This is a genomic window from Haemophilus influenzae (assembly GCF_019703545.1).
Taxonomy (GTDB): domain Bacteria; phylum Pseudomonadota; class Gammaproteobacteria; order Enterobacterales; family Pasteurellaceae; genus Haemophilus; species Haemophilus influenzae_E.
In genome coordinates, this window is the sequence record NZ_AP018771.1 from 576,715 (window position 1) to 807,400 (window position 230,686).

Annotated in this window: 220 protein-coding genes, 10 tRNA genes, 3 rRNA genes, 1 pseudogene, 2 riboswitches and 1 other annotated feature (2 of these 237 running past the window's edge); of the genes and pseudogenes, 121 read left to right on the forward strand and 113 right to left on the reverse strand. The window is 38.1% G+C overall.

The genetic code is table 11. The features are described from left to right. From K6J66_RS02855 to K6J66_RS02875, 5 genes are all read right to left on the reverse strand, one after another. Positions 1 to 1,107: the 5' portion of a DNA topoisomerase III gene (locus K6J66_RS02855; RefSeq protein ID WP_038439372.1), read on the reverse strand. Its footprint begins 849 nt before the window's first position; only the first 1,107 of its 1,956 coding nucleotides appear in the window; its start codon is at positions 1,105 to 1,107; its stop codon lies beyond the left edge, outside the window. A gap of 15 nt (positions 1,108 to 1,122) precedes the next feature. Further along, complete coding sequence (gene recR / locus K6J66_RS02860) at positions 1,123 to 1,725, reverse strand: recombination mediator RecR (RefSeq protein ID WP_005626527.1); 603 nt, start codon at positions 1,723 to 1,725, stop codon at positions 1,123 to 1,125. A gap of 130 nt (positions 1,726 to 1,855) precedes the next feature. Next, positions 1,856 to 2,185, reverse strand: a complete 330-nt coding sequence (locus K6J66_RS02865) for a YbaB/EbfC family nucleoid-associated protein (protein WP_005629464.1) — start codon at positions 2,183 to 2,185, stop codon at positions 1,856 to 1,858. Positions 2,186 to 2,337: 152 nt separating this feature from the next. Then, entirely contained in the window at positions 2,338 to 3,183 is an 846-nt protein-coding gene (locus K6J66_RS02870) for a 23S rRNA (adenine(2030)-N(6))-methyltransferase RlmJ (protein WP_038439368.1), read from the reverse strand. A 76-nt stretch (positions 3,184 to 3,259) separates the two neighbouring features. Then, complete coding sequence (locus tag K6J66_RS02875) at positions 3,260 to 5,854, reverse strand: penicillin-binding protein 1A (RefSeq protein WP_038439366.1); 2,595 nt, start codon at positions 5,852 to 5,854, stop codon at positions 3,260 to 3,262. Between the two features lie 98 nt (positions 5,855 to 5,952). On the opposite strand from K6J66_RS02875, the gene K6J66_RS02880 reads away from it, so the two are divergent. The 12 genes and pseudogenes from K6J66_RS02880 (at position 5,953) to glmS (ending at position 15,093) form a co-directional block, all read left to right on the forward strand. Continuing rightward, on the forward strand, positions 5,953 to 6,750 hold the full coding sequence (locus tag K6J66_RS02880) for a type IV pilus biogenesis protein PilM (RefSeq protein WP_038439365.1): 798 nt from the start codon (positions 5,953 to 5,955) through the stop codon (positions 6,748 to 6,750). Further along, complete coding sequence (gene comB, locus K6J66_RS02885; RefSeq protein WP_038439363.1) at positions 6,751 to 7,257, forward strand: competence protein ComB; 507 nt, start codon at positions 6,751 to 6,753, stop codon at positions 7,255 to 7,257. Next, positions 7,254 to 7,775 (forward strand): competence protein ComC, encoded by a 522-nt coding sequence (comC, locus tag K6J66_RS02890; RefSeq protein ID WP_005662592.1) that lies wholly within the window; start codon positions 7,254 to 7,256, stop codon positions 7,773 to 7,775. The genes comB and comC overlap by 4 nt, the downstream gene beginning before the upstream one ends. Continuing rightward, positions 7,772 to 8,185: a pilus assembly protein PilP gene (locus K6J66_RS02895; protein ID WP_032823984.1), complete on the forward strand. Its 414-nt coding sequence runs from the start codon at positions 7,772 to 7,774 to the stop codon at positions 8,183 to 8,185. The genes comC and K6J66_RS02895 overlap by 4 nt, the downstream gene beginning before the upstream one ends. A 9-nt stretch (positions 8,186 to 8,194) precedes the next feature. Then, positions 8,195 to 9,538 carry a type IV pilus secretin PilQ family protein gene (locus K6J66_RS02900; protein WP_038439361.1) on the forward strand — a complete coding sequence of 448 codons (1,344 nt, stop codon included), beginning with the start codon at positions 8,195 to 8,197 and terminating at the stop codon, positions 9,536 to 9,538. Further along, a pseudogene (locus tag K6J66_RS02905) lies at positions 9,535 to 9,756 on the forward strand (transposase); the annotation flags it as partial. The gene K6J66_RS02900 and the pseudogene K6J66_RS02905, both read left to right, overlap by 4 nt. Before the next feature lie 134 nt (positions 9,757 to 9,890). Continuing rightward, positions 9,891 to 10,577: a ComF family protein gene (locus K6J66_RS02910; protein WP_038439360.1), complete on the forward strand. Its 687-nt coding sequence runs from the start codon at positions 9,891 to 9,893 to the stop codon at positions 10,575 to 10,577. 75 nt (positions 10,578 to 10,652) lie between these two features. Beyond that, positions 10,653 to 11,249 carry a Fe-S biogenesis protein NfuA gene (gene nfuA / locus K6J66_RS02915; RefSeq protein ID WP_038439359.1) on the forward strand — a complete coding sequence of 199 codons (597 nt, stop codon included), beginning with the start codon at positions 10,653 to 10,655 and terminating at the stop codon, positions 11,247 to 11,249. A 66-nt stretch (positions 11,250 to 11,315) separates the two neighbouring features. Beyond that, on the forward strand, positions 11,316 to 12,110 hold the full coding sequence (gene nudC / locus K6J66_RS02920) for an NAD(+) diphosphatase (protein WP_038439358.1): 795 nt from the start codon (positions 11,316 to 11,318) through the stop codon (positions 12,108 to 12,110). A 35-nt stretch (positions 12,111 to 12,145) separates the two neighbouring features. Then, positions 12,146 to 12,736 carry a YjaG family protein gene (locus tag K6J66_RS02925; protein ID WP_005662597.1) on the forward strand — a complete coding sequence of 197 codons (591 nt, stop codon included), beginning with the start codon at positions 12,146 to 12,148 and terminating at the stop codon, positions 12,734 to 12,736. Between the two features lie 139 nt (positions 12,737 to 12,875). Next, positions 12,876 to 13,148 carry an HU family DNA-binding protein gene (locus tag K6J66_RS02930; protein ID WP_005630954.1) on the forward strand — a complete coding sequence of 91 codons (273 nt, stop codon included), beginning with the start codon at positions 12,876 to 12,878 and terminating at the stop codon, positions 13,146 to 13,148. A 112-nt stretch (positions 13,149 to 13,260) separates the two neighbouring features. Further along, the gene (glmS, locus tag K6J66_RS02935) at positions 13,261 to 15,093 is read left to right on the forward strand and encodes a glutamine--fructose-6-phosphate transaminase (isomerizing) (RefSeq protein ID WP_006995125.1); all 1,833 of its coding nucleotides are present in this window, start codon (positions 13,261 to 13,263) and stop codon (positions 15,091 to 15,093) included. Positions 15,094 to 15,147: 54 nt separating this feature from the next. Here the strand turns inward: glmS and dsbB are convergent, their stop codons facing one another. Further along, positions 15,148 to 15,681 (reverse strand): disulfide bond formation protein DsbB, encoded by a 534-nt coding sequence (dsbB, locus tag K6J66_RS02940; RefSeq protein WP_005652138.1) that lies wholly within the window; start codon positions 15,679 to 15,681, stop codon positions 15,148 to 15,150. Between the two features lie 9 nt (positions 15,682 to 15,690). Beyond that, positions 15,691 to 17,235: a Na(+)/H(+) antiporter NhaB gene (gene nhaB / locus K6J66_RS02945; protein ID WP_038439355.1), complete on the reverse strand. Its 1,545-nt coding sequence runs from the start codon at positions 17,233 to 17,235 to the stop codon at positions 15,691 to 15,693. 124 nt (positions 17,236 to 17,359) lie between these two features. Between nhaB and fadR the strand changes: the two genes are divergently transcribed. After that, a complete protein-coding gene (fadR, locus tag K6J66_RS02950) occupies positions 17,360 to 18,085 on the forward strand; it encodes a fatty acid metabolism transcriptional regulator FadR (RefSeq protein WP_005656447.1) in 726 nt (241 codons plus the stop codon). Between the two features lie 44 nt (positions 18,086 to 18,129). Here the strand turns inward: fadR and pssA are convergent, their stop codons facing one another. Continuing rightward, positions 18,130 to 19,497 carry a CDP-diacylglycerol--serine O-phosphatidyltransferase gene (pssA, locus tag K6J66_RS02955; RefSeq protein ID WP_038439353.1) on the reverse strand — a complete coding sequence of 456 codons (1,368 nt, stop codon included), beginning with the start codon at positions 19,495 to 19,497 and terminating at the stop codon, positions 18,130 to 18,132. A 146-nt stretch (positions 19,498 to 19,643) separates the two neighbouring features. Here pssA and K6J66_RS02960 point away from each other — a divergent pair, with 146 nt between their 5' ends. Beyond that, positions 19,644 to 20,699, forward strand: a complete 1,056-nt coding sequence (locus K6J66_RS02960) for a tRNA/rRNA methyltransferase (RefSeq protein ID WP_038439351.1) — start codon at positions 19,644 to 19,646, stop codon at positions 20,697 to 20,699. A gap of 31 nt (positions 20,700 to 20,730) precedes the next feature. On the opposite strand, the gene K6J66_RS02965 is transcribed toward K6J66_RS02960, so the two are convergent. After that, on the reverse strand, positions 20,731 to 21,429 hold the full coding sequence (locus tag K6J66_RS02965) for a tRNA1(Val) (adenine(37)-N6)-methyltransferase (RefSeq protein WP_038439350.1): 699 nt from the start codon (positions 21,427 to 21,429) through the stop codon (positions 20,731 to 20,733). A 69-nt stretch (positions 21,430 to 21,498) separates the two neighbouring features. Here K6J66_RS02965 and srmB point away from each other — a divergent pair, with 69 nt between their 5' ends. Next, positions 21,499 to 22,818: an ATP-dependent RNA helicase SrmB gene (gene srmB, locus K6J66_RS02970; protein ID WP_038439348.1), complete on the forward strand. Its 1,320-nt coding sequence runs from the start codon at positions 21,499 to 21,501 to the stop codon at positions 22,816 to 22,818. A 33-nt stretch (positions 22,819 to 22,851) separates the two neighbouring features. Here srmB and trhP read toward each other — a convergent pair whose 3' ends face one another. The 7 genes from trhP to rne all read right to left on the reverse strand — a co-directional run bounded on the left by trhP (position 22,852) and on the right by rne (position 31,508). Further along, positions 22,852 to 24,231 carry a prephenate-dependent tRNA uridine(34) hydroxylase TrhP gene (gene trhP / locus K6J66_RS02975; RefSeq protein ID WP_038439347.1) on the reverse strand — a complete coding sequence of 460 codons (1,380 nt, stop codon included), beginning with the start codon at positions 24,229 to 24,231 and terminating at the stop codon, positions 22,852 to 22,854. A 168-nt stretch (positions 24,232 to 24,399) separates the two neighbouring features. Continuing rightward, positions 24,400 to 25,704, reverse strand: coding sequence for an MFS transporter (locus tag K6J66_RS02980; protein WP_038439346.1), 1,305 nt, complete (start codon positions 25,702 to 25,704; stop codon positions 24,400 to 24,402). Next, positions 25,688 to 26,368 carry a thiamine phosphate synthase gene (gene thiE / locus K6J66_RS02985; RefSeq protein WP_038439344.1) on the reverse strand — a complete coding sequence of 227 codons (681 nt, stop codon included), beginning with the start codon at positions 26,366 to 26,368 and terminating at the stop codon, positions 25,688 to 25,690. Before thiE ends, K6J66_RS02980 begins: the two co-directional genes overlap by 17 nt. A gap of 10 nt (positions 26,369 to 26,378) precedes the next feature. Further along, positions 26,379 to 27,188: a bifunctional hydroxymethylpyrimidine kinase/phosphomethylpyrimidine kinase gene (gene thiD, locus K6J66_RS02990; protein WP_038439342.1), complete on the reverse strand. Its 810-nt coding sequence runs from the start codon at positions 27,186 to 27,188 to the stop codon at positions 26,379 to 26,381. Further along, on the reverse strand, positions 27,181 to 27,972 hold the full coding sequence (gene thiM / locus K6J66_RS02995; protein ID WP_038439340.1) for a hydroxyethylthiazole kinase: 792 nt from the start codon (positions 27,970 to 27,972) through the stop codon (positions 27,181 to 27,183). The genes thiD and thiM overlap by 8 nt, the downstream gene beginning before the upstream one ends. Before the next feature lie 129 nt (positions 27,973 to 28,101). Next, positions 28,102 to 28,190, reverse strand: a riboswitch (TPP riboswitch). Positions 28,191 to 28,301: 111 nt separating this feature from the next. Next, the gene (locus K6J66_RS03000) at positions 28,302 to 28,538 is read right to left on the reverse strand and encodes a porin family protein (RefSeq protein ID WP_038439339.1); all 237 of its coding nucleotides are present in this window, start codon (positions 28,536 to 28,538) and stop codon (positions 28,302 to 28,304) included. Between the two features lie 153 nt (positions 28,539 to 28,691). After that, positions 28,692 to 31,508, reverse strand: coding sequence for a ribonuclease E (gene rne / locus K6J66_RS03005; protein ID WP_038439338.1), 2,817 nt, complete (start codon positions 31,506 to 31,508; stop codon positions 28,692 to 28,694). 421 nt (positions 31,509 to 31,929) lie between these two features. On the opposite strand from rne, the gene rluC reads away from it, so the two are divergent. Together rluC and hfq are read left to right on the forward strand one after the other, a co-directional pair. Continuing rightward, entirely contained in the window at positions 31,930 to 32,898 is a 969-nt protein-coding gene (gene rluC, locus K6J66_RS03010) for a 23S rRNA pseudouridine(955/2504/2580) synthase RluC (RefSeq protein WP_038439335.1), read from the forward strand. Positions 32,899 to 32,988: 90 nt separating this feature from the next. Next, positions 32,989 to 33,264, forward strand: coding sequence for an RNA chaperone Hfq (hfq, locus tag K6J66_RS03015; protein ID WP_005693756.1), 276 nt, complete (start codon positions 32,989 to 32,991; stop codon positions 33,262 to 33,264). A 96-nt stretch (positions 33,265 to 33,360) separates the two neighbouring features. Here the strand turns inward: hfq and K6J66_RS03020 are convergent, their stop codons facing one another. Then, positions 33,361 to 34,317, reverse strand: a complete 957-nt coding sequence (locus K6J66_RS03020; protein WP_110442575.1) for a sigma 54-interacting transcriptional regulator — start codon at positions 34,315 to 34,317, stop codon at positions 33,361 to 33,363. A gap of 114 nt (positions 34,318 to 34,431) precedes the next feature. Then, positions 34,432 to 35,823 carry a murein DD-endopeptidase MepM gene (mepM, locus tag K6J66_RS03025; protein ID WP_038439332.1) on the reverse strand — a complete coding sequence of 464 codons (1,392 nt, stop codon included), beginning with the start codon at positions 35,821 to 35,823 and terminating at the stop codon, positions 34,432 to 34,434. 177 nt (positions 35,824 to 36,000) lie between these two features. Between mepM and znuC the strand changes: the two genes are divergently transcribed. From znuC to tilS, 5 genes are all read left to right on the forward strand, one after another. Continuing rightward, entirely contained in the window at positions 36,001 to 36,807 is an 807-nt protein-coding gene (gene znuC / locus K6J66_RS03030) for a zinc ABC transporter ATP-binding protein ZnuC (protein WP_040034428.1), read from the forward strand. After that, a complete protein-coding gene (znuB, locus tag K6J66_RS03035) occupies positions 36,807 to 37,592 on the forward strand; it encodes a zinc ABC transporter permease subunit ZnuB (RefSeq protein ID WP_005686871.1) in 786 nt (261 codons plus the stop codon). The genes znuC and znuB overlap by 1 nt, the downstream gene beginning before the upstream one ends. An 88-nt stretch (positions 37,593 to 37,680) precedes the next feature. Next, on the forward strand, positions 37,681 to 38,628 hold the full coding sequence (accA, locus tag K6J66_RS03040) for an acetyl-CoA carboxylase carboxyl transferase subunit alpha (protein ID WP_110442574.1): 948 nt from the start codon (positions 37,681 to 37,683) through the stop codon (positions 38,626 to 38,628). 73 nt (positions 38,629 to 38,701) lie between these two features. Next, positions 38,702 to 39,568: a pyridoxal kinase gene (gene pdxY, locus K6J66_RS03045; protein ID WP_005656408.1), complete on the forward strand. Its 867-nt coding sequence runs from the start codon at positions 38,702 to 38,704 to the stop codon at positions 39,566 to 39,568. Continuing rightward, positions 39,568 to 40,860, forward strand: coding sequence for a tRNA lysidine(34) synthetase TilS (gene tilS / locus K6J66_RS03050; protein ID WP_110442573.1), 1,293 nt, complete (start codon positions 39,568 to 39,570; stop codon positions 40,858 to 40,860). Before pdxY ends, tilS begins: the two co-directional genes overlap by 1 nt. 7 nt (positions 40,861 to 40,867) lie before the next feature. On the opposite strand, the gene mutH is transcribed toward tilS, so the two are convergent. The 3 genes from mutH to K6J66_RS03065 all read right to left on the reverse strand — a co-directional run bounded on the left by mutH (position 40,868) and on the right by K6J66_RS03065 (position 43,531). After that, the gene (gene mutH, locus K6J66_RS03055) at positions 40,868 to 41,539 is read right to left on the reverse strand and encodes a DNA mismatch repair endonuclease MutH (RefSeq protein ID WP_005649232.1); all 672 of its coding nucleotides are present in this window, start codon (positions 41,537 to 41,539) and stop codon (positions 40,868 to 40,870) included. Next, entirely contained in the window at positions 41,536 to 42,075 is a 540-nt protein-coding gene (locus K6J66_RS03060) for a methylated-DNA--[protein]-cysteine S-methyltransferase (protein ID WP_192876825.1), read from the reverse strand. The genes mutH and K6J66_RS03060 overlap by 4 nt, the downstream gene beginning before the upstream one ends. Before the next feature lie 76 nt (positions 42,076 to 42,151). Then, the gene (locus K6J66_RS03065; protein WP_110442571.1) at positions 42,152 to 43,531 is read right to left on the reverse strand and encodes a porin; all 1,380 of its coding nucleotides are present in this window, start codon (positions 43,529 to 43,531) and stop codon (positions 42,152 to 42,154) included. A 207-nt stretch (positions 43,532 to 43,738) separates the two neighbouring features. On the opposite strand from K6J66_RS03065, the gene K6J66_RS03070 reads away from it, so the two are divergent. Next, the gene (locus tag K6J66_RS03070) at positions 43,739 to 44,026 is read left to right on the forward strand and encodes a YfcZ/YiiS family protein (RefSeq protein ID WP_005659854.1); all 288 of its coding nucleotides are present in this window, start codon (positions 43,739 to 43,741) and stop codon (positions 44,024 to 44,026) included. A 97-nt stretch (positions 44,027 to 44,123) separates the two neighbouring features. Here K6J66_RS03070 and cpdA read toward each other — a convergent pair whose 3' ends face one another. The 5 genes from cpdA to K6J66_RS03095 form a co-directional block, all read right to left on the reverse strand. Continuing rightward, on the reverse strand, positions 44,124 to 44,948 hold the full coding sequence (cpdA, locus tag K6J66_RS03075) for a 3',5'-cyclic-AMP phosphodiesterase (RefSeq protein WP_110442570.1): 825 nt from the start codon (positions 44,946 to 44,948) through the stop codon (positions 44,124 to 44,126). Between the two features lie 9 nt (positions 44,949 to 44,957). Continuing rightward, a complete protein-coding gene (gene nudF / locus K6J66_RS03080) occupies positions 44,958 to 45,590 on the reverse strand; it encodes an ADP-ribose diphosphatase (RefSeq protein WP_050838364.1) in 633 nt (210 codons plus the stop codon). Between the two features lie 133 nt (positions 45,591 to 45,723). Further along, a complete protein-coding gene (gene xseA / locus K6J66_RS03085) occupies positions 45,724 to 47,043 on the reverse strand; it encodes an exodeoxyribonuclease VII large subunit (protein ID WP_110442569.1) in 1,320 nt (439 codons plus the stop codon). 1 nt (position 47,044) lies between these two features. Continuing rightward, a complete protein-coding gene (locus K6J66_RS03090) occupies positions 47,045 to 48,259 on the reverse strand; it encodes a ribosomal protein uL16 3-hydroxylase (protein ID WP_110442568.1) in 1,215 nt (404 codons plus the stop codon). 2 nt (positions 48,260 to 48,261) lie between these two features. Further along, positions 48,262 to 48,570, reverse strand: a complete 309-nt coding sequence (locus tag K6J66_RS03095; RefSeq protein WP_005649214.1) for an RnfH family protein — start codon at positions 48,568 to 48,570, stop codon at positions 48,262 to 48,264. Positions 48,571 to 48,752: 182 nt separating this feature from the next. On the opposite strand from K6J66_RS03095, the gene pth reads away from it, so the two are divergent. The 3 genes from pth to K6J66_RS03110 all read left to right on the forward strand — a co-directional run bounded on the left by pth (position 48,753) and on the right by K6J66_RS03110 (position 52,454). Continuing rightward, complete coding sequence (pth, locus tag K6J66_RS03100; RefSeq protein WP_110442567.1) at positions 48,753 to 49,337, forward strand: aminoacyl-tRNA hydrolase; 585 nt, start codon at positions 48,753 to 48,755, stop codon at positions 49,335 to 49,337. A 47-nt stretch (positions 49,338 to 49,384) separates the two neighbouring features. After that, the gene (ychF, locus tag K6J66_RS03105; protein WP_065251519.1) at positions 49,385 to 50,476 is read left to right on the forward strand and encodes a redox-regulated ATPase YchF; all 1,092 of its coding nucleotides are present in this window, start codon (positions 49,385 to 49,387) and stop codon (positions 50,474 to 50,476) included. Between the two features lie 73 nt (positions 50,477 to 50,549). Beyond that, on the forward strand, positions 50,550 to 52,454 hold the full coding sequence (locus tag K6J66_RS03110; protein WP_110442566.1) for an acyltransferase family protein: 1,905 nt from the start codon (positions 50,550 to 50,552) through the stop codon (positions 52,452 to 52,454). 43 nt (positions 52,455 to 52,497) lie between these two features. Here the strand turns inward: K6J66_RS03110 and rnd are convergent, their stop codons facing one another. From rnd to yoaA, 5 genes are read right to left on the reverse strand one after another with little or no spacing between them, the layout of a single operon-like run. Next, complete coding sequence (rnd, locus tag K6J66_RS03115) at positions 52,498 to 53,640, reverse strand: ribonuclease D (RefSeq protein WP_110442565.1); 1,143 nt, start codon at positions 53,638 to 53,640, stop codon at positions 52,498 to 52,500. Between the two features lie 55 nt (positions 53,641 to 53,695). Then, positions 53,696 to 55,384, reverse strand: coding sequence for a long-chain-fatty-acid--CoA ligase FadD (gene fadD / locus K6J66_RS03120; RefSeq protein ID WP_038439312.1), 1,689 nt, complete (start codon positions 55,382 to 55,384; stop codon positions 53,696 to 53,698). A gap of 42 nt (positions 55,385 to 55,426) precedes the next feature. Continuing rightward, a complete protein-coding gene (locus K6J66_RS03125; protein WP_038439311.1) occupies positions 55,427 to 55,978 on the reverse strand; it encodes a Slp family lipoprotein in 552 nt (183 codons plus the stop codon). Between the two features lie 24 nt (positions 55,979 to 56,002). After that, entirely contained in the window at positions 56,003 to 56,713 is a 711-nt protein-coding gene (gene tsaB / locus K6J66_RS03130) for a tRNA (adenosine(37)-N6)-threonylcarbamoyltransferase complex dimerization subunit type 1 TsaB (RefSeq protein WP_038439309.1), read from the reverse strand. A 12-nt stretch (positions 56,714 to 56,725) separates the two neighbouring features. Beyond that, on the reverse strand, positions 56,726 to 58,648 hold the full coding sequence (gene yoaA, locus K6J66_RS03135; protein ID WP_110442564.1) for a DNA repair helicase YoaA: 1,923 nt from the start codon (positions 58,646 to 58,648) through the stop codon (positions 56,726 to 56,728). Positions 58,649 to 58,973: 325 nt separating this feature from the next. Between yoaA and ybgC the strand changes: the two genes are divergently transcribed. The 18 genes from ybgC to iscX all read left to right on the forward strand — a co-directional run bounded on the left by ybgC (position 58,974) and on the right by iscX (position 71,116). Beyond that, complete coding sequence (gene ybgC, locus K6J66_RS03140; RefSeq protein WP_038439306.1) at positions 58,974 to 59,384, forward strand: tol-pal system-associated acyl-CoA thioesterase; 411 nt, start codon at positions 58,974 to 58,976, stop codon at positions 59,382 to 59,384. 16 nt (positions 59,385 to 59,400) lie between these two features. Beyond that, entirely contained in the window at positions 59,401 to 60,087 is a 687-nt protein-coding gene (gene tolQ, locus K6J66_RS03145; protein ID WP_005649191.1) for a protein TolQ, read from the forward strand. A gap of 70 nt (positions 60,088 to 60,157) precedes the next feature. Then, a complete protein-coding gene (gene tolR / locus K6J66_RS03150; RefSeq protein WP_005649190.1) occupies positions 60,158 to 60,577 on the forward strand; it encodes a colicin uptake protein TolR in 420 nt (139 codons plus the stop codon). A 15-nt stretch (positions 60,578 to 60,592) separates the two neighbouring features. Next, positions 60,593 to 61,813 (forward strand): cell envelope integrity protein TolA, encoded by a 1,221-nt coding sequence (gene tolA / locus K6J66_RS03155; protein WP_038439305.1) that lies wholly within the window; start codon positions 60,593 to 60,595, stop codon positions 61,811 to 61,813. Positions 61,814 to 61,854: 41 nt separating this feature from the next. Further along, the gene (tolB, locus tag K6J66_RS03160; RefSeq protein ID WP_038439303.1) at positions 61,855 to 63,138 is read left to right on the forward strand and encodes a Tol-Pal system beta propeller repeat protein TolB; all 1,284 of its coding nucleotides are present in this window, start codon (positions 61,855 to 61,857) and stop codon (positions 63,136 to 63,138) included. A 23-nt stretch (positions 63,139 to 63,161) separates the two neighbouring features. Continuing rightward, positions 63,162 to 63,623, forward strand: a complete 462-nt coding sequence (pal, locus tag K6J66_RS03165) for a peptidoglycan-associated lipoprotein Pal (RefSeq protein WP_005652235.1) — start codon at positions 63,162 to 63,164, stop codon at positions 63,621 to 63,623. 154 nt (positions 63,624 to 63,777) lie between these two features. Further along, positions 63,778 to 63,853, forward strand: a tRNA-Lys gene (locus tag K6J66_RS03170). Positions 63,854 to 63,876: 23 nt separating this feature from the next. Then, positions 63,877 to 63,952 (forward strand) — tRNA-Lys (locus tag K6J66_RS03175). Between the two features lie 110 nt (positions 63,953 to 64,062). Further along, positions 64,063 to 64,788 carry a tRNA (cytosine(32)/uridine(32)-2'-O)-methyltransferase TrmJ gene (gene trmJ / locus K6J66_RS03180; RefSeq protein ID WP_005654873.1) on the forward strand — a complete coding sequence of 242 codons (726 nt, stop codon included), beginning with the start codon at positions 64,063 to 64,065 and terminating at the stop codon, positions 64,786 to 64,788. A 52-nt stretch (positions 64,789 to 64,840) separates the two neighbouring features. Next, on the forward strand, positions 64,841 to 65,293 hold the full coding sequence (gene iscR, locus K6J66_RS03185) for a Fe-S cluster assembly transcriptional regulator IscR (protein ID WP_005654871.1): 453 nt from the start codon (positions 64,841 to 64,843) through the stop codon (positions 65,291 to 65,293). A 66-nt stretch (positions 65,294 to 65,359) separates the two neighbouring features. Continuing rightward, positions 65,360 to 66,574: an IscS subfamily cysteine desulfurase gene (locus tag K6J66_RS03190; RefSeq protein WP_032823945.1), complete on the forward strand. Its 1,215-nt coding sequence runs from the start codon at positions 65,360 to 65,362 to the stop codon at positions 66,572 to 66,574. A gap of 59 nt (positions 66,575 to 66,633) precedes the next feature. Then, a complete protein-coding gene (gene iscU / locus K6J66_RS03195; protein WP_005654861.1) occupies positions 66,634 to 67,014 on the forward strand; it encodes a Fe-S cluster assembly scaffold IscU in 381 nt (126 codons plus the stop codon). A gap of 51 nt (positions 67,015 to 67,065) precedes the next feature. After that, positions 67,066 to 67,389 (forward strand): iron-sulfur cluster assembly protein IscA, encoded by a 324-nt coding sequence (gene iscA, locus K6J66_RS03200; protein ID WP_005649164.1) that lies wholly within the window; start codon positions 67,066 to 67,068, stop codon positions 67,387 to 67,389. A gap of 12 nt (positions 67,390 to 67,401) precedes the next feature. Next, positions 67,402 to 67,926 carry a Fe-S protein assembly co-chaperone HscB gene (hscB, locus tag K6J66_RS03205; protein ID WP_038439294.1) on the forward strand — a complete coding sequence of 175 codons (525 nt, stop codon included), beginning with the start codon at positions 67,402 to 67,404 and terminating at the stop codon, positions 67,924 to 67,926. A 50-nt stretch (positions 67,927 to 67,976) separates the two neighbouring features. Next, the gene (locus K6J66_RS03210) at positions 67,977 to 68,663 is read left to right on the forward strand and encodes a DUF2625 domain-containing protein (RefSeq protein WP_005649159.1); all 687 of its coding nucleotides are present in this window, start codon (positions 67,977 to 67,979) and stop codon (positions 68,661 to 68,663) included. 18 nt (positions 68,664 to 68,681) lie between these two features. Continuing rightward, a complete protein-coding gene (gene hscA / locus K6J66_RS03215) occupies positions 68,682 to 70,541 on the forward strand; it encodes a Fe-S protein assembly chaperone HscA (protein ID WP_038439293.1) in 1,860 nt (619 codons plus the stop codon). A gap of 39 nt (positions 70,542 to 70,580) precedes the next feature. Then, positions 70,581 to 70,922: an ISC system 2Fe-2S type ferredoxin gene (gene fdx / locus K6J66_RS03220; protein WP_005656373.1), complete on the forward strand. Its 342-nt coding sequence runs from the start codon at positions 70,581 to 70,583 to the stop codon at positions 70,920 to 70,922. Continuing rightward, the gene (gene iscX / locus K6J66_RS03225) at positions 70,922 to 71,116 is read left to right on the forward strand and encodes a Fe-S cluster assembly protein IscX (RefSeq protein WP_014550441.1); all 195 of its coding nucleotides are present in this window, start codon (positions 70,922 to 70,924) and stop codon (positions 71,114 to 71,116) included. Before fdx ends, iscX begins: the two co-directional genes overlap by 1 nt. Before the next feature lie 50 nt (positions 71,117 to 71,166). Here iscX and K6J66_RS03230 read toward each other — a convergent pair whose 3' ends face one another. The 6 genes from K6J66_RS03230 to rlmN form a co-directional block, all read right to left on the reverse strand. Beyond that, entirely contained in the window at positions 71,167 to 71,781 is a 615-nt protein-coding gene (locus tag K6J66_RS03230; RefSeq protein WP_038439292.1) for a YfgM family protein, read from the reverse strand. Positions 71,782 to 71,798: 17 nt separating this feature from the next. Beyond that, positions 71,799 to 73,070 carry a histidine--tRNA ligase gene (gene hisS, locus K6J66_RS03235; protein ID WP_110442563.1) on the reverse strand — a complete coding sequence of 424 codons (1,272 nt, stop codon included), beginning with the start codon at positions 73,068 to 73,070 and terminating at the stop codon, positions 71,799 to 71,801. A 9-nt stretch (positions 73,071 to 73,079) separates the two neighbouring features. Next, a complete protein-coding gene (gene ispG / locus K6J66_RS03240) occupies positions 73,080 to 74,186 on the reverse strand; it encodes a flavodoxin-dependent (E)-4-hydroxy-3-methylbut-2-enyl-diphosphate synthase (RefSeq protein ID WP_038439289.1) in 1,107 nt (368 codons plus the stop codon). 8 nt (positions 74,187 to 74,194) lie between these two features. Then, the gene (locus K6J66_RS03245; RefSeq protein ID WP_005666610.1) at positions 74,195 to 75,106 is read right to left on the reverse strand and encodes a RodZ domain-containing protein; all 912 of its coding nucleotides are present in this window, start codon (positions 75,104 to 75,106) and stop codon (positions 74,195 to 74,197) included. A gap of 71 nt (positions 75,107 to 75,177) precedes the next feature. Next, positions 75,178 to 75,717 (reverse strand): type IV pilus biogenesis/stability protein PilW, encoded by a 540-nt coding sequence (gene pilW / locus K6J66_RS03250; RefSeq protein WP_038439288.1) that lies wholly within the window; start codon positions 75,715 to 75,717, stop codon positions 75,178 to 75,180. A gap of 100 nt (positions 75,718 to 75,817) precedes the next feature. Continuing rightward, a complete protein-coding gene (gene rlmN, locus K6J66_RS03255) occupies positions 75,818 to 76,969 on the reverse strand; it encodes a dual-specificity RNA methyltransferase RlmN (RefSeq protein ID WP_005662659.1) in 1,152 nt (383 codons plus the stop codon). A 246-nt stretch (positions 76,970 to 77,215) separates the two neighbouring features. On the opposite strand from rlmN, the gene K6J66_RS03260 reads away from it, so the two are divergent. Beyond that, complete coding sequence (locus K6J66_RS03260) at positions 77,216 to 78,094, forward strand: D-alanyl-D-alanine carboxypeptidase family protein (RefSeq protein WP_038439286.1); 879 nt, start codon at positions 77,216 to 77,218, stop codon at positions 78,092 to 78,094. Here the strand turns inward: K6J66_RS03260 and K6J66_RS09670 are convergent. Further along, positions 78,086 to 78,211 carry a hypothetical protein gene (locus K6J66_RS09670; RefSeq protein ID WP_257005528.1) on the reverse strand — a complete coding sequence of 42 codons (126 nt, stop codon included), beginning with the start codon at positions 78,209 to 78,211 and terminating at the stop codon, positions 78,086 to 78,088. The genes K6J66_RS03260 and K6J66_RS09670 overlap by 9 nt on opposite strands. Before the next feature lie 247 nt (positions 78,212 to 78,458). On the opposite strand from K6J66_RS09670, the gene K6J66_RS03265 reads away from it, so the two are divergent. Genes K6J66_RS03265 through K6J66_RS03280 form a run of 4 tightly spaced genes read left to right on the forward strand, consistent with a single transcriptional unit; the run spans position 78,459 to position 81,920 of the window. After that, positions 78,459 to 79,340, forward strand: a complete 882-nt coding sequence (locus tag K6J66_RS03265; protein ID WP_038439284.1) for a metal ABC transporter substrate-binding protein — start codon at positions 78,459 to 78,461, stop codon at positions 79,338 to 79,340. After that, positions 79,340 to 80,260, forward strand: coding sequence for an ATP-binding cassette domain-containing protein (locus K6J66_RS03270; RefSeq protein WP_005669098.1), 921 nt, complete (start codon positions 79,340 to 79,342; stop codon positions 80,258 to 80,260). Before K6J66_RS03265 ends, K6J66_RS03270 begins: the two co-directional genes overlap by 1 nt. Before the next feature lie 3 nt (positions 80,261 to 80,263). Next, positions 80,264 to 81,112, forward strand: a complete 849-nt coding sequence (locus K6J66_RS03275; RefSeq protein ID WP_038439282.1) for a metal ABC transporter permease — start codon at positions 80,264 to 80,266, stop codon at positions 81,110 to 81,112. Then, positions 81,105 to 81,920 (forward strand): metal ABC transporter permease, encoded by an 816-nt coding sequence (locus K6J66_RS03280; protein WP_038439281.1) that lies wholly within the window; start codon positions 81,105 to 81,107, stop codon positions 81,918 to 81,920. The genes K6J66_RS03275 and K6J66_RS03280 overlap by 8 nt, the downstream gene beginning before the upstream one ends. 99 nt (positions 81,921 to 82,019) lie before the next feature. On the opposite strand, the gene tenA is transcribed toward K6J66_RS03280, so the two are convergent. Genes tenA through K6J66_RS03300 form a run of 4 tightly spaced genes read right to left on the reverse strand, consistent with a single transcriptional unit; the run spans position 82,020 to position 85,100 of the window. Further along, positions 82,020 to 82,667: a thiaminase II gene (tenA, locus tag K6J66_RS03285; RefSeq protein ID WP_005659923.1), complete on the reverse strand. Its 648-nt coding sequence runs from the start codon at positions 82,665 to 82,667 to the stop codon at positions 82,020 to 82,022. 9 nt (positions 82,668 to 82,676) lie between these two features. Beyond that, positions 82,677 to 83,621, reverse strand: a complete 945-nt coding sequence (locus K6J66_RS03290) for an ABC transporter substrate-binding protein (protein ID WP_038439280.1) — start codon at positions 83,619 to 83,621, stop codon at positions 82,677 to 82,679. A 22-nt stretch (positions 83,622 to 83,643) separates the two neighbouring features. Continuing rightward, complete coding sequence (locus K6J66_RS03295) at positions 83,644 to 84,381, reverse strand: ABC transporter permease (RefSeq protein WP_005688945.1); 738 nt, start codon at positions 84,379 to 84,381, stop codon at positions 83,644 to 83,646. After that, positions 84,378 to 85,100, reverse strand: coding sequence for an ABC transporter ATP-binding protein (locus K6J66_RS03300; RefSeq protein WP_005654824.1), 723 nt, complete (start codon positions 85,098 to 85,100; stop codon positions 84,378 to 84,380). The genes K6J66_RS03295 and K6J66_RS03300 overlap by 4 nt, the downstream gene beginning before the upstream one ends. Positions 85,101 to 85,173: 73 nt before the next feature. Continuing rightward, a riboswitch (TPP riboswitch) is annotated at positions 85,174 to 85,262 on the reverse strand. A gap of 352 nt (positions 85,263 to 85,614) precedes the next feature. Here K6J66_RS03300 and K6J66_RS03305 point away from each other — a divergent pair. The 4 genes from K6J66_RS03305 (at position 85,615) to adk (ending at position 89,794) form a co-directional block, all read left to right on the forward strand. Next, positions 85,615 to 86,457, forward strand: coding sequence for an alpha-2,3-sialyltransferase (locus K6J66_RS03305; protein ID WP_237698294.1), 843 nt, complete (start codon positions 85,615 to 85,617; stop codon positions 86,455 to 86,457). 172 nt (positions 86,458 to 86,629) lie between these two features. Beyond that, on the forward strand, positions 86,630 to 87,646 hold the full coding sequence (gene galE, locus K6J66_RS03310) for a UDP-glucose 4-epimerase GalE (protein ID WP_005654022.1): 1,017 nt from the start codon (positions 86,630 to 86,632) through the stop codon (positions 87,644 to 87,646). A gap of 141 nt (positions 87,647 to 87,787) precedes the next feature. Next, positions 87,788 to 89,065, forward strand: coding sequence for an MFS transporter (locus K6J66_RS03315; RefSeq protein WP_038439275.1), 1,278 nt, complete (start codon positions 87,788 to 87,790; stop codon positions 89,063 to 89,065). A gap of 84 nt (positions 89,066 to 89,149) precedes the next feature. Beyond that, positions 89,150 to 89,794, forward strand: a complete 645-nt coding sequence (gene adk, locus K6J66_RS03320; RefSeq protein ID WP_038439274.1) for an adenylate kinase — start codon at positions 89,150 to 89,152, stop codon at positions 89,792 to 89,794. Between the two features lie 159 nt (positions 89,795 to 89,953). Here the strand turns inward: adk and K6J66_RS03325 are convergent, their stop codons facing one another. The 9 genes from K6J66_RS03325 to trmB all read right to left on the reverse strand — a co-directional run bounded on the left by K6J66_RS03325 (position 89,954) and on the right by trmB (position 97,476). After that, on the reverse strand, positions 89,954 to 90,556 hold the full coding sequence (locus tag K6J66_RS03325) for a cytochrome c3 family protein (RefSeq protein ID WP_005656339.1): 603 nt from the start codon (positions 90,554 to 90,556) through the stop codon (positions 89,954 to 89,956). A 14-nt stretch (positions 90,557 to 90,570) separates the two neighbouring features. Next, on the reverse strand, positions 90,571 to 91,014 hold the full coding sequence (locus K6J66_RS03330) for a nitrate reductase cytochrome c-type subunit (RefSeq protein ID WP_038439273.1): 444 nt from the start codon (positions 91,012 to 91,014) through the stop codon (positions 90,571 to 90,573). A gap of 5 nt (positions 91,015 to 91,019) precedes the next feature. Continuing rightward, positions 91,020 to 91,883 (reverse strand): quinol dehydrogenase ferredoxin subunit NapH, encoded by an 864-nt coding sequence (gene napH / locus K6J66_RS03335; protein ID WP_038439271.1) that lies wholly within the window; start codon positions 91,881 to 91,883, stop codon positions 91,020 to 91,022. After that, a complete protein-coding gene (gene napG / locus K6J66_RS03340; protein WP_005656335.1) occupies positions 91,883 to 92,722 on the reverse strand; it encodes a ferredoxin-type protein NapG in 840 nt (279 codons plus the stop codon). The genes napH and napG overlap by 1 nt, the downstream gene beginning before the upstream one ends. A 54-nt stretch (positions 92,723 to 92,776) precedes the next feature. After that, positions 92,777 to 95,260, reverse strand: a complete 2,484-nt coding sequence (napA, locus tag K6J66_RS03345) for a nitrate reductase catalytic subunit NapA (protein WP_005656334.1) — start codon at positions 95,258 to 95,260, stop codon at positions 92,777 to 92,779. A gap of 36 nt (positions 95,261 to 95,296) precedes the next feature. Beyond that, positions 95,297 to 95,578: a chaperone NapD gene (locus tag K6J66_RS03350; protein WP_005654036.1), complete on the reverse strand. Its 282-nt coding sequence runs from the start codon at positions 95,576 to 95,578 to the stop codon at positions 95,297 to 95,299. Next, complete coding sequence (napF, locus tag K6J66_RS03355) at positions 95,571 to 96,101, reverse strand: ferredoxin-type protein NapF (protein ID WP_038439270.1); 531 nt, start codon at positions 96,099 to 96,101, stop codon at positions 95,571 to 95,573. Before napF ends, K6J66_RS03350 begins: the two co-directional genes overlap by 8 nt. Before the next feature lie 205 nt (positions 96,102 to 96,306). After that, positions 96,307 to 96,651: a YggL family protein gene (locus K6J66_RS03360; protein WP_005632159.1), complete on the reverse strand. Its 345-nt coding sequence runs from the start codon at positions 96,649 to 96,651 to the stop codon at positions 96,307 to 96,309. A gap of 84 nt (positions 96,652 to 96,735) precedes the next feature. After that, positions 96,736 to 97,476 (reverse strand): tRNA (guanosine(46)-N7)-methyltransferase TrmB, encoded by a 741-nt coding sequence (trmB, locus tag K6J66_RS03365; RefSeq protein WP_012054964.1) that lies wholly within the window; start codon positions 97,474 to 97,476, stop codon positions 96,736 to 96,738. Positions 97,477 to 97,560: 84 nt separating this feature from the next. On the opposite strand from trmB, the gene priA reads away from it, so the two are divergent. Further along, positions 97,561 to 99,753 carry a primosomal protein N' gene (priA, locus tag K6J66_RS03370; RefSeq protein WP_038439269.1) on the forward strand — a complete coding sequence of 731 codons (2,193 nt, stop codon included), beginning with the start codon at positions 97,561 to 97,563 and terminating at the stop codon, positions 99,751 to 99,753. Positions 99,754 to 99,793: 40 nt separating this feature from the next. On the opposite strand, the gene K6J66_RS03375 is transcribed toward priA, so the two are convergent. From K6J66_RS03375 to epmB, 10 genes are all read right to left on the reverse strand, one after another. Next, positions 99,794 to 100,840: an AI-2E family transporter gene (locus K6J66_RS03375; protein ID WP_012054963.1), complete on the reverse strand. Its 1,047-nt coding sequence runs from the start codon at positions 100,838 to 100,840 to the stop codon at positions 99,794 to 99,796. Beyond that, the gene (gene glnB / locus K6J66_RS03380) at positions 100,840 to 101,178 is read right to left on the reverse strand and encodes a nitrogen regulatory protein P-II (protein ID WP_005654045.1); all 339 of its coding nucleotides are present in this window, start codon (positions 101,176 to 101,178) and stop codon (positions 100,840 to 100,842) included. The genes K6J66_RS03375 and glnB overlap by 1 nt, the downstream gene beginning before the upstream one ends. 1 nt (position 101,179) lies before the next feature. Then, on the reverse strand, positions 101,180 to 101,773 hold the full coding sequence (gene mog / locus K6J66_RS03385) for a molybdopterin adenylyltransferase (RefSeq protein WP_005635167.1): 594 nt from the start codon (positions 101,771 to 101,773) through the stop codon (positions 101,180 to 101,182). Between the two features lie 82 nt (positions 101,774 to 101,855). After that, positions 101,856 to 102,212 (reverse strand): diacylglycerol kinase, encoded by a 357-nt coding sequence (locus K6J66_RS03390; RefSeq protein WP_005632174.1) that lies wholly within the window; start codon positions 102,210 to 102,212, stop codon positions 101,856 to 101,858. Between the two features lie 14 nt (positions 102,213 to 102,226). Further along, entirely contained in the window at positions 102,227 to 104,458 is a 2,232-nt protein-coding gene (relA, locus tag K6J66_RS03395; RefSeq protein WP_038439265.1) for a GTP diphosphokinase, read from the reverse strand. Positions 104,459 to 104,535: 77 nt separating this feature from the next. Beyond that, positions 104,536 to 105,852 carry a 23S rRNA (uracil(1939)-C(5))-methyltransferase RlmD gene (gene rlmD / locus K6J66_RS03400; protein ID WP_038439264.1) on the reverse strand — a complete coding sequence of 439 codons (1,317 nt, stop codon included), beginning with the start codon at positions 105,850 to 105,852 and terminating at the stop codon, positions 104,536 to 104,538. After that, positions 105,852 to 106,562 carry a DNA repair protein RecO gene (gene recO / locus K6J66_RS03405; RefSeq protein ID WP_005662689.1) on the reverse strand — a complete coding sequence of 237 codons (711 nt, stop codon included), beginning with the start codon at positions 106,560 to 106,562 and terminating at the stop codon, positions 105,852 to 105,854. The genes rlmD and recO overlap by 1 nt, the downstream gene beginning before the upstream one ends. Positions 106,563 to 106,564: 2 nt before the next feature. Next, positions 106,565 to 106,969, reverse strand: coding sequence for an MliC family protein (locus tag K6J66_RS03410; RefSeq protein WP_110442561.1), 405 nt, complete (start codon positions 106,967 to 106,969; stop codon positions 106,565 to 106,567). A gap of 58 nt (positions 106,970 to 107,027) precedes the next feature. After that, on the reverse strand, positions 107,028 to 108,323 hold the full coding sequence (oapA, locus tag K6J66_RS03415; protein ID WP_080281349.1) for an opacity-associated protein OapA: 1,296 nt from the start codon (positions 108,321 to 108,323) through the stop codon (positions 107,028 to 107,030). Positions 108,324 to 108,421: 98 nt separating this feature from the next. Beyond that, positions 108,422 to 109,438, reverse strand: coding sequence for an EF-P beta-lysylation protein EpmB (gene epmB / locus K6J66_RS03420; RefSeq protein ID WP_005691796.1), 1,017 nt, complete (start codon positions 109,436 to 109,438; stop codon positions 108,422 to 108,424). Between the two features lie 37 nt (positions 109,439 to 109,475). On the opposite strand from epmB, the gene efp reads away from it, so the two are divergent. After that, complete coding sequence (gene efp / locus K6J66_RS03425) at positions 109,476 to 110,042, forward strand: elongation factor P (protein ID WP_005662944.1); 567 nt, start codon at positions 109,476 to 109,478, stop codon at positions 110,040 to 110,042. 214 nt (positions 110,043 to 110,256) lie between these two features. Then, positions 110,257 to 110,346 (forward strand) — tRNA-Ser (locus tag K6J66_RS03430). 51 nt (positions 110,347 to 110,397) lie between these two features. Here K6J66_RS03430 and priC read toward each other — a convergent pair. The 8 genes from priC to K6J66_RS03470 all read right to left on the reverse strand — a co-directional run bounded on the left by priC (position 110,398) and on the right by K6J66_RS03470 (position 115,947). Next, positions 110,398 to 110,985 (reverse strand): primosomal replication protein PriC, encoded by a 588-nt coding sequence (priC, locus tag K6J66_RS03435; protein WP_038439260.1) that lies wholly within the window; start codon positions 110,983 to 110,985, stop codon positions 110,398 to 110,400. Between the two features lie 32 nt (positions 110,986 to 111,017). Continuing rightward, positions 111,018 to 112,370: a Na+/H+ antiporter family protein gene (locus K6J66_RS03440; protein ID WP_038439259.1), complete on the reverse strand. Its 1,353-nt coding sequence runs from the start codon at positions 112,368 to 112,370 to the stop codon at positions 111,018 to 111,020. A 97-nt stretch (positions 112,371 to 112,467) separates the two neighbouring features. Continuing rightward, positions 112,468 to 112,589: a sequence feature (His leader region), on the reverse strand. Between the two features lie 94 nt (positions 112,590 to 112,683). After that, positions 112,684 to 113,373, reverse strand: a complete 690-nt coding sequence (gene rnt / locus K6J66_RS03445; RefSeq protein ID WP_005659978.1) for a ribonuclease T — start codon at positions 113,371 to 113,373, stop codon at positions 112,684 to 112,686. Between the two features lie 73 nt (positions 113,374 to 113,446). Continuing rightward, the gene (gloA, locus tag K6J66_RS03450) at positions 113,447 to 113,854 is read right to left on the reverse strand and encodes a lactoylglutathione lyase (protein ID WP_005628548.1); all 408 of its coding nucleotides are present in this window, start codon (positions 113,852 to 113,854) and stop codon (positions 113,447 to 113,449) included. A 66-nt stretch (positions 113,855 to 113,920) separates the two neighbouring features. After that, the gene (locus K6J66_RS03455; protein WP_038439256.1) at positions 113,921 to 114,325 is read right to left on the reverse strand and encodes a type II toxin-antitoxin system VapC family toxin; all 405 of its coding nucleotides are present in this window, start codon (positions 114,323 to 114,325) and stop codon (positions 113,921 to 113,923) included. Then, positions 114,322 to 114,558, reverse strand: coding sequence for an antitoxin (locus tag K6J66_RS03460; RefSeq protein ID WP_005656316.1), 237 nt, complete (start codon positions 114,556 to 114,558; stop codon positions 114,322 to 114,324). The genes K6J66_RS03455 and K6J66_RS03460 overlap by 4 nt, the downstream gene beginning before the upstream one ends. A gap of 92 nt (positions 114,559 to 114,650) precedes the next feature. Beyond that, positions 114,651 to 115,376: a carboxy-S-adenosyl-L-methionine synthase CmoA gene (gene cmoA, locus K6J66_RS03465; RefSeq protein ID WP_038439255.1), complete on the reverse strand. Its 726-nt coding sequence runs from the start codon at positions 115,374 to 115,376 to the stop codon at positions 114,651 to 114,653. A gap of 52 nt (positions 115,377 to 115,428) precedes the next feature. After that, positions 115,429 to 115,947, reverse strand: coding sequence for an isoprenylcysteine carboxyl methyltransferase family protein (locus tag K6J66_RS03470; protein ID WP_038439252.1), 519 nt, complete (start codon positions 115,945 to 115,947; stop codon positions 115,429 to 115,431). 219 nt (positions 115,948 to 116,166) lie between these two features. On the opposite strand from K6J66_RS03470, the gene aspS reads away from it, so the two are divergent. From aspS to ruvB, 6 genes are all read left to right on the forward strand, one after another. Continuing rightward, positions 116,167 to 117,933, forward strand: a complete 1,767-nt coding sequence (gene aspS / locus K6J66_RS03475) for an aspartate--tRNA ligase (protein ID WP_038439250.1) — start codon at positions 116,167 to 116,169, stop codon at positions 117,931 to 117,933. Between the two features lie 21 nt (positions 117,934 to 117,954). Next, complete coding sequence (gene nudB, locus K6J66_RS03480; protein WP_038439249.1) at positions 117,955 to 118,428, forward strand: dihydroneopterin triphosphate diphosphatase; 474 nt, start codon at positions 117,955 to 117,957, stop codon at positions 118,426 to 118,428. An 11-nt stretch (positions 118,429 to 118,439) separates the two neighbouring features. Then, positions 118,440 to 119,180 (forward strand): YebC/PmpR family DNA-binding transcriptional regulator, encoded by a 741-nt coding sequence (locus tag K6J66_RS03485; protein ID WP_005649034.1) that lies wholly within the window; start codon positions 118,440 to 118,442, stop codon positions 119,178 to 119,180. A 46-nt stretch (positions 119,181 to 119,226) separates the two neighbouring features. After that, entirely contained in the window at positions 119,227 to 119,799 is a 573-nt protein-coding gene (gene ruvC / locus K6J66_RS03490; protein WP_005666663.1) for a crossover junction endodeoxyribonuclease RuvC, read from the forward strand. A 62-nt stretch (positions 119,800 to 119,861) separates the two neighbouring features. Continuing rightward, positions 119,862 to 120,476, forward strand: coding sequence for a Holliday junction branch migration protein RuvA (gene ruvA / locus K6J66_RS03495; protein ID WP_005659994.1), 615 nt, complete (start codon positions 119,862 to 119,864; stop codon positions 120,474 to 120,476). 7 nt (positions 120,477 to 120,483) lie between these two features. Next, a complete protein-coding gene (gene ruvB / locus K6J66_RS03500; protein ID WP_005649027.1) occupies positions 120,484 to 121,491 on the forward strand; it encodes a Holliday junction branch migration DNA helicase RuvB in 1,008 nt (335 codons plus the stop codon). A gap of 51 nt (positions 121,492 to 121,542) precedes the next feature. Here ruvB and K6J66_RS03505 read toward each other — a convergent pair whose 3' ends face one another. The 4 genes from K6J66_RS03505 to proC form a co-directional block, all read right to left on the reverse strand. After that, positions 121,543 to 121,830: a DUF5339 domain-containing protein gene (locus K6J66_RS03505; protein WP_005659998.1), complete on the reverse strand. Its 288-nt coding sequence runs from the start codon at positions 121,828 to 121,830 to the stop codon at positions 121,543 to 121,545. A 172-nt stretch (positions 121,831 to 122,002) separates the two neighbouring features. Continuing rightward, positions 122,003 to 122,896, reverse strand: coding sequence for a site-specific tyrosine recombinase XerD (gene xerD, locus K6J66_RS03510; RefSeq protein WP_005649023.1), 894 nt, complete (start codon positions 122,894 to 122,896; stop codon positions 122,003 to 122,005). Between the two features lie 30 nt (positions 122,897 to 122,926). Beyond that, positions 122,927 to 124,093: a 3-phenylpropionate MFS transporter gene (locus K6J66_RS03515; RefSeq protein ID WP_038439245.1), complete on the reverse strand. Its 1,167-nt coding sequence runs from the start codon at positions 124,091 to 124,093 to the stop codon at positions 122,927 to 122,929. Further along, positions 124,093 to 124,908 carry a pyrroline-5-carboxylate reductase gene (proC, locus tag K6J66_RS03520; RefSeq protein WP_038439239.1) on the reverse strand — a complete coding sequence of 272 codons (816 nt, stop codon included), beginning with the start codon at positions 124,906 to 124,908 and terminating at the stop codon, positions 124,093 to 124,095. The genes K6J66_RS03515 and proC overlap by 1 nt, the downstream gene beginning before the upstream one ends. Positions 124,909 to 124,973: 65 nt before the next feature. Here proC and rdgC point away from each other — a divergent pair, with 65 nt between their 5' ends. Next, positions 124,974 to 125,882 carry a recombination-associated protein RdgC gene (rdgC, locus tag K6J66_RS03525; protein ID WP_038439238.1) on the forward strand — a complete coding sequence of 303 codons (909 nt, stop codon included), beginning with the start codon at positions 124,974 to 124,976 and terminating at the stop codon, positions 125,880 to 125,882. Between the two features lie 49 nt (positions 125,883 to 125,931). Here rdgC and ruvX read toward each other — a convergent pair whose 3' ends face one another. The 6 genes from ruvX to ampD all read right to left on the reverse strand — a co-directional run bounded on the left by ruvX (position 125,932) and on the right by ampD (position 131,320). Then, the gene (gene ruvX / locus K6J66_RS03530; protein WP_005648994.1) at positions 125,932 to 126,351 is read right to left on the reverse strand and encodes a Holliday junction resolvase RuvX; all 420 of its coding nucleotides are present in this window, start codon (positions 126,349 to 126,351) and stop codon (positions 125,932 to 125,934) included. Further along, a complete protein-coding gene (locus K6J66_RS03535; RefSeq protein WP_005656292.1) occupies positions 126,351 to 126,911 on the reverse strand; it encodes a YqgE/AlgH family protein in 561 nt (186 codons plus the stop codon). The genes ruvX and K6J66_RS03535 overlap by 1 nt, the downstream gene beginning before the upstream one ends. Then, on the reverse strand, positions 126,908 to 127,645 hold the full coding sequence (gene rsmE / locus K6J66_RS03540) for a 16S rRNA (uracil(1498)-N(3))-methyltransferase (protein WP_038439236.1): 738 nt from the start codon (positions 127,643 to 127,645) through the stop codon (positions 126,908 to 126,910). The genes K6J66_RS03535 and rsmE overlap by 4 nt, the downstream gene beginning before the upstream one ends. A 49-nt stretch (positions 127,646 to 127,694) precedes the next feature. Beyond that, positions 127,695 to 129,224, reverse strand: a complete 1,530-nt coding sequence (gene lnt / locus K6J66_RS03545) for an apolipoprotein N-acyltransferase (protein ID WP_080281417.1) — start codon at positions 129,222 to 129,224, stop codon at positions 127,695 to 127,697. Between the two features lie 22 nt (positions 129,225 to 129,246). Then, positions 129,247 to 130,146 carry a CNNM family magnesium/cobalt transport protein CorC gene (gene corC / locus K6J66_RS03550; RefSeq protein ID WP_038439233.1) on the reverse strand — a complete coding sequence of 300 codons (900 nt, stop codon included), beginning with the start codon at positions 130,144 to 130,146 and terminating at the stop codon, positions 129,247 to 129,249. Between the two features lie 622 nt (positions 130,147 to 130,768). After that, entirely contained in the window at positions 130,769 to 131,320 is a 552-nt protein-coding gene (ampD, locus tag K6J66_RS03555) for a 1,6-anhydro-N-acetylmuramyl-L-alanine amidase AmpD (RefSeq protein WP_038439232.1), read from the reverse strand. 114 nt (positions 131,321 to 131,434) lie between these two features. Between ampD and K6J66_RS03560 the strand changes: the two genes are divergently transcribed. The 4 genes from K6J66_RS03560 to K6J66_RS03575 are packed head-to-tail and all read left to right on the forward strand — an operon-like array spanning position 131,435 to position 135,184. Then, positions 131,435 to 131,884 (forward strand): prepilin-type N-terminal cleavage/methylation domain-containing protein, encoded by a 450-nt coding sequence (locus tag K6J66_RS03560; RefSeq protein WP_038439231.1) that lies wholly within the window; start codon positions 131,435 to 131,437, stop codon positions 131,882 to 131,884. Continuing rightward, complete coding sequence (locus K6J66_RS03565; RefSeq protein WP_038439229.1) at positions 131,881 to 133,278, forward strand: GspE/PulE family protein; 1,398 nt, start codon at positions 131,881 to 131,883, stop codon at positions 133,276 to 133,278. The genes K6J66_RS03560 and K6J66_RS03565 overlap by 4 nt, the downstream gene beginning before the upstream one ends. Beyond that, positions 133,275 to 134,495: a type II secretion system F family protein gene (locus tag K6J66_RS03570; protein ID WP_038439228.1), complete on the forward strand. Its 1,221-nt coding sequence runs from the start codon at positions 133,275 to 133,277 to the stop codon at positions 134,493 to 134,495. Before K6J66_RS03565 ends, K6J66_RS03570 begins: the two co-directional genes overlap by 4 nt. Beyond that, a complete protein-coding gene (locus K6J66_RS03575; protein ID WP_038439227.1) occupies positions 134,492 to 135,184 on the forward strand; it encodes a prepilin peptidase in 693 nt (230 codons plus the stop codon). Before K6J66_RS03570 ends, K6J66_RS03575 begins: the two co-directional genes overlap by 4 nt. A 54-nt stretch (positions 135,185 to 135,238) precedes the next feature. On the opposite strand, the gene rho is transcribed toward K6J66_RS03575, so the two are convergent. After that, positions 135,239 to 136,501, reverse strand: coding sequence for a transcription termination factor Rho (gene rho, locus K6J66_RS03580; protein ID WP_005666690.1), 1,263 nt, complete (start codon positions 136,499 to 136,501; stop codon positions 135,239 to 135,241). A 247-nt stretch (positions 136,502 to 136,748) separates the two neighbouring features. On the opposite strand from rho, the gene metJ reads away from it, so the two are divergent. Then, a complete protein-coding gene (gene metJ / locus K6J66_RS03585; RefSeq protein ID WP_005631186.1) occupies positions 136,749 to 137,066 on the forward strand; it encodes a met regulon transcriptional regulator MetJ in 318 nt (105 codons plus the stop codon). A gap of 13 nt (positions 137,067 to 137,079) precedes the next feature. On the opposite strand, the gene cueR is transcribed toward metJ, so the two are convergent. Continuing rightward, complete coding sequence (cueR, locus tag K6J66_RS03590; RefSeq protein ID WP_038439225.1) at positions 137,080 to 137,466, reverse strand: Cu(I)-responsive transcriptional regulator; 387 nt, start codon at positions 137,464 to 137,466, stop codon at positions 137,080 to 137,082. Positions 137,467 to 137,542: 76 nt separating this feature from the next. Between cueR and K6J66_RS03595 the strand changes: the two genes are divergently transcribed. The 5 genes from K6J66_RS03595 to K6J66_RS03615 all read left to right on the forward strand — a co-directional run bounded on the left by K6J66_RS03595 (position 137,543) and on the right by K6J66_RS03615 (position 143,035). After that, a complete protein-coding gene (locus tag K6J66_RS03595; RefSeq protein ID WP_005666693.1) occupies positions 137,543 to 137,749 on the forward strand; it encodes a heavy-metal-associated domain-containing protein in 207 nt (68 codons plus the stop codon). 73 nt (positions 137,750 to 137,822) lie between these two features. After that, positions 137,823 to 138,029, forward strand: a complete 207-nt coding sequence (locus K6J66_RS03600; RefSeq protein ID WP_005686717.1) for a heavy-metal-associated domain-containing protein — start codon at positions 137,823 to 137,825, stop codon at positions 138,027 to 138,029. Further along, the gene (locus tag K6J66_RS03605; RefSeq protein ID WP_038439223.1) at positions 138,004 to 140,172 is read left to right on the forward strand and encodes a heavy metal translocating P-type ATPase; all 2,169 of its coding nucleotides are present in this window, start codon (positions 138,004 to 138,006) and stop codon (positions 140,170 to 140,172) included. Before K6J66_RS03600 ends, K6J66_RS03605 begins: the two co-directional genes overlap by 26 nt. 222 nt (positions 140,173 to 140,394) lie before the next feature. Continuing rightward, positions 140,395 to 141,633, forward strand: coding sequence for an HAAAP family serine/threonine permease (locus tag K6J66_RS03610; RefSeq protein ID WP_038439221.1), 1,239 nt, complete (start codon positions 140,395 to 140,397; stop codon positions 141,631 to 141,633). A gap of 34 nt (positions 141,634 to 141,667) precedes the next feature. Next, positions 141,668 to 143,035, forward strand: coding sequence for an L-serine ammonia-lyase (locus K6J66_RS03615; protein WP_005660692.1), 1,368 nt, complete (start codon positions 141,668 to 141,670; stop codon positions 143,033 to 143,035). Positions 143,036 to 143,142: 107 nt separating this feature from the next. Here the strand turns inward: K6J66_RS03615 and mtr are convergent, their stop codons facing one another. The 3 genes from mtr to K6J66_RS03630 all read right to left on the reverse strand — a co-directional run bounded on the left by mtr (position 143,143) and on the right by K6J66_RS03630 (position 146,097). Continuing rightward, positions 143,143 to 144,399 (reverse strand): tryptophan permease, encoded by a 1,257-nt coding sequence (gene mtr, locus K6J66_RS03620; RefSeq protein ID WP_005665311.1) that lies wholly within the window; start codon positions 144,397 to 144,399, stop codon positions 143,143 to 143,145. Between the two features lie 116 nt (positions 144,400 to 144,515). Further along, positions 144,516 to 145,730 (reverse strand): pyridoxal phosphate-dependent aminotransferase, encoded by a 1,215-nt coding sequence (locus tag K6J66_RS03625; protein WP_015701553.1) that lies wholly within the window; start codon positions 145,728 to 145,730, stop codon positions 144,516 to 144,518. After that, on the reverse strand, positions 145,684 to 146,097 hold the full coding sequence (locus tag K6J66_RS03630) for a hypothetical protein (protein WP_229380856.1): 414 nt from the start codon (positions 146,095 to 146,097) through the stop codon (positions 145,684 to 145,686). Before K6J66_RS03630 ends, K6J66_RS03625 begins: the two co-directional genes overlap by 47 nt. Here K6J66_RS03630 and K6J66_RS03635 point away from each other — a divergent pair. Genes K6J66_RS03635 through K6J66_RS03650 form a run of 4 tightly spaced genes read left to right on the forward strand, consistent with a single transcriptional unit; the run spans position 146,001 to position 151,045 of the window. After that, positions 146,001 to 147,158: an isochorismate synthase gene (locus K6J66_RS03635; RefSeq protein ID WP_238144207.1), complete on the forward strand. Its 1,158-nt coding sequence runs from the start codon at positions 146,001 to 146,003 to the stop codon at positions 147,156 to 147,158. The two genes, K6J66_RS03630 and K6J66_RS03635, sit on opposite strands and share 97 nt — an antisense overlap. A 15-nt stretch (positions 147,159 to 147,173) precedes the next feature. Further along, the gene (gene menD, locus K6J66_RS03640) at positions 147,174 to 148,880 is read left to right on the forward strand and encodes a 2-succinyl-5-enolpyruvyl-6-hydroxy-3-cyclohexene-1-carboxylic-acid synthase (protein ID WP_110442560.1); all 1,707 of its coding nucleotides are present in this window, start codon (positions 147,174 to 147,176) and stop codon (positions 148,878 to 148,880) included. Positions 148,881 to 148,929: 49 nt separating this feature from the next. Continuing rightward, the gene (gene menH, locus K6J66_RS03645; RefSeq protein WP_110442559.1) at positions 148,930 to 149,673 is read left to right on the forward strand and encodes a 2-succinyl-6-hydroxy-2,4-cyclohexadiene-1-carboxylate synthase; all 744 of its coding nucleotides are present in this window, start codon (positions 148,930 to 148,932) and stop codon (positions 149,671 to 149,673) included. A 55-nt stretch (positions 149,674 to 149,728) separates the two neighbouring features. Beyond that, positions 149,729 to 151,045, forward strand: a complete 1,317-nt coding sequence (locus K6J66_RS03650; protein ID WP_110442558.1) for an MFS transporter — start codon at positions 149,729 to 149,731, stop codon at positions 151,043 to 151,045. Between the two features lie 224 nt (positions 151,046 to 151,269). Here the strand turns inward: K6J66_RS03650 and udp are convergent, their stop codons facing one another. After that, positions 151,270 to 152,028, reverse strand: a complete 759-nt coding sequence (udp, locus tag K6J66_RS03655; protein ID WP_110442557.1) for a uridine phosphorylase — start codon at positions 152,026 to 152,028, stop codon at positions 151,270 to 151,272. Between the two features lie 237 nt (positions 152,029 to 152,265). On the opposite strand from udp, the gene K6J66_RS03660 reads away from it, so the two are divergent. Genes K6J66_RS03660 through K6J66_RS03670 form a run of 3 tightly spaced genes read left to right on the forward strand, consistent with a single transcriptional unit; the run spans position 152,266 to position 154,222 of the window. Beyond that, complete coding sequence (locus tag K6J66_RS03660; protein WP_110442556.1) at positions 152,266 to 152,928, forward strand: MOSC domain-containing protein; 663 nt, start codon at positions 152,266 to 152,268, stop codon at positions 152,926 to 152,928. Positions 152,929 to 152,930: 2 nt separating this feature from the next. Continuing rightward, positions 152,931 to 153,416, forward strand: a complete 486-nt coding sequence (locus tag K6J66_RS03665; protein WP_110442555.1) for a YchJ family protein — start codon at positions 152,931 to 152,933, stop codon at positions 153,414 to 153,416. Further along, positions 153,413 to 154,222 carry a virulence factor BrkB family protein gene (locus K6J66_RS03670; protein WP_038439209.1) on the forward strand — a complete coding sequence of 270 codons (810 nt, stop codon included), beginning with the start codon at positions 153,413 to 153,415 and terminating at the stop codon, positions 154,220 to 154,222. Before K6J66_RS03665 ends, K6J66_RS03670 begins: the two co-directional genes overlap by 4 nt. A gap of 19 nt (positions 154,223 to 154,241) precedes the next feature. On the opposite strand, the gene lpt6 is transcribed toward K6J66_RS03670, so the two are convergent. The 5 genes from lpt6 to K6J66_RS03695 all read right to left on the reverse strand — a co-directional run bounded on the left by lpt6 (position 154,242) and on the right by K6J66_RS03695 (position 156,476). Continuing rightward, positions 154,242 to 155,897 carry a phosphoethanolamine transferase Lpt6 gene (gene lpt6 / locus K6J66_RS03675; protein WP_110442554.1) on the reverse strand — a complete coding sequence of 552 codons (1,656 nt, stop codon included), beginning with the start codon at positions 155,895 to 155,897 and terminating at the stop codon, positions 154,242 to 154,244. A 122-nt stretch (positions 155,898 to 156,019) separates the two neighbouring features. Beyond that, positions 156,020 to 156,095: transfer RNA gene (locus K6J66_RS03680), tRNA-Val, on the reverse strand. A 52-nt stretch (positions 156,096 to 156,147) separates the two neighbouring features. Beyond that, positions 156,148 to 156,223, reverse strand: a tRNA-Val gene (locus K6J66_RS03685). A 58-nt stretch (positions 156,224 to 156,281) separates the two neighbouring features. Continuing rightward, positions 156,282 to 156,357: transfer RNA gene (locus K6J66_RS03690), tRNA-Val, on the reverse strand. A gap of 43 nt (positions 156,358 to 156,400) precedes the next feature. Beyond that, a tRNA-Val gene (locus K6J66_RS03695) sits at positions 156,401 to 156,476 on the reverse strand. Between the two features lie 170 nt (positions 156,477 to 156,646). Here K6J66_RS03695 and gltX point away from each other — a divergent pair. The 6 genes from gltX (at position 156,647) to dusC (ending at position 161,636) form a co-directional block, all read left to right on the forward strand. Further along, a complete protein-coding gene (gltX, locus tag K6J66_RS03700; protein WP_038439206.1) occupies positions 156,647 to 158,089 on the forward strand; it encodes a glutamate--tRNA ligase in 1,443 nt (480 codons plus the stop codon). An 80-nt stretch (positions 158,090 to 158,169) separates the two neighbouring features. Beyond that, positions 158,170 to 158,245 (forward strand) — tRNA-Ala (locus tag K6J66_RS03705). Positions 158,246 to 158,389: 144 nt separating this feature from the next. Then, complete coding sequence (gene rph / locus K6J66_RS03710; RefSeq protein WP_038439204.1) at positions 158,390 to 159,106, forward strand: ribonuclease PH; 717 nt, start codon at positions 158,390 to 158,392, stop codon at positions 159,104 to 159,106. A 23-nt stretch (positions 159,107 to 159,129) separates the two neighbouring features. Further along, positions 159,130 to 159,771 (forward strand): orotate phosphoribosyltransferase, encoded by a 642-nt coding sequence (gene pyrE, locus K6J66_RS03715; protein WP_005644452.1) that lies wholly within the window; start codon positions 159,130 to 159,132, stop codon positions 159,769 to 159,771. 66 nt (positions 159,772 to 159,837) lie between these two features. Continuing rightward, on the forward strand, positions 159,838 to 160,704 hold the full coding sequence (gene djlA / locus K6J66_RS03720; protein WP_005692169.1) for a co-chaperone DjlA: 867 nt from the start codon (positions 159,838 to 159,840) through the stop codon (positions 160,702 to 160,704). Beyond that, positions 160,704 to 161,636 (forward strand): tRNA dihydrouridine(16) synthase DusC, encoded by a 933-nt coding sequence (gene dusC, locus K6J66_RS03725; RefSeq protein ID WP_110442553.1) that lies wholly within the window; start codon positions 160,704 to 160,706, stop codon positions 161,634 to 161,636. Before djlA ends, dusC begins: the two co-directional genes overlap by 1 nt. Before the next feature lie 39 nt (positions 161,637 to 161,675). Here dusC and rpoH read toward each other — a convergent pair whose 3' ends face one another. The 5 genes from rpoH to plsY all read right to left on the reverse strand — a co-directional run bounded on the left by rpoH (position 161,676) and on the right by plsY (position 166,374). Then, positions 161,676 to 162,521, reverse strand: a complete 846-nt coding sequence (gene rpoH, locus K6J66_RS03730) for an RNA polymerase sigma factor RpoH (RefSeq protein WP_005648902.1) — start codon at positions 162,519 to 162,521, stop codon at positions 161,676 to 161,678. 138 nt (positions 162,522 to 162,659) lie between these two features. Further along, positions 162,660 to 162,971, reverse strand: coding sequence for a DUF2322 family protein (locus K6J66_RS03735; RefSeq protein ID WP_005668897.1), 312 nt, complete (start codon positions 162,969 to 162,971; stop codon positions 162,660 to 162,662). 23 nt (positions 162,972 to 162,994) lie between these two features. Continuing rightward, positions 162,995 to 164,020, reverse strand: coding sequence for a UDP-N-acetylmuramate dehydrogenase (gene murB, locus K6J66_RS03740; protein WP_038439202.1), 1,026 nt, complete (start codon positions 164,018 to 164,020; stop codon positions 162,995 to 162,997). Positions 164,021 to 164,029: 9 nt separating this feature from the next. Then, positions 164,030 to 165,733: a nitrate/nitrite two-component system sensor histidine kinase NarQ gene (narQ, locus tag K6J66_RS03745; RefSeq protein ID WP_038439201.1), complete on the reverse strand. Its 1,704-nt coding sequence runs from the start codon at positions 165,731 to 165,733 to the stop codon at positions 164,030 to 164,032. A 41-nt stretch (positions 165,734 to 165,774) separates the two neighbouring features. Next, the gene (plsY, locus tag K6J66_RS03750) at positions 165,775 to 166,374 is read right to left on the reverse strand and encodes a glycerol-3-phosphate 1-O-acyltransferase PlsY (protein ID WP_005653382.1); all 600 of its coding nucleotides are present in this window, start codon (positions 166,372 to 166,374) and stop codon (positions 165,775 to 165,777) included. Between the two features lie 82 nt (positions 166,375 to 166,456). Between plsY and folB the strand changes: the two genes are divergently transcribed. After that, positions 166,457 to 166,813, forward strand: coding sequence for a dihydroneopterin aldolase (gene folB / locus K6J66_RS03755; protein ID WP_013525514.1), 357 nt, complete (start codon positions 166,457 to 166,459; stop codon positions 166,811 to 166,813). Between the two features lie 95 nt (positions 166,814 to 166,908). On the opposite strand, the gene K6J66_RS03760 is transcribed toward folB, so the two are convergent. The 4 genes from K6J66_RS03760 to K6J66_RS03775 form a co-directional block, all read right to left on the reverse strand. Beyond that, positions 166,909 to 169,698 carry a filamentous hemagglutinin N-terminal domain-containing protein gene (locus tag K6J66_RS03760; protein WP_110442552.1) on the reverse strand — a complete coding sequence of 930 codons (2,790 nt, stop codon included), beginning with the start codon at positions 169,696 to 169,698 and terminating at the stop codon, positions 166,909 to 166,911. Between the two features lie 11 nt (positions 169,699 to 169,709). After that, positions 169,710 to 171,407, reverse strand: coding sequence for a heme/hemopexin-binding protein HxuB (gene hxuB / locus K6J66_RS03765; RefSeq protein WP_110442551.1), 1,698 nt, complete (start codon positions 171,405 to 171,407; stop codon positions 169,710 to 169,712). 75 nt (positions 171,408 to 171,482) lie between these two features. Then, positions 171,483 to 173,693: a heme/hemopexin-binding protein HxuC gene (hxuC, locus tag K6J66_RS03770; RefSeq protein WP_110442550.1), complete on the reverse strand. Its 2,211-nt coding sequence runs from the start codon at positions 173,691 to 173,693 to the stop codon at positions 171,483 to 171,485. Between the two features lie 321 nt (positions 173,694 to 174,014). Next, positions 174,015 to 175,058 carry a glycosyltransferase family 9 protein gene (locus K6J66_RS03775; protein WP_110442690.1) on the reverse strand — a complete coding sequence of 348 codons (1,044 nt, stop codon included), beginning with the start codon at positions 175,056 to 175,058 and terminating at the stop codon, positions 174,015 to 174,017. Positions 175,059 to 175,134: 76 nt separating this feature from the next. Here K6J66_RS03775 and K6J66_RS03780 point away from each other — a divergent pair, with 76 nt between their 5' ends. The 4 genes from K6J66_RS03780 to K6J66_RS03795 all read left to right on the forward strand — a co-directional run bounded on the left by K6J66_RS03780 (position 175,135) and on the right by K6J66_RS03795 (position 177,721). Continuing rightward, positions 175,135 to 175,860, forward strand: a complete 726-nt coding sequence (locus tag K6J66_RS03780) for a 3-deoxy-D-manno-octulosonic acid kinase (RefSeq protein WP_110442691.1) — start codon at positions 175,135 to 175,137, stop codon at positions 175,858 to 175,860. 11 nt (positions 175,861 to 175,871) lie between these two features. Then, the gene (gene rdgB, locus K6J66_RS03785; protein ID WP_110442692.1) at positions 175,872 to 176,459 is read left to right on the forward strand and encodes an RdgB/HAM1 family non-canonical purine NTP pyrophosphatase; all 588 of its coding nucleotides are present in this window, start codon (positions 175,872 to 175,874) and stop codon (positions 176,457 to 176,459) included. Positions 176,460 to 176,576: 117 nt separating this feature from the next. Further along, on the forward strand, positions 176,577 to 177,473 hold the full coding sequence (locus K6J66_RS03790) for a glycosyltransferase family 8 protein (protein ID WP_110442693.1): 897 nt from the start codon (positions 176,577 to 176,579) through the stop codon (positions 177,471 to 177,473). 158 nt (positions 177,474 to 177,631) lie between these two features. Next, positions 177,632 to 177,721, forward strand: a tRNA-Ser gene (locus K6J66_RS03795). 440 nt (positions 177,722 to 178,161) lie between these two features. Here K6J66_RS03795 and hpf read toward each other — a convergent pair. The 3 genes from hpf to dapA all read right to left on the reverse strand — a co-directional run bounded on the left by hpf (position 178,162) and on the right by dapA (position 180,311). Beyond that, positions 178,162 to 178,485, reverse strand: coding sequence for a ribosome hibernation-promoting factor, HPF/YfiA family (hpf, locus tag K6J66_RS03800; protein WP_005653397.1), 324 nt, complete (start codon positions 178,483 to 178,485; stop codon positions 178,162 to 178,164). A gap of 171 nt (positions 178,486 to 178,656) precedes the next feature. Continuing rightward, entirely contained in the window at positions 178,657 to 179,304 is a 648-nt protein-coding gene (bamC, locus tag K6J66_RS03805) for an outer membrane protein assembly factor BamC (RefSeq protein ID WP_005668207.1), read from the reverse strand. Between the two features lie 110 nt (positions 179,305 to 179,414). After that, the gene (dapA, locus tag K6J66_RS03810) at positions 179,415 to 180,311 is read right to left on the reverse strand and encodes a 4-hydroxy-tetrahydrodipicolinate synthase (RefSeq protein ID WP_038439192.1); all 897 of its coding nucleotides are present in this window, start codon (positions 180,309 to 180,311) and stop codon (positions 179,415 to 179,417) included. Between the two features lie 100 nt (positions 180,312 to 180,411). Between dapA and bcp the strand changes: the two genes are divergently transcribed. The 4 genes from bcp (at position 180,412) to K6J66_RS03830 (ending at position 182,751) form a co-directional block, all read left to right on the forward strand. Further along, positions 180,412 to 180,879 (forward strand): thioredoxin-dependent thiol peroxidase, encoded by a 468-nt coding sequence (bcp, locus tag K6J66_RS03815; protein WP_038439191.1) that lies wholly within the window; start codon positions 180,412 to 180,414, stop codon positions 180,877 to 180,879. 168 nt (positions 180,880 to 181,047) lie between these two features. Continuing rightward, a complete protein-coding gene (gene exbB / locus K6J66_RS03820; protein ID WP_005648856.1) occupies positions 181,048 to 181,500 on the forward strand; it encodes a TonB-system energizer ExbB in 453 nt (150 codons plus the stop codon). 3 nt (positions 181,501 to 181,503) lie between these two features. After that, on the forward strand, positions 181,504 to 181,947 hold the full coding sequence (gene exbD, locus K6J66_RS03825; RefSeq protein WP_005648853.1) for a TonB system transport protein ExbD: 444 nt from the start codon (positions 181,504 to 181,506) through the stop codon (positions 181,945 to 181,947). Positions 181,948 to 181,956: 9 nt separating this feature from the next. Further along, positions 181,957 to 182,751, forward strand: a complete 795-nt coding sequence (locus K6J66_RS03830) for an energy transducer TonB (RefSeq protein ID WP_038439189.1) — start codon at positions 181,957 to 181,959, stop codon at positions 182,749 to 182,751. Between the two features lie 177 nt (positions 182,752 to 182,928). Here the strand turns inward: K6J66_RS03830 and K6J66_RS03835 are convergent, their stop codons facing one another. Then, a complete protein-coding gene (locus K6J66_RS03835; protein ID WP_038439187.1) occupies positions 182,929 to 183,435 on the reverse strand; it encodes a single-stranded DNA-binding protein in 507 nt (168 codons plus the stop codon). A gap of 153 nt (positions 183,436 to 183,588) precedes the next feature. Between K6J66_RS03835 and uvrA the strand changes: the two genes are divergently transcribed. From uvrA to secF, 11 genes are all read left to right on the forward strand, one after another. Beyond that, positions 183,589 to 186,420: an excinuclease ABC subunit UvrA gene (gene uvrA / locus K6J66_RS03840; protein WP_038439185.1), complete on the forward strand. Its 2,832-nt coding sequence runs from the start codon at positions 183,589 to 183,591 to the stop codon at positions 186,418 to 186,420. Positions 186,421 to 186,738: 318 nt separating this feature from the next. After that, positions 186,739 to 190,929 carry an adhesion and penetration autotransporter Hap gene (gene hap / locus K6J66_RS03845; RefSeq protein WP_110442689.1) on the forward strand — a complete coding sequence of 1,397 codons (4,191 nt, stop codon included), beginning with the start codon at positions 186,739 to 186,741 and terminating at the stop codon, positions 190,927 to 190,929. Positions 190,930 to 191,072: 143 nt separating this feature from the next. Further along, positions 191,073 to 191,519, forward strand: a complete 447-nt coding sequence (locus tag K6J66_RS03850) for a hypothetical protein (protein WP_005668223.1) — start codon at positions 191,073 to 191,075, stop codon at positions 191,517 to 191,519. A 123-nt stretch (positions 191,520 to 191,642) separates the two neighbouring features. Further along, on the forward strand, positions 191,643 to 192,734 hold the full coding sequence (gene queA, locus K6J66_RS03855) for a tRNA preQ1(34) S-adenosylmethionine ribosyltransferase-isomerase QueA (protein ID WP_038439182.1): 1,092 nt from the start codon (positions 191,643 to 191,645) through the stop codon (positions 192,732 to 192,734). Positions 192,735 to 193,079: 345 nt separating this feature from the next. After that, entirely contained in the window at positions 193,080 to 194,228 is a 1,149-nt protein-coding gene (gene tgt, locus K6J66_RS03860) for a tRNA guanosine(34) transglycosylase Tgt (protein ID WP_005692210.1), read from the forward strand. A gap of 89 nt (positions 194,229 to 194,317) precedes the next feature. Then, a complete protein-coding gene (locus K6J66_RS03865; RefSeq protein WP_110442688.1) occupies positions 194,318 to 198,082 on the forward strand; it encodes an N-6 DNA methylase in 3,765 nt (1,254 codons plus the stop codon). A 26-nt stretch (positions 198,083 to 198,108) separates the two neighbouring features. Continuing rightward, the gene (locus K6J66_RS03875) at positions 198,109 to 198,627 is read left to right on the forward strand and encodes a hemerythrin domain-containing protein (protein ID WP_110442687.1); all 519 of its coding nucleotides are present in this window, start codon (positions 198,109 to 198,111) and stop codon (positions 198,625 to 198,627) included. Beyond that, on the forward strand, positions 198,624 to 198,845 hold the full coding sequence (locus tag K6J66_RS03880; protein ID WP_005653410.1) for a sulfurtransferase TusA family protein: 222 nt from the start codon (positions 198,624 to 198,626) through the stop codon (positions 198,843 to 198,845). The genes K6J66_RS03875 and K6J66_RS03880 overlap by 4 nt, the downstream gene beginning before the upstream one ends. A gap of 107 nt (positions 198,846 to 198,952) precedes the next feature. Further along, positions 198,953 to 199,246, forward strand: coding sequence for a preprotein translocase subunit YajC (yajC, locus tag K6J66_RS03885; RefSeq protein ID WP_005645638.1), 294 nt, complete (start codon positions 198,953 to 198,955; stop codon positions 199,244 to 199,246). A gap of 69 nt (positions 199,247 to 199,315) precedes the next feature. Next, positions 199,316 to 201,166: a protein translocase subunit SecD gene (gene secD, locus K6J66_RS03890; protein ID WP_005692213.1), complete on the forward strand. Its 1,851-nt coding sequence runs from the start codon at positions 199,316 to 199,318 to the stop codon at positions 201,164 to 201,166. A gap of 10 nt (positions 201,167 to 201,176) precedes the next feature. Then, a complete protein-coding gene (secF, locus tag K6J66_RS03895; RefSeq protein ID WP_038439176.1) occupies positions 201,177 to 202,151 on the forward strand; it encodes a protein translocase subunit SecF in 975 nt (324 codons plus the stop codon). A gap of 113 nt (positions 202,152 to 202,264) precedes the next feature. On the opposite strand, the gene K6J66_RS03900 is transcribed toward secF, so the two are convergent. Beyond that, positions 202,265 to 203,314, reverse strand: coding sequence for an AI-2E family transporter (locus K6J66_RS03900; protein ID WP_005664109.1), 1,050 nt, complete (start codon positions 203,312 to 203,314; stop codon positions 202,265 to 202,267). A gap of 78 nt (positions 203,315 to 203,392) precedes the next feature. Here K6J66_RS03900 and arsC point away from each other — a divergent pair, with 78 nt between their 5' ends. The 3 genes from arsC (at position 203,393) to K6J66_RS03915 (ending at position 204,371) form a co-directional block, all read left to right on the forward strand. Further along, positions 203,393 to 203,743 carry an arsenate reductase (glutaredoxin) gene (arsC, locus tag K6J66_RS03905; RefSeq protein ID WP_005664106.1) on the forward strand — a complete coding sequence of 117 codons (351 nt, stop codon included), beginning with the start codon at positions 203,393 to 203,395 and terminating at the stop codon, positions 203,741 to 203,743. 67 nt (positions 203,744 to 203,810) lie between these two features. Continuing rightward, positions 203,811 to 204,056, forward strand: coding sequence for an alternative ribosome-rescue factor A (locus K6J66_RS03910; RefSeq protein ID WP_005653419.1), 246 nt, complete (start codon positions 203,811 to 203,813; stop codon positions 204,054 to 204,056). Between the two features lie 18 nt (positions 204,057 to 204,074). After that, the gene (locus K6J66_RS03915) at positions 204,075 to 204,371 is read left to right on the forward strand and encodes a DUF5377 family protein (RefSeq protein WP_005664102.1); all 297 of its coding nucleotides are present in this window, start codon (positions 204,075 to 204,077) and stop codon (positions 204,369 to 204,371) included. A gap of 133 nt (positions 204,372 to 204,504) precedes the next feature. On the opposite strand, the gene K6J66_RS03920 is transcribed toward K6J66_RS03915, so the two are convergent. The 5 genes from K6J66_RS03920 to pnp form a co-directional block, all read right to left on the reverse strand. Then, positions 204,505 to 204,657, reverse strand: a complete 153-nt coding sequence (locus K6J66_RS03920; protein WP_005648810.1) for a hypothetical protein — start codon at positions 204,655 to 204,657, stop codon at positions 204,505 to 204,507. Between the two features lie 4 nt (positions 204,658 to 204,661). Beyond that, on the reverse strand, positions 204,662 to 206,110 hold the full coding sequence (gene mltF / locus K6J66_RS03925; protein ID WP_038439171.1) for a membrane-bound lytic murein transglycosylase MltF: 1,449 nt from the start codon (positions 206,108 to 206,110) through the stop codon (positions 204,662 to 204,664). 118 nt (positions 206,111 to 206,228) lie between these two features. After that, a complete protein-coding gene (locus K6J66_RS03930) occupies positions 206,229 to 208,070 on the reverse strand; it encodes a DEAD/DEAH box helicase (RefSeq protein WP_038439170.1) in 1,842 nt (613 codons plus the stop codon). Between the two features lie 119 nt (positions 208,071 to 208,189). Next, positions 208,190 to 209,134, reverse strand: coding sequence for a lipoprotein NlpI (nlpI, locus tag K6J66_RS03935; protein ID WP_005694062.1), 945 nt, complete (start codon positions 209,132 to 209,134; stop codon positions 208,190 to 208,192). Between the two features lie 81 nt (positions 209,135 to 209,215). Beyond that, positions 209,216 to 211,345 carry a polyribonucleotide nucleotidyltransferase gene (pnp, locus tag K6J66_RS03940; RefSeq protein ID WP_005648798.1) on the reverse strand — a complete coding sequence of 710 codons (2,130 nt, stop codon included), beginning with the start codon at positions 211,343 to 211,345 and terminating at the stop codon, positions 209,216 to 209,218. Positions 211,346 to 211,610: 265 nt separating this feature from the next. Here pnp and K6J66_RS03945 point away from each other — a divergent pair, with 265 nt between their 5' ends. Next, the gene (locus tag K6J66_RS03945; RefSeq protein ID WP_228839983.1) at positions 211,611 to 212,219 is read left to right on the forward strand and encodes a glycosyltransferase; all 609 of its coding nucleotides are present in this window, start codon (positions 211,611 to 211,613) and stop codon (positions 212,217 to 212,219) included. Between the two features lie 75 nt (positions 212,220 to 212,294). Next, positions 212,295 to 212,762 carry an N-acetylneuraminate anomerase gene (gene nanQ, locus K6J66_RS03950; RefSeq protein ID WP_005668233.1) on the forward strand — a complete coding sequence of 156 codons (468 nt, stop codon included), beginning with the start codon at positions 212,295 to 212,297 and terminating at the stop codon, positions 212,760 to 212,762. Positions 212,763 to 212,869: 107 nt separating this feature from the next. Here nanQ and brnQ read toward each other — a convergent pair whose 3' ends face one another. Continuing rightward, positions 212,870 to 214,180, reverse strand: coding sequence for a branched-chain amino acid transport system II carrier protein (brnQ, locus tag K6J66_RS03955; RefSeq protein WP_038440227.1), 1,311 nt, complete (start codon positions 214,178 to 214,180; stop codon positions 212,870 to 212,872). A gap of 187 nt (positions 214,181 to 214,367) precedes the next feature. Between brnQ and nhaA the strand changes: the two genes are divergently transcribed. Next, a complete protein-coding gene (gene nhaA, locus K6J66_RS03960) occupies positions 214,368 to 215,570 on the forward strand; it encodes a Na+/H+ antiporter NhaA (protein WP_038439164.1) in 1,203 nt (400 codons plus the stop codon). 38 nt (positions 215,571 to 215,608) lie between these two features. On the opposite strand, the gene K6J66_RS03965 is transcribed toward nhaA, so the two are convergent. Beyond that, complete coding sequence (locus K6J66_RS03965) at positions 215,609 to 216,070, reverse strand: Lrp/AsnC family transcriptional regulator (protein ID WP_005632111.1); 462 nt, start codon at positions 216,068 to 216,070, stop codon at positions 215,609 to 215,611. Positions 216,071 to 216,189: 119 nt separating this feature from the next. Here K6J66_RS03965 and rarD point away from each other — a divergent pair, with 119 nt between their 5' ends. After that, on the forward strand, positions 216,190 to 217,080 hold the full coding sequence (gene rarD / locus K6J66_RS03970; protein WP_005686648.1) for an EamA family transporter RarD: 891 nt from the start codon (positions 216,190 to 216,192) through the stop codon (positions 217,078 to 217,080). A gap of 61 nt (positions 217,081 to 217,141) precedes the next feature. Here rarD and guaA read toward each other — a convergent pair whose 3' ends face one another. Together guaA and guaB are read right to left on the reverse strand one after the other, a co-directional pair. Next, on the reverse strand, positions 217,142 to 218,713 hold the full coding sequence (gene guaA / locus K6J66_RS03975) for a glutamine-hydrolyzing GMP synthase (RefSeq protein WP_038439152.1): 1,572 nt from the start codon (positions 218,711 to 218,713) through the stop codon (positions 217,142 to 217,144). Between the two features lie 109 nt (positions 218,714 to 218,822). Further along, positions 218,823 to 220,289, reverse strand: a complete 1,467-nt coding sequence (gene guaB, locus K6J66_RS03980) for an IMP dehydrogenase (RefSeq protein WP_038439150.1) — start codon at positions 220,287 to 220,289, stop codon at positions 218,823 to 218,825. Between the two features lie 129 nt (positions 220,290 to 220,418). On the opposite strand from guaB, the gene birA reads away from it, so the two are divergent. The 8 genes from birA to K6J66_RS04020 form a co-directional block, all read left to right on the forward strand. Then, the gene (gene birA, locus K6J66_RS03985; protein ID WP_162629693.1) at positions 220,419 to 221,324 is read left to right on the forward strand and encodes a bifunctional biotin--[acetyl-CoA-carboxylase] ligase/biotin operon repressor BirA; all 906 of its coding nucleotides are present in this window, start codon (positions 220,419 to 220,421) and stop codon (positions 221,322 to 221,324) included. A gap of 358 nt (positions 221,325 to 221,682) precedes the next feature. Beyond that, positions 221,683 to 223,222: ribosomal RNA gene (locus K6J66_RS03990) — 16S ribosomal RNA — on the forward strand. Positions 223,223 to 223,353: 131 nt separating this feature from the next. Beyond that, a tRNA-Glu gene (locus K6J66_RS03995) sits at positions 223,354 to 223,429 on the forward strand. Positions 223,430 to 223,699: 270 nt separating this feature from the next. Continuing rightward, a 23S ribosomal RNA gene (locus tag K6J66_RS04000) occupies positions 223,700 to 226,813 on the forward strand. Positions 226,814 to 227,055: 242 nt separating this feature from the next. Then, positions 227,056 to 227,171: ribosomal RNA gene (gene rrf, locus K6J66_RS04005) — 5S ribosomal RNA — on the forward strand. The 16S, 23S and 5S rRNA genes sit together here with 1 tRNA gene alongside, the layout of an rRNA operon. Positions 227,172 to 227,431: 260 nt before the next feature. Beyond that, complete coding sequence (locus K6J66_RS04010; RefSeq protein WP_038439140.1) at positions 227,432 to 228,019, forward strand: uracil-DNA glycosylase family protein; 588 nt, start codon at positions 227,432 to 227,434, stop codon at positions 228,017 to 228,019. A 115-nt stretch (positions 228,020 to 228,134) separates the two neighbouring features. Beyond that, positions 228,135 to 229,931: an ATP-binding protein gene (locus K6J66_RS04015; protein ID WP_038439138.1), complete on the forward strand. Its 1,797-nt coding sequence runs from the start codon at positions 228,135 to 228,137 to the stop codon at positions 229,929 to 229,931. A 213-nt stretch (positions 229,932 to 230,144) separates the two neighbouring features. Beyond that, on the forward strand, positions 230,145 to 230,686 hold the 5' portion of the coding sequence (locus tag K6J66_RS04020) for a YkgB family protein (protein ID WP_005658466.1). The gene runs 88 nt beyond the window's last position; only the first 542 of its 630 coding nucleotides appear in the window; it begins with the start codon at positions 230,145 to 230,147; the stop codon falls past the right edge of the window.

Sequence of the window (230,686 nt, forward strand, 5' to 3'; positions counted from 1 at the left end):
GCGTTGATAAGCTTCACAATGGGTTGAAATTGCATTTAATACATTGTGTCGTTCAGCAAAATGTTCTTCGGGCAAATAGCGACAATCAGAACGCGGATAAGTAATTAAACGATGAGTTTCATATAGACGTTGGCACGTATCTAATACGGCTTGAGCGGACATACCGAATCGCTTTGCTGCATCAATTTGTAACGCAGAAAGGGAATAAGGCAAAGGTGCTGTTTCTTTTTCACGAACGTCTTTGTATTCGGTTACTTCTGCAGGTTGATTTGTAATACGTTTTACAACGTTTTCTGCTAATCCTTTAGAGAGCACCCTGCCGTCATCATCTTGGTAATCTTCACAAGCTTTGCTGGGTTGCCATAAGGCACTGAAAAGTGCGGTTGATTTTTCTGGAGTTTTTTCTTCTTTGCTCTCTGGATTAACCCAAGCCTGTACTTCAAAGAAATCTTTGGGCTGGAAATGCTCAATTTCTAAATCTCGACGTACAATTAAACCAAGCACAGGGGTTTGCACTCGTCCAACAGAAAGCACGCCATCATAGCCAGTTTGTCTACCTCGAATGGTATAGGCTCTGGTCATATTAATGCCATAAAGCCAATCGGCGCGAGCTCGTGCGAGAGCGGATGTGGCAAGAGGAATAAAATTACGGTTGGGTTGTAATTTTTTAACCGCTTTTTCTACCGCGCTTGGATTCAGGTCGCTAATCAAGCAGCGTAAAATTTTATCGCGTTTTTCGGCAGATAAATTGGCATAACTGAACACTTCATCTACAAGTAATTGTCCTTCTCTATCAGGGTCTCCTGCATTAACAAGCGTATCCGCTTGATGGATCAGTTTTTCCACCACAGAAAGCTGTTTTTTTACTTCTTTTCGCGGTAAAAGTTGCCATTTTTCAGGAATGATAGGGAGATGTTCTAAACGCCATTGTTTGAATTTAGGATCATAAGCATCGGGTTCTGCTTGCTCGAGCAAATGCCCTACACACCAAGTTACCACATCATTATCGCCACATTTAATAAAACCATCCCCACGTTGATGAGGCTTGGGGAGCACGTCAGCAATAGCACGAGCTAAGCTTGGTTTTTCGGCGATAAATAAACGCATAATGGTATGAGAAGATTAGTCGATTTGACGACGACCTAGAAAAGAGTGAGTAAGCGTTGTGCCGTCCACAGTTTCCAGTTCCCCTCCGACAGGGATACCGTGAGCGATACGACTCACTTTGATATTGTGTTGGCGGCACATTTCAGCGATGTAATTTGCTGTTGCATCGCCTTCCACAGTTGGGTTTGTTGCAAGAATCACTTCGTGGAAAGATTCTTCTACTAAGCGTTTTTGCAGTAAATCTAAGCCAATTTCACGAGGTCCAATACCATCAAGTGGCGATAAGTGTCCCATTAAAACAAAATAACGTCCTGAAAATTGCCCCGTTTGCTCAATCGCTTGAATATCTGCTGGCATTTCAACGACACAAAGCAAACCTGAATTTTGACGGCGTGGATTATTGCAAATGTTGCAAGTGTCTTCTTCCGTAAAGTCTCGACATTGTGAACAATGGCCAATTTTAGACATGGCTTCTGTGAGTGCTCGAGCTAAATTCATTCCACCGCTACGATTACGTTGTAAAAGATGATAAGCCATACGTTGCGCCGATTTAGGCCCTACGCCAGGAAGACAACGTAAGTTTTCAATAAGGTGTTCTAAAAGTGGGCTGCTTTGCATAATTTGAGATGAAATATAAGGCTACTTTCCGCTCCCTCTATTTACGGGGGAATACCGAAGGCTTAGGGGGAACCCTCTTCCGTCGTTTTGCGACACCTTCCCCCGCAAGCAGGGGAAGACAAGTGTTCGATTAAAACGGAAACTTCATTCCTGGTGGTAATGGCATTCCAGCGGTAACCGATGCCATTTTTTCTTTTTGTAATTCTTCTGCACGACGCACCGCATCATTAAAAGCAGCTGCGATTAAATCTTCTAACATTTCTTTATCGTCTTCCATTAAAGACGGATCAATGTCAATGCGGCGGCAGTTATGTGCACCATTAATTGTGATTTTCACTAAACCTGCACCAGATTCACCTGTTACTTCTAGTTGCGCGATTTCTTCTTGCATTTTTTGCATTTTTTCTTGCATTTGTTGGGCTTGTTTCATCAAGCCGCCTAAACCGCCTTTTCCAAACATAATGTTATCCTTTATTAAGTCAAAAATTGCGTGCATTCTAGCGAAAAAATGGGCTTTTGGGAACTGTGGGATTTATTTAAAATCTTAGAAAATCTTACCGCACTTTTAAGCTATAAAGTGCGGTGAAATTTAGTGGCGTTTATAATGGAGAATTACTCTGGTGTAATCCATTCGACAGTCCAGCTTCCAGTACCTTCTGGAACTAATGTTTTTGTGAGATAAGGCAAAATTTCTTTCATTTGGGTTTCTAATGTCCAAGGTGGATTAATTACCACCATACCGCTTGCGGTCATTCCTCGTTGATCGCTATCAGGGCGAATAGCGAGCTCAATTTTTAGAATTTTTCTAATTCCCGTTGCTTCTAAGCCCTTAAAAATACGTTTAGTTTGTTGGCGTAATACAACAGGATACCAAATCGCATAAGTGCCAGTGGCAAAACGTTTATAACCTTCTTCAATGGCTTTGACGACAAGATCATAATCTTCTTTTAATTCATAAGGCGGATCGATGAGTACTAAGCCTCGGCGTTCTTTTGGCGGAAGCGTTGCTTTGACTTGTTGAAAGCCATTGTCACATTTTACGGTGACATTTTTGTCGTCGCTAAAATTATTGCGAAGAATTGGATAATCGTTAGGATGAAGCTCAGTCAATAGTGCACGATCTTGTGGGCGCAACAATTCAGCGGCAATTAATGGAGAACCCGCGTAATAACGTAGTTCTTTGCCACCATAATTGAGTTTTTTGATCATTTTTACATAACGTGCAACATCTTCGGGTAAGTCGGTTTGATCCCACAAGCGTCCAATACCTTCTTTATATTCCCCCGTTTTTTCTGATTCGTTTGAGGATAAACGATAACGCCCCACGCCAGAGTGCGTATCCAAGTAAAAAAAGCCTTTTTCTTTGAGTTTAAGATTTTCCAAAATGAGCATTAAAACAATATGTTTCAAGACATCGGCGTGATTGCCTGCGTGAAATGAGTGACGATAACTCAGCATAATATATTCCTTATTTGTTTAATAACGAAGGCGAGCCAATAGACTCGCCCTATTACACACTAAAGTGCGGTTATTTTTAGAAGAGTTCTTGTGGTTGCGTCGCTGGTGTATTGCCTTCATTATTCAAGCGTTGCTGTAACTCTGTAGGAACGTAATAACCACGCTCTTGCATTTCCGAAAGATAGGTACGTGTCGGTTCAGTACCTACAATAAAGTATTCTTTGCGTCCACCGTTTGGAGAAAGCAAACCTGTAAAAGTATCAATGCTTTTTTCCACAATTTTTGGCGGCAGTGTCAATTTACGTTCTGGCTTATCACTTAAAGCCGTTTTCATATAAGTGATCCAAGCTGGCATGGCTGTTTTTGCACCCGCTTCTCCACGCCCAAGTACACGTTTGTTGTCATCAAATCCAACATAAGTTGTAGTGACTAAGTTTGCACCAAATCCCGCATACCAAGCCACTTTTGAACTGTTGGTGGTACCTGTTTTACCGCCTATATCGCTACGTTTAATGCTTTGTGCAATACGCCAACTTGTGCCTTTCCAGTCTAAACCTTGTTCGCCATAAATCGCCGTATTTAAGGCACTACGAATGAGAAAAGCAAGTTCGCCACTAATGACTCGTGGTGCATATTCTATTTTCGACGAAGCATTTTTTGCTGCAGCCATTAAATCAATCGCATCTTCTTTAAGTGCGGTCATATTTGATTGTAATTCTGGCAATTCAGGCACAGTTTCAGGTTGTTGATCTAATTCTTCGCCATTGGTGCTTTCATCTGTTGGTTTTAAGGCACTCTCGCCTAAAGGAATATTCGCAAAGCCGTTGATTTTGTCTTTAGTTTCGCCATAAATCACAGGGATATCATTACATTCAATACAAGCAATTTTAGGGTTTGCGACAAATAATTCTTTTCCTGTGTTATCTTGAATTTTTTCAATAATATAAGGTTCAATGAGGAAACCACCATTATCAAACACCGAATAAGCTCTAGCCATTTCTAATGGCGTGAAAGAGGCTGCACCAAGAGCCAAGGCTTCGCTAGCAAAATATTGATCACGTTTAAAGCCAAAACGTTGTAAAAATTCTGCAGTGAAATCAATACCTGCCGTTTGGATCGCACGAATAGCAATCATATTTTTGGATTGACCTAATCCTACACGTAAACGCATCGGCCCATCATAACGATCAGGCGAGTTTTTCGGTTGCCACAGTTTTTGTCCTGGTTTTTGAATAGAAATCGGGCTGTCTTGTAATACGCTTGAAAGCGTTAAGCCTTTTTCTAATGCTGCAGCATAAATAAATGGTTTAATAGAAGAACCCACTTGAACTAAAGATTGTGTCGCACGGTTGAATTTACTTTGTTCATAACTAAAGCCACCGACCACTGCTTCAATCGCACCATTATCTGAATTAAGAGAAACTAATGCTGAATTTGCTGAGGGAATTTGTCCTAATTGCCATTCCCCATTAGCACGCTGACGAATCCAAATTTGCTCGCCGACTTTCACAGGATTGCTTCTGCCTGTCCAACGCATTGCATTGGTTGATAAGGTCATTTTTTCCCCAGAAGCGAGCAATATATCAGCACCGCCTTTTGCAATTCCAATCACTGCCGCAGGAATAAATGGCTCTGAATCAGGTAGTTTGCGTAGAAAACCGACAATGCGATCATTGTCCCAAGCGGCTTCATTTTTTTGCCATAATGGTGCGCCACCGCGATAACCGTGACGCATATCGTAATCAATCAAGTTATTACGCACAGCTTTTTGGGCTTCAGCTTGGTCTTTTGAAAGTACAGTGGTAAATACTTTATAACCACTGGTGTAAGCATTTTCTTCGCCAAAACGACGCACCATTTCTTGACGCACCATTTCAGTGACATAATCGGCTCGAAATTCAAATTTTGCGCCGTGATAGCTCGCCACAATCGGCTCTTTCAATGCAGCATCATATTCTTCTTTGCTGATGTATTTTTCATCTAACATACGGCTTAGCACCACATTGCGGCGTTCTTCTGCACGTTTTAGCGAATAAAGCGGATTCATTGTTGAAGGTGCCTTAGGTAAACCAGCAATAATCGCCATTTCCGATAAGGTCAATTCATTCAATGATTTACCGAAATAGGTTTGTGCTGCCGCTGCAACACCATAAGAACGATAGCCTAAAAAGATTTTGTTTAAATAAAGCTCTAAGATTTCTTGTTTGTTGAGGGTATTTTCGATTTCTACCGCAAGCACTGCTTCACGAGCTTTACGAATAATGGTTTTTTCTGAGGTTAAGAAAAAGTTACGCGCTAATTGTTGAGTAATCGTACTTGCGCCTTGTGATGCACCGCCATTACTCACTGCGACAAATAATGCACGGGCAATGCCGATAGGGTCTAATCCGTGATGATCGTAAAAACGGCTGTCTTCCGTCGCTAAAAATGCGTCAATTAAGCGTTGTGGCACATCGGCTAATTTCACTGGAATACGGCGTTGCTCGCCCACTTCGCCAATTAATTTACCGTCTGCCGTATAAATCTGCATTGGTTGCTGTAATTCAACGGTTTTTAATGCTTCGACTGAGGGCAATTCAGATTTTAGGTGGAAATACAACATTCCGCCTGCTACTAAACCTAAAATACATAAAGTTAATAGGGTGTTTAATATTAATTTTGCGATCCGCATCGTAAAATTCTCGCTTCGTTAATGAATATTCTTGTCAAGAGACCTATGATTTGGTTGTTAAGTATAAAAGATTCAGCCTTTAAAGAATAGGAAAGAATATGCAATTCTCCCTGAAAAATTACCGCACTTTACAAATCGGCATTCATCGTAAGCAGAGTTATTTTGATTTTGTGTGGTTTGATGATCTCGAACAGCCACAAAGTTATCAAATCTTTGTTAATGATCGTTATTTTAAAAATCGTTTTTTACAACAGCTAAAAACACAATATCAAGGGAAAACCTTTCCTTTGCAGTTTGTAGCAAGCATTCCCGCTCACTTAACTTGGTCGAAAGTATTAATGTTGCCACAAGTGTTAAATGCGCAAGAATGTCATCAACAATGTAAATTTGTGATTGAGAAAGAGCTGCCTATTTTTTTAGAAGAATTGTGGTTTGATTATCGTTCTACCCCGTTAAAGCAAGGTTTTCGATTAGAGGTTACTGCAATTCGTAAAAGTACTGCTCAAACTTATTTGCAAGATTTTCAGCCATTTAAAATTAATGTATTGGATGTTGCATCAAATGCTGTTTTGCGTGCATTTCAATATTTGTTGAATGAACAAGTGCGGTCAGAAAATACCTTATTTTTATTTCAAGAAGATGACTATTGCTTGGCGATTTGTGAAAGATCTCAGCAATCACAAATTTTACAATCTCACGAAAATTTGACCGCACTTTATGAACAATTTACCGAACGTTTTGAAGGACAACTTGAACAAGTTTTTGTTTATCAAATTCCCTCAAGTTATACGCCATTACTAGAAAATTGGCAGCGAGTAGAAACAGAACTCCCTTTTATTGCACTTGGCAACGCGCTATGGCAAAAAGATTTACATCAACAAAAAGTGGGTGGTTAAATGTCGATGAATTTATTGCCTTGGCGTACTTATCAACATCAAAAGCGTTTACGTCGTTTAGCTTTTTATATCGCTTTATTTATCTTGCTTGCTATTAATTTAATGTTGGCTTTTAGCAATTTGATTGAACAACAGAAACAAAATTTGCAGGCACAGCAAAAGTCGTTTGAACAACTTAATCAACAGCTTCATAAAACTACCATGCAAATTGATCAGTTACGCAGAGCGGTGAAAGTTGGTGAAGTTTTGACATCTATTCCCAACGAGCAAGTAAAAAAGAGTTTACAACAGCTAAGTGAATTACCTTTTCAACAAGGAGAACTGAATAAATTTAAACAAGATGCGAATAACTTAAGCTTGGAAGGTAACGCACAAGATCAAACAGAATTTGAACTGATTCATCAATTTTTAAAGAAACATTTTCCCAATGTGAAATTAAGTCAGGTTCAACCTGAACAAGATACATTGTTTTTTCACTTTGATGTGGAACAAGGGGCGGAAAAATGAAAGCTTTTTTTAACGATCCTTTGACTCCTTTTGGAAAATGGCTAAGTCAGCCTTTTTATGTGCACGGTTTAACCTTTTTATTGCTATTAAGTGCGGTGATTTTTCGCCCCGTTTTAGATTATATCGAGGGGAGTTCACGTTTCCATGAAATTGAAAATGAGTTAGCGGTGAAACGTTCAGAATTGTTGCATCAGCAGAAAATTTTAACTTCTTTACAGCAGCAATCGGAAAGTCGAAAACTTTCTCCAGAACTGGCTGCACAAATTATTCCTTTGAATAAACAAATTCAACGTTTAGCTGCACGCAACGGTTTATCTCAGCATTTACGTTGGGAAATGGGGCAAAAGCCTATTTTGCATTTACAGCTTACAGGTCATTTTGAGAAAACGAAGACATTTTTAACCGCACTTTTGGCTAATTCGTCACAGCTTTCAGTGAGTCGCTTGCAGTTTATCAAACCCGAAGACAGCCCATTGCAAACCGAGATTATTTTTCAGTTAGATAGGGAGACAAAATGAAGTATTGGTTTTTCCTAACAGCATTGCTTTTTATAAATTGCAGTTGGGGACAAGATCCTTTCGATAAAACACAGCGTAACCGTTCTCAGTTTGATAACGCACAAACAGTAATGGAACAGACAGAAATAATTTCCTCAGATGTACCTAATAATCTATGCGGAGCGGATGAAAATCGCCAAGCGGCTGAAATTCCTTTGAACGCTTTAAAATTGGTGGGCGTAGTGATTTCTAAAGATAAAGCCTTTGCCTTATTGCAAGATCAAGGTTTGCAAATTTACAGTGTTTTAGAGGGCGTTGATGTGGCTCAAGAGGGCTATATTGTAGAAAAAATCAACCAAAACAATGTTCAATTTATGCGCAAGCTCGGAGAGCAATGTGATAGTAGTGAATGGAAAAAATTAAGTTTTTAAAGGAAGATTATGAAGAAATATCTTTTAAAGTGCGGTTATTTTTTAGTATGTTTTTGTTTGCCATTAATCGTTTTTGCTAATCCTAAAACAGATAACGAACGTTTTTTTATTTGTTTATCGCAAGCACCTTTAGCTCAAATACTGGAGCAATTAGCTTTTCAACAAGATGTGAATTTAGTGATGGGTGAGAGGTTAGAAGGCAATATTTCTTTGAAATTAAACAATATTGATATGCCACGTTTGCTAAAAATAATCGCAAAAAGTAAGAAGATTACTTTGAATAAAGATGAGGGTATTTACTATCTGAATGGAGGGCTATCAGGCAAAGGTCAAGTTGCAGGAAATCTTACTACAAATGAACCGCACTTAGTGAGTCACACGGTAAAACTCCATTTTGCTAAAGCCTCTGAATTAATGAAATCCTTAACAACAGGAAGTGGATCTTTGCTTTCTCCTGCGGGGAGCATTACCTTTGATGATCGCAGTAATTTGCTGGTTATTCAGGATGAACCTCGTTTTGTGCAAAATATCAAAAAACTGATTGCTGAAATGGATAAGCCTATTGAACAGATCGCTATTGAAGCGCGAATTGTGACAATTACGGATGAGAGTTTGAAAGAACTTGGCGTTCGGTGGGGGATTTTTAATCCAACTGAAAATGCAAGACGAGTTGCGGGCAGCCTTACAGGCAATAGCTTTGAAAATATTGCGGATAATCTTAATGTAAATTTTGCGACAACGACGACACCTGCTGGCTCTATAGCATTACAAGTCGCGAAAATTAATGGGCGATTGCTTGATTTAGAATTGAGTGCGTTGGAGCGTGAAAATAATGTAGAAATTATTGCAAGTCCTCGCTTACTCACTACCAATAAGAAAAGTGCAAGCATTAAACAGGGGACAGAAATTCCTTACGTCGTGAGTAATACTCGTAACGATACGCAGTCTGTGGAATTTCGTGAGGCGGTGCTTGGTTTGGAAGTGACGCCACATATTTCTAAAGATAACAATATCTTACTTGATTTATTGGTGAGTCAAAATTCCCCTGGTTCTCGTGTCGCTTATGGACAAAATGAGGTGGTTTCTATTGATAAGCAAGAAATTAATACTCAGGTTTTTGCCAAAGATGGGGAAACCATTGTGCTTGGCGGCGTATTTCACGACACAATCACGAAAAGCGAAGATAAAGTGCCATTGCTTGGCGATATACCCGTTATTAAACGATTATTTAGCAAAGAAAGTGAACGACATCAAAAACGTGAGCTCGTGATTTTCGTGACGCCACATATTTTAAAAGCAGGAGAAACGTTAGAGGCGTTGAAACAAAAAAGTGCGGGCAAAAAGTTACAATGAGTTACTGCCGTTTGTTTTATCACATTGTTTTTAGGACAAAAGACAGTGTTTATGCCATTAATGAAGAAAATGAGAAAATTCTCTATGATTATATTTGGGGATTTGTTAAATCACACCATTCTATACTTCATCGAATTAATGGTATGCCAGATCATCTACATTTATTTGTTGAATTACACCAAACGATTTCGGTAGCTGAATTTGTTCGTAAATTAAAAAATAGGTTTGTAATCCGTGGGTAAGTATACCCACGATTAATGATGGTAATCGTGGTTCCCCTTTGGGGAACGCTTACATCTACCCTAGGTTACTACATCTACCCTAAGTCGCCGTAATCACTAATAAGGATCAAATGAACTTCTTCAATTTTCGCTGTATCCACTGTCGTGGCAATCTTCATATTGCAAAAAATGGGCTATGTTCAGGTTGCCAAAAACAAATTAAATCTTTTCCTTATTGCGGTCATTGTGGTGCGGAATTGCAATATTATGCGCAGCATTGTGGGAATTGTCTTAAACAAGAACCAAGTTGGGATAAGATGGTTATTATTGGGCATTATATTGAACCTCTTTCGATATTGATTCAGCGTTTTAAATTTCAAAATCAATTTTGGATTGACCGCACTTTAGCTCGGCTTTTATATCTTGCGGTGCGTGATGCTAAACGAACGCATCAACTTAAATTGCCAGAGGCAATCATTCCAGTGCCTTTATATCATTTTCGTCAGTGGCGACGGGGTTATAATCAGGCTGATTTATTATCTCGGCAATTAAGTCGTTGGCTGGATATTCCTAATTTGAACAATATCGTAAAACGTGTGAAACACACCCATGCTCAACGTGGTTTGAGTGCAAAAGATCGTCGTCAGAATTTAAAAAATGCCTTTTCTCTTGTTGTTTTGAAAAATGAGTTTCCTTATCGTCGTATAGCATTGGTGGATGATGTGATTACTACTGGTTCTACACTCAATGAAATCTCAAAATTGTTGCGAAAATTAGGTGTGGAGGAGATTCAAGTGTGGGGGCTGGCGCGAGCTTAATATAAAGCACTGGAAAAAAAAGCGCGATAAGCGTATTATTCCCGATACTTTCTCTCAAGTATTTAGGACATAATTATGGAACAAGCAACCCAGCAAATCGCTATTTCTGATGTCGCACAAGCGCATTTTCGAAAACTTTTAGACACCCAAGAAGAAGGAACGAATATTCGTATTTTCGTGGTTAATCCGGGTACGCTTAATGCGGAATGTGGCGTATCTTATTGCCCCCCGAATGCTGTGGAAGAAAGCGATATTGAAATGAAATATAATACTTTTTCTGCATTTATTGATGAAGTGAGTTTGCCTTTCTTAGAAGAAGCAGAAATTGATTATGTTACCGAAGAGCTTGGTGCGCAACTGACCTTAAAAGCACCGAATGCCAAAATGCGTAAGGTGGCTGATGATGCGCCATTGATTGAACGTGTTGAATATGTAATTCAAACTCAAATTAACCCACAGCTTGCAAATCACGGTGGACGTATAACCTTAATTGAAATTACTGAAGATGGTTACGCAGTTTTACAATTTGGTGGTGGCTGTAACGGTTGTTCAATGGTGGATGTTACGTTAAAAGATGGCGTAGAAAAACAACTTGTTAGCTTATTCCCGAATGAATTAAAAGGTGCAAAAGATATAACTGAGCATCAACGTGGCGAACATTCTTATTATTAGTGAGTTATAAAAGAAGATTTATAATGACCGCACTTTTGAAAGTGCGGTTATTTTTATGGAGAAAAAATGAAAATACTTCAACAAGATGATTTTGGTTATTGGTTGCTTACACAAGGTTCTAATCTGTATTTAGTGAATAATGAATTGCCTTTTGGTATCGCTAAAGATATTGATTTGGAAGGATTGCAGGCAATGCAAATTGGAGAATGGAAAAATCATCCGTTGTGGCTTGTGGCTGAGCAAGAAAGTGATGAACGAGAATATGTGAGTTTGAGTCACTTGCTTTCACTGCCAGAGGATGAATTCCATATATTAAGCCGAGGTGTGGAAATTAATCATTTTCTGAAAACCCATAAATTTTGTGGAAAGTGCGGTCATAAAACACAACAAACTCAAGATGAACTTGCAGTGCAATGTATTCACTGTGGGTATCAAACTTATCCTGTGATTTGCCCATCAATTATTGTTGCGGTTCGTCGTGGTCACGAAATTCTATTGGCAAATCATAAGCGACATTATAGTCCTAACGGAGGAATATACACGACGCTTGCAGGTTTTGTCGAAGTAGGGGAAACATTTGAACAAGCAGTGCAGAGAGAGGTTTTTGAAGAAATAGGGATTTCAATAAAAAATCTTCGTTATTTCGGTAGCCAACCTTGGGCATTTCCAAATTCTCAAATGGTGGGTTTTCTGGCTGATTATGATAGCGGTGAAATAACATTGCAGGAAAGTGAAATTTATGATGCACAATGGTTTTCTTATGATCAACCCTTGCCAGAATTACCGCCAACAGGTACTATCGCTCGCAAATTAATTCATGTGACGCTTGAACTTTGTAAAGCGGAACATAAATGCGATTAATAAATATTCCAACTCTTACGAATTAAGGAAATAAGATGCGAAATCCGATTCATAAACGCTTAGAAAACTTAGAAAGTTGGCAACATCTTACTTTTATGGCTGCTTTATGTGAACGTATGGCACCAAATTTTAAATTGTTCTGTCAAATGAACGAGCTTAGCGCTGAAGCCAAAATGTATCAAAATATTCTCAATTTGGTGTGGGAATATTTAACAATTAAAGATGTCAAAATCAACTTTGAAAATCAGTTGGAGAAATTAGAAAGCATTATTCCTGATGTGAATGATTATGATAGTTTTGGTGTTGTGCCAGCGTTAGATGCCTGTCAGGCTTTAGCTGAAATTTTACACGCCATTATTGCGGGCGAAACCTTAGAAAAAGCGGTGGAAATAAGCTTAATTTCGTTGGGAACAATAAGGGCATTATTGGAAACAGAAACTGGACGAGATTGGTCAGAAAGTAAGCTAAAAGAAAATGAAGATATTCAAACAGAACTTGATGTGCAATGGCAAGTTTATCGTTTGCTTAAAGAATGTGAAAAACGTGATATTGAATTAATTTTAGCTTTAAAAAATGAAATTCGGACTGAGGGTATATCTAACATTGGTATAGAATTTCATCAATAACGTGAGATTTGTCACAATTTTTATAAATCATGCTTTTAATTCATCTCAAGTTAGATTATCCTTTGCACAGTTTTTGCGACAAATTCGCAAAGATACTTTTAAAGAATTAAATTTTTTATTTAACAGAAGGTACAAATTTATGAACAAAACAGATTTAATTGATGCAATTGCAAACGCTGCAGAGTTAAACAAAAAACAAGCTAAAGCAGCGTTAGAAGCGACTTTAGATGCAATTACTGCAAGCCTAAAAGAAGGTGAGCCTGTACAATTAATCGGTTTCGGTACATTTAAAGTAAATGAACGTGCTGCTCGTACTGGTCGTAACCCACAAACTGGTGCTGAAATCCAAATCGCAGCATCTAAAGTGCCAGCATTTGTATCTGGTAAAGCATTAAAAGATGCAATCAAATAATTGATAACATCAATGAAATGAAGCCCTGTCGATTGCGCAGGGTTTTTTTTATTGTGTAAACGCGTGGCAAATGTAAAAACAAACTTAGTAATAGAATAAATAAGGAAAACTTATGTGTGGTATTGTCGGTGCAGTAGCGCAACGAGATGTAGCGGAAATCTTAATTAATGGTTTACATCGTTTAGAATATCGTGGTTATGATTCGGCTGGTGTTGCAGTAATCAATAAACAAAATGAATTACAACGTATTCGTTGTTTAGGCAAAGTTAAAGCTTTAGATGAAGCCGTATCAGAAAAACCATTAATTGGTGGAACGGGAATTGCACATACTCGCTGGGCAACTCACGGCGAACCATCAGAAACTAATGCGCATCCGCATTCATCAGGTACTTTTGCTGTAGTACATAACGGTATTATTGAAAATCACGAAGAACTTCGCGAATTATTAAAATCTCGTGGTTATGTCTTTTTATCACAAACAGATACTGAAGTGATCGCGCATTTGGTTGAATGGGAAATGCGTAGCACGGATTCACTTTTAGAGGCTGTGCAGAAATCGGTAAAACAACTCACGGGTGCATATGGTATGGTGGTAATGGACAGCCGTCATCCTGAACATTTAGTGGCAGCTCGTTCTGGTAGTCCACTTGTGATTGGCTTAGGTATCGGTGAAAATTTCTTAGCTTCAGATCAACTTGCACTTTTAAGTGTTACTCGCCGTTTTATCTTTTTAGAAGAAGGAGATATTGCAGAAATTACACGTCGTACAGTTGATATTTATGATACTCACGGTAATAAGGCTAAACGTGAAATTCACGAATCTAATCTTGAAAATGACGCTGCAGAGAAAGGTAAATTCCGTCATTTTATGCAGAAAGAAATTTACGAACAGCCAACCGCACTTATTAATACAATGGAAGGGCGTATTAATCACGAAAATGTGATTGTCGATTCAATCGGTAATGGTGCAAAAGGCATTTTAGAAAAAGTTGAGCATATTCAAATTGTTGCTTGTGGTACATCTTATAATGCAGGTATGGTGGCGCGTTATTGGTTTGAATCTTTAGCTGGCGTGAGCTGTGATGTTGAAATTGCATCAGAATTTCGTTATCGCAAATTTGTTACCCGTCCAAATAGCTTATTGATTACCCTTTCTCAATCTGGCGAAACAGCCGATACTTTAGCTGCACTTCGTTTAGCGAAAGAAAAAGGCTATATGGCGGCATTAACAATTTGTAATGTTGCTGGCTCTTCGCTCGTACGCGAATCAGATCTTGCATTTATGACTCGTGCTGGTGTTGAAGTTGGGGTGGCATCGACAAAAGCATTTACGACACAGCTCGCTGCATTATTAATGCTGGTGACGGCACTTGGTAAAGTTAAAGGTCATATTTCTGCAGAAAAAGAGCGTGAGATTATCAAAGCAATGCAATCTTTACCTGCTGAAATTGAAAAAGCGTTAGCTTTTGATACAGAAATTGAAGCTTTAGCAGAGGATTTTGCTGAAAAACATCATGCACTTTTCTTAGGTCGTGGTGCGTTTTATCCAATTGCCGTAGAGGCTTCTTTGAAATTGAAAGAGATTTCTTATATTCACGCTGAGGCCTATGCGGCAGGAGAATTGAAACACGGGCCATTAGCGTTAATTGATGCTGATATGCCAGTGATTGTCGTTGCACCAAATAATGAATTATTAGAAAAAGTAAAATCGAACATTGAGGAAGTGCGAGCTCGTGGCGGTCAATTATACGTATTTGCCGATAAAGAAGCAGGATTTACGCCAAGTGAAGGAATGAAAATCATCACGATGCCAAAAGTCAATGATATTGTTGCACCGATTTTTTATACCATTCCAATGCAATTACTTTCTTATTATGTGGCTTTAATTAAAGGTACTGATGTAGATCAACCTCGTAACTTAGCAAAATCAGTTACCGTTGAATAAAGTGCGGTTGATTTTAATATAATAAAAAATACGGTGAAATTTCACCGTATTTTTTTAGTTAAATAATCTTCTTTGTTTCCGTGTTTTAATCACTTGTGCGATTAACAATAATGTGAGAATAACCACATATAGTGAAAAAATAACCACTAGCCATTGCACCATCGTTAAACCAAATAATGACCATTGGCTTTCATTACAAGAGCCAGTCGGGTTAAATATAAATGGAAACCATTGATGAAATGGTAAAGTCTCGGGAAAATTTGGAATAAACTCACATTGTTTCCAAGGAGCTGGATTCATTTGCAAATCAAGATGACGAAATGAAATTAATAATCCCTTAATACTGCTGAATAAACCTAAAGCCAAGGCGATTAATCGAATGATTAAAGCACGAGGTTGAAGTAATGCGATAATTCCCGCTACAAATAAGCCAATCATTGCTAAACGTTCATAAACACAGAGCACACAAGGTTGTAAGCCCATTCCATATTGGAAGTAAAGTGCGGTGGATTCTAAGGCTAAACTTGAAAAAGCCAATAAAAACCACACAAAACGTTTTTCGGAAAATTGTTTTAATAGTGCGAGCATTTTCTCTCCTTAAATTGGCAAAATTAAACCTAAACTTGCTAACCAAATTGTGGCAGCAGGTAAAATAAATTCAATAGCCAGTAAACCAATGATTGAAAGTACAATCGTGTAAGGTAAAGCCATATAAACCATTCTGCCATAAGAAAGGCGAATTAATGGCGAAATTGATGAAGTCAATAAGAATAAGAAAGCAGCTTGTCCATTTGGTGTTGCAACTGATGGTAAGTTTGTACCTGTATTAATGGCAACAGAAAGCAATTCAAATTGATGCGGTGCAATTACTCCATTAGTCAGTGCAGCTTTAGCTTCATTAATATAAACCGTTGCAACAAATACATTATCAGAAATAGAAGAAAGCAAGCCATTAAACAAATAGAATAAAGCAAGTTGTGTATTTTCTTCCGCAGAAAGAACGAAGTGAATAATTGGTGAAAAAAGTTTTTGATCAATAATTACTGCAACAACAGAAAAGAATACAACGAGCAATGCAGTAAAGGGTAAAGATTCCTGAAAGGCTTTACCGATAGTATGTTCATCCGTCACACCAGTGAAAGACGTAGCAAAAATGATGATACTTAAACCAATTAAACCGACTGCGGCAAGATGGAATGCTAATCCAAGAATTAACCAAATTGCGATTAACGCTTGCATACCTAATTTAATTTTATCTTGTTTAGACATTTTTTCTGAATTAGTGCGATCTAAATCTGATAAGATTTTCCACACTTCGTCTGGTAATTTCTCGCCATAACCAAATAATTTGAATTTTTCGACCAAGAAACAAGTGAGTAATCCGCAGATAAACACAGGAATAGTCACGGGTGCCATACGGAGGAAAAATTCCATAAAGTTCCATTTTGCTTGTTCTGCAATAATTAAGTTTTGTGGTTCTCCAACAACGGTCATTACACCACCGAGTGCAGTTCCTACACCCGCATGCATCATTAAACTACGTAAGAATGCACGGAATTTTTCTAAGATTTCGTGCTGTTGTTCAATAATTTTTCTATCGTCTGAAATATCAACCACATCAATTAAATTATTGCCTGATGCAACTTTGTGATACACACCATAAAATCCCATTGCGACACTAATGATAACAGCAACAACCGTTAAAGCATCGAGAAAAGCCGATAAAAAAGCAGCACTAAAACAAAAGGCAATAGAAAGTGCAATTTTAGAACGAATTTTGACAAGTAATTTAGTAAATACATAAAGCAGTAATTGTTTCATAAAGAAAATACCTGCCACCATAAATATCAGTAGCAAGATCACTTCAAAGTTTGCCATAATTTCTGCTTTGACGTGTTTGGCATTTGTCATTCCAATAATAATAGCTTCAATTGCTAATAGACCACCCGGTTGAAGAGGGTAGCATTTTAATGCCATTGCCAATGTGAAAATAAATTCTGCAACGAGTAACCAACCCGCAATAAAAGGACTAATAAAAAAGAAAACAATTGGATTTATAATAAGAAAAACCACAATGGCAAGTTTGTACCATTCTGGACTTGCCCCAAGAAAGTTTTTCATAAAAGCCTGAATGTTTGTCATAGTGAACTCCATTATTTTTATCACGCGAACATTGTAATATATCCCCCTTTAAAGGATAATAAAAACCAAGTAATTTTTTTATAAAATTGCATTTTTTTTGATTTTTATCTGATTTTTAATTGTAATGCAAAACAATAACGACATTTTAAAAGCCCAAAGTCCAGCAGCTTTAGCAGAGGAATATATTGTAAAGAGTATTTGGCAAGATGTTTTTCCTTCGGGCAGTAATTTGCCATCAGAACGTGATTTAGCCGATAAGATTGGTGTAACTCGCACCACCCTACGTGAAGTTTTACAACGTTTGGCTCGTGATGGTTGGCTAACAATTCAGCACGGCAAACCCACCAAAGTAAATAATATTTGGGATGCTGCAGGGCCGAATATTATTGAAACCCTAATTGCTTTGGATATGCAGTCCGCGCCCTTAATTATTGATAATATGCTGTCTTTACGTAGTAAAATGTCGGAATCTTACATTTATGAAGCTGTAAAGAATTCTCCTCAAAAATCAACCGCACTTTTTGCTGAATTAGAGCAATTACAAAACACAGCACAAGATTACACAGAATTTGATTACCAATTATTTCGTCAATTCACTGTTGTTGCCAACAAACCCTTTTATCGTTTAATTTTCAATAGTTTAAAAGGCGTTTATCAGCGAATAGGGTTGTTATTTTTTAAAGAAAAAACACACCGTGAATTAACAAAGCAATTTTATTTAGAAATGCAACAAATTTGTCTTGAGGGAAATGCAGATGCAGTAGTGGATTGCATCCGTAAACATAATTTACGTTCTTCAACCTACTGGAAAGCCATTTTAGAACGATTGCCACAAAATTTATCAGATTAATACTAGAACCGAATTTAAGAAAAAACATAAAATTTTTCTTATAATTACAAAATCATTTTTACCAATTTATCTGCTTTAATTCGTGCAAATTTTTTCAAAAGTTTTTGCACTGGTTCTGGGTATTGATTTAATTCTTCTAATTCAGAGTAATGTTTTAATACTTTTGTATGTTGGCGAATTTGGTTTTGCTCTTTTTCCACTTGGGCTAAAAGCTGTTGTTGTGGATCGTAAATTAATAAGCCATTTTCTGCATCCAAACGCCACGCTCGAGGGTTAAGATTATTGCCCGTGAGTAAAATATAGCGGTCATCTACCCACACACCTTTTAAGTGGTAGGTATTATCGCCATCACGCCATAAACGCACCACAAGCTGACCACTTTCAATTTGAGTCTCAAATTTTTCACAGAAACGGCGAAGATTACTTTCATAAAGATAAGGTAACGCCCCCGCCATTTTGAATGGTTGTTCTGGTGGAATGTAAAAATCGTTTGCGACTTTATCGCCAACAATAATTTCTACTCGTTTACCGCTTTCCAATAATGTTGCTATTTTATGTTGCAATGTGCGTGGGAAATTAAAATATGGCGTACAAATCACCAATTTTTCTTGCACTTGCAAGAATAAATCTTCAATCACTTGATTTAATTCGTTGCCCGATGCGCCTAAGCCAAACAGTGGCGATACGCTTAAAACATTCGGTAATTTCACCGCACTTTTTAATGAATATTCTCCATTTTGTGCAAGATCTTTACGATAAGCACGAATATTGCCTCGGATCTCTTTGGTGCGAGGGCGGTTGGTCACATCAAGTGGATAAACTGCACTGAAATCTAACAAGTAATCATTGATGAAATTTACCATCGAATCAGCTAATTCAGTATGAGTGATTTTTTGATAGCGGTCGTAACGATATTTTTCAAATTGATGAAGATAGACATTATTAATACTTGCACCGCTATAAAGTACCGTATCATCAAATACAAAGCCTTTGACATGCAACACACCAAAAACTTCGCGTGTATTAATTGGCACGCCAAAGAATATATTCGGATCATCAGGTAACTGATAAGTTTGGCGTTGCTCGCAATACCAATCTGCATTAGTGGCAGATTTTTCCGCCCCTAATAAATTGCGTTGTGCGCGATGCCAATCTATGAGAATTTTTACATCCAAGTGTGGATTTTCTTGCTTCACGCGATAAATTTCATCGAGGATTTCCTGCCCCGCTTCATCTTTTTGCCAATAAAGTGCGGTAACATAAATACGTTTTTTTGCGTTTCTGATTAATTCAATAATTTGAGTTTTAAATTCAGCCGAGCTACCCAAAAATTCAATTTGCTCAGCTTGCAAGGCAAGGAATGGCAAATTATTTAAATTTTGTTCAGCTCGTTTGGTTTTATTGATTAACATAATCCATCTCGTGATTAAAGACTAGTGTGCTAGTTTACAATATTTCACGTGCTTATTAATAGAAAAAAGGCTTTTTTTCGTTATAATGCTCACAAATTTTAGCATTTTTTGGCTAAAAAATATTCATTTTTACTCAGGGAAACCCTATGAACGACAAACGCAAACCGTCTTTTCAATCCGCAGGCAAAACCTTTCAAGAACGCGCAGTGGGGGAAAAGTACAGAGAAAAACCAAGCCAAAATCGACCGCACTTTAATGATAAATTTAATGGAAATAGAAACGAAAAATCTCGTTTTTCTCGTGATAAACAAGAAGTGAGAGAAACTAAAATTACGCAACTTTCTTTATCTCGTGCGCCATCAAATAAAAATACAGAACAACCTAAAGTTCAAGTGATGATAAAAAGTACGGGTACGGTTTATAAAACAAAAGAAAAGAAAACGGGTGCGCTTTCTCCTCGTGCGCCTGAAAAAATTAAGAAAAACCGTGCGGAAGAAATGAAAGTTTACGGTGAAAACGCCTGTTTAGCTTTATTTGCAGAACGCGCTGAAAGTATTGTTCGATTGTGGGCAACCGTGCAAATGTCACACAAAATTGGCGAGGTATTGAGTTATTTAGCCGAAAACAAGAAGGCTTATCACGTTGTAGATAGTGAAGAATTAGCTCGAGTGAGCGGAACGGAACATCATGCTGGCATTTGCTTATTAGTGAAGAAACCGCGAGCTTTCACGTTGCAAGGATATTTGGATATTCCTCGTAACGAGGATTGTTTAGTGCTATTAGACAACGTGAATAATGCACAAAATATCGGAGGTGTATTGCGTACTTGTGCTTATTTTGGCGTGAAAAATATTGTCGCCGATAATGTGGAAAATCTGTATTCAGCAGCCTCAATGCGTGTAGCAGAAGGTGGCGCAGAATATATTCGTGTGTTAGAAACGGATGATATTGATTCGGCTTTGATGCACTTGCGTAAATCAGGCTATCAAATTATTCACGTATCGCACAATAAACAAGGCGACCCATTGGATAAAGTGCGGTTAAAAAATAAAGTGGTTTTTGTGCTAAGTGAAAGTTCTACGGAAAGTTTAGCGACGCCAGAAGACACACAAGTGCGTTTAACGCTCGCAAGCCCAATTAAATCAGGCTTAAACATTGCAGTGAATGCGGGTGTGTTGTTGGCGAAGTGGTATTTTAGATAGTGTATGATTAAAGGGGTAAATGATTTCCCCTTTAAAATTTCAAATAAAAGTCTTTAGTCAATTCAATAAACGCTTCAGTGTATTGATTATCCGCATCATAAATTACCAATTGATCTTGCATTAAAACTTGTGGCTGTTTGGCAAAGGTAAGCAACATTCTTTGGGGCGTTTTTCCTATTTTAGTGATGACATTCGTCTGTTTTATGCAAAAAAGTGCGGTGGATTTTATGAGCGTTTTGCCTGCCTCATAAGGCAAAACAAAACTTATTCTCCCATTTTCAGATAAGCGCGTGGCTGCCCATTCTAACCAATTTAAGTGGCTTTGCTTGGTATAACGAGCCAATTCTCTTTCCTCATTTTTGCAAGCAATACCTTGTTCAAAATAAGGTGGATTTGCCACAATTAAATCAAAGGTTTGTGCAGTGGTTTGTAAAAAATGTTGTATATCCGTTTGAATAAGTTGAATGCGATTTTTCCACACTGAATCATTGATGTTTTCTTGTGCTTGTTTTACTGCAATGGGATCCAACTCAACCGCTTGAATTTGGCAGTTTTCTTCAGTTCGTTGTGCCAACATTAACGCCAATAATCCTGTGCCGCTCCCCATATCTAAAATATTTTTACAATGCTTTACATCTGCCCAAGCACCTAACAAAATGCCATCAGTGCTGACTTTCATGGCACAAGAATTTTGATTGATATGGAATTGTTTAAAGGTAAATCCGTTCATAAATTTTTCGTAAATTGACCGCACTTTCAGGTATAATCCTCGCCAATTTTAACAAAGAACCGCACAATAATGAATTTATCCCAATTTGAACAATTCGATCTTTCTCCAGAACTTTTAAAGGCGCTTGAAAAAAAAGGTTATTCCCGCCCAACAGCTATTCAAATGGAAGCCATTCCAGCAGCAATGGAAGAGCGTGATGTATTAGGCTCTGCACCAACGGGAACAGGGAAAACCGCTGCTTTTTTATTACCTGCGCTACAACATTTATTGGATTATCCGCGTCGTAAACCAGGCCCACCGCGTATTTTGGTATTAACGCCAACCCGTGAACTAGCAATGCAAGTGGCAGAACAAGCGGAAGAATTAGCGCAGTTCACCCATTTAAATATTGCGACAATTACAGGTGGCGTGGCGTATCAAAATCACGGTGATGTATTCAATACCAATCAAGATTTGGTGGTGGCTACGCCAGGCCGTTTATTGCAATACATTAAGGAAGAAAATTTTGATTGCCGTTCCGTTGAAATGCTGATTTTTGACGAAGCGGATAGAATGTTACAAATGGGATTTGGGCAAGATGCGGAAAAAATTGCAGCTGAAACCCGTTGGCGGAAACAAACCTTATTATTTTCTGCAACATTGGAAGGGGAGTTGTTGGTCGATTTCGCAGAGCGTTTATTGAATGATCCTGTGAAAGTAGATGCGGAACCAAGTCGCCGCGAAAGAAAAAAAATCAACCAATGGTATTATCACGCAGACAGCAATGAACACAAAATCAAATTGCTCGCGCGTTTTATTGAAACTGAAGAAGTAACCCGTGGAATTGTGTTTGTTCGTCGTCGTGAAGATGCACGTGAACTTTCTGAAATATTGCGTAAACGAGGCATTCGTTCCGCATATTTAGAAGGCGAAATGGCACAAACTCAACGTAACAATGCCATTGATAAATTGAAATCAGGTATTGTGACGGTATTGGTTGCAACGGATGTGGCTGCGCGTGGTATTGATATTGATGATGTAAGCCACGTGATGAATTTTGATTTGCCCTATAGTGCGGATACTTATTTACATCGAATTGGACGTACCGCGCGAGCAGGAAAAAAGGGCACGGCGGTCTCTTTTGTCGAAGCGCATGATTACAAGTTGCTAGGTAAAATCAAACGCTATACCGAGGAAATTTTAAAGGCACGCATTTTAGCAGGTTTAGAACCTCGCACTAAGCCACCAAAAGATGGTGAAGTGAAATCTGTAAGCAAAAAACAAAAGGCACGTATTAAAGAAAAACGTGAAGAGAAGAAAAAAACAGAGGCAAAGAAAAAAGTAAAATTGCGTCATAAGGATACAAAAAATATCGGCAAACGACGCAAGCCAAGTAACAGTAATGTTTAATTAGGTGTGATTTAAATTCTGTTTTATATCACACTAGCAATGTGGGTTTCTTGTATTGGTATTAACTAAATTACGCATTAATAAAGCGTAATTTAAGTTAATATCTTGTGGTACATTTAAGAATACAAAATGCCCATCACCTAGTGCGGCATCAACCGTTTCATTTTTACGATTTAGCATTTTTTCAATTTTGAAATTAATATTGCCTTGTGGCGTCATCATTTCTACATTGTCGCCAAGTAAGAATTTGTTTTTTACTGCTACTTCTGCCATACCTTGTTCGTTACGTTTGCCTGTAAATTCACCGACAAATTGCTGACGATCAGAAATAGAATAGCCATATTCGTAGTTTTGGTATTCATCGTGCGTATGACGACGTAAGAAACCTTCGGTATAACCACGGTGTGCAAGGGATTCTAACGTATCCATTAAACTTTCATCAAATGGTTTGTCTGCGGCTGCATCATCAATTGCTTTGCGGTAAACTTGAGCCGTTCTTGCACAATAATAAAATGATTTAGTACGACCTTCGATTTTTAAAGAATGCACACCAAGTGCGGTCAATTTTTCCACATGTTGTACGGCACGTAGATCTTTTGAATTCATAAAGTAGGTGCCGTGTTCATCTTCAAACGCTGTCATTTGTTCGTCAGGCTTTTGTGATTCGGTATAAAGGAAGACTTTATCCGTTACCGCACCCTCGCCTAAGGTTGGTGCTACATTTTTCACTTCAATTTGTTGAGCAGGATCGATTTTCGGCACGATGTTGCCTACTTCATCCGTCGTGCCTTCTTCCATTTTGTATTCCCAACGGCAAGCATTGGTGCAAGTGCCTTGATTTGGATCGCGTTTGTTGATATAGCCAGAAAGTAAGCAACGGCCAGAATACGCCATACATAATGCACCATGTACGAAAATTTCGAGTTCAATATCTGGCACTTGTTGGCGAATTTCAGCAATTTCATCTATTGAAAGTTCGCGCGATAAAATCACACGAGTTAATCCCATTTGTTTCCAGAATTTTACCGTAGCCCAGTTTACCGCATTGGCTTGCACAGAAAGATGAATATCAATATTAGGGAAATTTTCACGCACCAACATAATTAAGCCTGGGTCAGACATAATTAAAGCATCTGGTTTCATATCGATGACAGGTTGTAAATCTTTAATAAAAGTTTTGAGTTTGGAATTATGGGGCGCAATGTTTACCACTACATAGAATTTTTTGCCAAGGGAATGGGCTTCATCGATCCCGATTTTCAAATTGGCATGATTAAATTCATTATTGCGTACACGTAAGCTATAACGAGGTTGGCCTGCATAAACCGCATCTGCACCATAAGCAAACGCATAGCGCATATTTTTAAGGGAGCCTGCAGGGGAAAGTAATTCTGGTTTGAATTGGGTTGTCATAATATTCTCTTTTGTCTGATTTCAGGTCAGGGATTTACTCAAGGTAAATCGTTAGGTGGGGTATTGTAGAGAAAATATTTGGCTTGTAAAGGAAAGTGCGGTTAAATTCTTAGTAGAATTTTATGTAAAATTTAACCGCTTAATAGGTTGTATTTAATTCCTCAAATCTTAGGATAGTAATTTATCTTTCGTTTCTGAAATAAACCATAATCCAATCAAGCTCAACACAGCGTTTAGGGTTAAATAAATCCCCACACCTTTTAAGCCGTAGTGAGCATTCAGCGGTAAGGCAATGATTGCCGCAACACTTGCCCCGAATAAGCCTGCAATATTATAGGTTAAAGAAGCACCTGAATAGCGGGCGTGAGTAGGGAAGAGTTCAGGTAAAAAACTCGCTAATGGCCCATAGCCCATTCCAATTAACCCCATACCGATGAATAAAAACCAAAACAGACTGGTAGTTGTACCGTTTTCGAGAAATAACGGCAAGGATAAACCAAAAATCGCAACGCCAACAGTTGTCCAAATGAGCCAAATACGGCGACCAACTTTGTCGATATATTTTCCCGAAACGGCGATGGTAATAGCCAAAGAAACCGCACTTGCCATCAATAAAGCGGTAAAAATTTGTGGGGAAAATCCTAATCCCATTGCGTATCCTGCCTCTGAAACCGTTGGAGCAGATTTTGCGTAAATTTGGCTAAAGGCAATCATAATGTAGAACAGCACATAGCCTGCAATACAAATTAACATCCCCAAGAAAAACGGCTTGAAATAAGTAGTGATAACTTCCAACATTGGTAAGCGTTTTGGCTGCGGTTTATTGAGTGCCGCAAGGAAAATCGGGGCTTCAGTCAGTTTTAGGCGAACATATAAGCCAATTGCCACTAAGATAACGGAAGATAAAAACGGTATCCGCCACGCCCATTCAGTCATAGCTTCTTGCCCGAAAATCGCAGTAATGCCTAAGAATACGCCATTTGCCAACAACAAGCCAAGCGGGGCTCCCAATTGTGGGAAAGTGCCATACCAACCACGTTTACCTTCGGGAGCATTTTCAACCGCAACTAACGCTGCACCGCCCCACTCTCCGCCTAAACCGATACCTTGCCCAATACGGCATAAACAGAGCAAAATTGTCGCCCAAATACCGATGCTGTCATAGGTTGGCAACAAACCGATAACCACAGTGGAAATACCCATCAACAGCAAGCTCATCACAAAAGTATTTTTCCGCCCGAAACGGTCACCGAAATGCCCGAACAATATTGCTCCCAAAGGGCGAGCAATAAAAGTGAGTGCTAAAGTGGAAAGTGCCGCAATCTGCCCTGAAAGTGGATCTGCGGCATGGAAGAATTGATGGTTAAATACCAATACCGCTGCCATTGCATAAATGTAGTTATCGAAATACTCAATCGCCGTGCCGACCATCGTCGCTGTCGCGACCTGTTTTAGACTATTTTGCGTATTCATCACTTGCCTCCCGTAATGCTTTTGTTGCGGCTTGCACATTATCGGCGTGCGTAATTGCAGTAATCACTGCCACACCATCCGCCCCAAATTCTCGTAAGGTTTTAACGTGAGCTAATTTCACCCCACCAATTGCCACAAGCGGTTTAGTTATCTCCGCATTTCGCAAAGTTTGAATAAACGCCATTCCTAGTGTTGGTTTCGGATTCTCTTTCGATTGCGTTGGGAAAATCGGGCCAATTCCAAAATAATCAATTTCCGCTAAATTTTCCCCAATTTTTGCCTCGTCTAAACGATTCACCGACCAACCAATAATTAGCGGTTTATCTGTTTTAGCTCGAATCTCTTGCACAGGCATATCGCTTTGCCCAACGTGAATGCCATCCGCCTCGATTTCCAACGCCAAATCAACGTTGTCGTCTACAATAAAGGGTACGCCATATTCACGGCACAAATCACGACAACTCATCGCCAGCGCCTTCTGTGCTGAGGGCGTATGTTCTAACGAAAATTTGCCTTTATCCCGAAATTGAAAGCAGGTAATTCCGCCTTCTAACGCTTGTTTAAGCACGAATAATAAATTTTCCGACAAGTTCTCGCCCAAATGACGGCAATCTTGCGTGCCTGCCACAAAGTAAAGCGGTAAGATTTTTTGAATATTTTTCATCTTTCAATCCTTAAAGGCGACTGTAAGCCCAATGATTTGTCGGCCCCTGTCCTTGCCCAATATTCAATGGGTGAGAAATTGCAGCGGTAATAAAATCTTTCGCTGTTTTTACCGCACTTTGCAACGGTTCGCCTTTCGCCAACTCTGCGGTTAAACAGGCAGAAAAGGTACAGCCCGTACCATGTGTATGCGGTGTGTTGAAACGGGGGCTTTGCAAAGTAAAATGACGACCATCTGCAAGTAAAACCCAATCTTGGCACAGCTCACTTTGCGAATTGAGCGAATGTCCGCCCTTAATAATCACATTCTTCGCTCCCTGTTTTTGCAACGCTTTTGCGGCTTGTTGAATACTGATGTCGTCCACAATCGCAATCCCCGTTAATGCTTCTGCTTCGGGAATGTTCGGTGTAATCACGTCCGCCAACGGCAGCAATTTTTGGCTTAACACACTCACCGCTTGCTGTTGCAATAACGGTGCACCACCTTTGGCGATCATCACAGGGTCTAGCACCAGTGCGCCGAAAGGCTTATCAGCAAGAAAATCTGCAACGTATTCAATAATTTCTGCATTGCCCAACATACCAATTTTGCAACTTGCAATCTGGAAATCATTTTTGACCGCTTCCAGTTGCGCTTGAATTGTTTTCAGTGGAATAGGGTGAATATCAAATACGCCAAGTGTGTTTTGTGCAGTAACAGCTGTAATTACGGATGTACCAAACACGCCGCGCATTTGGAAGGTTTTAAGATCCGCTTGAATGCCTGCACCACCGCCACTGTCTGACCCTGCGATAGTTAATACTTGTTTCACATTACTCATTAATGCGCCCTCTTTGTCCAATGGTTTCAGGGGAAAGTGCAGCAAGCTCGTCCAGCAAACGGATTTGGAACTGTCCCACTTGTGTGGTTAAGCCTTGCGCCGCACACTCGCCTGCAATGGTGTATGCTACACAGGCTTCTAATGTCGCAGAAAAATAATTCCCTTCACTTACCGCTAAAAATGCAGCACACACGGCACTCAATAAACAGCCCGAAGCCGTAACTTTCGGGAACAATGACGTGCCGTTGTGAACGGTCGCAGTTTGTGTGCCATCGCTGACAATATCCACCACCCCGCTAATCAACACCGTACAGCCATAGCATTGAGCCACTTTCTCGGCAACGGCTTTTAAATCCACTTCGCCCTGCCCAGCATCTACACCTTTTGCCTGCCACGCCTCGCCTGCAATGGCAGCCAGTTCACCTGCATTACCACGAATAAGTGCGAATTTTACTTCTGCCAGCAATTGGCGAATGGTCTCACGGCGATAACTGGTTGCCCCCACACCAACAGGATCTAACACTACAGGAATTCCAACCTCATTTGCTGTTTTTCCTGCCTGCAACATCGCCTCCCGATCTTTACCAATCAGCGTACCAATATTAATGACCAATGCTTGACTGATTTTCGGTACTTCCTGCATTTCTTCAATATTCGCCGACATCAAAGGCGAAGCTCCTAATGCCAACAAGCCATTGGCACTAAAATTCGCTGCTACAATATTGGTAATGTTATGAATGAGCGGATTCTGCTCACGGATTTTGGAGAGATAAATTGATTGCATAAGCATTCCTTGTGTTGAATATAAAATAAACAAAAATGCCCGCTATTCACTGTGAGCAATTAGCGGATGTAATAAAATGTAGAAAATTGGGAAAATAAACAGGATAAAATCGTGATAGAGAAAGGTTGAATATGTGGCATATTAGTTTCCTACGTCAGTGCTAACTGTTTCAGGTTCACGGGTATCATCTCAGCCTTTCGGCACCCCGACTAAAAGTTGGATGAAGTTTACGCTTCTTTTCAAGAAAAAACAAGCGGTCAAATTTTTCCCTCATTTTGCAAATAATGAGAAGAATTTGACCGCTTAAATAGAAAACTAAATTTGTTTAATTAAAAACGGTAACGCACACCGAAAGAGGCTTCGTGAGTTTTAAAACGCACGTTTTCTAAACAGCGATCATAATGGGAGTAATCTAATGCTAAACGCCAATTGCCGAAATCATAACCAATAGAAAAACGAGGATGGTTGGAATGAGTTTTGATGTTTAAATACTCTTGTAATATTTCAGGTTGATTTGGATTATGTGTCTCTATTTTTTCACGCACGTGCACCCAATCGGCTTGCACATAAATCCCTTTTCCATTATCTTCCTTTGCTTGTACAGCAGAAGAGAAGATTTCTCAATTCGAATATTCATTAGGGTTCTTCCAAAGGATTTTTGTTAAAAATAAAAAGAATTGACGTAATGTTGGTTACGTCAATTCTATTTTTATTTTTGATTATTCTGATTTTGCGCGGGTTGGTTCAGAATAAACGTGGCTAATTGCACAATGATGTCCTGCCGCGCCTTTTCCATAGAAATAATAACGAGAATCCTGCCAAGCCCTAATCGGGAAAGCCTCTAGCATTTCATCATTTGCTTTTGCTAAAGTCATCTCCGCTTTTGTATGGGGCACTGAAGAAATTGTACCTAAACGTCCATTAAATTCATAAGTGCGGACAAATTTTGATACTTTCTCGAGCGTTTCAGGTTCATCTATATTAATTGCTGGATCAATAGATTCAACAACTTCTTGAGGTTTATATGAACTTAAACGGTCTAAAGATTCTTGTACTTTTTTCTGTACCGATTCATTAGCTGGTTGAGTAATAAAATCTAATGCAGGTTTTACATCAGGGGATTTTTCTTCAACGATAATTCCCATTGCTGGCGTGATAAACCCTTTTTTAGTTTTCTCTTGCTCAAGCAATTCATCCACAGATAAGAAATGATTTTCTTTTGGCAGATTTACTGTTGAATAATCAATCCAAGCCTTGCCACTTGCCAATTCAGGCGACACCACCGCAGCAAATAATGGCATTGGCGATTTTGGCTCTTGATTACGGCGACGACGCTGATTATTCGCTGCACGTAAATGACGTGGAGTACGACGCTGACGCTCTTGACGTTCAGAACGTTGGTTCTGATGAACGGGTTTTTCATCATTATTTTGAACCGTAATTACATCCACTTCTGGCATTTTTTCAGTCGTGCTGAAGTTATTTTCAACAACTGTTTCATTTGTTTCATTATCTTCAACGCGCACGCGTTTACGTAAATCACGGCGTTGGCGGCGTTGAGTGACAGGCTCAGTTCTTTCTTCTTTAGCCTCAAAAACAGGTGTAGAATTTACCGCACTTTCAGTGATACTTTCTTCCACTAAGTTACGGCGCGGACGGCGTTGATTACGCTCACGGACATTACGAACCTGTTCTTCGTTTCTTTCTGTTTCGTTATTTTCAGAACGTGGACGACGAGAAGAACGACGATCCTGTGAACGGCGTTGATTACGATTAGGATTGCGCGAAGTGCGGTTATTTTTCGGTTTGTTTTCTTCAGATTTAGTCGCAAATAAACCTTTAATCTTCGCAATAATTTTAGCTAACAAAGAGGGTTCATTTGATTTACGCTCAACTGGCGTTGGGGCTGCTTCTGAAATAGAAAGCGCAACTACTGCACTTTCAACCGCTGGTTGTTCAGTAACAACGGTTGTTTCCACATTACGAGAAACCAGTGATTCTTCAGTATTTTCATCTTGAGCACAGTGAATTTTCGCTAAGTTATAGCTTAATTCATTTACTTCTTCACCATCACGTAAACGGAAAACACTAAAGTGCGGTGTTTCCATTGCTTCATTTGGGGCAACAATAATATCGACATTATGACGCTTTTCAATATTACTGATTGCTTTGCGTTTTTCGTTAAGAAGATAAGAGGCAATTTGTACTGGCACAATGGTATGCACTTGCTTGGTGTTTTCTTTTAATGCTTCTTCTTCCAGCAAACGCAAAATAGATAAAGAAAGAGATTCATTATCACGCACTTTGCCTGTTCCTTGACAACGAGGGCAAATATGGTGCGAAGATTCGCCCAATGATGGGCTTAAACGCTGACGTGACATTTCTAACAAACCAAAACGAGAAATTCGGCTAATTTGAATACGGGCACGATCTGGACGAACCGCATCACGAATACGATTTTCTACTTCACGTTGATGGCGAATTGGTGTCATATCAATGAAATCAATGACAACTAATCCACCTAAGTCACGTAAGCGTAATTGACGCGCGATTTCATCTGCCGCTTCAAGATTGGTATTTAATGCCGTTTCTTCAATATCGCCACCACGAGTAGAACGTGCGGAGTTAATATCAATAGCGGTTAATGCTTCGGTGACATCAATAACGATTGAACCGCCAGAAGGTAAACGCACTTCACGTTGGAATGCGGATTCAATTTGAGATTCAATTTGATAGTGACTGAAAAGTGGCACTTCGCCTTGATAAAGTTTCACGCGATTGATGAAATCAGGACGCACAAGTTTGATATGCTCTTTCGCTTTCTCAAAAATTTTTGGGCTATCAATCAGGATCTCACCAATATCACGACGCAAATAATCGCGAATAGCGCGTACAATCACATCGCTTTCTTGATGAATTAAAAATGGAGCTGGACGACTTTGTGAAGCTTGTTTGATCGCTTCCCAATGATGTAATAATACTTTTAAATCCCATTGTAATTCTTCTGGCGATTTTCCCACACCAGCAGTACGGACGATTAAGCCTACACCGTCAGGCACATCTAATGAACTTAATGCCTCTTTTAGTTCAGTACGTTCATCGCCCTCAATACGGCGAGAAATTCCTCCTGCCCGTGGATTATTCGGCATAAACACCAAATAACTACCGGCAAGAGAAACAAAAGTAGTTAAGGCTGCACCTTTGTTTCCTCTTTCTTCTTTATTAACTTGAACGATAACTTCCTGTCCTTCAGTCAAAATATCGCGAATATTCGGACGACCTTGAAAAACATAATCATCAGGAAAATATTCACGGGCAATTTCTTTTAAAGGTAAAAAACCGTGACGTTCTGCACCATAATCTACAAAAGCCGCTTCTAAGCTTGGCTCAACGCGAGTAATTTTTCCTTTGTAGATATTCGCTTTTTTTTGTTCGTGTCCTGGACTTTCAATGTCCAAGTCAAAAAGGCGTTGTCCATCGACAAGCGCGACACGCAACTCTTCTTTTTGAGTTGCATTGATTAACATTCTTTTCATTGTCAATTCTCTTATTAAATATTTAAAAAAAACTCAAAATAAACCGCACTTTGCTTCGTTATCGACCTCGTGTTTCTCGCGCCAGTCAATCTCACGACTGTATGTTGCTGGGTGCATTGATAACGTTATTAAGCATAAATATTTGCTTGATAAAACAACGCGATATTCCGCACGCGTTGCAAACGGCTGATTTATTTTAAGAAAAATGTTGATTATCAATGTCTTATGCCAATTGCTGCATTGAGTTTTCACCAACAAAACTTATCCTTTTTTACGCAAATTATTAGGCGCAAAAAGAGGGTCTATTATCCATAGAAAACGATTAATTAGCAAGGCGAATTTGCGTTCATAGAGTGACGTTCATATTACGTTTATAGTGCCTTTATGATATGATTTGCAGCGATTTTCAAAAGGAAAAAAAATGACAAAACAAAATGAAAAAATCATTAATTCATCCGTAAAAATGCTGACAATTAGTGAAGATGAAAGTGGGCAACGAATTGATAATTATTTATTAGCAAAACTCAAAGGTGTACCCAAAAGTTTAATTTATCGCATTGTGCGTAAAGGCGAAGTGCGAGTAAACAAAGGCAGAATTAAACCAGAATATAAACTGCAAACAGGCGATGTTGTACGCATTCCACCTGTGCGTGTCGCAGAAAAAAATGATGTGCCGATTTCAAAAAATCTCAATAAAGTTGCCGCACTTGAAAACCAAATTTTGTTTGAAGATGATTGCTTGATTATTTTAAATAAACCCTCAGGAATCGCGGTGCACGGCGGAAGTGGTTTAAATTTTGGTGTGATTGAAGCCTTACGAGCATTACGCCCAGAAGCACGCTTTTTAGAACTGGTTCATCGTTTAGATCGCGATACATCAGGCATTTTATTAATTGCCAAAAAACGTTCAGCATTACGCAATTTGCACGAACAACTTCGCGTCAAAACCGTTCAAAAAGATTATTTAGCGTTAGTACGTGGGCAATGGCAATCCCATATAAAAGTTATTCAAGCCCCTCTTTTGAAAAATGAATTATCTAGCGGAGAGCGCATTGTGCGTGTCAGCGAGCAAGGAAAACCATCTGAAACTCGCTTTAGTATTGAAGAACGCTATATAAATGCTACGCTTGTGAAGGCTTCACCAGTCACAGGGCGAACCCATCAAATTCGTGTGCATACACAATATGCAGGACATCCTATTGCATTAGATGATAAATACGGCGATAAAGATTTTGATAAACAAATGAATGAATTAGGATTAAATCGTTTGTTTTTGCACGCTTTTTCAATTCGGTTTGAACACCCTAAAAATGGCGAAACACTACGTTTCAATGCGTCACTAGATCATCAAATGAAAGCAATTTTGCAAAAGTTGCGGGAAAGCAAATAGACAATATTTCTGTTTATTGCTACACTTACACACGGAGACAACTCGTTTCTATCAACAAATTTCATAATAACGACAACAAAGGATAGCAAAATGGCAAAAGGACAATCTTTACAAGATCCTTATTTAAATGCGCTTCGTCGTGAACGCATTCCTGTATCAATCTACCTTGTAAACGGAATCAAACTTCAAGGTCAAATTGAATCATTCGATCAATTCGTGATTTTATTAAAAAACACCGTGAATCAAATGGTATATAAACACGCAATTTCAACGGTTGTGCCTGCTCGTTCAGTTTCCCATCACAATAACAATCATCATACTGCTCCAACAGAAGCAGTTGAAAACGTGGAAACTCAAGCAGAGTAATCACAATACCATTAATGGATAATTAATATTTATTAAGTGCGGTTGAAAATTCTCAGGAAATTTCAACCGCACTTTTTTTCATCTCAAATGTGAAAACTACTTTCCAATTCCATATTGTTTCAATTTATTCGCAATGGCAGTATGGGAAACGCCTAAACGTTGAGCCAATTTTCTCGTGCTTGGATATTCTGCATAAAATAATTTTAGGACTTGTGCTTCATAGAAACCAATAATTTCATCTAAGGTTTTATTTTCAAATTCATCCAAAGAAATCACCGCACTTTGTGGCAGAGCAAGATTTAAACTTTCGATAGTTAAATGATTATCTTGTACTAACGAACAAGCACGATAAAGAGTGTTATAAAGCTCACGAACATTCCCTTTCCAATCATATTTCTGTAAATAAAGAAGAAAATCTTTATCGAAAGTTGGTTTTGCAATTTTTAATTCTTCACTGATTTCCTGTAAAAAACCTTGTGCCAGTGGCTCAATATCAGCCATGCGATCTCGTAATGCAGGCACATTAATAGTGAGAACATTTAAGCGATGAAACAAATCAGCACGAACTTTACCTTGCTCAACAAGCAAATGAAGTGGAACCTGTGATGTGCAAATCACTCGCACATTTGCATAATGCTCTTTTTCTTCGCCTACTCGACGGAAAGATCCATCCGTTAAAAAACGTAATAATTTAGCCTGTAAACCCAATGAAAGTTCTGCGATGCCATCTAGTAATACAGTTCCCTCATTTGCGTACTCAAAAAAACCAATGGTTTCACTGTCTCCGACTTTTCGACCAAACATTTCACTTTCCGCATCTTCATCAGGCAAACCAGCACAGTTTACTGCGATAAATTTTTTATCGCGACGCAAACTCTGATAATGGCAGGCTTTCGCTAACAAATCTTTTCCACTCCCCGTTTCGCCTTGAATTAACAAAGGCGCATCAAACATAGCAAAACGTTTCGCGTTTTCTACCGCACTTTTCATCGCTTCACTTTGTACAATAAAACACTCGAAAGGTTTTTGAGGATTAAATTTAGAAATCGGCATATTCAGGGAATGGAAATAATTAAGATATGGCTATGATAATTTCTTTACAACAAAGTGTAAATATTATTTTACATAAGGTAAAAATGCGACCATTTTTGACCGCACTTTATATCGCTAAGGTTTTAACATTTTTTCAGCTTCACGAACACGAACAAGGAATTGTTTCCGTTCAGCTGAAGTCATACCACTGCTAGTACCGGGTAATTTAACAGTAAGAGGATTCACTGCTCGACCGTTAATATGAAATTCATAATGTAAATGCGGCCCCGTAGAAATCCCCGTATTACCAGAAAGTGCAATACGTTCGCCTTTTTTAACTGTTTGCCCTGCTTTTACTAGGGATTTGCTCAAATGCATATAAACAGTTTGATATTCACGCCCGTGACGTAACATAACATAACGTCCTGCACCGCCAGCCTGATAAGCAACTTTTTCAACTGTGCCATCTGCTGGTGCAATAACTGGTGTGCCTTGAGAAACGGAGAAATCCACACCTTTATGCGGACGAATACGTCCTGTTACTGGATGACGACGATTTGGATTAAAAGGGGAGGAAACGCGTGCTTGGCGTTGCAATGGATAACGAGCAAAACCTTTGCCTAAGGTTTCTCCTTGCTGATTATAATAACGACCATTTGCAGCTTGCACAGCATAATAATTTTTACCACCAGATGAAATACGTAATGCCTCAACATTACCTTGACCAGTGAGTTTATCGCCTAAATATTCACGAGAAACTAAAATGGCAAATTGAGTTCCTTTTTTTAGTTTTCTCAAACTCACTTGCCATTGTAAGGCGTTACTAAGTTGGCTAATTTGACGCGTATCAAGACCTTTTTCTCTTAAACTACTATTTAAAGAATTTTGAATCTCGCCTTTTAATACTTCTTTTCGCCAAATACTTTTCTTTTCAATAACTTGGCGTTTAAATTTCCCATCTTCGAGACGTTCATAAATACGTTCTTCTTTTTCAGAAACCAGCCAATTTAAATATTCCAAGTTATCATTTTTATCTAAAATCCAGTAGAATTGCTGACCTGCTTTTAAGTGGGCTAATTCGGGATCAAGCGTAATCAATGGTTGTACTGATGAATCATCTAAACCTGACAAAACTAAAACATCTTTTAACCTATCCCCTTCGGTTACCGTATAGCTAAATTGATTAGTAATTCTTATGGCTTGATCGGCTGCGTCTAATAAACCATTGAGTGCGTCTTGTGCGTGTTGAGGTAAAGTATCGAGATCATCTGAAGATAGTTTTACTTCATCAACTTCGTCATCTTTTGCTTGTAGTTCATCATCATAAGAGGTGGCGTTTTCATTTGGCGATGTATTTAACTCGTGATATTCCCCACTGTCAAAGGTGGAAAATATGGAGTTTTCTTCAGGTTTTTTTATTGTAAGTAAAATGCCTGTCAAAATAAGCAAAATAGCAACAAAAAACACGCCTACTTTTATATATGCGCGTTTTTTTCGTCTATCTCGAGCTAATTTTACGTGTTGCACTGGCATCCCTAAAATAAAAAAGTTTTCAGCATTCAGACTACAGATTATAAAGAAAATTCATTCCTATGGAAAAAGCATTATTCAAACGCTTAAATATTCGACATAAGAGAGAAAATCTTGAGAATTCTATAAAAATGCGTTATTTTCCCCAACCATTGTTGAAAACACGGCGATTTTATGAATATCACAGCCATTCGCAACGAGCAAAACCAACAACCGCTCATTCAATTAAAAAATATCAATGTGGTTTTCGCACAAAAAACCGCTCTGCAAGATATTAATTTAAATATCTATCCCAATTCTATTATCACTATTGTTGGGCCAAATGGTGGTGGCAAATCTACGTTATTAAAAACCTTATTAAAACTACAAACGCCCACTTCTGGCGAGGTCATTTACAGTAAAAATGTTCGCATTGGCTATGTTCCACAAAAAATCCATTTAGATCATAGTTTACCCATTACGGTTGAGCGATTTCTTTCGCTAAAAAAAGGCATTAAAACACAAGAAATTTCCACCGCACTTGAGCAACTTTCTATTTCACATTTACGCAAAAATAATATGCAAAAACTGTCTGGTGGCGAAATGCAACGGGTATTATTGGCACGTGCAATTTTAAATAAACCAAATTTACTTGTGCTAGACGAACCCACTCAAGGCGTAGATATTACTGGGCAGGCAGAACTTTATCAGCTCATTCATCAAACCCAAAAAAAACTAAATTGTGCTGTATTGATGGTATCACACGATTTACACATTGTGATGGCGGATAGTAAAGAAGTATTGTGTATTAACCAACATATTTGTTGTGCAGGTACGCCCGATGTTCTCTCAAATGATCCAACATTTATGCGTTTATGGGGAAATCAGATCGCACAAAATATCGGCTTTTATACCCATCATCACAATCATCACCACACCTTACACGGAGATGTGTGCGGTTGTAATTCATCAGCAGTGCATTGTCAAAATAAGGATAAATAATGTTTGAAATTTTATTTCCAGCCTTTTTAACAGGCATTTTGCTTTCACTTATTACCGCGCCACTTGGCGTATTTGTAGTGTGGCGGAAAATGGCTTATTTTGGCGACACACTTTCTCACTCTGCCTTGCTCGGCGTAGCGTTAGGGATTTTCTTACAAGTCAATCCTTACATTGCGATTGTGGTGCTGACCTTAATTCTTGCTATCGCAATGGTGTGGTTAGAAAGCAACACGCAATTTTCTATTGATACCTTGCTCGGCATTATCGCCCATAGCTGTTTATCTCTCGGCGTTGTGACAGTAGGATTATTACGGAATGTACGGGTAGATTTAATGAATTATTTATTTGGGGATTTGCTCGCAATTAATTATACGGATTTAATTTATATTGGCATTGGCGTGATAATTGTGCTTTCAACATTAATTTACTTTTGGCAATCCTTACTTTCCACCACCGTATCGCCAGAACTCGCGCAAGTTGAAGGCATTAATATCAAAAAAATGCGTTTTATTTTAATGATATTAACCGCATTGACTATTGCCTTGAGTATGAAATTTGTCGGTGCATTAATAATCACATCCTTATTAATAATCCCTGCGGCAACCGCTCGTCGCTTTGCGAGAACACCAGAATCTATGGTGGGCTGGGCAATTGTAGTCAGTATGTTGTCAATTATAGCTGGGCTAATCTTATCAGCCTTTTATGATACCGCTGCTGGGCCTTCCGTTGTGATTTGTTCAGCGTTTTTATTTGTCTTATCACTCTTCAAAAAAGAGCGATTATGAGCTTGCCCAACCAGTGAAAACCATTTGCGCCCCAGTTTAATTCTTGATAAAGTGCGGTCAATTTTTACGGTCTTTTTAGGATAACAAAATGAACCAAGAATATTTAGATTTTGAATTGCCGATTGCCGAATTAGAAGCAAAAATTGAAGCATTATGCTCAGCATCGGATGATAAAGTTGATTTAACTGATGAAATCAAACGCTTACAAAAGAAAAGTAACGAACTCACTAAAAAAACCTTTGCTAACCTTGATGCTTGGCAAGTTTCACGTATGGCACGTCATCCAAACCGTCCTTATACATTAGATTATATCGAACATATTTTTACGGAATTTGAAGAACTTGCAGGCGATCGTGCTTTTGCTGATGATAAAGCGATTGTTGGTGGCTTGGCACGTTTAGATGGTCGCCCAGTGATGGTTATCGGTCATCAAAAAGGCCGTACTGTAAAAGATAAAGTGAGTCGTAATTTTGGTATGCCTGCACCTGAAGGCTATCGCAAAGCGTTACGTTTAATGGAAATGGCTGAACGTTTTAAATTGCCAATTATCACATTTATTGATACCCCGGGAGCTTATCCAGGTATTGGCGCAGAAGAACGTGGTCAAGCGGAAGCTATTGCTCGCAACTTACGAGAAATGGCACAACTTACCGTTCCCGTTATTTGTACCGTTATCGGTGAAGGCGGTTCGGGTGGTGCATTAGCTATTGGCGTGGGCGATAAAGTGAATATGTTGCAGTATTCCACTTATTCTGTTATCTCGCCTGAAGGCTGTGCTTCTATTCTTTGGAAAAGTGCGGAAAAAGCATCGACTGCAGCGGAAGTAATGGGATTAACTGCAAGCCGTTTAAAAGAATTAAATCTTATCGATGGCATTGTGCAAGAACCTTTAGGTGGGGCGCATCGTAATTATCTAGAAATAGCTGAAAACTTAAAACTTCGCTTAAAAGAAGATTTATCAGAGCTTGACGGACTAAGCAAAGAAGAATTATTAAATAGACGCTATGAACGTTTAATGTCTTACGGTTATTGCTAACTAATATTCTAAAAGAGCGGTGATTTTTGCCGCTCTTTTTTTGATCTAAATATACAACAAAGGAGAAAACACAATGAAAAACGTACTTTCGATCCAATCCCACGTGGTCTATGGTTTTGCAGGTAACAAATCCGCGACTTTTCCAATGCAGTTGTTAGGTGTCGATGTATGGGCATTAAATACCGTTCAATTTTCTAATCACACCCAATACGGAAAATGGACGGGCATGGTAATCCCACAAGAACAAATCCGAGAAATTGTAACTGGACTCGATAACATTGAAAAACTACAGGAATGTGATGCCTTGTTATCTGGTTACTTAGGTTCTGCGGAACAAGTCGATCAAATTCTTTTTGCTTTAGAGCAAATCAAACTGCGTAATCCAAATGCGCTTTATTTATGCGACCCTGTAATGCCACATCCGAAAAAAAGCTGCGTGGTTGCCAATGGTGTTTGCGAGGCTCTTATTGAAAAAGCGATTCCAGTGGCAGACATTATGACGCCAAACCTGCACGAATTGCGTCAGCTCACAGAATTCCCAATTAATACCTTTGATGATGTGTTAAAAGCAGTGAATGCGTTAATTGCAAAAGGCGTGAAGAAAGTCCTTGTTAAACATTTAGGCAGTGCAGGTAAAATCAACGATCCTGATACATTTGAAATTATTATGGCAACCCCAGAGGGTGTTTGGCATTTAAGCCGTCCACTTTATCAATTCAACTTTGAACCAGTGGGCGTGGGCGATTTAATCGCGGGGACATTCTTAGCAAATTTACTCAATGGAAAATCTGATGTAGAAGCCTTTGAAGCCATGAATAATGAAGTAGCAGGCGTAATGAAAACCACCTTTGAACTAGGTTCTTACGAATTACAAACCATTGCCGCACGTTTTGAAATTCTCAATCCAAGCAGCCATTATAAAGCTGAAAAAGTTGCCTAATGGACTTACTTTCAGACATTGAAAAACAACTCAAAAAAGCCACCGCTCAAGCATTTCTTATTGCCTTGAGTGGTGGTTTGGATTCCACTGTACTTCTTTCTTTATTTGCAAAACTTCGTCAAAAACGACCGCACTTACCGCCTTTATCAGTACGAGCAATCCATATTCATCACGGCTTAAGCCCCAATGCAGACAGTTGGGCTAAACATTGCCAAGACTTATGCGATCAATTTCAAATTCCGTTGATTATCGAGCGAGTACAAGTAGATAAAACCAATGGCATTGAGGCTGGCGCACGTGAAGCACGCTATCAAGCCATAAAAAAACATCTTCAAACTCAAGAAGTGCTGGTTACAGCACATCATCTAAACGATCAAACAGAAACCTTTTTCTTAGCCCTAAAACGTGGCAGTGGGCTACAAGGCTTAGGCGCAATGCAACAACAAAGTGTATTATTCGGAATGCCAATTTTTCGCCCTTTGTTAGGCTTTACTCGCCCACAGTTAGAAGATTATGCGCAAAAAGAAAAACTCAACTGGATTACAGATGAAAGTAATGAGGATAATCGATACGATCGTAATTTCTTACGCAATGAAATTTTGCCAAAATTACGTGAACGCTGGGCGCATTTTGATTTAGCCGTGCAACGTTCCGCACAACATTGTTTTGAGCAACAACAGCTAATTAATGATTTATTGAGCGAAATTTTTACAGAACATTGCCAAATAAAAAACCAATTTAAACTGTGCCAGTTCCGCAAATATTCTCTCGCAAAACAAACCGCACTTTTGCGTATGTGGCTTGCAGAAAACCAACTTGAAATGCCAAGTAAACGCCAGCTTACACAGCTTATTAATGATGTCGTTTTTGCAAAAGAAGAGGCAAATCCTCAGTTTCAGCTTGTAAATAAAGTCATTCGACGTTATCAAGATAGTTTATATTTAACTAAACGGTTTTCCGATCTAACCAAATACTGCCTAAAATTAGAACAAAATACGCTAAGTTTACCCGATAATTTAGGCAATCTCACTGTTCAAGAAAATGAACACAATCTGATTTTCTACTGGCAGGATTACTCTGTTACGCTGGAAAAAACGAACTTGCCTATTTCTATCCGCTTTGGCTATTCAGGCAAAGTGAAACATCATCCGAAACGCCCAAGAGAAGATATAAAAAAAATCTGGCAAGAATTAAGCGTACCACCTTGGGAACGAAATCGGATCCCTTTAATTTTTTATGGCAATGAGCTAAAAAGTGCGGTAGGTTTTTTCCGTGTTTTTAAAGAGTCTTAAAATCAAGTTAAAGTGGCTTTACATCTAAAAATGCGTTCAAAATTTGAGCGGTGAATTCTTTTCTTAGATAAAAACCTAAAGGCAAGGTATCTATAATTTCGCCATTTTTTCCTATGCCTTTTGTTACAGCACGACTATTTGCCCCCTTTGGGCGAAGTTGCATAACTTCCCCGATTCGAGCGGTAATTTGCTCCAATTTGCCAAGTACAATTAAATCCATCAATTCTTCCCAATCTTGTTTTAATTGACGTTCTTGCTCAGCGGTTGGCTTCCAGAAAATTGGCGCGCCGATATGGCGTTCACGTAATGGAATATGGCGGCTGCCTTCAATGGGCATCCAAAGGACACAAGAAAGTTTATGACGAACGTGAGAATTTTCCCATTTAACCCCTGAATTTTGTACCAACGGGGCAAGGCTCACAAAGGTGGTTTCAAGAGGATAACCCTCAGCATTAATCGGTAACGTTTTTAGTTCAACACCTAAATGAGAAAAATCCTGTTCAGCTTTACTTCCTGCCGTTGCCCCTAAAGCACGCTCTAATAACATGCCTACCCAGCCTTTATCACGTTTTAAATCAATCGGGACAGGAATATGCAGTTCATCAGCTAACTCCCCAAAAGTTAAGCCAGCGATAGATTGTGCTTGAGAAAGCAATTGTTCAAGGGTTTGTGGAATCATTCGTGATATTTCTTAAAAAAGCGAGGCCTCGTGTTTTCAGTGCCTTTATCAATATAGGGAATTTTCTCTAACTGCAATAAAAAACGTTTTGCCTCTAAGCCACCACCAAAACCAGTTAAAGTACGATCTTTGCCTAAAATGCGATGACAAGGAATAATAATACTAATCGGATTACTCCCCACCGCACCGCCCACGGCACGAACAGCTTTAGGATTATTAATACGTAACGCCAGCTCTCCATAAGTTGAAAGCTCGCCATAAGCAATTTCTCGCAAGGCTTGCCAAATGGCTTGTTGAAACGCGGTGCCTTCTGGTTTTAAGGGAATGTTTGAAAAACGCTCAATTTCCCCATTAAAATATCGTTCAAAAGCTAACCGCACTTTTTGAAAAACAGGCAATTCATCTTGCTTGTGCCATTTGGGATTAGGCGCATATTGCTCTTTTTCAAAATCAATATGCGTAATGCTCTCGCCGTCAGATAAAATCAAAAGCCGCCCGACGGGGGAAGGGTAATAAGTGTAATAAAGTGCGGTCATTTTTCGCCTTGTTTTATAAAAAGAAAAGCACACTTGCTGTGGAAGTGTGCTTTATTATGCTAAATTTTTTAACGGATTAGAAACTATAATTTAAGTTTAAACCGTAAAGATTTGCATGTGCTTGAGAAGTGTAATTTGCAGTTGTATTCAATGTCAATGCACGTTGTTCACCTATTGTTTTTACTTCTTTAAAGTGAACTTTTTTGCCTTTTAAGTAAGCATAGCCAAGATCAACAGATAAGTTCGGCGTGAATTTATAGGTTGCCCCTAAACTATACCAAGTGCGATCGGTATCTGGAATTGCAGCACTACGCTGATGACGAGATGCGGCTTGATCGTAAGCAATACCTGCACGTAAGGTTAATTTTTCATAAAGATCGTAACTTGCCCCTAATGCAACACGAGAGTTATTACTGTATTGCAATTCTTTCTCAAACGCTTTCTTACCATTTTCGAAGCTTGCATGTAATTTTGTTAAACGACTCCAATGGGTATATTTATAACTATAATGCACGGCAAGTTTGTCAGTTAATTGATGGAAACCAGAAAGTTCTAAGTAATCTGGCAATGTAAGGGTTAAATCACCTTTTTTACCTGCCTTGATAGCCACTGCTTCTAAACTAGTGGCAGTGCGGTCAGTAAAATCAATGTCCACTTTAGAATGATAGGCTAAACCAATTCTGTTAGCTTCATTAAATTGATACATTACACCTGCATTCCAGCCAAAGCCCCAAGCTGCTCTATCTTGTAATGACACAACAGATGTGTCTTTAGAGGGCAAATGCGTACTAAGATTTTTGAATGGTTCTGGCAGTACTTGGAGTGCTTGTGTTACTTGTGTATCCTTAATACTCTCCGTAATAATACCAGCATTCCGTTCAACTTGGGCTTTAGCATAAACCGCATTTACCCCTAAACCTAGGCTCAAGCCTTCTGTTACTCGATAAGCACCACTTAAATTTAAGTTGATAGCACTCAAGTCAGTTTTTCCACCAAACATACCAGCATCATAACTATCGTCATATTCACTTTTTAGACCGAAATTGACATTCATTCCAGCACCCAGCGCGAATTTATCATTCACTGGCGCAACGAAATAAAGATTTGGCACAAAAGCACCGGGAACAACATTACGCTGTGAAGCTGAGCCGTCCTTTATTGCTTTCATTCCAATATTACCTGTTATTATCTGAGCATAAGAAGTTACATCACCATTCATATTAATTCTAGAATCAACATAAACGCCACCTGTGGAAAACTGTGCCGTTTTAAATAAACTCATCAAAGCTGGGTTAGTTGCCACCACAGAAGCATTATCTGCAATCGCCGCTTCACCTGCATAGGCACGACCAAGCCCAGAAGTAGAAACTTCCGCCAATTGAAACGCTGCCGCATTTGCACCACCTGCAGCCAACAACATTGCAGTTGCTAATAGAGATTGATTAAATTTTTTCATTTGGAACCCTTTGTTATAAATAAAAATTTGGGCGATTATAAAGCCAGAATCTATTGAGTGCAACTCTATTTCCTTATTTTTATCAGAGCTACGATCAGTTAGCAGGAGCTTTTTGCATTTAATGGATTGTTTTGTTCAATTTTTGTCATTTATGGGGAACAAGAAAAATGATAAAATGCACAAAAATATTCATATAAGGAAAAGAAAATGACCGTAAAATGCAAAGCAGAAGAATCCTTAACTTGTAGCTGTGTTGATGTAGGCACGATTATTGATGGCTCTGACTGTAGCGTAGAAGTGCATCAAGTTTATAGCACAGAAGCTGATGCCAATGCAGCGCTTGAACGATTAACGAAAAAAGCGCGCAATACAGAAAGTGATCCTTGCGAAATTAAAAGCGAAATCGTGGCAGTTGAAAACGGCGTTCAATTAAATGCTTCTTTCACTTTTAGTTGCCAAGCAGAAGCGATGATTTTTGAACTGGCGAATCGTTAAAAATAATCTGAAACTCGACCGCACTTTTGTTGGGTTAGAATAGTGGACGTTTTAAAAATACGCACTATAAAAACGATTTTTAAAACGTCCACAAAATTTAATACCCTTCTTCTTGCATATTCGGCAAAAATTCCGCTTGCTGAATACGCTTTACTTCCGTACGAATTGAACCATCTGAATATAACTCAATTTCACGCCAACCAGGCTGTAAGGTATCAAGAGAAAAATACTGGCAATCAGGTTTAAATTGAATACAAGTCGCTGGCGTTGCCATCACTTGATAACCATTCCATTCACTGTTTACTTCTTGATGAATATGCCCATATAAAATAGCTTTCACATTACTAAAAGGCGCAAGCACTTCTGCCAATTCGTGAGAATTACGAAGGTTATGTTGATCAAGCCACGCGGAATTAGTTGGTAATAAATGGTGATGTAATACAATCAAGGTATAGCGTTCAGGATTTTTTTCTAAGGTTTCTTTTAATAAATCGAGTTGATGCTGGCTTAGTTGTCCGTGCGGTACACCATAAACTTGGCTATCCAACAATAAGGCTTGCCAATGTTCGCCCAATAGAAGATGTTTTGCCACGTTCATTGGTGGCTGATTTAAAAATTCCGCCATTTTAGGCTGAAAATCGTGATTTCCTGGAATCCAAAACACAGGTTTATTGAAAGGTTTCATCATTTCTACAAAACGAGTGTAACCTTCATCGCTACTATCCTGCACAAGATCACCTGTAGCAAGAATCACATCAAATTGGTTATTTTCTTGCTGAATTTCCTTTAATACTTGAGCAAAACTTGCTTGTGTATTTACCCCCAATAATTCCGCACTTTCATCTTTAAATAAATGGGGATCGGTAATTTGTAATAACTTAATAACAGGCTTTTCCGCCTGATAAACAAACGTATTTTTCATTAATGCCCCCTAGCTACGTTTCCAACTTTGTTGTAACTGAGCATAATTTAATTGAAGCCACTGCAATCCAATCACTGCAATGCCATTATCAATTTTCCCCTCGCACATCCATTGATACGCCTGTTCACGTTTTACTACGTGCACTTTAATATCTTCATTTTCTTCAGCCAAACCGTGAATGCCTTTCGCTTGTGTGCTATCCACTTCGCCTGCAAATAAATGAATCCGCTCCACTATGCCACCTGGGCTATCCCACACACTTAAACAATGTGTTAAATTTTTGACTTGAATCCCTGCTTCTTCTTCACTCTCACGCAAAGCAACGTCTTCTGGCTTTTCGCCCTTTTCCACCATACCTGCGATTAATTCAAGTAACCAAGGCGAACGATGAGATTCAGGATGATAAGCCGCGCCAATACGAACTTGTTCAACTAAAATCACCGAATCTTCTTTTGGATCATAAGCGATAACCGCTGAGGCTGCGCCTTTAATCAGTAATTCTCGGGTTACGACGCCACTTTGCCCCCCAGCAAAAAGTTTATGTTTAAATTGGATTCGTTTAAGCGTGAAAAAACCTTCATACAAAGTTTGTTCGCCCAATATTTCTATATCTTGTTGGCTAAAATGTTGAATTTCTGACATCTGTTTTCTCCAAAACTGCACGCAAAATCATACGCTTAAAAGACTACAAAAAAAATAGAAGGTTTCCACTTTTTGTTGAGAGTTTGAAGTGAGTCACAAAAAAATAAAATGCCATTTTTACAAAATAAGCATCTTACAAAACTTTACTCACAATTTTTCCATCAGCCACTTGGGTTGTAATGAAGTCCCCTTGCTTTACATCTTTCACGCTAACAATGGCTTTACCTTGCGGATTTTCCGCAATGGAATAACCTCTTGCCAAGACTTTCAACGGGCTTAAGCCATCCAATTTTCCGCATAACGTTGCCAGTTTATTTTGACGCTCCGTCACTTGGCGATTTACGCAAAAATTTAACCGCACTTGTAACTGCTCTAAGCGTTGTTGATGACGTTGCACTCGATATGGCAATGGATTTTGTTTTAAACGAACAGAAAGTGCGGTCAATTTTTGCTGTGTATTTTCAAACTGACGCAACATTGCAAGTTGCAAGCGATGCGTAAGCTGTTCATTTTTCGCTTGTTGAGCGCGTAGCTGATTCTGCGGATGTTGATTGTGTAATCTTAAGGTTAGCTGTTTCAAACGCTGGCTTTTTCGCGTAAATAAACGATCAAATGCCATATCTAAACGTTGCTGTTGATGGCGAAGTTGTTGCAATAATTCATCTTGATTACGACTCACTAACTCAGCCGCTGCGGAAGGGGTCGGCGCACGAAGATCTGCAACAAAATCGGCAATCGTCACATCTGTTTCGTGACCTACCGCACTGATAATGGGTAAGGTTGAACGAAAAATCGCTCGCGCTACTTCTTCTTCATTAAAACACCAAAGATCTTCTAAAGAACCGCCACCACGCCCCACAATTAATACATCCACTTCTTGTCGCACATTAGCAAGTTCAATCATTTGCACAATTTCTGCTGTCGCCTCTTTACCTTGAACTGCAGTGGGATAAATAACAACTTTTAAACTTGGATCACGGCGTGCCAAGATATGCAAAATATCTTGCAATGCTGCACCTGTAGAAGAGGTAATAATCCCCACCGCTTTACTAAAGTGCGGTAGATTTTTCTTAAGATTTTGAGCAAACAATCCCTCCGCAGCCAGCTTCATTTTTAATGCTTCAAATTGCTGTTGCAATAATCCCTCGCCAGCTGGGTGCATAGAATCAATAATAAGTTGATAATCGCCGCGAGGCTCATATAAACTCACATTGGCACGCACAAGCACTTGCATTCCATTTTGTGGACGAAAAGCAACACGCAAATTCTTCATACGAAACATCGCACAACGCACCTGTGCATTTTTATCTTTCAGCGTTAAATACCAATGGCCAGACACAGGTTGGGTAAAATTGGAAATTTCCCCCGTCAGCCAAATTTGGGAAAAATGCCCCTCCAACATCTGACGTGCGGCAGAGTTGAGTTGAGAGACGGAATAAATATTGTCTGACATATTATTCAATTAACACCCAACCATCATCAACCCAGTTACAAATTGAATCTAACAGCAAATCCATTGAGGTTTCAGGATCTTCGGTTTTATTCACTAAACTTGATAAAAATGCCCAATCTAAACTTTCGCCGTCAGATAAGCGTTTTAACACTTCGGTCTCAATCACATTAAGCTCATCTAACCATTCGCCGTTCGCATAAATTCGCAACGGATTTTCGGTGTAAAGCAATTTACAATTGTTGTCTTGAGAAAGGAATGCCCCATCTTCTTCTAGAATTGACCGCACTTCATCTGGATCGCACATTTCATCCGAAACTAATAACTCATAACGACGAGAACTCACCGCACTTGCCACAGCTTGTTTAAATAACGTATCAAAAGCTTTTGAATTAGCCAATTTATCTAATAAAAGCTGTTTCATTGCTTGAATATTTTCATCTGCAAGTTTACCTGTAGCTTGCACAGACTGGCTTAAACGTAGTGGCAAATCAAACTCGCTTAAATTCAAATCTGGATCTTGATGACAGAAACTTTTGCTTACGCTATCAATCAAATTGCTTAAATTTGGATAACGCAAGCCAAAAGAAAAGGTTAAACAATCATCTTCAGCCACGCCATAATGTGCCATACGGGCTGGAATATACAAAATATCCCCTGGATTCATCACTTCATCAATGACTAATTCGCCCATATCATCAAAAATTCGGATCGATTGATTGGGTTTAAATTCAGTGCTTGTATCACACCATTTACCCACTTGCCAACGACGATGACCATAGCCTTGCACTAAAAATACATCATATTCATCATAATGCTTACCGACAGAGCCACCTTTCGGCGCATAAGACACCATAATGTCGTCACGTTGCCATTGAGGAATAAAGCCAAATTTGTTCCAAAGTTGCCCTAATTCAGGCGACCATTGCTCCAAATTTTGAACCAACACCGACCATTTTTCTGGCAATTGTTGGAAATCCTTTTCGCTTAAAGGGCTAAAAAAAACTTTCCAATCATCATCAGAAAATGTCTTCACTAAACGAGCAGTAACATCTTCATTTTGTGCAAGTTCAATAATATCTTGTGGCTCAAACTGCCCAACAATTTCAGGCAAACCGTTACGAATCACAAGTGGCTTTTTCTGCCAATAATCACGTAGAAAAATTTCTGGCGTGATATGTTCAGGTAAACAAAAATCAACGGATGAAAGTGCGGTCATTTTTAAGCTCCTTTTTCTTTGTCTTTGGCTGCAGCTTGCTCTGCTGCACGCTTACGGCGAATTTCTTTCGGATCTGCAAGTAATGGACGATAAATTTCAATACGATCGCCCTCTTTTAATACATCAGTCAATTTTATTGGACGACTGAAAATCCCAATTTTATTTGTGCTCAAATCAATCTCTGGAAATTGGCTTAAAATCCCTGATTGCGTAATCGCCGTTTGCACGGTAATTCCTTCATCAACTTGAAAAGATTTCAAATAATAACGTTCGGGAAAAGCATAAGCGATTTCAATGTTAATCTGATTCATTTTTACTTCTTTGTTAAAAAATTTTAGCCATTATAACGGAAAAGTGCGGTGACTTTTAATGATAAATCACGCGCAATAAATTACCTCTTTGTTTCCGCCTTATAGATTGAGAATTTAAGGCTTTTTCGCTACAATACGCCACTATTTTTTACATCATCAAATTTTTACATCATCAAATAAAAATGTCAGAAATAAAACTCATTGTTGGTTTAGGCAATCCTGGCGAAAAATATACCGATACACGCCACAATGCAGGCGAATGGCTTATTGAACGCTTGGCACGTCGTTTTAACGTTTCACTAAATCCAGAAAGTAAATTCTTCGGAAAAACTGCCCGCACTTTAGTGAATGGAAAAGAAGTACGCCTTTTAGTGCCAGCAACTTTTATGAATTTAAGCGGTAAAGCAGTTGGTGCGTTGGCAAGTTTTTACCGTATTAAACCTGAAGAAATTTTGGTTATTCACGATGAACTAGATTTACCTGCTGGCATCGCAAAACTCAAACAAGGCGGTGGACATGGTGGGCATAACGGCTTAAAAGATATTGTGGCACAACTAGGCAATAACAATAATTTCTACCGTTTACGCATTGGCATTGGGCATCCAGGCCATCGTGATTTAGTGGCAGGTTACGTCTTAAATAAACCATCGCCAGCAGATCGCAATGCACTTGAAAAAGTACTAGATGAAGCCACTGATTGTGTGGAAATGATTTTCAAAGATGGAATGGTCAAAGCGACCAATCGTTTAAACAGTTTTAAAATTTAAAAGTGCGGTTAGTTTTACAACCGTTTTACTCAAAATAAGGAAAAATTATGGGATTCAAATGTGGTATTGTGGGATTGCCAAATGTCGGCAAATCTACTCTTTTTAACGCACTCACTAAAGCTGGCATTGAAGCCGCAAACTATCCATTCTGTACTATCGAACCAAATACGGGTGTCGTGCCAATGCCAGATCCACGTTTAGACGCATTGGCAGAAATCGTTAAGCCTGAACGCATATTACCTACCACGATGGAATTCGTGGACATCGCAGGCTTAGTTGCGGGAGCAAGTAAAGGCGAGGGCTTGGGTAATAAATTCTTAGCAAATATTCGTGAAACCGATGCGATAGGTCACGTAGTGCGTTGTTTTGAAAACGATGACATTGTACACGTTGCAGGGAAAATTGATCCGCTTGATGATATTGAAACTATCAACACTGAATTAGCCTTAGCAGACTTAGACAGCTGTGAACGAGCAATCCAACGTTTACAAAAACGTGCCAAAGGTGGCGACAAAGAGGCTAAATTTGAACTTTCCGTTATGGAAAAAATCCTCCCTGTGCTGGAAAATGCAGGAATGATTCGTTCTGTTGGATTAGACAAAGAAGAATTGCAAGCAATCAAGAGTTACAACTTCTTAACTTTAAAACCAACAATGTATATCGCAAACGTAAATGAAGATGGTTTTGAAAATAATCCATACTTAGATCGCGTTCGTGAAATTGCCGAAAAAGAAGGGGCAGTGGTTGTTCCAGTATGTGCTGCAATTGAATCTGAAATTGCAGAACTTGATGATGAAGAAAAAGTCGAGTTTTTACAAGATTTAGGCATTGAAGAACCAGGATTGAACCGAGTAATTCGTGCTGGTTACGCACTTTTAAATCTTCAAACTTATTTCACTGCTGGCGTAAAAGAAGTACGAGCTTGGACAGTTTCAGTCGGCGCAACCGCACCAAAAGCAGCAGCCGTAATCCACACCGACTTTGAAAAAGGCTTTATACGAGCAGAAGTTATCGCTTATGAAGACTTTATCCAATTCAACGGTGAAAACGGTGCAAAAGAAGCGGGTAAATGGCGTTTAGAAGGCAAAGATTACATCGTGCAAGATGGCGATGTAATGCATTTCCGATTCAACGTATAAAAACACACAAAAAATTACCGCACTTTTGACTCATAGAACAAAGTGCGGTTTATATTTTTATTAAAGGAATATTATGTCATCTATTAAATATCGTCCAGAAATTGATGGACTACGCGCAATTGCTGTTATTTCAGTCATTATTTATCATCTTAATGAAAACTGGTTATCAGGCGGTTTTCTTGGGGTGGATATTTTCTTTGTTATTTCTGGGTTTCTGATTACGGGTATTATTATCACAGAAATTCAACAGAATTCTTTTTCGCTTAAACAATTTTATACTCGACGTATTAAACGAATTTATCCCGCTTTTATTACAGTGATGGCATTAGTGTCTTTCATTGCGTCTGTTATTTTTATTTATAATGATTTCAATAAATTAAGAAAAACCATTGAATTAGCTATTGCATTCCTATCTAATTTTTATCTAGGATTAACACAAGGTTATTTTGATTTAAGTGCAAATGAAAACCCTGTATTACATATTTGGTCATTAGCCGTAGAAGAACAATACTATCTTATTTTTCCACTTATCCTCATTTTAGCTTATAAAAAGTTTAGAGAAATTAAAGTATTATTTATTATAACGCTAATTTTGTTTTTTATTTTACTTGCCACCTCTTTTATTCCAGCTAATTTTTACAAAGAAGTATTGCATCAGCCTAATATTTATTATCTCTCTAACCTCAGATTTCCTGAATTACTTGTAGGATCTTTGTTGGCAATTTATCATAATCTTTCAGCAAGCAAGCAAGCAAGCAAGCAAGCAAGCAAGCAAGCAAGCAAGCAAGCAAGCAAGCAAGCAAGCAATGTTATTGCAATATTAAGTACATTACTATTATTTTCCTGCTTATTTTTAATGAATAATAATATTGCATATATTCCAGGTATTACTTTAATTCTTCCTTGTATTTTTACAGCATTAATTATTCATACTACATCACAAAATAACATCATTAAATTATGTTTATCTAATAAAGCAATAGTGTTTATTGGGAAAATCTCTTATTCCCTTTATTTATACCATTGGATTTTTATTGCTTTTACTTATTATATAACGGGCGAAAAACAAATTAATAATCAATCGATTGCTATAGTAACAGTATTAACAATAATTTTTTCAGTTCTAAGTTATTATTTAATCGAACAGCCAATTAGAAAATCGAAACTAAACTTTAAACAAAGTTTTCTTTATATTTATTTTATTCCTTCTCTTTTACTCTTAGGATTTAATCTTTATAAAAGACAAATAATGCGAGTTGAACAAGAATATATTGAACAAGAATCTCCTATTTCTAATGAAAATCATTATCCTGCTAAGGTCATTATTTTAGGCGATTCTCATTCTTCACATTTAGAAGCTTTTCTAAACTATGTGGGAAATAAAGAAGGCTGGAAAGCAGATATTTTCAAAGATAAATTTGAATGTAGCTTTATTGTGAATGAACAATATCAATTAGATCCTAATTGCCAATCTGTATGGCAGAAAGATTCTCAATATAAAGCGATATTTATTTCAGCATTTTATGACTTGAGAATGGGCGGACAGCCAGTACCTCGTTTTAGACCCGAAACTTTCATTGAACCAGACTTTAAAGCGCGTTTTAAAAACACAGTGAAACAACTAGCGATGCAAAAGCCCGTATATGTTTTTGCTAATAATAGTTCAGTAAGTCGTTCTCCGCTGCGTGGTTATTTATTAGAAAATTATGGACTTGAAAAATATTTAACGCCAATTCATCGTATGGGCGATATTGATGCGAGTAACAAAATTATTCATGATTTAGTCAAAGATATTCCTAATGTTTATTGGGTAGATGCTCAACAGTATTTACCAAAAGATAGCGTTATGGCAGAAGGAAAATACTTGTACGCTGATCAAGATCACTTAACAAATTTTGGTGCTTACTATATGGCAAAAGAATTTAGTAAATACCAACGAGTGATGACACCTGAACAAGTGAAAAAACTCTACGAGTAAAAACGAAAAGCGTTGAGCTATTTGCCCAACGCTTTTTGTATATTTACCTAAGTGCATCGACTAACTTCTCACCAATAGGTTTTCGCCATCCAATCAGCAACTCTGGTAGTTTATTTTGAGAACAATTATATTTCCAAACCCATTTAATTAATTCTTCCAAAGTGCGTTTACTTGCAACGATTTCAGGGGTTAAACCTGCTGGTGTTAGGCTATTCACTTTTTCTTGTAATAATTGAATTGTTTTTTTATAACGAGGATCTTCAGAAATACGTTCAATAGGTTTTGGATAGTCGTCAGAAGAAACACGTCTTGCTTGAGCAAGTAATTGTAAAATCTTTTTACCACGCACACGCACTTCATTTTCAGTTAATCCCATTTCTAACATTTCAGATGTATTACGTGGATTATTCTTTGCCACTTTCCAAAGATGTTCTGATTTCACAATATAAGAAAGTGCTAAATCACGTTCTATTGCCACGTTTTGTCGCCACTGTGCCAAAATTCTTAAACGAGACAGTTCTAATGGATTTAATTTCCAAGCATTTGGAATATCTAAATACGCTTTTTCTGAATCTCGCTCTTGTAATTTATGCGTTTTAGCAAGAACAAGTTCGCAATCATCTCTTACTGCTTGTTCCCAAGGTGTTTTAGCTAACTCTTTTTCAAGAATATGATAAAGCGGCAACAAATACCAAACATCGCCTGCGGCATATTGAAGTTGAATATCAGAAAGGGGGCGTTTGATCCAATTGGTGCGAGTTGCACCTTTATCGATTTCTACATTTAAGTATTGTTGTGCTAATTTTGCCAAGCCTGCTGATGCACCCAGCCCAATAAAGCGGGCCATAATTTGCGTATCAATCATTGGGTGTGGAAGCTGATCAAATTCTTGTAAGAAAACCAATAAATCTTCACTACAAGAATGTAAGATTTTTAATACCTTAGGATTGGCTAATAGTGCAATAAAAGGCGAAAAATCCGTAATCGCTAAAGGATCAATTAAAGATACGCGCTCGCCATCATAAAGTTGGATTAATCCCAGCTTAGGAAAATAAGTGGAAACACGCATAAATTCTGTATCTAAGGCGACCGCACTTTTCATCTGAGCCAAATTACAAACTTCTAATAGCGCAGCATTATCCGCAATGACTCTAAAGTGCGGTAGATTTTGACATTCTTTTATCATAGTGATTTTTTATTTGAAAAGAACAAAAATGGGATATTGCTATCCCATTTTGACATTAATGTTTTGAACGTTTTGCGATCTCTTCATCGCGTAAAACCCGACGTAAAATCTTACCAACATTAGTTTTTGGCAGTTCGTCTCGGAACTCAATTTCTTTTGGTACTTTATAGCCAGTGAGATATTGACGACAATGGTTGCGAAGTTCATCACGAGTTAAACTATCGTCTTTTTTCACGACAAAGATTTTTATTGTTTCGCCAGAAACTGCGTGAGGAACACCAATTGCCACAGCCTCCGCCACTTTGTAATTCAGCATAACGACATCTTCAATTTCATTTGGATAGACATTAAAGCCAGAAACCAAAATCATATCTTTTTTACGATCCACAATGCGTAAACTATATGATTCATCCATAATGACAATATCGCCTGTTGCCATCCAACCGTCTTTTAATACTTCACTGGTTGCTTCTGGTCGTTGCCAATAACCTCGCATTACTTGATCGCCTTTCACCCATAATTCGCCAGCTTCGCCAATTTTTGCATCTGAACCGTCATCTTTAATGATTTTTATATCAGTATTTGGCACTGGCACGCCAATAGTACCATTATGTTTCACAACATTAATTGGACAAGCGGCGATTAATGGCGAACACTCCGTCATTCCATACCCCTCAATGATGTTACAGCCCGTTAATTCGTGCCAACGTGTTGCTACAGACTGTTGAATAGCCATACCGCCACCCACAGAAAGTTTCAACGCAGAAAAATCAACTTCTTTGAAATTTTCATTATTTAACAAAGCATTAAATAAGGTATTTACACCAGTAATCGCTTCAAAACGGTATTTTTTCAACTCTTTCACAAATCCTTCAATATCTCTCGGATTAGTAATTAAGATCGCCGTGACGCCTAATTCCAAAAATAATAAGCAGTTTACCGTTAAGGCAAATACGTGATAAAGAGGCAAGGCTAAAATAGCTGAACGAGTGCGAGAATGATCGCCAATAAAAGGCTCTGCAATCCATTTTGCTTGGAAGACATTGGTTATAATATTTCCGTGTGTCAGCATTGCACCTTTCGCTACACCTGTTGTGCCGCCTGTGTATTGTAAAAAGGCTAAATCCTCACGCGATATTTCTGGACGAACATATTGGCGATATTTACCAATACTCAATACTTCACGGAACGTCACTGCGTGCGGTAATTTGTATTTCGGCACGAGTTTTTTCACATATTTCACAACAAAATTGACTAAAGTACGTTTACCAAATGAAAGTTGATCGCCCATTCGGGTAAGAATAACGTGTTTGACATTGGTATTGAAAACAACTTTTTCCAAAGTAGAAGCAAAATTTGATACCACGACAATCGCTACCGCACCACTATCTTGCAACTGATGTTCTAATTCTCTCGGTGTGTAAAGAGGATTCATATTTACTGCAATTAAGCCAGCACGCAAAATGCCAAAAAGTGCGATGGGATATTGCAATAAATTTGGCATCATCAATGCCACGCGATCGCCACGCTGAAGTTTAAATTCATTTTGCAAATACGCGGCAAATGCACGACTGCGTTCTTCTAATTTACGGAAAGTAAGTACTTGCCCCATATTAATGTAAGCAGGGCGATCTGGATGTTCGCGCACAGCTTTGTCGAACATATCCAAAATAGATTCATATTTTGAGGTATCCAGAAATTTTTCAGAACCTTCTGGATAATTTTGAAACCAAATTTTTTCCATTTTTTATCCTAATTTGTTGGAAAATCTTTAAGATTTTATTATTTAATTCAAATAATAGCGAATTTCAGGCTGAACATACCAAGGGCGATGTCGCCATCTAAAAAATCCCCAATCATCGTCTTCATCCCAATCATCTGTTGGATAATTATAAGTGGTGCTGAGTGTCCAAATTCGATATTTATCAGCTTGAACAACAGGATAAGTATAATCAGCTTGTTCTATCTTGCCTTTCTCTGTTCCAACTAATTGCCCACCTACAGTAATATAGCGTTCTTTTAAATTTTCAGGCTCAACAAAACCGTTGAAATAGACGACAAAGCGACCATCGGATTGAAATTCAACAAATGGTTTACCTGAAATTGATGATACGGGTAAACTTAACACTTCAATTTTTGTTTGATTTGCTAAAACGGTAGTATTGACAATTTTTCCTCCAAGTCGAACCGTTTTACAATGGCAGGTTAAATCCTGCGGAGAAATCTCGCGATAGGAATTAATTGAGAATCGCTCTTTTTCTAACCCTTTTGGTGGTGCAATACAGCCCGTTAATCCGAAACAAAGTGCGGTAAAAAATAAGGTTATTTTTCTTTTCATTTTCTATCCTCCATTTATTTAAACTTATTCACGTCCTGGTAATTTTTTCCAAGTAACCTCGTTTCGCAAATAAATCGGTTCTATTTCTAAAGCTGAAATTGTGTGTTTTTGCAAGTATTCTACTCGCGCAAGTTCTAACATATATAAGGCATTAGGTAATTCTATATCTGAGCCAGTTAGATTTTTTTCAGTAAATTGAGAATACGCAGCCCAGCCTGTCCCGACTCTAAATGCGTTATCATTTTGAAGCTGACTAATCGCTTTTTCTGGGGAACAAACTTGTTCGCTAATGATTTCTCGCCATTGAAAAAACTCTGCGAAATCTGACCGCACTTTTTCTCTCACTAATTGAGAAAAATAAACTTCATTCATTCTGGCATCAATTGCGGCAACAACATTTTCTGCTTGATGTAATTCAAATGCCGCCTGTGCCATTGCGGTTAAATTTGAAATAGGAATGACAGGCAAATCCGCACCAAACGCTAAACCTTGTGCAATCCCCGCACCAACACGAACACCAGTAAAACTACCAGGCCCACGCCCAAAAGCTAAAGCATCAACTTGATTTAAACCTAAACCCGAATTTGCCAAAATTTCATCGATCATAGGTAAAATTCGTTTAGTGTGTGTGCGTTGTGCTAGTTCATTAATATGTGTTTTCTCACCACGATACAATAAAGCGACTGAACAGGCTTCAGTAGAGGTGTCCAACGCCAATAAAGTTAAATTTTGCATTATTATTCTCGTTTACTTATTTTGTAAGAATTGTATCACTTTGTTGAGATCACGGGTACGACTTGAGTTAGGTAAACTTTTCAAAAAAGTTTCGCCATAATTGCGCATTACTAATCGATTATCACAAATAATCACAACGCCACGATCTGTAACATCACGAATTAAACGTCCAACGCCTTGTTTCAAGGTAATTACCGCTTCAGGAATTTGAATATCATTGAATGGATCGCCACCTTGTAAACGACAATCCTCAATGCGAGCTTTCAACAAAGGCTCATCTGGTGCAGTAAAGGGAAGTTTATCAATAATGACTAAAGAAAGTGCATCGCCGCGTACATCTACACCTTCCCAAAAGCTAGAAGTTGCCACCAAAACGCTATGCGTTTCTTTTATAAATTGTTCGAGTAATTTGACTTTTGAGGTTTCGCCTTGTAATAAAATCGAAAGATGACTTGTTTCACGGAAATATTCAGCTAAACCACGCATCATTGAATAGGAAGTGCAAAGAACAAAACAACGCCCTTTGTTTGCTTCAATCACGGGTAATAACATTTCGCCTAGTGAATTTAATGTATTCACTTGATTGGTATTCGGCAAATATCGAGGCACACAAAGCAAAGATTGTTCAGGATAATTAAAGGGACTATATAAAATTTTTTGTGTCGCATTTTCAATGCCTAAACGTTGGCAGAAATGATTAAAAGTTCCCCCCACTTCTAATGTCGCAGATGTGAATATCCAAGCGGCTTCTTTCGCTTCGAGCTGAGCACCAAATTTATCGGCCACTGTCAATGGCGTAATATGTAAACCAAACTGGCGACCATTTCCTTCATACCAATAACAATAACCCACAATATTTGTTTCTGATAAACGTTTGAGTTGGATTTTAATGGACTCAACACGCTCAAAAATACTGTCTAAAGTTTGGGAACGACCAAGTGCTAATTTAATTACTTCAGATAAAAAATCTATTTTCTCTTGTAATAATTCAAAGGATTTTTTCACCGCACTTTGCCTGTAAAGCTCACGCCAATTTCCTCGAACATTACTCCCATTACCCAGTAATAAACGAAAATCTTGTACCACTTTCAGTAAGGTATCAGATGTTGTGCCAAGCTGCTGCATATCTTTAAGTTCTGTGCGATAGACAATATTAATATCCTTGCATAAATCAAAAAGCTGGCGTGATGTTAAAGATTGACCAAAATATTGACTGGCAATATCGGGTAACTGATGAGCTTCGTCAAAAATAATCACTTCTGCATTTGGAATGAGTTCGCCAAAACCACTTTCTTTCACAGCCATATCAGCAAAAAATAAATGATGATTAATTACAACCAAATCAGCACTTAATGCTTTTTTACGCGCACTTGCTACATAACATTCTGAATAATTAGGGCAATCGGTGCCTAAACAACTTTCAGCTGTACTCGTCAGTTGAGGAATAATTGGGCTATCTTCTGCAAGCTCGATACATTCTGTGAAATCGCCTGTTTTAGTACTATTATTCCATTTTCGTACTTTACTTAATTCAGCTAAAACAGACTTATCTCCAAGCACACCTTGAGCAATCACTTGATCTAAACGCTCTAAACAAAGATAGTTTGCCCGACCTTTTAGCAACGCAATTTTTCCCGTGAAATTAAGGGCTTTTTTAATAGCAGGAAGATCTCGATTAAAAAGCTGATCTTGAAGATTTTTAGATCCTGTAGAAATAATGGTTTTTTTACCAAAAACTAAAGCAGGTGCGAGATATGCAAAGGTTTTTCCTGTACCCGTTCCAGCTTCAATGACAAGGGAAGATTTATTTTGAATTGCTTTACCTACAGCATATGCCATTTCAAGTTGTTCAGCTCGAGGACGAAAACCTTTGATATTTTGGCTTAATTCGCCATTTAGTGAGAAAATATTGGCAATTTGATTTTCGTAATCCATCTAGTAAAACATATTTTTAAAGTAAATAACCGCGAAGATTGTCGCATAGAAACGCTAAATATCAAGAATAAAAATACTGGTGGCTTAAGATTACATAGAGGCTATTTTTAAAGAACGGTTATGTTTTGAATAGATTTTGCTCAATGAGAAAGGTTAAAAATGATTTGTCATTACCTTATCTTTTGCTAGTCAGGCTAAAAGTGCGGTAAAAATTTTAGATGTTTTAAAATGAATAAAATCTTATTGAGTTTTTTCATAGATAGCTTGCTTATCCCAAAAACTGGTTCTAGAATACAGGGTTTATTGCGACCAATTGGGTGAGAATATGTTGGATAATTGCTTTTCTTTTCCTGTTCGTGTGTATTATGAAGATACTGATGCAGGTGGCGTAGTGTATCACGCTCGCTATTTGCATTTTTTTGAACGAGCAAGAACAGAATATTTGCGTACATTAAATTTTACGCAACAAACCTTACTAGAGGAACAACAACTCGCATTTGTTGTCAAAACGCTCGCCATTGATTATTGCGTGGCAGCAAAATTGGATGATTTACTTATGGTGGAAACAGAGGTTTCAGAAGTAAAAGGGGCTACAATCCTTTTTGAACAGAGACTGATGCGCGACACCCTGATGTTATCAAAGGCTACTGTTAAAGTAGCCTGTGTTGATCTAGGCAAGATGAAACCTGTGGCGTTTCCCAAAGAAGTTAAAGCGGCGTTTCATCACTTAAAATAATTTTTCGGAGTATGCAATGACTGCAGAATTGAATTTTTTAGATCTTTTTCTAAAAGCAAGTATTGTTGTGCAACTGGTAATTGTGATTTTGATTTCTTTCTCAATCATATCTTGGGCAATTATTATTCAACGTAGCCGTATTTTAACGAATGCCTTAAAAGAAGCACGTACGTTTGAAGATCGTTTCTGGTCAGGAGAAGATTTAAATAAACTTTATGAAGGGCTATCTAATCGTCGCGATGGATTGACGGGCAGCGAACAAATTTTTTGCGTGGGATTTAAAGAATTTTCACGTTTAAAACAAGTAAATCCAGACGCACCTGAAGCGATTATTAAAGGCACAATGCGTGCGATGAATCTTGCGATGAACCGTGAGATTGAAAGTTTGGAAAACCGAGTTCCATTTTTAGCCACAGTGGCATCTGTTAGCCCTTATATTGGTTTATTCGGCACTGTTTGGGGTATCATGCACGCTTTTATGGCATTAAGTGGTGCAAAACAAGCAACGTTACAGATGGTAGCACCAGGTATCGCCGAAGCGTTGATTGCCACCGCAATTGGTTTATTTGCCGCAATTCCTGCAGTAATGGCTTATAACCGTTTAAGCTTACGAGTGAATGCCATTGAACAAGATTACGGTAATTTTATTGATGAATTTACGACGATTTTACACCGTCAAGCCTTTGGTAAAGCCCCTCACTAAAAATAGGGAAAATTGACCGCACTTTGAAGAAAAAGTGCGGTAAAAATAAGTTAAAATTTTAGAGGAATATATGGCTCGTCGTCAGCGTAAAGCAATTAAATCTGAAATTAATATTGTGCCTTTTTTAGATGTGCTTTTAGTTTTAGTGTTAATTTTTATGGCAACCGCCCCTATTATTAGTCAAAGCGTTCAAGTTGAATTGCCTGATTCTGTGCAAAGCCAAGAGGTTTCTAATGAAGATAAAGTCCCCGTCATTCTTGAAGTGGCAGGTATTGGAAAATATGCGATTTCTATTGGCGGAGAACGTCAAGAAGGTTTAACAGAAGAAATGGTTACTCAATTATCTAGACAGGAATTTGATAAGGATAATAATACGCTATTTTTAGTAGGCGGAGCTAAAGAAGTGCCTTATGAAGAAGTGATTAAGGCATTGAATTTACTTCATCTTGCAGGCATTAAATCTGTAGGTTTAATGACAAATCCCATTTAGCTAAGTAGGTAACACGTGCAAAATAATCGACAAAAGAAAGGAATCAATGCTTTTGCTATTTCTATCCTTTTGCACTTTATCTTGTTTGGCTTATTGATTTTAAGTTCACTTTATCACACTGTTGAAATTATGGGTGGAGGAGAAGGTGAAGGAGATGTAATAGGGGCAGTGATTGTTGATACTGGTACGGCTGCTCAGGAATGGGGGCGTATTCAACAACAAAAAAAAGGGCAAGCGGATAAACAAAAACGCCCAGAACCTGTTGTGGAAGAAAAACCACCTGAGCCTAATCAAGAAGAGATTAAGCATCAACAAGAAGTTCAACGACAAGAAGAGTTAAAACGTCAGCAAGAACAGCAACGTCAGCAAGAAATCAAAAAACAACAAGAGCAAGCTCGTCAAGAAGCGTTGGAAAAACAGAAGCAAGCTGAAGAGGCTAAGGCTAAACAAGCGGCTGAAGCTGCAAAATTAAAAGCAGATGCAGAGGCTAAACGTTTAGCTGCTGCGGCAAAACAAGCTGAAGAAGAGGCTAAAGCGAAAGCAGCAGAAATTGCTGCTCAAAAAGCAAAACAAGAGGCGGAAGCTAAGGCGAAACTAGAAGCGGAAGCTAAGGCAAAAGCCGCTGCTGAAGCTAAAGCAAAGGCTGAAGCGGAGGCAAAAGCGAAAGCTGATGCAGAAGCTAAGGCTAAAGTAGAAGCGGAAGCTAAGGCAAAAGCCGCCGCTGAAGCTAAAGCAAAGGCTGAAGCGGAGGCAAAAGCTAAAGCTGATGCAGAAGCTAAAGCGAAAGCCGCTGCTGAGGCAAAAGCTAAAGCTGCTACGGAAGCGAAACGTAAAGCAGATCAAGCAAGCCTAGATGATTTCTTAAATGGCGGAGATATTGGTGGCGGCAGTGCATCTAAAGGGGGAAACACAAATAAAGGTGGAACTCAAGGTAGCGGTGCTGCACTTGGCTCTGGCGATGGTGGTAAGGTTGGGGATCAATACGCAGGTGTAATTAAGAAAGAGATTCAACGTCGTTTCTTAAAAGATCCAAATTTTGCAGGAAAGGTTTGTCGTATTAAAATTCAATTAGGTCGAGATGGCACAATCTTGGGGTATCAAAAAATTTCAGGCTCTGATGATATTTGTTCAGCTGCATTAAGTGCGGTGGCTAGAACGAAAAAAGTTCCAGCTGCGCCATCAGATGAAATTTATGAAAAATATAAATCACCAATTATTGACTTTGATATTCGATAATTCTTTAGAAAAATTTATTGTTAAATTTTAAAGGTAACAAAATGAAATTATTAAAACGTTTAGTGAGCGTATTCGCGATTGTACTTACTGTTGGAAGCAATGCATTCGCTGGCGATGAAGTACGCATTGTCATTGATGAAGGGGTTGATGGTGCACGTCCTATAGCTGTTGTGCCGTTTGCAGGATCTGCACCAGAAGATATTAGTAAAATTGTTGCAGATGATTTACGTAACAGTGGTAAGTTTAATCCTATTGCGGTGTCTCAAATGCCTCAACGCCCAACTTCAGCAGCAGAGGTAAATCCTGAGGCTTGGTCGAATATTGGAATTGACGCAATTGTAATTGGACAAGTGGTTCCATCGGGTAATGGTTATAGTATTACTTATCAATTAATTGATACGGTTGGTGCATCAGGTACGCCAGGGACTGTATTAATGCAAAATAGCTATACAGTGACAAATAAATGGTTACGCTATGGCGCACATACTGTGAGTGATGAAGTTTTTGAAAAATTAACTGCGATCCGCGGTGCCTTTAGAACTCGTATCGCTTATGTTGTGCAAAAAAATGGCGGTTCGCAACCTTATGAAGTTCGTGTAGCAGATTATGATGGCTATAATCAATTTATCGTCAATCGTAGTGCCCAACCAATTATGTCTCCAGCTTGGTCTCCAGACGGTCAGCGTTTGGCTTATGTATCGTTTGAAAATAAAAAATCACAACTTGTTGTACAGGATTTAAATTCTGGCACACGTAAAGTAGTGGCATCTTTTCAAGGGCATAATGGTGCGCCAGCCTTTTCGCCAGATGGTTCTCGTTTAGCTTTTGCTTCTTCTCGTGATGGTGTTCTGAATATTTACGTTATGGGAGCAAATGGCGGTACACCTACTCAATTGACGAGTGGTGCGGGTAATAATACTGAACCAGCGTGGTCGCCAGACGGAAATTCAATTTTATTTACATCCGATAGAAGTGGTTCGCCACAAGTTTATCGAATGGATGCAAGCGGTGGTAGTGCAACAGTAGTGGGTGGTCGCGGTAGCGCACAAATTAGTGCAGATGGAAAAACACTTGTGATGATTAATGGTAACAATAATGTAGTTAAACAAGATCTCACAACAGGCGTTTCAGAGGTACTTAGTACATCTTTTCTAGGCGAAAGCCCAAGCCTCTCTCCAAATGGAATTATGATTATTTATAGTTCTACACAGGGCTTAGGAAAGGTGCTACAATTGGTTTCCGCAGATGGTCGCTTTAAGGCGAGCCTTCCAGGAAGTGATGGTCAAGTTAAATTTCCAGCTTGGTCTCCATACTTAACTAAATAAAAAACTCATTTAGGAGAAATCTAATGAACAAATTTGTTAAATCATTATTAGTTGCAGGTTCTGTAGCTGCATTAGCAGCTTGTAGTTCATCTAACAACGATGCTGCAGGCAATGGTGCTGCTCAAACTTTTGGCGGTTACTCTGTTGCTGATCTTCAACAACGTTACAATACCGTTTATTTCGGTTTTGATAAATATGACATTACTGGTGAATACGTTCAAATCTTAGACGCACACGCTGCATATTTAAATGCAACGCCAGCTGCTAAAGTATTAGTAGAAGGTAACACTGATGAACGTGGTACACCAGAATACAACATCGCATTAGGCCAACGTCGTGCAGATGCAGTTAAAGGTTATTTGGCTGGTAAAGGTGTTGATGCTGGTAAATTAGGTACCGTATCTTACGGTGAAGAAAAACCTGCAGTATTAGGTCATGATGAAGCTGCATATTCTAAAAACCGTCGTGCAGTGTTAGCGTACTAATTCTTAGTATTTCTAATACTTGAAAAACAGGATCCATTTTTTATTGGATTCTGTTTTGTTTTCATCGTTTGTAATTTAACCAATTAGCTTGAACGAATGAATTTATTCTTTCGATTCTAGAGCAAATGCGTTATCATAAATCCATTAATACAGTGGGTCGTTAGCTCAGTCGGTAGAGCAGCGGACTTTTAATCCGTTGGTCGAAGGTTCGAATCCTTCACGACCCACCACTCTCTGATTTAGTTGTCCAGTTGGGTTGTTAGCTCAGTTGGTAGAGTAGCGGACTCTTAATCCGTCAGTCGAGAGTTCGAGTCTCTCACAACCCACCATTTTTATTATTCATCTCTAATATTTTAAGTTTCTTTAATTTGCTTAAATTCTTGACTATTTTTAGCGGTTATTGTGGTAGAATACCCTTAAATTTTAGTCGGGCATCATTATGTTGGAAAATATTCGTATTGTTTTAATTGAAACTTCGCACAGTGGTAATATTGGTTCTGCGGCTAGAGCAATGAAAACGATGGGATTGACCCAGCTTTGTCTTGTTTCACCTAAATCTGTTGATGAACAATCTTATGCCCTTTCAGCTGGCGCAGAAAATATTGTAAAAAATGCTAGGGTTGTCGATAGTTTTGATGAAGCCGTCGATGATTGCTCTTTGGTAATTGGAACAAGTGCTCGCTTACGTCATTTACAAAATACATTGATCGAGCCTCGAGAATGCGCAGAGAAAGTTGTAGCGTATAAAGGCAAGATAGCTATTGTGTTTGGTCGTGAGCGTATTGGATTAACCAATGAAGAACTGCTGAAATGTCATTACCACTTGAATATTCCAGCGAATCCTGATTATTCTTCTTTAAATTTAGCAATGGCTGTGCAGCTGGTAAGTTATGAATTGCGTATGGCTTTCTTAGTTCAAAATAATAAGAAAAATTCACTTTCTTTAATAGAGAAAAACTATCCAACAACAGATCAGTTAGCTTATTTTTTTGACTACACAGAACGTATATATCAGTCTCTTGGATTTATTCAAAATCAAGGAGTTATGCGTAAATTAAAGCGTTTATACTATCGTGCAAAATTAGAGAAAAACGAATTAAATATTTTAAATGGTATGCTAAGTGCGGTTGAAAAACGAATTGATTTAACAAAAGAGAATAATTGACTAAATTAGTCAGATATGTAAGTATTGCGCAATTAATTTTTAGGGATTCTTTATGAAACTTACATCGAAAGGTCGTTATGCAGTTACAGCCGTTTTAGATATTGCTTTAAATGCAGATGGCGGGCCTGTAAGCCTTGCGGATATTTCTGAACGCCAACATATTTCCTTATCTTATTTAGAGCAACTTTTTGCTAAATTACGTAAAGATGGTTTAGTCAAAAGTGTTCGCGGGCCAGGAGGTGGTTATCAGTTAGGGCTACCAAGTGAACAAATTTCTGTAGGAATGATTATTGCGGCAGTAAATGAAAATATTCACGTAACGAAATGTCTGGGGCGTGAAAATTGTAAAAATGGTGTGGAATGTTTAACTCACGAACTTTGGGAAGATTTAAGTTTACGTATTGAAAGTTTTTTAAATGAGATTACGTTAGCAGAGCTGGTAAATAAGCGTAATGTAAAACGTCAATCTCATCGTGATTTTAGTAATTTATTAGTTAATCAATAAAAAGGATAAGCAGTATATTTTTTAATAAAAAAGTGCGGTTATATTTAGCATAATTTAGGAGTGAAAATGAAATTACCTATTTATTTAGACTACGCAGCGACCTGTCCAGTCGATGAACGTGTTGCGAAAAAAATGATGGCGTTTCTAACCATCGATGGCACATTTGGTAATCCAGCCTCTCGCTCACATAAATTTGGTTGGCAAGCAGAAGAAGCTGTTGATATTGCGCGTAATCAAATCGCTGATCTCATTGGTGCAGATTCTCGTGAAATTGTCTTTACTTCTGGTGCGACAGAATCCGACAACCTCGCTATTAAAGGTGCGGCGCATTTCTATCAAACTAAAGGTAAACACATTATTACCTGTAAAACTGAACATAAAGCAGTGTTAGATACTTGCCGTCAATTAGAAAGAGAAGGTTTTGAAGTCACTTATTTGTCTCCAGAAGCTGATGGTTTAATTGATTTAGAAAAATTCAAAGCTGCGCTTCGTCCAGATACAATTCTAGCTTCAATTATGCACGCTAATAATGAAATTGGTGTGTTACAAGATATTAAAGCTATTGGCGAACTTTGTCGTGCAAATAAAACAATTTTCCATGTGGATGCAACTCAAAGTGTTGGTAAAGTTGAAATTAATTTGGAAGAATTAGCTGTTGATTTAATGTCGATGTCTAGCCATAAACTTTACGGGCCAAAAGGTGTTGGCGCATTGTATGTTCGTCGTAAACCTCGCATACGTTTAGAGGCGATTATTCATGGTGGTGGTCACGAACGTGGTATGCGTTCAGGTACATTACCTGTTCATCAAATCGTAGGAATGGGAGAGGCATATCGAATTGCAAAAGAAGAAATGGCATCAGAAATGCCACGCTTAAAAGCACTTCGTGATCGTTTATATAATGGCTTAAAAGATATTGAAGAAACTTATGTAAATGGTTCAATGGAACATCGTTTAGATAGCAATTTAAATATTAGTTTTAACTATGTTGAGGGAGAGTCCTTAATGATGGCGTTGCGCGATATTGCTGTCTCTTCTGGTTCTGCTTGTACATCTGCTAGCTTAGAGCCATCTTATGTATTGCGTGCACTTGGCTTAAATGATGAATTGGCGCACAGTTCAATTCGTTTCACATTAGGTCGTTATACTACTGAAGAAGAAATTGATTACACAATTAATTTAATGAAGGGCGCGGTAGAAAAACTTCGTGCATTATCGCCATTATGGGATATGTTTAAAGAAGGTATTGATTTAAATACCATTGAGTGGTCAGCTCACTAATATTTAGTTGCCATTATCTGACAATGGCATTCACTAGAATTGAAAAAAGGAAAGTTAAAATGGCTTATAGCGAAAAAGTAATTGATCATTATGAAAATCCACGTAATGTGGGATCATTGGATAAAAAAGATAGCAATGTTGGTACTGGAATGGTTGGTGCGCCAGCTTGTGGTGATGTTATGCAACTACAAATCAAAGTAGATGATAATGGCATTATTGAAGATGCAAAATTCAAAACTTACGGCTGTGGTTCTGCGATTGCATCTAGTTCATTAATTACTGAGTGGGTAAAAGGTAAATCTTTAGAAGAAGCTGGGGCAATTAAAAATAGCCAAATTGCTGAAGAATTAGAATTGCCGCCAGTGAAAGTGCATTGCTCTATTTTAGCAGAAGATGCAATTAAAGCAGCAATTGCTGATTATAAAGCAAAACAAGGCTAATCATGTGAAAAAGTGCGGTCAATTTTGACCGCATTTTTAGCGGGGGGATAGATGGGTATTACATTAACAGAAAAAGCAGCTCAGCGAGTGAAAGCCTTTTTGGATAATCGTGGTAAAGGTATTGGATTACGTTTAGGTGTGAAAACATCAGGTTGTTCTGGCTTAGCTTATGTACTTGAGTTTGTAGATGTTTTAAATTCCGAAGATCAAGTTTTTGAGCAGCACGGTGTTAATATTATTGTCGATCCAAAAAGTCTTGTTTATCTCAATGGCATTGAGCTGGATTATGTAAAAGAAGGCCTAAATGAAGGCTTTAAATATAATAATCCAAATGTAAAAGAATCTTGTGGTTGTGGCGAAAGTTTCCACGTTTAAGGTAATAATCTGATGTTCAATCCTTTTCAAATTTTTGATTTGCCAGTTGATTTTCAGCTGGATGAAAAAGTACTAAATGCACGTTATTTAAAATTACAAAAGGCCCTACATCCAGATAATTTTGTCTCAAGTAGTGCTTTAGATCAACGTGTTGCGATGCAAAAATCTACCGAAGTGAATGATGCCTTAAAAACGTTAAAAGACCCAATTTTGCGAGCTGAAGCGATCATTGCTCTTAATACTGGTGAGCAGTTAGATCTTGAACAAAAAAGCACGCAAGATGTGGCGTTTTTAATGCAACAATTACAATGGCACGAACAATTAGAAGAGCTTGAAAGCCAGCAAGATGAAAGAGCATTAAATGCTTTTGCTAAAGAAATTAAACAAGAAACTCAATCATTATTGACCGCACTTTTTGAGAGTTTGAAATCTCAACAATGGGCGAGAGCATCTCAATACTGTGATAAATTACGTTTTACCCATAAACTTTCTGAAGAAATTGAACGTGTGGAAGAACGAATTTTTGAATTAGATTAAATGTGGGGGCAAATGTAATTTGCCCCTACGAGATGTGAATAAATAACACTATGCAAACTCTTGAACAGCTCACTAGCCCAGAACATTCTGCTTGGATAACCCTTTCCCAATGGATTGATAACGCTCGCAATCATTGTGAAGTAATTAAAAAAGATCAATCCAGTGCGGAGCGTGAGCTTTTTACTATGCAAATGCCAACATCCTCGCCAATGGGTGCAGTAATCTATGAAACAGGTGGAATTTTAATTCATTATGGTTGGTTACGTATTTTAGGTTCTGGAAGTTTTAAATTACCGCGTGGCTTGATGGATTGGAATTTCAGTAAATCTTTTAGTGAGTCAGGCGAAAAACCAAAATATTTATTAGTTGCAGATGATGTGATTGGTGGTTATTTTGCGTTAAATGGTGGTTCGTTAGGCAATAATATTGGAAAAATTTATTACTATTCATCAAAAGATCTTACTTGGCATAATTTAAATTTTACTTACACAGAATTTTTAGCTTGGGCATTGAATGGCGATGTAGAGGCCTTTTATCAAGGGCTATTTTGGAAAAATTGGCAAGATGATGTAAAACAATTAGATGGTAACCAAGTTTTTGTATTTACGCCTGATTTAAACCAAGATAGAAAAATAGCAATTGATGAACGTCAAAAACAGGAAGTCAATATTGAAACCCATTACCAAGCAAGCTTTGCAGAAAAAAATAAATTTGATTTGGCGTATTCCGTCGCATAACCAGTAGAAAAATAGCATATGGCATTATTACAAATTGCAGAACCAGGACAAGCTGCGGCACCGCATCAACATCGTTTAGCCGTTGGGATTGATTTGGGAACAACCAATTCTTTGGTTGCATCCGTGCGTAGTGGGCAATCCGTGATTCTTAATGATGAACAAGAACGCAGTCTTGTGCCGTCAGTTGTTCATTATGGCGTTGAAGAGAAGAAAGTTGGTTTAGAAGCCTTTGAACAAGCCTCACTTGATCCAAAAAATACGGTGATTTCAGTAAAACGCTTAATTGGTCGCAGCCTTTCTGATGTTCAATCTCGTTATTCTAGTTTGCCTTATGAATTTGTGGCGAGTGAAAATGGATTACCTTTAATTATTACGGCACAGGGGCCTAAAAGTCCAATTGAAGTGTCTTCAGATATTTTATCGCGCTTAAATCACATTGCAGAACAACGCCTTGGAGGTGAGCTTTCTGGGGTTGTGATTACGGTTCCAGCTTATTTTGATGATGCTCAACGTCAAAGCACTAAAGATGCTGCGCGTTTAGCTGGGCTAAATGTATTACGTTTATTGAATGAACCTACTGCAGCTGCAGTTGCTTATGGATTAGATAGTGGGCAGGAAGGCATTATTGCGGTTTATGATTTAGGCGGCGGTACATTTGATATTTCAATTTTACGCTTATCAAAAGGTATCTTTGAAGTTCTTGCAACGGGTGGAGACACTGCATTAGGTGGAGATGATTTTGATCATTTAATTGCAGATTGGGTAATAGAACAAACTAAGCTAAAACCACAAACAGCAAATCAACAGCGTGAGTTAATAACCCTTGCTAACCAAGCTAAAATTACTTTGACTAATGAAAAAAGTGCGGTTATTTCTTGGCAAGATTTTTCAGTAGAAATTTCGCGGGAACAATTCAATGAATTAATTTATCCGCTTGTAAAACGTTCATTGCTAACTTGTCGTCGGGCATTGAAAGATGCCAATGTGGAATCCGAAGAAGTGCAAGCGGTGGTAATGGTTGGCGGTTCAACTCGTGTGCCTTATGTAAGAGAACAAGTTGGCGAGTTTTTTGGTAAAACACCATTAACCTCAATCGATCCTGATAAAGTTGTGGCACTTGGTGCTGCAATTCAAGCAGATATTTTAGTCGGGAATAAAACTGATTCTGATATGTTATTGCTTGATGTTGTACCACTTTCTTTAGGCATTGAGACGATGGGCGGATTAGTGGAAAAAATTATTCCACGTAATACAACAATTCCTGTAGCTCGTGCGCAAGAGTTTACTACTTTCAAAGATGGACAAACGGCAATGACTGTTCATGTGCTACAAGGCGAACGAGAGCTAGTGGATGATTGTCGTTCTTTAGGACGCTTTACTCTACGAGGTATTCCGCCAATGGCAGCGGGTGCAGCCCATATTAGAGTGACTTATCAAGTGGATGCAGATGGTTTATTAAGCGTTACAGCGATGGAAAAATCGACAAAAGTACAGTCTTCAATACAAATTAAACCATCTTATGGCTTAACTGATGAAGAAGTAACCGCAATGATTAAATCTTCTTTTGATAATGCGCAAGAGGATTTACAAGCACGTGAATTAGCCGAGCAACGAGTGGAAGCAGATCGTGTTATTGAAAGCGTAATTGTTGCGTTACAAGCAGATGGGGCTGAATTGCTTAGCACAGATGAATTTCATCATATTGAAACTGTGTTAAAACAATTAATGGATGTAAAACAAGGTTCAGATCGCGATGCAATTGCGCAAGGAATTAAAGCCTTAGACACTGCTACCCAAGAATTTGCGGCTCGTCGAATGAATGCGTCAATTAATAAAGCTTTGACGGGTAAAAATCTGTCAGACATTGAAAATCCGTAAGAGTGCGGTCAGATATTAAATAATTTTGAGGAAAGTATTATGCCAAAAGTGATTTTTTTACCTAATGAAGATTTTTGTCCTGAAGGTATGGTCGTTGATGCTGCAACAGGAGATAACTTATTAGAAGTTGCTCACAATGCAGGAGTAGAAATTCATCACGCTTGTGATGGTTCTTGTGCTTGTACAACTTGCCACGTGATTGTTCGTGAGGGGTTTGATTCTTTAAATGAAACGAGTGATCAAGAAGAAGATATGCTAGATAAGGCTTGGGGATTAGAAATGGATAGCCGTTTATCTTGTCAATGTGTCGTGGGAAATGAAGATCTTGTGGTAGAAATTCCAAAATATAACCTTAATCACGCAAATGAGGCTGCTCACTAATGAAATGGACAGACACCCAATTAATTGCAGAAGAACTTTACGATCGTAATCCAGATTTAGATCCAAAAACCGTTCGTTTTACTGATTTACATAAATGGATTTGTGAACTTGAAGATTTTGACGATGATCCAAATAAATCAAATGAATCAATTCTTGAGGCTATTTTATTAAAATGGTTAGATGAATTTGAATAATCAGAAATTTGATTGAAAAAATACCCGCACTTTGATGCGGGTATTATTTTTTAAAGGTTGTTTAATTTCATTTTTGCCATTTGTTGTTCTAATTGGCTACCACTTTGTTGTGCTTGCTCAAAGCTGTTTTTCGCCGCAACTTTATCTCCTTTTGCAATTTGGATATCGCCAGTTAAAATCGCTTTGCGAGCATTAAAACTTTCGCCTTTCACTTGGTTTAATGTAGTTAAAGCATTATCTAATTGACCCAATTGAAATTGCACTGCACTTAAACGTAATGCAATAATAGATGTTAATACTTCATCTTGAGATTGGGTTAATGCTTGGTTTAAATTTGCTTCTGCTGCTGAAAAATCTTGTTTTTCAGTGGCTTTTTTCGCTTCATCTAACAAAGCAAAGACAGCGTATGCCGTTTTGCTGTTAGCTTGCACAAATTGTTCTATATTTGCTTTTTTAACTTGTTCGTCTTGTTGCACAGAATTAATTAAAGCATCATATTGTGCGGAGGCTTGAGCGATTTGTTCTGCTTGGTGTGCTTGCCAATAACGCCATCCAAACATACCGCCCACACCTAAGATAAAAGCGACAATAATTGTTTTGCCATTCTCTTTCCACCACTCTTTCAACTGGTTAATCTCTTGTTCTTCTTCAATGGAATAAGCCATGTTTTTCCCCTTTTAAATTAAAATTGAGTTTGAATATAGTCGATTACATTCACTAAATCTAAGGTTTGCTGATCTGCACCACCTTGTAAGTGTTTAACAACGACTTGTTTATTTTGGACTTCGCTTTCGCCGATAACTAATGCTAATGTTGCATCAGATTTATCTGCACGTTTAAATTGTTTTTTGAAATTACCGCCAGAGCAGTGCAACATGGTATTTAAGTGCGGTAATTCCGAGCGTACTTTTTCCGCTAATTCAAAAGCAGCTAATGTTGTGCCTTCGCCTTGATAAACAACATAAATATCCACCGCACTTTTAACAGGAACATTTGGATTAACTTCTTGTACCAACAAGACTAAACGTTCTAACCCCATAGCAAATCCGATGCCTGGTGTTGCGTGTCCGCCAAGTTGTTCCACTAAACCGTCATAACGACCACCACCACACACTGTACCTTGTGCGCCAAGAGCAGAGGTTACCCATTCAAATACAGTTTTGTTGTAATAATCTAAACCACGCACGAGTTTAGGATTAATTTCATATTGAATACCAACCGCATCTAATAATGCACATAATTGTTCAAAATGTTCACGGCTTTCATCATCTAAATAATCAAGTAATTTTGGTGCATTATCCAATACTTTTTGTAATTCTGGATTTTTGGTATCCAAAATACGCAATGGATTTTTTACCAAGCGATCTTTTTCTTCATCGCTCATTAAATCTTGATGGTTTTCTAAGAAACCAACCAAAGCTGAGCGATAATTTGCGCATGCTTCTAAAGAACCAATAGAGTTAAGTTGAAGTGTAACATATTGATCGATACCTAATGCTTTCCATAAACGGTAGGTAAGCATGATTAATTCTGCATCAATTTCTGGGTTTGCAATACCGAATACCTCAACACCTGCTTGATGGAATTGACGGTAACGCCCTTTTTGTGGACGTTCATGACGGAACATTGGCCCGATATACCATAAGCGTTGTTCATTATTATAGATCCAACCGTGTTCAATGGCTGCTCGCACACAACCTGCTGTGCCTTCAGGGCGTAAGGTTAATTGTTCATCGTTATCCCAAAATGTGTACATTTCTTTTGAGACAACATCAGTTACTTCGCCGATTGCGCGCGCAAATAATGGCGTGCTTTCTACAATTGGCATACGCACTTCCGAATAGCCATAACTATTTAATACATTGCGTACTTGTGCTTCAATCCATTGCCATAATGGAGATTCTGTTGGGGCGCAATCGTTCATACCACGAATTGCTTGAATTGTTTTTGCCACGAGCTTTCCTTAAATAATTCTGTTTTTTGGATCTTGTCGTGCGATTTTCGCACGAATTTTTGCTTCTAATTGGTTCACTATATCTTCGTTATCAAAACGCTCTTTTTGACGTTCGCCGTCAAGATAATAACCGCTTTTTTTGTTACCACCCGTTACGCCGAGATCGGAGACGAGTGCCTCACCAGGACCATTCACTACACAGCCGATAATCGATACATCCATTGGTGTAATAATATCTTCAAGGCGTTGTTCTAGTGCATTGACTGTGCCGATCACATCAAATTCTTGACGAGAACAGGTTGGGCAAGCAATAAAATTAATGCCACGAGAGCGAATTCTTAAAGATTTCAAAATATCAAAACCGACTTTGATTTCCTCTACAGGATCTGCCGCCAAAGAAACGCGCAGCGTATCGCCAATGCCCTCAGCTAATAACATTCCTAAACCCACCGCAGATTTTACTGCACCAGCGCGTGCGCCACCTGCTTCTGTAATGCCTAAATGTAAAGGTTGTTTAATTGCTTTAGCCAGTAAACGATAAGCTTCCACCGCTAAGAATACATCGGAGGCTTTTACGCTCACTTTAAATTGGTTGAAATTTAGGCGATCTAAAATTTCTACGTGACGTAATGCGGACTCTAATAATGCCTCTGGTGTTGGCTCGCCGTATTTTTCTTGTAAATCTTTTTCTAAAGATCCTGCATTTACGCCAATACGAATCGGAATATTTTTGTCACGAGCACAATCAACAACGGCACGGATGCGATCTTCACGACCAATATTGCCGGGATTAATACGTAAACAATCCACGCCATATTCTGCGACTTTTAACGCGATACGATAGTCGAAATGAATATCTGCTACGAGCGGGACATTCACTTGTTGTTTAATTTGTTTAAATGCTTCCGCAGCATCCATTGTTGGAACAGATACACGAACAATATCTGCACCAACACGTTCTAATGATTTAATTTGAGCAACTGTCGCTTCCACATCAGTAGTGCGAGTATTTGTCATTGATTGCACGGCAATCGGTGCATCTCCACCAATTGGTACATTTCCCACATAAATTTTTGTCGATTCACGACGCTTAATAGTTGGCTGAAAAGCTGACATTATTTTTCCTAAGGTTGTGAAAGTTTGAATTTTGCTACACGACCATCCACTTTCAGAGGATAATTCTCGCCTTTGTAAGTGATGCGCACATTGCTTGGTGCGCCTACAATTAATGAAAATTCATTGCCATTAAAGGTTAATATTTCGCCTTGTTTATATTCTTTTTGTGCTAATACGTGACGGGCGTTATCTTTTACACTAATCCAACTGCTATTTGTCAATATTTCAATCACTAAATCGCCTTTTGCTATAGGTAACGTTGGAGAAATACTTGGATTTTCGACCGCACTTTGAATGTCTGAAACTGATTTTTCATCGTTTTTGAGTAGTGAAACGCTATTTTCTTGTGCTATTTCTGGTAACAGATTATTTGTTATTTCTACTGGTTGTGAGACTGGTGCTGCTGTTTCTGGTGCAGATTTATTACTTTCTTCTGTTGTTACAAGAGCGGTGGCAGGCTGATTGTTTTCGGTAGAGGCAACATAGCTTTGCACTAAATCATCGCGTTCTTGAGTATTTTGTTGATAACTTTGCCACCACCAAAGCCCAGTCATACCAATTACAATCACGAATACTATTGCGGTTAAACGCCCGATCCAACGATTGTGAGAAGAATATTGATTAACGGCACGGGTTGAACGTGCATTTTTCCCTAAATCATTTTTTTCTGTTTCAGCAAAAACAATATTTTCCCACACAGAATCTGGCAAACGTAAGAATTTTGCATAGCTGCGAACATAACCTTTGACAAATATAGAAGGCGTTGATTTTTGAATAAATTCATTATTTTCAAGTTGCTCTAATATAGAAGGGCGTAACGTGATTTCTTTAGCGACATCTTCAAGAGAAAGATTTAAGGCTTCGCGTGTTTGACGAAAAATCTCACCAGGAGAAAGCACTTGCTCAGTAGTTGGATTCATAAAGTTAATCAAATAATTAGGCGGTAAATAAGGGCTAAATTTTAAAGTCCAATACTTGATTTGGCAATGCTTTATTTTAGGCTATTGAATTTTTCCGCACGTTTTCCATCGATTTGACGTAATTTTTCTAATGTTTGCTGATAAATATTCATTTTTTTCGCGGAATAAGCACAAAGCGCGATATTTTCAAATGTATCTGTTTGATGATAATAATTCGGCGAATTAAGGGCTAATTCAAATTGTTGCTGGGCTTGCTCAAATTTCTTTTGACTACATAGAAACGTACCAAAATTATTATGTACATCGCCTTGTTTATGATTAAGTTTTACGGCTATTTCATACTCACGAAAGGCATTTTTTATTTGCCCTTGTTGTTGATAATAATGTGCAAGTGCTGAATGCACGAGATAGTAATTTTTATCGTGTTGAAGTGCTTTGTCTAAATTGATTTTAGCCAGTTGAGGATTATTTTGCTGAAGATAGCTCAAAGCGAGTTCCACTCGCGCTTTGGCGGCAGCTTGATGATCTAAGCTAGACGCAGATTGTGAAACGCAGGCAGAAAAAATGAAAGGGAAAATAACCGCACTTAGTTGTTTACTTATTGTTTGCATTTTTTCTCCTTTTAACAGGGTAGGAAGAAATATTTAATATGCTTTAATTTGTATGAAAACATAGGGCATGTGAACTTGATTAATTCACATGCCTAGAATATTAATTAACTTCTGTCACCCCAATATTTTGTCCAAATTGGCGTTTCATTGCGGTACGTTTAGTACGATCGATAACATCTCCCGCTAATTGTCCGCAAGCTGCATCAATGTCATCTCCACGGGTTTTACGGATAATCACGGTAAAATCATATTCCATTAAGGTTTTTTGGAAGCGATCGATGCGCGTATTCGAGCTTTTTGCATAAGGTGCTTCTGGGAACGGATTCCACGGAATTAAATTAATTTTACAAGGCGTATTTTTTAATACGTCTGCAAGTTGATGAGCGTGTTCTACGCCATCATTTACATGATCGAGCATCACATATTCAATCGTCACTTTGCCGTGATTTGCATTTGATACTGTCAAATAACGATTTACCGAGTCAATCAATGTTTTGATATTGTATTTTTTGTTGATTGGCACAATTTCATCACGTAATTCATCGTTTGGGGCATGTAATGAAATAGCCAAAGCCACATCGATCATTTTGCTCAAATTATCTAATGCTGGCACAACACCAGAAGTCGATAAGGTTACACGACGTTTTGATAAACCATAGGCAAAATCATCTAACATAATTTCCATTGCAGGAACAACATTAGCAACATTCAATAAGGGTTCGCCCATTCCCATCATTACCACATTTGTAATGGGTCTAACGCCAGTTACGCCAAAGTTGCCAATAATTTTAGAGGCTCGCCATACTTGACCGATAATTTCTGAAACCGTTAAATTGCGATTAAATCCTTGTTGTGCGGTTGAACAGAAGGTACAAGCTAAGGCACAGCCAACTTGGGAAGATACACAAAGCGTCGCACGATCTGCTTCGGGAATATACACAGTTTCAACTTGCTGCTCGCCCACTTGCATTGCCCATTTTATCGTGCCATCGGCTGAACGCTGTTCAACGGCAACTTCTGGGGCTTTAATTTCTGCAACCGCCTTAAGTTTTTCACGTAATTTTTTATTAATGTTTGTCATATTGTCGAAGTTATCTTCGCCAAAATGATAAATCCATTTAACTAACTGATCTGCTCGAAATGGTTTTTCGCCGAGTTCTTTAAAAAATTCGCGCATTTGTTGGCGCGTTAAATCCATTAGATTAATTTTTTTAGCGGGTGCATCTGATTGCACTGACAATAATTCTGACATTTTAGCCTCGTTATTACACATTGTGGCGATAGCGTTGTGCAGGTGTTTTTATCAAAAACTCACAATGAAAAATTCGCAATTAAAAAATGAACGGAGATTGTACAGATTTGTCACCGCATAATCTAGCGGAATTGAAAAACGATAGAAAATCTTACCGCACTTTTTTGCGATCTAGATCGCAAATATTTTCAATTACAGCGGAAAAAGTGCGGTAAAATATCAGCCTATTTTCTAAGGTGACCAATAATGTTTAAAAAAGCTTTATTTATTTTATCTTTGTGTCCTTCTTTTGCGCTGGCACAGTCTTATGTTGTGTATGATTTTACCCATAATCGAGTGTTGGAAAGCCACGCGTCTGATAGTATTCAGCCTATTGCCTCTGTAACAAAATTAATGACGGCTAATGTATTTTTAGAGAATAATAAAAATCCTAATTGTCGAATCGCAATCACAAAAGAGGATACGGATCGAATTAAAGGCACTGGAACAAAATTACCTAAAAATATTCCTATCTCTTGTAACGAATTATTGAAAGCAATGCTTGTCCATTCTGATAACTATGCCGCCCACGCGCTTTCTCGTGCAGCGGGAATAAGTCGTCGCCAATTTATTAATAAAATGAACGAAAAAGCCCATCAACTTGGTATGTATTCTACTCGTTTTCACGATAGTTCAGGGTTATCTAGCTATAATATTTCCAGCCCAATGGATTTAGTTAAGCTCGCCAAATATTCATTAAATAAATCGGACATTAAACGTTTATCTAATCTTAGTGCAACTTATATCCAAGCAGGGAAACACAAGCTTTATATTAAAAATACTAATAAGTTAGTGCGTGATGAAATTTTTGATGCTGTGGTAAATAAAACAGGCTACATTCAAGAATCTGGTTATAATCTCGTTTTCATTAATAAACACCTATGCAAAAATGCAACTATTGGCGTAATTAGTTTAAATAACACTTCCTCAGCGTATCGTTCTAGTTTTACTAAAAGCAAATTAGAAAAATTCGGCTGCACGGCATTAAATGGAAGAACAATTCGTGATGTAGCAGGAGAAGCCCAATATGAAGATGGCTATGATGAAGTGGGATTTAATACGCTAATTCAGAAATTATCAAAATAATGTTCGTAAATATAAAAACGCAAGATAACAGTTTGTTTTATCTCGCGTTTTTAGCTGATGAGCAGGCTGTTCTACAGTGACTTTTTCTTGGTCAGTTGTTTTGGTTTGTTCTGTCATTTTAGGTTTATCATCACAAGCAGCCAAGACTATTGCTGAACTTAATACTAACCAAAATGTTTTGTTCTTTTTTCATACATTCAATACATTTTGTACGAAATAATTATAAATAAATCTATTATTTTGATAATCATTCCCATTCCAAAACAATATAAAAAGTAGTACTATTATCTCCGATGAATAATTGTTGAGCTATTGAACAATTATTCAGGCATTCAATCTATCTTTTTTTAAATAAGGACATCTTATGCGAAATTCATTCAAAATTATGACCGCACTTGCACTTGGTTTATTTGCAATGCAAGCTAACGCAAAATTTAAAGTAGTTACCACCTTCACCGTGATTCAAGATATTGCACAAAATGTGGCAGGTGATGCAGCTACAGTGGAATCTATCACCAAACCCGGTGCTGAAATTCACGAATATGAACCCACTCCAAAAGATATTGTAAAAGCACAATCTGCCGATTTAATTTTATGGAACGGCTTAAATTTAGAACGTTGGTTTGAGCGTTTCTTCCAAAATGTTAAAGATAAACCTGCTGTGGTAGTAACAGAAGGTATTCAACCATTATCTATTTATGAAGGCCCGTATAAAGATGCGCCTAATCCACATGCGTGGATGTCGCCATCGAATGCATTAATTTATATTGAAAATATTAAAAATGCGTTAGTGAAATACGATCCACAAAATGCAGCAGTGTACGAAAAAAATGCCGCTGACTATGCTCAAAAAATTAAACAACTTGATGAGCCACTTCGTGCAAAATTAGCACAGATTCCAGAAGCACAACGCTGGCTTGTAACAAGTGAAGGTGCTTTCAGTTATTTGGCGAAAGATTACAACTTAAAAGAAGGTTATTTATGGCCAATCAATGCTGAACAACAAGGCTCACCACAGCAAGTGCGTAAAGTGATTGATTTAGTTCGTAAAAACAATATTCCTGTTGTGTTTAGTGAAAGTACAATTTCAGCCAAACCTGCACAACAAGTAGCCAAAGAAAGTGGTGCAAAATACGGTGGCGTGTTGTACGTTGATTCACTTTCTGCGAAAAACGGCCCTGTGCCAACTTATTTTGATTTGCTTAACGTCACTGTATCAACCATTGTTAAAGGATTCGGAAAATAATGGACTCTTTCTCGACATCAATTTGGGTTAATGATGTAACTGTTCGTTACAACAATGGTCATACTGCTATTCACAATATGACGTTCTCACTCAATAGTGGAACTATTTGTGCATTAGTGGGTGTGAATGGCAGTGGTAAATCTACATTATTTAAAAGCATAATGGGGCTTGTGAAGCCACAACAAGGTGAAATTAAACTTTGTGATTTGCCAATTTCCCAAGCACTGAAACGTAATTTGGTTGCTTATGTACCACAATCAGAAGAAGTGGACTGGCAATTTCCAGTGTCAGTGTATGATGTCGTGATGATGGGGCGTTATGGGTATATGAATTTTCTTCGTATACCCAAAGCGATTGATAAACAAAAAGTTCAAGAGGCGATGCAGCGAGTAAATATTGAGCATCTTGCGCATCGTCAAATTGGCGAGTTATCTGGCGGGCAGAAAAAACGCGTGTTTTTGGCCCGCGCTTTAGCACAACAAAGTCCAATTATTTTATTGGATGAACCTTTCACTGGCGTTGATGTGAAAACTGAAAATGCCATTGTTGATCTTCTTCAACAGCTTCGAGAAGAAGGTCATCTTATTCTTGTCTCAACTCATAACTTAGGTTCTGTTCCTGATTTTTGTGATCAAGTGGTAATGATTAATCGCACGGTCATCGCCGCAGGAAAAACAGAAGACACCTTTAACCAACATAATTTGGAAATTGTATTTGGTGGGGTGTTACGTCATATTAAATTATTGGGCGAAAATTTACATAATGATGAAGATAAACGTTCTGTTACCGTCTTAACAGATGATGAAAAAGCCGTTGTATTCTATGGCGAAACTAAGCAAGATCCACCTGCGCCAACAACACAGGATTGCCATTTTGAAGATTGCCCTTATAAAAGTGCGGTTAAAAATAAGAGGGATTAGGTAATGTTAGATTTATTGCTCGAACCTTTTTCCTATGATTATATGCTCAAGGCGATGATTTTGAGTACCGCAGTGGGTGCTATTTGTGCGTTTTTGTCTTCATATTTAATGCTTAAAGGCTGGTCTTTGATTGGCGATGCGCTTTCTCATTCCGTTGTGCCTGGTGTCGCTATTGCTTATGCCTTTTCTTTGCCTTATGCACTTGGTGCATTTTTTGCAGGTATTTTTGCCGCACTTTCTATTCTTTGGATTAAATCCATTTCTAAACTGAAAGAAGATGCCGTTATCGGGTTTATTTTCAGTACTTTCTTTGCATTAGGTTTGTTAATCGTTTCTTTAAATCCAACCGCAGTAAATGTGCACAATATCATTTTAGGTAATATTTTAGGCATTGCTGATGAAGATATTTACCAAGTCGCAATTATTATCGGTGTTTGTTTAGTATTGCTTTTATTGTTCTGGAAAGACTTATTACTGATTTTTTTCGATGAAACACAGGCAAGAACAGTAGGGCTTTCGCCATTATTTTATAAGGTTTTATTTTTTACTTTATTAAGTGCTTGTGTGGTAGCTGCATTGCAAACTGTGGGGGCGATTTTAGTCATTGCAATGGTCATTACCCCTGGTGCAACAGCATATTTACTCACTGATAAATTCAAAACCTTGTCAATCATCGCTATTATTTTGGGTGCAGTGACAAATTTTGTTGGGGTCTATATTAGCTATTATTTAGACGGTGCCACTGGCGGTGTGATTGTGACATTGCAAACATTATTGTTTTTAGTCGCTTTCTTATTTTCACCAAAATATGGCTTACTCACACGTAATAAAAAGGCGGTAGAAAATGTTTGATTGGCTTTTAGAACCGCTACAATTTGAGTTTATGCAAAATGCCTTATTGACTGCATTGATTGTTTCGATTATCTGTGCATTACTTTCTTGCTATTTAGTCTTGAAAGGTTGGTCATTAATGGGCGATGCCATTTCTCATGCCGTATTGCCTGGTATTGTACTCGCTTATTTGGCAGGAATTCCTTTAGCGATTGGCGCATTTTTCTCAGGCATTTTTTGCTCCCTTGGCGTGGGATATTTAAAAGAAAATAGTCGCCTAAAAGAAGATACCGCAATGGGCATTGTATTTTCTGGAATGTTTGCCATTGGTCTTGTTATGTTTACCAAAATTCAAACAGAACAGCATTTAACCCATATTTTGTTTGGTAATGTATTGGGTGTAAGTTATCAAGAGCTTATTCAAAGTGCGGTCATTTCTGCGATAATTTTTTGTCTGATTGTCTTTAAACGTAAAGACTTTCTGCTTTATTGTTTTGATCCAAGCCACGCCCGTGTTGCAGGGCTTTCTCCTAAAATTTTACATTATGGTTTATTAATTCTACTTGCTTTAACCATTGTAAGCACGATGCAAGTAGTCGGCGTTATTTTGGTGGTAGCAATGTTAATTGCACCAGGAATTACCGCACTTACGCTTACTAAATCTTTTGATAAAATGCTATGGATTGCTATTGTCAGCTCCATTACATCAAGCCTAATTGGCGTAATATTGAGCTATCATTTTGATGCCTCAACGGGTGCTTGTATCATTCTTCTGCAAGCCGCATTTTTTGTTATAGCATTAGCTTATAGCAAGATTAGAATAAGATAATTTTTCTACCCCTCTTTTCTCAAAGAGAAGGTAGAAAATCGCAATAACTTTATCCGTTGGGAGATAAATAAAGTCATTCGTCTAATCGCCAATCTAAGCCTAAGCCAAATCCAACCCCATTTGCCAAAACGCAATTTCCATTCTAGTTGCGGTGGTGAAAATCTGTTGAATCTCAGCAAGCTGGCTTGGGTTTAGTGGTTTGCAAAGTGCGGTAAGAAAATCAACGGTTTCTTGGGCGGCTTGTTGAAATTCCTCGCTTGCATAGGTGTCAATCCACGTTTGATAAGGATTGTTCGGTAAGCGAGGATAATGCTGAGTAATGTAACGAGCAACTTGAGCGTAACCCAAAGCACAAGGGGTTACAGCTGCATAAAGCTCAGCCAAACTGCCCGTCATGCCGCAATCAAGCAAATAGCGAGTATAAGCAATGCAAGCGGCACTTTCTTGAGTAGCAAAAATCTCTTGCTCACTAATTCCCCACTCACGGCAATAATTTAAATGTAGTTGAATTTCTTGGCAAAGAATCTCTAAGGTTTTACGAGGTGTTTCCATTTCAGCGAAATTTTTTGCCTTGAATACACCTAAGGCAAAGGCTCGGCTGTAATGAAAAAGATAGAGATAATCCTGCTTTAAATAATGCTGAAAACAAGCTTTTGGTAGCGTACCTTTTGCGAGCTGTTGCACAAATTCGTGTTCAATATATTGTTGCCAATAAGGCTGAGCTTGTTGAATGAGTTGTTCAATCATCTTTTTTCCTTATTCAATTTCTACCGCATATTCTTTCAACGCTAAGGCTTTTGGAATTAAGCCTTTTTGTTGCATAAATTCTGCCATTTGTTGATAACGTTTAGCGTCTAATTGGCGAGGTTTATTGGCTAAAAAGGGGAGCGTGTCTTTCCACGCCAGTTGGTTTAATGGCGTGTTGAGTTCGTTCGGTTTATAGCTGACAAAGGCTTGCCACGCTTCATTAGGGTGAGCTTGTAGATAGCTTGTGGCTTGTTCAAGTGCGGTCAAAAATGCCGATGTTTTTTTATCTGTTACGTTGTTTTTATTAGCAACTAAAATCAACTCATCATAAGCAGGCACGCCATATTGTTCAGGGAAGAATGCGATACCTTCTTGCTTTTCTAAAGCAAGCTGATTGAGTTCAAAATTACGAAATGCACCAATCACAGCATCCACTTGTCCAGTTAAAAGAGAGGGCGAAAGCGACCAATTTACATTCACTAATTCCACATCTTTATTGCTTAAACCAATAGAATGAAGCATTGTATCAAGTAATCCATCTTCAAAACCGCTGACAGAATACCCCACTTTTTTACCTTTTAAATCAGCAAGGCTTTTCAAATTGCTCTTTTTTAGTACCACTACGCTATTTAATGGATTTGAAATCAGTGAACCCACTCGCACTAAAGGCAAGCCTTCTGCCACTTGTTGATAAAGCTGAGGCTGATAACTCACGGCTAAATCAACTTTTCCTGCCGCCGCTAATTTCGGCGGTAATGCAGGATCAGTAGGTTCGATAATTTCAACCTCAAGGTTATTTTTTTCAAAAAAACCTTTCTGCTGTGCCACAATAATGGCAGCGTGATCGGGATTTACATACCAATCTAGCATTATGCTGATTTTCTCTTTTGCAAAGCTAGGAAGCGTGAGCATTAGCCCCATTACAAAGCTAAAATAACGGATGATTGTCTTCATTTTTTTCTCCTTTAATGAAAAGTTAAACAGACCAAATAAAACGGTGTAATAGCCAATCAATGCTGAAATATAAACAGAGTGAAATTGCTACTAAAATAAGCAAGGCAGCAAACATTAAATCGACTTGCATTCGGGCATTGGCGTGAATCATCAAATACCCCAACCCTTCAGATGAACCTACCCATTCACCTACCACCGCACCAATCGGGGCGACCGAAACCGCAATTCGCAAGCCCGAAGCAAAAGCAGGCAAAGCCGCAGGTAATCGCACTTTAAGCAATAAACGCAAGGGGGAAATGTTAAAGGTTTTCGCCAAATCGAGCCACGCTTGTGGGGTGTTGCGTAGTCCATCATAACAAGCTGCCGTGACGGGGAAGTAGATAATCAGCACCGACATCACAATTTTGGATGCCATTCCATAGCCAAACCACAACACCAACAACGGCGCAATGGCAAACACGGGAATCGCTTGCGAAATGACCAAAATCGGCAATAAGACGGCAGAAATTTGACGAGAAAATGAGAGCAACAACGCCGAAATCAACCCAAATAGAAAGCCTAACAACAACCCTAAGCAGATTTCTAACAACGTGACTTGTGTATGCTGCCAAAGCAGTTCAGCGTGTGTGAATAACTGCTGCCCTACAGCTTGCGGTGAGGGAAAAATGTAGTGTGGGAAGCTGCCTAAGGTTGCGACCATTTGCCAGATCATCAACAACACGCCAACAATTAAAAGCGGTTTAAGTAGGCGAATTTTCATTGTTCGCCCCCTAATTCCCGCAATAATTGTTGCTGCAACGCCCATAAATTGGCTTGATGCAACTCACGCGGGGCATTACCTTCGGGCAGAATCACCGACGATAATGCTGTTTGATGAGATTCAGGCGAACGCAACACAAAAATACGATGGCTTAGCCGTAATGCCTCTTGCGGATCGTGGGTTACGAGCAGCACTGATTTATCTTCGAGCAGTTCAAAGGCTAAATCTTGAAGTTGATGGCGACTGATGGCATCAAGAGCGAAAAAAGGCTCATCAAGCAAAATCAAATCCGCCTCTTGCATTAAGGTGCGTGCCAAGGCAACCCGCTGTTTTTGCCCGCCCGAAAGCTGCGAACAAGGCTTGTGCCAATGTGCTGCCATTCCCACTTTTTCAAGCAACATTTTAGCTTTTTCAGTGGTTTTTGCAGATTTTCGCCCAAATAAGACCGCTTGCAACTGCACGTTATCGACAATTGACAACCACGGATAAAGTGTCTCTTTTTGCGGCAACCACGCAATGCGAACTTTCGGTTCAAATAGGATTTTCCCCTGCACCACACCTTGCGTTTCAATGCCCGCCAGTAGTCGCAAAAGTGTCGATTTTCCCACGCCTGAACTGCCCAACAAGCTTACCCATTCGTTCGGCAACAGGGTTAAATTAAGATGCTCAAATAACGTTTGCCCATTAAAGGCAAGACTCAAATCTTGAATACGCACCATTGCTCGCCTCAATGATTAAAGGGAATGCGTAATAAAAAAGAAAGGATAAGAAATGGAATGAAAAGAAAATGGATTTTTTGGCATATTAGTTTCCTACGTCAGTGCTAACTGTTTCAGGTTCACGGGTATCATCTCAGCCTTTCGGCACCCCGACTAAAAATTGTTGGTAAGTTTACGCTTGCTTGGTAGAAAAAACAAGCGATTAGGTTTCTATCCGAATGGAACAAGAAAAGCATTTTAAAATTTTTCTTGTTAAGATACAACGGAGATAGTACAACTGATATTAGATAATAATTTTAGGAAGGTATAATTAACGTTTAGTAAAAAGTTCTATAAATCTATATAATGTTTATTATTTTTTAGGGATAACTTCTATTTTATTCAATGAACGGTACAATATGTCAATCAATCAATCAATCAATCAATCAATCAATCAATCAATCAATCAATCAATCAATCAATCAATCAATCAAAGTCTGTCATTATTGCAGGTAATGGAACAAGTTTAAAATCAATTGACTATAGTTTATTACCTAAAGATTATGATGTTTTCCGTTGCAATCAATTTTATTTTGAAGATCATTATTTTCTTGGCAAGAAAATAAAAAAAGTATTTTTTAATTGTTCTGTAATTTTTGAACAATACTATACGTTTATGCAATTAATTAAAAATAATGAATATAAATATGAATATGCTGATATTATCTTAGCATCTTTTCTGAATTTAGGGGATTCAACATTAAAGAAAATCCAGCATTTAGAAAAATTACTGCCACAAATTGATCTTGGTCATTGCTATTTGAAAAAACTACGAGCTTTTAATGCTCATTTACAATATCACGAATTATATGAGAATAAGAGGATTACATCAGGCGTTTATATGTGTGCAGTGGCGACTGCAATGGGTTATAAAGATCTTTATTTGACAGGCATTGATTTTTATCAAGAAAAAGAGAATCCTTATGCATTTCATCATCAAAAAGAAAATATTATTAAATTATTACCTTCTTTTTCACAAAATAAAAGTCAAAGCGATATCCATTCTATGGAATATGATTTAAATGCACTTTATTTTTTACAAAAACATTATGGAGTAAATATTTACTGTATTTCGCCAGAAAGTCCTCTATGTAATTATTTTCCTTTATCACCACTGAATAACCCAATTGCTTTTATTCCAGAAGAAAAGAAAAATTACACACAAGATATTTTAATTCCGCCGAAGTTTGTGTATAAAAACATTGGTGTATATTCCAAACCAAGAATTTACCAAAATCTGATTTTTCGGTTGATCTGGGATATATTACGTTTACCTAATGATATAAAACACGCCTTAAAATCAAGAAAATGGGATTAGATAACCTTATATCACACAACTAATGGACATAGCCCTAAATATGAGAGGTTATCTCACTCGCTACAACAATACTTTTTAGCAACAGGTTTTTTATTTTATTGAAAATCACCATTCTTACCACACAAAATAGTGATATAATTTTTTAGTCTCAATAATTAACAAGGAAATCATTATGGCCATTTTAGTGACAGGTGGCGCTGGTTATATCGGTTCTCACACAGTTGTAGAATTATTAAATGCTGGCAAAGAGGTGGTGGTATTAGATAATCTTTGCAATTCATCGCCAAAATCCCTTGAGCGCGTAAAACAAATTACGGGCAAAGAAGCAAAGTTTTATGAAGGCGATATTTTAGATCGTGCTTTGTTACAAAAAATTTTTGCAGAAAATGAGATTAACTCGGTTATTCACTTTGCAGGGTTAAAAGCCGTAGGGGAAAGTGTTCAAAAGCCGACAGAATATTACATGAACAATGTCGCTGGTACCCTTGTATTAATTCAAGAAATGAAAAAAGCAGGTGTTTGGAACTTTGTATTTAGCTCATCTGCAACGGTTTACGGCGATCCAAAAATTATTCCAATTACAGAGGATTGTGAGGTCGGCGGTACAACCAATCCTTATGGTACATCTAAATATATGGTTGAGCAGATTTTACATGATACAGCAAAAGCGGAACCAAAATTTAGCATGACTATCTTGCGTTATTTTAATCCAGTTGGGGCGCATGAAAGTGGTTTAATTGGTGAAGATCCAAATGGTATTCCAAATAATTTATTACCTTATATTAGCCAAGTTGCTATCGGTAAATTAGCACAACTTTCTGTATTTGGTAGTGATTACGACACTCATGATGGAACAGGTGTGCGTGATTATATTCATGTAGTGGATTTAGCTGTGGGGCATTTAAAAGCGCTTCAACGTCATGAAAATGACGCTGGCTTACATATTTATAACCTTGGTACGGGCCATGGTTATTCCGTATTAGATATGGTAAAAGCCTTTGAAAAAGCCAACAATATTACAATTGCATATAAACTTGTAGAACGCCGCTCTGGCGATATTGCCACTTGCTATTCTGATCCTAGTTTAGCCGCAAAAGAGCTTGGTTGGGTGGCAGAACGTGGTCTTGAAAAAATGATGCAAGACACGTGGAACTGGCAGAAAAATAATCCAAAAGGGTATAGAGATTAATATTCTCTAATATTTGTTTTTCTTTTTTAGGAAGAAGAATGCTAAACATTAGGGGAATGATTAAAAATCCCCTAATTTTTACAAAAATCCTTTAATTGAAAGGCGAAATTTCTAAAATACAACTAAAATTAACCGCACTTTATGTCAAATTCCCTTTCTTCCCAAATTTTTACGCGCAAGATGTTAATTTGCGCCTTCACAGGTTTTAATTCTGGTTTGCCATTATTTGTGTTATTGCAAATGTTGCCTGTTTGGCTGACAGATAAACATCTTTCAATTGAGCTTATTGGAGCAGTAACTGGAGTGATGTTGCCTTATGGATTGAAATTTTTGTGGGCACCATTATTAGATCGTTATTTCCCGAGTTTTTTAGGGCGTCGTCGTAGCTGGATGTTGCTTTCACAAGTGGCATTATTGATTTTACTTTACATCATTAGCCTGTTTGATCCGCTCACACAACTGGGTACAGTAGCAAATATTGCGTTGCTTATCGCCTTTTTTTCAGCTACACAAGATATCGTGTTGGATGCGTATCGTCGTGAAATTTTGAGTGATCATGAATTAGGTTTAGGAAACACTATTCATATTAATGCTTATCGAATTGCGGGATTAATTCCAGGGGGATTATCGCTATATTTGGCGGCGATTTATCCTTGGGAAACCGTCTTTTTGTGGACCGCACTTTGTATGTTAGCAGGCATCTTCATGACACTATTTTTAGCAAAAGAGCCAAAAATAGACATGCAGCAAACTAATCAGCCGTTCTATCAAGCGTTTTGGATTCCATTACAAGAATTTTTCCAGCGTAAGGGCGTCATTCAGGCTATCGGTTTTTTACTGTTTTTGTTTTTGTATAAGTTCGGGGATTCTTTTGCCACAACGTTACAAACCAAATTTATTTATGACATGGGATTTAGCAAAGAGGATATTGCTATTGTTGTAAAAAGTACTTCACTTTGGTCAAGCATTTTATCTGGGCTTGCTGGTGGTATGATAATGCTAAAACTGGGTATTAACCGTGCATTGTGGTTATTTGGGCTTGTACAAATGGTAACAATTGGTGGGTTTATTTGGTTGTCTGCTTTCGGTCATTTTGATGTTATTACATCTGCCGAGTTATGGAAACTAGGTGTTGTGATTGCAGCAGAATATATCGGCGTTGGACTTGGTACCGCAGCTTTTGTGGCTTTTATGGCGCGTGAGAGTAATCCTCTTTATACTGCAACACAGCTTGCACTTTTTACAAGCCTTTCAGCTTTGCCAAGTAAAGTTTTAGGTATACTTTCTGGTTATGTTGTGGGAGCAGTGGGGTATTATCAGTATTTTTGGTTTTGTTTATTTTTAGCGATTCCCGGCATGCTTTGTTTATTTTGGGTAGCACCTTGGAAGCAAGAAAATAATAAGACCAGCTCAGTATAAAAGTGCGGTAAAAATTATAAAAAATTTGACCGCACTATGCTTTATCAGTATCTTAATCACGTTTTGTATTAATGGAGATTTTTTATGAAAATTATTCTTTTAGGTGCACCGGGTGCAGGTAAAGGCACTCAAGCACAATTTATTATGAACAAATTTGGTATCCCGCAAATTTCAACTGGTGATATGTTCCGTGCTGCAATCAAAGCGGGGACTGAACTTGGCAAACAAGCTAAAGCATTAATGGATGAAGGTAAATTAGTACCAGATGAATTAACCGTTGCCCTTGTAAAAGATCGTATTGCTCAAGCTGACTGCACAAATGGTTTCTTGTTAGATGGTTTCCCTCGTACTATTCCACAAGCGGATGCACTGAAAGATTCAGGCGTTAAAATTGACTTTGTTTTAGAATTTGATGTGTCAGACGAAGTGATTGTTGAACGTATGAGTGGCCGTCGCGTACATCAAGCGTCTGGTCGTTCTTACCACATCGTTTATAATCCACCAAAAGTGGAAGGTAAAGATGATGTAACAGGTGAAGATTTAATTATTCGTGCAGATGATAAACCAGAAACTGTATTAGATCGTTTAGCCGTATATCATAAACAAACTAGCCCATTAATTGATTATTACCAAGCAGAAGCGAAAGCGGGGAATACTCAATATTTCCGTTTAGACGGTACACAAAAAGTAGAAGAAGTTAGCCAAGAGTTAGATAAAATCTTAGGCTAAAAATAATCTAAAAATTAACCGCACTTTAGAAAATATAATTAATCTGCACCTTAAAGGCTGAATAAATCAGCGAATTAAAGTGCAGATTTTTTTATAAACTACCCAAATTTATAATAGGCTGAAAAAAGTGCGGTATTTTTTCAGCCTATTTTTAGAAAATCACTTCTCGTCTTTGAAGCCTGACTCAACGCCACTCATATCAGGTAATTGGTGTGCAATACCTTTGTGACAATCAATACAAGTTTTACCTTCAGTTTTCATTTTTTGGTGCATACGTGCTGCCACAGAACGTTGATCATTGAAGTTCATACGATCTACATTATGGCAATTACGACATTCTTTAGAATCGTTAGCTTTCATACGCGCCCATTCATTTTGAGCCATTTCTAAACGATGCGCATTGAATTTTTCTAAGGTATCCACTTTTCCAGTATAGTGCGCATATACTTCTTTAGCTGCAATAATTTTACGTTTCATTTTTGCACCAAATTCGTGTGGTACGTGACAATCTGGACAACTTGCCCCCACACCAGTACGAGTTTGATAATGCACGCTATGTAAATATTCTGGATAAGCATCTTGCATATGGCAGCTTGCACAGAACTGTTCAGTGTTGGTTTTTTCTAAACCATAGTTAAAACCAACCCAAGAAAGAATACCGCCAATAGCCGATAAGATAATAATTGTACCTATCGCCATACTGCTTGGTTTTCTAAACCATTGCCAGAAACGCTTTAAGATATTTGGTTTTTTCTCAGACATATAGACCTCTTAAATTAGTTTCCGTAACCTTTCATCGGTTTGAAATCATTTGGAACAATAGGATCTACGTTTGCTTGAGAAACGTGACATTGTAAACAGAAATAACGACGTGGCGATGAACTTGAACCTACTTTTCCATCACGATCCATAAAGTGAGTTGGGCTGATTCGAGTTGCACCGCTCAAACGAGAATTTTCTGGGCTGTGGCAATTTAAACATTGATTTACATTTTTTGTCACTTGATAGTTTGCCACACTATGTGGAACCATTGGAGGCTGATTTACATAGTTCAATGCGGGTAATTCGCCTTGACGCGGTGCATTATGAAATGCGGGTGGAATATTTTCTGCCGCTTGAGTTAAATCTTTTCCCACTGCTGGTGCATCAGATGCCATCAGTGAGCCAGCAAAAAGTGCGGTAAATAATCCCGCTAAAATTTTAAATACCTGTTTAGTCATATTAATCACTCCCCTGAATGATCGAATCTGGTCGAAAATTTAAAAACTTTTTCAGCGCAAACGTCAATACAACGTCCGCAGCTGATGCAATCTTTGGAAAGCACTAGTAGGCTTTCGTCTTTTTTTCCGTGTAAAGGCGAACGTAACACTTGGGCTTCGGGACAAACATTGTAACAATCCATACAATTATCGCATTTAGCGCGATCAATCACTTTAATACGGATTAAACTTTTTGCACCAATCACACCATAAGCAGCACCAATTGGGCAAAGATGTCCACACCAGCCGTGTTCAGCAATCAATAAATCAAAAAGAAAAATAACAAGTAATAACCAGCCTGTTGCACCAAAACCAAATACAAAGGCGCGACCAAGAGCAGCCACTGGATTAACCCATTCCCAAAGCAACATTCCGCTGACACTACTGCCTAGTAAAATAAGCACAAGAATACCATAACGTAAACCGCGCGAAATTTTTGCTGTTTGGCGAATGCCTAACTTACGGCGAAGCCACGCAGCACAGTCAGTCACAACATTTAGTGGGCATACCCAACCACAAAATACTTTACTACCAAGTACTGCGTAAAATAACACAATAATTGCAGCACCAATTAAAGTGAGAGCATCTGGTAAATGTCTTGTAGCCAAGCTTTCAGCGGTAATTAGAGGATCACTTAGTGGAATAGTATCGAGTAATAAACTACCACTATAATTACCTTTTAAAATCCACACGCCAAAATAAGGGCCACTCAAAAACATCGCAAGAATGCTAAGTTGGCTTAAGCGACGCCAAAACAAAAAGCGGTTTGCATACCACCAGCCCCATTTTTCTCGAGCCTCTTTACCTGCAAATTTTGGTGCATTTGCCATTATTTGCCACTCCCTAAAATAGGCGCAAGCACGGGTTCTGCTGGTTCAGGCATTACTGTAGCTCCCTCTGGCGTTCGAGTTGGCAACGAAATCATATCTTTAGGCGCAAGAGAATGACCAGCTTTCGCTTTTTCTTCCCAGCCTAAACGATAATGTTTACCTAACATACCTTTTGCAAGATCCATTGGTAAAATTTTAATCGCTGCTTCTTCTAATACACAAGCTTGCTCACATTTTCCACACCCCGTGCAGGCATCAGAATGTACTGTTGGAATAAATAAGGCATGCTTATCAGAACGTGGATTATGTTGTGTTTCCAATGTAATCGCTTTATCGATTAATGGACAAACTCGATAACAAACATCACAACGTAATCCTTGATAATTTAAGCAAGTTTCGTGATCTAACAGTACTGACAGCCCCATACGCGATTCATTAATATCTGTTGCTTGACGATCTAATGCACCACTAGGACAGGCTTTTGCGCAAGGAATATCAGGACACATTTCACAAGGTTTATCACGCGCAATAAAATACGGCGTTCCCGCTTCTACTGGCGATAATAAAGAGGCTAAATGCAGCATGTCATAAGGACAGGCTTGAACACATTGTCCGCAACGAATACAAGCGGCAGAAAACGCTTTCGCATCTTGCAAAGCAAATGGAGGGCGTAATGGCACACCTTCGCGTGCAAGACTTTGATTTTGCTGCAATCCCAACAAAATCCCAACGCCAGCTAAACCACCCGCAGTACGGGTTGCTTCTTTAAGAAATTTTCTACGTTCAGGATTAAGGGCGGGTTTCTTCATTTTCTTTTTAGATTTTAACCGCACTTTCATCTTCCTCTTTTATTGATGGGAGAAAATAAAGTGCGGTTGATTTTTACATGGTTTTTACGCAGCCTTTTCCACTTTTACCGCACATTTTTTGAAGTCGGTTTCTTTTGAAATTGGGTCTGTCGCATCTAGTGTTAAGCTATTTGCAAGCTGACCTGCATCAAAGAAAGTGGTAAATACTAAGCCACGAGGTGGTTTATTACGTCCGCGAGTATCTAAATAAGAAATCATTTCGCCTCGACGAGATGAAATCTTAATTTTATCGCCATGACGTAAACCACGTGCTTGTGCATCTAATGGGTGCATCCATACTAAATTATTTGGAAATGCGCGATGCAATTCTGGTACACGGCGTGTCATTGTCCCCGTATGCCAATGTTCAAGAACACGACCTGTTGATAACCATAAATCGTATTCATTATCTGGTGACTCAGCTGGTGGTTCATAAGGCACCGCAAGAATAATCGCTTTCTTATCAGGATAACCGTAGAAAGCCACGCCTTCCCCTTCTTTAACATACGGATCATAGCCTTCACGGTAACGCCATAAGGTTTCTTTACCCTCTACAACTGGCCAACGTAAACCACGTGCTTTATGATACATATCAAATGGAGCTAAATCGTGACCGTGACCGCGACCAAATTCAGCGTATTCTTCAAATAAACCTTTGTGAACGTAGTAACCAAAATATTCTGATTCATCGTTTAATTGGCCTTCAGCAAGTTCGCTCAATGGGAATTTATCTACTTGACCATTTCTGAAGAGCACTTCATATAAAGTTTTACCTCTATATTCAGGCATTTGTGCAAGTAAGTCTTCTGTCCACATTTCATCCGTCGTGAAGTATTTTGCAAACTCCATTAATTGCCATAAGTCTGATTTTGCTTCGCCCGGTGCTTTGACTTGCTGACGCCAGAATTGGGTACGACGTTCTGCATTGCCGTAAGCCCCTTCTTTTTCCACCCACATTGCCGTTGGAAGAATTAAGTCAGCAGAAAGTGCGGATACAGTTGGGTAAGGATCTGAAACAATCACGAAGTTGCCTTCTTTACGCCAGCCTGGCAAACGATCTTGATTAATGTTTGGCCCTGCTTGCATATTATTGTTACACATTTGCCATAACACATTCATTTCGCCATCATTCATTGCACGGTCTTGTGCAATTGTGTGTAACCCCACTTTTTCAGAAACTGTCCCCTTTGGTAATTTCCAAATACGTTCAGCAATTTCACGGTGTTTAGGATTAGTTACCACTAAGTCGGCAGGTAAACGATGAGGGAATGAACCTACTTCACGCGCCGTACCACAAGCAGAAGGCTGACCAGTTAATGAAAATGGCCCACAACCTGGGATTGAAATTTTTCCAGTAAGTAAATGAATATTGTAGATTAATTGGTTTACCCACACGCCACGTGTATGTTGGTTAAAGCCCATTGTCCAGTAGGAAACCACTTTCTTCGTTGGATCAGCATAAAGTTTCGCTAAAGTTTCTAACTGGACTTTATCTAACCCAGACATTTTCGATACTTTTTCCACTGTATATTCTGATACAAGTTGCTTTAATTCTTCAAAAGAAGAATCGTGCATTTTCCCAGCTGTTTTACGATTCGTGTCTTTTTCTAATGGATGCTCTGGACGTAAACCATAGCCAATATTCGTTTCTCCGCGTTTAAATTTGGTATGTTTATTAACAAAATCCCAATTAATCGCATTATTTTGAATAAGATAATTGATGATGTAGTTCATAATTGCCAAATCAGTTTGCGGTGTAAATATCAAACCGTGATCGGCAAGTTCAAAACTACGATGTTCGTAAGTAGAAAGTACAGTGACACGAACATCAGGATTAGAAATACGGCGATCAGTAATACGCGACCACAAAATTGGGTGCATTTCCGCCATATTTGAGCCCCAAAGAACAAAAGCATCTGCCTGTTCAATATCATCATAACAACCCATTGGTTCATCCATACCAAAAGTACGCATAAATGCAACCGCTGCAGATGCCATACAGTGACGCGCATTCGGGTCTACGTTGTTAGAACGAAAACCTGCTTTCCAAAGTTTGTTCTTCGCATAGCCTTCCCAAATGGTAGACTGACCAGAACTAAACATACCTACTGCATTTTGACCGTTCTTTTTGAACGCTTCTTTGAATTTTTCAGCCATTGTTTTGAACGCAAAATCCCAAGAAACTGGCGCAAAATCGCCGTTCTTATCAAATTTTCCGTTTGTCATACGTAAAAGCGGCTGCGTTAAACGGTCTTTACCGTACATAATTTTCGGTAAGAAGTAACCTTTAATACAGTTTAAACCACGGTTTACTTCTGCATCAGGATCGCCTTGAGATGCCACAACACGCCCATCTTTAGTCCCAACCAGCACAGCACAACCAGTACCACAGAAACGACATACGCCTTTATCCCATTTAATTTCGGATTCAGCCGCAACCACATTTTTGACTGGGATGGTTAGCCCCGCTGCCGTTGCGGCTGCCATAGCCGCATTGGCTTTCATAAAGTCTCTACGACTTAAATTCATCGCGTTTTCCCCCACGTTAAACGTTTGATTTTAAAATTATTTATTTTGTTCATCTTGCTCGTGATACACCAACGATACATTAATCACACCGTCGATATCTTTCACACTTTCCATTTTTTCAAGCAAGAGATGTTGATCGTGCGATTGCATTACCACCACAAATTTCCCAAGTTTTTCATCAAAAGTCGGAATTTCAGTATGCTCAATCGCTAAAAGTGCGGTTTGAATTGCTGATAATTTTTTTGGATTACCTTGCACGATCAATCCAACAACGTGCCAATCCCTCGCATTTTCTAATATTAAATTTGTATTATTCATTTTGTTTTAGATCGTTCATTGTTATTGCATTCACAGGGCAGCCTTGTACACAAGCCCCACAGCCATTACAAGCATCGAAATTAACTAAAGGTTGTGCTACGCCACCCATTTGTAATTTGAAACGAATCGCATTAGCTGGGCAATTATCTTGGCAAGTTCGGCATTCAATACGGTGCAATGTTAAACAAGCTACGCCAATGTCGATTTTATGTGACCAAGGTAACTGGTCACGCGGATAAAAAATAGGCTGTTTACAGGCATCTACACATTTCCCACAAAAAGTACATTCGCCATTATCAAAGCACACTTCAGGAAAACCAGCATCGCCCTTTACCAAAATATTGGTTTCACAGACAGAAAGACAGTCGCCACAGCGCGTACATTGCACTACAAAAATAGAATTTTCCACGGACCAAGGCGGTCTAATACCCACAAAATTCTGTTTTTGATTATTTTCTAAACAGCTCAATGTTGAAAATTTACCGCGTAAAAATTGTCTGCGAGGTAAATTTTCAACGGTCATAATGTCTTTCAAATATTTCTGAATGCTTCTGTAGACGAAGGATTATGTGTTTACGATGAATAAATGAAAACAACCAAAAATAGGTAGTTTGTCAATTATTTGAACTTTATTTGTTATAGATCAAAAAATCTAAGATTTAATGAATTTTGCAAGGGATTAAAACAAAACAGCATAGCGATTTTTGCTATGCTGCTTTCAATTTAGATTATTCTGCTTTTGCTGGATATTCCCACCAAATATCAAATAATTCGCTTACTTCAATTTGTTGCAAACCATTTGTTTCTAACCATTTTTTCACTGTTTCACGGTGACTTTCATCGCATTTGCCAATTTTTTCTAGGCAAACTAAACCTTCCCAATGTAAATAACCGCTACCTTCATAAGCTAATCCATTTGGTTGAATCACTTCGTTAATAAAACGATCAACGATTTCATCTACAGTTTCAATCGCAGTACCTTCTGCAAATTGGAAATTTACAAGAAAACCCAGTTCTTGAAATTCCGCGAGATGAAGTTTTTTGCGTTGGCGTTGATTGTAAGATTTAGACATTGTATTTCTCCTATTAAGGTTATATTTGAAGGCATATTCTATATTAAATTCATCAATTAGGCATCGAGTTTGCCTAAAACTGATTTATTTCTTCACAAAATATAAATCCCAAACACCGTGTCCAAGTTTGTGACCTCTGGCTTCAAATTTAGTTAAAGGTCTAAAATCTGGTCTTGGAATATAATTACCATTTTTCGAAGTGTTCACTAAATCGGTGTTTGCGCTTAATACTTCTAGCATTTGCTCTGCATAATTTTCCCAGTCTGTCGCCATATGGATAAAACCATTTTCACTTAATTTTTGTATAACTTGTGTCACAAAGTGCGGTTGAACAATACGACGTTTATGATGCTTTGCTTTATGCCAAGGATCGGGGAAAAATAACTGCAAACCGCCAAGCGTGCCATCAGCAATACTGTCACGTAAAATTTCCGTTGCATCATGACAGATCACGCGTAAATTCGTTACGCCTTTTTCCACTGCATAAGCAATACAAGCACCAACGCCAGGAGTATGAACTTCAATGCCAAGGTAATTTTTGTCAGGATTAGCAAAAGCCATATCCACGAGCGATTTTCCCATTCCAAAGCCAATTTCTAATACAACTGGATTATCATTGCCATAAATCTTAGCAAAATCAAAAGGTTCCGTTTGATAATCTAAACCAAGTGTTCCCCAGTTATCATTCATCATATTTCTTTGAAATTCGCTCAAACGACCAGTGCGGAGAACAAAACTACGGACTTTGCGCTTATAGCGGCCATCTTCGGTAAATTCTGCGGTTTCAACGGTTTTACGTTTTTGATCAGCAAAAGTTTGTGTCATAAAAATCTTGTTCGTGAAAAAAATTGGCGGCGATTATACCAATTTTTCTCGTATAATAGGGCAAATTTTTTCCCAAGGTTGATTATGAAAATTGTCCGAGTGGCACTGGCTGTGCCGCTTCCTCGTTTATTTGATTATTTCGTCCCCGATGATGTTTCATTACAAATCGGTATGCGTGTTCTTGTGCCTTTTGGCACCCAAAAACGTGTCGCCATTGTGGCTGATTTTCCGACAAAATCGGACGTGCCAGAGGATAAACTCAAGGCTATTCTTCAACCATTGGATTTAGCCCCACTTTTTACGCCCATTTATTGGGATTGGCTTCATTGGGCAGCAAATTATTATCAAGCAGGATTAGGCGATGTGTTATTTCAAGCCTTGCCTGTGAAATTGCGTAACGGCGAAAGTGCGGTAAAAAATGACCGCACTTTTTGGCGAATTACGGATGCGGGGAAAAATGCCCTTAAACAAGGCGAATTAAAACGCTCGAAAAAGCAAGCTGAAGCCCTACAATACTTATCTGAAACTGATCTTGAAAAAGGCAATAATAATTTTTCCTCTGCCATTTGGTCTGCCTTAAAAGCCAAAGGGTTTATTGAAGAAATTACTATCCACACAAATCCCCTAAGCTGGCAACAAAGATTAGGCAATAACCCAATTGTCAATGCTGAAAATCGTTTAACCTTAAATAAGCAGCAAGCCTTAGCGTTTAGCCAACTGCTCTTTCATTCTGGTTTCAATGTATGGCTGCTCGATGGGGTAACTGGTTCAGGTAAAACAGAAATTTATCTGCAATATATTGAAGAAATTTTAAAATCGGGTAAGCAAGTATTAGTGCTTGTACCCGAAATCGGGCTAACACCTCAAACGGTGCAACGTTTCAAAGCACGTTTCAACGTAGAAATTGATGTACTGCATTCTAATTTAACCGATACGCAACGGCTTTATGTATGGGATCGAGCCCGCTCTGGACAAAGTGCCATTGTGATTGGCACGAGATCGGCATTGTTCACGCAATTTTCTAATCTTGGTGCAATTATTTTGGACGAGGAACACGATTCGTCTTACAAACAACAAGACAGTTGGCGTTACCATGCGCGAGACTTGGCGATTGTGCTGGCTCAAAAACTAAATATTGCGGTATTAATGGGCTCCGCCACGCCAAGTTTAGAAAGTATTAATAATGTACAAAACGGCAAATACCAACATTTAGTGTTATCAAAAAGAGCGGGGAATTCTACCGCACTTCGTCATTTCGTTATTGATTTGAAAAATCAAAACATACAAAACGGGCTCTCAAAACCCTTATTGGAACGAATGAAAGCCCACTTAGAAAAAGGCAATCAAGTGTTGCTTTTCTTGAATCGTCGTGGCTTTGCGCCCGTATTGCTTTGCCATGAATGTGGTTGGATTGCACAATGCCCTCATTGTGAAAAACCTTATACCTATCATCAGCATCAAAATGTATTGCGTTGTCATCATTGTGGCGCGCAAAAAACTATTCCTCGCCAATGTGGCGATTGCGGTTCTACCCATTTAGTTACTACTGGTCTCGGCACAGAACAATTAGAAGAAACCTTGAAAACGCTATTTCCTCATTATTCTGTAGCGCGAATCGACTGCGATAGCACTGCGCGTAAAGGAAAATTGGAAGGTTATTTAGAAGATATTCAACAAGGCAAAAGTCAAATTTTGATTGGCACACAAATGCTTGCGAAAGGACATCATTTCCCGAATGTTACTCTCGTTGCCTTAGTGAATGTAGATAGTGCATTATTTTCACTGGATTTTCGTGCAGAAGAACGTTTAGCTCAACTTTATATTCAAGTTGCTGGACGAGCTGGACGTGCCGATAAACAAGGTGAAGTGGTGCTACAAACACATTATCCAGATCATCCTTTACTCACTACATTATTAGCGAATGGCTACCAAGCTTTTGCAAAAGAAACCTTACAATTACGCCATTCAATGGGATTGCCGCCTTTCACTTTTCAGGCGTTATTCAAAGCACAGGCTCGACATTCTGAGCTTGCAGAAAATTGCTTAAGCCAAATTGCAGATTTTTTTCAATCGAAGCAAATTACGGGATTACAAATGCTTGGCCCAATGCCTGCACCGTTCAGCAAAAAAGCGGGGCAATATCGCTGGCAGTTATTATTGCAGCATCCATCAAGAATGACGTTGCAAAAAGCATTAAGAGAATATCAACAAGCCGAACTTGAAAAAAACAGCCAAGTGCGGTTAATTTTGGACGTCGATCCGCAAGACTTATCATAAAAAATGCGGTGAAAATTCACCGCACTTTTATCTCTAAAATCTATTTGAAATCTTCGACATCTCCTAATAGACAGGCATATTTCGCCGTATTGGGGCTGGACTCTAAGGCAATTTTTAATGCCATCGTCAGAGGGACAGACAGTAGCATTCCCACGGTTCCCAGTAACCATCCCCAAAACAATAATGAAAGGAACACCACTAAAGTTGAAAGCCCTAATCGTTGCCCCATCATTTTAGGTTCAATAATGTTACCGACAACCATATTGATCGCAATAACACCAACTGCCACGCCAAAGCCAACACCAAAACCATTTAGTAATAAGGCTTGCACAATAATTGGAATAGCCGCAATGATAGAACCAATATTGGGAATATAATTCAACAAGAAACTCAAGGTTGCCCACAAAATGGCATATTGAACCCCACATGCTTCCAACAAAATAAAAATACCAACGCCAGTAAGCAAACTCGTGATACTTTTAATGCCAAGATAACCAATTACGCCTTGTAAAACGCGATCAATATGGCGTTCTTCTTTGGCTGCGTCATGAGGGGTTGAACTAATTACCATTGCAAATTTATGTTTCATCGTTGGTGCTTCGGCAAGCATAAAAATCACAACCAACACTAAAACAAACACATTACTCACCACTCCAGAGAAATTTAGCAATACTCGGCTTACAAAATTCATAATGATGCTTGGATCAAAATTTTCTTGGATGGTTTCACGCGAAAGCGTGAAAGGCAGATTGAAACGTTGCAACAATCCAGTTAAATCACTCACACGTTGTGAAAGCAAAACTTTATATTGTGGGATTGATTGAGTAAATTCTCTTGCAGTGCTGTTAATCAGCCCAGCTAAGAAGAAAAACACCAAAGAAATCAAGACGAAAAGCAAAGTAATGGCTAACCAATGCGGGACGCGGCGTTGGGTCATCGCCTTAATCATCGGCGAGCAAATTATCGCGATAAAGAGTGATAGCAAGAATGGCACCACGATTTCTGCCGCCAATTTTACGCCAGCTAAGATAATAATCACTGCAGCAATGCCAAGCAAAGTGCGGTGTAAATTTAAATTATTTTGCACTAAATCGCATCCTCGTTTTCTTCGCCCGTGCGAATGCGGATCGCTCTCTCAACGTGATAAACAAAAATTTTGCCGTCACCGATTTTACCTGTTTGTGCCGTTTCAATAATCGCTTCAATACATTGATCCACAAGTTCATCAGGAACCACTACTTCCAATTTCACTTTCGGCAGAAAATCCACCATATATTCCGCACCACGATAAAGTTCTGTATGACCTTTTTGACGACCAAATCCGCGTACTTCCGTGATTGTCATACCTGAAATACCAATATCTGAAAGACTTTCTCGCACATCGTCTAATTTAAAGGGTTTAATCATTGCTTCGATTTTTTTCATGCTATTTCTCCAGATTTTCGCGTCTTGCAGATTTAGGACGGAAACTTTCGATGATTTCAGGCTTGGTATCAATATATAAGCCGTTAATCAGTTGCAAACAATAAGGCACTGCGCTAAAAATGCCTTTTACAAGCACATTTCCTTCTTTATCTTTCACGCCCTCTAAGGTTTCTTTAATCGCTTTAGGTTGCCCAGGAAGATTTAAAATCAAGCTTTCCTTACGAATCACACCCACTTGGCGGGATAAAATTGCGGTAGGCACAAAATGCAAACTCACTTGACGCATTTGTTCGCCAAAACCCGGCATTTCTCGATCCGCTACCGCAAGGGTTGCATCAGGCGTTACATCGCGTTTTGCTGGCCCAGTTCCACCAGTTGTCAGCACTAAATGGCAACCTTGTTCATCCACTAGCTCTTTTAAGGTTTGTTCAATAATCGGCTGTTCATCGGGGATTAATCTTGTTTCCAAATGGAAGGGATCTACCAACGCTTGTTCTAACCAAGCCTGTAATTCTGGGATACCTTGATCTTGATACACGCCTGCTGATGCGCGATCAGAAACAGATACCAGACCAATTTTTAAAAGTGCGGTCATATTTTTCCTTATTTTTATAAATAATTTTGACGTGATTGGATCAATCAAAAATGCGGTAAAAACTTACCGCACTTTTGGAGGGTTAGAAGAATAAAATTCCGCCCCAAACGATACCGACAATACAAAGGGCAATAAATACCGATGCAGAACCTTGATCTTTCGCACGCCCTGAAAGTTCGTGGCGTTCTGTACCAATGCGATCAACAACTGCCTCTACCGCACTGTTTAAAAGTTCTAACGCCATCACAAGCAAAACAGAAGAAATCATCAATATAATTTCAATTTTTGTTTCGCCTAAAAAGAAAGTAAGAGGAATTAAAATGCAGGCTAAAAAACATTCGTGGCGAAAAGCCGTTTCATTTTTAAACGCACTTTTTAAGCCTTGTAACGAATATTTCGTGGAATTGATTAAATGGGTTAGCCCCGTCGTTTTATACATAAATTTTCCTATTTTTATAAACGCTTCGCTTCGATAACATCATCTAATTTTGCTAATCGAGCCAATATTTTACTTAAACTTTCAACATTATGGAGTTCAATTTCCATATCAATGGTAGCAAGCTGTTTTTTGGTATCAGCACGGCTTGAGACCCCTAGCACGCTAATTTTTTCATTTGCTAGAACCGTCGTAATATCACGTAATAAGCCATTGCGATCGCCTGCCACAATACGGATATTAATATGGAAACCACTTGCGTAATTTTCGCCCCAAATTGATTCCACTACGCGTTCTGGATGAGTCGCTTGCAAATCTAAGAATTGTTCACAATCCGCTCGGTGAATAGAAATACCACGTCCCATTGTAATATAGCCAACAATCGCATCGCCTGGTATCGGCTGACAGCAACGCGCAATATGATGCATAAGATTGCCCACACCCTCCACAATCACATAGCCATTGTTCTTTTCAGATTTCTGCTGAGAATTGACCGCACTTTTATTAGCAACATGACGCAAAATCTCTTGATCCGCTTCTTCAGCAGTCACTTTAATCAATTTACTTTGCAAGAAATGGATTAAGTTATTTAAACGAATATCGCCACTGCCAATACCTGCATAAAGATCGTCCAAATTTTTCAAGTTATAGCGTGGTAACGCATAAGGTTCCACTTGCTTAATACTTAAATTCAAAAGCGTGAGTTCATTATCGAGTAATTCTTTACCCGCTGGAATATTTTTATCGCGATCTTGTTTTTTAAACCACGCTTGGATTTTTGCGCGAGATTTTGACGTATGGGTAAATCCTAAATTTGGGTTTAACCAGTCACGGCTCGGGTTCGGATTTTTCTGGGTAATAATATCGATTTGATCGCCCATTTGTAGCTGATAGGTAAATGGCACAATACGTCCTGCCACTTTTGCCCCGATGCAGCGATGACCAATTTCACTATGAATGGCATAAGCAAAATCTAATGGTGTAGATCCCGTTGGCAAATCCACCACTTCGCCCTTTGGCGTAAACACATATACACGGTCATCAAACACTTGGCTACGCAACTCTGCCATCACTTCGCCAGAATCCGTAATATCATCTTGCCAAGCTAACAATTTACGCAACCACGCAATTTTTTCTTCATAGGCAGACATACTGCCTGTATTGCCTTCTTTATATTTCCAGTGTGCCGCCATACCTAACTCTGCATCATCATGCATTTGTTGGGTTCGAATTTGTACTTCAATTGGCTTGCCACCTTTACCTAAAACAACAGTATGAATAGATTGATAACCGTTCGGTTTCGGGTTCGCGACATAATCGTCAAATTCTTTGGGTAAGTGTTTAAATTGAGTATGAACAATCCCAAGTGCGGTGTAACAATCTTGCAATTTTTGCACGATAATTCTGACCGCTCTTACATCATATAAACCGCTGAACTCAAGATTCTTTTTCTGCATTTTGCGCCAAATGCTGTAAATATGTTTCGGACGACCATAGACTTCCACTTGCTTGATATTTTCACGTAAATAACTGCTCAACTCACTGACGAAATCAGCAATGTAATGTTCACGATCAAGACGACGTTCCTGTAATAATTTAGCAATAGCGCGATATTGTTCAGGATGAAGATAACGGAAGCAGTAATCTTCTAACTCCCATTTCAGCTGACCAATTCCAAGACGATTGGCAAGAGGGGCATAAATATAAGAACATTCTTTGACGGCAAGGACTTTGTCTTCCTCTGCACAACGATACTCTGCATCACGCAAGAAAGTAATACGTTCGGCAAGTTTGATGATCACGCAGCGGAAATCGTCCACCATTGCCAACAACATACGGCGAACATTATCCACTTGCAGAGCGTTAGCGGAATGACTGGCATTAAGTTGGCGAATATTATCCATCTCCAACACGCCTTTAAGTAATTTAGTAATTTTCGCACCAAATTTTTCTTTTAGACTTTCCCAGTCTGTTAATTTATTTGCAACAATAGGAAACAACATGGCAGTAAGCAATGTTTCCGCATCCATATTAAGTTCGTGCAAAATTTCTACCATTTCCACGCCAGACTGCAGCATTAAGGTCGCATTCTTCATTTCATCGGGGTAGGCATTCATTAAATCACGTGCGTAATACCACGCATCGATCAAACTTTTTTCTGTTTGTTCTGCTAGTTTTAAGCCAGTGCACCATTGTTCAATCACAAAATTCTGCGGATTTAACAAATGAGAACCACGAACAGCAACCATAATACCCCCTTGTTGATGAAGAGCAAGCAACTTCCTGTCGCTTTTATTTTGGGTGGATATTGTACCGAATAACCGAGTTATTTTGTAGTGAATAAGGTTATCGATTCCAAATGCCCCGTATGAGGGAACATATCTATCACCGCACTTTTTTCAATCTTGTAGCCAAAATCACATAAAATTTCCGCATCACGCACTAATGTTGCAGGATTACAAGACACATATAAAATTTTCTCTGCTTTCAGCTCGCACAAAGCATTTAACGCGAAAGCTGCGCCACTGCGTGGAGGATCAAGCAAAATTTTATTGAACGACTGATTAGCCCAAGGTTGTTCAACAAAGGATTGGTCAAGATCGGCTTGGAAAAATTCAATATTTTTGATTTGGTTTCTTGCGGCATTTTGCGCCGCTTTTTGTACCATTTCAAAAACGCCTTCAATTCCTACCGCACTTTTCACGCGTTTGGCAAAAGGAAGCGTAAAATTTCCCATGCCGCAAAATAAATCTAGCACGCAATCTTGTTGGCTCAATTCAAGCCAATCCAACGCTGTATTGACCATACGTTCATTTAATGCACTATTTACTTGAATAAAATCACGAATATCAAAATGTAATTTTATGCCATCAGAAAATTGATAATAAGGCGCATCGCCATAGATTTGTTCAATGCCTTCATCGCTTTGTAAAAACAGCATTAACTTTTCTTGTTCAGCAAATTTGAGCAATAAAGTGCGGTCAATTTCCGCAAGGTTTTTCGTGTAACGTAACAACATTGCGACGCCATTATCAGCTGCTACAAGTTCAATATGCCCAAGCTGTTTCGGTGCTGAAAATTTTTCTAAAAGTGCGGTTAATTTAGGTAGTAAATAATTAATTGCAGGTTCTGCTACTTCGCAAGATTGAACGGGTATTAAATCGTTGGTATTTTTCTGACGAAAGCCCATGTCGATTTGTTTTGTGTTTGGATTAAACCATAAACTCAAACGCACACGACGACGATACGCCCAAGCATCGCCACAAATCATAGGTTGAAATGAAATCGGTTCTGACTGTAATTTACTTAACCGCTTAAACAATGCAGATTCTTTCGCTTTTCTCTGCATTTCAATAGGAATATGCTGTCCTTGGCAACCACCACAACGCATAAAATGAGCACATTTAGGTGCTAAACGTTCAGAACTTTTTACTCGCCATTTTTTTACAATGGCGCGTCCATATTGGCGTTTATCTTCCAAAATACGGCATTCCACTTTTTCGTGCGGAAGCGCATTTTCAATAAACCAAGTTTTACCATTAATTTTCGCCACGCCTAAACCTTGATAATCTAAATCAAGAATATCAGCCGTAATGGTTTGAACATTGTTTGTTTTTTGCTTTGGGGTATAAAGAAGAACCATTATTTTAAAAGTAAAATATTTTGAGTGAATAACTCTCGGCTTTTTAGCGGTTTATCGCCAAGATAAGGTTTCAGCGCAATACGAGTGAAGCGTTTTGCTGCTTGACGTACCGCATCATCGGAAAAATCGAGGGCTTCAAAGGCTAACAAATCTCTGCCGTAAAACGTGAGATTATCTTTCACTAAAGACGCAAGGAAACCTTTTTCCTCACGATAACGGTATGTCATTGAGAAATCCACTGGCTCGCCAGACCCCGCACAATGCAGAAAATCCACGCCGTAACCGAGAATTTGTAACAGTTGAAATTCAAAAAGACGCAACGTTGGCTCAATATTAGTTTCCGTTGCCAAGCCCGTTAAGCATTTTAAATAATGTTGAAAAAGCGCAGGATTTGGCGTTTCAGACTCAATAACACGAGTGAGTAATTCATTTACATAAAATCCACTATAAAGGGCGATTTGTTGTAAAGGCAGTGTAATTGCGGCAGGTTCAGCTTTAGTGAGGGTTTTCAATGTGCTTTTTCCCGTCCAACGCAACAATAAAGGTGTGAAAGGTTGCAAAACCGATTTCCAAGATGAACGCTTTGCACGCGCCCCTTTTGCAATGACCGTTAAACGCCCACTTTCTTCAGTGAATAAATCCACCAATAAGCTCGTTTCACTATAAGGGCGACGATGCAAAACAAAACCACGTTGAAGTTCGCTTTGCACGATTATTGTCCAGATAAGCGTTCACTTGTTTGTGACACACATTGCGTTGCTAAAATTTCGCCGAGATTCGTTTTTAGCGTACTAAAATCATCACGCTCTTGCCACATCCAACGAATATTGGCGTAATTTTTACCACGTTCAGAAATCATTAAGGTTAGTTTTTCTGATACGCCTTGAAAAGTGGCAGTAACATAATGCAAATTTTTTTTGTATTTTTTATGCGTGGCGTGTACAACACGAACAACTTTATCATCTTGACATAAATATCGATCAGCTTCGCCTTTTTGTAAGGCTTTATCCACTTTTTCTACTTGCATTTTTTGCGCTTGAGGTGTTGTTACATTCGCATTTTGCGCACAGCCAGTCATTAAAAGTGCGGTAAAAATAAGAGATGTTTTTTTCAACATAAATCCTACCTTGAGAAAATAACTTAAAAAGAAAAAAGGCGATTACTCGCCCAAAAAATTATTTTTTATATTGATAAGAACCATCAGACTGACGCACAAAACGCGCACCATTGGATAAACGCATTTCATTTACTCGCCCTTGATTATTCACAGATACCGTTACTTTATCGCCAGATTTAAAGCTACTTAAAACATTGCCCGCCCCTGCCGCTTTGCTCATTGCGTTTACATCGGAAATATTAAGTTGATTATCACGGAAGACTTGCATCAGTGAAACACCTTTCGGCACAGTTAATGTTTTTGCAGAAAGGTGAGAAGCTGTAGATTTACTCACAGGTTTTGCATCAACGATTTGAACTTTCTTTTCTTTTTTTACTTGAACAGGTTTGGCTTCAACAATCGGTGCGTTTCCTGCTGTTTTAGCGACGTTTTGTTCCGTTGCTTTTGATGGAGCCTGTGCTTTCTCCGCCACTTTCACTTCTTTTTTCACAGTATCTTTATGCGCAACTTGTGATTCTACCGCTTTTTTCATCGGCTGAACAGGCACAGTTGCTTTTGGCTGTTCCGCTTGAGCTGGTTGCATAGGCGCAACAGATGCCGCAGCCATTTCATTTGGCATTTGACTTGGAGCTTGAACAACATTTTGTTGCATTGGCGCATTTTCTACTAATGGGTTTTGAGCCGTCGTATTATTCGCCGCTTCCTCTGCTTTTGGTGCAAATTCAGATTGGTTAGCTTGTTCTACAGCCATTTGATTTTGTGCAGGAGGATTATCTAAAATCGTGGTTTCCACTGGCTGGCTTTGATCTAACGATTGGAACTGCACAGGAACTTCATTGCTGTTAGATTGAGTAAAAGACTCAACGGTGTCAGAACTTGGTTTTAATGCGAAGAAAATAATCAATAAAATAACCAACACAAAAATAGCCATAAATAAACGGCGATGTTTTGCTGGCAATACTTGTAATATTTTCCATTTTTCTGGTTGAGCTAAAATAGGTTTTTCAGCCTTTTCGACGGGTTCATCCGCGTTATTTTCAGCACTGATTTCTTCATCAACCGCAGAAATATTTTCTTCTGTGAAAGAAGTTTGAAGAACTGGCTTTTGCGCTTTTTTCAAATTTTCACTCGGAATTAAAGGATCATTTTCTTGCGTTGATGAATCGCCAAAAGTAGGTTCTTTACGTTGCTGAAAGTTAGTTTGCACGTGATTTTTTTTGGCAAATAACCCTTTTGCTTTACCTAAAATTGACGAACTTGGCTGAATTGTTTTCTTTGGTGTAATTGGCTCTTGATTAAGCCCTAAATCCAATTCATTTTGAGATGATTGTTCATTTTTATCCATAGAATTCACTGGATTGCCTCTGATGCTTGTTCTTATTCATATTAATTAGCCACAAAATTGAGAAGCCCAAAAGTGCGGCGAAAAAATTATGCGTATTTTATCGGATCTTATTCTGCGTATAAAGTCTTATTTGGCTCGCCCGCAATTTCTCGTGCAAGTTTAGGAACAAGATAGCCAGAAGTCAGAGATTGCAAGGTTTTATAGATTTGCATAGCTTCAATATCGCTAATCAAAAAATGGCTCGCCCCTTGAACTTTATCCAGCAAATGCAAGTAATAAGGCAAAATGCCTGTTTGAAAAAGTTTATCGCTCAATATTTTTAGAATTTGCGCATCATCATTCACGCCTTTTAGCAAAACAGATTGATTCAAAAGCGTGACATTCACGGCATTTAATTTTTGCATCGCATGAGCAAAAATTTGATCAATTTCATTCGGATGATTAATGTGTGTCACCATAACTGTTTGCAAACGAGTTTCTGCTAATAAAGTGCAAAATTCATCAGTAATCCGTTGCGGAATCACAACAGGCAAACGGGTGTGAATACGCAAACGTTGTAAGTGCGGTATGTTTTCCAAATGTTTTATTAACCACGCTAATTCGTGATCTTTCGCCATTAAAGGATCGCCACCTGAAAAAATCACTTCTTCTATTTCAGAATGTGCCGCAATGTAATCTAACGCCAGTTGCCAGCTTTTTTTATTTCCTGGGTTTTCATCGTAAGGAAAATGTCGGCGAAAGCAATAACGACAATTCACTGCACAACCGCCTTTTGCCATAAAGAGCAAGCGATTTCTATATTTATGAAGAATATTTGGCACCGCATTGGCATTTTTTTCTTCTAAGGGATCCGTACTAAATCCCTCCGCTTGCACAAACTCTAAATCAGAACACATCACTTGCAAGAAAAGGGGATCTTGCGGATTACCTTTTTCTATTTTATCAATGAAAGGTTGTGGCACGCGGAGCGAAAAAAGTTTCCGCGCAGCAATGGATTGCTCAAAATCATCTTCTGGTAAATTTAAGGCTTTTAGTAATAATTTAGGATCTGAAATGGCATTTTTTAGAATTGTGAGCCAATTTTGTTCTTCTCTAATGACGGGTTCTTGGGGTAAAATACGCACTTTTCAAACCATCTCTCATTTTTAGGATATTTCAAATATGGCTACATATACTACCAGTGATTTCAAACCAGGTCTAAAATTTATGCAAGACGGCGAGCCTTGTGTCATCGTTGAAAATGAATTTGTAAAACCAGGCAAAGGTCAGGCATTCACTCGTACTCGTATTCGTAAATTAATTTCAGGCAAAGTATTAGACGTAAACTTTAAATCTGGCACTTCGGTTGAAGCGGCTGATGTTATGGATCTTAACTTAACTTATTCATACAAAGACGATGCATTCTGGTACTTTATGCACCCAGAAACATTTGAACAGTACTCTGCTGATGCAAAAGCCGTAGGCGATGCAGAAAAATGGTTATTAGACCAAGCAGATTGTGTCGTGACTTTATGGAATGGTGCGCCAATTACTGTTACGCCACCAAACTTTGTTGAATTAGAAATCGTCGATACAGACCCAGGTCTTAAAGGCGATACCGCAGGCACTGGCGGTAAACCCGCAACATTAAGCACAGGCGCAGTTGTAAAAGTGCCGCTTTTCGTTCAAATCGGTGAAGTAATCAAAGTCGATACTCGTTCTGGCGAATACGTCTCTCGCGTAAAATAATTGTTTAGATGACAAAAGTGCGGTTAATTTCTGCGGTGTATTATGTTGCAGTAATAAAAGCACTGAAATTCATTCAATAAAAATGCCTTTCCGTTCATAAATAGGAAAGGCATTTTTTATAAGCTGTGGTAAAAATAATCACTTGATAAAAATGAGATTATTTCTACTTGACGGTTTTTATTAGAGAACGTATTATTCACGCTCGTTAAATCACGGAGGAATGGTCGAGTGGTTGAAGGCACCGGTCTTGAAAACCGGCGAGGGTTTACGCCCTCCTAGGGTTCGAATCCCTATTCCTCCGCCATCAATTTTTACGAGCTAACTAATTCGGAAGAATTAGTTTTTTTATTTCTCATCATCTATTTTCTGTGTTTTCACGGTTTTCCACTTCTTCTTTAAACACCAAATATTCTTCTAAAAGATCGATTGCATCTTGGCATTTTTGCTGGCGTTTTTTATAAACTTCTGCAAGTTGAGCATAACGTATTTTTTCATCATTATTTTTTTCAGCTTGTGCTAAATCTTTATGCTGTCGATAAAGATTATTCAATTGTTCTCGTGCTTCGTAATATTTTTCTAGGCGTTCTCTTGGTGGTAATTTATGAATGCTATGTTGAGATTTTTGAATGGTTTGTTTCGTTGTTGTTTGGGATTCAGTTAGATGAGTATTCTTGCGAACTAAAGCTTCCGAAAGAGCGGAACATTGGGCGAGTAAACGCTCAGCTAGAAAATTATAGTGATTAGAATCGTTAGACTCTAATGTCTTTATTCTATCTAGCGTTTGATTGATTTCTTTTAGATAAAAGGAAACATTCTGTCCATTTTCACTGAACAAAGTGCGGTCAAATTTGGCGAAGATTTTTTCTTCTCGTTTGGATAAATGAGCTTGATAAAGTTGTTGAACTTTTTGATCTAAGCGTTGGATAAGTTGTTGAACAGCCATAAAAAAATCCCCCAAGAGGGGGATTATAATCGTTAAAGGTACATTGCTGCAATCCAGCCGAATACCAATAATGGAATATTATAGTGAATAAAGGTAGGTACAACAGAATCCCAAATGTGATCGTGTTTGCCATCCATATTCAAGCCAGATGTTGGGCCTAATGTTGAGTCTGATGCGGGCGAACCTGCATCTCCTAAAGCCGCTGCTACACCTACAATAGAAATTGTCGCTAATGGAGAAAAACCAAAAGATAAACAGAGTGGTACGTAAATTGATGTAATAATCGGTACTGTAGAGAATGATGAGCCAATACCCATTGTAATTAATAAACCAACGACAAGCATTAATAATGCGGCAATACCTTTACTTTGCACAACACCAGAACTTAGGCTTTGTACTAAATCTGTTACGCCAGTGGTGGCATTAATCACATTTGCAAAACCTGAAGCAGCAATCATTACAAAGCCAATCATTGCCATTAAGCGCAAGCCTTGTTGAAAAATATCGTTGCTTTCTTTTAGTTTGAAAATGCCACATAGTACGAAAATAATTAAGCCAATTAAACCGCCAATGATAGTTGAACTTGTGACTAATTGTGTTGCGAAGGTTGCGACAATCGCGATTAAACTTGCAACAATTTGTTTTGGTTTAATATTAGCAATGTGAGCTTCAATATCTTTAGTTGTTGCTTCTTCAACATTGATATTGTATTCACGTGGTTTACGGTAGGTAATAAATATGGCTGTGAGTAAGCCTAAAATCATTCCAATAACAGGTAACAACATTGCTAAAGAAACTTGTGCTACATTTGTTTGTAAACCTAAGGTTGCGCCAGCTTGATTAATGTTTTTAACTAAAATACTTTCAATAAAGATTTTTCCAAAGCCTACTGGTAATAACATATAGGTAGCAGTTAAACCAAATGTAAGTACGCAAGCTACTGCACGGCGGTCAATTTTTAAACGGTTAAAGATTGAAAGTAGCGGTGGTACAACAATTGGAATAAAAGCAATATGCACTGGAAGTAAGTTTTGAGAGGAGATGGCAAACAATGCCAATACCGCAAAAATGAAATATTTAAACCAAGTTAAATTGCCAGCAGTTGGCGTTTTATTCATTTTTATGATGATTTTATAAGCGATTAAATCAGTAATGCCTGATTTAGAAATAGCAATGGCGAACGCTCCAAGTATTGCATAGTTCATTGCGACTTCAGCACCGCCACCTAAGCCGCCTGTAAAGGTTTCGATGGTTTTAGTTAAACCTAAATCACCGATAAATCCTGCGGTAAGCGCAGCAATCACCAGTGCGATAATAACGTTGATGCGTAGCAAACTAAGTGCCAGCAAAACGATGATTGAGATAACAACAGGGTTTGATAACATTGTGTTTTTCCTTGTAAATTAAATGATAAATACTTTACTTTAAAATTTTTATTGAATAAAGAATAACGCTAAATTAATGCCTCCTATATCGTAAATAAAACAAAACCCCTCGAAAGTTGCCTTCCGAGGGGTAAGATTTTTATTATCCTGTCAGCTCGGAAGAAATCTTCCAAGCACACCAAAAACCTGAAAGATTATTCAGTTGAATGGTGATGATGGTGACGACGGATAATGTTCATTTTTTATCTCCAAATAAGAATTGCTTTTAAACTACTGGAAAAATAAAACGATTGCAACCAGTTTTTTATTTTTCTTAAAGTGCGGTCTCTTTTTCAGTTGTTTTTTCCTGTTCTAGTTCAGACGCAATATGTGGGAAACCACCTAAATCTTTTAAATGATTGACCATATAGCAGAATAATTTCGCCGTGCGTTCGGTATCATATAACGCTGAATGGGCTTGTTTCCCATCAAAGGGGATTTTAGCAGCAAGACAGGCTTTAACAAGAACAGTTTGACCAAACATTAAGCCTGCTAAACTTGCCGTGTCAAACATGCCAAAAGGGTGGAAGGGATTACGCTTTACGCCGGTACGTTCAGCAGCAGCCATCACAAAACTTTGGTCAAAAGCAGCGTTGTGTGCCACAATAATGGATCGTTGGCAATCCGCATCTTTTTGTCCTCGACGTACCATTTGAAATAACCCCGTGATTGCATCGAGTTCAGATACTGCACCACGTAATGGATTGTGAATATCAATGCCATTAAATTTCAAGGACTCAGGATTAATATTTGCTCCTTCAAAAGGCTCAATATGAAAATGGCATTTCTGATCTGGGTGTAAATAACCGTTTTCATCCATTTTTAAAGTGATTGCAGCGAGTTCTAAAAGCGCATCTTTTTTTGCATCAAAACCTGCAGTTTCAACATCAATAATGACGGGGAAATAGCCACGAAAGCGATTTTTTAATTGATTGTGATAAGGGATTTCTTGAGAATCGGACATAATCTATCTCTTAAAAATAAAATAACGTAGGAATCCCTACGTTATTAAAAATACAATAAAAATTGACCGCACTTTAGTTGCCTAAACCAGATTTAGTACTTTTGTTTTCGATAAATTCAATTTTATAACCATCTGGATCTTCAACAAAAGCAATGACGGTTGAGCCACCTTTAACTGGCCCTGCTTCGCGAGTAACGTTACCACCGCTTGCACGAACAGCTTCACAAGTCGCATAAATATCATCTACGCCGATAGCGATATGTCCATATGCTGTGCCGTGTTCATATTTATCTACGCCCCAGTTGTATGTTAATTCAATTTCTGCCGCACTTTCGCCATCTTCGTAACCTAAAAAAGCCAGCGTATATTTGTATTCGGGGTTTTCACTGGTGCGTAATAAACGCATACCTAAAACATCTTGATAAAATTTGATTGAACGATCTAAATCGCCCACGCGTAACATAGTGTGTAAAATTCGCATTAATTTGTCCTTTTTTAATTGAGTTAAACGAATTATGGCATAAGTAAAATAAAAAATCAGAATTATCTATTTTGTCCAATCTTGCCATTGAAGATCTGTAATACGCTGAAACTCTTTTATATTATGTGTAATAAGAACAGCATTTAAACTCAATGCGTGGCAAGCAATCCATAGGTCATTATTTCCGATAGGTTGCCCCTGTTTTTTGAGTGTACTTGCCCATTTGCCATAATGTAAACAGATTTGTTCATTGGGATATAGTACATTCACTCGCTCAGTAAGCAATTCTATTGCTCGTATTGATTGCTCATAATTTTGACTACCAAACGCGCCTTTAATAAGTTCAGCATAAGTAATAAAGCTCATAACTAAGCGATCATTAGGCAATAATTGTGATACTCGTTCGGCAACAATTTTGGGACGATTTTTCATTAAATAAATAATGATATTAGTGTCTAACATATAAATCATAAATTTTCTCGCTCCTGAGGCGGTAAATCATCACGCGCTTCAAGTGCTTGAATAAAGGTCTCATCAAATCCTTCAAATAACGCAAGAAAATCATCTGTTTTTTTAGAAACTGGGCGTAATACCACATCTCCATTTTCCTTTCGGAAAATTTCTACGGTATCGACATCAAAACGAAAGTCCATCGGGATCCGAACAGCTTGGCTGTTACCACTTTGAAACACTTTAGCAAGCATATTTACCCTCCTGTATATACTATGTATTTAATAAGTATATACTAATCATTTCAATTGCTGTATGCAAGTAAGAAGATTAAATCGCTGTTGTTTTATTTAACCGCAATCATCGAGCCAAAATTAAAGCATTGGAACCAAAGCTCTACTTGTGAAAATCCTACGTTTTTTAACCGTACTTTGTGTGTCTCGATAGAATCTGTACGCATCACATTTTCAAGTGCAGTGCGTTTCTGGCTCACTTCAAGTTCGCTATAACCATTGGCACGTTTGAATTGGTGGTGCAAGTCAATAAGCAAATTATTAACATTGGTATCTTCAAAACGGAATTTTTCAGATAGCACCAATACACCATTTGGGTTTAAGCCTTTATAGATTTTGGTAAGCAATGCGATACGATCTTCAGGCGGTAAAAATTGCAAGGTAAAGTTGAGAATGACCATTGAGGCATTTTTAATTTCAACGTGGCGAATATCGTCACAGAGAATTTCTACAGGTACTTCACTATGATACGCCGCAATATGTTGGCGACAACGTTCAACCATAGGCTGAGAATTATCGATACCAATAATTTTTACGTTTGGTTGATGAATATTTCGACGTGCAGAAAGTGTGGCGGCACCTCGCGAGCAACCAAGATCATAAACATTACTATCAGCCGTGACGAAACGTTCCGCCAGCATACCGATTGCAGTAATAATGTTGGAATAGCCAGGCACGGAGCGTTGAATCATATCTGGAAAGACTTCAGCAACGTTTTCGTCAAAGATGAAATCCCCCAATTTAGCAATGGGGGTAGAAAATAGAGTATCTTTTACCATAATGTGTTAAAGGCAGAGAGAAAGAGTCGTTATTTTAGAAGAAATTTATAAATTATGATTTAGGAAATAAATGCGACATGGCACTCTCTTCTTGTTTAATACGCACGCCTAGGATAAGCAAATAAATGGGTAATCCAATCAATGCGGTATATTTTGCTTGGCAGAAAAGCGATAAACCAATTAACTCGGGAATAATGTTTAAGAAATAATTCGGGTGACGTACGTATTTAAACAAGAAAGAGCGATTAATTTGATGTTCTGGTAAAACATAAATTTTTACTGTCCAAATCTCTTTTAGCTCATAAATCACATAAAATAGCATTGCAATAGCAAAAATTAAAATCGCCAACCCTATTTGTGAAGTGCTATTAAATGACAGGTTTTGGTTATTAGCCTCAATGATCGCCGCAAAATAAAATACAACATGGGCAATGGACAACAGTGTGGAATTGCGTTTACCATACTGTATTGCACCCTTTGCAATGAGTGCTTTTTCATGACGAATTGAAATAGACAGACTGTAAAAACGGATCGCTAAAATACAGGCAAAAGTAATATTGATAAATAACATGTGGTTATCCTTAACGTAATTTAATCTCAACAAGCCGCATAATATAACAAAAAATCTGATGATATGGCACAAAAAAGCCTTTATTTTGAACATTTATTACTTTTCTTTGCTTTTTTGATTGATTTGTCAGCATAAATAAACTTTTTATCTCTCTTGGTTTTCCGCTATAATTGCGACAGATTTTTTGAGCATAATTAAAAGAGTACAAAGGATTTTGAAATGATGCGTACACATTATTGCGGAGCATTAAACCGTAACAATATCGGACAAGACGTAACATTAAGCGGTTGGGTTCATCGCCGTCGTGATTTAGGTGGCTTGATTTTTATTGATATGCGCGATCGTGATGGTATCGTGCAAGTTTGTTTTGATCCGAAATATCAAGAAGCATTGACAGCGGCTGCGGGGTTACGTAATGAATTTTGTATCCAAATTAAAGGCGAAGTGATTGCGCGTCCTGAAAACCAAATCAATAAAAATATGGCGACAGGCGAAGTGGAAGTGTTAGCGAAAGAATTGCGTGTTTACAATGCTTCTGATGTGTTACCTCTCGACTTTAACCAAAACAATACGGAAGAACAACGTTTAAAATATCGTTATTTAGATTTACGTCGCCCAGAAATGGCTCAACGTTTGAAAACTCGTGCGAAAATCACCAGCTTTGTGCGTCGTTTTATGGATGACAATGGTTTCCTTGATATTGAAACCCCAATGCTTACCAAAGCAACGCCTGAAGGTGCGCGTGACTATTTAGTGCCAAGCCGTGTGCATAAAGGCAAATTCTATGCATTGCCGCAATCACCACAGCTTTTCAAACAGCTTTTAATGATGTCTGGTTTTGACCGCTATTATCAAATCGTAAAATGTTTCCGTGATGAAGATTTGCGAGCAGACCGTCAGCCTGAGTTTACTCAAATCGATGTGGAAACTTCTTTCCTAACTGCGCCAGAAGTCCGCGAAATTATGGAACGTATGGTGCACGGCTTATGGCTTGATACCATCGGTGTGGATTTAGGTAAGTTCCCAGTGATGACTTGGCAAGAAGCAATGTGTCGTTTCGGTTCTGATAAGCCAGATTTGCGTAACCCATTAGAAATGGTAGATGTAGCAGATATTGTCAAAGATGTTGAATTTAAAGTATTTAATGAGCCAGCAAACAATCCAAATGGCCGTGTTGCAGTCATTCGAGTACCAAATGGTGCAGAAATTACTCGTAAACAAATTGATGAATATACACAATTTGTTGGTATTTATGGTGCAAAAGGCTTGGCTTGGGCAAAAGTAAACGATATTAATGTTGGTCTTGAAGGCGTGCAAAGTCCGATTGCGAAATTCTTAAATGAAGAGGTATGGAAAGCGTTAGCAGAACGTGTGAATGCACAAACTGGCGATATTTTATTCTTCGGTGCAGACAAATGGCAAACTACCACTGATGCAATGGGTGCGTTACGTTTGAAATTAGGTCGTGATCTTGGCTTAACTCGTTTAGACGAATGGAAACCGCTTTGGGTCATTGATTTCCCAATGTTTGAACGTGATGAAGAAGGTAATCTTGCAGCAATGCACCATCCATTCACTTCACCAAAAGATTTCAGCCCAGAGCAATTAGAGGCTGATCCAACAAGTGCGGTAGCCAATGCTTACGATATGGTCATCAACGGCTACGAAGTGGGTGGTGGTTCTGTGCGTATTTTTGATCCGAAAATGCAACAAACTGTGTTCCGTATTCTTGGTATTGACGAAGAACAACAACGAGAGAAATTCGGTTTCTTATTAGATGCGTTAAAATTTGGTACTCCACCGCATGCTGGTTTAGCATTTGGTTTAGACCGTTTAACCATGCTTTTAACAGGCACTGAAAATATCCGTGATGTGATTGCTTTTCCTAAAACTACGGCAGCAGCGTGCTTAATGACAGAAGCCCCGAGTTTTGCAAATCCGCAAGCGTTGGAAGAGTTGGCAATTTCTGTCGTTAAAGCAGAATAAGTTTGAAATATTAGGAATGAAGTGCGGTCAGATTTGACCGCATTTTTAATGATGCAATACAAAAATAATCAATCTGTTCTCGTTGTAATTTACACTAAAGATACAAACAGAGTTTTAATGCTCCAACGCCAAGATGATCCTGATTTTTGGCAGTCTGTTACTGGCACCATTGAAAGTGGTGAAACACCAAAAAAAACAGCAATTCGTGAGCTATGGGAAGAAGTGCGGTTAGAAATTTCGGAAAATTCCACCGCACTTTTTGATTGCAATGAGAGCATAGAATTTGAAATTTTTCCACATTTCCGCTATAAATACGCACCGAATATTACTCATTGCAAAGAACATTGGTTTTTGTGTGAGGTGGAAAAAGAATTTATTCCAGTATTGAGTGAGCATTTGGCATATCAATGGGTTTCCCCTGAACAAGCAATCCAAATGACAAAATCTTCCAATAACGCGGAAGCAATTAGAAAATATATTCTTAAAGATAAATAGAAGGAAATAAAATGGCAGGTCATAGTAAGTGGGCTAATATTAAACACCGCAAAGCAGCACAAGATGCACAACGCGGTAAAATTTTTACTAAATTAATTCGTGAACTTGTTACCGCAGCTAAAATTGGTGGTGGCGATGTGAGTGCTAACCCGCGTTTACGTGCTGCAGTAGATAAAGCACTTAGCAACAATATGACGCGCGATACTATCAACCGTGCTATTGATCGTGGCGTAGGTGGTGGCGATGACACCAATATGGAAACCAAAATCTATGAAGGTTATGGCCCAGGTGGTACAGCGGTTATGGTTGAATGTTTAAGTGATAATGCAAACCGCACCATTTCACAGGTTCGCCCAAGTTTTACCAAATGTGGTGGTAACTTAGGAACAGAAGGCTCTGTTGGTTATTTATTTAGCAAAAAAGGTTTAATCTTAATCGCAGAAGCGGACGAAGATGCCTTAACTGAAGCGGCTATCGAAGCGGGTGCTGATGATATTCAACCACAAGATGATGGTTCATTTGAAATCTATACTGCTTGGGAAGATTTGGGTTCAGTGCGTGATGGCATTGAAGCAGCTGGCTTTAAAGTTCAAGAAGCTGAAGTAACGATGATTCCATCAACAACCGTTGATCTTGATATCGAAACCGCACCAAAATTACTTCGTTTAATTGATATGTTGGAAGATTGTGATGACGTACAAAACGTATATCACAACGGAGAAATCTGTGACGAAGTGGCATCTCAACTTTAATAATGCAATAAATGGGTAATTTAATTACCCATTTTTTATAGAAATTATGAGCATTATTTTAGGTATTGACCCTGGATCTCGCGTAACGGGTTACGGTGTGATTCGCCAAACAGGGAGACATTTAGAATATCTCGGTAGTGGCGCAATTCGTACTCAAGTTGAAGATTTACCCACCCGTTTGAAACGCATTTATGCTGGGGTAACTGAAATCATCACGCAATTTCAACCTAGTATGTTTGCGATTGAGCAAGTGTTTATGGCGAAAAATGCGGATTCAGCCTTGAAACTTGGGCAGGCTCGCGGCACGGCGATTGTTGCAGCGGTAAATCATGATTTACCTGTTTTTGAATATGCCGCACGTTTAGTAAAACAAACGGTTGTGGGCATTGGTTCTGCTGATAAAGTACAAGTGCAAGAAATGGTGACTCGTATTTTGAAGTTGTCAGATAAACCTCAAGCCGATGCAGCGGATGCGTTGGCTATTGCGATTACACACGCTCATTCTATTCAACATTCTTTACATATTGCCAATTCTGTGAAAATGACAGAAACGCAAGAAAAAATGACCGCACTTTTAAAGACCAGATATAGCCGAGGACGCTTTAGATTAAAAATTTAACTGGATGTTCGTCCAGTTTTATTTTATTCTATGCGCTAAGTTTTTTATCATTCGGAAGAGTTATGATCGGTCGCTTACAAGGCATTCTTTTAGAAAAACAACCTCCAGAAATTTTACTCAATGTGCAAGGCGTAGGCTATGAATTGCTTTTGCCTATGACGAGTTTCTATGATTTACCAGAAATTGGACAAGAAACTACTTTATTCACCCATCTTGTTGTTCGGGAAGATGCTCACTTACTCTTTGGATTTGCCCAGAAAACAGACCGCACTTTATTTCGTGAATTAATTAAAACAAATGGGGTGGGGCCTAAATTAGCCTTAGCGATTTTATCCGCCATGTCGGTCGAACAATTTGCCTATGCAATAGAGAGAGAAGAACTTTCTAAACTCACTAAAATTCCAGGTGTTGGCAAAAAAACAGCTGAACGTTTGTTAGTTGAACTCAAAGGTAAATTTAAAGGCGTAAAACAAAGCGATTTCTTTGTAGAAAGTACGCATATTCCATTATCCCCATCTATTGAATCCCACTCGGAAAGTTCATCTGATGAAGCAATTTCAGCCTTGATTGCTTTAGGTTATAAACCTGCAGAAGCAGAAAAAATGGTAAAACGCGTTGCTAAACCTGAATTAACCAGTGAACAAGTTATTCGTGAAGCATTAAAAGCCGCATTGTAGGAAAAATATGATTGAAGCAGATAGAATTATTAGCGGGCAAGCTAAGGTTGATGAAGATGTTATCGACCGTGCTATTCGTCCTAAACTATTAGCAGATTATGTTGGGCAGCCGCAAGTACGCGAGCAGATGGATATTTTCATCAAGGCAGCCAAACTACGTCAAGATGCCTTAGATCATTTATTGATTTTTGGCCCTCCAGGTTTGGGAAAAACAACGCTTGCTAATATTGTGGCAAATGAAATGGGCGTGAATATTCGTACGACATCAGGGCCTGTATTAGAAAAAGCGGGAGATTTAGCCGCAATGCTAACCAATCTTGAACCGCATGATGTATTATTTATTGATGAAATCCATCGACTTTCCCCTGCGATTGAAGAAGTCCTTTATCCAGCAATGGAAGACTATCAGTTGGATATTATGATTGGCGAAGGACCCGCTGCTCGTTCCATTAAATTAGATTTGCCCCCTTTTACTTTGGTTGGCGCGACCACTAGAGCGGGTTCTTTGACTTCTCCATTGCGTGATCGTTTTGGTATTGTGCAACGTTTGGAATTCTATTCTGTAGAAGATTTAACATCTATCGTTGCAAGAAGTGCGGACTGTTTAAATCTTGAATTAGAACAACAAGCCGCTTTCGAGGTGGCTCGTCGTTCACGAGGCACGCCTCGAATTGCAAACCGTTTATTACGACGTGTGCGTGATTATGCAGATGTACGTAATGGCGGTATTATTTCTATAAATGTGGCAAAACAAGCACTTTCAATGCTAGATGTAGACGATGCTGGATTTGATTATTTAGATAGAAAGTTGTTGTCTGCAGTTATTGAGCGTTTTGACGGTGGGCCTGTGGGGCTAGATAATCTTGCCGCTGCGATCGGCGAAGAACGTGATACCATTGAAGATGTGTTAGAGCCTTATTTGATTCAACAGGGGTTTCTACAAAGAACGCCGCGTGGTCGTATTGCAACATCACAAACTTATCGCCATTTTGGTTTGCAGAAATTATCAGACTAGATAAATTTAACCACTAAAAAAGCCTTATTGTACTCAATAAGGCTTTTTTAATTACTCACTATAACTTTTCAAATTACTTAATTTTGCTAAACCCACTTCACAACTTTTTAACTGAGTCGCTAATTCCATTTGAAGAATTTGTTGTTTGCTTTGGTTTAGTTTACTTTTGATTTTATTTACTTGAATGTGGGTTCCAGGTTGTTTTTCTGCTTGGGCAATCAAATTCTCTGTTTCTTTAAATAGTTGTTCGCATTGTTTAGGCATTGAATTAGATTCGGCTAAAACAGAAGTTGAAAATAAGCATAAAAGTGCGGTAAAAAAAAGCGTGATTTTTTTCATTTTAGAATCCAAAATTACTTTTCGATAGAATAAATGTCGAAATTTTTCGAAAGATAGCAAAATATGCTTGAGCTGTCTAATTTTTTATTCAAAATTTGTGATGCGTGTCAAATTAATTAATCAATAAGAAATCCACAATCAATCTTTAAAACTATAAAAATTTACCCCGAAATTATCCTCTAGGATGAAATCTTTCATGCAATCGTTTCAATCTTTCTTTTGCCACGTGAGTATAAATCTGTGTTGTAGATAAATCTGTATGACCCAACAACATTTGCACCACGCGTAAATCCGCACCGTGATTCACTAAATGGGTGGCAAAAGCATGGCGGAGAACGTGAGGGGAAAGTGCATCCGCATCAATATCTGCGAGAATGGCATAATGTTTTACACGATGCCAGAAAGTTTGACGAGTCATTTGCTGTGTGCGCTGACTTGGAAACACAACATCAGAACTCTGCCCATTTAAGAGAACAGGGCGACCATACAGCATAAATTGACGAACCCAATAAGCAGCTTCTTCCCCCATTGGCACAATACGCTCTTTGTTCCCTTTACCAATCACTCGCACCACGCCTTGTTGCACACTCATGTTTTCAATCGTAAGCGAAACTAACTCCGTGACACGAAGCCCCGTTGCATAAAGCAACTCTAACATTGCTTTATCACGCAACTCCAAAGGCACTTCCACATCTGGCGTATTGAGCAAATCAGACACTTGTTGCTCGGTTAAATATTTTGGCAAGCGACTGGGTAATTTAGGCGAACTTAGCACCGCACTTGGATCATCTACTCGGTATTTTTCCCGATATAAATATTGGAAAAGTTTACGCATTGCACTTAACATTCGCGCGGTGCTTGTGGCTTTGTAACCTTTCTCTAAACGCTCTCCTAGAAAACCTTGCAAATCTACAGCATCTAAAGTTTCCAAAGATAAGTCGTTTTTATCCAACCAATCACAAAGTGCGGTTAAATCCAAACGATAAGATTGAACGGTATTTTCTGAAAGCCCTTTTTCAATCCAATATTCGTTAAGAAACAAATCAATAAGTGCAAGATTTTTCATATTACTTTTTTAAAAGGAAAGCGATGCGTCCTATTTATGCTGAACAATCAAAAAGGCATTTAACTTGCGTGGAATCACAAAAAATGCTGCAGCTGCTATGATACTCATAAATACAAATGTCATCGCTGGCGACGTTGGATAAATCATGCCAGCAATCGCGGTGAAAATAGCAATGAGCACACCATTGGATAAACCATTATACAAACCTTGTAACTTCGCAATATGGCTTTGCGGTTGCGTGGTGATATAGCGAACAATCGCATAATGGCAAACGGCATAGGTTAAACTGTGTATAAGTTGCAATAAGAATATCAACCAGAAATCGTCAATATATCCTATTACAGCCCAGCGTCCGATGCACGCAAGCGCAGAAATATAAAGTAGTACGCTGATAGAAATATTTTGAAATAAACGACGAGAGAAGAAAAATAATACAATTTCCGCTAATACGCCAATGCCCCAAAGTAAGCTAGTTTGAGAAACGGAGATCCCAATACTTGTCCAATAAATCGTGCTATAAACATAATAAGCCGCATGAGAGCCTTGAATCAGCCCTACTGCAACCATGACTCGTAATGTCATCGGATTTTTCAGTAAAGCAATAAAACCAACATCATTTTGAACGCCATCTTCAGGTATTTCATCTTTTGGGGGAATGGTCGGTTTTAAAAGCTGAATGATGGTATAGAAGGATAAAAGTGCGGTTAAAATCCACACGATATTTTGCTCGCCAACCCAGCCAATCATGCCACCAAATACTACTACACCAAGAATAAAAGCAGCAGAGCCAATTAAACGTACTTTGCCGTAATCCAAGCCGATTTGGCGTTGCCAAGTGGATGCCAACGAATCCCCAATCGGCATTCCTGCTGAATTCACAGAAGCATACAAACCGATAGCAATAAACAACAGCCAAAAATTATGCGCAACTAAACTCATAGCCGCCATAATAATTGCCGATGCTAACGCCAATAGGCGTAAGGAACTAATAATATGATTGGCTTTTTTAATCAGCGATGAAAAAAATAATCCGCCCGCAAATCGGAAAATATAAGCACTCCCGATAACCAAACCAATCATTTCCTCCCCATATTGTTGTGATTTTAACCATGCGGGAAAGAAAGGCAAAAATACGCCATAAGCGCAGTAGTAACCTAGAAAGCTCAGTGCGAGCCAATAAAAAGGACGAACTTGCATTAGAATAAAGTTTCCATTTCTTGTGAACGAGACAAACAAGCCTGCATAGCTTGCTCTATTGTTTGATTAAAATGTTGTGCGTCAAATACTGCTAACGCTGCCGCAGTAGTGCCACCTTTCGAGGTAACATTTTCACGCAAAGTTGAAAGTGCAATTTGCGGATTTTCTATCACCATTTTGGCTGCACCAAGCATAGATTGCTGCACTAATTCACGGGCAGTTTTCTCATCTATATTCATTTTGATTAAGGCTTTCTGCATCGCTTCCAGCATTAAAAAGAAATAGGCTGGGCTACTTCCTGACGCGGCAGTGACTGCGTGCATTTGAGTTTCATCATTCACCCAAACCGTTCTTCCCACAGCTCCCAATAAATCTTGTGCAAAAGTGCGGTGATTTTCACTCGTATTTTTCGGTGCAAATAACCCCGCCATACCTTCCCCCACTAATGCGGGCGTATTTGGCATGACGCATACTATTGATTTTACGCTTGGAATTAATGCGTTCAAGCGTTCAGTTGAAATACCGGCGGCAATGGAAATTAACAATTTGTCGGAAAAATCCACCGCACTTAGTGGCGAACAAACTTCAGCCATCATTTGAGGTTTTACCGCAAGCAACACAACCTCAGCTTTGATTGCACTTTCCACATTATTTTCTGAAGTTGCCACGCCAAGATTAGCAAAAAATGCTCTTTTTTCCTCATTCGGATCATTCACAATAATTTGCTCGGCAGGATAACCTTGTTTCAATAATCCAAGAATAATAGCTTGTGCCATATTGCCGCCACCAATAAAGGCAATCAATTTGTGTTGCATCGTTTTTCCTACTTTTATGGGCTATAATACCGCACATTCTACCCTATATTGAAGGAAGTGTTACGATGTGGTTCAAAAATTTAATGACTTATAGACTGACTAAACCCCTAGATTGGGATCTTGCACAGCTACAAACTCAACTAGAAGATTGTCAATTCCATCCTTGTGGTGCTCAAGATCAAAGTAAATTTGGCTGGTCAGCCCCATTACGAGGTGCTGATTTACTCTATTTTTCTGTTGGAAAACAAATTCTATTAATCGCCAAAAAAGAAGAAAAAATCTTGCCGGCAAATGTAGTCAAACGTGAATTAGATGACCGCATTGAAAGCCTCGAACAAAAAGAAAACCGTAAACTTAAAAAGGTAGAAAAACAGACATTAAAAGATGATGTCGTGATGAATTTATTACCTCGTGCATTTAGTAAAAATCAGCATACGGCACTGTGGATTGATACGGAAAATAATCTTGTTCATATTGATGCTGCATCAAGTAAACGCGCGGAAGATGCGCTCGCATTACTGCGGAAATCCTTAGGTTCGCTCCCTGTCGTACCTTTAGCCTTTGCTAATGAACCCAGCACGATTTTAACCAATTGGATCCTTCAAGATACTTTACCGCATTGGTTACTTGCATTGGAAGAAGCCGAGCTTCGTGGCAGTCAGGAAGACAGCGTTATTCGTTGTAAAAAACAACCCTTAGAAAATGAAGAAATTCTCGCTCTTCTGCAAGATGGCAAAAAAGTAGTAAGTAAATTAGCCTTAGAATGGGAGGATACCTTAACTTTCGTTTTTAACGAAGATTGCACAATCAAACGTTTAAAATTTGCAGATACTGTACGGGAAAAAAATGATGATATTCTGAAAGAAGATTTTGCACAGCGTTTCGATGCAGATTTTGTACTGATGACTGGTATTTTAGCCAAACTCACCGAAAATTTATTAGATGAATTTGGTGGCGAAAAAGCGAGATTATAAAATCGCGCTTTAATCATTCTAAAATGAAGTTTATTTTTACAATGTGAATCTAATATTCAGCGTATTCAAACCAGCTCTCTAAAATTAAACAAGCTGACACTCCATCGATTTTGCCTTTTTTTAATGCTTTAAAACCACCACGTTCAAAAATCTCACTACGAGCTTGCGTGGTGGTTAATCGTTCATCTTGTAAATGAACATTAACGCCAAAACGACCTTGTAAACGATTTGCAAATTTACGAGCACGTAGAGTGAGATCTTGTTCTGTTCCGTCCATATTTAAAGGAAGACCAACAATGACAACATCTGGTTTCCATTCTTTCAAACATTTTTCGATCGCTTCCCAATTTGGGATGCCATCTTGCGCCTTAAAAGCGGGTAAGGCCTGTGCTGTACCAGTAATACTTTGTCCTATGGCACAACCGATACTTTTAGTGCCAAAATCAAAAGCCAGAGCGGTAATTCCCATTAACTATGCCCTACTTGCGCTAACGCAAAATTATAAGGATGAATACCAAGTAACTGATTGGCTGCAGCATAACGATCTTCATAGGGCATATCAAATAAAATTTGATCATTAGATGACACCACCAACCACGCATTATCTCTGATTTCTTTTTCTAACTGACCAGCCCCCCAGCTTGAACATCCTAGCGCAACAAGATATTTTTCAGGTGCAAAAGTTGAACCTAGCGTTTCCACCACATCAGCGGAGGTTGTCATTGAAAGTTCCTCTGTGACTTTGTAAGTATGTTGAAAAGCATTAAGCGTATTCTTATGTAAAATAAACCCTCTTTCTGTATGCACAGGGCCACCCGCAACCACCATTTCATTACCAAAAGTGCGGTCATTTTTCATCATAAAATTGAGTTTTGAATAAAGTTCCGCAATGCTTAAATCTGTCGGCTGATTAATTACCAAACCCATTGAACCCTGTTCATTATGCTCACACATAAACACCACCGTGCGATTAAAATAATCGTCTAAATGTGGCATTGCGATCAAAAATTTTCCTTGTAATTCCATCATTCGCCTAAATCCCCAAAACAAATTTGCAATGCACTTATCGCTGCAAGTGATGCAGTTTCAGTGCGTAAAACACGTTTTCCTAATAAAATTTCAGTAAATCCTTGCTGTTCAGTTTGGGCAATTTCTTGTGCTGATAATCCACCTTCCGAGCCAATTAATAAGCGAACACCCTCAGCAGGAATAGTCGGTAAGGTTTTAATAGAATAGTGCGCGCGTGGATGTAAATTCAATTTCAATGCGCCATCATTTTCTGCACACCAATCTTGCAATTTCATCAGTGGACGAATCTCTGGCACAATATTACGACCGCATTGCTCACAAGCTGCAATCGCAATTTTTTGCCATTGTTGGATTTTTTTATCCATCCGCTCTGCGTCAAGTTTTACGCCACAGCGTTCTGACCATAATGGCGTAATCACATTTACCCCTAATTCTACGGATTTTTGAATAGTAAATTCCATTCGTTCTCCACGAGAAATCACTTGTCCTAAATGGATTTTTAAATGGGATTCTTTATCCGCAAGCTCACGCCCTAAAATCTCTACTTTTACGGACTTTTTATTTGACTCAATAATTTTTGCTGGATAAATATGATTAGAACCATCAAAGAGTTCAAGCTGTTCGCCTTCTGTCATTCTTAACACTCGAGCAACGTGATTTGTCGCGTCTTCTGAAAGATGACATTGAGTTTGATTTTCAAGGGATATTGGATGATAAATTCTTGGTATGCGCATAATGTTTATTTATATGAATGAAAAAGTGCGGTCATTTTAACTGGTGTTTTTATAAGATATTCATCTTACGACGAATAAACGCCATCATACTGTGCAAGAGTAAAAACAATAAAGATAAAGCATACAAAGGCATATTTCCTAACACAGAATAAGGGGTTTTGCCTTCCGCAGGTGCAATTTTATAAGTCAAAGTTGTTTCAATAAATTGCGGGGCTTGTGCTAATACCTTACCTTGCGCATCAACAAAAACTGAAATCCCCGTATTTGTTGCACGAATAAGCGGTTTGCCTAATTCTAAAGCGCGCATTCTTGCCATCTGTAAATGTTGCCAAGGCCCAATAGAATCGCCAAACCACGCATCATTAGATAAGGTGAGCAAATAATCCGTATCTTGTTTCAAATTTTGTCGCACTTGCTCGCCGAAAATAATTTCATAACAAATTGCTGGCGAAAAAGCACGTTTTTTTGCGATTAAAGAGGGTTGAACTGCCTCCCCACTTTGAAATGCTGACATTGGTAAATTAAACACTGAATTAAGCGGTCGCAAAATACTTTCTAGCGGAACATATTCCCCGAAAGGCACGAGATGATGTTTATTATAACGATTTGGCGTATCTGGTTGATAAGGAAAATCTGGGTTTCCAGCAGTCATAATTGAATTTAATAACTTACCAGATTTTGTATCTTGGAATACCGTTCCAATCATAATCTCCGTTTTAGTTTCTTTAGCAGCATGCTCTAATTTTTCAAAAAATGGTGTAATTGCATTTTCAAGGGTTGGCAAGGCTGATTCAGGCAAAATAATTAAATCGGTTTTACCAAGATTTTCTGCGATTAATTTTTGATAAATTGCCAAAGTAGAATAGAAATAATTAGGATCCCATTTAAGATTTTGTTCAATATTGCCTTGCGCAAGCGTGACTGAAATCGCCTTATCTTCAACAGATTTTACAAAGTGAATTTGCGATGAATAAGCACTTAATCCCCCTACGATAATCAATAACAAAGCATTCGCTAAAACTAATTTAAGATTTTTCGTTTTAAACAAAGAGGAAACGAGATTAAAAATGACCGCACTTGCCCAAAGGGTAAAGAATGTCAATCCTGTTACCCCAAAAATCGGGGCGAGACCATAAAATGGGCTGTCAATTTGTGTATAACCAAACTGAAGCCAAGGAAAACCAGTAAAAATCCAACCCCGTAAAAATTCTGTCAATGTCCAAATCACGGCAAAAATTACCGCACTTTGCACTTTGAAACGCTGAACTAAATAGGTAAAGAGCATTGGATATAGCACAAGATAAGCCGCAAGCAAACCGACAAGGAAATAACTTACCCCTAAAGACGCACCTCCAAACTGATGGATGCTAACATTAAGCCAACTTACTCCAAAGCAGAAAAATCCCATCGCCCACAAGAAAGTGGATAAAAGTGCGGTGGATTTTTTAGGATTTTTAGCGACATAAAGTAAACCGAGTAAAGACACATAGGCTAAAGGCCAATAATCAAATGGCGAAAAGGCAAAAACACCGACTAAACCCGATATAAAAGCAATAAAATAAGTTAAATATTTATTCATAAATTTAATTGATAATAAAATCCTATTCAGATTTTTCATCTACATTATTCATTTCTACCAAATGTTCATCTGGCACTGTGACTCGAAGTTGAATTAATCGACGACTATCTGCAGAAGTCACTTTAAATTGAAGATTTTTCAAAATAATTTCTTCCCCACGTTTTGGTAAATAACCAAAAGTCTGCATAATCAGACCGCCAATGGTATCTACTTCTTCATCATCAAAATCCGTATTAAATTGCCCATTGAAATCATCAATATCGGTGAGCGCACGCACTGCATAAGTATGACGAGAAAGCTGACGAATATCCGCAATCTCTTCTTCATCAAATTCATCTTCAATATCGCCAACAATTTGTTCCAAAATATCTTCAATAGTAACAAGCCCCGACACTGCACCAAATTCATCCACCACAATGGCCATATGGAAACGCTCTGAGCGGAAATCTTTTAACATACGATCCACTCTTTTGCTTTCTGGCACAATCACGACGGGGCGCAATAATGAAGATAAATCAAACGCTTCGGCATCTTCACGTAAAAATTTTAATAAATCTTTTGCGTGCAAAATGCCCACGATATTATCGCGGTCATCGGCATCGGCAATCACAGGAAAACGAGAATGTGCGGATTCAATAATTGTGTTTAAACAAGTATTTAAATCTTGTTGATCTTCAATAAAAATAATTTGTGAACGAGGAATCATAATATCGCGAACACGAAGTTCCGCAATTTCCATCACGCCTTCAATCATTTCACGCGTATTTTGATCAATTAAATCGTTTTGTTCTGAATCGCGAATCACTTCCACAAGTTCTTCACGATTTTTTAATTCGCCTTGAAAAAAGCGACCGAATAAAGATTGGAAAAAAGGTTTTTTCGTATTTTCAGATTGGTTTGAATTTTGCTGTTCGTCGTTCATATTGATTTGTGTTTGATGTCTTATTGACGGCGAAAAAGTATCACATTTTAGAAAAAATCGCAAAAAGCGAAAAGAGGAAAATCAATAAAAATAATCGCACATTGGGTTTGAACCTAAAGTGCGGTTAAAAATATACAATTTTACGGAAGGGGAAAATTCTAGACAACAAAATATTCTTATTTTGTTTATATGTACCTATGTTGTGGATAACATTGTGAATAATGGATTTCTGATTGTGAATTGATCTCGTAAAAACAGGCAAAGATCCTTATCACATCAAACTTAAAAATAAATAGGGTTATTTCCAACCAAAAGATCTTAAACAAAAATAAACCGCACTTTTCACATTCAAAAATGGAAGAAAGTGCGGTAAAAAAATACAATTTCTAAAACAGTTTTATTCACAAAAGATCTTTTTATCATCTCTTTGAGTTATTCAATATTTCTGTGGATAAAATTGTGGTTGAGAAAATCTATAATGTTGTATAACTCAAATTAACTTTTTTAATAAAATTTCAGATTTAAATTTATTCCTTTTAATTCAACTAGTTAGAGTTAAAAGAGTGAACGTATTTATAATACACAGAATACATCAAAATTTGATGTTTAATTTTTATACAGGTTATTTCACACTGGATAAATAACGTTCCCAATCAAAATATTGACCAGGATCGATCTTACGTCCTGGCGAAATATCGCAATGTCCAACAATTCGATTTTTCGTAATCTTCGGGTAACTTTTCATTATTACGTTAGTAAGCTCTTGCAATGAAAAATATTGAGCGTCGGTAAAAGGCTGTTCATTACTCCCCTCCAGCTCAATTCCAATGGCAAAATCATTACATTTTTCTCGTCCTTGAAAATTAGATACGCCTGCGTGCCAAGCACGATCATTAAAATTGACATATTGCGTAATTCGCCCATTTCGTTCGATCAAACAATGTGCTGAAACACGCATTTGATAAATTTCTGCAAAATAAGGATGAATCTTAGGATCTAATTTTCCTTGAAAAAAATCATCCACATATCCGCCGCCAAATTGTTCTGGCGGCAGACTAATATAATGAATAACCAATAAGGAAATATCCTGTGGATTTGGGCGTTTATCGAAGTGAGGTGACTGAATTTGCCGACAATCCAATATACCTTGTTCAATATCTTTTAGTTTTTGCATACTTTTTTCCTTTTTTTGCGATCAGGCTCGCAGAAAAAGTGCGGTCAATTTTACAAACAAATTTTTCCTTTTCACAATGTCGTTGCTAACAAAGGCTTAATAAAAGGAAAATGAATGAAACTAACAACACAGCAAACCTTGAAAAAAGGGTTTACATTAATAGAGCTAATGATTGTGATTGCAATTATTGCTATTTTAGCCACTATCGCAATTCCTTCTTATCAACATTATACTAAAAAAGCAGCGGTATCTGAATTACTGCAAGCGTCAGCGCCTTATAAGGCTGATGTGGAATTATGTGTATATAGTACAAATGAAACAACAAATTGTACGGGTGGAAAAAATGGTATTGCAGCAGATATAACCACAGCAAAAGGCTATGTAGCCTCAGTAAAAACGCAATCAGGTGGCATTACCGTAAAAGGGGATGGCACATTGGCAAATATGGAATATATTTTGCAAGCTACAGGTAATGCTGCAACAGGTGTAACTTGGACAACAACTTGCAAAGGAACGGATGCCTCTTTATTTCCAGCAAATTTTTGCGGAAGTGTCACACAATGACGAGCTATGCTTTACTTCATACTCAGCGTGTAACCGCTCAAAATGGCGAGATATTTACGATCTCGCCAGATTTATGGGAACGCAATCAACAACAGCAATCCTTGCTCTTGCGGTATTTTGCTTTGCCAATTAAAGAAGAAAATAATCGTCTTTGGCTAGGGGTTGATTCTCTCTCCAATCTTTCAGCTTGTGAAACCATTTCGTTTATAACAGGAAAACCTGTCGAACCAATTTTGTTAGAAAGCAGCCAACTCAAAGAACTGTTACAACAACTTACTCCGCACCAAATGCAAGTGGAAGAGCAAGTTAAATATTACCAACATCAAGAACAGTCTCATCTTGAACAACAAGATGATGAACCTGTTATCCGCTTACTTAATCAGATTTTTGAATCTGCCTTACAAAAAAATGCCTCTGATATTCATTTAGAAACCTTGGCTGATCAGTTTCAAGTGCGGTTTAGAATTGATGGTGTTTTACAACCACAACCCTTAATAAGCAAAATATTCGCCAATCGTATTATTTCACGCTTAAAATTACTGGCTAAATTAGATATTAGTGAAAATCGACTTCCACAAGATGGACGATTTCAATTTAAAACCACTTTTTCCGATATTCTTGATTTTCGCCTTTCAACCTTACCAACCCATTGGGGCGAAAAAATCGTGTTGCGAGCGCAACAAAATAAACCTGTAGAACTTAGCTTTGCTGAACTGGGTATGACCGAAAATCAGCAACAAGCATTTCAACGCGCACTTAGCCAGCCACAAGGATTAATTTTAGTCACTGGCCCAACAGGAAGTGGAAAAAGTATCTCACTTTACACCGCACTTCAATGGCTTAATACACCTGATAAACATATTATGACAGCGGAAGATCCCATTGAAATTGAGCTTGATGGTATTATTCAAAGCCAAATTAATCCACAGATTGGATTAGATTTTAGCCGTCTATTGCGCGCTTTTTTACGTCAAGATCCCGATATCATTATGCTAGGTGAAATTCGCGATGAAGAAAGTGCAAGGATTGCATTACGTGCCGCCCAAACGGGGCATTTGGTGCTTTCAACTTTACATACCAATGATGCAATTTCTGCCATTTCTCGCTTACAACAACTCGGTATTCAGCAGTATGAAATTGAAAACAGTTTACTACTTGTCATTGCACAACGTCTTGTACGAAAGCTTTGTTCAAAGTGCGGTGGAAATTTAATAAATTCTTGTGATTGCCATCAAGGTTATCGAGGGCGAATCGGCGTGTATCAATTTCTACATTGGCAACAGAATGGCTATCAAACGGATTTTGAGAATTTACGAGAGAGTGGTTTAGAAAAAGTTAGCCAAGGCATAACAGATGAGAAAGAAATTGAACGTGTGTTAGGTAAAAACTCATGACTAAAAAACTCTTTTATTATCAAGGTAGTAACGCATTAAATCAGAAACAAAAAGGCTCAATTATTGCGGATACGAAACAACAAGCGCACTTTCAGTTAATAAGCTGCGGGCTTACTCACATCAAATTACAACAAAACTGGCAATTTGTGGCAAAGCCCAAAAATTCAGAAATCAGTGAATTACTCAATCAATTAGCGACACTACTACAATCTGCCATTCCGTTAAAAAACAGCCTGCAAATTTTGCAACAAAATTGTACTCAAATTATGCTCAACGAATGGCTTGAACGACTGCTTCAATCCATTGAATCTGGCTTAGCATTCTCACAAGCAATTGAACAACAAGGAAAATATCTCACACAACAAGAAATTCAACTGATTCAAGTGGGAGAAATGACAGGAAAACTTGCCGTAGTTTGTAAAAAAATAGCCACGCACCGTAGCCAATCTTTAGCATTACAACGCAAATTACAGAAAATTATGTTATATCCCTCAATGGTATTGGGAATTTCTCTATTATTGACACTCGCATTACTGCTTTTTATCGTGCCTCAATTTGCTGAAATGTACAGTGGCAATAATGCCGAATTACCAACAATAACCGCAATATTGCTCTCTATATCCAATTTTCTTAAGCAAAATATTGGCATTTTGCTATTTTTCGCTTTGAGTTTTGTTCTATTTTATTACTTCTATCTAAAACGCCAGATCTGGTTTCATCAACAGAAAAACCAACTTATCTCTGTCACGCCTATTTTTGGCACAATTCAAAAACTTTCACGTTTAGTGAACTTTAGTCGCAGTTTACAAATTATGTTGCAGGCTGGCGTACCGCTTAATCAGGCACTAGACAGTTTTCTTCCTCGCACACAAACGTGGCAAACCAAGAAAACGCTTGTAAATGACATCGTATTAGATAAAGAAGTGCGGTCAATTTTACAATGGGTTTCTCAAGGCTATGCGTTTTCTGATAGTGTAAGTAGCGATCTTTTCCCGATGGAAGCACAACAAATGCTCCAAATTGGCGAACAAAGCGGAAAACTCGCTTTGATGCTAGAGCATATCGCGGATAATTACCAAGAAAAACTTAATCATCAAATTGACTTACTCTCACAAATGCTAGAACCATTAATGATGGTAATTATCGGCAGTCTGATTGGAATTATTATGATGGGAATGTATTTACCTATCTTTAATATGGGCTCTGTTATTCAATGATTTACTTCGCAATGTTTTTATTAGGCGGCATCTTAGGGATCGCATTGTGGTTCTACCTATCTGGTTTTATTACCCGTTTACAGCAAGAGATTTATGCGACTTATATTGAATTATTCCCACAAAACTTTCTTTCATTTCAGCCTAGCGTTTCCTCTATTCAACAAAAAAAGTGCGGTCATATTTTGAGGTATTTTTTAAGTGTTGGGGTAGGATTTATATTTTTACAAATTGCCTTCAAAGATTCTATTTTTACTGTATGGTTCGGGCTCACACTTCTTATCCTTTGGGCAATCAGTTATCTTGATTGGCACTATCAACTTATTTCTACGACACCCTGTTTATGGCTACTTACAATCGGTTTATTTGGCGCAGACAATAACTTTTCATTGCTTACGTTATCTGAAAGTATAAAAAGTGCGGCAAGTTTTTTTATTGTTTTCTACACAATCTATTGGATTGCAAAATTCTATTACGGCAAAGAAGCCTTTGGACGGGGAGATTATTGGCTAGCAATGGCATTAGGAAGTTTTATTCATTTAGAAACCTTGCCGCACTTTTTATTATTAGCCTCAGTTCTTGGAATATGTTTTTCGCTTATTCATAAAAAGAAAAAAGAATTTATACCTTTTGCCCCTTTTATGAACTTATCGGCTGTCATCATTTATTTCGTCAAATATTACTGGTATTAAAAAAGGGGAAAACATAATATTTTCCCCTTGTTCTTCATAAAAGTGCGGTTACTTTTACGAACGTTTCATCACTTCAAAAAACTCTTCGTTGGTTTTCGCCATCATCAGCTTATCAATCAAGAATTCCATTGCATCCACTTCATCCATTGGATTAAGAATCTTACGAAGAATCCACATTTTTTGTAATTCATCAGCTGTTGTGAGTAAGTCTTCTTTACGAGTACCAGAGCGTTGAAAGTCAATGGCTGGGAATACGCGTCTTTCTGCAATTTTACGAGAAAGGTGTAATTCCATATTACCTGTACCTTTAAATTCTTCGAAAATCACTTCATCCATTTTCGAACCTGTATCTACTAGCGCAGTGGCAATAATCGTTAAACTACCGCCTTCTTCCACGTTACGTGCAGCACCGAAGAAACGTTTTGGACGGTGCAATGCGTTAGCATCCACACCACCAGATAAAATTTTACCTGAAGCTGGAGTGACTGTATTGTAAGCACGTGCTAAACGGGTAATAGAGTCAAGTAAAATCACCACATCTTTTTTATGCTCTACTGAACGTTTCGCTTTTTCGATTACCATTTCTGCCACTTGAACGTGACGAGTTGCTGGCTCATCAAAAGTAGAAGCAATGACTTCGCCTTTTACTGAACGTTGCATTTCTGTCACTTCTTCTGGGCGTTCATCAATCAGTAATACGATAAGTTCCACATCAGGATAATTATGCGTGATACTTTGTGCAATATTTTGCAACAACATTGTTTTACCCGCTTTTGGCGGAGCTACGATCAAACCACGTTGGCCTTTACCAATTGGCGAGGCTAAATCCAAAATACGGGCAGTTAAATCTTCTGTTGAGCCATTGCCTCGCTCCATTCTTAAACGAGAGTTAGCATGTAATGGCGTTAAGTTTTCAAATAAGATTTTGCTACGAGAAACTTCTGGTTTGTCATCATTAACTTGATCAATTTTTAAAAGTGCAAAATAACGTTCGCCTTCTTTTGGTGGACGAATTTTGCCTTCGATTTTATCCCCAGTTTGAAGATTAAAACGACGAATTTGACTTGGGGAAACATAGATATCATCAGGGCCTGCAAGGTAGGAGCTATCAGCAGAACGAAGGAAACCAAAACCATCTGGTAAAATTTCTAACACGCCACCGCCGAAAATATCTTCGCCACTTTTGGCGTGCTGTTTTAAGATTGCAAAGACAATATCTTGTTTACGCAAACGAGCTAAATTTTCTAAGCCCATTTGCTCCTCGCCGAGTTTCACAAGATCAGAAACAGGCGTATTTTTAAGTTCTGTTAAATGCATAATGAATAAATGTTGGAATTAATAAGAATTGATTATTCGAATGGTGGGCTTGCACCCTTTGAATGGCGCGTAAATTACCACTAAAACCCTACGCTGTCTAGCTTTTATTAGCATTTAATATAAAAAATTACCGCACTTTTTTTAAGAACTTATTTTGGAAGTTTAGCCGTCTAGATTGTTATTTATTTGATTTTTAATTAGAATACGGACAATTTGTAAGGTTATCAATAAGCACTTAAGGGAAATTATGGCGAATTGGGACGGAAAATATATCAGCCCTTATGCAGAACACGGCAAAAAAAGTGAGCAAGTAAAAAAAATTACAGTATCTATTCCCATTAAAGTACTGGAAATTTTGACGAATGAACGCACTCGCCGCCAATTAAAAAGTTTACGTCACGCAACTAACAGTGAATTGCTTTGTGAAGCATTCTTACACGCATTCACAGGACAACCTTTACCCACCGATGCAGATTTAATGAAAGAGCGTAATGATGAAATCCCTGAAGATGCCAAAGTGCTTATGCGTGAATTAGGTGTCGATCCAGAAAGCTGGGAATATTAACCGCACTTTTCACTTATCCGTTCAAGCCATTCAAAATTAAACATTCAGGGTTGTCATTGCCCTGACAACTGTCGTGCCAGTGCTGCAATTTTTGTACCATTTTTTGTAACTGTTCTATTTGTTGATTTAATGTCGCAATATGTTGAGCAGTTAGCACTTTCACTTCTCGGCAGCTACGCTTAGGATTATCTTGTAGTGCTAATAATTGTGCGATTTGATGTAGTGAAAATCCCACATCCCGTGAATGACGAATAAAATGCAATCTTTCTAAATCACTTTCTCCATAATTTCGATAGCCTGACAAACTGCGAACAGCGGGTTTAATTAACCCTATTTTTTCATAATCACGGATTTGTTTTGTAGATAAACCTACTAATTTTGCGGCTTCACTAATATTCATAAAAAACTTCTTGACCTTAACCTTATGTAAAGGTTTATAGTTTAACCATCAATAAAACAACTAACAAGGAGTAAAAATGAAAACTATCACATTAAACATAAAAGGCATACATTGCGGCTGTTGCGTAAAAAGTCTTACTCAAGTTTTAACTGAATTAGATGGTGTACAATCTGCTGATGTGCAATTAGAGGGTAAAGTAAATATTACTTTTGATGAAAATCGAGTCAATGTTGCACAGCTGATTGAGGTCATTGAAGATGCTGGATTTGACGCCACAGAGTAAAAAATTTCAATTCAGATTGGTGGGATGGCCTGCCAATCGCATTCATCAATAAAACAACTAACAAGGAGTAAAAATGAAAACTATCACATTAAACATAAAAGGCATACATTGCGGCTGTTGCGTAAAAAGTCTTACTCAAGTTTTAACTGAATTAGATGGTGTACAATCTGCTGATGTGCAATTAGAGGGTAAATCAAATATTACTTTTGATGAAAATCGAGTCAATGTTGCACAGTTGATTGAGGTCATTGAAGATGCTGGATTTGACGCCACAGAGTAAAAAAATTTCAATTCAGATTGGTGGGATGACCTGCCAATCTTGTGCCAATCGCATTGAAAAAGTTTTAAATAAAAAACCATTTGTGCAACAAGCGGGAGTGAATTTTGCCGTCGAAGAAGCACAAGTTGTATTTGACGCTACGCAAGCAAGCGAAACTCAAATTATCGAGATTATCCATAAAACAGGTTTTTCTGCTCATATCAAACAAGCCAATGAATTACCAATAGAAGAAAATACATCAATCCCTTGGCGATTAATCATACTTTGGATAATCAATATTCCATTTCTGATTGGTATGCTTGGCATGATGAGTGGCTCACATCACTTGATGTTACCGCCGATTTGGCAATTTGCATTAGCAAGCATTGTGCAACTTTGGTTAGCCATTCCATTTTATCGCGGAGCAATCGGTAGTATTCGTGGTGGACTTGCCAATATGGATGTCCTTGTCAGCACAGGAACGCTCACTATTTATCTTTATTCTGCTTTTATGCTGTTTTACCACGCCGATCATGCAATGGGGCATGTGTATTTTGAAGCTTCTGTAATGGTAATTGGTTTTGTCAGTCTTGGAAAATTTCTTGAAGATCGCACTAAAAAGCACAGCCTAAATAGTTTGAGTATGCTCTTGCAGCTGACACCGAAAAAAGTCACTGTTTTACGTAATGAAAAATGGACTGAAATTGCTCTTGACCAAGTCAATATCGGCGAAATCATTCGTGCGAATCAAGGCGAACGTATTGCGGCAGACGGCATAATTGAAAGTGGAAATGGATGGTGTGATGAAAGCCATTTAACGGGCGAGTCTCGTCCAGAAGAAAAACAGAAAGGTGGAAAAGTATTAGCGGGGGCGATGGTAACAGAAGGTTCTATTATCTATCGAGCAAATCAGCTTGGTAGCCAAACCTTACTTGGCGATATGATGAATGCATTATCAGATGCACAAGGTTCAAAAGCACCCATTGCTCGATTTGCTGACAAAGTTGCTTCCGTGTTTGTTCCTGTCGTTTTAGTGATTTCACTTGTTACTTTCGCACTCACTTATATTCTGACGAATGATAGTGTGTCTTCACTAATTCACGCGGTATCCGTGCTTGTGATTGCTTGCCCTTGTGCCTTGGGATTAGCCACACCAGCAGCCATAATGGTTGGTTTAGGTAAAGCAGTCAATGCTGGCGTATGGTTTAAAGATGCGGCTGCAATGGAGGAAACCGCCCACGTGGATACCGTTGTACTTGATAAAACTGGCACATTAACAAAAGGAGAGCTTGAAATCTCTGCTTTATGGCAGCCACAAAGTGCGGTGTATTCTGAAGACGATTTGTATCGTTTTGCAGCAGCAGTTGAACGACAAGCTAACCACCCAATTGCAAAAGCTATTGTGCAAGCAGCAGAACAAAAAATGTTAGAAATTCCCACCGCACTTTTTTCAAAGATGGAAGTGGGTCAAGGCATTCAAGCCGAATTAGAACAAGTGGGAACAATAAAAGTCGGTAAACCTGATTATTGCGGTTTAATCTTGCCTAAAAATTTAGAGGATATTTGGCAAATTGCGAGCATTGTCGCAGTATCCATAAATGATGAACCCATCGGTGCATTTGCACTGACGGATACTTTAAAAAACGATAGCTTGCACGCCATTCAACGCTTACAACAGCAAAATATTGATGTCGTAATTATGAGTGGCGATCAACAATCTGTCGTTGATTACATAGCAAAACAGCTCGGCATTAAGAAAGCCTTTGGTGGACTCAGTCCTAGAGATAAGGCGGAACAAATCCAAAAGCTGAAAGCTCAAGGTCATATTGTCGCAATGGTAGGCGATGGAATAAATGATGCGCCTGCTTTAGCCGCGGCAAACGTCAGTTTTGCGATGAAATCAGGTTCAGATATTGCAGAACAAACTGCCTCTGCAACGCTTATGCAACATTCGGTGAATCAACTTGTGGATGCACTTTTTATTGCAATAGCAACCTTGAAAAATATCAAACAAAATCTATTTTTTGCTTTGATTTACAATATTCTCGGCATACCCCTTGCAGCTTTCGGTTTTCTTAGCCCTATAATCGCTGGTGCTGCTATGGCGTTGAGCTCAATTTCCGTATTGATGAACTCCTTAAGATTGAAAAAAGTGCGGTTCTAATTTCATTTATTTTTATACGCAATCGGTGTCGTCATCGCACCGATTTTTTTGTCGCTGAAAATTACCGCACTTTTTATAAAAAAATTTTAACTTGATCACAATTTTAGAATTTTCTCTTTGAGATTCTCTATTTATCGGCATAACATAATACTCAAATTTTGTTAGGGCATATTTTGCTCTACAAATTGACAAATTTAAGTAATTTATGCTTTGGAGCAAACTATGAAATCAACAGAAAAACTCAAATGGAACAAATTTGATGCAACATGGATGTTAAACCTTTTCGGTACGGCGGTTGGCGCGGGCGTATTGTTCTTGCCGATTAACGCAGGGATGGGTGGATTTTGGCCGTTAGTTTTAATGGCAATTATCGTCGGGCCAATGACTTATTTTGCTCACCGTGGCTTAGCTTATTTTGTGCTTTCATCTAAAAAGCCTGGCAGCGATATTACTGAAGTAGTGGAAGAACACTTTGGTAAAACCGCTGGTAAACTTATTACCTTACTTTATTTTTTCGCAATTTTCCCTATTCTGTTAATTTACGGTAACGGTATTACTAACACCGTAGATTCTTTTATTGTAAATCAACTTGGTATGGCATCACCAAATCGAGTCATTCTCTCTTTTTTATTAATTGCGGTATTGATTTCCGTGATGTTATTTAATGAAAAAGTGATGTTAAAAATCACAGAATGGCTTGTTTATCCGTTAGTCTTAATTTTATTTGTTCTTTCTATTTACTTAATTCCTGAATGGAATAGTGCCGTATTATATGAATTTCCAACAGCAGGTGGTTTCTTAACCACTTTATGGCTAACCATTCCCGTATTAGTATTTTCATTTAACCATTCGCCAGCGACTTCATCGTTCACTTGCTCACAATTCCGTGAATACAAAACGTTTGAGGGCGCAGAACGCCATATCAGCCATACAGAAAAAGGCGCTTCAACGATTTTATTATTCTTCGTAATGTTCTTCGTATTTAGCTGTGTATTAACACTAACACCTGAAGAATTAGTGGCAGCAAAAGAACAGAATATTAGTATCTTGTCTTTCTTAGCAAATAAATTTGATAATCCATATATCTCTTATTTTGGCCCGCTTGTTGCATTCTTAGCAATTACAAGTTCATTCTTCGGTCACTATATGGGGGCACGTGAAGGATTAGAAGGCTTATATTTGAAAATGAAAGGCGAATCTGTAAATCGTAAAAAACTCAATTATGCGACCGCACTTTTCTTCTTATTAACCTTATGGGGCGTTGCGATTATTAATCCAAGTATCTTAGGCTTAATTGAATCTCTTGGCGGCCCAATCATTGCGATGATTTTATTCATTATGCCAATGTATGCGATTCGCAAAATCCCAGCAATGAAACGCTACAGCGGACGTTTCAGTAATGTATTTGTAACAATTATGGGACTAATTGCTATTTCTGCAGTTGTTTATGGATTATTATAATCGCTTTTAATTTTTAACGAATTTTGAGAAATTTATGATTAGCGTATTTGATATGTTTAAAGTGGGAATTGGGCCATCCAGTTCCCACACGGTCGGTCCGATGAAAGCGGGTAAACAATTTATAGACGACTTAATTAAACGAAATCAGTTTGAACAAACAGCTGAAATTCATGTGGATGTGTATGGTTCTCTTTCAATGACAGGGAGAGGTCACAGTACAGATATCGCCATCATTATGGGATTAGCGGGTTATTTACCACATAATGTGGACATCGATATGATTTCAGGTTTCATCGAGAAAGTGAAACAAACTGCGCTTTTACCCATTAATATTGATCAAAAAACGGTAAAATTTGATTTTGAAAATAATCTCATTTTCCACCGCACTTTTTTAAAATTGCACGAAAATGGCATGACAATTACCGCTCTTGATGAAAATCGCACAGAGCTTTATCGCCAAACCTATTATTCGATCGGTGGTGGTTTTATTGTCGATGAAGCCCATTTTGGCAAAGAAGAAAAAACCACAGTCCAAGTGCCTTACCCTTACAAAAATGCAGAAGATATTTTGAAGCATTGCAGTGATAACGGCTTAATGCTTTCCACTGTGATGTTGGAAAATGAAATCGCATTGAATGGCAAAGAGGCTGTCAGTGCTCATATAGAGAATGTTTGGAAAACGATGCAGGCTTGTATTGAACACGGCATTCACACAGAGGGTATTTTACCCGGCCCATTAAAAGTACCACGTCGTGCGGCTTCACTTTATCGTATGTTGCAAGCTAATACGAATTTATCTAACGATCCAATGCGTGTGATCGACTGGGTCAATATGTTTGCGCTTGCTGTCAATGAAGAAAATGCAGCGGGTGGACGTGTAGTCACAGCTCCAACTAACGGTGCGTGTGGGATTATTCCAGCTGTATTAGCTTACTACGAAAAATTTATCTCGCCATTAACATCTGAAATCATTGAACGCTATTTATTAGCAGCGGGTATGATTGGTTCACTTTATAAGATGAACGCTTCTATTTCTGGTGCAGAAGTGGGTTGTCAAGGCGAAGTGGGTGTAGCCTGTTCAATGGCTGCTGCGGGACTAGCTGAAATTTTGGGTGGCAATCCACTACAAGTATGCATCGCAGCTGAAATTGCAATGGAGCATAATTTAGGATTAACTTGCGACCCTGTCGGCGGTCAAGTTCAAGTACCTTGTATCGAACGCAATGCGATTGCTTCAGTTAAAGCGATCAATGCATCGCGTATGGCTTTACGCCGCACCACCAATCCAAGAGTAAGCTTAGATAAAGTGATTGAAACAATGTACGAAACAGGTAAAGATATGAACGCCAAGTATCGCGAAACATCTCAAGGCGGACTTGCAGTTAAAATTGTTTGTAACTAATAAAAAGTAAAATAATTAAGGGCTGATCTGCACGAATTAGTTGGACTACATAACCCACTGTTAAAGTGCAGATCGCTATTTAATAATTTAAATTTATTTTTTAAAACTTACCCAGTAAAACTTGCAAACCAACCTAAGTTTGCCCCAATTTGCGCCACAATATTTAATATGCCAAATAACATTACAAAACCAATCATAAAATTTCCGCCGTATACTTTATAACTTGCTTGTGGGAATTTTTGACGGCTTGCTTTGGCAAGAAGTGCGGGGACAATTGCAGCCCAAATTGTTGCCGCCAATCCAGCGTAACCAATGGCAATCACAAATCCATAAGGAAATTGCAGGCTTAGCAATAATGGCGGTAAAAAAGTAACAAGTGTTGTTTTTGTTCTGCCCAATAAGCTATCGTCAAATTTAAATAGATCCGCAATATAGTCAAATAACCCTAAAGTGACGCCTAAGAATGAAGTAGAAATTGCCATATAAGCAAAGAAATTTAATGCGACGGAAAGGTATTCCACTTCAATATATTTATGTAAAGCCTCTAATAATGCAGAAACATCGCCGCCTTTTTCAATGACTGGCGCAAATTCAGTGCGTGGTAAATTACCTTGTACAGCGAGCTGCCATAAGATGTAAATCACTAATGCTAAGCCCGTACCAATAAAGATCGATTTCATCACGCGACGACCATCACGATCGTAATATTTGACGAGACTCGGGACATTTCCGTGGAAACCAAACGACACGAGACAAACTGGAAGTGCGGTCAATAAATAAGGTAAATATGTTTGCTCACTTTCAGCAACGGTATTGAATAAAACTGCTGTTTTTACAGAGCTTAATAAACCAGTAGTAGAAAGGAAAAAAGCAACCACCATCCCGACAATTAACACGGTTGTGAAACGATCCACTGCTTTGGTTGAAAGCCATACAAAGGCTGCAAGAATAAGGCAGAAAATTAAAGATCCTGAAGTTCGCCCAATATCTACCGCACTTTCAGCAGAACTGAATGCTTGGTTGAGCAGATTTTGTGTAATGCCTCCGCCTGAGGTTATGTAGGCATAAGTCAAAATATACAAGACGAAAGCAACAGAAAGACCGTTGATAATATTCCAACTTTTTCCTAATAAATCTTTAACGATAGTGTCAAAACTTGAACCTGTTGGATAATGTAGATTAGCTTCTAGGATCATTAATCCTGAGGTTGTCATACAAAACCAAGTATAAATTAAAGCAAGAATTGAACCGATAAACCATACACCTGCCGTTGAAGTTGGGTTAGCCAGCATGCCTGCACCAATCGCTGTACCTGCAATGATCATTGCACCGCCTAAGAGAGAAGGAGATTTTTGTTGTATCATAAAATGCCTCTAAAATAAATTTGCACTATTATAATAGTACGCAAGGAAAGTGCAATATATTTATATCGATAAAAAGGGGACATTTAGTCCCCTTTGTAATGTTGTCAAAGCATTCATTATTGACGGTAATCCGACAAAAATCTTGCTAATTTTGTAATGGCTTCTTCAAGCTGATTCACATAAGGAAGGGTGACAACACGGAAGTGATCAGGTGAATGCCAATTAAATCCTTTACCGTGCACAAGTAGTACTTTTTCTTGGCGGAGTAAATCCAGCACCATTTTTTCATCACTGTGAATATTGAATTTTTTCACATCAATTTTCGGGAACATATACATCGCCCCCATTGGTTTCACGCAAGTAATGCCTGGAATTTGAGTGATGAGATCGTAGGCTTTGTTTCGTTGCTCAAGTAATCGACCACCTGGTAAAATAAATTCATTAATACTTTGATAGCCACCAAGTGCAGTTTGAATTGCATGTTGCATTGGTACGTTGGCACATAAACGCATTGATGCCAGCATATCCAAGCCTTCAATATAACCTTTCGCATTATGTTTTGGGCCGTTTAAAATCATCCAACCTTGACGGAAGCCTGCAACTCGATAAGCTTTTGATAACCCATTCAATGTAACGGTTAATAAATCAGGAGCTAGTGCGGCAATGTGATGATGCACTGCGCCATCATATAAAATTTTGTCGTAGATTTCGTCTGCAAAGATGATCAAATTATTTTGGCGCGCGATTTCCACAACTTCTTGTAATAATTCTTTGCTATACACAGCACCCGTTGGGTTGTTCGGGTTGATGATGACAATCGCTTTAGTTTTCGTATTCACTTTCGCTTTAATATCATCAATAGCGGGGAACCAATTTGCTTCTTCATCACAAAGGTAATGAACAGCCTTGCCGCCAGAAAGTGTTACCGCAGCAGTCCAAAGCGGATAATCAGGCATTGGCACGAGTACTTCATCACCATCATTGAGTAATGCTTGCATGGCCATTGTGATAAGCTCAGATACGCCGTTACCAATATACACATCATTGACGGTCGCGCCGTGAATCCCTTTTGATTGATAATATTGAACAATGGCTTTACGAGCAGAATATAAACCTTTTGAATCACAGTAGCCTTGAGCTGACGGCAAATTACGCAATACGTCCACCAAAATTTCATCTGGTGCTTCAAAGCCGAAAGGTGCGGGGTTGCCGATATTTAATTTTAAAATTTTATTGCCTTCTTCTTCTAAGCGTAGTGCTTCTTTGTGCACTGGTCCGCGAATGTCATAACATACGTGTTCTAATTTGTCGGATTTTGGGAATAATCGCATAGTGAAATCCTTTTGTTTCTAATAAATTTTTCGAGAAAAGTGCGGTTAATTTACGCTGAATTTTTAATATTGAAAAGATTTTGTAAAAAAATTTTTTGTCATTAACAATCTGCGGTAGAATACGGCTAATTTTTTGTGTATTTAAAACAAAATCTAATGAGTTATTTAGCGCAGGCAATAGGCGAGTTAAAATCGCAAATTCACGCATATTTACAGCAATCAACGAATGAACTTGTCCGTTTTCAGGTAAAACTGGACAAGGTCGATTTGTTGGCGTGGCTGAAAGGTCAATCTGCGTATCCTCAATTTTATTTACATTTTCGTGATGAAGAAAAAGCACTGGCTGCGCTTGGGGCAGTGCAGTCATTTTCACAGTTAAATTTAGCACAAGAGTTTATTGAAGAAAGTGGTTTTCCACTGGTCGGCGGTTTGCAATTTCAAGGCACTGCACAATTTGTATTACCCAAAATGCTTGTTGAACAGGATAATAAAGGCACGTTGGTATCCTTTTTTGTGAAAGATGAGCAAAGTGCGAATGATACTTTAGCCCACCTCAAAACTTTTGAAAATCTCACCGCACTTTCTGCGTTGCCAAAACAAATTCCTTTGCATACAGAGCCTCGAGCTAATGAAAGAACTTGGTGTGATTGGGTCAATCAGGCTTTGGTAGAAATTAAAAGTGGAGAGCTGACAAAAATTGTGTTAGCCAATGAAACCACTTTTCATTTAAAGCAAGCGATTAATGCGTACGATTTTTTAGCAGAAAGCGAAAAACAAAATCAAGGTTGTTATCATTTTTTATGGGCTGAAAATTTTCATTCGGTTTTTGTTGGTTCTACGCCAGAACGCCTATTTGCTCGTGAGTATAATTTGTTGCTAACAGAGGCTTTGGCGGGGACAGCATCAGTTTCTGAAAGTGAGGAAGAAACGCAATCTCAAGCCAATTGGTTATTAAATGACGAGAAAAATTTAAAAGAAAATTGGTTAGTCGTAAAAGATATTTCGCAGAATTTACGTAAGCAAGTAGAAAGTTTTGATGTAAGCAATGTGGAATTGAAACCGTTACGTAAAGTACAACATTTGATTCGTAAAATTCGTGCAAATTTGACCGCACATTATGCAGATGTAAATATATTAAAAGCGATTCATCCTACGGCTGCAGTATCTGGTTTGCCACAGCAACAAGCCAAAATGATTTTGTCAGAAATCGAAACCTTTGATCGAGGCTGGTATGCGGGAACATTGGGCGTGATGAGCGATGTATGTTCAGAGTTTTGTGTGGCGATTCGTTCTGCTTTTATTGAAGGTCATCGTATTCGTGTATTTGCTGGCGCGGGCATTGTGGCAGGCTCGCAGCCATTGGAAGAATGGAAAGAAATTGAACGTAAAGCAGCAGGGTTAATTTCCTTGTTTGCAGAAGAAAAATGATAACGGAGAAAAAAAATGTCGGTAAGCGTGTTTAATCGTTGTTGGTCGAAAGTGATTTTAGAAACCTTGGTGCGCCAAGGCGTTTCTCACGTTTGTATCGCGCCAGGTTCGCGTTCGACACCTTTAACTCTAGAAGCCGTACGTTTGCAAAATGCAGGTTCAGTCACTTGTCATACGCATTTTGATGAACGCGGTTTAGGTTTTTTTGCTTTGGGTATTGCTAAGGCAACTCAATCGCCTGTTGCAATTATTGTTACATCAGGTACTGCAACAGCAAACCTTTATCCAGCAATTATTGAAGCACGCCAAACTGGTGTGAATTTATTTGTTTTAACTGCTGATCGTCCACCAGAACTTTGGGAGTGCGGTGCAAATCAAGCTATTTTGCAACAAAATATGTTTGGTCAGTATCCAGTTGCAAATGTTAATTTACCTAAACCGAACGCTGATTATTCTGCACAATGGTTGATTTCTCTACTTGAACAGGCAGCTTTCCAACAAAAACAACAAGGTGGCGTTGTTCATATTAATGTCCCATTTGCCGAGCCACTTTATGATGCAACTGATGAGGAAGTAAATTCCCATAGTTGGCTACATCCGTTACAACGCTGGTTAATTCAAAACAAGTCTTGGATAAATGTAGAAGTCCAACAAAACGAAGTATTAATGCATGAAAATTGGGATCATTGGCGTACCAAACGTGGTGTCGTTGTGGTTGGTCAATTACCTGCAGAACAAGCGATGGGCATTAATTCTTGGGCAAGTGCTATGGGCTGGGTGTTACTGACGGATATTCAATCTGGTGTTGTTCCAACGACACCTTATGAAGATATTTGGCTAGCAAACCAAACTGTTCGTGAAAAACTTCTACAAGCTGATATTGTGATTCAATTTGGCGCGCGTTTTATTAGTAAACGCATTAATCAATTCTTGCAAGCGTTTAAAGGGGAATTTTGGCTAGTTGAACAAAGCGGTAAAGCATTAGATCCTTACCATCATTCATTGACAAGATTCAATGCTAAAGCGCATCATTGGTTGCGTGCACATCCACCTTTACGCCAAAAGCCTTGGTTGCTTGAGCCGTTAGCTTTATCTAAGTTCTGTGCGACCTTTATTGAACAGCAAGTAGGTGGAAATTTAACGGAAGCCTCGCTCGCATTACGTTTACCAACACTTTTACCTTATAACGGTGTTTTATTTTTAGGTAATAGTTTACTTGTTCGTCTAGTTGATGCGCTAACGCAATTACCAGAAAGTTATCCCGTTTATACCAATCGTGGTGCGAGTGGAATTGATGGTTTGTTGGCTACTGCTGCTGGAATAGGTATTGGTTCAAATAAACCTGTTGTTGCGGTGATTGGCGATACGTCCACTTTATATGATTTGAATTCTTTCGCATTATTCAAAAACGTTACGCAACCAACGCTAATCTTTGTGATCAATAATAATGGTGGCGCGATTTTTGATATGTTACCTGTGGATGAACAAGTCAAAGATCAGTTCTATCGATTACCGCATAATGGCGATTTTTCTCAAATCGCGGCAATGTTCGATCTTAAATACGCTCATCCTTATACTTGGGCGGATCTCAATTCCGTTGTTAAACAGGCTTATAGTCGCCGCAAGGCAACGTTAATTGAAATTAAAACGAATCCGAGTGATGGTAGTAGTTTGTATAAACGCTTAATCGATCAAATTAGTCACGCCGTGATTGGTGCTTAAGTATTCTGTAGGCGGGCTTTAGTCCGCCATATTTTAAATAATCCCTTCAATGATAAACATCATTTTTCTTCACGGACTTCTTGGTACAAAAAATGACTGGCAAAAAGTCATTGAAAATCTACCGCACTTTAATTGTATTGCGCTAGATTTGCCTTTTCACGGGCAAGCTAAAGACCTTGAAGTCACAAATTTTGAAGAAACGGCTGAGTATTTGGCTCAGCAAATTAAAAGTGCGGTGAAAAATGAACCCTATTTTCTTGTTGGGTATTCTCTAGGTGGAAGGATCGTTTTGTATTATGCGCTGCAAGCTCAGGTGGAACGATCTAATTTGCAAGGCGTTATTTTAGAAGGAGCGAATCTAGGTTTAAAAACTGACGAAGAAAAGCAGGCTCGTTTTCAGCTGGATTTTGCGTGGGCACAACGTTTTATACAAGAACCACCAGAAAAAGTGTTGAATGATTGGTATCAACAACCTGTGTTTTCTCATTTGACTGCAGAAGAAAGGCTGCAGTTAGTTGAAAAACGAAAATCAAATTGTGGGGAAAATATTGGCAAGATGCTGATGGCGACAAGTCTATCCAAACAACCTGATTTTAGTGAAAAAGTGCGGTTAAGTTCTTTGCCATTTTTTTATTTTTGTGGCGAAAGAGATCATAAGTTCCAAGTATTAGCCAAAGAAAATCAAATTGATTTAGTGACAATTCCCTGCGCTGGACATAACTCACATTTAGAAAACTCAAAATATTTCTCTAAAAAAATAGAAAATTTCATATTAAAAATTGTTAGACCTTAGTTAAAATGCTAGGATTTAATCCTTTCTCTTTATAATAAACTACTAAGGAAACACAATGTCTACACAACTTCGCAATAATCCGATGAAAGTGGCGTTAGCCGCGATGGTCGGTACGGCAATCGAATTTTTTGATTATTATATCTATGCGGCTGCCGCTGTATTAGTTTTCAATACGCAATTCTTTCATAGCGATGATCCTCTTTCTAATGATCTACTTTCTCTTTCTACGCTTGCGCTTGCATTTTTTGCACGTCCTATTGGTTCGGCATTATTTGGTCACTTCGGCGATAAAATCGGTCGTAAAAAAACCTTGGTTGCCTCCCTTGTTTTAATGGGTGGTTCAACGGTAGTAATTGGTTTACTTCCTAACTATGCTCAAATTGGTATTTGGGCGCCGATTTTGCTTTGCGTATGCCGTGTTGGTCAAGGTATTGGACTCGGTGGTGAATGGGGCGGTGCAGCGTTAGTCGCAACAGAAAATGCACCAGAAGGAAAACGAGCTTGGTACGGTACTTTCCCTCAATTAGGCGCACCAATTGGTTTATTTGTCGCTAATGGAACGTTCTTCTTAGTTAGCTATTTACTTGGACATAATGCACTTGTTGAATGGGCGTGGCGTATTCCGTTTGTCTCTTCCATTTTATTAGTTGCAGTTGGTTTATATGTTCGCTTAACTTTGCACGAAAGCCACGTATTTGTGGAAGCAGAGCAAAAAGGCAAAAAATTGAATGCACCAGTGAGTGTTGTGTTTACCAAACACTTAAAACCAATGATTATTGGTACATTTATTATGGTGGCAACTTATTCTTTGTTTTACATTATGACGGCTTTTGCACAGGCATATTCTCGAACCGAGCCAAAGCTTTCTGAAGCAGGTTATGCACTTGGCTTAGGTATCCCAGCAAATACATTTACTGGCTTGTTATTAATTAGTGCCATTGTATTTGGTATTTTTATTAGTATTTCTGGTGTTTATGCCGATAAAATTGGTCGCCGTAAATGGTTGATTTGGGTGACTATTGCTATCGGCGTGCTTGGTTTAGCAATGCCGTTATTCTTAGAAAATGGCACACCAGTTAGCGTATTTGCATTTTTAGTGATTGGTATGGCGATTATGGGAATGACATTTGGTCCAATGGCTGCGCTATTGCCAGAGTTATTTCCAACGGAAGTACGTTATTCAGGTGCCTCTCTTGCCTATAATTTGGCATCAATTATTGGTGCAACTATTGCAGCGATGATTTCTTTAAAAATTAATGCGTCATTTGGTGTAATGGGCGTAGGGATTTATTTAGCAATCAATGCATTAATGACTCTCTTGGCATTATTAGTGTCAAAAGAGACTAAAAATGTAGATTTAACAGAAATCTAATTTTAGTCGTCAATATTTCAGGTTATTTAGCCTTTAGAAATAGTTTATTTAGAACTTATATCAAGTTTAGGTTTTAATACCAACGAGCAAATAGACTACTTTGATTAAATTGATCGGAAGATCGCAGTTTGTTAATAAAAAATCTGCACCTTACTTCGTTAGAAAATAAATCTAATTAAGGTGCAGAATAAAATAAGGTTTTATTGCTTCAAATAAATATTAATTTAACTTAACAACGCTTGTGCAGCTGCGATCACAACAGACACAGCTTTTTCTTCCGTTTGCTTCATTGTTGCTTCATTTGGAATTTCTTGTTGAGTACGGTTTACAATCACGCCTGCAACCATTCCTGCACGTAAACCCAATGCACTACACATAGTGAACAATGTTGAGGATTCCATTTCGTAGTTCATTACATTCAAATCTTGCCATTGTTTAAGTAGCCCTTGGTAATCACGATATACTTTTCCGCTATAGGTATCATAACGTTCTTGACCAGGATAGAATGTATCAGATGAAGCGGTTATACCCACATAAGGCTCGATACCTTTTGCTTTCGCTGCATTATAAAGTGCGGTTGTACATTCAAAGTTTGCCACAGCGGGATATTCTAAAGGTGCGAAATGACAGCTTGCACCATCTAAGCGAACAGAAGCGGTTGTGATAAGAACATCGCCTACATTAATGTGCGGTTGAATTGCACCCGTTGTACCAATACGTAAGAAAGTACGTACACCAAGTTGAGCCAGTTCTTCCACACAAATTGATGTTGAAGGGCCACCAATACCCGTAGAACATACAACAATAGGCTGACCATTGACATAACCTAACCACGATGTAAATTCACGCGTGCTTGCAAGAAACTCTGGGTTATCAAGTTGTTTCGCAATACGCTCACTGCGCGCAGGATCGCCTGGAACAATAGCGAGTGTTGCGCCTTTAAGTTGTGCTTTAGTGAGGTTTAAGTGAAATACGTCTGACATAATAAATCTCCTTATTATCATTGAACGTGATGATTTCGCCCTTAGGAAAAATCTTATTGTAAAGAAAAGAAATAAAACATTTTTAGAAAATTTTGTTTTCTCTTTCAAACATTTTCATTATTTCTCTTTCATTTTTCTGATAACAAATAATAAGTAAAAAAAGAAGTGCGGTCAAAAAGTTAAACGTTTTCGGTTATAATTCCACGTAAATTTTTTCTAGAACAAGCGAAAAATAAAATGAATGCAAAAATTTTAGTTATAAAAGTAGGGGAAGTTCAAACCCTAACCTTTTCAGATGGAAGCCAATACGAAAGCGCAATTCGTAAGAAAACAGTGCCATCGGTAAAAATTCATTCTCTTGGTGCGGAAGGAAACGATGTTGGTTTAAAAAAACATCACGGTGGTGTAGATAAATCTCTCTTTTTTATGTCGGCAGATTCTTTTAATAAATTAAATGCTTTATTAAATAAAGATTTTTCTTATATGGATACTGCGACATACGGAGAAAATTTTGTCGTGTCAGGCTTGAATGAAGACAATGTGTGTATTGGCGATCGTTATCAAATCGGTTCAACCATTTTAGAAGTATCCCAGCCACGCAAACCTTGCGAACGTTTATCAAAAAATACAGAAAACGAAAATACACGTGATATTATTTATCAAACGGGGCTTAGTGGATGGTATGTTCGTATTATTGAAACAGGAATAATTAAGCAAAACGATGAATTAAAATTGCTCGCCCGTCCTTATCCGCAAATAACAATTCGCCATTTAAATCGCTTGTTATCCTCACCTGAAAATGAAGCTGAACTAGAAGCAGCATTAGATATTGAAGTATTAGCCGAAGCCTTTAAACGCTCAATTCGATCGCAAGTATCGAAATTCAAACAACAGAGATAAATATGTCTGAAATTTCAACCGCACTTTCTTTAGAAAATTGTCTGTGTCAATCTGGTCATCATTATGCAGATTGTTGTGGAAAATTTCATTTAAAACAAGCATTTCCCGAAACGGCAGAGCAACTTATGCGTTCACGTTATACGGCTTATGTGTTAAAAAATATTCCCTATATTGTTGCAACAACTGTGCCAAGCCAACAAACTTTATTAGAGCCTAGGTTATTGCAAGAATGGGCGGACAACACCGTGTGGCTAGGATTAGAAATTCTAAAAACAGAAAGCCTTACAAAAACTCAAAGTGCGGTGGAATTTAAGGCGATTTTTCAAGGCGAAGATTGTGAACAAGTCCATCAAGAACGGTCAATTTTTGTGAAAATTGAAGATCGTTGGTATTTTGTAGATCCAACGGTATCATTACCGACAATGAAACAACCTTGTGTATGCGGTTCTGGTAAAAAATTTAAACATTGCTGTGGGGGATTTTTATGATTTCATTGAAACAATTTAGCCTGCTCTTTTGGAAACGTTTTTCAGAAAATAAACTTAATCAAGTAGCTGGCGCATTGACTTATAGCACAATGTTAGCAATGGTTCCTTTAGTTATGGTTATTTTTTCTATTTTCTCTGCTTTTCCTGTATTCAATGAAGTGACGGGAGAATTGAAAGAAATGATTTTCACTAATTTTGCACCATCAGCCAGTGATATGGTGGGCGAATATATCGATCAATTTGTATCAAACTCAAAGAAAATGAGTGCGGTGGGAATTGTGAGTTTAATTGCCGTTGCCTTGATGCTAATTAATAACATCGACCGAACATTAAATAGTATTTGGCACAATAGTCAATCTCGCTCTCCGCTTTCTTCTTTTGCGATTTATTGGATGATTTTGACACTTGGCCCACTTATTATTGGCGTGAGCATTGGGATTAGTTCGTATATTAAAATAATGTTTGAACAATCGGAACATTTATCATTAGGCTTAAAACTGCTCAGTTTTGTGCCTTTTTTATTTACTTGGTTTATTTTTACGCTTATTTACACGGTTGTACCGAATAAAAAAGTAAAAATTAAGCATTCAGCTTACGGTGCATTTCTTGCTGCAATTTTTTTCACTCTTGGTAAACAAGCATTTACTTGGTATATCGTCACTTTTCCCTCTTATCAATTAATTTACGGTGCAATGGCAACCTTACCAATTATGTTATTGTGGATTCAAATAAGTTGGCTTGTGGTATTAGTTGGTGCGCAATTAGCTGCAACCTTGGATGAAATTGGAGAGCAGATCGAGCAATAATACTCGATCTATAAGAAAATTATTGGGCAATCGCCAATGTTTGGTATAAATAATGGCGATAATCATTGAGTAGCTGAATATCAGAAGAATCTTCTAATTTGCCATCACTCAATTTACACATTGCCATATTCGCTTTCATAAATTCATCTTCTGCTGGTAACCCTGCTACATTCATCAAAATACCTCCAGCAAAAGCAAGATCTAAAAACTTTTGTTCTTGCTTAAATTGATGACTACAATTACTTCTTACAACAAATTGTGTCACATAATCAGGTTGTGCATAATCCCCTTTCTTCGGTGGGATAACATTATCAAATGCTACTTGGTGATCACCGAAATAACCTAGAACAAAAGGCTTTTTACGTTCATGTAAATAGTTATTCATTCCTTCAATCGCATCATTCAATGCGACAATACGTTGAGTATAGTCATTCAATGCAGAAATACTTTTAGCCCCTAAATTAGGCATTTGAAGATTAAATATATTTTCTATTCCCAATTCGTATGGACCATGTTCGCGCATCGTCAATACATAAACAAACATTGGCTGATCTACATTTTCTAACGCAGGATGCTGCTTTTCCAAAATCATTCGAGTGTACTTCATCATTTCTTCACTACTAATATCCCAAAGATTTTTACTGATAGGTGCAGGATAACCAAGATCTTGTGGCTGCAACATCAAATCAAAACCAAAATGATCATAAGCAGATTTCGCATTGTAATTACCTTTTGTAAAAGGCGACAAGGCAACACAAAAATATCCTTGAGCTTTTAGATTTTTCACTAAACCTGATTGCAAGTGCGGTACAACAGAATAAAAAACGCCACTTGCTAACGCACCAAAATCGGTCGAAGGCACTCCAGCTAAAAAAGCAAATTCTGATTTCCACGTTGCACCAGCAAAAGTATGTACACGCAACGGCGAAGCAAATACTGTATCACTTTGAGACTCAAACATGGAAAGTGGTGGAATAGATTGCTGACTAAAAGCAAATTGATGAGGGTTCAGCGTGGATTCCATTAATGTTACAACAATATCGGGTTTTGTTTCAGATAGGTTATTTGTATCAGGTGAAAGTGCGGTCATTTTTTCAATAAAATTTTGGCTATTGCCATCAAAATTTGGCACCTTGAAAAAAATACCGCGGCAAGACATTGGTAAATTTAAAAACACATCACGACCATCATCAGGCAAAGAATCTAACCAAACTTGCACCGCACTTGGATTTTTAGAATAATGCCACATCAAGCTAAAGCTAACGATAAACAATAAAGCACCAATGCTACTACCTAATACCCCTAAAGACTCGACATCATTAAAACCAAAAATCGCATAACCTAATAACGCCAGTAGCCCAATAACGCCAAACAACGCACCTTTATAATGAATTAAGGTTTCCCAATTTCGCCAATCTACCACAAGAAAGAAATCTGAAATTAACAAAGGCTGTTTGTAATAATGAATTTTTAAACGATGAAATAACATCAGCACTACAAAAAGCACTGATGAAAAATTTAAAGCACGTTGCCATTGGCTGGAAACCATAAGCATGCCGCCAAATAAAAAAGTAAAAAGCGTAATAGCAAAGAAATAAGTCCAACGATAATGGGAGTTTACAATAAAAATCACTGCCGCAATCGTGAATAAAGCTAAGAAAATATAAGCGATCATAAATTTTCCCTATGATATATAAACAGTTTAAAATTAGATATGACAATGCCTGCGCACTTTATCACGTAAACGTAATGGATTGAACGGGAAAAGGAAATTATTTGGATAAATTGAAAATAAAGTGGTGGGCGATACCGGTCTCGAACCAGTGACCCCCTCCTTGTAAGGGAGGTGCTCTCCCAACTGAGCTAATCGCCCGATAATATTAAGGCAAAACCCTAAATTTTCGGTTTATTTAAACACTTTTAAGTGGTGGGCGATACCGGTCTCGAACCAGTGACCCCCTCCTTGTAAGGGAGGTGCTCTCCCAACTGAGCTAATCGCCCACTAGAAAGCGTTTAAATATAAAGGGAAAGTTTGAGCGGAAAGGACACTTTAGAAAAGTGGTGGGCGATACCGGTCTCGAACCAGTGACCCCCTCCTTGTAAGGGAGGTGCTCTCCCAACTGAGCTAATCGCCCGCTTGGTCAAACTTAGTAACATTAAGAACACTTTTTAGAGAAGTGGTGGGCGATACCGGTCTCGAACCAGTGACCCCCTCCTTGTAAGGGAGGTGCTCTCCCAACTGAGCTAATCGCCCTTAATGTTGTGGGTTGGCATTATAGGGAGAATGCATTTTCAGTCAATACCTTTTTATTAAATTTTGTTTAATTGTCGTAAAAATAAGCATAAAATCCGCTTTTTTATTTAGAAGTCAAACAAGTCGTAGTAGAATAACGACTAATATTTTATTGAAGATAGGTTATAAAAATGAAACTAGATGCTCCTTTTAATTTAGACCCAAATGTAAAAGTGCGTACTCGTTTTGCTCCTAGCCCTACAGGTTATTTACATGTAGGTGGCGCACGTACCGCACTTTATTCTTGGTTATACGCAAAACATAATAACGGCGAATTTGTATTACGAATTGAAGACACTGATTTAGAGCGTTCAACACCAGAAGCAACGGCTGCAATTATTGAAGGAATGGAATGGTTAAATCTTCCGTGGGAACATGGCCCTTATTATCAAACTAAACGCTTTGATCGTTACAACCAAGTGATCGATGAAATGATTGAACAAGGCTTAGCATATCGTTGTTATTGTACTAAAGATCGCTTGGAAGAACTTCGTCATACTCAAGAACAAAATAAAGAAAAACCACGTTATGACCGTCACTGCTTACACGATCACAGCTATTCACCTGATGAACCCCACGTTGTACGTTTTAAAAATCCAACTGAAGGCTCGGTAGTATTTGATGATGCCGTACGTGGCCGTATTGAAATCAGCAACAGTGAGCTTGATGATCTTATTATTCGTCGCACAGACGGTTCTCCAACTTATAACTTCTGTGTAGTTGTAGATGACTGGGACATGGGTATCACACATGTTGTGCGTGGGGAAGATCATATCAATAACACGCCTCGTCAAATTAACATTTTAAAAGCAATTGGTGCCCCAATTCCAACCTATGCACACGTTTCTATGATTAATGGCGATGATGGTCAAAAACTCTCTAAACGACATGGCGCAGTAAGCGTAATGCAATATCGTGATGATGGTTACTTACCAGAAGCTTTAATTAACTATCTTGTGCGTTTAGGCTGGGGACATGGCGACCAAGAAATTTTCAGTCGCGAAGAAATGATCAACTATTTCGAATTAGATCACGTTAGCAAATCAGCTAGCGCATTTAATACCGAAAAATTACAATGGTTGAATCAACATTATATCCGTGAATTACCGCCAGAATATGTGGCTAAACATCTTGAATGGCATTACAAAGATCAAGGCATTGATACAACCAATGGTCCTGCATTAACTGAAATTGTCTCTATGCTTGCGGAACGCTGCAAAACCTTAAAAGAAATGGCTAGCTCAAGCCACTACTTTTTTGAAGAGTTTGAAACCTTTGATGAAGCTGCAGCGAAAAAACATTTCAAAGGCAATGCTGCTGAAGCGCTTGCAAAAGTGAAAGAAAAATTAACCGCACTTTCTAGCTGGGATTTACATTCTACTCACGAAGCCATTGAACAAACGGCTGCAGAACTAGAAGTAGGTATGGGCAAAGTTGGCATGCCATTACGTGTCGCTGTGACAGGTTCTGGTCAATCTCCATCAATGGATGTTACCCTAGTCGGTATCGGCAGAGATCGCGTACTTGCACGTATTCAGCGTGCTATTGATTTTATTAATGCACAAAACGCTTAATATTTAACCGTATAACAAACGCATAATAAAATCGTATTGACAGCCACATAGTCAAATTTTATCATGTTGCTGTCTTTTATGGGGATATAGCTCAGTTGGGAGAGCGCTTGAATGGCATTCAAGAGGTCGTCGGTTCGATCCCGATTATCTCCACCAAATTAATAAAGCAAGGTTACTTACCTTGCTTTTTTATTATCAATAATCAATATCTTAGTGAATTTTAACAAAAATAAAAATCAAAGCGTGCTAGAATAGTACGCTTTTTTATTACATCGTTAGAAACCATATCAAGGAATAATTATGCGTCCAAATAATCGAGAAAATAATCAACCCCGCCAAATTAAAATTACCCGTAATTACACCAAGCACGCTGAAGGCTCCGTGCTTGTTGAATTTGGGGATACCAAAGTGCTTTGTACTGCAACAGTGGAAGATGCTGTGCCGCGTTTCTTAAAAGGACAAGGGCAAGGCTGGGTCACGGCTGAATATGGAATGTTGCCACGTTCAACACATAGTCGTATGCAACGTGAAGCGGCTAAAGGTAAACAAGGCGGACGCACAATGGAAATTCAACGCTTAATTGCTCGCTCTTTGCGTGCGATGGTGGATCTCAAAGCACTTGGCGAACGTGCGATTACTTTAGATTGCGATGTTATTCAAGCAGATGGCGGCACACGTACCGCATCCATTACTGGTGCTGCTGTCGCATTATGTGATGCGATCAACGGTTTAATTGAGAATGGCACGTTAAAAACTAACCCAATTAAAGGTCTAGTTTCGGCGATTTCTGTAGGGATTGTTGAGGGGCAAGCCGTTTGTGATTTGGAATATGTGGAAGATTCTGCAGCGGAAACCGATATGAATGTTGTGATGATGGAAGATGGTCGCATGATTGAGGTGCAAGGCACTGCAGAAGGCGAGCCATTTAGCCATGAAGAATTATTAACATTATTAGATTTAGCGAAACAAGGCTGTAATCAAATTTTTATCGCTCAACGCGAAGCGCTAGGCTTATAAACACAGTTTATAGGAGTTAAAAAATGGAACAATATAAACGCGATTTTATCGAATTTGCTTTAAGCAGAAATGTATTGAAATTCGGCGAGTTTACTTTGAAATCGGGGCGTAAAAGTCCGTATTTCTTCAATGCAGGTTTGTTCAATACGGGGGCAGATTTAGCGCGTTTAGGCGAGTTTTATGCTGCGGCAATTCAAGCAAGTGCGGTAGATTTTGATGTGGTTTTTGGCCCCGCTTACAAAGGTATTCCAATTGGCACTTCAGTTTCGGTGGCGTTATTTAATCGTTATGGTATTGATAAACCCGTGTGTTTTAATCGCAAAGAAGTGAAAGATCACGGAGAGGGCGGCAATTTAATTGGTAGCCCATTGCAAGGAAAAATTTTGCTTGTGGATGACGTGATTACGGCTGGCACTGCAATTCGTGAATCTATGGAATTAATCAGTGCAAATAAAGCAGAGCTGGCGGCGGTATTGATCGCTCTAAACCGTAAGGAACGAGGAAAAGGCGAGCTTTCAGCAATTCAAGAAGTAGAACGTGATTATCAATGCCAAGTGCTATCAATCATTGATTTAGATGATTTGATGCAATTTATCGAACAAGATCCTCGATACAGTAGCCATTTGCCAGAAATGCGTGCTTATCGTGCCGAATTTGGCGTATAAAACTTGAGAAATAAATTTTTATCATCATTATAAAAATAACCGCACTTTGACTTAACAGAGGAAAGAATGGGATTTATTGGAAAAATTATAGGCGTATTTTTAGGTTGGAAAGTTGGTGGATTTTTTGGTGCGATAGCTGGTCTCATTTTAGGTTCTATTGCAGATAAAAAATTGTATGAACTTGGCTCGGTAAGTTCTAGTTTCTTTAAAAAGAAAACAACGCGTCAAGACTTGTTTATGCAAACCACTTTTGCGGTGTTAGGGCATTTAAGTAAATCGAAAGGGCGTGTAACAGAAGAAGATATCCAATTAGCTAATCAACTAATGATTCAGCTTAAACTGGATGATGCAGGGCGTAAATTAGCGCAAGATGCATTTCGTCGTGGTAAAGAATCTGATTTCCCAATTCGCCAAGTTATCCGTGAATTTCGCATTGGTTGTGGGCAACGTGCTGATTTATTGCGAATGTTCTTACAAGTGCAAGTTCAAGCGGCTTTTGCCGATTCAGAACTTCACGAAAATGAGAAAGAAGTGCTTTATGTGATCGCTGAAGAACTTGGTCTTTCTCGTATGCAATTTGAACAAATGATTGCGATGGAAATGGCTGCTCGAGCTTTTACTCAAGGCGGTTTTTATCAGCAATATCAACAAGATGCATATCAAGGTGGCTACCAATATCAGCAACAAAATAGTGGTGGTTACCAACATGCTTCTGGCCCAACGTTAAATGATGCCTATAAAGTATTGGGTGTGACTGAGTCCGACGAGCAAGACACGGTTAAGCGTGCTTATCGTCGTTTAATGAATGAACACCATCCAGATAAACTCGTGGCGAAAGGTTTACCGCCAGAAATGATGGAAATGGCAAAAGAAAAAACTCAACAGATTCAAGCCGCTTACGATTTAATTTGTAAAGCAAAAGGCTGGAAATAGTGCGTGTTATTCTTGCGCCTATGCAAGGGGTTTTAGATCCCTTTGTACGCCAACTTCTCACCGAAGTGAATGACTACGATTTATGTATAACAGAATTTGTCCGCGTAGTTGATCAACTTCTTCCTGAAAAAGTATTTTATCGTTTATGCCCTGAATTAAAAAATCAGGGCTTTACTTCTTCTGGCACGCCTGTGCGAGTGCAGTTGCTAGGGCAGCATCCAGAATACCTTGCTGAAAATGCAATTCGTGCAATCGAGCTTGGCTCTCATGGCATTGATTTAAATTGTGGTTGCCCTTCTAAAACAGTGAATGGCAGTAATGGCGGTGCGGCATTATTGAAACAGCCTGGATTGATTTATCGTGCAACTCAAGCCTTACGCAGAGCCGTGCCAAGTGAATTCCCCGTTAGTGTAAAAGTGCGGTTAGGCTGGGATAATATTTCTCAAGCTTTTGAAATCGCTGATGCGGTGGAGCAAGGTGGTGCAACCGAAATTACAGTGCATGGACGCACAAAATCTGATGGTTATCGTGCTGATAGAATTAATTGGAAAAAAATTGGTAAAGTCCGAGAGCGTTTATCCATTCCTGTTATTGCTAACGGAGAAATTTGGCATTGGCAAGATGGTCAAGATTGCTTATCTCAAACAGGTTGTCAGGATTTAATGGTGGGACGAGGTGCATTGAATATTCCGAACTTAAGCCATGTTCTGAAATCAAATGCAGAAAAAATGCCTTGGAATGAGATTCAAAAAATCTTGCAAAAATATGCGAATGTTGAAAATGAATATGGCAGCGGTTTTTACCATGTGGCACGAATTAAACAATGGTTACGTTATTTGAATAAGGAATATGATGAGGCGAACCAAGAGTTTGATAAGATTAAGACTTGCCAAACTGCTGAAGATTTGAAATTACGTTTAAATGATAAATAAAAAACCTGCTAATCAGCAGGTTTTCTTTTTCTAAATTATTTAAAAACTCACCGCACTTTTTAATTTTTTCAGTGCATTGGTTTCTAATTGACGGATACGTTCCGCAGATACATTATATTTTGCTGCTAAGTCGTGTAATGTTGCTTTGTTATCATCTAACCAACGAGCTTTAATAATATCCTGACTACGTGCATCCAAACTTTGTAACGCCACACCTAATTGCTCGGTTGCTTGGCTTTCAAAGTTTTCATTTTCCAGCTCTGCAGCGAAATTAGAACTTTTATCTTCCAAATAAAGGGATGGAGAATAGGTCTCTGTTTCTGCATCATCAGTAGGTAAATCAAAACCTACATCGGCACCGCTCATTCGAGACTCCATTTCGATCACATCTTCTTTGGAAACACCCAATTCATTTGCGACCATATCAACTTCATTTTCGTTGAACCAGCCTAAACGTTGTTTAGTTTTGCGTAGGTTGAAAAATAATTTACGTTGAGCTTTCGTGGTCGCTACTTTTACGATACGCCAGTTACGAAGCACATATTCGTGGATTTCCGCTTTAATCCAATGTACGGCAAATGACACCAAACGTACACCAACTTCAGGGTTAAAACGTTTTACCGCTTTCATTAAGCCGATATTGCCTTCTTGGATTAAGTCAGCTTGTGGCAAACCATAGCCAGAATAGCCACGTGCAACATGGATCACGAAACGAAGATGCGACAAAATAAGTTTTTTCGCGGCATCTAAATCCTCGTGATAATACAAACGTTCTGCCAATTCCTTTTCTTCCTCTGCGGTCAGCATCGGATATTCATTTGCTGCACGAATATAACCTTCGATACTGCCTTGAGGAACTAACATCATTTGTGTTTCTTTATCCATCGTTTCCCTTCTTTATTTTGGCTTTTGCCAATCAATGAGCCTAGTTATAGCACAATAAGCTATCTTATTGAACTAATTTGTCAATAAGACAGATTTTATCAATTGAAAGTTCAATTATTTTTAAATAATTCTGATTAATTAGCAAAGTGGAATTAAAGTTAAATTAAGATTTTCATCAATGACTTTGAATAGTAGATCGATATTCGGATGTTTGCCTGGATTTGCTTTAGCATCTTCTACGTGTTCTGCAAACCATTCAACACCTTGTTGTGCGGAAGTGCGGTTTAATTTTCCGTTAAATTTTTCAGCCAACGCATTATAAAGGCGAAGCGAACCTAATTTACCTTGTATCGCAGGAATGTTATGGATAATAGTTTCTCCATTCATCACGTTCAAACCCGTTAGATGATCGATTTTGGGCAAGATTTCTAAAATTTCTTTAAAGTTCATAGTGTTATCCTTAGTTTATAAAATTATGTGATAGTTTGCTCGCTATTTACTTCGCCAGTTTCACTGATAAATCTTACTTCAGGTTGCAAATATACACCGAATTTTTCTGCAACAGTTTGGCGAACGTGATGGGCAAGTTTGACTACGTCTTGTCCTGTTGCCCCACTTTTGTTAATTAACACTAATGCTTGTTTTTTATGAACCGCAGCCCCTCCTATTTGAAAACCTTTAAGATTACATTGATCAATCAGCCAGCCTGCCGCTAATTTCACTGAGCCATCTGCTTGTGGAAAGTGCGGTAGATTTTTGTGATGTTTTTTGATTTCCTCAAAATGTTCTGAACTGACAACTGGATTTTTAAAGAAACTCCCTGCATTACCCGTTTCATTTGGATCAGGTAATTTACTTTTACGGATATGACAGACTTCATCAAAAATTTGTTTAGCCGTGACAGTTTTTGGATCGAACGCTACAAGCGAACCATATTTTAGAATAGGCTGCCAATCTTTTTTAAGCTTTAATCCAACCGCTGTAATCACGTAACCTTGCTGATAACGATGTTTAAAAGTACTTTCACGATAACCAAATTCACATTGTTCTGTGTCGAGTCTAAAGGTTTCATTCGTGTTTAAATTAAGTACATCCACATAATCGCACACATCTTTAAATTCAACGCCATAAGCACCGATATTTTGAATAGGCGCAGATCCTGCACAGCCAGGAATTAAAGCCAGATTTTCTAAGCCATAAATACCATTATTAATAGACCATTCCACCAATTTATGCCAATTTTCCCCACCATTGACGTGAAGATAGTGAAAATTTGCATTTTGTTCGTGCGTAATCCCCATTAAACGATTTAAAACCACCACGCCATTAAAATCATCCAGAAACAGAACATTACTGCCTTGACCTAAAAAAAGTACGGGTAAATTTTCTGATTTAGAATACGCCCACACTTGTTGTAACTGTTCGATACTATGTGCTTCAATAATTTCACGTGCATTAGATTGAATGTGGAAAGTATGAAAAGGCTGTAAATTTTGCATTTTGATGTCCTAAAATAATGTATGCGGCAAGGTAATCTTGACTTGCGTGCCGCCTTGTTCACGGCAATGAATATGCAATTGTGCATTAAGCTGACGACAGCGTTCCGCCATAATATTCAAGCCGTAATGCCCTTCTGGTTCTTCAAGATTTGGAATGCCAACCCCATCATCTTCAACTAAAATTTCATATTCGCCTTCCGCATTAATTCTTGCACTTATTTCAATTGCTGTGCCTTGAGAATGTTTGATTGCATTGGTTGTTGCCTCACGTACAATTTGAAGTATATGCACTAACTGTTGAGGATTTAAACTTTGTGAGGGTAATTGACTTTTTACATTCATTTGCATTGAAGTTTGAGTGCGTAAAGAATTAATTACCTGTTCTAAAGCGAGTTGTAAATTCGCTTCTTGTATGGTTAAACGGAAAGTGGCTAAAAGCTCGCGTAACTGTGCGTAACCACCAGAAAGGGCTTGTTCAAAATCGGCAATAATTGCCAAACTCTTTTCTTTTGATTGTTCGTCTTCTTTCTTCAGGTTATGTTTGAGCAAAGTAAGTTGAATTTGTAAAAATGATAAGACTTGTGCCAAGGAATCGTGCAATTCTCGCGCGATAATTGAGCGTTCTTCCATTAATAAAATCTGTTCTTTCTGACGTAAATTTTTATGGAAATAAAGCGCACGAGCAAGCATTTGCGCTAAATTTTGCATAATTCGGGGATCTGGACAAGGTAATCCTGCTTGCCAAGACAGTACACCTAATTCTTCGTTATCCACAGAAAGGGTTTCGATTTGTAGTTCATTATTAGCATCTTGCTTACCCAATGTAATATCCCAATGTTCAGCCCCCATCACTTCCACTTTAACGAAGTTCAAATGGTCGCTAATAAAAATGTAATGCAAAACTTGATTTAAAATTTTATCGTTAATTGTGTTTGTATTCAGAAGTTGAGCACTTTGATAAAGAGTGCTTAAAGTGCGGTTAGTTTGACGCAACTTTTGCGTTTTTTCGTTTACCGCTTCTTCTAAACGGGAATAAAGCTGTCCCAGTTCTGTGGACATTTGTGTAAATACGCGAGCCAGTGTGCCAAGTTCATTTTGTTTCCTTGTGTCAAGTGGAATATGATTGAATTGACGCATTTGCACTTGCATACTGGCTTTTGTCATTAAATGCAAAGGTTTCACAACTTCTCGGTTTGTATACCAAATCACATAAGACACCATCAGCAAAATTAACAACATCGCAAAACCTAATACTGAAACGCCCAAAATCCATTTTTGCTCACTAAAACGTTGTAATTCAAACACAAAATAATCAACATCTGCCACATAGTCAGTAAGCTGCTTACTATAGTTTTTTACATCCTGTTGGCGTGCATATTTTTCCATGTTCGTCCAACGTTGCAAAATGTTTTGATAGGAATGTTTTAATACATTCGGTGTGAAAAATTGATTTTGAACTTCCAATAAAGCAGATGAATGAAGACTTATATGATAACGACGTAAGTTCGTTTCCACGCTTTCTGGTTGGTCTTGCATTTCATAAAGCAAGCGATAACTTTGCATACGCAAAGAACCTGAAATATTAATGGCTTCGGCATCATATTTATTACTGCTCATAATTGCCAAACTGAGAGAACTAATCACACCAGCAACGATAAGAATGATAAATAAATATTTCGCAATACGAGTGGAAACGGAACCTTTAGTATACACAGAAAACTCCAGTGGAAATTTAGAAAAGTGCGGTAAAATTTTTATTTCTTTTTAAATTTAGCCCAAACTTTATCTTCTTGACCACGCCATAAGCGTTGAATGTTATCGTGATGACGATAAATTAATAGGCAACACACCAGTGCAACAGGAAAAGTAAATTCAGGTTTAAACCACCAAACATAAAAAGGCACAAGTAAAGCAGAAATAACCGCACTTAATGAAGAATAGCCACTAACAAGAAAAACAAAGATCCACGTACCAAACATTGAACCTGCAACAGCCCAAGAAATCGGTGCGATTGCCCCAAAGGCAGTTGCAACACCTTTGCCACCTTTAAATTGAAAGAAAATTGGGAAAATATGCCCTAAACAAGCACCAAGTGCGACCATTCCTAATTCAAATTGGGTTAAACCTAAATAATAACCTGCCCATACAGGAATCATCCCTTTTAACATATCAAAAATAAGCACCGCCAAGGCAGACTTACGATTTCCAATGCGCAACACATTTGTCGCCCCAGGGTTGTGTGAACCATTTTGACGTGGATCTGGCAAGCCTGCAATGCGACAAATTAAAATCGCACTGGAAATTGAGCCTAAAAGATAGGCAAAAAGCATATAAAAAAGGGCGAAAAGGCTCATTTTGCACTCCAGCAAGAAAAACTGTTCGTTATTCTACCCAAAATTGATAGCATACGCCTACAATAATTTTAGAGGAAACCTTATGGATCGTATTTTTATTGAAGAATTGACTGTTTTTGCACAAATCGGTGTATATGATTGGGAACAGCAAATAAAACAAAAACTTGTGTTTGATTTGGAAATGGCTTGGGATTGTAAACAAGCGGCAGAAACGGATGATGTTGCATATTGTTTAAATTATGCTGAAGTGAGCCAAGCGATTATTGATTATGTGGAAAGTAAACCTTTCTTGCTGATTGAGCGAGTGGCTTATGAAGTGGCGGATTTGCTTGAGTCACGTTATCAACTTCAAGGATTAAAAATTAAACTGAGTAAACCAAAAGCCGTCGCGCAAGCTCGAAATGTTGGCGTATTGATTGTACGTGGATGTTTAAAATAATGTAGCGATAGTGGCTATTAAGAAATCTGACAGGCATGCAATTTAATTGATGTCTGTCAGATTGGCTTTATGCTTTTACCTTGTGTTCTGAATAGTTATTGTTCAGCTTCTAACTCTCCAACACTCACTTTAGTATTATTACCTTTATCGCCGAATTGTTGTTCTTCGCAACCGTTACCTGCATCACAAACTGCAACAGAAACAAGTTTTTCAACATCTAAGCTACTCACTAAATTTGTATTAATGATTTTTTCGCTTGAGTCCGTAACATTCAATTGCTCAGCAGACAAGTTGGTGGCTCGCACACCGTTAATTTTGTCATAAAGTCTAGCAAAACCACGTTCACTGAGTTTGGTAGAATCGCCGTTAATTTTTGTTTGATTAAAGTTTTTCTCACGAGGCAGTTCAAAGAATGTGAAATTTGAATTTGATTTTACCTCAATTTCTACCCCTTTGGAGCTTAAATAAGCTGTCCCACCGTTTGGTGCTAAGGCAGTGATGTCGGCATTTTCAATGGTTGTTTTAGTATCTGCGTTATCACCAATAGTAAATGCCATATTGGCGATATTAGCATCATTATCAATTGAGCCTGGCGCACCATTAATGATCACTTCCTTCCCAGTTCTTCCACCTGTGTTAATTGCAGTAATTTTCAAGTCATCTTTGCTGTTTTTACCTGCAATTTTTGTATCGCCATCAGTTCTAAAGGTGTAACCCTGATGAGATTTCACAAAAATAGAACTTTTTTCCCCTATTAATTCCCCGATTAAAAACATCGTAGCATAAGGTGCTTTTGGAGATATATCGCTTTTCTCATCGCCCACGATTTTGATATGTGAGTTTACCATTGAGACTTTACCATTCATTCCTAAACGGTTAATTTGAGTTGAAATATCTTCTGAATTATATTTATCAAAAGTAATATCAATCTTGCTATTATCTAATTTAATTTTTTCTGCCAGTAAATGCACAAATCCATTTTTCAGATTAATATTACTGTTAGAAATATTAATTTCTGTGCCTTTAATAGCTGCTCGCCCTGTATTTTTGGTGGCAAACATATCAAAACGATGCCAATAGGCTCTGTTCATATCTAAATCTAAATCACTGTAATATCCCCAACGGCGTCTGCGTTGATCTAACTCCGATAACTGCGTACGTTTGTCTAAATCTAATACACCGTATTCATATTTCGAACCCCTACCATTTCTATTACGGGATACCCCCCCATCAATGTAAAAATTCGTCTGTCCTGTGGCGGCGATGTTATCTAAATTAACTTTTTCAAATCCACCTGCTAAAACCACATCATCAACCTGATCAAATACTACATTACGCATCTTAACATCAAACTTTTTGCGTTGTGAGCCTTCCGTTCTACGCCATCTATCGAGGTCTTCTTCATTGACACTACGCCCCAATCCCATAGCTCCGTTACCAAGATTTATTTTGCTGTCAGTAATGGTAATATTTGATTGAAAATCTTTCTCATTCTGCAAACTGGTTATAAAAAATAAACGACCTGTTGAATGAATATCCGCATTATTGATATCAATATGACCTTTGTTAGTTAGCTTTAATAGCGAATCTGTGCCTTTAAAGGAATCTATATGAATACGTCCTGAAATATTAACGTCCTTTCCTTTAAGATTTACTTTTCCATTATTAGCTAGTAATGAACTTAACGCCTCTGTTTGTATAAATGAATCCGTACCCGTACCCGTTTTATCTTTATCTTGATCCGCAATACGAATATTTTCATCGTCTGGCACGTCAATATTAACTTCTGTTTTTAATGTTTTATGCTCATCGCTATAGTGCTTTGTATTATCTTCACGTCCAAAGTCACCTTTGATATTAACGCTTTTGCCTTTAAAGTCGATTTTAGGCGAGGTAACTTTTGAGCCAGTTTGAGAAGTGATTTTAAGTTTTTTATTTTCATTTGAGGTAAATAAAGTTTCAACTTCCCCTTTAATATCACTTTTATCATTTAACTTAATTTCATCAGCAGATAACACAATTTTTCCGTTTGTATTTCTGACTTTAGTCGCTTCTAACACACCATTATTCACAACCAAACTATCTAATGCTTGCTTACGCCCTTTTGCGCTTAGTGTAATATCTCCTGCTTTAATACTCCCTTCATTTTTAACAATACCTTCATTTTCAACAATACCCTGTACTGTATTATCTTCTAATGCCACACTTATAACGCTATCTGGTAAGGTAAATGTGAAATCCTCGCCTGAGGATAAATATACTTTGCCATTGATTGTAGAGTTTTTTTCAACGTTAATGTTCCCTTTATTGATAACTTCATCGCCATTAAGTACCACGAAATCTTGTGCCGTAATGTTCCCTTCATTGATAACTTGACCTTCTTTTACCACCAGACCGTCTTTTAGCACCTGACGGTTTTTTACCACCTGACCATCTTTTGTTTTACGGGTAAATTGATAGCTATTGCTATTGCCATTTTCACTGATTTTCTCTAAATCTTTGGTCGTTGCAAGTAAACCAGCTACATTAATTTGTGCCCCTTGGGTAATAATAACCCCATTAGGGTTTGCTAAATAAACTTTACCGTTTGCCGTCAATTTCCCTTGGATTTGGCTAGCATTGCCGCCAGTTACACGGTTATATGCCACAGAATTTTCGCCAGGCTGTATAAATTCCACTTCTTTATTTTGGCCGATGTCAAAACTATGCCAGTCTATTTGAGTTGTAGGGGTTGTTTGATTAATCGTCATTTTATTTTCAGCTTGAGAAACAGTTGCATTCCCAGTAATGATCTGATGATTTTGTGGAAAATCCCGTGTAGAAGCATATGCCGCACCAGTGTAAGTGGTCAATATGATAAGAGAAATTACATTTAATTTATACATAGCATACCTCCTTAGAAAGTTTTAATCATAGAAAGCCAAAATTGGTGTTTATCGGCATTATCAATATTGTTATCAAGCGGCTTGGCGACACTGACATTGATGGCATAGCTGCCAGCATCTGAAAAAGAAAGTCCTGCACCAACGCTTTGTAATTTCACGCTATTTTTCACGCCTTGTGCGAGAAATTGGCTATTTTTATAATATTTTCCCAAACCATAGTCATAGAACAATGAACTAACTAGCACACTTTGGGAAAAGACTGGTAAATAATGTTTGAATTCTGTTTGTATCAAATGCCCTTCATCCACAGAAGCCGCACCAGCTTGATGTCCACGTACTCCAGACAAACCACCAAGCAACATTTTCTGTGAGCTTTCAAGGGTTTTATCGGCAAACTGACCGTTTATACCAATATTGAAAGCAAAAGATTTTGGTAAAATTTGCTCGTGAGACAAGCGGTAGTTATATACCGTAAAATGCGATTGTGGTTGAAAATTCTCTACTGCATTATGTCGTTGTTCATTAGTTTGATTCGCTAAATTACCGAACAAGGTAGACAATGAAAAATAAGTTGTCCCATCTTTAATAAGATTCCAAGAACCGTCAATCCCTGCAGTTAAACTATTTATTTTCCGTTTTTGTTTCACATTAACCGCTTGTTGTTTATCCGTAAGGTTTTGATGATTAAAGCTCACTTTAGTACTTAAACGAAAATTTGGTGTACGGATTGTTGGGTGCAACAAATAAGCCCCTAAGGTATGGGAATGCCCTTGAGATTGTAATGATTTAAAATTACCACCTAATTTGTAGTCGAGATAGTTAGCAGTTACACCAAAACGCGTAGAATAACCATCAATTAAAGAGGAATAATCTATACGAGCATTTTTTAAATTAGCCTGATTAGAACTCATTAAATCCAGTTTCAATTCATCGCCCCAGCCATTCAAATTACTGACTTTTGTCCCCGCAGCCAAACGGTAACGCCCTGTATATTTGTTGCCTTGGTTATCTACTGAAACATAACTAGAAAAACGTTTTGCATCGTTAATCTTAATCAGTAAATTCGCTTCGCCGACTTTTTTGCCTGCGGAGAGTTGCAAACCAGCATTTACCCCTGGAACATCGTTTATTGTTAAAGCAAATTTTTCTAACTCATCTTTCAAAATAAATTCGGACGCATTCACTGTTGTATTAGAGAGACGGGATACAAATTTATTGCTTAATGCACTGTGATTTTGCAAGCGTATTTCGCCTACATTACCTTTGAGTAACAAAATTTTTACCGTACCTTGCTCAATTTCCTGCGGTGGTAAAATTGCTTTTGCAACTAAATAATTATTATGACGATAAAATTCGCTGATCTCATTTGCTAAATTACTTAAATCTGACAGCGATACCTCTTTTCCTACATAATTTTTTAAAATATGTGCAAGCTCGTCTGTGACGACTTCTTGATTGTTTCGATCTAAAATCTGTACTTGCTTAAGTGGAAATTTCAGTCCTTGTTTATACTGTGCAGTATAAGGCGAATTTGCCGTTTGATTAAATAATTCGCCACTAGGTTTGGCTTCTGATTGAATTTGACGTTGTTCTAGTTCACGGTTCAATGATCCAGTATCTGGCCGATCTAATGCCATCACTGATTTACTCAAAACAAAGCCTAAACTGACCGCACTTGCAATAACAGAATAACGAGGTCTCATTTTCATTCCTTATGTCCTATTAATTGATAAAATTACAAAAATTGAGGGAAAACAGCTTTAGGGCGTTTTTCCAAAGTAAATTTAGAAGCTATAAACTGCACTAATTTTCGCATTACGACCAGTGCCTTCCATTAAACTAAACGCGGGTTGATATTTTCTATCAAACAAGTTTTCCAGTGCAAAATCTAAACGCAGGTTTTTCCATTCGCCTTTTAATGGTGCATAGGTAGCACGAAGATCGGTCAGTATATAACTTGGGTAGGTAACACTATGATCTTTAGGCACTCGGCGTTGAGCAGCGTAATGGGTTACTGTCGCTCCCACCGTGAATTTGTCTTTTACTAAAGCATAATTTACCCCTACGCCGATTTTGCTTGCGGCAATGTTTGATAAAGCTTCGCCACTATCTTTATCTTTACCTTTGGTGCTGCCGTAGTTAGTAAATAGCGTTAAACGTTCTGTTTGGTATTGAGCTTGCAACTCAATACCGCTTAAACGGGCATTAGTTATGTTTTGATACTGGGAATTTGTTGGCAAAAATGCTCTATTTGTACTTGCACCTGCACCTGCACCTGCATTTGCATTTGCATTTGCATTTGCACTTGCATTTGCATTTGTATTTGTCTTTGCATCATTAAATATTTTTAAGTTAATAAAATCTTTCACATCATTACGGAAATAAGTCGCTTCAATTTTGAATTTATCGTCTTGTTTAAACAGACTATCAAAATGTAGATTTGCGGTAATTTCTTTATTTTTCGCTGTTTCAGGGCGCAAATTTGGATTTGCTACAAATCTATTGACTTGATCTAGCCCTAGAGTATTTGCCCCAAAGTGAGCACCACTCACAAACCGCTCTTGCATAGATGGTGCTCGGAAAGCTTCATTATATTTGGCAGTAAAATCTAACCAATTGGTCACTATCCAAGTCAATTTTGTGGCAGGAGATAAATGATTATCCTTGTATTTTACAGTTTTACTTGAGGTATCGTAGTGGTCATAACGTACACTTGGCGAAAGTAGCAATTTTTCCCCAAATAGCGGAATATGAGCGATTAAATAAACGCCTGTAGTGTTTGAATTCGCATTATAGGGTTCCGCTCGAAACTTCGCATCACTACCGTTTGTGCCTCGTTCGGTACGGATTTTATCTCGCATATAATCCACCCCATAAACAAAGGAAATGTGAGATAATTCGGAAGAATTACGTAAATTTATACCTCGGGTAGTCAATTTAGTCTGATCTTTCACACCACTGACTTTACGCTGTTCTTTCTCAATAGTTTTATTGTTATACAGCGCGATATGCGTATTTAGATAAGGATTATCTGGCGTTAAATAATAGTTAAATACCGTGCTTTGATCAGGAATTTGTTGATCACTTAAATAACTGACACTACCAAAACGTGTCTTCACTTTAGAGTAAAACTCTGATCTTTCTGATTCTGATGGTTGTCTTCTAGGAAGAAGATCGTCTTTTGATCCGTGGAACTTGTTGATTTGATCTGTAATTTGTTCATTGGTAAGTTCGTTTTCCACCTCATTATTGCTTGGTGCTGTTTGTTTAAAACGAGTTTCGCGGTGGGATAATTCCACGCGGTTCGCATCATTAATTTGCCAACCAAACTTTGCTAAGCCCCCAAACTGTTTATAGGCGGTATTATTCAGCTTATTGCCTTTACCAGTGCGTAAATTATCCGCATTATTATAGAAACCACTAATAAGAACATCGAATTTGTCATTTGCCGCAAATACAGACACATCCTTTTCCGATAAATTATTAGCAGTTTGATAACCTTGGCGAATTTTAACTCCGAATTTGTCATTATTTTTCAATAAGTCCAAAGCATTTGGCGTACGCATTGCCACAACACCACCCAATGCACCGCTACCCCATAAGGAGCTACTTGGTCCTTTGATTACTTCAATTTCTTGGATGAGTGACATTGGAAGAAAATAAGAACCTCTATGTGCTAAATCAAAATTTTGTCTCACGCCATCAATAACTTGCACAACACGATTATCACTTAACCCTCGAATATTAGGTTTTTGAGCAATGCTTCTTGAACCGCCTCTAATATCAACATTGGGAATGTCTTCTAACGCAGCTGCAACACTAGTGGCTTGCTTGGAAAGAAGACTATCTTTAGATTGTTTTTCTGGCGTATAAGCAAACCTACTTGGATCTCGTGTCGCAATAACGTTGATAGAGTCTAATTCAACGGATTGCGCTAGCGCATTTGCTGTCACTAAGGTTGTTGTAATTGCAAGGGAAAGTTTAGAAAATCGCATCTGTTTTCCTTATTGTAATAATTAAAAAGAGGAGAATGGCGATAATAATAATAATAATAATAATAATAATCAATTGGTTTATTTATAATCATTTGCATTTAATTGCGTAAAATTCAAACTAATTTTGGATTTCAATCTGTACCTGCAAAAATTGGACTAAATAAGCGAGAGATTAAGGTATAGATTTTATGACTAAATATAATTATTTTGACAACAAGTTATTGATTTTTAACTTAAAAAACTAAAGCGCTTACTTTCCAAAAACAACTTTCAAGTTGGCTATATTAAAACTATCTAAGTTTTGAGATACAGATTATTTGTTCAAAATAATCCCAATTTTTTCATTTGTTCAATGACGGGTTCGACTTGAATCTCTGCCATCAAATTTTTCCCTTTTAGTTTGGTTGCCCAAGGTAGTTCAGAAGATGGTTTGCCAAATTCTTTTTGGGCATTTTCTTCATATACAGATACCACGTTATCTAAATTATTATAAGGCGCAGTACGCAAAGGATTGTGATAGGCATATAAGCCAATAACGGGTGTTCCTTGTGTTGTCGCAATATGGGCAGGGCCAGAATCTGGCGAAAGTACCAAATCAACCTTAGAAATTAAAGCGGTAAGCTGTTTTAGGTTTGTTTTTCCTGCAATATTGGTTGGCGTGAAATGGCAAAGTGCGGTAATTTTTTCGACTATTTCTAATTCACGTTTGGCTGGCGAACTGCAGAAAATCACATTGACATTATGCTGATGGGCAATATTGGCAACCTCTGCATAACGTTCGATTAGCCAATCTTTTTCTGCTTTGCTAGAACAAGGGGAAATTAATAAATTTTTACGAGAGAAATCAATAAATTGATCGGCAAATTTATCATCATCTTGTGAGATAGCTAATTCCCATTTCGGTTCTGCTTTCGGTACGCCAATATATTCAGCGAAAGCCATAAATCCATCTAATACGTGAGGGGAAAAAGGATCTCTGATACGACGATTTACAAATAGCCATTGCCCTTCGCGAGAACGTTTTTCTCCAAATCCAATTTTGAATTTTGCTTTAATTCCTAAAGAAAGGATTGATGCACGAAATGCTGTTTGCATATTTAATAGCGCATCAAACTGCTTATTTTTTAGTTGTTTCCAAAGTGATAAAACGCCTTTCCATCCCGCTTTTTTATCATAAGGAATGAGCGTGACATTAGGAATACCCGAAAGCAAACCCATTTCGGTTTTGCCTACAATCCAAGTCACTTCTGTTTGGGGATAATATGCCTGAATGTGCTGAACCACAGCTAAGGCGTGGCAAACATCGCCTACCGCTGACAATCGGAGAATACAAAGGGATTTTGGAGCTTTGGTAAAAAGTGGCATTGGCATTCCTTTATTATTTAATTTGTGCCTATTTTAAAGTAGAATGACCCCATTTTCTATTTATAACAACGTTCTAATGCACCAATTCCAACAAGATAACCAATATTTTATCTTTAATTTTGACCGCACTTTTGAGCAAGCAACCGAGTTTTTCCAAGCGGAATTTTGGCAAAAACAAGACCGACTGATAGGAAGTGCAAAAGGTCGCGGCATCACTTATTTTTTGCAAACTGAAGATTGGTTTGGTGTAAATTGTGCGTTGCGTCATTATTATCGCGGTGGACTTTGGGCTAAACTGAACAAAGATCGTTATCGTTTTTCTGCTCTTGAAACTACCCGTAGTTTTGCTGAGTTTCATTTGTTGCAACGTTTGTATGAAGCGGGGTTACCTGTGCCTAAACCCATTGCTGCACGTATTCAAAAAGGCAAGTTAGGTATTTGCTATCAAGCGGATATTTTGACGGAAAAAATCGAAAATGCGCAGGATTTAACCGCACTTTTACAAACACAAACATTGCCAAAAGAAACTTGGACGCAAATTGGTCGTTTGATTCGAAAACTACATGATTTACAGATTTGCCATACAGACTTGAATGCACACAATATTTTGCTTCAACAAACTGAACAAGGGCAAAAATGTTGGTTACTGGATTTTGATAAGTGCGGCGAAAAATCTGGAGATTTTTGGAAAGTGCAAAATCTGAATCGTTTAAAACGTTCCTTCGAAAAAGAAATTGGACGAATGAATATTCAATTTACCGAGCAAAACTGGGCTGATTTAACAGCAGCTTATCATCAATAAAAGGATTGATTATGAAACAAAAAATCGTACTTGCTACAGGCAATAAAGGAAAAGTAAAAGAAATGGCTGATGTCCTATCTGATTTTGGCTTTGAAGTGATTGCACAAACAGATTTAGGCATTGAAAGCCCAGAAGAAACTGGCTTAACTTTCGTTGAGAATGCTTTATTAAAAGCACGCTATGCCTCAGAGAAATCAGGTTTACCTGCTATTGCAGATGATTCAGGCTTGGTGGTTTCCGCACTTAATGGCGCACCAGGTCTGTATTCTGCTCGTTATGCTGGCGAAGAGGGCAATGATGCTAAAAACCGTGAGAAATTATTGGCAGAGCTTGCTCATGTTGCACAAGATAAACGCCAAGCCAAATTTGTGAGTTGTATCGTGTTTTTACAACATCCAACGGATCCATCGCCAATTATAGCCGAAGGCGAGTGTCACGGTGTGATTGGTTTTGAAGAAAAAGGCGAAAATGGTTTTGGTTATGACAGTTTATTTTTTAGTCCAGAACAAGGTTGCACATTTGCTGAATTAGAAACAGCTGAGAAGAAAAAAATTTCTCATCGTGCAAAGGCATTGAGCGTTTTAAAAAATAAATTATAAAGGTAATAAAATTATTTAATCTATCAATAAAAAATAACCCTAAAAATAATAATTCACACGTTAATCAGAAGATAATTTTATGACAGACAGACAGACAGACAGACAGACAGACAGATGATAAATATTATATTTTCATCTGACAACTATTATGCAACTTATTTAGCTGTAAGTATTTTTAGCATTATTAAAAATACACCTGAAAAAATAAATTTTTATATTCTTGATATGAAAATAAATCAGGAAAATAAGACCATAATAAATAATTTAGCAAGCTCATACTCCTGTAAAGTATTTTTCTTGCCTGTTTGTGAGGCTGATTTTCAAAACTTTCCAAAAACAATAGATTACATATCTTTAGCGACTTACGCTAGACTAAATTTAACTAAATATATAAAGAATATAGAAAAAGCTATTTATATTGATGTAGATACATTAACAAACTCTTCACTTCAAGAACTTTGGGATATAGATATAACGAACTATTATTTGGCAGCATGTCGAGATACTTTTATTGACGTAAAAAATGAAGCTTATAAAAAATCCATTGGTTTAGAAGGATATTCTTATTTTAATGCAGGTATATTATTAATTAATTTAAATAAATGGAAAGAAGAAAATATTTTCCAAAAATCAATAAACTGGATGAATAAATACAATAATGTTATGAAATACCAAGATCAAGATATTCTAAATGGTATCTGTAAAGGAAAAGTAAAATTTATTAATAATAGATTTAATTTTACACCAACGGATCGAGGTTTGATTAAAAAGAAAAATTTATTACACATAAAAATGCCAATAATTATTTCTCATTATTGTGGTCCATATAAATTTTGGCACAAAAAATGCAGTCACTTAAATTGTCATATAGGAAATTTACTTTTAAAAGAAATGGATAAAATTATTGATATACCATCATCTTGGTATGATCATTTTGAGAAAATCCCTTTTTTAATTAAAATAAAAAGATTAAGAAAGAGAATAAAAGATAAATTAATATATGGCATTTATTAAAAATTATCTGTTTTAATAATTATTAATTTCTTCTAACTCTGGATTAGATCAATAGCTTTATTGCCTATTTTTTAACTAATCTTCTAAAGATTTTTATTTTTTATAGTAAAAAACTTGACTAAACCAGAGTAAATCTTTATAGTTCGCCTACCTTTTACGGTGAGATGTCCGAGTGGTTGAAGGAGCACGCCTGGAAAGCGTGTATGTGGGAAACTGCATCAAGGGTTCAAATCCCTTTCTCACCGCCACTAATCCTGTCAAATAATATCTATCTCGTTAAAAAATATAAATTTAATCTGTATCTTTCATTAGTCTCTATTTTTATTAAAAGCAATTTAAGAAAAAATTAATCAAACGCTTAGGAAATTTATACGTATTTGCCGAGCGGTTTTTTAGATTTTTTGGTGTGTTTTATAAAATAAAATTTCGCTCTGTAGGGCATTGTTTAAGTTTATGAAGTTATTGAAGATAAAGTTGTCGTTTATGTTCTTGTAGTGGATAAGCGTGAATGTACTGAAGTTTACATCGCCGTGCACGATAGGTTAAATTAATCTATATTTAATAAAATTTATTAATATTTTGAGTTAATATCATCAATTTTTAGTGATTTAATTGTTTCATCTAAAATTAATCTGACAGACATATTATTTTACAATAAGACTGCCAGATTAGATTTTATCTACAGTATTTAGTTTTCAAAAGAATCCTTTAAACGTTCATCAGCTCGGCGAGATTCACTTTTATGTTGAAGTTTATTAAGCTGACGTTCTAATTTTTCTTCCACTTCATTAATTGCTTTATACATATCATCTGAAGTTGCACTGGCTAATAAATTGCCTAAGGGTGTGCCAATAGAGGCTTCAACACTAAATCCATTAGGTACTTTGTTTAAAACAAAATGTGGGCTAATTAACTGCGTTTGCCACTTACCTAACTTCGCAAGTCTTTCCTCCAAGTGTTCACGAATTGCAGGAGTGATGTCCATTTGTTTACTGGTAATATTAAGTGTCATAGCATTTACCTCTTTGTTGCGTGATTTAAATTCTAGTTAATAACAAAATAGTGTTCTTATTTTAGATTTTCAAGTGTTTTAAAGATAAATATCAGAGTAATTTTCAAAAGAATGATCTATGTCTCATGTTTAAATATCTATTATTTTAGAGAAATTATTATATGACGCCCCCTATTGAATTAAAGTGCTTGATAAATCCTGTAATTGTTTGTTATACGCGGTAGTGAGTGTTAAAACAATGCGATTTAAACGTTCCGAAGTATAATATTGTTTATCTGATACATTTGGTGTAAAAATAATACCATCTCGGCGCATATGTAAAATAGATACGGTAAGCACACTTACATCAGCTGTCATAACTTGTTCTATTTGATATTTTATTTCTATAGATTTATCGCCAATTCGTTCTGTTTTTGCCCAATCAGTTGTTAAAATCGAACCATCTGTTGTGGATGAAATACCCTCATCTTTCAATAAACGCTTAACTTGCTGAAGATTATATAGTTTTGCCTGTTGTTTTGGATAGACAATCAACGAACGCTCGCCATCAAATTTTGTTATTGAATTTTGAATAATAGCGAGAGGGATTAATGGTGGGCGAATATCAATATCTTCCCCTTTTTTCACTTCAATATTAGGTAATGAATAGGCATCATCAGCTTTTGGTAACTGTACACCTCCAGTAGCCAAAGGGGAAAAATGGGGAATGCTCGTCTCAGATTTTTGAAATGAATCGTTGGTTGCTTTTAAGGTTTCAGGATTAGACGAACAACCAGCTAGAATAATAGCCGTTACTAAATTCAATATTATTTTTTTCATATATTAACCTTAACTAAATTGAAAATTTGATAAATTCTGACCGCACTTTTTGATTATTTTACTGATCTATAATACATAAAAGTGAGGGGTAATTACTTACCCCTTTATTTTTATAACAATCCTGCGATTTTTAGCGCATCTTCTACTTTTGGTTGAATTTCTTCACTAAGTGTTGTAAGTGGCAAGCGTAAATGTGGCGATTTAATTAAGCCTAAGCGATAAGCTGCCCACTTCACTGGAATTGGATTAGATTCAATGAACAGGTCGTGATGCAAACGCATTAAACGAGCATTAATTTCTTCCGCTTTATCAAAATCTCCCGCAAGTGCATAACGGCACATATCAGCCATATCTTTTGCTGCAATGTTATTTGTTACTGATATTACTCCTTCAGCACCTAATTTTATTGCTTCTAAGCCTGTTGTATCATTGCCACTTAAAACAATAAAATTCTTACCTGCAAGCTGCTTAATTTTAACTATTCGGCTAACATCTCCCGTTGCTTCCTTAATGCCTACAATATTTTCAATTTCAGCTAAACGAGCAACTGTTTCTGGCTTCATATCACTGCCTGTGCGACTAGGAACGTTATAAAGAATCTGTGGTAAATTAGTACATTCCGCAATGGCTTTAAAGTGTTGATATATTCCCTCTTGGGTTGGTTTATTATAATAAGGCACAACAGATAAACATCCTGCTACGCCACTGTCTCGTAATAATTTAGTCATTGTAATTGCTTCACTTGTCGCATTTGCCCCCGCTCCCGCAATAATAGGAATACGTCCTTTGGCAAATTCAACGGTCTTTTCAATGACTTTTACATTTTCTTCAATACTTAGCGTGGCAGATTCTCCCGTTGTACCCACAGAAACAAGCGCATTAGAACCAGCTTCAATGTGGTGTTCTACTAATTTTTCTAAACAGGAAAAATCGACTTCGCCATAATGATTCATTGGCGTAACAAGGGCAACTATGCTACCCGAAAATAAAGAATTTTGCGCTGACATATAACCTCCGTCGGTTTTTAATTTTATTATTTGGTTTCACTTGTTATAGTCGCTAAAATAACTTTAATTTGCAAATTTTTTTTCATTAAAGGAGTTTTTTATGAATCCATTATCTGTTGGTAATCAAGCACCTGCTTTTACCTTATTAAATCAACAAGAAAAATTTGTTTCTTTAAATGATTTTCGTGGTAAAAAAGTTTTAATTTATTTTTATCCAAAGGCTCTCACTCCAGGCTGTACCACACAAGCCTGCGGATTGCGCGACAGTAAATCTGAATTAGATGCACTAGGTTTAGTTGTACTTGGTATTAGTCCTGATGCCCCGAAAAAATTAGCTCAATTTATTGAGAAAAAAGAACTTAATTTCACATTGCTTTCTGATCCTGATCATCAAGTTGCGGAGCAATTTGGCGTATGGGGCGAAAAAAAATTTATGGGGAGAACTTACGACGGTATTCATCGAATTAGTTTTTTAATCAATGAAAGCGGAACTATTATGCAAGTATTTGATAAATTTAAGATAAAAGACCATCATCAAATGATCATTGATTATCTTCGTTCCCTATAATATTTCAAAAAATAACCGCACTTTTCCACATAAAGTGCGGTAAAAAATTCAGAAATTTTTCAATTCAAGGTTTACGCATTATTCAGCCTTTGCTAGAATTCCCCGAGTGATTGAAATTCATTCTCAATTATATTCTCAAAAAAATTTCTCAAATAACAAGGAAAAAAAATGGTACAACTTTTTGATTTTTTACAACAGTACAGTGATTATTTTATCATCGGTTTATTATTACTGATGAGCATTATTATGCTTGCGATGGTAATTGAACGTTATCTTTTTTTAAGAAAGGTAAGCGTGGCACATTATTCTACTATTCACGCATTAGATATTGATTTAAACCGTAATATGACAGTGATTTCTACCATCGGTGCAAATGCGCCTTATGTTGGATTACTTGGTACAGTTATCGGGATTTTATTAACTTTCTATCAAATCGGTCACGGCGGTGGCGACATTGATCCAAGTGTAATTATGTTGCACTTATCTTTAGCATTAAAAGCAACTGCATTAGGTATTCTAGTGGCTATTCCCTCTATGGTGTTTTATAACGGTTTGGGGCGTAAAGTTGAAGTTAATCGTTTAAAATGGAAAGTATTAAGCGAACAAAAAGATAAGGAATAATTCGTGAAAAAATTCGATGAAATCAACATTATCCCTTTCATTGATATTATGTTGGTGCTACTTACTGTGGTGCTTATTACTGCATCTTTTATCTCTCAAGGTAAAATTCAAGTAAATGTACCAAAAGCTAGTACAGCGGTCGCATTTAAATCTGACGAGCTAGCTAAATTATTGACAGTGACAGCGGATAAACAACTCTATTTTAATGATAAACCTATTTCTCAAGAAGCTCTAGAGGCAGAAATTGCTCAATGGAATAAAGATCAGAAAGTAACTTTAAAAATTGATGCCGAAGCCTCTTTCCAAGATTTTGTGACGATTACAGATATGCTTTCTAAAAATGAAATCAAAAATGTGGCAATTGTTTCTATGAAAGATAAGGGAAAAAGTGCGGGTGAAAATTCTCAAGAATCTACTCCTTCCCAATCTGTACCAACTACGCCGTAAGGAATAATTATGCAGCAAACAAAACGTTCGCTATTGGGTTTGCTTGTTTCTTTGATCACACACGGTATTGTTATAGGATTTATCTTATGGAATTGGAATGAGCCAAGTGATAGTGCAAATAGCGCACAAGGCGATATATCTACAAGTATTTCTATGGAACTATTACAGGGCATGGTGTTGGAAGAACCTGCTCCAGAGCCAGAAGATGTACAAAAAGAGCCAGAGCCTGAGCCAGAAAATGTACAAAAAGAGCCAGAACCAGAAAAACAAGAAATTGTAGAAGATCCAACAATAAAACCTGAACCGAAAAAAATCAAAGAACCAGAAAAGGAAAAGCCAAAACCCAAAGAAAAGCCGAAGAAGAAACCTAAAAAAGAGGTTAAACCACAAAAGAAACCAATCAATAAAGAGCTACCAAAAGGCGATGAAAATATTGATTCAAGTGCCAACGTAAATGATAAAGCAAGTACAACAAGTGCAGCTAATAGCAATGCACAGGTAGCAGGAAGTGGAACGGATACGAGTGAAATAGCGGCTTACCGTTCTGCAATCCGCCGTGAAATTGAAAGCCATAAACGTTATCCAACTCGAGCAAAGATAATGCGCAAACAAGGAAAAGTGAGTGTATCTTTTAATGTAGGAGCTGATGGTTCGTTAAGTGGTGCTAAGGTTACAAAATCCTCAGGCGATGAAAGTTTAGATAAGGCGGCATTAGACGCTATTAACGTATCTCGCTCTGTTGGAACAAGACCCGCAGGATTTCCTTCGAGTTTAAGTGTGCAAATTAGTTTTACTCTTCAATAAAATGTGATATGGAAGATAAATGGTAGCAATTAATCTTCCCTAAAACTAAAGCTATAAAATTAAGGACTAAATCTATAATCATAGATTTAGTCCTTTTAATTAGTAAAATAAAAAGAGAAGCTCTCGTTTATTCAGCTTCTCTTTGATTTTTATCATTTACTTTTCAATCTATGTAATTTAGAACGGAATATCGTCATCAAATCCATCCATTGGTGGTTCAGCCTGTGGTGTAGATTGTTGTGGAGCAGGGCGAGATGATTGATAACTATTACCATTGTTAGTTTGACGAGCTTGGTAAGAAGGTTGTGGCGCACCGCCCATATCATTACCATAACCACTTGCGTTTTGATTACGTCCACCAAGCATTTGCATTACATCGCCTTGAATTTCTGTGGTGTAACGATCTTGACCGTTTTGATCTTGCCATTTACGTGTTTTTAAACGACCCTCCACATACACTTGAGAGCCTTTGCGTAAATATTCGCCGCAAATCTCTGCTTGACGACGATAGAATACAATGCGGTGCCATTCTGTTACTTCACGGCGTTCGCCAGTATTACGGTCGTTCCAGCTTTCACTGGTTGCTACGCTGATATTTGCAACGGCATCGCCGTTTGGCATAGTACGAATTTCAGGATCATTACCTAAATGACCTACAATAATGACTTTATTAATTCCAGCCATAAAAAAACCTCATTTTTTATCTAAAAAAGTGCGGTTATTTTGCCTGAAATTTTTTAAAAGATCTATATATTTTAACTGGATATTTGCACAGATATTAAAATATGCGATAATGATCGCAAAATTTACATTTATTTCATACTTTTGAGTTATTTTATGGAAAATATCGATATTCGCGGGGCTAGAACCCATAACCTGAAAAATATTAATTTAACTATTCCACGCAATAAACTTGTGGTGATTACTGGGCTTTCAGGTTCGGGAAAATCCTCTTTAGCCTTTGATACACTTTATGCGGAAGGGCAACGCCGCTATGTTGAATCTCTTTCGGCGTATGCACGCCAGTTTTTATCTTTAATGGAAAAGCCTGATGTGGATTCTATTGAGGGACTTTCCCCTGCAATTTCCATTGAACAAAAATCTACCTCACACAATCCACGTTCTACGGTGGGAACAATTACGGAAATTTACGATTATTTACGTTTATTGTTTGCACGAGTAGGGGAGCCGTGTTGTCCAGATCATGATGTTCCATTAACGGCACAAACAATTAGTCAAATGGTGGATAAAGTATTAAGTTTGCCAGAAGACAGCAAGATGATGTTACTTGCGCCAGTTGTCAAAAATCGAAAAGGCGAACATGTTAAGATTTTAGAAAATATTGCTGCGCAAGGTTATATTCGTGCGCGTATTGATGGCGAAATTTGCGATTTATCTGATCCGCCAAAATTAGCCTTACAGAAAAAACATACTATTGAAGTAGTGGTTGATCGTTTTAAAGTGCGGTCAGATTTAGCAACACGTTTAGCCGAATCTTTTGAAACCGCATTAGAGCTTTCTGGTGGCACCGCAATTGTGGCAGAAATGGATAATCCGAAAGCAGAAGAATTAGTTTTTTCGGCAAATTTTGCTTGTCCCCATTGTGGTTATTCTGTGCCAGAATTAGAGCCTCGTTTGTTTTCCTTTAACAATCCTGCAGGTGCTTGCCCAACTTGTGATGGCTTGGGTGTGCAGCAATATTTTGATGAAGATCGTGTGGTGCAAAATCCAACTATTTCTCTTGCTGGTGGTGCGGTAAAAGGTTGGGATCGTCGTAATTTCTATTATTATCAAATGCTTACCTCATTGGCGAAACATTATCATTTTGATGTTGAAGCCCCTTATGAATCTTTGCCAAAGAAAATTCAACACATCATTATGCAGGGTTCAGGCAAAGAGGAAATTGAATTCCAATATATGAATGATCGTGGTGATGTGGTTATTCGCAAGCATCCTTTTGAAGGGATTTTGAATAATATGGCTCGCCGATATAAAGAAACGGAATCAATGTCGGTGCGTGAAGAATTAGCAAAAAATATTAGCAATCGACCTTGTATAGATTGTGGCGGATCTCGTTTACGACCCGAAGCGCGTAATGTGTATATTGGAAAAACCAATTTGCCGATAATTGCGGAAAAAAGCATTGGCGAAACCCTCGAATTTTTTACCGCACTTTCTTTAACAGGTCAAAAAGCGCAAATTGCAGAAAAAATTCTTAAAGAAATTCGCGAGCGTTTGCAATTTTTAGTCAATGTAGGTTTGAATTATCTTTCTCTTTCTCGTTCTGCGGAAACCCTTTCAGGCGGGGAAGCGCAACGTATTCGCCTTGCGAGTCAAATTGGTGCGGGACTTGTTGGCGTAATGTATGTATTAGATGAACCCTCTATTGGCTTGCACCAACGTGATAATGAACGCTTACTTAATACGTTAATTCATTTGCGTAATCTTGGTAATACGGTAATTGTCGTGGAACACGATGAAGATGCGATTCGTGCAGCTGACCATATTATTGATATTGGGCCTGGTGCTGGCGTGCATGGCGGACAAGTTATTGCACAAGGAAATGCCGATGAAATTATGCTCAATCCAAATTCCATCACAGGAAAATTTTTATCGGGTGCAGATAAAATCGAAATCCCGAAAAAACGCACCGCACTTGATAAGAAAAAATGGCTCAAACTTAAAGGTGCATCAGGTAATAACTTAAAAAATGTGAATTTAGATATTCCCGTTGGTTTGTTTACTTGCGTAACTGGTGTGTCTGGTTCAGGAAAATCCACACTTATTAATGACACCTTATTTCCACTTGCGCAAAATGCGTTAAATAGAGCGGAAAAGACGGATTATGCACCTTATCAATCTATCGAGGGATTAGAACATTTCGATAAAGTTATTGATATTAACCAAAGCCCGATTGGACGCACGCCACGTTCAAATCCAGCCACTTATACAGGCTTATTTACCCCAATTCGCGAGCTTTTTGCAGGTGTGCCAGAAGCGCGTGCGCGTGGTTATAATCCTGGGCGTTTTAGCTTTAACGTACGAGGTGGACGCTGTGAAGCCTGTCAGGGCGATGGTGTACTCAAAGTTGAAATGCACTTTTTGCCCGATGTTTATGTTCCTTGCGACCAATGTAAAGGCAAACGCTATAATCGCGAAACCTTAGAAATTCGTTATAAAGGCAAAACAATTCATCAAGTTTTAGATATGACAGTGGAAGAAGCTCGCGAGTTTTTTGATGCGATTCCAATGATTGCAAGAAAATTACAAACCTTGATGGATGTGGGATTATCCTATATTCGATTAGGTCAATCTTCCACAACACTTTCAGGCGGCGAAGCACAACGCGTTAAGCTAGCGACCGAGCTTTCTAAACGTGATACGGGTAAAACTTTGTATATTCTAGATGAACCGACGACTGGTTTGCATTTTGCTGACATTAAGCAATTACTTGAAGTATTGCATCGATTACGCGACCAAGGAAATACTATTGTCGTCATTGAACACAATCTTGATGTGATTAAAACCGCAGACTGGATTGTCGATCTTGGCCCAGAGGGAGGCAGTGGCGGCGGACAAATTATTGCGACGGGTACACCAGAGCAAGTTGCTAAAGTAAAAAGCTCCCACACCGCTCGCTTCCTTAAACTGATTTTAGAAAAACCTTAGAAAAAATGACCGCACTTTCAGAGAAAACTCACATAAAGTGCGGTTATTTTATTAGTGATATTGTTTTAACTTTAGTCGCCTATGTAAATTATATACAATATTACCACATCGCAAGATTAGATTACCCACTAAGTATTAAGCAAAAACCTAGAAATTTTGGCTTAATTACTATATAGTTTTACTCATTTATTTTCTTTTGTGCCTTTTAGTTCGTTTTTTTAGCTAAAATCCCTTAGAAAATCACCGCACTTTTATTGTTCAATAGTCGTTTAACCACGTATTTTTTAATACGAAAAATTACTTAATTAAATAAACATTATGAAAAAAACTGTATTTCGTCTGAATTTTTTAACCGCTTGCATTTCATTAGGGATAGTATCGCAAGCGTGGGCAGGTCATACTTATTTTGGGATTGACTACCAATATTATCGTGATTTTGCCGAGAATAAAGGGAAGTTCACAGTTGGGGCTAAAAATATTGAGGTTTATAACAAGAAAGGGGAAATGATAGGTGCGATGATGAAAGATGTACCTATGCCTGATTTATCTCCCATGGTTCGTGGTGGTTATGCAACGTTGATAAGTGAACAGCATTTAATTAGCGTCGCACATAATGTAGGGTATGATGGCGTTGATTTTGGTATGGAGGGAAGAAATCCAGACCAACATCGTTTTAAATATAAAGTAGTAAAACGATATAATTATAAGGGCGGTGATAGACAATATAATGATTATCAACATCCAAGATTAGAGAAATTTGTAACGGAAACCGCACCTATTGAAATGGTTTCATATATGGACGGTAATCGTTACAAAAATTTTAATCAATATCCTTTGCGAGTTAGAGTTGGAAGTGGGCATCAATGGTGGAAAGACGCTAATAATAAAACCATTGGAGATTTAGCCTATGGAGGTTCATGGTTAATAGGTGGAAATACTTTTGAAGATGGATCAGCTGGTAACGGTACATTAGAATTAAATGGGCGAGTACAAAATCCTAATAAATATGGCCCACTACCTACAGCAGGTTCATTCGGGGATAGTGGTTCTCCAATGTTTATTTATGATAAGGTAGTTAAGAAATGGTTATTAAATGGTGTGTTACGTGAAGGAAATCCTTATGATGCAGTAGGAAACAGCTACCAAATCACACGAAAAAATTATTTTCAAGATATTCTTGGTCAAGACATTACAGTTAATTTTTTAGATACTAATGCTGAATATAAATTTAATATAGGAAGTGATCATAATGGAATAGTGACAACAATCAAAAGTACATTACCTGTACGTGCAAAACAACCACCACAAACAGTGGGGCTTTATGATAACAGCCAACTTCATGATGCTAGAGATAAAAATGGCGATGAAGCCCCCACTTATGGAGGTCCTAATCCATGGTCGCCAGCATTACATCATGGGAAAAGTATTTACTTTGGCGATCGAGGAACAGGAACTTTAACAATTGAAAATAATATAAATCAAGGTGCTGGTGGATTGTACTTTGAAGGTAATTTTGTTGTAAAAGGCAGTCAAAATAATATAACTTGGCAAGGTGCAGGCGTATCTATTGGACAAGATGCAACTGTTGAATGGAAAGTTCACAATCCTGAAAATGATCGCCTATCTAAAATTGGTGTCGGGACACTCCTTGTAAATGGTATAGGTAAAAACTTAGGCTCAATTAGCGTAGGTAACGGCAAAGTCATTTTAGATCAACAAGCAGATGAAGCGGGTCAAAAACAAGCTTTCAAAGAAGTTGGTATTGTAAGCGGTCGAGCAACAGTTCAATTAAATAGTACAGATCAAGTTGATCCTAACAATATCTATTTCGGTTTTCGTGGTGGTCGCTTAGATCTTAACGGACATTCATTAACCTTTAAACGTATCCAAAATACGGACGAGGGGGCGATGATTGTGAACCATAATACCACTCAAGTGGCTAATGTTACTATTACAGGTTATGACACCATAAATGATGATTTAAAACAATTAACTAATAAGCGAGATATTGCATTTAACGGTTGGTTTGGCGAAACAGATGAAAATAAACACAATGGGCGATTAAACCTTATTTATCAACCCACTGCAGAAGATAGCACTTTACTACTTTCAGGCGGTACAAACTTAAACGGCGATATTACCCAAACAAAAGGTAAACTATTTTTCAGCGGTAGACCGACACCGCACGCCTACAATCATTTGAACGAACGTTGGTCAAAAATGGAAAATATACCACAAGGCGAAATTGTGTGGGATCACGATTGGATCAACCGCACATTTAAAGCTGAAAACTTCCAAATTAAAGGCGGAAGTGCGGTGGTTTCTCGCAATGTTTCTAAAATTGAGGGAAATTGGACAATCAGCAATAACGCCAACGCTACATTTGGTGTTGTGCCAAATCAACAAAATACCATTTGCACGCGTTCAGATTGGACAGGATTAACAGAATGTAAATCGGAAAATCTAACAGAACAAAAAACAATTGATTCATTACCAAGAACAAAAGTCAATGGTAATGTGCATTTAATGAACTCAGCAAGTGCGGTGGCATCGGGCTTAGTTGATTTAATCGGTAACGTGACTTTAACGCAGAATAGTCAATTTACATTAAGCCATAATGCAACCCAAACTGGTTCGTTAAGCCTTGTTAATCAGGCGAATGCCACCGTGAATAATGCAACTTTAACGGGCGATGTAAATTTAGCGGATACTAGCCGTTTTACATTAAGCAATCAAGCAACACAGATTGGCACAATCAGTCTTCATCAGCAAGCTCAAGCAACGGTGGACAATGCAAATTTGAACGGTAATGTGCATTTAACGGATTCTGCTCAATTTTCTTTAAAAAACAGCCATTTTTCGCACCAAATTCAGGGCGACAAAGACACAACAGTGACGTTGGAAAATGCGACTTGGACAATGCCTAGCGATACTACATTGCAGAATTTAACTCTAAATAATAGTACTGTTACGTTAAATTCAGCTTATTCAGCTAGTCCAAACAATGCGCCACGCCGTCGTCGCCGTTCATTAGAGACGGAAACAACGCCAACATCGGCTGAACATCGTTTCAACACATTGACAGTAAATGGTAAATTGAGCGGGCAAGGCACATTCCAATTTACTTCATCTTTATTTGGCTATAAAAGCGATAAATTAAAATTATCCGATGACGCTGAGGGCGATTACACATTATCTGTTCGCAACACAGGCACAGAACCCGTGACCCTTGAGCAATTAACTTTGGTTGAAAGCAAAGATAATAAACCGTTATCAGATAAGCTCAAATTTACTTTAGAAAATGACCACGTTGATGCAGGTGCATTACGTTATAAATTAGTGAAGAATAACGGCGAATTCCGCTTGCATAATCCAATAAAAGAGCAGGAATTGCGTAATGATTTAGTAAAAGCAGAGCAAACAGAACGAACATTAGAAGCAAAACAAGCTGAGCTGGTGCCAAGAACACAAAGCCCTAAAGCAAAAGCGCGGTCAAAAAGAGCATTGAGAGCAGTGTTTTCTGATCCCCCGCTTGATCAAAGCCTGTTAAACGTATTACAAGCCGCACTTGAGGTTATTGATGTCCAACAGCAAGTGGAAAAAGAGCGTAAAGCTCAAGAGCAAGCTGAAAGACAACGCAAACAAAAAGACTTGATCAGCCGTTATTCAAATAGTGCGTTATCAGAATTATCTGCAACAGTAAATAGTATGCTTTCTGTTCAAGATGAATTAGATCGTCTTTTTGTAGATCAAGCACAATCTGCCGTGTGGACAAATATCGCACAGGATAAAAGACGTTATGATTCTGATGCGTTTCGTGCTTATCAGCAGAAAACGAACTTGCGTCAAATTGGGGTGCAAAAAGCCTTAGCTAACGGACGAATTGGGGCGGTTTTCTCGCATAGCCGTTCAGATAATACCTTTGACGAACAGGTTAAAAATCATGCGACATTAACGATGATGTCGGGTTTTGCCCAATATCAATGGGGCGATTTACAATTTGGTGTAAACGTGGGCGCGGGAATCAGTGCGAGTAAAATGGCTGAAGAACAAAGCCGAAAAATTCATCGAAAAGCGATAAATTATGGTGTGAATGCAAGTTATCAGTTCCGTTTAGGGCAATTGGGTATTCAGCCTTATTTGGGTGTTAATCGATATTTTATTGAACGTGAAAATTATCAATCTGAAGAAGTGAAAGTGCAAACACCGAGCCTTGCATTTAATCGCTATAATGCTGGTGTACGGGTCGATTATACATTTACCCCGACAGATAATATCACCGTTAAGCCTTATTTCTTCGTCAATTATGTTGATGTTTCAAACACTAACGTACAAACCACTGTAAATAGCACGATGTTGCAACAATCATTTGGGCGTTATTGGCAAAAAGAAGTGGGATTAAAGGCAGAAATTTTACATTTCCAAATTTCCGCTTTTATCTCAAAATCTCAAGGTTCACAACTCGGCAAACAGCAAAATGTGGGCGTGAAATTGGGCTATCGTTGGTAAAAATCAACATAATTTTATCGTTTATTGATAAACAAGGTGGGTCAGATCAGATCCCACCTTTTTTATTCCAATAATGGAACTTTATTTTATTAAAGGTATCTAAGTAGCACCCTATATAGGGGATTAATTAAGAGGATTTAATAATGAATTTAACTAAAATTTTACCCGCATTTGCTGCTGCAGTCGTATTATCTGCTTGTGCAAAGGATGCACCTGAAATGACAAAATCATCTGCGCAAATAGCTGAAATGCAAACACTTCCAACAATCACTGATAAAACAGTTGTATATTCCTGCAATAAACAAACGGTGACTGCGGTGTATCAATTTGAAAACCAAGAACCAGTTGCTGCAATGGTAAGTGTGGGCGATGGCATTATTGCGAAAGATTTTACTCGTGATAAATCACAAAATGACTTTACAAGTTTCGTTTCTGGGGATTATGTTTGGAATGTAGATAGTGGCTTAACGTTAGATAAATTTGATTCTGTTGTGCCTGTAAATTTAATTCAAAAAGGTAAATCTAGCGATAACATCATCGTTAAAAATTGTGATGTAAACGTAAAAGCAACTAAAAAAGCAAATTTATAATTAATCCCAAATGACCAGCATAATTGCTGGTTATTTTATCTTCCCCGAGGGGAGATTTTTTCTTGAGATCATTTTCAATTCAAACTAGACTTACCGCCTATTTTATTTAACCTAAATTTTGTTATGCGTGTTTCAGACTTTAACTTTGATTTACCCGATAAATTAATTGCTCGTTATCCTAAAACTGATCGTGTTTCTTGTCGTTTATTACAGTTAAATGGCGAAAACGGAGAAATTTCTCACCGCACTTTTTCTGATGTATTAGATTTAATTGATGAAGGCGATTTGTTGATTTTTAATAATACGCACGTTATTCCTGCAAGAATGTTTGGGCGTAAAGCCAGTGGTGGAAAAATTGAAGTTTTAGTTGAGAGAATGTTAGACGAACATCGTTTCTTAGCGCATATTCGTTCATCGAAATCCCCTAAAGAAGGGGCTGAATTATTTTTAGGTGAAGATAAATTAGGCGAAAATAATGGCATTAAAGCGGTAATGACAGCACGCCATAGTTCGTTGTTTGAAGTGGAATTAAGTGATAAATCAACCGCTCTTTTAGATGTGTTGCAAGCCATTGGACATATGCCATTACCGCCTTATATTGACCGTCCAGATGAAAAAGCTGATCAAGAATGTTATCAAACGGTTTATAGTAAAGTCCCAGGCGCAGTCGCGGCACCAACAGCGGGCTTACATTTTGATGAAAATTTACTTGAAAAACTCAAAGCGAAAGGCGTGAATTTTGAATTTGTTACATTACACGTAGGCGCGGGTACATTCCAGCCTGTTCGTGTGGAAAATATTGAAGATCACGTAATGCACGCAGAGTACGTGGAAGTTTCTCAAGAAGTTTGCAATGCGATTATTGCAACAAAAAAAGCGGGCAAACGTGTAATTGCAGTGGGAACAACTTCCGTTCGTTCTATTGAAAGTGCGGCACTTTCTGCGGAAGAATTTGGCAACCCTGATTTAATTGAGCCTTATTTTTCTGATACCGCTATTTTTATTTATCCAGGGAAAAAATTCCGAGTGGTGGATTGCTTAATTACTAATTTCCACTTACCTGAAAGCACATTGATTATGTTAGTTTCAGCTTTTGCTGGTTATAAAAATACAATGAATGCTTATAAAAGTGCGGTCGAAAATCACTATCGTTTTTTCAGTTATGGTGATGCGATGTTTATTACTAAAAATCCAAATGTAAAAGGATTAGAATAAGTTGTTTGACTTGTAATTAGTCAGCACCTACAATAAAGAACAAGAGATGGCTGTAACCATCCCTTGTGTCGGAGAATCTACCTAGCCAGCGCTACCTTTCAATAGTAGGCAAAGTAGAATAACAATGACTAGTTTAATAATAAGATTAATCATAGTTTTTATCCTCAATTTGATTACAAATGAAGGATCTACTAAGCAGCCCGTCAGGTGCGTACTGGCGGACTGATTTTAGCAGATCCGCCTCTGCTCAAAGAGCATTGAAAATATGATATCACAAAGCCTGTATTTTTTAACAGGCTTTTTTGTTCAAAAAAATCTTCGAACTGTTTATTCGTTGGAGCAAAAATGAAGTATGAATTAGATAAAACAAGCGGCAATGCTCGTCGTGGTCGCTTGGTGTTTGAACGTCCACAAGGCACGTTCAGTGTAGAAACCCCAGCATTTATGCCAGTGGGTACTTATGGCACAGTAAAAGGCATGACGCCAGAAGAAGTGCGTGCGACAGGTGCAGAAATTCTTTTGGGTAACACTTTTCATTTATGGTTACGTCCAGGGCAAGAAATTATGCGTAAACACGGCGATTTGCACGACTTTATGCAATGGCATCGCCCGATTTTGACTGACAGTGGCGGTTTCCAAGTATTCAGTTTAGGTAAATTACGTAAAATTACAGAAGAAGGCGTGAAATTCCAAAATCCAATTAATGGTGAGCGGATCTTCCTTTCGCCTGAAAAATCCATGGAAATTCAATATGATTTAGGTTCTGACATCGTGATGATTTTCGATGAATGTACGCCTTATCCAGCGACTTTCGATTATGCGAAAAAATCTATGGAAATGTCACTTCGTTGGGCAAAACGTAGCCGTGATCGCTTTGATGAATTAGGCAATAAAAATGCGCTATTCGGTATTATTCAAGGCGGCGTATTTGAAGAATTACGCAAAGTATCACTAGAAGGCTTAGTGAATATTGGCTTTGACGGTTATGCGGTGGGCGGTTTAGCTGTTGGCGAGCCGAAAGAAGATATGCACCGCATTTTAGAATATATCTGCCCACAAATTCCTGCGGATAAACCACGTTATTTAATGGGCGTGGGTAAGCCAGAAGATTTAGTGGAAGGCGTGCGTAGAGGTATTGATATGTTTGACTGCGTAATGCCAACCCGTAACGCACGTAACGGCCATTTATTCGTGACTGATGGCATTGTTAAAATCCGTAATGCAAAATATCGTGATGATACCAGCCCGTTAGATCCTGAATGTGATTGCTACACCTGTAAAAACTACACCAAAGCTTATTTATATCATTTAGATAAATGCGGTGAAATTTTAGGTGCACGCTTAAATACCATTCACAATTTACGCTATTATCAACGTTTAATGGCAGAAATTCGTCAAGCGATTGAAGATGATCGTTTTGATGATTTTGTGGTGGAATTCTATGCTCGCATGGGCAAACCTGTTCCGCCATTACAATTAGCGGATAAATCATAATTAATAAAAGTGCGGTAGAAAAATAAAACGTTTTTTGACCGCACTTTTTAGTATAATGAATAATAAACCTCACAATAAATAGATAATATATGATTACTCGCTCAAACTTTCCTGAATTACTCTCTTCTTTAGACTTTTCTCAAACGAATAAAATTTATTATAAAACAATCAACAGTTATGAATTAAAAGTCGATTTTGCTAACGAAAAATTAATTTATCCTGAAGGCTTAAAAGCACAACGAGATACTACTAAAAACTTTTCTGCACCTGAAAATTTTGTGGTATTTGAGTGTGTGCATAACTTATTACAATCTGGTTATAAACCAGAACATATTATTTTAGAACAAGGTATGCCAGGCGGACACGGTGATACAGGTGGTTTCTGCGATATTATTGTGCAAGATAACGATGGCGTGGAATACTTACTAATTGAATGTAAAACCGCAGATGATGGCAAAAGTCGAGAATTTTCTAAAGCATGGGCGAAAATGTTAAAAAATGGTGGACAGTTATTTAACTATTTTAATACTTACCGCCGAGCTAAATGGCTTTGTTTATATTGTTCAGATTTTCGCAATGATAAAGTGGAATCCATTTATCATCTGATTTCGATGACAGATAATAATGACTTCTTGAAAAACAACGATAAATTACAAAGTTTTGCCCAAATTCAAGCAGAAAATGGGGCAAAAGTGGATTATTTCAACGTTTGGACAGATACCTATCAACAAGACTTTATTACGCATAATCTCTTTGAATCAGAAATCTTTAAAGTCGGTAATCGTCCTTATAATGTGAACGATCTTAAAATTGTTGATAACGACACCATTCAGAAAAAATATCATCAATTTGCCACGATTATGCGCCAGCATAACGTTTCAGCACGTGAAAATGCTTTTGATAAACTGGTTAATATCTTTCTATGCAAAGTAGTGGACGAAAAAGCCAACCCTGAAAATTTAAAAGTTTATTGGAAAGGAGCCGCCAGCGATAACCACTACGACTTGCAAGATCGTCTACAACAACTTTATAAAATTGGTATGAAAGATTTTTTGGGCGAAGAAGTAACCTACATCAGCGAAGAAGAAATCAACAACGCATTTCATCTGTTCAAAAATAAAAAAGATGAAACCAAACGCACTGTTTTAGAATACTTTACGCAACTTAAATTCTATTCCAACAACCCTTTTGCGTTTCTAGATGTACATAATGAAAAGCTCTTCTTTCAAAATGCAGTAATTTTGAAAGAAATCGTGCAAATGTTGCAAGACATCAAACTCAAAAGTGAAGAAGAACAGCACCAATTTTTGGGTGATTTATTTGAGGGCTTTTTAGATCAAGGAGTAAAACAATCAGAAGGACAGTTTTTTACTCCAATGCCGATTGTGAAATTTTTGATTTCTTCACTGCCACTGGAACAGGTTTTACAAAATAAAAATGCACCAAAAGTAATTGATTACGCTTGTGGTGCAGGGCATTTCTTAACGGAATACGCAAGCCAAATCAAATCCTTGCTAAAAGATAGCGGTCGGAATCTATCTGAGTTTTACCAAAAAATCTATGGTATTGAAAAAGAATACCGCTTATCCAAAGTGGCAAAGGTTTCTGCCTTTATGTATGGGCAAGATGAGATGAATATTATCTATGCCGATGCCCTTGCTCAAAATCAAGAACAAGGTAAAGCCTTACAAGATGGTTCATTCTCTTTATTAGTGGCTAATCCACCATATAGCGTTAAAGGCTTTTTATCTACTATTTCCGATGAAGATAAAGCCAAATTTACCCTTTATGAAAACATTGATAACGAAGAAACCTTTAACAGCATTGAAACCTTCTTTATTGAAAAAGCCAAACAACTTCTTCACGCTGAAGGGATTGCGGTTATAGTATTACCTTCCAGTATTTTAACCAACGGCAACATTTACATTAAATGCCGTGAAATTTTGCTACAACATTTTGATTTAGTCGCCATTGCAGAATTTGGTTCAGGCACATTTAGCAAAACAGGTACAAACACAGCCACCCTTTTCTTACGCCGTAAGCAAGCAACACCAAATTTAAGCGAACACTATAAAAATCGCATAGAACAATGGCAAAGTGGTAACTTTGACTTTGATGGCTTATTTGAAGATCATCATTTGTTACAAAGTTATTGCAACCATTGCGGTTTTAATCTTGATGATTACAAAGCTTTCTTATCTGCCATCGAAGAAATGCCTTTGGCAATTGCTGAAACAGAGCTTTTCCAAGAATACCGCAAGGCATTTGAGAAAAGAAAATTTGCAAAATCAGCAAATTTAGCCAAAGAGTGGCTCAAGTTTGCCAAAGCGATTGAGGCGGATAAGATGCAATTCTTTATGTTGGCACAAAATAATCCGCAATATGTGTTAGTGGTGAAAATGCCTGCGGACAATAAAGAAAAGAAAGCCTTTTTAGGTTATGAATGGAGTTCGGCAAAAGGTAGCGAAGGGATTAAATATCTCAATCAAACCAGCGGTGATGAGGACGATAGCCTAGCAAAACTCAAAGGTATTAACCAAATTCAAACTCCGTTGTTTAACCCACAAAACTTGTTTGATGAAACCAAAATTAACTGCCTTATTCGCCAGAATTTCAACCAACAAGCGGTCGAAATTCCGCAAACGTTAGCAAATTATGTGAGCCTATTACCGCTTACACAAATGCTGGATTTTAGCCGTGTGGATTTTGATAAAGCCATTCGCACTAACGTTCAAAAGAAAATTAAGGTTTTGAGTAAGTATCCCATTATTGCATTGGAAGAGTTTCCAGCAGAAATTAAAAAAGGCAAATCAATTACTGCTAAAAATGCAATTGTAGGAGATTACAAAGTTGTTGCAGGAGGAAAAAACTTTGCTTATATGCATAATGAATTTAACCGTATGGAAAACACAATTACTATTAGTGCCTCAGGTGCAAATGCAGGATTTGTAAATTTTTGGACAGAGAAAATTTTTGCATCTGATTGTACAACTGTGAGAGCAGATAATTATGTGGGGACAAAATTTATTTTTACATATTTGCAAAGTATTCAAGAAAATATTTTTGATTTAGCGCATGGTGCAGCACAACCACACGTCTATCCTGATGATATTAAACGTTTACCTATTCCTAAAGTCCCTCTAGACATTCAACAAAAAGTAGTCGAAGAATGTCAAAAAATTGATGATGAATTTAACCGCACTCGCATGCAAATCGAAGAATATCGTGCAAAAATTGCTAAAATTTTCAATGAGTTAGAAATCGTGCGGGGGGGGGTAAAACGCTTTAAAATCAATGACTTATGTTCATTTAATCCATCAAAATCTGAACTAAAAACACTGTCCGATGATTTAATGGTTTCTTTTGTAGAAATGTCATCAGTGAGTAATTTTGGCTTTATTGAAAATAAAATTGATAAGACACTGGGTTCTCTTCGTAAAGGCTCTTACACCTATTTTCGTGAAAATGACGTTATTATTGCAAAAATAACTCCATGTATGGAAAACGGAAAATGTGCTTTAGCGATTGGGTTGTCTAATGGGATTGGCATGGGGAGCTCAGAATTCCATGTTTTCCGTGCTAACGAAAACAAAGTTTTGCCTTTTTTCTTATTCTACTCTCTTAATCGTGAGAGTATTCGCAAGGAAGCAGAGCGAAATATGACAGGTTCAAGCGGACATCGTCGAGTACCAATTTCATTTTATGAAGATCTAGAAATTAGCTTACCCGATTTAAATGAACAACAATCTATCGTTAATCAAATCAATGAAATCGAAACCCAAATTTCTGAACTAGAAAAAGTGTTGGAAAATTCAAGGCAGGAGAAAAAAGCGGTTTTAGATAAATGGCTTTGATCTTTTATTTTAACAAAGGAAATCTTATGCAAATTCTTGAACCTCAACAATTCGCCACATGGAATGAACCTATTGAAATGCTTTATGCCTGTCATAGTAAGGTAAAACGTTTTTGTCGTCAGTTAAGCATTTTGCCTGATTATCTAGAAAAACACGGCTATACTCAGGCTGTATTAAATGATGTTGAGCAGATTTTAACTTATTTTAATCGTGCCGCGCCGTTACATCATGAGGATGAAGAATTAGATTTTTTCCCTCAATTAGTCAAAGTGGCTCCGCAAGCACAAATTTCCATTGTTGAATTAGAAAAACAGCACGAATATTTGCATGAAAATTGGAATGCACTATCAGCGCAGTTAGAAGAACTTATTTCTGAACAACGTCAAAATATTGATAAACATTTAATTGAACGCTTTATTCAAGGTTATGATCGTCATATTGCGTTAGAAGAGCCGTTATTTGAAATGGGGCGTGAATGCTTAAGTGCGGATATTTTGGCAGAAATGGGTAAGTGCATGAGTGCTCGTCGTCAAGTTAAAGAATGAAATATCAGCTCAATTTAACCGCACTTCGATGCCCCATTCCTCTTTTAAGTGCTAAAAAAGCCTTAAAAAATTTGAATAAAAATGATGAACTAATGTTGATCTTAAACCTTGAAAGTGCGGTGGAAAATTTTTCTATTTTTGCCGAAGAAAATTCTGTTGCTTTGGTCGAGCAATATTACGCTTCGGAAAAAGAATTTATCGTTATCTTGAAAAAATAAAATTAATCGCCATAACGTAGGATATTGGGCTTAGTTCGCCTTTCCCAATGAAGCAATTTATGGTATTTTACGCAAAATTTTTAACTTAAATTAATAAGGAAAACACAATGGAAGCACAAAGCCCAATGTCCACGCTATTTATTTTCGTGATCTTTGGTTTAATTTTCTACTTTATGATTTATCGCCCGCAAGCTAAACGCAATAAAGAACATAAAAAATTGATGTCTGAGCTTGCAAAAGGTACTGAAGTTTTAACTGCTGGTGGTTTAATCGGCAAAATTACTAAAGTAACCGAAGGTAGCGATAGCATCGTGATTGCGTTAAACGACACGACAGAAATTACGATTAATCGTAACTACATTGTGAGCGTTCTTCCTAAAGGTTCATTAAAATCACTTTAAGAATAACATTAAATTATTTTCCAGAGCCACGCATTGTGGCTCTGTGCGTTAGAAAAGAAAAGGAAAACTATGTTAAACCGTTATCCATTATGGAAGAATTTGATGGTTATTTTTATTGTGGCCATCGGGATTTTATATTCTCTTCCAAATATTTATGGTGAAGATCCTGCGGTGCAAATTTCCGGTACACGCGGTCAAGAAGCGAATACTAGCGTGCTTGGACAAGTTCAAGATGTGCTTAAAACTAATAATCTTCCAACCAAATCTATTGTGCTTGAGAATGGCTCAATTCTAGCTCGTTTTACTAATACCGATGATCAACTTCTTGCTAAAGATAAAATTGCTGAACGTCTTGGCAATAATTACACCACCGCATTAAATCTTGCTCCAGCCACTCCAGCTTGGTTAAGTATGTTTGGTGCGAATCCTATGAAATGGGGATTAGACTTACGTGGTGGAGTTCGTTTTTTGATGGAAGTCGATATGAATGCCGCACTTGTAAAACGCCAAGAGCAATTACAAGATAGTTTGCGTGGCGAACTTCGTAAAGAAAAAATTCAATATACTGCCATTAAAAATACTGAGCATTTTGGTACGTTGATAACCTTAGCTAATGTGAGCCAGCGTGCTAAAGCTGAGCGAATTATTCGCCAATTACATCCAACATTAGATATTACTGAGCCTGATGCTGATAGTATTAATTTAGGGCTATCTACTGCAGCATTAAATGAAGCACGCGACTTAGCCATTGAGCAAAACTTAACGATTTTACGTAAACGTGTTGCTGAATTAGGTGTTGCAGAAGCGGTAATTCAACGTCAAGGTGCGGAGCGTATTGTGATTGAATTACCAGGTGTTCAAGACACTGCACGCGCAAAAGAAATTTTAGGGGCAACGGCAACACTTGAGTTTCGTATCGTAAATCAAAATGTTACGGCTGATGCTATTTCTCGTAATATGTTACCAGCTGATTCGGAAATTAAATATGATCGCCAAGGTCATCCTGTTGCATTATTTAAACGTGCCGTATTAGGTGGGGAACATATCATTAATTCAAGCTCTGGTTTAGATCAGCATTCAAGTACGCCGCAAGTGAGTGTAACCTTGGATAGCGAAGGTGGCGAGATTATGTCTCAGACCACTAAAAAATATTACAAGAAACCAATGGCAACGCTTTATGTTGAATATAAAGATAATGGCAAAAAAGATGAAAATGGCAAAACCATTTTAGAAAAGCATGAAGAAGTCATTAATGTTGCAACAATTCAAGGTCGTTTTGGTTCTAATTTCCAAATTACTGGTGTTGATAGTATTGCCGAAGCACATAATCTTTCTACCTTGTTGAAATCTGGCGCATTAATTGCACCAATTCAAATTGTTGAAGAACGCACAATTGGTCCATCATTAGGTGCGCAAAACGTAGAGCAAGGGATTAATGCGAGTCTTTGGGGATTAGTTGCTGTTATTGCCTTTATGTTGTTTTACTACAAAATGTTTGGTGTGATTGCAAGTTTTGCACTTGTTATTAATATCGTATTACTTGTGGGATTAATGTCTATTTTACCCGGCGCGACACTTTCAATGCCGGGTATTGCGGGTATCGTTTTAACTTTAGGTATGTCAGTAGATGCGAATGTATTGATTTTTGAACGTATTAAAGAAGAAATTCGTAATGGTCGTTCAATTCAGCAAGCCATTAATGAAGGTTATAACGGCGCATTTACTTCTATTTTTGATGCAAACTTAACCACAATCTTAACCGCAATTATTCTATACGCGGTAGGAACAGGCCCAATTCAAGGTTTTGCGATTACGCTTTCACTTGGTGTTGCGATTTCTATGTTTACCGCGATTACTGGAACTCGCGCATTAGTTAATGCCCTTTACGGCGGCAAACAACTTAAAAAATTATTAATTTAGGCGGGAAATGATGAAACTTTTTACAAAAGATAAAGACAGACATTTTATCCGTGAAATCAATGGGATAAAGCTCCCGTTCCCACTGACTGAATTTATGAAAGTGCGTAAATGGGGTTATATATTATCCGCACTTTTAATGGTAATTTCTCTATTTTTTATTATTACCAAAGGATTTAACTGGGGCTTAGATTTTACTGGAGGAGTGGTATTTGATACTCACTTCTCGCAGTCCGCTAACCTTGAACAAATTCGTAGTAAACTTCACGAAAATGGAATTGAAAGTCCAGTTGTTCAAACCACAGGATCGGTTCAGGATGTGATGATTCGTTTACCTGCAAGTAATAATGATTCTACCATTGGTGAACACGTCAAAAGTATGCTACAGAATGTAGATAAAGACATTCAAATTCGCAGTATTGAGTTCGTTGGCCCAAATGTTGGTGAAGAATTAGCACAAGGTGCGGTATATGCGACTTTAGCGACATTAGCAATGGTGCTTATTTATGTGGGGTCACGTTTTGAATGGCGTTTAGGCTTTGGCAGTATCGCTTCTCTTGCGCACGACGTCATTATTACGCTAGGGGTATTCTCTGCATTACAAATTGAAATTGATCTTACTTTTGTCGCAGCGATTTTATCTGTGGTGGGTTACTCCATCAACGATAGTATTGTGGTATTTGACCGAGTTCGTGAAAATTTCCGAAAAATTAGACGATTGGATACGATTGATATTATTGATATTTCTTTAACGCAAACTTTATCAAGAACTATCATTACTTCGGTTACTACATTAGTTGTCGTGATGGCATTGTTCTTCTTTGGTGGTCCTTCCATTCATAACTTTTCACTTGCTTTACTCGTAGGTATTGGATTTGGTACTTATTCCTCGATTTTTGTTGCCATCGCCATTGCATACGATGTTGGTTTACGTCGTGAACATATGATCCCACCTAAAGTAGATAAAGAAATTGATGAATTACCTTAGTTGATTTACTTTTAGAATAAATTAAAAAAATAGTTAATCGAAAATTTACGATTAACTATTTTTTATTTATATAAATCTCTAATTAAATAAAGTACTTAAAATTCAAAGATTATTTAATCTTGAGGTAAGGCATTTATTACGGCCTTTACTAAAGTGGCTAAAGGAATGGCAAAGAATACACCCCAAAATCCCCATAAACCGCCAAAAATTAATACTGAAATGATAATAATTAGTGGATGTAAATTGACGGCTTCAGAAAATAAATAAGGCACAAGGAGATTTCCATCTAAAAGTTGGCTTACAGCAAAAGCAATAATGATGTACCAAAATGTTGGGCTGATTCCAAACTGGAATAAAGCAACCAATGCAACAGGAATCGTGACAATAACTGCGCCAATATAGGGGACGAGAACTGAAAGACCCACCGCAAAAGCCAATAAGAGTGGATAATTTAGCCCGAAAATTAAGAAAATAATATAAGTGATTAAAGTGACAATCAGTATTTCTAATAATTTTCCGTGAATGTAATTAGAAATTTGCTGTTGCATTTCTTTCCATACTTTGAAAGCTAAGTTTCTATTTTTCGGTAAGAAACGGCTAACGCCTTGTAAAAGTTCTGATTTATCCTTCAACATAAAAAACATCATTAATGGCACTAAAAAGGCATAAATCCCTAAAGAAACCAAGTTCATAATAGAGGCTAAAGAAAGTTTTACAGCAGATTCGCCAAAACCAAGGATTTTTTCTCGCACAGAATTGAAAATAGAATCAACCATTGAATAATCAATAAGTTCAGGATAATTTTTGGGTAAATTGAGTAGCCATTCATTAGATTTATTAAACATAGCGGGCAAATCACTTAATAAGGAAATAGTTTGATTCCACAACATTGGCACCAATACCAAAAAGAAAACTGCTGCTAGACCAATAAAACTACCGAAAATAAGAATTGTCGCTAACATTCTTGGGCATTTTAAATATTGATTTAAAAAATTGATTGGTATTTCAAGTAAATAGGATAGTACTAGAGCAATCAACAAAGGCGCAATTAAATCTCCAAAAAAATAAATGGAGATAAAGCCAAATAATAATATTGCTAATAGTCCCATCGCTTGAGGATCACTTAAACGGCGAGAGTACCAGCTTTTCAACATTTCTAGCATAATTTCTTTTCCTATAAGTATTTTTTTGCCATTATAAGTTAAAATTTACAGTGTTTATAGCTACTAAGAGGAAATCCTATGTCTGTTATTATTTATCACAACCCACATTGCTCAAAAAGCCGTGAAACGCTAGCATTATTAGAAAATAAAGGTATTCAGCCGATTATTGAACTGTATTTGCAAAAGCAGTATTCCGTTAATGAATTACAAAGCATTGCCAAAAAATTAGGAATTGATGATGTTCGCCAAATGATGCGCACGAAAGATGAACTATATAAAAGCTTAAATTTAGATAATTTAGATCTTTCTCAAGCAGAATTATTTAAAGCGATAAGTGAACATTCAGCACTTATTGAACGCCCAATTGTTATTAATGGCGATAAAGCTAAAATCGGGCGTCCGCCAGAAACTGTACTTGAGATTTTGTAATTTAAACGTTTGCATGTATAATACACCAGCCGTGGAAATCCTTCCGCGGCTTTTTTAAGGAAAATTTATGAGAAAGAAACAAAAAAGTGCGGTTGAAAATGAAACCGTTTATTTGCACACTCGAGGCGTGATAAAAGATAATGCAGTGATGGCATTGCTAGGCGATAAATTATTTCGTCAGCGTGTTGAGAAAAAACGTAAAGGGAAAGGCAGTTACCAACGTAAGGCGAAACACCCAGGGAAAATGTTTGAAAAGCCCGATTATAAATTTTTTGATTACAGAAACTTTATAATCGGGTTTTTCTTAGGTTAAAATAATAAGGAGTAAAATATGTCAAAACAGCCTCAAATTCTACTTAATAATACGTGGAATGTGCGTATTAGTGATCCCGGAGAGGAGGGGGCAAAAAGCCATTTCTTTGAAACGATTTATTTAACTCTAACAGCTTATTTTGAAGAAAATAACATACGCTATGAATTTGTGCGTAAAGTGGAGGATCAAATAAAAATTCAGCGTTCTTTTACAGAGTTAAATGAATTGTTCAAATTTTTAGGGGGTTATTTTGATCCCGTCTCGATTGGTCTAGTCGGTGTGAAAATTGGAAACTTAGGGATAAAATCAGAATAAAATATTGATTAATCTATAAAATTTCACACTATATTTTACGATTATTGTAAAACAAAGATCGCACTTTAATGATATAAATTACATAAAAAAGTGCGGTTATTTTTTCTTTATTTTGATAAGAAAAATAGATTACTTAGCAACAAATTTCTTGTACGACAAATTGTAATGAATGTCTCGAAAATTGTTGTTGTTTGCGGTGTTTTAAACGTCTTAAACGTAGATTACGTGATAAAGAACTTTGTTGTAAATTAGCTTTCTTTTTAAGAAAAGTTTTACGTTTTAACATTTTATTAATCCTTATTTTCTTTTATTTCTTCTAAATTTTTAACCGCACTTTCGTTGTTGGCATTATCATTCGTTGTTTGATTTTCTTGGACTCGATGATAATTCACTATGCTATTCATATAGCGGCGAATATTTTCTACATATTGATGGGCTTCATAGCCTCGCGCATAGCCGTATTTCAGTTGAGAATAATAGCGTTTTTCTGCTAATAAAGGCAGATTTTTTTTCACATCGATCCAATTATCTGGATTTCCTCCAAGATTTTGAGTTAAACGGCGTGCATCAATTAAGTGACCGAGTCCTATGTTATAGGCAACTAAGGCAAACCAAATTCTTTCTTCCTTTTCAATGCTTTCAGGAAGCTGACTAATCAACCAGTGTAAATATTCTGAACCAGCTTTAATACTTTGTTCAGGATCTGTTCTATCGCTGATTTTCATATGTTGTGCGGTATTTTTGGTGAGCATCATTATGCCACGTACTCCAGTTGGCGATGTTGCGTCAGGATTCCAATGAGATTCTTGATAAGCCACTGCTGCGAGTAGTCGCCAATCTAATTCACCTTTGTATTTTTCAAAGAGCGGTGAGAATTGTGGCAGGGTATTTTCAATTGCGTTCATATAAGAGCGCATATCCACGTAATCAAATTGTGAAATATGTCCTAAATATTTTTCTTTTAAATTATCTAAAAGTCCCGTTTCTTCGGCATTATTCATAAAATTGAGTAAAGCCGTTTGTAGATCGCGGTAGGGGCTATTGGGTAAATACCAGTGAACGTTTGCTTCATCAGTAATATCAAAGGCAATGGCTAATTCTGGTTTGATTTGTTGAATTGCAGCAATATCAATAGAATTTGCAATAACGTAAGGAATTTTGCCTTCAGCCAGTTGTAGTAATAGTTCTTCTTGAGTAAGTGCTTGATTTATTTTCCAAATTAATTGTGGATATTGTTTTTGTAATTCTTTTAGCGTTTCTTCTAATGCTAAATTATTTGAGATATAAATATCTTTCTTTACGTTACCTAAATTTTTAGGACGATTTTCATTTTTTCGATAAGCTAATTGCCATGAAGCAGAATGATATGCAGGACCTATTTGGAAACGTTCCGCATTTTTAGGATGGTATAAAAGGTGGGCGGCAGCTAAATCAATATTGTGTTTATTAAGTTCATCAAATAACTGCTCTTGATTATCGAAAATTTTCATTTCGAGTTCTACGCCTAAAGTATCGGCAAATGCTTTGGCTAATTCATATTCAAAGCCTCGTTCGCTATCTTTATTAATAAAATAAGAAATCTGGTTATTTATTGTTCCTACATAAAGTGATCCCCTAGCTTGAATTGCAGTATAATGATTTTCTTCAGTATGACGTAAAAATTGCCATGGGAACACCATATCAATAGCCCAAAATAATAACGCTAGAGCAGTAATAATACGTAAAAAAAGACCTTTCAATGATTTTTCCTATATAAAAAAGTTATGGGATTGTAGCCAAAACTTTCACTATAGACAATAAAAAGCCCCCTTGAGGTTCAAGGGGCTAAGTGTATCTAAAATATCAGACGATTTATTTTTAGAATGATGATCTACGATCACGGCGTGGTTTATCGCTAAAAGTGCGGTTACTTTTTTCATTAAATTTACGATTTCCACGATTATCATTGCCGCGTTCACGTCCGCGCTCTCCACGGAAATCGCCACCACGACCTTTACGTTTACCGTTAAAATCATCGCTGCCACGGGAATTATCGGATTTTACTGCACCTAAGAAAGACATTTGCATTTGTTTATTCAATACTCGTGTTTTTCCGAATTGTTGCAATAATTCTTTCGGCATACCTTGTGGCAATTCAACGGTAGTGTAGTCATCATAAAGTTTAATATGACCAATATAACGGCTGTTAATATCGCCTTCGTTAGCAATCGCACCAACGATATGGCGAACTTCTACACCATCTGCACGACCGACTTCGATACGATATAAATCCATTGGTTGTGGATTTCCATAGCCTTTACGTTCGCCACGACGTTCAGCTGAACGTGGATTTTCACGGCGATCGCCTCGTTCATTACGTTCACGACGACGTTTCTCCATTGGCGGATCAGGTGGAAGAATTAATTTTTGTTTACCTTGAAGCAGCATCAACATTGCTGCAGCAATATCTTCTTGATCCTGATCGGCTGTGAATAAGTCTTCTAATAAACTACGATATTGTTCTAAATCGTGATGCTCGAGTTGTTTCGTAATTTTTGCGACAAATTTTTTGCGGCGGCATTCTTGTAACACAAGATGATTTGGCAATTCTACTTCATTGATACCTTTTTTCATTAGGTGTTCAATATTACGAAGTAAACGACGCTCGCGAGACTCAACGAATAATAAAGCACGACCAGAACGCCCTGCACGACCAGTACGCCCAATTCGGTGTACATAAGATTCTGCATCAAGCGGAATGTCGTAGTTCACCACAAGGCTGATACGTTCAATATCAATACCGCGTGCAGCCACATCGGTTGCCACAACAATATCTAAACTGCCGTTACGTAAGCGATCGAGGGTTTGTTCGCGTAATTGTTGTGTCATATCGCCATTAAGTGCGGCAGAACGGAAACCATTTTTTTCAAGTAGTTCTGTAATGTCTAACGTGCCAGTTTTAGTACGAGCAAAGATAATCGCTGCATCAAAATCTTCCACTTCTAAGAAACGAAGAAGAGCTTCGTTTTTACGCACGCCGTGTACATACCAACAACTTTGGTCGATATCTGGGGCATTTTCGTTATTCACTTTGATCTTCACTTCTTGTGGATCATTCATAAAACGTTTAGTAATACGACGGATCGGTTCAGGCATTGTTGCAGAGAATAACGCAGTTTGATGATTTTCTGGTAATTCTGCCATGACGGTTTCTACATCATCAATGAAACCCATACGTAGCATTTCATCAGCTTCATCTAATACGATAAAACGAAGTTCAGAAAGATTTAATGTTCCGCGACGAATATGGTCAAGAATACGACCTGGTGTACCCACAACCACTTGTGCGCCTTGTTTTAATGCACGAAGTTGGATGTCATAACGTTGGCCACCATATAAGGTAACAATGCGAGTGCCCTGTGCATATTTAACAAATAGTTCGCACGCATCGGCAACTTGAATAGCAAGTTCGCGTGTAGGTGCCATCACTAACATTTGTGGATGTTTTTCACTTGGATCGATTTGCGCTAATAAAGGCAGTGCAAAGGCAGCAGTTTTACCACTACCCGTTTGTGCCATACCTAGCACATCATTGCCACTGAGCAAATGCGGAATACAAGATTGTTGAATTGGAGAAGGTGTTTCAAAACCTAAGTCAGAAACAGCTTTTAAGATGAACTCAGGTAAGCCTAAGTCATTAAAAGTAATTTTGTCAGTCATTAAAATACTCGAATATAAATAAGGAAAGCTCAACGGGCTTTCGGTTTATTAAGTTGAGCAGAGCGAATGAATTTTTCTATTCGTTCTACTGCAAAGAGCGGTAAGTTTTGGATTGATTTTTAGAAAACAATCGCTTTTGTTACCGCACTTTTCTCTTCTTTTTCGTCTTCTGTTTGAACCGGTTTTAATTTCATGAGTTCAAACGCGGCAAAACGATACTCAACAAAGTTATAAACCTGATTTGCCATAGCTAGTTTAAATAAAGCTGCTGCTTCATCTACTAGCCCTACATTGAGTTTTTGTTTTGCTAGATAAAAATAGGTTTCTGTGAGAATTTCAGCATATTGTTGTGAATTTTCGGCAAATTCACTTGCACGTTGTTGTAATTCTTCTACAGAGATGTGTCCTAAGTAATATTGAACGATATGTGTACCCCAGAAGTCCTCTGATAGCCCTTTTGCTCGTTCAACAAGGTTTGTTTGGGCTTCTTGTGGTTTTAATTTTTGTTCGTTCAAATATAGCCATAAGACACGATAGGGATCTTTTTTATCGGCTTGGTAGAACTGTAAGAAATCTTGCTGAGCAAGATGGTAGCGCCCTACATAATAAAAATTTAAACCACGATTAAGGTGGGTATAGTCATAACCTGAATCTAATTCAAACACCGTATTGAAAGCATCCAATGCGCCGTCATAATCTTCTTCAAGCAATAAATAAAGCCCTAAGTAATTGTACACAGATGCCATTTTCGGCTGTAATGCAAGGGCTTGAGTAAGATCATAACGAGCAAGTCCCCATAATCCAAGAGAATCATAGAGTACGCCACGTTCAAAATGTAGCGATGCACGTTCTTCATTACTCATTTTTCCAACCAGTAGTACTTGGCTTAATCGCACGATCATCACTTCTTGTTCAAAGTGAGTATTCGGGTTTTGTTCAGCCAACACGACATGATTTTTAGACACAAAACCGCCCCTAGACTGAACACAGCCAGCAAGGAGTAAGATCGCACATAAGCTAAATAAATAGACTATAAAATGGCGAGATAAGCGAAAACACCGCATTTGCTTTCTTTATGCCTAAAAGTTGGAAAACAACAAAACTTGGCAGCGAATGCTACCAAGTTTTGATTCTATATTCCAAGATTATTCCTGTTCTTCGACAGGATCTTCTTGGTTAATTTCAGTTTCTTGTTTTGGAGCCAAGTCTTTCATTGTTAAACGAATACGACCTTGACGATCGATTTCAACAACTTTTACGTTTACTTCTTGACCCACTTGAAGGTAATCGCTAACTTTTTCTACACGCTCTTCAGCAATTTGAGAAATATGAACCAAACCTTCTTTATTTCCAACGATTGCGACGAATGCACCAAAATCAGCAAGACGAGTGACTTTACCTTTGTAAATTGCGCCAGCTTCAACTTCTGCAACGATTTCCTCAATACGTCCCATTACGTTTTTCGCTGCATTGCTATCTACTGCGGCAATTTTCACTGTACCATCGTCATCAATATCAATTGATGTACCAGTTTCTTCAGTTAGTGAACGGATTGTTGCACCACCTTTACCAATGACATCTTTGATTTTCTTAGGATCAATTTTCATTGTGTAGATGCGCGGTGCGTAGTCAGAAATATCAGCGCGTGGAGCTGGGATTGCTTGTTCCATGACACCAAGAATGTGCATACGTGCACTTTTCGCTTGGTTTAATGCAATTTGCATAATTTCAGGGGTGATACCTTCAATTTTGATATCCATTTGAAGGGCGGTCACACCTTCACGTGTACCAGCCACTTTAAAGTCCATATCACCTAAGTGGTCTTCATCACCTAAGATATCTGAAAGCACCACAAATTTTTCTTCTTCTTTCACTAAGCCCATTGCGATACCTGCAACAGCAGCTTTGATAGGAACACCTGCATCCATTAATGCTAAAGATGCACCACATACAGATGCCATAGAAGAAGAACCGTTAGATTCAGTGATTTCAGAGACAACACGCACAACATACGGGAATTCTGCAAGGCTTGGCATAACAGCCGCTACACCACGTTTTGCTAAACGACCGTGACCGATCTCACGACGTTTTGGCGAGCCGATCATACCTGTTTCACCTACAGAATATGGAGGGAAATTATAATGGAATAAGAAGTGATCTTGACGTTCACCCGTTAATTCATCAATGATTTGTGCATCACGTTCAGTACCTAAAGTCGCAACAGCTAATGCTTGCGTTTCGCCACGGGTGAAAATTGCAGAACCGTGAGTACGTGGTAATACACCAGTGCAAATATCTAATGCACGAACAGTATCAACGGTACGACCATCAATACGTGGTTCGCCTGCAATGATACGACCACGCACGATTTGGCTTTCAAGTGCGGTGAAAATATCCACGATTTTACCTTCGCTGATTTCTTCATCTTCAGCTGTGATTTGCGCAATTACATCCGCTTTAATCGCATCGATTTGTTCGTAACGTAATTGTTTTTCAGTAATGCGGTATGCATCGCCTAAACGTGCTTCAGCAATCGCTTTTACTTTGTTGATTAAATCTGTGTTTGGTTGTGGTGCAACCCAATCCCAACGTGGTTTGCCCGCTTCTTTTGCAAATTCTTTGATTGCTTCAATCACAACTTGTTGTTGTTGATGACCGAATACGACTGCCGCTAACATTTGTTCTTCAGTTAAAATATCAGCTTCAGATTCAACCATTAATACGGCTTTGTCAGTACCAGCAACCACTAAGTCCAAACGGCTTTGTTTTTGTTCTGCCATAGTTGGGTTTAATACGAATTGGTTGTCGATAAAACCAACACGTGCTGCACCGATAGGGCCATTGAAAGGCACGCCAGATAAGGTTAATGCTGCAGAAGCACCGATCATTGCTACTAAGTCAGGGCTGATTTGTGGGTTTACAGAAACCACAGTTGCCACAACTTGGATTTCATTGAAGAAACCTTCTGGGAATAATGGACGAATTGGACGGTCAATTAAACGTGCAATTAAAGTTTCGCCTTCAGATGGACGACCTTCACGCTTGAAGAAACCACCAGGGATTTTACCCGCTGCATAAGTACGCTCTTGGTAGTTTACGGTTAATGGGAAGAAGTCTTGACCTTCTTTCACATCTTTTTTAGCAACAACAGTCACGAATACCGTGGTATCGTCCATGCTTGCCATAACCGCAGCCGTTGCTTGACGTGCAATCGCGCCAGTTTCTAGAGTAACGGTATGCTGACCGTATTTAAATTGTTTAACAATTGGATTCACAATGTTTTCCTTAAAATTTATATTAAAAACAATGCCTTATTTCCCAGATTGCGACTAGCAAAAGAAATCTTTCGAAAAAATGACCGCACTTTGGGCGTTTAAAAATTTCTTTTGATAGCCGCACGCTAATGTAGAAAATAAAGCCCGTGCATTATACAGGATGTTTGGCTTTAATGGCTAACTTTATTTTGCTAAACGCTATTCAACATTACAATTAGTTCATATAGATAAATCAGAATTAGATTCTTTTAGTGCAAATAATTATATTACTTCTGCTACTTATTTAAGATTTTATATTGATCGCTTACTTCATTATAGTGATATTCCTTATTGGATTTATCTTGATTGTCATATCGTGATTAATGGCAATATTACACTTCCTTTTGAATATTTAGATTTCTCTCGTCATACAATAGCAGCAGTTTTAGATCCTTATGTAACTCGCATTGGCCGTCCTTATAAAGATAAGGATTATTTTAATGCGGGAGTTTTATATTTGAATATGGAGAAGTATCAATTAGGAATTTCATCATTTTCTAAAGAATTAATTACATTACATACCCAATTAAAAGAAAGTTTAATTTACGGCGATCAAGATATTCTAAATTACTATTTTGAGGATCGGTGGATTCCATTAGACAAGCGTTATAATTTCCAATTAGATCATATGATTTCATTTGATTCTCTCGATACTTCTCCTAATATCTTTCATTTTACAGGTCCTCATAAGCCTCTTGATAATATTTTTTCTGAAAATGCTTGTGTTAATGCCGTAATTTCATTGTTTAGGCTTTATGCTTCAATAAGTTGGCAAGATATTTGCTCTCTTCCACTCGGTACTACAAGAGCTAATTGGATTAATCAAGAGAGATGATGTAATCGGTGGCTTTATTTCATTTAACCGACTTGGTATCATAGTGTAACTTTTATCCACTATAAGGAAAATTCTATGATTATTAGCAGCTTAACCAGCCCAAATTTTAAAGTTGGTTTACCAAAAGTGATTGCTGAAGTATGTGATTATTTAAATACGTTAGATTTGAATGCGTTAGAGAATGGTCGCCATGATATTAACGATCAAATTTATATGAACGTAATGGAACCAGAAACTGCAGAACCAAGCAGTAAAAAAGCAGAATTACATCATGAATACTTAGATGTACAAGTGCTTATTCGTGGCACGGAAAATATCGAAGTGGGCGCAACCTATCCGAATTTATCTAAGTATGAAGATTACAACGAAGCGGATGATTATCAACTTTGTGCAGATATTGATGATAAATTCACCGTCACAATGAAACCAAAAATGTTCGCTGTATTCTATCCTTACGAACCGCACAAGCCTTGCTGTGTAGTCAATGGAAAAACAGAAAAAATTAAAAAATTGGTCGTAAAAGTACCTGTTAAATTAATTTAATTTTTGAAAAAGTGCGGTTAGAAATTTATCAGCCCAGTGCCTTATATCTCCGCCCTGAAGGACGGAGTTTTACGGCACAGAGCTGATAAATAAAACACTTTGTGATATTAAGAATGGGTTTTATGCAATGCTTTTCCAATAAAAATGCTTGCAACTAACATTACTAAAGTCGGAACCAACCAAGCCATTCCTTCAGATGAAAGAGGGAAGTGTTTCAATAATGAATTGATGCTTTCTGGTAACATTTTAACGTTATTTAAGCTGTCACATAAACTAAAACAAACCGTAACGAGCAATGTACTATTGTATGTAAATTTTATTGATGGAAGTTTTTTGCGTAGGAATTGCAATAAAACAAGCACAATAGCTACTGGGTAAATTAATAACAAGGCTGGGATCGTTATGCGAAGTAGATCCGTTAAACCATATTGTGAAACAGTGATTGTCATTGCGGTAAAAAGTGCGGCCCAGAATGGATAAGAAAAACGCACAGAGAATTTTGAAAAATAATCAGCAGATGCGCTAGTTACACCAACAAGTGTTGTTAAGCTCGCTAATACAATAATACCTGCCATAATCCAAGTCCCAGCTGAACCGAATAAGACATTTACATAACGAGAGAAAATTTGTCCACCATTCGTTGCCCCTTCTGCAACTGCAGCACTGGTTGCACCTAGATAGAAAAGCGAAAAATATAAACTGGCGAGTAAAATGACAGAAACAAATCCTGCTGAAATGGTGTATTTCACAATATCTTTGGTTTTTGTCATATTTTTCGCTGATAATGCTCGGGCGACAATTCCACCAAAAGCGATGGCTGCAAGTACATCCATCGTTTGATAGCCGCTAGTTAAACCGATTAATAAAGAATGGCTATTTTCATAAGCATTACTTGGCGCTTGAATTTCAGATAAAGGCGAAATAAATACGGTAATTGCCACAGCAATAAGTAACACTAATAAAGCTGGTGTCATAAATTTACCCACGCTTGAAATGATCGTATTTGGGCTAATCATAAAGCCCATCGCGATTAAGTTAAAAATGAGTGAAAATAGGAAACGAACATTCGCATTATCTTCCACTAGATCTAAAGGCAACCACGCCATTTCATAAGCAACATTCGTGATACGAGGCATTGCAAAGGTAGAGCCAATGGTTAAATAAAGTATAACGAGGAAACCTGTGCCAGCCCATTTTGGTAAATCTTTAGTAAGTTCTTCGCCACGACCTAAAATCGCTACCACGACAAGAGTAATAAATGGCATTAAAACGCCAGTTAAAACAAAGCCTAAGGAAGCACTCGTCCAATGTTGTCCTGCGGAAAATCCTTCCATAGGCGGAAAAATGATATTACCTGCACCTAAAAATAAGGCGAAGATCATCATTCCTAAAACGATAATATCTTTACGTGAAAACATAATTTTTGACTCTAAAAATAAAAAGGCCTGCATTCTACTACAAAGTAGATAAAATCCCTATTGCGTAAAATTAAAAATGTGAATTTTGTCACAATATATGGCATTTTATCGACAATTCGCTAAAAATCCCGACAAAATCTACCGCACTTTTTCCTTTAACTTCGAAAATATGCTAGGATGCCCCTTTGTGAATTTTTTGCTATGTATTTTTAAAGAGGTTTATGTGATAAAACTGATCCAACGTTTTTTTAAATTAGAATCTGCTGGCGGTATATTATTGCTTTTTTCAGCTGTTGTTGCGATGTTGCTGGCTAATTCGCCGTTAAGCAACCAATATAATGATTTTTTAAATTTGCCTGTAAGTTTACAAATTGGTAGTTTCTCAATTAATAAAACCTTAATTCACTGGATTAACGATGGTTTTATGGCGGTGTTTTTTGTATTAGTGGGAATGGAAGTCAAAAAAGAATTATTTGAAGGCGCGCTTTCTACCTATCAACAAGCTATTTTCCCTGCTATTGCAGCTATTGGCGGAATGGTTATACCGGCTGTAGTTTATTGGTTTATCGCTAAACAAGATCCAAGTTTAGCTAATGGCTGGGCAATTCCAATGGCAACAGACATTGCTTTTGCACTGGGAATTATGGCGTTATTGAGTAAACAAGTGCCACTTCCACTGAAAATATTTTTACTTGCCCTTGCTATTATTGATGACCTCGGTGCGATAGTTGTTATTGCATTATTTTTCTCGCACGGATTGAGTGTACAAGCACTAATTTTTTCTGCCGTGGCAATTATTGCGCTGATATTACTAAATCGTTTCAAAGTTTCCGCACTTTGCGCTTATATGGTCGTAGGTGCAATTTTATGGGCTTCCGTATTAAAGTCTGGTGTGCATGCTACTTTAGCAGGCGTTATTATTGGTTTTAGCATTCCATTGAAAGGTAAGAAAGGAGAACGCCCATTAGATGATTTCGAGCATATTTTAGCCTCTTGGTCATCTTTCGTTATTTTACCACTTTTCGCATTTGCCAATGCTGGTGTGAGTTTTGCAGGCATAGATGTGAATATGATTTCGTCGCCATTATTATTGGCTATAGCAAGCGGTTTAATTATTGGTAAACCAGTCGGTATATTTGGATTTAGTTATATTTCTGTTAAATTGGGATTAGCTAAATTACCAGATGGAATTAATTTTAAACAAATTTTTGCTGTTGCGGTTTTATGTGGAATCGGTTTTACGATGTCAATGTTCTTAGCAAGCCTTGCGTTTGATGCTAATGCGGGGGAAAGTGTCAATACTCTTTCTCGTTTAGGTATTCTACTTGGATCAACGGTTTCGGCAATACTTGGTTATTTATTCTTGAAACAGACGACAAAACTAAGTTAATCATACACAAAGTGCGGTAAAAATTTACCGCACTTGTTCTATAAGATAATTCCACTATCTGCTTTGGTAAAATTCATTACAAATAAACTTTTATAAGTTCTTACATGAAATTCACCCGTCAATACTCGGCGTGTGAATGCGTGATAGCTTTCCATATCTTTTGCATGGAGTAGCAACATAAAATCATAGTCCCCTGAGATTTCGTAACAGCTCACCACTTCGTCTTCTTGACGCATTTTCCGTTCAAATTGCTCTTGATAATAAGAATGTTGATTATCCATTTCGACCATGACAAATACGCTAATCGTACGCCCAACGGCTTTTGGAGAAACTACTGCAACTCGTTTTGTAATAACGCCTGAATCAGTTAATGCTTGCACACGTCGTTGGCAGGTTGCAACGGAACTATTCACTTTCTCTGACAGTTCTTTTAACGGAATCATGGCATCTTGTTGTAATACATTCAAAATATTACGATCTAATTTATCCAGTGTTTGCATAAGATAATTTCTCAAAAATGTAACTATTGAGAAAAATATTATCACAATAAAAAATAAAGTTGAGATTTTTTATTGTCTTGGGATTTTATAATAATCACATTGATGAGATGAGGTTCAAGATGAAAGTAGTCATTCAAGGCGTATTATTGTGCATTTTTTCACAATGTTTATTTGGCATATTGTATTTATTTAGTATATGGCTCCAACCACTTAGCGGAACGGATGTTTTTGCGTGGCGTATGCTGACCATGATCTTTGGGTTACTTTTAATTTTATTCCCGACTATTGGTTGCCGCTCTCTTTTGTCTCTTATTACGACAACTTTAGGAAAAAGTTGGACGCGTTGGGTTTTATTTTTACTGGGGACACTAGATGCGGGAAGTCAATTCTGGCTCTTTATGTGGGCGCCGCTAAATGGCGAAGGGATAAATATTGCAATGGGATATTTTCTTTTTCCGCTGATTATGGCTGTTTTAGGATGGGCTTGGTTAAAAGAACGCTTATCATTTATTCAGAAAATCGCGCTTTTACTGGCTGCCTGCGGTGTTGCACATGAATTATGGCACACTCAAAGTTTTTCATGGACAAGCTTGTGGGTTTGTACGGTTTATCCATTTTATTATCTAAGCCGTAAATGGATGAAAATCCCTGCTCTACAAGGAATTACATTGGATATTATTTTAATTTCGATTCCTTGTTTTATTTATATTCTTTCTCAAAGCGATACGCTTTCTTTGGTTACGCAAGAATATCGTTATTGGTTATTGCTACCAGCACTTGGTATTGTGAGTGCGATTTCGCTTTCAGCCAACTTAAAATCAAGCCAACAAATTCCAGTTAGTATTTTTGCGGTGTTGAGTTATATTGAACCCATATTGCTTTTTTTAATAGCTGTCTTTGTGCTAGATAATCAAATAACCACAAGCGACTATTTTACTTATGTGCCTATTTGGTTAAGTCTCATTGTGATTGGCATAGAAGGGCTTTTAAACAAAAATAAAGTGCGGTGAAAATTAACCGCACTTATTAAAGTTACTGAAATAATTAGAAATTATCTGAAATAGAGATTTTCTATTCCCACTCGATTGTCGCTGGTGGTTTTCCGCTGATGTCATACACGACGCGGGAAATTCCATTCACTTCGTTGATGATACGGTTAGACACTTTGCCTAATAAATCATAAGGCAAATGTGCCCAATGTGCGGTCATAAAATCGATGGTTTCTACCGCGCGTAGGGAAATAACCCAATCGTATTTACGGCCATCGCCCATTACGCCTACAGATTTCACTGGTAAGAATACGCTGAAGGCTTGGCTGGTTTTTTCATACCAACCGCTGTTGCGTAATTCTTCGATAAAGATCGCATCCGCACGGCGTAATAAATCGCAGTATTCTTTTTTCACTTCGCCTAATACACGCACACCTAAGCCTGGGCCAGGGAATGGGTGGCGGTTGATCATTTCAGCTGGTAAGCCTAATGCCAAACCGATTTTACGCACTTCATCTTTAAATAACTCACGTAACGGTTCAACTAAGCCAAGTTTCATATAGTCTGGTAAGCCACCTACATTGTGGTGTGATTTAATTACGTGGGCTTTGCCTGTGTTGCTGGCTGCAGATTCGATCACATCAGGGTAGATCGTACCTTGTGCCAACCATTTCACATTAGTGAGTTTTTTCGATTCATCATCAAATACATCAACAAATACTTTACCGATAATTTTACGTTTCGCTTCAGGATCAGATACGCCAGCAAGTTCGCCTAAGAAACGGCTTTCAGCATCAACACGAGTGATGTTTAAACCGAATTTATCGCCAAACATTTCCATGACTTGATCGCCTTCGTGTAAGCGAAGCAAACCGTTATCTACGAATACGCAGTGTAAGTTTTTGCCGATAGCACGGTGTAAAAGTAATGCAACCACAGAAGAGTCCACACCACCAGATAAGCCTAAAATCACTTCATCATCGCCCACTTGCTCTTTGATGCGAGCAACGGCATCTTCGATAATGTTTTCTGCTGTCCATTTGGTTTCGCAACCACAGATGTTTACTACGAAGTTGGTTAATAATTCCAAGCCTTTTTTAGTATGCGTTACTTCAGGGTGGAACTGCACACCGTAGAAACGACGGCTTTCATCAGACATCGCAGCAATTGGGCAGGTTAGCGTTGTGCCAGTTACTTTGAAGTTTTCTGGTAAGCGCGTTACCTTATCGCCGTGGCTCATCCAAACGTCTAATTTTGGCTCAGAAGCGGTTAAATTATCGTTAAGATTTGCAAAAAGTGCGGTTGAATTTTCAAGAGAAACTGAAGCATAGCCGAACTCTCTGTGATCAGATGTTTCGGTTAAGCCGCCAAGTTGCATCGCCATAGTTTGCATTCCATAGCAAACGCCGAGCACTGGAACGCCTGCGTTAAACACATATTCAGGCGCACGCGGGCTGTTTTCTTCAGTTGTGCTTTCAGGACTGCCAGAAAGAATGATACCCGTTGGAGCAAATTCACGGATTTGTTGTTCGGTTACATCCCAAGCCCAAAGTTCGCAGTACACACCGATTTCACGCACACGACGCGCAATCAGTTGAGTGTATTGTGAACCAAAGTCGAGGATCAGGATTTTGTGATTGTGGATATTTGTCATTTATAATGCTCTTATTATTGATAGTGTAAGCGGTTTATATTATTTAAAACTTTGCAAAAACCAACCGCACTTTAAACAGCAAAAGGCAGGCTAAAGCCCACCTTAAAGATTAGCCCATACGATAGTTCGGTGCTTCTTTAGTAATAGCAACATCGTGAACGTGGCTTTCTTTAATGCCTGCACCGCTAATGCGAACAAATTCCGCTTTGGTGCGTAATTCATCAATAGTTGCACAGCCCGTTAAGCCCATACAAGAACGTAAGCCACCCATTTGTTGGTGGATAATTTCTTTTAAGTAACCTTTGTATGGAATACGGCCTTCGATACCTTCTGGTACGAGTTTGTCTGCCGCGTTATCCGATTGGAAGTAACGATCTGATGAGCCTTTCGCCATAGCACCTAATGAGCCCATACCACGGTAAGATTTAAATGCGCGGCCTTGGTAAAGTTCGATTTCACCTGGTGCTTCTTCAGTACCGGCAAACATCGAGCCAACCATTACACAGCTTGCGCCTGCAGCGATAGCTTTTGCAATATCACCAGAGAAGCGGATACCGCCGTCTGCGATAACTGGAATGCCACGATCTTTTAATGCCGCCGCTGCATCTGCGATAGCCGTGATTTGTGGAACACCTACGCCAGTTACAATACGAGTTGTACAAATTGAACCAGGGCCAATACCTACTTTTACAGCACTTGCGCCTGCGTCTGCTAATGCAATTGCACCTTCAGCCGTTGCTACGTTACCTGCAACGATAGGCAAATTTGGATATTTTGCACGAGTTTCACGAACGCGTTGTAATACGCCTTCTGAGTGACCGTGAGAAGAATCAATTAATAGTACATCTACGCCTGCTTTCACTAATGCATCAATACGTTCTTCGTTGCCAGCACCTGCACCTACAGCCGCACCGACACGTAAACGACCGAATTCATCTTTACATGCATTTGGTTTTTGTTCTGCTTTTTGGAAGTCTTTAACGGTAATCATACCTTTAAGTTTGAAACTATCATTAACCACTAATACTTTTTCAACACGGTGTTGATGCATTAATTCCAAAATTTCTTCGCGACTCGCCCCTTCTTTTACGGTCACCAAGTCTTCTTTTTTCGTCATTACTTGTGAAACAGTTTTGCTTAAATCTTTTACGAAGCGTGTATCACGGCCAGTAATGATACCGATTAAGTTATTTTCCTCATCTACAACAGGGTAGCCCGCAAATCCGTTTTTCTTCACCATTTCAGCAAGTTCGGCAAGCGTTAAATTTGGTAAAACAGTTACTGGTTCAGAAACGATACCACTTTCGAATTTTTTTACTTTACGAACACGATCTACTTGGCGTTCGATCGTCATATTTTTATGAATAAAGCCAATACCGCCTTCTTGTGCTAAAGAGATCGCAAGTTTGGTTTCAGTTACGGTATCCATTGCTGCTGAAAGCATTGGAATATTTAGGCGAATTTCTTTGGTAAGTTGAGTTGAAAGGTTGGCAGTATTTGGAAGCACAGTTGAGTGAGCTGGGACGAGTAGAACATCGTCAAAAGTAAGGGCTTCTTGTTTAATGCGTAATGACATTGCAATATTCTCGCTAAGTTGAAGTTAAAAAATATTGCGGCGGGATTATACAGATTTTACTTGATTTTGAAAACGAAATTTTAGGACTTATGCTATGATTTTCATACTATTTGCCATAAGGAATGAATGATGAATTTTACGTTATTGACATATTTAGCGGATTGTCAGACAAAAGTGCGGTCTGAATTGGAAAAGTTTTCTAAAAATCTAGAGGAAGATATTCAACAATTACGTGAAATTGGTTTGGATATTCTCGTTGATGGACAACATTATCGCTTAGTGCCAATGCTTCCTTTATTAAATCCTCAGCAAATTTCAACCGCACTTTTTCCTTATGGCATCCATTATCAGCCGATAATTTCCTCTACAAATGAATGGATACTACAAAATATTCTTTCATTAAAAAAAGGCGATCTTTGTGTGGCTGAATATCAAACTGCAGGGCGCGGTCGGCGTGGTCGCCAATGGTTATCGCCTTTTGCTGGGCAAATCATGTTTAGTTTTTATTGGGCATTTGATCCTAAAAAATCAATTGAGGGGTTAAGTTTAGTCATCGGTTTGGCGATTGCGGAAGTGCTAAATGTACAAGTGAAATGGCCAAATGATATTTTGTTTGATGAAAGAAAGTTAGGTGGCATTTTAGTTGAAATTGCTAATCATAAAAATGGCATGCTCAATTTAGTGATTGGCATAGGTATTAATGTGTCGTTGTCAAAACAAACAGAAATTAGTCAGCCTTATGCGGAAGTGTGTGAAATTGATCCTGATGTAGAGCGACAAACTTTATTACCCAAACTTATACAACATTTATATACACGTTTAAATATCTTTGAGCAAAATGGTATTGATGAGGAATTTCAACAAGCATGGCAATCATATAATGCGTTTTCAAATAGTGAAGTAAAGGTGCTTACTGGGAAAGGCGTTATTTCAGGTATTGAACAAGGCATAGATGAACGTGGTTATTTAAAAGTATTATGTGGCAATAAAATTCAGATGTTTAATGGTGGAGAAGTTTCATTACGTAAGAAATAATAGCAATAAAAGTTTGACTATTCTAACCGCACTTTTTAATAAAATGTTTATATTTCCATCAAAAGATCATTTTTTTAAATATTTTTACAAAAAAGTACTTGCAAGGGATTTGAAAATCCCTATAATGCACCGCACACAACGACGCACTGTTGTGAAGTTTTTTAAGTTTCCAAGTGCGTCGTTATTTTTTGCTCTTTAACAATATATCAGACAATCTGTGTGGGCACTTGTTGATTGACTTGTTTTAAAAATATTTTTTAATTTTGAAGTCTTAATAGGTGCTTAACTGAAAATTCATTATTACTTTTTTAAGTAGTGTTTTATTTATAGCTAAGCAGTTTATTGAGCGATTGAACTTGAATTGAAGAGTTTGATCATGGCTCAGATTGAACGCTGGCGGCAGGCTTAACACATGCAAGTCGAACGGTAGCAGGAGAAAGCTTGCTTTCTTGCTGACGAGTGGCGGACGGGTGAGTAATGCTTGGGAATCTGGCCTATGGAGGGGGATAACGACGGGAAACTGTCGCTAATACCGCGTATTATCGGAAGATGAAAGTGCGGGACTGAGAGGCCGCATGCCATAGGATGAGCCCAAGTGGGATTAGGTAGTTGGTGGGGTAAATGCCTACCAAGCCTGCGATCTCTAGCTGGTCTGAGAGGATGACCAGCCACACTGGAACTGAGACACGGTCCAGACTCCTACGGGAGGCAGCAGTGGGGAATATTGCGCAATGGGGGGAACCCTGACGCAGCCATGCCGCGTGAATGAAGAAGGCCTTAGGGTTGTAAAGTTCTTTCGGTATTGAGGAAGGTTGATGTGTTAATAGCACATCAAATTGACGTTAAATACAGAAGAAGCACCGGCTAACTCCGTGCCAGCAGCCGCGGTAATACGGAGGGTGCGAGCGTTAATCGGAATAACTGGGCGTAAAGGGCACGCAGGCGGTTATTTAAGTGAGGTGTGAAAGCCCCGGGCTTAACCTGGGAATTGCATTTCAGACTGGGTAACTAGAGTACTTTAGGGAGGGGTAGAATTCCACGTGTAGCGGTGAAATGCGTAGAGATGTGGAGGAATACCGAAGGCGAAGGCAGCCCCTTGGGAATGTACTGACGCTCATGTGCGAAAGCGTGGGGAGCAAACAGGATTAGATACCCTGGTAGTCCACGCTGTAAACGCTGTCGATTTGGGGGTTGGGGTTTAACTCTGGCGCCCGTAGCTAACGTGATAAATCGACCGCCTGGGGAGTACGGCCGCAAGGTTAAAACTCAAATGAATTGACGGGGGCCCGCACAAGCGGTGGAGCATGTGGTTTAATTCGATGCAACGCGAAGAACCTTACCTACTCTTGACATCCTAAGAAGAGCTCAGAGATGAGCTTGTGCCTTCGGGAACTTAGAGACAGGTGCTGCATGGCTGTCGTCAGCTCGTGTTGTGAAATGTTGGGTTAAGTCCCGCAACGAGCGCAACCCTTATCCTTTGTTGCCAGCGACTTGGTCGGGAACTCAAAGGAGACTGCCAGTGATAAACTGGAGGAAGGTGGGGATGACGTCAAGTCATCATGGCCCTTACGAGTAGGGCTACACACGTGCTACAATGGCGTATACAGAGGGAAGCGAAGCTGCGAGGTGGAGCGAATCTCATAAAGTACGTCTAAGTCCGGATTGGAGTCTGCAACTCGACTCCATGAAGTCGGAATCGCTAGTAATCGCGAATCAGAATGTCGCGGTGAATACGTTCCCGGGCCTTGTACACACCGCCCGTCACACCATGGGAGTGGGTTGTACCAGAAGTAGATAGCTTAACCTTTTGGAGGGCGTTTACCACGGTATGATTCATGACTGGGGTGAAGTCGTAACAAGGTAACCGTAGGGGAACCTGCGGTTGGATCACCTCCTTACTGAAGACGAGAGACAGCGAGTGCTCACACAGATTGGCTGATAGTTGTAGACAAGATTAAAAACGAAGCGAAAGCAACGTTGAAAAATAAACGTTAAAAGATAAAAAGAAAATAGAGTATCTTTAATTGATGTCCCCATCGTCTAGAGGCCTAGGACATCGCCCTTTCACGGCGGTAACCGGGGTTCGAATCCCCGTGGGGACGCCAATTAAAGATAACTTTATTAGATTATCTTACTGTTCTTTAAAAAATTGGAAACAAGCTGAAAACAAGAGATTTTCGAGAGAAAGTCTGAGTAGGCAAGACGGGAAAGTGAAAAGAGGGAACGGAGAAGGAAACTCTAAAAACAAAACCTGTTTTGCATAAAATCTTGATTGAACAAAAGCAATCAAGTGTTTAGTTGAATGAAAATACGCATCAAATTGACCGCACTTTGAAGTGAAAACTTAAAGTGATAGAAAACATTTGAGGTTGTATAGTTAAGTGACTAAGCGTACAAGGTGGATGCCTTGGCAATCAGAGGCGAAGAAGGACGTGCTAATCTGCGAAAAGCTTGGATGAGTCGATAAGAGGCGTTTAATCCAAGATATCCGAATGGGGAAACCCAGTAGATGAAGAATCTACTATCAACAAGTGAATTCATAGCTTGTTGAGGCAAACCGGGAGAACTGAAACATCTAAGTACCCCGAGGAAAAGAAATCAACCGAGATTTCGTCAGTAGCGGCGAGCGAAAGCGAAAGAGCCAGTAAGTGATAGCAGTATAGTTAGGAGAATGTGTTGGGAAGCACAATCAAAGAGGGTGATAATCCCGTATCTAAAAACCATATTGTGGTACTAAGCTAACGAGAAGTAGGGCGGGACACGTGATATCCTGTTTGAAGAAGGGGGGACCATCCTCCAAGGCTAAATACTCCTGATTGACCGATAGTGAACCAGTACTGTGAAGGAAAGGCGAAAAGAACCCCGGTGAGGGGAGTGAAATAGAACCTGAAACCTTGTACGTACAAGCAGTGGGAGCCCCATCACTTAATCCGATTGGAAGGTGATGAAAAGCAACCGCACTTAAACAATGGTAAGAGGAGCGAAGCGAGTCAAACCACCCAAAATAAGCAGTGGGATTAAGTGATGGGGTGACTGCGTACCTTTTGTATAATGGGTCAGCGACTTATATTTTGTAGCGAGGTTAACTGAATAGGGGAGCCGAAGGGAAACCGAGTCTTAACTGGGCGAGTAGTTGCAAGGTATAGACCCGAAACCCGGTGATCTAGCCATGGGCAGGTTGAAGGTTGGGTAACACTAACTGGAGGACCGAACCGACTAATGTTGAAAAATTAGCGGATGACTTGTGGCTGGGGGTGAAAGGCCAATCAAACCGGGAGATAGCTGGTTCTCCCCGAAATCTATTTAGGTAGAGCCTTGAGGTGACACCTTTGGGGGTAGAGCACTGTTTCGGCTAGGGGGCCATCCCGGCTTACCAACCCGATGCAAACTACGAATACCAAAGAGTGATACTCAGGAGACACACGGCGGGTGCTAACGTCCGTCGTGGAGAGGGAAACAACCCAGACCGCCAGCTAAGGTCCCCAAGTCTATATTAAGTGGGAAACGAAGTGGGAAGGCTTAGACAGCTAGGATGTTGGCTTAGAAGCAGCCATCATTTAAAGAAAGCGTAATAGCTCACTAGTCGAGTCGGCCTGCGCGGAAGATGTAACGGGGCTGAAATATAGCACCGAAGCTGCGGCATCAGGCGTATCACTAATACGCCTTACGATTAACAAGCTAGAATGGTGCGAAGCGACATGAAAGGTTGTTCAAGCAACCCGAACGTTGAGTCGGGCATCTTAGAGTGAGGATTATTAGTGATACGCCTGTTGGGTAGGGGAGCGTTGTGTAAGCGGAAGAAGGTTCATCGAGAGGTGGGCTGGACGTATCACAAGTGCGAATGCTGACATAAGTAACGATAAAACGGGTGAAAAACCCGTTCGCCGGAAGACCAAGGGTTCCTGTCCAACGTTAATCGGGGCAGGGTGAGTCGGCTCCTAAGGCGAGGCTGAAAAGCGTAGTCGATGGGAAACAGGTTAATATTCCTGTACTTGGTAAAGCTGCGATGTGGGGACGGAGTAGGTTAGGTTATCGCACTGTTGGATATGTGCGTTTAAGTTGGTAGGTGGGAAGTTTAGGCAAATCCGGACTTCCTTAACACAGAGAGATGATGACGAGGCTCTACGGAGCTGAAGTAACTGATACCACACTTCCAGGAAAAGCCACTAAGCGAAAGGCTTTACTAAACCGTACTGAAAACCGACACAGGTGGTCAGGTAGAGAATACTCAGGCGCTTGAGAGAACTCGGGTGAAGGAACTAGGCAAAATAGCACCGTAACTTCGGGAGAAGGTGCGCCGGCGTAGATTGTAAGGGCTAGCCCCTGAAGGTTGAACCGGTCGAAGATACCAGCTGGCTGCAACTGTTTATTAAAAACACAGCACTCTGCAAACACGAAAGTGGAGGTATAGGGTGTGATGCCTGCCCGGTGCTGGAAGGTTAATTGATGGTGTAATCGCAAGAGAAGCACCTGATCGAAGCCCCAGTAAACGGCGGCCGTAACTATAACGGTCCTAAGGTAGCGAAATTCCTTGTCGGGTAAGTTCCGACCTGCACGAATGGCATAATGATGGCCAGGCTGTCTCCACCCGAGACTCAGTGAAATTGAAATCGCCGTGAAGATGCGGTGTACCCGCGGCTAGACGGAAAGACCCCGTGAACCTTTACTATAGCTTGACACTGAACATTGAATTTTGATGTGTAGGATAGGTGGGAGCCTTTGAAGCAGTGACGCCAGTCATTGTGGAGGCGACCTTGAAATACCACCCTTTAACGTTTGATGTTCTAACGAAGATGACGAAACGTGGTCTCGGACAGTGTCTGGTGGGTAGTTTGACTGGGGCGGTCTCCTCCCAAAGCGTAACGGAGGAGCACGAAGGTTTGCTAATCACGGTCGGACATCGTGAGGTTAGTGCAATGGTATAAGCAAGCTTAACTGCGAGACAGACAAGTCGAGCAGGTACGAAAGTAGGTCATAGTGATCCGGTGGTTCTGAATGGAAGGGCCATCGCTCAACGGATAAAAGGTACTCCGGGGATAACAGGCTGATACCGCCCAAGAGTTCATATCGACGGCGGTGTTTGGCACCTCGATGTCGGCTCATCACATCCTGGGGCTGAAGTAGGTCCCAAGGGTATGGCTGTTCGCCATTTAAAGTGGTACGCGAGCTGGGTTTAGAACGTCGTGAGACAGTTCGGTCCCTATCTGCCGTGGGCGTAGGATGATTGATTGGGGCTGCTCCTAGTACGAGAGGACCGGAGTGGACGCATCACTGGTGTTCCAGTTGTCTCGCCAGAGGCATTGCTGGGTAGCTAAATGCGGAAGAGATAAGTGCTGAAAGCATCTAAGCACGAAACTTGCCAAGAGATGAGTCATCCCTGACTTTAAGTCAGTAAGGGTTGTTGTAGACTACGACGTAGATAGGTCTGGTGTGTAAGTGTAGTGATACATTGAGCTAACAGATACTAATTGCCCGAGAGGCTTAACTATACAACGCTCAAGTGTTTTTGGGAGCTAAGTGAAGTAAGAGATGAAAAGCGAAGCAAATAAAAGTAGAGCGGAAACCGAAGTAAAAGACTAAACAAAGAAAAGTAAGTATAGAAGACTTAATAGAAAGAAAATTGAGTTCAGCTTGTGACCAATAAGAACGAGTGAAAGGTAGAGGAAAGACTGAGTAACGAGAGATAAAAGAGACGAGAGATAAAAGAGAAGACGAGTTATCAAAGAATTATCCTGGCGGCGATAGTGCGGTGGACCCACCTGAGACCATACCGAACTCAGAAGTGAAACGCTGTAATGCCGATGGTAGTGTGGGGTTTCCCCATGTGAGAGTAGGGCACCGCCAGGTTATCAGATACAAATCTAAATCACATAAAAACAGAAGAACCCCGTGTCGAAAGATATGGGGTTTTAGCTTTTGGGAATCTACTCATTATTTCATGAAAAGGATTAAAGTAGAAAATAGAGATTGTATTTCAATATCAAGTTTTTAGTTTTGTATTGCCTACAATATAGTTTTAATAAATATACCTATTTACATCATTTAGAGTTTTGATTTTTCATATTTTTCAAATAGACTTTATATATTCATTTCTAATCTCCTTCATTATGATTAAAAATTTAGACGAAATAACTTCAAGTATTATCGCTGATCCTCAAAATAAAGATTTTACAGAACGTGGAATTTTCCCTTTATTTTCGGCTCCTAAAACAGCTCGAATTAATATTGTTGGTCAAGCTCCTGGGTTAAAAGCTGAGCAATCTCGTTTGTATTGGAATGATAAAAGCGGTGATCGTCTGCGTGAATGGTTGGGAGTAGATTACGATTATTTTTATAATTCTGGGATATTTGCGGTTCTTCCAATGGATTTCTATTATCCTGGAAAAGGTAAATCGGGTGACTTACCACCTCGTCAAGGTTTTGCAGAAAGATGGCATCCAATGATTTTAGGGCATCTACCTAATATTCAGCTCACTATTCTTATTGGGCAATATGCACAGAAATATTATTTACCCGAAAATAAAGATAATGTAACTAACACTGTTAAAAATTATCGTCAATTCTTACCGCACTTTATGCCTCTCGTGCACCCTTCCCCACGTAATCAGCTTTGGGTAACAAAGAATCCTTGGTTTGAAGAGCAAGTTATTCCTGAATTACAAATTTTAGTCAAACAGATAATTAATAAAGATTAAGTTTTTCATTTCTTACGCACACATAGTAATAACAATCTCTTTTACTTTATGGATATAATAAAGCCTATATGCACAGGTTTTTTTTTATAACGATAATAATGTTTTAGGAGATTTGATGAAAAATTTCAAATATTTTGCTCAGAGTTATGTGGATTGGGTTATTCGTCTTGGGCGTCTTCGTTTTTCTCTTTTAGGCGTGATGATTCTAGCGGTTTTAGCCCTTTGTACTCAGATTTTATTTAGTCTATTTATTGTTCATCAGATATCTTGGGTAGATATTTTTCGTTCGGTAACTTTTGGCTTACTCACTGCGCCTTTTGTTATTTATTTTTTCACTTTATTAGTAGAAAAACTTGAACATTCTCGTCTTGATCTTTCTAGCTCGGTTAATCGATTGGAAAATGAGGTCGCCGAGCGAATTGCTGCTCAGAAAAAATTATCCCAAGCATTGGAAAAGTTAGAAAAAAATAGCCGTGATAAAAGTACCTTACTTGCCACAATAAGCCATGAATTTCGCACGCCATTGAATGGGATTGTCGGGCTTAGCCAGATTTTACTTGATGATGAATTGGATGATCTCCAGCGTAATTATTTAAAAACTATCAACATAAGTGCGGTCAGTTTAGGCTATATTTTTAGCGATATTATTGATTTGGAAAAAATTGATGCCAGCCGAATTGAATTAAATCGCCAGCCAACAGATTTCCCCGCCTTATTAAACGATATTTATAATTTTGCTAGTTTCCTCGCCAAAGAAAAAAATCTTATTTTTTCTTTAGAGCTTGAACCTAATTTGCCTAATTGGTTGAATCTTGATCGTGTTCGCTTGAGCCAAATTTTGTGGAACTTAATTAGTAATGCGGTGAAGTTTACGGATCAGGGAAATATTATTCTTAAAATTATGAGAAATCAGGATTGTTACCATTTTATTGTGAAAGATACAGGAATGGGGATTTCACCTGAAGAACAAAAACATATTTTTGAAATGTATTATCAAGTGAAAGAAAGCCGCCAGCAAAGTGCGGGTAGCGGTATTGGGTTGGCTATTTCTAAAAATCTCGCTCAGTTAATGGAAGGGGATTTAACAGTTGAAAGTGAGCGAGGAAAAGGCGCGACTTTCCATCTTACTCTCCACGCTCAAGAAATTTCTGAACAAGAATCCGTTAAGAAAAATATACCATTCTTGAATATTCTTTTAGTGGAAGATGTTGATCTCAATATTATGGTTGCGAAAACTATTTTAGAAAAACTTGGGCATCATGTTGATGTTGCGACAAATGGCAAGCAGGCGATTACTTTATTTGAGAAAAATGTTTACGACATTCTATTGCTCGATATTAAATTACCAGATATGAGTGGTTTTGAAATTGCCCAATATTTGCGAGAGAACTATGAAAACGGTATTTATGATTTTTTACCGCCAATGATTGCTTTTACCGCGAATGTTATGCAAAGCGAGCAAGAATATTTAGAAATGGGCATGGATGGCGTATTACGTAAACCCATTTCAATTAAGGATTTACACCATTGTCTACAGCAATTTTTTGCAGATGAAAGCGAATCTATTATAGAAATGAATGATGATAATGAGCTTTCAGAACAGTTTGATTTAGCGCTGATAGAAACACTTGGAAAAAAACAAATTTTAGAAAATTTATCTTTATTCAAACAAACTATGCCAAATTATCTTGCTCAATTATCAAAAGATAATATGAAAGAAACAGAAGATATCGCCCATAAAATTAAAGGTGCAGCGGCATCGGTAGGGTTAAATCATTTACGTCAATTAGCGGATACTTTAGAAAGTGCGGCTAAAAATTCTGATGTTTTTAATTGTGGAGAATTGATTGATGAAATTGGGAATCTTTGGTTAGATGATGTGGAGGATTTGCTTAAATTTTGTAAATTTTAATATCATAAGGTAGTTGTGTAAAGATTATTTAAATGTGATTTAAAGATAATAAAGAGGCTTAAAATGGGAAAATCAAATTTTATTTTAATTAGTAAAACTTTTCAAATTTCTCCGTTATTTACCTTTATATTAAAGGGAATTGATTTTGCTTTTTAATATTAAAGCGAGTAGAATTAGGCTCTCAATTTTATTTACTTTGATGTGGAAATTTATATGTCAGTATTTAATACATTTGTTGAATTTGTCGCGAGAATTGTTGCACCAATGCAGCGTCAATTTATTAATTTTATCCGTATTGCTATTTTTATTGTAATGGCATGGATCGGTGGTTTGAAAGTTTGTCAATATGAGGCAGATGGAATTGCTCACTTTGTATCAAATAGCCCGTTTTTTAGCTATATGTATGAAAAAGGGCCAAATTTAGTGCCGAATGATAAAGGAGAGTTAGTGATGGAATATACACTACACAAAAATCCTGAAGGAAAAATGGTTGCAAAAAACATCGAATGGCATAAAGAAAATGGCACCTATACGGCTTCTTACATTATTGGAGCAATTATTGTTACTGTTGGTATTCTTACTTTAGCTGGTATTTGGAATGCAACGGCAGGTTTAGCAGGAGGCCTACTGACATTTGGCATGTCAATAGTCACGCTGTCATTTTTAATCACAACGCCCGAGGCTTGGGTGCCTAATCTAGGTGGAGATTTACCAACGCCAGCCTATGGTTTCCCTTATTTATCTGGAGTTGGTCG

Coding starts and splice junctions, on each gene's coding strand:
- recR (WP_005626527.1), bottom strand. CDS start 1,725: ATGCAAAGCAGCCCACTTTTAGAACACCTTATTGAAAACTTACGTTGT.
- K6J66_RS02865 (WP_005629464.1), bottom strand. CDS start 2,185: ATGTTTGGAAAAGGCGGTTTAGGCGGCTTGATGAAACAAGCCCAACAA.
- K6J66_RS02870 (WP_038439368.1), bottom strand. CDS start 3,183: ATGCTGAGTTATCGTCACTCATTTCACGCAGGCAATCACGCCGATGTC.
- K6J66_RS02875 (WP_038439366.1), bottom strand. CDS start 5,854: ATGCGGATCGCAAAATTAATATTAAACACCCTATTAACTTTATGTATT.
- K6J66_RS02880 (WP_038439365.1), top strand. CDS start 5,953: ATGCAATTCTCCCTGAAAAATTACCGCACTTTACAAATCGGCATTCAT.
- comB (WP_038439363.1), top strand. CDS start 6,751: ATGTCGATGAATTTATTGCCTTGGCGTACTTATCAACATCAAAAGCGT.
- comC (WP_005662592.1), top strand. CDS start 7,254: ATGAAAGCTTTTTTTAACGATCCTTTGACTCCTTTTGGAAAATGGCTA.
- K6J66_RS02895 (WP_032823984.1), top strand. CDS start 7,772: ATGAAGTATTGGTTTTTCCTAACAGCATTGCTTTTTATAAATTGCAGT.
- K6J66_RS02900 (WP_038439361.1), top strand. CDS start 8,195: ATGAAGAAATATCTTTTAAAGTGCGGTTATTTTTTAGTATGTTTTTGT.
- K6J66_RS02910 (WP_038439360.1), top strand. CDS start 9,891: ATGAACTTCTTCAATTTTCGCTGTATCCACTGTCGTGGCAATCTTCAT.
- nfuA (WP_038439359.1), top strand. CDS start 10,653: ATGGAACAAGCAACCCAGCAAATCGCTATTTCTGATGTCGCACAAGCG.
- nudC (WP_038439358.1), top strand. CDS start 11,316: ATGAAAATACTTCAACAAGATGATTTTGGTTATTGGTTGCTTACACAA.
- K6J66_RS02925 (WP_005662597.1), top strand. CDS start 12,146: ATGCGAAATCCGATTCATAAACGCTTAGAAAACTTAGAAAGTTGGCAA.
- K6J66_RS02930 (WP_005630954.1), top strand. CDS start 12,876: ATGAACAAAACAGATTTAATTGATGCAATTGCAAACGCTGCAGAGTTA.
- glmS (WP_006995125.1), top strand. CDS start 13,261: ATGTGTGGTATTGTCGGTGCAGTAGCGCAACGAGATGTAGCGGAAATC.
- dsbB (WP_005652138.1), bottom strand. CDS start 15,681: ATGCTCGCACTATTAAAACAATTTTCCGAAAAACGTTTTGTGTGGTTT.
- nhaB (WP_038439355.1), bottom strand. CDS start 17,235: ATGACAAACATTCAGGCTTTTATGAAAAACTTTCTTGGGGCAAGTCCA.
- fadR (WP_005656447.1), top strand. CDS start 17,360: ATGCAAAACAATAACGACATTTTAAAAGCCCAAAGTCCAGCAGCTTTA.
- pssA (WP_038439353.1), bottom strand. CDS start 19,497: ATGTTAATCAATAAAACCAAACGAGCTGAACAAAATTTAAATAATTTG.
- K6J66_RS02960 (WP_038439351.1), top strand. CDS start 19,644: ATGAACGACAAACGCAAACCGTCTTTTCAATCCGCAGGCAAAACCTTT.
- K6J66_RS02965 (WP_038439350.1), bottom strand. CDS start 21,429: ATGAACGGATTTACCTTTAAACAATTCCATATCAATCAAAATTCTTGT.
- srmB (WP_038439348.1), top strand. CDS start 21,499: ATGAATTTATCCCAATTTGAACAATTCGATCTTTCTCCAGAACTTTTA.
- trhP (WP_038439347.1), bottom strand. CDS start 24,231: ATGACAACCCAATTCAAACCAGAATTACTTTCCCCTGCAGGCTCCCTT.
- K6J66_RS02980 (WP_038439346.1), bottom strand. CDS start 25,704: ATGAATACGCAAAATAGTCTAAAACAGGTCGCGACAGCGACGATGGTC.
- thiE (WP_038439344.1), bottom strand. CDS start 26,368: ATGAAAAATATTCAAAAAATCTTACCGCTTTACTTTGTGGCAGGCACG.
- thiD (WP_038439342.1), bottom strand. CDS start 27,188: ATGAGTAATGTGAAACAAGTATTAACTATCGCAGGGTCAGACAGTGGC.
- thiM (WP_038439340.1), bottom strand. CDS start 27,972: ATGCAATCAATTTATCTCTCCAAAATCCGTGAGCAGAATCCGCTCATT.
- rne (WP_038439338.1), bottom strand. CDS start 31,508: ATGAAAAGAATGTTAATCAATGCAACTCAAAAAGAAGAGTTGCGTGTC.
- rluC (WP_038439335.1), top strand. CDS start 31,930: ATGACAAAACAAAATGAAAAAATCATTAATTCATCCGTAAAAATGCTG.
- hfq (WP_005693756.1), top strand. CDS start 32,989: ATGGCAAAAGGACAATCTTTACAAGATCCTTATTTAAATGCGCTTCGT.
- K6J66_RS03020 (WP_110442575.1), bottom strand. CDS start 34,317: ATGCCGATTTCTAAATTTAATCCTCAAAAACCTTTCGAGTGTTTTATT.
- znuC (WP_040034428.1), top strand. CDS start 36,001: ATGAATATCACAGCCATTCGCAACGAGCAAAACCAACAACCGCTCATT.
- znuB (WP_005686871.1), top strand. CDS start 36,807: ATGTTTGAAATTTTATTTCCAGCCTTTTTAACAGGCATTTTGCTTTCA.
- accA (WP_110442574.1), top strand. CDS start 37,681: ATGAACCAAGAATATTTAGATTTTGAATTGCCGATTGCCGAATTAGAA.
- pdxY (WP_005656408.1), top strand. CDS start 38,702: ATGAAAAACGTACTTTCGATCCAATCCCACGTGGTCTATGGTTTTGCA.
- tilS (WP_110442573.1), top strand. CDS start 39,568: ATGGACTTACTTTCAGACATTGAAAAACAACTCAAAAAAGCCACCGCT.
- mutH (WP_005649232.1), bottom strand. CDS start 41,539: ATGATTCCACAAACCCTTGAACAATTGCTTTCTCAAGCACAATCTATC.
- K6J66_RS03060 (WP_192876825.1), bottom strand. CDS start 42,075: ATGACCGCACTTTATTACACTTATTACCCTTCCCCCGTCGGGCGGCTT.
- K6J66_RS03065 (WP_110442571.1), bottom strand. CDS start 43,531: ATGAAAAAATTTAATCAATCTCTATTAGCAACTGCAATGTTGTTGGCT.
- K6J66_RS03070 (WP_005659854.1), top strand. CDS start 43,739: ATGACCGTAAAATGCAAAGCAGAAGAATCCTTAACTTGTAGCTGTGTT.
- cpdA (WP_110442570.1), bottom strand. CDS start 44,948: ATGAAAAATACGTTTGTTTATCAGGCGGAAAAGCCTGTTATTAAGTTA.
- nudF (WP_050838364.1), bottom strand. CDS start 45,590: ATGTCAGAAATTCAACATTTTAGCCAACAAGATATAGAAATATTGGGC.
- xseA (WP_110442569.1), bottom strand. CDS start 47,043: ATGTCAGACAATATTTATTCCGTCTCTCAACTCAACTCTGCCGCACGT.
- K6J66_RS03090 (WP_110442568.1), bottom strand. CDS start 48,259: ATGACCGCACTTTCATCCGTTGATTTTTGTTTACCTGAACATATCACG.
- K6J66_RS03095 (WP_005649214.1), bottom strand. CDS start 48,570: ATGAATCAGATTAACATTGAAATCGCTTATGCTTTTCCCGAACGTTAT.
- pth (WP_110442567.1), top strand. CDS start 48,753: ATGTCAGAAATAAAACTCATTGTTGGTTTAGGCAATCCTGGCGAAAAA.
- ychF (WP_065251519.1), top strand. CDS start 49,385: ATGGGATTCAAATGTGGTATTGTGGGATTGCCAAATGTCGGCAAATCT.
- K6J66_RS03110 (WP_110442566.1), top strand. CDS start 50,550: ATGTCATCTATTAAATATCGTCCAGAAATTGATGGACTACGCGCAATT.
- rnd (WP_110442565.1), bottom strand. CDS start 53,640: ATGATAAAAGAATGTCAAAATCTACCGCACTTTAGAGTCATTGCGGAT.
- fadD (WP_038439312.1), bottom strand. CDS start 55,384: ATGGAAAAAATTTGGTTTCAAAATTATCCAGAAGGTTCTGAAAAATTT.
- K6J66_RS03125 (WP_038439311.1), bottom strand. CDS start 55,978: ATGAAAAGAAAAATAACCTTATTTTTTACCGCACTTTGTTTCGGATTA.
- tsaB (WP_038439309.1), bottom strand. CDS start 56,713: ATGCAAAATTTAACTTTATTGGCGTTGGACACCTCTACTGAAGCCTGT.
- yoaA (WP_110442564.1), bottom strand. CDS start 58,648: ATGGATTACGAAAATCAAATTGCCAATATTTTCTCACTAAATGGCGAA.
- ybgC (WP_038439306.1), top strand. CDS start 58,974: ATGTTGGATAATTGCTTTTCTTTTCCTGTTCGTGTGTATTATGAAGAT.
- tolQ (WP_005649191.1), top strand. CDS start 59,401: ATGACTGCAGAATTGAATTTTTTAGATCTTTTTCTAAAAGCAAGTATT.
- tolR (WP_005649190.1), top strand. CDS start 60,158: ATGGCTCGTCGTCAGCGTAAAGCAATTAAATCTGAAATTAATATTGTG.
- tolB (WP_038439303.1), top strand. CDS start 61,855: ATGAAATTATTAAAACGTTTAGTGAGCGTATTCGCGATTGTACTTACT.
- pal (WP_005652235.1), top strand. CDS start 63,162: ATGAACAAATTTGTTAAATCATTATTAGTTGCAGGTTCTGTAGCTGCA.
- trmJ (WP_005654873.1), top strand. CDS start 64,063: ATGTTGGAAAATATTCGTATTGTTTTAATTGAAACTTCGCACAGTGGT.
- iscR (WP_005654871.1), top strand. CDS start 64,841: ATGAAACTTACATCGAAAGGTCGTTATGCAGTTACAGCCGTTTTAGAT.
- K6J66_RS03190 (WP_032823945.1), top strand. CDS start 65,360: ATGAAATTACCTATTTATTTAGACTACGCAGCGACCTGTCCAGTCGAT.
- iscU (WP_005654861.1), top strand. CDS start 66,634: ATGGCTTATAGCGAAAAAGTAATTGATCATTATGAAAATCCACGTAAT.
- iscA (WP_005649164.1), top strand. CDS start 67,066: ATGGGTATTACATTAACAGAAAAAGCAGCTCAGCGAGTGAAAGCCTTT.
- hscB (WP_038439294.1), top strand. CDS start 67,402: ATGTTCAATCCTTTTCAAATTTTTGATTTGCCAGTTGATTTTCAGCTG.
- K6J66_RS03210 (WP_005649159.1), top strand. CDS start 67,977: ATGCAAACTCTTGAACAGCTCACTAGCCCAGAACATTCTGCTTGGATA.
- hscA (WP_038439293.1), top strand. CDS start 68,682: ATGGCATTATTACAAATTGCAGAACCAGGACAAGCTGCGGCACCGCAT.
- fdx (WP_005656373.1), top strand. CDS start 70,581: ATGCCAAAAGTGATTTTTTTACCTAATGAAGATTTTTGTCCTGAAGGT.
- iscX (WP_014550441.1), top strand. CDS start 70,922: ATGAAATGGACAGACACCCAATTAATTGCAGAAGAACTTTACGATCGT.
- K6J66_RS03230 (WP_038439292.1), bottom strand. CDS start 71,781: ATGGCTTATTCCATTGAAGAAGAACAAGAGATTAACCAGTTGAAAGAG.
- ispG (WP_038439289.1), bottom strand. CDS start 74,186: ATGTCAGCTTTTCAGCCAACTATTAAGCGTCGTGAATCGACAAAAATT.
- K6J66_RS03245 (WP_005666610.1), bottom strand. CDS start 75,106: ATGAATCCAACTACTGAGCAAGTGCTTTCTCCTGGTGAGATTTTTCGT.
- pilW (WP_038439288.1), bottom strand. CDS start 75,717: ATGCAAACAATAAGTAAACAACTAAGTGCGGTTATTTTCCCTTTCATT.
- rlmN (WP_005662659.1), bottom strand. CDS start 76,969: ATGTCAGAATTATTGTCAGTGCAATCAGATGCACCCGCTAAAAAAATT.
- K6J66_RS03260 (WP_038439286.1), top strand. CDS start 77,216: ATGTTTAAAAAAGCTTTATTTATTTTATCTTTGTGTCCTTCTTTTGCG.
- K6J66_RS09670 (WP_257005528.1), bottom strand. CDS start 78,211: ATGACAGAACAAACCAAAACAACTGACCAAGAAAAAGTCACTGTAGAA.
- K6J66_RS03265 (WP_038439284.1), top strand. CDS start 78,459: ATGCGAAATTCATTCAAAATTATGACCGCACTTGCACTTGGTTTATTT.
- K6J66_RS03270 (WP_005669098.1), top strand. CDS start 79,340: ATGGACTCTTTCTCGACATCAATTTGGGTTAATGATGTAACTGTTCGT.
- K6J66_RS03275 (WP_038439282.1), top strand. CDS start 80,264: ATGTTAGATTTATTGCTCGAACCTTTTTCCTATGATTATATGCTCAAG.
- K6J66_RS03280 (WP_038439281.1), top strand. CDS start 81,105: ATGTTTGATTGGCTTTTAGAACCGCTACAATTTGAGTTTATGCAAAAT.
- tenA (WP_005659923.1), bottom strand. CDS start 82,667: ATGATTGAACAACTCATTCAACAAGCTCAGCCTTATTGGCAACAATAT.
- K6J66_RS03290 (WP_038439280.1), bottom strand. CDS start 83,621: ATGAAGACAATCATCCGTTATTTTAGCTTTGTAATGGGGCTAATGCTC.
- K6J66_RS03295 (WP_005688945.1), bottom strand. CDS start 84,381: ATGAAAATTCGCCTACTTAAACCGCTTTTAATTGTTGGCGTGTTGTTG.
- K6J66_RS03300 (WP_005654824.1), bottom strand. CDS start 85,100: ATGGTGCGTATTCAAGATTTGAGTCTTGCCTTTAATGGGCAAACGTTA.
- galE (WP_005654022.1), top strand. CDS start 86,630: ATGGCCATTTTAGTGACAGGTGGCGCTGGTTATATCGGTTCTCACACA.
- K6J66_RS03315 (WP_038439275.1), top strand. CDS start 87,788: ATGTCAAATTCCCTTTCTTCCCAAATTTTTACGCGCAAGATGTTAATT.
- adk (WP_038439274.1), top strand. CDS start 89,150: ATGAAAATTATTCTTTTAGGTGCACCGGGTGCAGGTAAAGGCACTCAA.
- K6J66_RS03325 (WP_005656339.1), bottom strand. CDS start 90,556: ATGTCTGAGAAAAAACCAAATATCTTAAAGCGTTTCTGGCAATGGTTT.
- K6J66_RS03330 (WP_038439273.1), bottom strand. CDS start 91,014: ATGACTAAACAGGTATTTAAAATTTTAGCGGGATTATTTACCGCACTT.
- napH (WP_038439271.1), bottom strand. CDS start 91,883: ATGGCAAATGCACCAAAATTTGCAGGTAAAGAGGCTCGAGAAAAATGG.
- napG (WP_005656335.1), bottom strand. CDS start 92,722: ATGAAAGTGCGGTTAAAATCTAAAAAGAAAATGAAGAAACCCGCCCTT.
- napA (WP_005656334.1), bottom strand. CDS start 95,260: ATGAATTTAAGTCGTAGAGACTTTATGAAAGCCAATGCGGCTATGGCA.
- K6J66_RS03350 (WP_005654036.1), bottom strand. CDS start 95,578: ATGAATAATACAAATTTAATATTAGAAAATGCGAGGGATTGGCACGTT.
- napF (WP_038439270.1), bottom strand. CDS start 96,101: ATGACCGTTGAAAATTTACCTCGCAGACAATTTTTACGCGGTAAATTT.
- K6J66_RS03360 (WP_005632159.1), bottom strand. CDS start 96,651: ATGTCTAAATCTTACAATCAACGCCAACGCAAAAAACTTCATCTCGCG.
- trmB (WP_012054964.1), bottom strand. CDS start 97,476: ATGACACAAACTTTTGCTGATCAAAAACGTAAAACCGTTGAAACCGCA.
- priA (WP_038439269.1), top strand. CDS start 97,561: ATGAAAATTGTCCGAGTGGCACTGGCTGTGCCGCTTCCTCGTTTATTT.
- glnB (WP_005654045.1), bottom strand. CDS start 101,178: ATGAAAAAAATCGAAGCAATGATTAAACCCTTTAAATTAGACGATGTG.
- mog (WP_005635167.1), bottom strand. CDS start 101,773: ATGACCGCACTTTTAAAAATTGGTCTGGTATCTGTTTCTGATCGCGCA.
- K6J66_RS03390 (WP_005632174.1), bottom strand. CDS start 102,212: ATGTATAAAACGACGGGGCTAACCCATTTAATCAATTCCACGAAATAT.
- relA (WP_038439265.1), bottom strand. CDS start 104,458: ATGGTTGCTGTTCGTGGTTCTCATTTGTTAAATCCGCAGAATTTTGTG.
- rlmD (WP_038439264.1), bottom strand. CDS start 105,852: ATGGTTCTTCTTTATACCCCAAAGCAAAAAACAAACAATGTTCAAACC.
- K6J66_RS03410 (WP_110442561.1), bottom strand. CDS start 106,969: ATGTTGAAAAAAACATCTCTTATTTTTACCGCACTTTTAATGACTGGC.
- efp (WP_005662944.1), top strand. CDS start 109,476: ATGGCTACATATACTACCAGTGATTTCAAACCAGGTCTAAAATTTATG.
- priC (WP_038439260.1), bottom strand. CDS start 110,985: ATGGCTGTTCAACAACTTATCCAACGCTTAGATCAAAAAGTTCAACAA.
- K6J66_RS03440 (WP_038439259.1), bottom strand. CDS start 112,370: ATGTTATCAAACCCTGTTGTTATCTCAATCATCGTTTTGCTGGCACTT.
- rnt (WP_005659978.1), bottom strand. CDS start 113,373: ATGTCCGATTCTCAAGAAATCCCTTATCACAATCAATTAAAAAATCGC.
- gloA (WP_005628548.1), bottom strand. CDS start 113,854: ATGCGAATTTTACACACTATGTTACGCGTGGGCGATTTAGATCGTTCA.
- K6J66_RS03455 (WP_038439256.1), bottom strand. CDS start 114,325: ATGATTTATATGTTAGACACTAATATCATTATTTATTTAATGAAAAAT.
- K6J66_RS03460 (WP_005656316.1), bottom strand. CDS start 114,558: ATGCTTGCTAAAGTGTTTCAAAGTGGTAACAGCCAAGCTGTTCGGATC.
- cmoA (WP_038439255.1), bottom strand. CDS start 115,376: ATGGTAAAAGATACTCTATTTTCTACCCCCATTGCTAAATTGGGGGAT.
- K6J66_RS03470 (WP_038439252.1), bottom strand. CDS start 115,947: ATGTTATTTATCAATATTACTTTTGCCTGTATTTTAGCGATCCGTTTT.
- aspS (WP_038439250.1), top strand. CDS start 116,167: ATGATGCGTACACATTATTGCGGAGCATTAAACCGTAACAATATCGGA.
- K6J66_RS03485 (WP_005649034.1), top strand. CDS start 118,440: ATGGCAGGTCATAGTAAGTGGGCTAATATTAAACACCGCAAAGCAGCA.
- ruvC (WP_005666663.1), top strand. CDS start 119,227: ATGAGCATTATTTTAGGTATTGACCCTGGATCTCGCGTAACGGGTTAC.
- ruvA (WP_005659994.1), top strand. CDS start 119,862: ATGATCGGTCGCTTACAAGGCATTCTTTTAGAAAAACAACCTCCAGAA.
- ruvB (WP_005649027.1), top strand. CDS start 120,484: ATGATTGAAGCAGATAGAATTATTAGCGGGCAAGCTAAGGTTGATGAA.
- K6J66_RS03505 (WP_005659998.1), bottom strand. CDS start 121,830: ATGAAAAAAATCACGCTTTTTTTTACCGCACTTTTATGCTTATTTTCA.
- xerD (WP_005649023.1), bottom strand. CDS start 122,896: ATGAAAAATCTTGCACTTATTGATTTGTTTCTTAACGAATATTGGATT.
- K6J66_RS03515 (WP_038439245.1), bottom strand. CDS start 124,093: ATGCAAGTTCGTCCTTTTTATTGGCTCGCACTGAGCTTTCTAGGTTAC.
- proC (WP_038439239.1), bottom strand. CDS start 124,908: ATGCAACACAAATTGATTGCCTTTATTGGTGGCGGCAATATGGCACAA.
- rdgC (WP_038439238.1), top strand. CDS start 124,974: ATGTGGTTCAAAAATTTAATGACTTATAGACTGACTAAACCCCTAGAT.
- ruvX (WP_005648994.1), bottom strand. CDS start 126,351: ATGGGAATTACCGCTCTGGCTTTTGATTTTGGCACTAAAAGTATCGGT.
- K6J66_RS03535 (WP_005656292.1), bottom strand. CDS start 126,911: ATGATGGAATTACAAGGAAAATTTTTGATCGCAATGCCACATTTAGAC.
- rsmE (WP_038439236.1), bottom strand. CDS start 127,645: ATGCGCATACCAAGAATTTATCATCCAATATCCCTTGAAAATCAAACT.
- lnt (WP_080281417.1), bottom strand. CDS start 129,224: ATGAATAAATATTTAACTTATTTTATTGCTTTTATATCGGGTTTAGTC.
- corC (WP_038439233.1), bottom strand. CDS start 130,146: ATGAACGACGAACAGCAAAATTCAAACCAATCTGAAAATACGAAAAAA.
- ampD (WP_038439232.1), bottom strand. CDS start 131,320: ATGCAAAAACTAAAAGATATTGAACAAGGTATATTGGATTGTCGGCAA.
- K6J66_RS03560 (WP_038439231.1), top strand. CDS start 131,435: ATGAAACTAACAACACAGCAAACCTTGAAAAAAGGGTTTACATTAATA.
- K6J66_RS03565 (WP_038439229.1), top strand. CDS start 131,881: ATGACGAGCTATGCTTTACTTCATACTCAGCGTGTAACCGCTCAAAAT.
- K6J66_RS03570 (WP_038439228.1), top strand. CDS start 133,275: ATGACTAAAAAACTCTTTTATTATCAAGGTAGTAACGCATTAAATCAG.
- K6J66_RS03575 (WP_038439227.1), top strand. CDS start 134,492: ATGATTTACTTCGCAATGTTTTTATTAGGCGGCATCTTAGGGATCGCA.
- rho (WP_005666690.1), bottom strand. CDS start 136,501: ATGCATTTAACAGAACTTAAAAATACGCCTGTTTCTGATCTTGTGAAA.
- metJ (WP_005631186.1), top strand. CDS start 136,749: ATGGCGAATTGGGACGGAAAATATATCAGCCCTTATGCAGAACACGGC.
- cueR (WP_038439225.1), bottom strand. CDS start 137,466: ATGAATATTAGTGAAGCCGCAAAATTAGTAGGTTTATCTACAAAACAA.
- K6J66_RS03595 (WP_005666693.1), top strand. CDS start 137,543: ATGAAAACTATCACATTAAACATAAAAGGCATACATTGCGGCTGTTGC.
- K6J66_RS03600 (WP_005686717.1), top strand. CDS start 137,823: ATGAAAACTATCACATTAAACATAAAAGGCATACATTGCGGCTGTTGC.
- K6J66_RS03605 (WP_038439223.1), top strand. CDS start 138,004: ATGCTGGATTTGACGCCACAGAGTAAAAAAATTTCAATTCAGATTGGT.
- K6J66_RS03610 (WP_038439221.1), top strand. CDS start 140,395: ATGAAATCAACAGAAAAACTCAAATGGAACAAATTTGATGCAACATGG.
- K6J66_RS03615 (WP_005660692.1), top strand. CDS start 141,668: ATGATTAGCGTATTTGATATGTTTAAAGTGGGAATTGGGCCATCCAGT.
- mtr (WP_005665311.1), bottom strand. CDS start 144,399: ATGATACAACAAAAATCTCCTTCTCTCTTAGGCGGTGCAATGATCATT.
- K6J66_RS03625 (WP_015701553.1), bottom strand. CDS start 145,730: ATGCGATTATTCCCAAAATCCGACAAATTAGAACACGTATGTTATGAC.
- K6J66_RS03630 (WP_229380856.1), bottom strand. CDS start 146,097: ATGACTGCACTGCCCCAAGCGCAGCCAGTGCTTTTTCTTCATCACGAA.
- menD (WP_110442560.1), top strand. CDS start 147,174: ATGTCGGTAAGCGTGTTTAATCGTTGTTGGTCGAAAGTGATTTTAGAA.
- menH (WP_110442559.1), top strand. CDS start 148,930: ATGATAAACATCATTTTTCTTCACGGACTTCTTGGTACAAAAAATGAC.
- K6J66_RS03650 (WP_110442558.1), top strand. CDS start 149,729: ATGTCTACACAACTTCGCAATAATCCGATGAAAGTGGCGTTAGCCGCG.
- udp (WP_110442557.1), bottom strand. CDS start 152,028: ATGTCAGACGTATTTCACTTAAACCTCACTAAAGCACAACTTAAAGGC.
- K6J66_RS03660 (WP_110442556.1), top strand. CDS start 152,266: ATGAATGCAAAAATTTTAGTTATAAAAGTAGGGGAAGTTCAAACCCTA.
- K6J66_RS03665 (WP_110442555.1), top strand. CDS start 152,931: ATGTCTGAAATTTCAACCGCACTTTCTTTAGAAAATTGTCTGTGTCAA.
- K6J66_RS03670 (WP_038439209.1), top strand. CDS start 153,413: ATGATTTCATTGAAACAATTTAGCCTGCTCTTTTGGAAACGTTTTTCA.
- lpt6 (WP_110442554.1), bottom strand. CDS start 155,897: ATGATCGCTTATATTTTCTTAGCTTTATTCACGATTGCGGCAGTGATT.
- gltX (WP_038439206.1), top strand. CDS start 156,647: ATGAAACTAGATGCTCCTTTTAATTTAGACCCAAATGTAAAAGTGCGT.
- rph (WP_038439204.1), top strand. CDS start 158,390: ATGCGTCCAAATAATCGAGAAAATAATCAACCCCGCCAAATTAAAATT.
- pyrE (WP_005644452.1), top strand. CDS start 159,130: ATGGAACAATATAAACGCGATTTTATCGAATTTGCTTTAAGCAGAAAT.
- djlA (WP_005692169.1), top strand. CDS start 159,838: ATGGGATTTATTGGAAAAATTATAGGCGTATTTTTAGGTTGGAAAGTT.
- rpoH (WP_005648902.1), bottom strand. CDS start 162,521: ATGGATAAAGAAACACAAATGATGTTAGTTCCTCAAGGCAGTATCGAA.
- K6J66_RS03735 (WP_005668897.1), bottom strand. CDS start 162,971: ATGAACTTTAAAGAAATTTTAGAAATCTTGCCCAAAATCGATCATCTA.
- murB (WP_038439202.1), bottom strand. CDS start 164,020: ATGCAAAATTTACAGCCTTTTCATACTTTCCACATTCAATCTAATGCA.
- plsY (WP_005653382.1), bottom strand. CDS start 166,374: ATGAGCCTTTTCGCCCTTTTTTATATGCTTTTTGCCTATCTTTTAGGC.
- folB (WP_013525514.1), top strand. CDS start 166,457: ATGGATCGTATTTTTATTGAAGAATTGACTGTTTTTGCACAAATCGGT.
- K6J66_RS03760 (WP_110442552.1), bottom strand. CDS start 169,698: ATGTATAAATTAAATGTAATTTCTCTTATCATATTGACCACTTACACT.
- hxuB (WP_110442551.1), bottom strand. CDS start 171,407: ATGAAAATGAGACCTCGTTATTCTGTTATTGCAAGTGCGGTCAGTTTA.
- hxuC (WP_110442550.1), bottom strand. CDS start 173,693: ATGCGATTTTCTAAACTTTCCCTTGCAATTACAACAACCTTAGTGACA.
- K6J66_RS03775 (WP_110442690.1), bottom strand. CDS start 175,058: ATGCCACTTTTTACCAAAGCTCCAAAATCCCTTTGTATTCTCCGATTG.
- K6J66_RS03780 (WP_110442691.1), top strand. CDS start 175,135: ATGCACCAATTCCAACAAGATAACCAATATTTTATCTTTAATTTTGAC.
- rdgB (WP_110442692.1), top strand. CDS start 175,872: ATGAAACAAAAAATCGTACTTGCTACAGGCAATAAAGGAAAAGTAAAA.
- hpf (WP_005653397.1), bottom strand. CDS start 178,485: ATGACACTTAATATTACCAGTAAACAAATGGACATCACTCCTGCAATT.
- bamC (WP_005668207.1), bottom strand. CDS start 179,304: ATGAAAAAAATAATATTGAATTTAGTAACGGCTATTATTCTAGCTGGT.
- dapA (WP_038439192.1), bottom strand. CDS start 180,311: ATGTCAGCGCAAAATTCTTTATTTTCGGGTAGCATAGTTGCCCTTGTT.
- bcp (WP_038439191.1), top strand. CDS start 180,412: ATGAATCCATTATCTGTTGGTAATCAAGCACCTGCTTTTACCTTATTA.
- exbB (WP_005648856.1), top strand. CDS start 181,048: ATGGTACAACTTTTTGATTTTTTACAACAGTACAGTGATTATTTTATC.
- K6J66_RS03830 (WP_038439189.1), top strand. CDS start 181,957: ATGCAGCAAACAAAACGTTCGCTATTGGGTTTGCTTGTTTCTTTGATC.
- K6J66_RS03835 (WP_038439187.1), bottom strand. CDS start 183,435: ATGGCTGGAATTAATAAAGTCATTATTGTAGGTCATTTAGGTAATGAT.
- uvrA (WP_038439185.1), top strand. CDS start 183,589: ATGGAAAATATCGATATTCGCGGGGCTAGAACCCATAACCTGAAAAAT.
- hap (WP_110442689.1), top strand. CDS start 186,739: ATGAAAAAAACTGTATTTCGTCTGAATTTTTTAACCGCTTGCATTTCA.
- K6J66_RS03850 (WP_005668223.1), top strand. CDS start 191,073: ATGAATTTAACTAAAATTTTACCCGCATTTGCTGCTGCAGTCGTATTA.
- queA (WP_038439182.1), top strand. CDS start 191,643: ATGCGTGTTTCAGACTTTAACTTTGATTTACCCGATAAATTAATTGCT.
- tgt (WP_005692210.1), top strand. CDS start 193,080: ATGAAGTATGAATTAGATAAAACAAGCGGCAATGCTCGTCGTGGTCGC.
- K6J66_RS03865 (WP_110442688.1), top strand. CDS start 194,318: ATGATTACTCGCTCAAACTTTCCTGAATTACTCTCTTCTTTAGACTTT.
- K6J66_RS03875 (WP_110442687.1), top strand. CDS start 198,109: ATGCAAATTCTTGAACCTCAACAATTCGCCACATGGAATGAACCTATT.
- K6J66_RS03880 (WP_005653410.1), top strand. CDS start 198,624: ATGAAATATCAGCTCAATTTAACCGCACTTCGATGCCCCATTCCTCTT.
- yajC (WP_005645638.1), top strand. CDS start 198,953: ATGGAAGCACAAAGCCCAATGTCCACGCTATTTATTTTCGTGATCTTT.
- secD (WP_005692213.1), top strand. CDS start 199,316: ATGTTAAACCGTTATCCATTATGGAAGAATTTGATGGTTATTTTTATT.
- secF (WP_038439176.1), top strand. CDS start 201,177: ATGAAACTTTTTACAAAAGATAAAGACAGACATTTTATCCGTGAAATC.
- K6J66_RS03900 (WP_005664109.1), bottom strand. CDS start 203,314: ATGCTAGAAATGTTGAAAAGCTGGTACTCTCGCCGTTTAAGTGATCCT.
- arsC (WP_005664106.1), top strand. CDS start 203,393: ATGTCTGTTATTATTTATCACAACCCACATTGCTCAAAAAGCCGTGAA.
- K6J66_RS03910 (WP_005653419.1), top strand. CDS start 203,811: ATGAGAAAGAAACAAAAAAGTGCGGTTGAAAATGAAACCGTTTATTTG.
- K6J66_RS03915 (WP_005664102.1), top strand. CDS start 204,075: ATGTCAAAACAGCCTCAAATTCTACTTAATAATACGTGGAATGTGCGT.
- K6J66_RS03920 (WP_005648810.1), bottom strand. CDS start 204,657: ATGTTAAAACGTAAAACTTTTCTTAAAAAGAAAGCTAATTTACAACAA.
- K6J66_RS03930 (WP_038439170.1), bottom strand. CDS start 208,070: ATGACTGACAAAATTACTTTTAATGACTTAGGCTTACCTGAGTTCATC.
- nlpI (WP_005694062.1), bottom strand. CDS start 209,134: ATGCGGTGTTTTCGCTTATCTCGCCATTTTATAGTCTATTTATTTAGC.
- nanQ (WP_005668233.1), top strand. CDS start 212,295: ATGATTATTAGCAGCTTAACCAGCCCAAATTTTAAAGTTGGTTTACCA.
- brnQ (WP_038440227.1), bottom strand. CDS start 214,180: ATGTTTTCACGTAAAGATATTATCGTTTTAGGAATGATGATCTTCGCC.
- K6J66_RS03965 (WP_005632111.1), bottom strand. CDS start 216,070: ATGCAAACACTGGATAAATTAGATCGTAATATTTTGAATGTATTACAA.
- rarD (WP_005686648.1), top strand. CDS start 216,190: ATGAAAGTAGTCATTCAAGGCGTATTATTGTGCATTTTTTCACAATGT.
- guaA (WP_038439152.1), bottom strand. CDS start 218,713: ATGACAAATATCCACAATCACAAAATCCTGATCCTCGACTTTGGTTCA.
- guaB (WP_038439150.1), bottom strand. CDS start 220,289: ATGTCATTACGCATTAAACAAGAAGCCCTTACTTTTGACGATGTTCTA.
- birA (WP_162629693.1), top strand. CDS start 220,419: ATGAATTTTACGTTATTGACATATTTAGCGGATTGTCAGACAAAAGTG.
- K6J66_RS04010 (WP_038439140.1), top strand. CDS start 227,432: ATGATTAAAAATTTAGACGAAATAACTTCAAGTATTATCGCTGATCCT.
- K6J66_RS04015 (WP_038439138.1), top strand. CDS start 228,135: ATGAAAAATTTCAAATATTTTGCTCAGAGTTATGTGGATTGGGTTATT.